The organism is Clostridioides sp. ES-S-0010-02 (genome assembly GCA_020641055.1).
In the GTDB taxonomy this organism is placed as follows: domain Bacteria; phylum Bacillota; class Clostridia; order Peptostreptococcales; family Peptostreptococcaceae; genus Clostridioides.
The window spans coordinates 3,311,369-3,542,054 of sequence record CP067345.1; the positions used below are offsets into that span (position 1 = coordinate 3,311,369).

Below are 230,686 nucleotides of genomic sequence, written 5' to 3' on the forward strand. Positions count from 1 at the left end.
TACTGAGAGAACCTTTGAGCGCCTCCGTTACCTTTTGGGAGGCGACCGCCCCAGTCAAACTGCCCACCTGACAGTGTCCCAAGACCAGATTCATGGCCTATGGTTAGAGTCCCAGTACTACAAGGGTGGTATCCCAAGGATGGCTCCGCCAAAACTGGCGTCCTGGTTTCAAAGCCTCCCACCTATCCTGTACATGTAGTACCAAGACCCAATGTCAAGCTACAGTAAAGCTCCATGGGGTCTTTCCGTCCTGTCGCAGGTATCCGGCATCTTCACCGGAATTACAATTTCACCGAGTCTGTTGTTGAGACAGTGCCCAAATCGTTACGCCTTTCGTGCGGGTCGGAACTTACCCGACAAGGAATTTCGCTACCTTAGGACCGTTATAGTTACGGCCGCCGTTTACTGGGGCTTAAGTTCACTGCTTCGATTGCTCTAACAGATCCCCTTAACCTTCCAGCACCGGGCAGGCGTCAGCTCCTATACATCGTCTTGCGACTTAGCAGAAACCTATGTTTTTGGTAAACAGTCGCTTGGGCCTATTCTCTGCGGCCACCGTATGGTGGCACCCCTTATCCCTAAGTTACGGGGTCATTTTGCCGAGTTCCTTAACAACAGTTCTCTCGCGGGCCTTAGGATACTCTCCTCACCCACCTGTGTCGGTTTGCGGTACGGGTACCTTTAACCTCGATAGAGACTTTTCTTGACAGTGTGAAATCAGCTACTTCGCTACTAAATTTCGCTCCCCATCACATCCCAGCATTATCAAAGCGGATTTACCTACTCTGACTGCCTCAATGCTTGGGCACACATAACCAACAGTGTGCTTAGCTTATCCTACTGTGTCATCCCATCTCTCAAACGGTTATCGGTAGTACAGGAATATCAACCTGTTGTCCATCACCTACGCCTTTCGGCCTCAGCTTAGGTCCCGACTAACCCAGGGCGGACGAACCTTCCCCTGGAAACCTTGGGTTTACGGCCTGTGGGATTCTCACCCACATCTCGCTACTCATGCCAACATTCTCACTCCCATACTGTCCACATGTCCTTACGGTCATGCTTCAACCCGTATGGGAAGCTCCCTACCCATCATTACTGATGCCGTAGCTTCGGTAGTAAGTTTTAGCCCCGGAAATCTTCGGCGCAGGATCACTCGACCAGTGAGCTATTACGCACTCTTTGAATGAGTGGCTGCTTCTAAGCCAACATCCTGGTTGTCTGTGCAATCCCACATCCTTTACCACTTAACTTACATTTAGGGACCTTAGCTGACGATCTGGGCTGTTGCCCTTTCGACTATGAATCTTATCACCCACAGTCTGACTCCCAAGTATAAGATGACGGCATTCGGAGTTTGATAGTCTTCGGTAGGTGCAATACCCCTAGGACATTCAGTGCTCTACCTCCGTATCTCTCACCTTGAGGCTAGCCCTAAAGCTATTTCGGGGAGAACCAGCTATCTCCGGGCTCGATTGGAATTTCACCGCTACCCACAAGTCATCCCCGAGCTTTTCAACGCTCGTGGGTTCGGACCTCCACGAAATTTTACTTTCGCTTCATCCTGCTCATGGGTAGGTCGCCCGGTTTCGGGTCTACGTCAAGTAACTGAACGCTCAGTTAAAACTCGCTTTCGCTACGGCTCCACACCTTAAGTGCTTAACCTTGCTACTTAACGTAACTCGTTGGCCCGTTCTACAAAAAGTACGCGGTCACACAAGAAATGTGCTTCCACAGCTTGTAAGTGCAGGGTTTCAGGTTCTATTTCACTCCCCTCCCGGGGTTCTTTTCACCTTTCCCTCACGGTACTATACGCTATCGGTCACTAGGTAGTATTTAGCCTTGGAGGGTGGTCCCTCCTGCTTCCCACAGGGTTTCACGTGTCCCGTGGTACTCTGGATCATATCTGAAGTTTTCTCGTTTGACATACAGGACTATTACCTTCTGTGGTGGGTCTTTCCAAACCTCTTCAATTACGATACCTCTTCGTTTAAGATATGTCCACAACCCCAATAAAGAAAACTTTATTGGTTTGGGCTATTCCGCGTTCGCTCGCCGCTACTTACGGAATCGAATTTCTTTCTCTTCCTTCAGGTACTTAGATGTTTCAGTTCCCTGAGTTCCCCTCATTAAGCTATGTATTCACTTAATGATACTTAGACATTACTCTAAGTGAGTTTCCTCATTCGGAAATCTTCGGATCAAAGTTTACGTGCAACTCCCCGAAGCTTATCGCAGCTTATCGCGTCCTTCATCGGCTCCTAGTGCCAAGGCATCCGCCCTGCACCCTTAATAACTTGACCAGTTAAAAAGGTTTGATAGATTAGAAGCTATCAACTTCGATAATTTTTAAAAGTTATCAGCTTTATATATTACAAATTAGATGTCATATCACTAAATATATATATGCAGTTTTCAAAGTGCTAAAGCACGTCGCCAACGAATAAATTCCGTTGCTTAAAGTGCTAACACACAAGGCCAACAAACAAACTTCACATGCGTTCAGTTTATTCTGTTGCTCAAAGTGCTAATTGAGTATTCGTAAAAACGAACCCTCAAAATTAAACAGTAGGCAATTCTCCTTAGAAAGGAGGTGATCCAGCCGCACCTTCCGATACGGCTACCTTGTTACGACTTCACCCCAGTTATTGATTCCACCTTCGACGACTTCTTCCAAAAGGTTAGATAATCGGCTTCGGGCGTCTCCAACTCCCGTGGTGTGACGGGCGGTGTGTACAAGACCCGGGAACGCATTCACCGCAGCATTCTGATCTGCGATTACTAGTAACTCCAGCTTCATGTAGGCGAGTTTCAGCCTACAATCCGAACTGAGAGTAGCTTTAAGGGATTAGCTCCACCTTACGGCTTGGCAACCCTCTGTACTACCCATTGTAGCACGTGTGTAGCCCTAAGCATAAGGGGCATGATGATTTGACGTCATCCCCACCTTCCTCCAGGTTATCCCTGGCAGTCTCTCTAGAGTGCCCAACTTAATGATGGCAACTAAAGACAAGGGTTGCGCTCGTTGCGGGACTTAACCCAACATCTCACGACACGAGCTGACGACAACCATGCACCACCTGTCACCAATGTCCCCGAAGGGAACTCTCCGATTAAGGAGATATCATTGGGATGTCAAGCTTAGGTAAGGTTCTTCGCGTTGCTTCGAATTAAACCACATGCTCCGCTACTTGTGCGGGTCCCCGTCAATTCCTTTGAGTTTCACTCTTGCGAGCGTACTTCCCAGGCGGAGTACTTAATGCGTTAGCTGCGGCACCGAGGGGGTAACCCCGACACCTAGTACTCATCGTTTACAGCGTGGACTACCAGGGTATCTAATCCTGTTTGCTCCCCACGCTTTCGTGCCTCAGCGTCAGTTACAGTCCAGAGAGCCGCCTTCGCAACTGGTGTTCCTCCTAATATCTACGCATTTCACCGCTACACTAGGAATTCCACTCTCCTCTCCTGCACTCAAGTCTCCCAGTTTCAAGAGCTTACTACGGTTGAGCCGTAGCCTTTCACTCCTGACTTGAAAGACCGCCTACGCACCCTTTACGCCCAGTAAATCCGGATAACGCTAGCCCCCTACGTATTACCGCGGCTGCTGGCACGTAGTTAGCCGGGGCTTCCTCCTCAAGTACCGTCATTATCTTCCTTGAGGACAGAGTTTTACGACCCGAAGGCCTTCATCACTCACGCGGCGTTGCTGCATCAGGCTTTCGCCCATTGTGCAATATTCCCCACTGCTGCCTCCCGTAGGAGTTTGGACCGTGTCTCAGTTCCAATGTGGCCGATCACCCTCTCAGGTCGGCTACTGATCGTCGCCTTGGTAAGCCGTTACCTTACCAACTAGCTAATCAGACGCGGGTCCATCCTGTACTGGCTCACCTTTGATATTCAAGAGATGCCTCTCAAATATGTTATCCCGTATTAGCATACCTTTCGGTATGTTATCCGTGTGTACAGGGTAGGTTACCCACGCGTTACTCACCCGTCCGCCGCTCTTTACCGAAGTAAATCGCTCAACTTGCATGTGTTAGGCACGCCGCCAGCGTTCATCCTGAGCCAGGATCAAACTCTCAAATAAAAGTTTATCAGGCTCAGATACTATTGTTATCTAAATATCTGGCTTTATGGTTTGTTTCTTGTTTTTATAAATTAACCTACTGTTTAATTTTCAAAGTTCATTTTGTTCTCTTTCGAGTACAGTAATAATAATATCACCTTTCAAATAACAAGTCAATACATTTTTTTATGTTTTTTTACATTTTTTCTATTCTTTTGTATAAAACAAATTTATCTTGTTACACTTTCATGTAGAATTAATCCTTATTTTGTTTCCACTTTATTATCTATTAATTGTAAGTTATAGCTTCTAATAACCTCTATTAGTAGTTCTGCATATATACGATTCCCACTTTTATCTTCAGCTGTACTATATCCAGCATCTTCTAATGCTTGTGCCTGACTAATATAGTCTTTTGCTTCAAATAATCCATTTTTTCTATACCTTTTATTATTTACTAAAAATAAACCATGGTCTTTTACAGAGTCCTCTAATGAGCCATATGACCTAAAACTTGCTACAATTTTTTCATTATAATGTTCAGAAGTTGAAATTGCTACACTTTTTCCCTTCCACGCTTTATCTGCCTTTATACCAAATAAATTATTACTTTGCTTTGTAAGTTTAGAATTGCCCCACCCAGATTCTAATATTGCTTGTCCAATTGTTATAGATGGTAATATACCATAATCGATATACTCTCTTATAGCTGAGTCTTCTAATTTCTTTATAAACTTAATTTTTTCATCACTATCTTTTAGTTCCTTATTTCCAAGATATGTGTATTCTAAATCCTTCATGTATTTTTTTGCTCTACTTTTTTGAGAAGCGTCAAATTTCAATTCATTCAATACTTTCTTAAACTTTTTTACCTTGTATACTTTTTCTCCTTTATCATTTTTGTCTTCTACTATAAATTTTTCACCAACATTTAATGTATCTTTCTTTTTTATATTACTTAAATCTTCATCATAAATTACCATATCTATAGCAAGTAACTCCTTCCAGCTTAATTGAACTTTTCCGCCCCCTGCTTCATCAGCTACATCCATATAGTATTCAATTTTAGTAGTTTTTATATCTCTTACCTTATATAAGTCTTCAAAATATTTTGTTATATTAAAAACAGCTATTATACTTGCTATTATAAACACAGTAATAAATATCTTCTTAAATACAAGCTTTAACCTTCTTACAGCTTTATTTTTGCCTAAATTTTTTATACATTTTCTAGCCATATTATTCCCCCTTGCTAATTGTATTCCTTATCTTATCATAATTTTTATATTAAGTCGTTATATTTTAATTCTGTCTTATATAAAATTTAAATTAAGCTAACAAAAGCTAATTTAAGTATCTTCAATTAAATTTTTTTACTATTATATCCACTATATACTTGCTTGCATTTCCATCCCCATATGGATTTGAAGCTTTACTCATTTGAATATAATTATTTCTATTTGTTAATAATTGTTTTACAGAATTATATATATTTTCTTCATTTGTACCTATTAATTTAAGTGTTTTTGCTTCAATACCTTCTATTCTTTCTGTCTTTTTTCTTAACACAAGTACTGGTTTCCCTAGCGATGGAGCCTCTTCTTGTATTCCACCACTATCAGTCATTATCATATATGATTTGTTTAAAAAATTGTGAAAATCAACTACCTCCAAAGGCTCTATAATGTGAATTTTTTTAGTGTTTTTCCCAAATACTTCACTGGCTATACTACGTATTTCAGGATTTAAATGTATAGGATATACTACCTGTACATCTTCAAATTCATCTACTATTCGCTTTACAGCTCTAAATATATTTCTCATAGGTTCTCCTAAGTTTTCCCTCCTATGAGAAGTCAATAAAATCATTCTGTCATCACCAAGCTTATCCATTATAGGGTGAGTATAATTTTCTCTTATTGTCATCTTTAATGCATCAATTGCAGTATTGCCTGTTACAAATATATTGTCTTCAGACTTTCCTTCTGAAATTAGGTTTTGTTTTGCCAAATTAGTAGGAGCAAAGTGTATATCAGCAATAATTCCTGTAAGTTGTCTATTTAGTTCTTCTGGAAATGGAGAATATTTATCATAAGTTCTAAGTCCTGCTTCTATATGACCTACTAGAACTTTACTATAAAATGCAGTTAAACTAGTAGCTAGAGTTGTCGTTGTATCTCCATGTACTAAGATTACGTCTGGCTTTTCTTTATCTATAATCATGGGAAGTTCATTTAAAACTTTACATGTTATATCATTTAAACTTTGCCCTTTTTTCATTATGTCTAAATCATAGTCTACATTTACATTGAAAGTTTCTATAACCTGGTCAAGCATTTCTCTATGTTGTGCTGTCACACACACAATACTTTTTATATGCTCTCTTTTTTCAAGTTCCTTAATTAAAGGAGCTACTTTGATAGCTTCAGGTCTAGTTCCAAATACAGTCATAACCTTGATGTCATCCATTTATATCTCTCCTAATCAACTATTTATATACTATAATTGTCTATTTATATAACAAATTTATTTATACCAAGATTTAATAATCTTTATACTCTCTTTTGATGGATAAAAGTTTTTTTCTTCATCAATTTTACCTACACAAAACACAGAAAAACCATTTATCCAATCCTCTTTTTCAAAAACTCTCCTATATGCTTCAAAGCATCTCGCTTGTTCTTCATCATTTATAATTTCTGAAGGAACATGATTCCATGGTTGAGAACTTGCATTTTCTCTATTTGAAAAGCCTAATTCTCCAAAAAATATCGGTTTACGATGAACCTTATAAAGATTATATAGTTCTTCTTTTATATTTTGTCCTCTATTATTCACAGTAGATGAATGTAAAGCAGAAACCAATTCATCAACTGTATTGACAGATTTATCACTTAACTCAAAATACGCTGCTATGGATATAAAGTCTAACTTATCAAAAAAATTATTATTTAGTTTTTGTTCATAAGATAATTTACTATTTAAATCACCTTTTCTTGTATACCACCAATTAGTTCTATATGTTACAAGACCATCAAATTTTGATTGTACAAAATCTATTATTTCACCCCAATTTTGTTGATATTCTTCTAGGTATACAAAATTAGAGCCTACATTTAAAACCTTTACATCCAATGGATTTGCTACATCTTCTATAAGTTCATTTAATACAGTATTTTGCCAGTTATAAAAAAATCTTTTTTTATTCATAGGATTCCAATCTGTCTCATACAACTCTCCATTTTTTATCCATGGATATGCTTCCAATATTGTGGAAATACCCTGCTTGTTTAATTTTTTTATTAGTTTGATTGCCTTTTTTTTGCTATTAGTATCTATTGACATGATATCAGAATTAATATCATCTACAGTTATAACTATAGGTACATTTATTGTATTCAATCCTAGCTTATCTATATCCTTCATAACTTGATTTATTTCATAATCTATAGATAAATTGGCTGATTTAATCTTGCCCTCATACTGGCTATCTACTAAACTTCTATTTTTTAATTCAATATTTACAAAATAAATTATAAATACAAAAGTTAAAATAATTCCTAAGATTAAAATATTTTTCTTAAATTTAAATTTGTTTATATTTTTATTCAAATCATATACCTCATTTTAAAATAATAAGTTTACTGTATTATCTTCTTTTATATTTCTTGATAAATAATATTGATAGAATTATAGCTACAGTTATAACAATAAAAGAAACAACAAAAAAAACTTTAGCTGTTTTACTTATATTCAATTCTCTACTTGAATCTTTTATTTCTTTATTTATTTTTGTATTGTAATTTAAATCTTTTACTTCTCCATATTCATCAATTGTTAGTGTATCTCCTTTTAAATCATTGCCTTGACTTTTATTTAATAAATAATCCATTCCTAAATATAAATTTTTTTCATCTATTGAGCTGATTACCATAATATTTCTTTGATTATTGTAAGATGATTTTATCAATTGTATTGATGAAATGTTTTTACCATAATCGTCAATAAAGCTTATCTTATCATTTGATAAAAAGTTAGAATAGTTTTTATTGAACTTTACATTTAAGTTGCTATTTATCATCTTTATAACAGAGTTGTTAAGTGGTACTCCAAAAACTATAATATTCGTATCTTTATATTTATTGATAAACTCTTTTCCTCTAATTACATTTATATTTCCTTCATGCGAACTAATATTTGCACCTAAATTAACACCTAGTCTGGACATCCATGTCATTGCTTGAGACCCAGAATAATCTGGCATTATTACAGTTAAATCATTAAACTTATCATTCTTAACAAATGGATATGGATAACTTTCAAAATTCAGTGACTGATTTTCTTTTGTCGATAATTCCAAGTAAGAACTATTTGACACGTATGCCCAAGGATTATTACTTTCTCTTGTAACACAATTTAAATTTTTTATATTTAAATTAAACACCAACTTAACTTGATAGTAGTTTTTATTATCTATATCTTTAGGTATTTTTAATTCTAGCTTGTCATTGTCTGAATATGCTCTATCTAATTTTTTACTTCCTACAACAACATCATTTATATATACTGTAACTAATGACTTGTCAAAATCCAAATTATCAGAATATCTTAAATTTAAAACAATCTTTGAACCATTATTTAACTTTCTACCTTTTGGTATTCTAACATCAAATAAAGCTTGTTGACTAAATGCACCTTCCAATAAAATATCTGCATATCCTAATTCTTCTAAAGTCATATGTCCTAAATTTAATTCTTGTTCACCATCAATCTTTATATTAGTATCTTTATTTACAAGTATTGATGATGATAGAATTTGATTAGAAAGTCTATTGTCTATCAATACTTTAGATGCTTTTATTAAATCTTCTTCATTACTACCTATTACCACCAGCATCTTCTTATTATTGTTATACGGAGAATTTATCTGCTTAATTATACAATTTGAAGATAATAAAGTTTGTTCCTTTGCACTTAGAATATTCAAAATTTCTTCTGCTGTATTTTCAGGTTTACCAATGTATATAATGTTATCATCTGACCAGTTCTTCATTTCTGAATATAATTTAACGTCAAACTGTAACTTATCGTTCTGTGTTATTTTTCCAAATTCTGATGCTAAATTAAACACAGCTGTAGATTCACCTCTACTCATATTATCTGGAACTACTAAAGTTGTATCTAATTTAAAATTTTCTTCAATTTCTATATATGGATATGGATACTCATTTATTGAATTGCCCAATTTTTTCTGCTTATATCTAATTGATGTATAAGATTCCTTATGAATAACCATCCAGTTCCCAGTGTTAGAATCATCCTGACATATTTTGTCAGATATTGTTTTATATGCTTTTACTTTTATTTCATTATATCCTTGTATTATATAATCTTTAGGTATTGATACTTTTAATGTATCTTTATAATCTTTTTTGGCATTTAGTTTAATCGATTTTATTGGTACATTATTTATTAAGATAGTTAAACTTGAAACATCTCCATTTAATATTTGACTCTTACTAAAATTAAGATTAAATAATACTTCCTCAACATCCCAATTTTTGTTTACTTCAAAAAAAGTACTATTGCTACCTATAACTCCATCAATAGTTACATCTCTTTCAAACTTATAATTTTTGACTTTGGTTTCATCAGCTTTTACTTCATCTACAAATGCGATATTTGAAAAAAACAATACTAAAGATACAATTAATACAACAAATTTTTTCATGTTAATACCTCCTGTACATGAATTAAAATCTTTCCGTTTTATACCATTTAACTTCTCTTTTGAAAATTATATCTTTTAAATACTCTACCATTCCTTTTATAGCAACAAATAGCCATAGTTGAGAATATGTAAAATACATAAGTGCTACTATAAATATATTCTCAATTGTAGCCTCACCTTTTTCTATAGTTAAGCTTATACTCACTTCTATGATAAATAAAATGTATGATAGTATCCATATTATAATAAAGTTGATTGGAATAGAAATCTCTATTAATTTAAATACACTTAAAACAAATAAAATATCTGAGATAATAACAGATGTTAAAAATAGAAAATATACAGAAAAAAAGTAGGCTATATCAAATACAATTTTATTTTTACCTTGTTTAAATATATTTTTTATATATTTCATTAAAACGTATATATTCCCTTTTGCCCATCTGGTCCTTTGCTTTATCCAAACTTTAATAGTTTCTGGTTCTTGTTCCCATGTTATCGACTGTGGCACAAGCTTTATTTTATATCCTAACTTATATATTCTAAAGCTAATTTCTGTATCTTCTGCAATTGCTTTGCTATCCCATCCCCCAATTTCTTCTATAATACTTTTTCTCAATATAAAGTTAGTTCCTGGTATTGTACATAAATTAAATAATTGCCATCTACCAGCTTGAGACATCCATTGAAAGCTTAAGGTTTCAATATTTATAAATTTCGTCAATAGATTTTTACTTTTATTTCTAGTTCTAAACTTTCCAATAACAGCACCTAATTCATCATCTAGAACTATTGTTTGTATTAAATACCTAAGTGCATCTCTATCTGGGGTATTATCTGCATCATATACTGCTATAAACTCTCCTTTTGAAATTTTATATCCAATATTTAATGCATTTGATTTTCCCTTACCTCCAGTCATGCTATCTGTATTTATAATAGTAAAATTATAGTTTTTGTATTTACTCTTTATGCTTTCTAAAATTTCTCTACTATTATCAGAAGAGTTGTCATTTATCACAATAAGTTCCATTTTATCTTTAGGATAATTAAGTAGTAATAAAGATTCCACAGTCCTACCTATCACCTTTGCTTCATTATGAGCAGGAACAAGTATTGATACCACTGGATATCTATCAATTTTTTTTATTTTTTTATCAAAGTTCTTAAAATAAAATAGATATCCCCCCATAGCTAAAACTATATTTATAAGTAGTAAAGACCATATACTAAATAAACTAAATATAAATAGATACTCTGATACATTTAATCCTCTCATAAAATTCACCTAAAATCTTTTTAAATATTAGCACTTCATCTAAACTTTTTTATTTTAAAAATTTCTTTTTATCTATTTTTTTAAAATATATAAATATAATTACAAAAACTAAAACACTTATAGATACTATTGATATTAAAATTTTGCTGATTTTAGATATAGATTTAAACCTAGTTTCATCTTCTTTATTTTTTTCTAAATTTCTATCATAGTTGACTTTAATTTCATTACCATTATTTCTTATTTGTATCTCATCAACCTTTACCCAATTATCAAAATCTCTTAAATCCAAAAACTCTATATTTTGTTTTTCTAGGTATTCTATTGTATCTTTCAAATATTTTATATCTAAATACGAATGAAAGAAAAAACCACCACTAAAACCTCTGACAATAGATAGTGTATCTAAATTTTCTTTTATGTTTTGAAAAGTAAGTTTATCTTCTGGGTCTATATATCCCAAATTTTCAGGAATGAATATGTTAAATTCTTCTGTATCCCTAATTACATATGGATACGTATTTGTGCTAAATTTTTTATCATTATTTTGATGTTGCCCTACATAAGTAGAAAAATATTTTTTTAATTCTTTATATCCTTCAGATTCTATTGCATAATGAGGAGCTTCAAATGCAAGAGGATAAATTCCATTTTCTATACATATTCTAAGCCCTTTTAAAACCCTATCTTTCACAAAAATTGTCATATTTTCTTTTAATGGCTCATCTTTTTCCCCATCCCAAAATTCATATCCTTCTCCAGAAACTTCTTCATTTTTATATTTATGTGTGTATCCATGTAATATCACTGTACCACCCTTATCTTGCATATATTTTACTGCTTTAACAATCTCAGGGCTTTCTGATAAAGTCGTTATCTTATGATTTTTAGGATTTACATAAGCTGGTATCAAAGCAATTGTAAATGGTATATTCTTATTGCTTAAATAATCAGCTATTTTTATTAATTCTTTTGGTTCTCTAAATGCATGTACATCTTCTATTCTTACGAATATACGACCTTTATTGAAAGTTTTAACATTAAACACATCATTTAGTGAATCACAAAATATATAAAATAAAACACCATCTAAATCCAACTTTGACACATAGAAAAGATTTTTATCATTTACAATATACGGATATTCATTTACTGTATCACTAATAGTTCCTATAATTTTATTGTTTTTATCTGTTGATTTTACAATATTAAATAAATAGTGTTCCTCCAAGTTATACTCTTTACCTTTATAGGTTACACTGTTTATATTATTTGTTTTTTTTACATATTCTAAGTTATATTTCTTATATTCCAACAGATTTTCTATACCATGCCCTAACCAGCAGATGACTCCTTTATAGGAATCTAATGAATTAATTAAGGTGTTAGTTTTTTCATCATTACTATATGAATTTTCATTTATTCCTATAATAAATATATGACTATAATAAGTTTCATTTATCTCATTATCATAGTTGCTTAATTTTAATAACTCTATATTTGAGCTAAATCTACCTAATAGAGTCCTCACAATTTTCAAGATATCTCGATTGTAAGATGTTTCTTTCTTAGAATCATAAATAACCAATACCTTATTTGTATTAGAATAAGTCTCTACCGCATATGAGCATATATTAAAATTTGACATTATCAATACTATTAAAAGCACAATTAACACTTTAGATAAATTTTTATTGTAAGTTTTAAACATCATACTGCAATTCCTCTTCAACCATATTCTTAAAATTTATACTGTCTCCAAAAGTATCTTTATACTCTAAAATTGCAATTTTCACATCTATATTTACATATCTTCCTTTATTATTTAAATCTAAGTTTAACTCTTTTATCCTCTTCTTTATTCTATCTCTAACAACTTTTGAGCCTTCTAATGCTGTGTTTGGCATCAGTATTCCTATCATATCTTTTTGTAAACTGTATATTATATCTTCATTTCTTGTACATTCCACAATATTTGAACTAATATATTTTACTATTTTGTTAGTTTTACTTTCACCAAATATAGTCTGTAGGTTTTCATAATATGGTAATTTTACTATCATAAGAGAAAAAGTAGTAGTATATCTGACTGACTTACTTATTTCCATATTTACATCATTATAAAAAATTTTTAAGTTTCTAAGCCCAGTTTCATTATCTATAGTTACTAGTTCCTTATATTGTTCAGTTAATTTTATATTTGTAAGTTGTAATTCATTTATGTTTTTATTTATGTTCCCCATTATAATTGAAGATATTGGTATTGCTATTATCCATATATATGATATAAACTCAACATCTATATTGTGAGTAATATTGTTATATAAAATATAGGATGTATATATAAATATAGTTATTGAACTTGTTATTAAACCAACTACTGAGTTTGATAAATAAGTTAACATTATTATAAAAAAAATAACTGATAACATTATAAATACATTCAGTTTATTTTCTGTTCTGATAGATAGTATTACTATCCCAACAATTAAAAATATAAAAACAAACAAACTTAACATTAATAAATCTATCTTTTTATTTGTCCCATTCATTTTTTATAAATTTACACCTCCAATTATTTTATTAAGTTGCCCATTTTTTCTAATTATTATTAAAATCAATATGTAAATAATTTTTTAACTTAATAAAAATAAATTAAATTATATATATATAAATAATAAAAAAACAAGCAAATATTTAAGATTAATGCTATCTATTTGCTTATCTTTAAAATAATTATCATGTATGTATTTATAGTAAATAAATTATATATATCTATAACATACACATATTTATGTATAAGCAAAAAAATAAAACTGTTCAATAATTAGAAAATAATTTCTAAATAAGAACAGTTTTATTAAGTAAATATTATTAAATAAATAATACTCTATTTTGATTTTAACTCTATCCAAGCCTTATCGTATAACTTGATGTTTTCACCAATATCTTCAAAAGTTTCACATTTAGCAAGTACATCCTTAGATGGATATGCAACAGGATTGCTAGTTATTTCTGGGTCCAATAACTTTAGTGCTCCTGTATTAGGTGTTGAATATCCAATATACTCAGCATTTACTTTTGCATTTTCTGGGTCTAGCAAGAAGTTTATAAATAACTCAGCTTCTTTTTTATTTTGTGCTGTTGTAGGTACACACATAGCATCCACCCACTTGTTTGTACCTTCTTTAGGTATAGCATAATCAAGGTCAGGATTTTGATCCATCAATGTAACTGCATCTCCAGAATACAACATCCCCATTGCAACTTCTCCACCTAATAATCTATCTTTTCCTTCGTCGTTTACATATGCTAAGACCAAATCCTTTTGCTTTATTAAAAGATTTTTTGCTTCATTTATTTCTTTTGGATTTACACTATTCATACTGTATCCTAATTTTTTAAGGGTTATCCCTATAGTATCTCTAACAGAGTCAAACATCATCATGTTTCCTTTATATTTTGGATTCCAAAGTATATTCCAACTATCTATAGGCTCTTTAACTTCTTTTTTATTATATAAGATTCCAAGAGTACCCCACATATATGCAACACTATATTCATTAGTTTCATCATATACAGGATTTAAAAAACTCTTATCTAAATACTTCATATTAGGTATGTTTTTAAAATCTATTTTTTCCAAAAGACCTTCATTTTTCATTTTTTCCACCATATAATCTGATGGAAAAACTAAATCATAATGAGTGCTACCACTCTTAACCTTTTGATACATCATTTCATTAGTATCATAAGTTGAATACTGAACTTCTATTCCTGTTTCTTTTTCAAACTTATCTATAAGAGATTCATCTATATAATCACCAACATTATATACATTTAGAACCTTTGTAGAATCTGTTGATTTATTACATCCTGTAAATAAAGTTGCTGTAATCATACCTACAGTTATAAGGGATATTATTTTCTTAAACTTAATCATTATTTAGTCCCCCTTACTATAGATTCTTTTTTATTAGCCAATAGAAGTAATCCTAAAACCACCGCAAACATTATCGTTGATAATGCATTTATTTCAGGCTTTATACCTCTTCGAGCCATTCCATAGATTTCTATAGAAAGATTACTTACACCATTTCCAGCATTAAAGAAACTTATTATAAAGTCATCTATTGACATAGTAAATGCAATCAAAAATCCAGAAACTATACCTGGTTTTATTTGTGGTAAAATTACTTTTCTAAGAGCATACATAGGTGTTGCTCCTAAGTCCATAGCTGCATCTTCTATATTATCAGGTAATTGCTTCATTTTTGGTAAAACTGAAAGTATAACATATGGCAAACAAAACATTATATGTGCTAATAACATTGTTGTAAAACCAAATTCCATTTTTACAAATACAAATAGACTCATAAGGGCTACTGCTGTAACTATTTCTGTATTTAAAATAGGAAGGTAGTTTACATTCAGTATTAATTTTTTACTCTTCCCTCTCATCTTATGTATCCCTATAGCACTTATAGTTCCTACTATTGTTGATATTACAGATGCTAATATAGCTATAACAACAGTGTAATATAAAGCACTCATTATACTTTCATTTTGAAGTAATTGACCATACCATTTCCACGTAAATCCATTCCATCTTGCCATTGATTTTGAATCATTAAAAGAAAATAGTACCAATGCAAATATGGGTGCATACAAAAATAAGAATACTAATGCTAAATATATATTAGAAGTTATTTTCTTTAATTTTAAAATAGTAACCCACCACCTTCTTTGTCAGATTCATCTCCAAATTTTGACATTATCGACATGGATATTAATATTACTATCATCATAAATATCGATATAGCTGAGCCAAAGTTCCAATCTCCAACAACTGTGAATTGTTGTTCAATTAAATCTCCAACTAACATTATTTTACCTCCACCTAGCAGTCTTGATATTGCAAAAGTAGTAACTGCTGGCATAAATACCATAGTTATTCCAGACATTACTCCAGGCAAACTCAAAGGAAATATAATTTTTCTAAATACTGTCATGTTATTTGCACCTAAATCATGAGCAGCATTTATTAAATCATTATCCATCTTTGAAAGTGCTGTATATATTGGAAGAACCATAAATGGTAAAAAGTTATATACCATACCTAAAAGTATAGCAACATTAGTATACAAAATTGCTAATGGCTGTATTCCAAACCATCCTAAAAATGTATTTAAAAGTCCATTTTTTCCTAATATAGCTACCCATGCATATGTTCTTAAAAGAAAATTCATCCACATAGGAAGAATAAACAACAGTATTAATGAACCTCTTCTACTTACATGAGCTTTTGAAATTATATATGCCACTGGATAACCAACTACAAGACATATCAATGTAGCTACTCCTGCTAAAAGAATAGAACGAGCAAATACTTTAATATATATAGGGTCTATTACTTCTTTATAATTCTCAAGTGTAAATGCATAACCTGTACTTGAGTCTTTTGTAAAACTGAAAAATACTACTAGTATTAAAGGAATTATTACAAATATCGCACTCCAAACTACATATGGATATGCTAAAAAAGATTTCTTCTTCATATTAGTTACTCTCTTTTCTCATTATATGGATGTCTTCTGGATATATGTCCATGCCTAGTTCTACTCCAACTTCAGCATTTTTAGTATTATGAAGTATCCACAATCTTCCATTTTCATTTAATTCTATTTCATAGTGCACTCCTTTAAATACTGTAGATGTAACTTTCCCCTTTAACATTCCTTCTTCTGGCTTTACCATTTTTATATCTTCTGGTCTTATTACTACTTCTATATTTTCATTTTTTTCAAATCCTTTATCTACGCACTCAAACTCTCTATTACAGAAATTTACTTTATAATCTTCCATCATAATTCCATCAAATATATTACTTTCACCTATAAACTTTGCTACAAATGAATTTTTAGGTTCATTGTATATATCTTGAGGTGTTCCCATTTGTTGTATTTTACCTTTATACATTACAACAATAGTATCTGACATAGTAAGAGCCTCTTCTTGGTCATGAGTTACAAACACAAATGTTATTCCTAATTTTTTTTGAATTCTTTTTAATTCTATTTGCATTTCTTGTCTTAATTTTAAATCTAATGCTCCAAGTGGCTCGTCTAGTAACAATACTTTTGGTTCATTAACTAAAGCTCTTGCTATTGCAATCCTCTGTTGTTGTCCTCCACTTAATGAGTCAACTTGTCGTCTTTCAAAGCCTTCTAGTGCAACAAGTTTTAAAACCTCTTTCACTTTAGCATCTATTACATCTTTTGGAGTCTTTTTAATTTTTAGTCCAAAAGCTACATTTTCATATACATCCATATGTGGAAATAAAGCATATTTTTGAAACACTGTATTTACTTGTCTTTCATATGGTGGCAAATTATTTATCTCTTTACTTTCAAATAAAACTTTACCATCATCAGCATACTCAAAACCTGCTATTATTTTTAATGTAGTAGTTTTTCCACATCCACTTGGTCCAAGTAAAGTTAAAAACTCATTTTTCTTTATATCTAAATTGAAATTATCTAAAACAGTAAGTTCCTCATAATGCTTAGATATATCTCTTAATTCTATTATATTTTCTACCACTTATTAAACACCTCTATTCTAAAATGATGGTGGCGTACTTACCCAAATCACTTTTGCTGTCGTTTTACCTTCGTTTGATATATAGTGATTTGCTCTTGGTCTAAAGTAAAAGCTTTCTCCTTTTTTTACCTTATTTTTCTTTTCGCCTATATGAACATATATTGAACCTGCTAATACATATCCAAATTCTTCACCTTCATGTGGCTTTTCTTCTTTATATTGTCCACCTGGATACAATGTTATTATTATTGGCTCCATTTCATTTTTTTGTGAATTTGGAATTAACCACTTTAATTTATATTTTAAATCTTCATCTTCAGTTTCAAACATGTCTTCTTTTGTAAAACTAATTCTTTCGTCATCTATTTCATTAAAAAATTCCCTTAAATTTGTACCTAATATCTCAAGTATATCTATAAGGGTAGCTATGGATGGTGATGTTAAGTTATTTTCTAGTTGAGAAATAAATCCTTTTGACAATTCACATCTATTAGCTAACTCTTCCTGGGTCAGTTGTTTTTCTGTTCTTAATCTTTTTATCTTTTCACCTATATCCATGTTGCACCTCCTAATTTTTGTTTTATTTTACTAAACATTTTGTTTACTAAACATTGAGTTTAAAATTTGTAAACAACATAGGTAATTATATATAAAATTTAGATATAATACAAGACTTTTTTGCTAATTTTTTTATTTTTTTAGTTAGAATAAATACAAGTATTTTAAAGGCTTTAAAAATACACAATTTGAATGTGTTTATATTAATATATATAAAGTTTAGTATCTCTAATTATAAATAAATCAATTCATATAACATATATAAAAGCTTTTAAAGTCTTAGAATATGTTAAGTAAATAAAAAATTGCTAAAAATCTATATTTTATAGTTTTTTAGCAATCCATATCTTTTAATATTTGAAATTTTATATATTTACAAGAAAATTTTTATTTATAATTACTATATACTTCTAATTAATTCTTTATAGAGCTATTTAGCCATATTTTGAGTAGCAGGTTTTTTATCTCCGCTCACATACAATTTTATAAATTTTATATCATCTATTATAAATCTATGTTTGATTTTACTACAATCTAATTTAAACAAATTGAATAATATTTGTGTAAGATATCCTAGACCAAATGCACTTATTATAGTTCCTATGCCAACTTTTCCACCTAAGAAAAATCCAACTATTAATGCACCAACTTCTATAGTTCCTCTTATTAAGTTAAGTGATTTTCCTGTTTTCTTTTGAAGAGCAACCATCAAACCATCTCTGGGTCCACTTCCTAGACCACTTCCCATGTAAAATACCATTCCAAGAGCTACAAGCCCCAAACCTAAAATTAACATAATTATTCCTATTAATACACTATCCGTCTTTGGAATTAAGTTAGTATATAGAAGTAAGTCCATAAAAAAGCCAATTAATAACATATTGAATACAGTTCCCCATCCTACATTTTCGCCTAGAATAACATCAGCTATAACTACTATAGAGCCTACAATTATAGAGGCAGTCCCTATAGTTATTCCTACATGATTTGAAAGACCTTGATGAAACACATCCCAAGGAGATAAACCTAGGTTACAATTTATCGTCAATACTATACCAATTGAACATATAAATAGACCTAAAACCAGCTTTGAAAATTTCCATAATACTTTTTGTAACAAAATCTACCCCTCCTAAACATAATTTAACTACTCACCTTAAATACCAAAAGTCAGCAGTTTTCGTGCAAAAATCCTATCTTATAAATTTTATAATCTAACTCTATGATACATCATTTTATGCTAAATAACTACCATTTTATTACAATTTGGTTACAAATTTTCAGATTATTTTTTTGAAGAAATAATTTATGTTTTCTACAATTAAACACTATATTTTCAATTTTATTTATAATTAAATAATAAAAGCTATTTAAACATATTTTATTATATTTAAATAGCTTTTATTTTATTATGGTAATATTATTGTTAGTATGCAGCATTTAGTTTTTCTTCTATTTTCTTTTGAATAAATCCAAATACAAATAATATGAACCAATACACAAATCCTGCTACTAAGAAAGCTTCTAGATATTTATATTTACTACCGCCATTATAATTTGCTGTTGCCATTATTTCTATTACCCCTATAGTAAAAGCTAGTGATGAACCCTTAATTAAATCTACAAAGTGATTAGACAATGCAGGTATAGCTACTCTTATAGCCTGTGGCATAACTATTCTTCTAAATATTTGTACATTTGTAAGTCCTATAGAAGCCCCTGCTTCATATTGTCCCCTATCAACAGAGGAAATAGCTCCTCTTATAGTCTCTGACATATATGCTGACATATTTACTGACAAAGCAATTATTATTGCAGTAAATGGAGACATTTCTACAAGTGCTGGAATAGCTCTTGGCAATCCAAAATATAATGCATACAATTGAACTAGCAATGGTGTGCCTCTAAAAATTGATGTATACACTTTGACAATTTGATTTAATACTTTAACCTCATTATAGCTTATCAATGCCATTACAATTGCTATCGCTAGAGATAGTGCTAGAGATATTAAAGCAATTATTATTGTTTCTTTAGATGCTATAAATATTTCTGGTAAAATTTTAAACATGAATGATATATCTAAACTCATAAAAGTCACCTATCTCTCAATTGTTATATCTTCCCCAAACCATTTTTTAGAAATTTCAGTAAGAGTTCCATCTTTTCTCATAGCTGTTATTGCTTCGTCAACTTTAGCTTTTAATTCTTTTGATTTTTCATCTTTTTTAAATGGATATGCATTTATCTCTTCATAGATAGGTTCTCCAACAGCTATAAAGTTTGAGCCAGCTTTTTTATTTCTAGCTGCTGTAGCTGAAACAGAAATTATTCTTGCATCAGATCTTCCAAGTTCAAGGCCTTCATATGAATCTGCTCCATCATTAAATACTAATTCCATTGAATTGTCTTTATTTTTTTCTTCCATTATAGCTCTTTCAGATGAGTTTGCACCAACCTCAACTTTCTTACCTTTTAAATCTTCAAGACTTTTTATCTTATCTTTATCTTCTGGTCTAATAGTTATCATTAAAGGATTATAAGCATATGGTACTGTGAAATCATATACTTCTTCCCTTTCTGGTGTTATACTTATTTGTTGAGCTGCTGTATCTGCTTTTCCACTATCTACCATACCAAGTAATCCACCTGTATCCCCATTGTTTACTTCATACTTAATTTCAGAATCTAATCTTTTCCCAATTTCATTCCATATATCAATTTCAAAACCTTGCATTTTCCCATCTTCTCTAAAATTAAATGGATAATACTTTGCTCCTGTAGCTACTGTAATAGTCTTCTTTTCTTCTTTTTCAGGCTCTTCTTTTGTTGAACAACCTATTGTTAATCCACAAATAACTAACCCTAATGTTAATAAGCTTAATGCTCTTTTCCAATACATTAAAATCCCTCCATACTTGATGATATTTTTATTTACATGAATTTAAACTTTATTTATATACCATAATTTAGTTTTATAATTTTTAAACTTACACATCACTCTTTACTTTAATATAAGTTAAATTTAAAACATTTATTTTTATGGATATTTCTACAAAATATAAATTTATTTTCCATTTACCCCAAAATAATCGTATTATACTTTTCATACTTTGTCTAATCGTTTTTTTCTATGTACTTTTTTAATAGAATCAAATTTTACTATATCATTGTAAAATTATAAATGTACGAAATTACAACGATTATTAATCTAACACTAATAAGAAAATACTTTTTATTAAAAACAAAGATATTAAAATAAAAAAATACTGTTAAGTAGATATTTACTTAACAGTATCAATATTATTTGTATCTGAATCTATTTTGACTTTATAAATCTTCTTCGGTTTATCTTTGATACACCTACTAGCATAACTGACATGATTATCATTGAAACTCCACCTAAAATTAATTTAGAGTATGTTGTTGTTTTATTCATAGAGTCGCCTCCTTTATTACCAAAACCCCCAGCTTCCTTTGGATTACCTTGACTTCTATCTATATTCATATCTCCATTTTTACCATTCATATCACCCTTATCCATATTTCCCATTCCTGGTGGTGTTTTACCATCCATGCCTTCAGGTGGCTCTGGCATGCCACTCATCTTATCATCAGAATTTTCTGTGTCTTTACTTTCACTTGAACTATTATCATCAGAAGTTTCCTTAGTTGAAGAAGATTCTCCACTTAATTGAGCTTTTATAGTTTTACTCATATTTTCTGCAACTTCTAAAACTCCTGGTATTGACTTTCCACCTTTACCCATAGACCCTCCTGACTTTTCATTAGTATCATCACCACTTTTATTGGTATTTGTATTATTCTCATTTTCACTATTATCTGTAGTGTTATTTTGAGTATCATTATCCGTATTAGTTTTGGCTTTGCTTAATGTTAATTCAGCATTAACTTCTTTTTCATTACTCTTGTTTTCAAAACTCTTATTTTCATTGTTAGATTCTTTATTATTAGATTCTTTATCACCAAATCCCTTATTATCACTAGAGTCTTCAATTGAAGATGTTATATTTTTTTCAAATTCTTCATAAGTATAAAATGCTGTTGGGTCTTCTTTTACATATGATGCTATCAAGTCATGTAATTTTGTTGTCATATTTTCCAGATAATCTGAATCCAAGTACTTGGTTACTATTTCTTCTAGATATTCATGATACTTAGCTTTATATGTATCATTTTTTAATAATGCAGATATTAAAGGTCTATCTTCCAAATTACCTGTTGTAGGTTCATCAATAGCTATAGATTGACTACCTCCACCAAAACCACTAAATCCACCAAATGACATATTAAAGTCCCATGGCAACATAGAAAACACTCCATCTTGTTCATATAAATAGTAATTATGAGCGAAACTACCTTGATAACTATCAAGATTTAATAAAGCTGTACTTATTGCTATATTTTTGAGGACAGAATCTACATCAAGATATTTTTCAATATCCTCACCTGTATCTAAAGATTTTAGTAGTTTTGTAACTTTAGACCAATCAGCCGTTTTCTTGTCACTTTCAACGATTAGATTTGAGTAACTATCTGGGTCATCACCCTCATATTGTAATGAAGCTCCTTCATCTGATTTGTATAAGTCTCCAGTTACATCTCCAAAATTATTTTCAAGATAAGATTCTTTTAACCCTTCTACTGCCAAATATAATCCATGATATTCACCATTTATAGAAACTTTAGCATATGCAAATTCTGGAGTAGCTAATCCCATCTCCTCACAGACACTATAAGTTAAAAATTCTCTCATATAAGATGGATCAGAATAACAGTTATTAAGGTTTAATTGAGTAAGACCTTCCATACTTTGACTAGTATTATATTTATCGAAATTAATCTTATAGCTATATCTATCACTATCACTATTTGCTACAGATGTAAGACTTGAATTTCCTTTAGTTCTTATACCAACGTTTCCATATGTGTCTCCATTTACAGTTACTTTTGCAACTTTAAATTCTTCTTTTATAGCATTTTCATTCATGTCTTCCAAGTCACTTTCATCTATTTCTATATTAACTTCCATAACCTCGTCTCTGTCAAAATATTTTTCAATATATACATTGCTATATAAATCAACATTTTTATTACCATATGTACTGTAAACTCCAACTACTGCACATAAAAATATAACCATAATTGAGATAAGAAGGGTAAATTTTTTATCTTTCATAAAAGATTACTCCTCTCTATGCTACATAGTCACCATTATAACTTACAAGAACTGCATTAGTAACTCCATCGACTTGGCTTAAGTCATTTATAAGACTTGTTTCTCCGTCTTTCATTCTTACTTCAAATACCAATTCTATACCTTTTTCTGGTGTAACACTTTTTGATTTTATTTGATATTTAGAAAATACTTTTTTAATTTTGTCAGTTGCAATATCTTCTGAATTCTCATTATTACAATTTACCATCAATATATATGGTGTTTCAGATATTGTTTTGTTTGAAAAGAATATTAGAATCAATCCCATGATTACTGAACCCATAACAGCTAATGGAATCAAACCTGCACCTAAAACTATACCTGAGCCTAATGACCAAAATAGAAATACCAAATCCATTGGGTCTTTAATTGCTGTTCTAAATCTTACTATAGATAAAGCACCAACCATACCTAGAGATAAAACTACATTTGATGTAACTGCCAATATTACGAAAGTTGTAAGCATTGTAAGTGCTACAAGTGACACATTAAATGGTCGAGAATACATAATACCCATATAGGTTTTTTTGTAAATCATATATATAAACAAACCTACTAAAAATGCTGAACCTAGAGCTAAAGCACTATCTACAAATGAAAAACCTGATACATTTTCTATAAAACTTGATTTAAAAATATCGTTAAACGTCATAACTAAAATCATCCTTCCTATTTTTTAATTTTTTTATTTTATTTGGACGCTCTTTACCTAAAATTTGAATTTAAATCCTATATATACAATCTACTTGATGCATACTTTGAAACTGCTGTAGAAGTAGTTTTATTAATCTGAACCAAATCTTTTATAAAATCTGGTATAAACTCATCATATTTAACTTCTAATACAGTCATATTTTCATCAATAACTGATACTGTTGGTAATTCTTTATTGAATAAATTGACTGAATTTACAGAAGTCTTAATATTGCTATCGATTGTAACTCTTACATTTCCAAGTGGATAGACAAAAGCTTCTCTATCATAATCAACTATACTTTTTGCCTCCAATCTTTCACATTTTATTTTTAAATAAAATTCTCTTAATAAGCAGTTTGTTGATTCTTTTAAAAACTCAATGTCATTTTTTAATATCTTCTCTACTTCTTTTTTAGTTAAACTAGCTGACAGTTTTGATGTCATATTATAATGTTTTATTTTCTTCTCCAATTTTATATAAGAAAGGTCATTGTTATAAAATCTTATTCTAAACTTTTCTCTCATTGCAACTCCATTTAACTTATCTAAAAGTGCTTTATCTTCAGGAGTGTCAAAATATAAACTTCTGATAAGATACTTTCCATCTTTTGATGCATTTCTATCTTTTTTCATTATTGGATAAAGTCTTGATTTTAAAGCTAGGACATCAGCTTCAGTTATTTTGTGTTTCATCTCAAATCTATAGTTTAACTTCTTATCCATTATTATCACCTCTCAATTCATTTAACTATGTTTGATTTATTTTATATTTAGAGTATACTTCACTTGACTTTGTTAAATCTCCGTAAAATAAGTGCATCTTTATGGCATATATGTGGCAAACAAGATTAAGCTGATGAGATTTCTATAAATTTATTAAATTTTATATGGTATTAGATTCTGTATAGTCAGTGAATAGTTGTTTTAGAGATAAAAAAAAAGAAGATGTCATTTATAGATAAATTAAATATTTCAAATAAAAAATCAAGTTTCTTATTCAAAATGATATAATCCATAATTCCATCTTCTAAATTTATAATACCAAATAATTAAATTTATATGCTTAATTATGTTAAAATTAGTTTTACTGCACTCCAAACAAGTACTAGTGCCATAATAATATTAATTACTTTATAATGCTTGTTTATATATTTTTGTAAAATACCTCCTGCTAGAGCCCATGTCAAAGTCCCAGATATGCCTACAATACTATTACAAACTGCTGCTGATAATAAATATTCAACTGACTGTGACACAGGTATTACATACCCTGTATATACAGTAATAGCAAATATTATAATTTTTACATTGACAAACTGCAAAATAAATCCAGTCCAAAAGGATTCTTTCTTCACATCACTATCATTGTTTGGTTTGCTCTTAGCTACTTGTATTGCTAACCAAATAATATAAAGTGCTCCTATGTACTTCATAATACCAGTAATCATTGGTATAAACTTTGATAATTCAAGGCATCCAAGAGCACATATAAACATAATACATATAAATCCCATACTAATTCCTATAACCACTGACTTTCCTTTTTTCCATCCATTATTACTAATTGTGTTTAATGCAAGAATATTATTAGGTCCTGGTGTAAAACCTGTAACAAATGCGTATGGTAAAAAAGACAATAAAACTTCACTCAACACTTGTAATCACTCTCCTTTTATATTATAATACTATAAATCAAACAATAAAAAAAATCGAAATATTTAAATCTATACTTCAATTATATTGAATGAAATGAGGATGAGCATGTATTTTAAATACCTACAAACTTTTAAAACCATAATAGAAGAAGGTAGTTTTTCTAAAGCAGCAAATAAACTCAATTACACACAATCAACAATAACATTCCAAGTGCAACAGTTAGAACAAGAGCTATCTACACACTTATTTGAAAAGATAGGAAGAAAAATGGTTCTAACTAAAGCTGGCAAAAATCTAATACCTTATGTGGATGACGTTCTATGTTCTGTTGATAAAATGAAGAATTTTGGTACTGACTTGTCTGAGTTACGTGGTGATTTACATATCGCAATGGGAGAAACTCTTATTTGTTATAAAATACCTCCTATTTTAAAACGTTTTCATGAAATGGCACCAAATGCAAGGCTATTTCTTCGCTCAATGAATTGCTATGATATTAGAAATTCTTTGCTTGCAGGAAGCATTGATTTAGGAATATTTTATAAAGATATTGGAGGCTTGGGAAATTCTATTTCTACCTATACTGTTGGAGAATCACCTTTGACACTAGTTGCATCTCCAAAAGTAAAAAAACAATTCCCTGATTTTATTACTCCAAACCAAGAATTAGATATACCTTTCATAATAGATGAGCCAGCATGTATTTTTAGACAAATGTTTGAATCATATTTAAATGAAAAAAATATTACTCTAGACCATACGATTGAACTCTGGAGTATACCTACTATTAAAAATTTAGTAAAAAATGATATGGGAGTGTCATACCTTCCTACGTTTGCAGTAGAAGATGATTTGAAGACAGGAGAACTATGTGCAATAGATACAGAGTTAGATGATAGAAGCATTGTAGCAGTATGTGGCCATCATAAAAATAAGTGGATTAGTCCCCTTATGCAATTATTTATTGATTTAGTTGTTTCAAATGAAAAATAGATAGACTTATTTAAAATAAGTCTATCTATTTCTTATCATATTAATTATTTTAATTACACAACTTCTTCGTCATATTCACTTGAAAATTGGCTATTATAAAGTTCTTCATAAAATCCTTTATTTTCAATAAGTTCTTTGTGATTTCCTTGTTCAATAATAGTACCTTCTTTCATTACTAATATTAAATCCGCATCACGAATAGTGGATAATCTATGTGCAATAACGAAGCTAGTTCTTCCCTTCATTAAGTTATTCATTGCCTTTTGAATCTCAACCTCTGTTCTAGTATCTACGCTAGAGGTTGCCTCATCAAGAATTAACACTGATGGGTCTGAAAGTATTGCCCTGGCAATTGTTAAAAGTTGTTTCTGACCTTGAGATAGATTAGAAGCGTCCTCAGTCAATACGGTATCATAACCTTGAGGTAAAGTTCTTATAAAGTGGTCTACTCTTGCTGATTTTGCTGCATTTACAATCTCATCCATTGTAGCATCTGACTTACTATAAGCAATATTTTCTTTTATACTACCATTAAATAGCCATGTATCTTGTAGAACCATTCCAAACATAGTTCTAAGTTCTCCACGTTTTAAGTCTTTTATATTAACTCCATCAATAGTAATTCTTCCACCTTGTATCTCATAAAACCTCATAAGTAAATTTACAAGAGTTGTCTTCCCAGCTCCTGTAGGTCCAACAATTGCAATCTTATCTCCTGCATTCAATTTAATATTAATATCTTTCATAAGAATAGAATCATCACTATATCCAAATTTAACATGTTCAAATTCCACTTTACCTTTAGGCATATTGATAACTTTTGAATCTTCTTTGTCCTTTATTTCTTCAACTTCATCCATAACTTTAAAAACTCTCTCTGCAGATGCAATTGCAGCTTGAAGCATATTTACAATATAAGATATCTCTGTAGTAGGCTCTGATGCTTGATTTACATATTGTATAAACGCCTGTATACTACCAAGAGTCATTGCTCCAGTTGATGCAAATACACCTCCCACAACTGCTATAATAACATACCCAATTTGATTTATAAATCTAATAATTGGAGATATAGCATATGATGAGAATTGAGCTTTTCTACTAGCATTATAAAGATTTTGATTTAATTCTTTGAAGTTTTTTATAGTATCTTTTTCTTTACTAAATGCCTTGACTACTATTTGACCAGTAAACATCTCTTCTATATTGCTATTTAATTCTCCCAATGCTTTTTGATTTTCTGAAAATCTATTTTGTGATTTTCTTGCAATTATAACAGTAATACCTAAGGAAACAAGCAATGTTACAGCTGATACTATTGTAAGTGGTATACTTATGCTTATCATCATTACAATAGAACCAATCACTGTGACCACTGCCGTAATAAGTTGCATTAACCCTTCTTGTAAACTATCTGCTACCTTCTCTAAATCATTTGTTACGATACTAAGTGTTTCCCCTTTTTTGTGGGAATCATAGTACTTAAGAGGAAGCTTATTTAATTTATCACTTAAATCTTTTCTCATGTTAAGAACTAAATTTTGTGCAACCCCTGACATAATATATTGTTGTATATATATGAATACTGCACTAATCAAATATAACCCTAGAAGTATTGATATTATACCTCCCATAGTACTAAAATTCACACTGAACTTTGTACCTGTTTGAACTGCAGTCTTAATCCCATTAAATAATTGGTCAATAGCTTTTCCCATAACCATTGGTGCTAAAACTGTAAGAGCTGAACTTACTAATACTGAAATAAAAATCATTAATAACTTAAATTTTTGTTTTTTCATATATTCCAATAATCTTTTAGTAGTCTTTTTTGCATTTTTAGCTTTTTCTGCTGACATACCATCCTCAAAACTAAGTACATCTACATCTTGTTTTTCTGTTATTTTTTCACTCATATTACACCTCCAAATACACAGATTGATTCTTCACTCTATGCAAGTTCTTCTTTACTAAGCTGTGAATCTGCGATTTGCTTATAAACTTCACAATTTTCAAGTAACTCTTTATGTTTTCCTATACCTACAATTTCTCCATCATTCAAAACTATAATCTGATTAGCATCCATAATTGTACTTATACGCTGTGCTATAATTATGGCTGATGAATCTTTAATTTCATTCTTCAATGCTTTTCTAAGCCTTTTATCTGTATTGAAATCTAATGCAGAAAAGCTATCATCAAAAACATATACTTCTGGTTTTCTAACTAATGCCCTTGCAATAGATATTCTCTGTTTCTGGCCACCAGATAAGTTATTTCCTCCTTGTGCTACGAACGAATCATACTTATCTTCCATATCAGAAATAAATTCATCAGCTTGGGCTACATTTGCAGCATGTTTTACTTCTTCAATACTTGCATCTTCTTTTCCATATCTTATATTTTCTTCTATTGTCCCACTAAATAAAAAGGCTTTTTGTGGTACAAATCCAATCTTGTCTCTAAGCTCTTTTTGAGGCATATTCTTAATATCTTGACCATTTATAGATATTTCTCCAGATTGAATTTCAAAAAAACGTGGTATTATATTTGCAATAGTAGATTTACCAGAACCAGTGCTTCCTATAATTGCAGTTACTTCTCCAGATTTTGCTTCAAATGTTATATTGTTTAAAACAGGTTCCTCCGACTGGGAATATGAAAAAGTTACGTTTTTAAATACTAAATGACCTCTTTCTGAAGTAATATCTTTATATCCATTTCCATCTACAATTTCAGGTTCTATGTCTAAGATTTGGTTTACTCTATCTGCACAAGCTCCTGCTCTAGGTATGTACATAAATACCATTACTCCCATAATTAAATAAAATAATATTAAGATACAATACTCAACCAGTGCCATTATATGACCTATCTCCATATTTCCATTACTTACTCTCATACCACCAAACCAAATTATACTCACTATACCTAAGTTCATTATTAACATTACAACAGGCATAAGTACTGCAAATATTTTATTTATTGAAATTGCTGTTTCAGAATAATCTATTGCAGTTCTATCAAATCTCTTTTTTTCAAAACGACTTCTATCAAAAGCTCTTATAACTCTTACTCCAGTTACTACTTCACGTAATACTCTATTCATATTATCCATCTTTATTTGCATCATTTTAAACAATCTGATAACTTTTTTACCAACCAAAAACGCAGATAACATGAATAGAAACATTACTGTAACAATAATAATTGTCATTACTTTATCTATAGAATATGCTAAGAATAAACCAGAAACTGTTATGATTGGTGCTGGTAATACCAACTGAATAAACATAAACAAAGATTGACCTATTAAAGTAATATCACTAGTACTCCTAGTAATCATTGAAGCTGTTCCTATTTTATTAAAATCATTTATTGATAAATCTTGTGATTTTATAAATACTGCTTCTCTAATATCTCTACAAAATCCAGATGAGAGATTTGATGATACTTTGCAAACTAAAACAGCTGATAAAGCTGTTATACCTGCTGCTATCAACATAATTAAACCTGTCTTTACAATATAATCTACATCCCCCTTTACTACACCATTATTTACTATACTTGCTGTAAGTGTTGGTATATATAAAGTTCCAAGAGTTTGTAAAAATGTAAACATCAGCACTGTAACAATTAAAACTCTATATGGTTTTAAAAAACGAATTAATTTTTTCATACAATCACACTCCTTTATAGAATATTATGATAAACTATACTGTAACAGGATAGTCAAGGAGGAATTTTAATTATGAGTCAAATTTCGAAAAATTATTTCACAACTGGAGAATTTGCAAAGATTTGTGGAGTCAATAAAAAGACGCTTTTTCATTATGATGATATAGGTCTTTTCTCTCCAGAGTTAAAGAAGGAAAACGGATATAGATACTACTCATACCATCAACTCAGTATTTTTGGTATAATTTCTTCTCTTAAGGAAATTAAAATGCCTTTAAAAGAAATTAAAGCTTACATAGATAAACGAACTCCGAGTTTACTAATTGAACTTTTAGAAAAGAAAACTCTTGATATTAACAATGAAATTGAAAAATTGAATAATATTAAGGCTTTAATGGAGTCTACTATTTCATTTACTAAAAAAGCATGTAATATAGATGCAAATACGATTACTTTAGAAGAACATGAGGAAGAGTATTTAGTCAAAACGCCTCTTACTTATAAAGAACCCTTTCTTGGAGATGATGATGAAAACTTTTTATATGAATGTATTAACTTTATGGATAACTATGATTTAGGTGATGATGGTATGATTGGTTCAATCATTAAAGGCGAAGATATAATGAATAGAGATTTTGAGTCATATTCATATTTATTTACAAAAGTTAATAAAGACTATAAGAAATATCCTACATCAATCAAACCAAAAGGGCTTTATGTAACTGCTTATCATAAAGGAAGTTATGAAACTATTAATAAAACTTATGAAAAACTATTAGAATTTTTCAATCAAAATAATTTATATATGGGAGATTTTGTTTATGAAGAATATCTCCTATATGATATAAGTGTAAGAGATTCTAATGAATATCTAACTCAAATATCAGCAGAAGTTAAAATGTAAAAGGAGATACTAAAGAATACAAAAATGAATGTAAAGATTAATAATGAGTATAGCAAATTAAATAAATTTTATAATAGTATTATCTAAAGCATACAGAAGTTTATTTAAAAAGATGTAGGTGATTTTATATAAAATCACCTACATCTTTATTTATATTTAAACTAATTTCTAGAGTTATCTAATAGCCATTTTTCTGCATCTTTATAAAGTCTATCAACCTTCTCTGGTCTATCTATTCCGGGGAGTTCTTGATTTATTTTATATCCATCTGTACTAAGCATATAAGAAAGACTTGCATATGAAGGTCTATAATCCTTTATATCTTCCTTAGAAATTTTGACATCCCCATCCTGATAAACAGGTAAAATTATATCTTTTTCATATATAGCATCCATAGATATTATATACCACATATCGTCTATCTTTTGAGTCTTATACAGAAACTTGACATCTGACTGAAGTTCAACTAAATTTCCATCTATTTCATTTCTAATATGGATAGCTCCCATTGTAATTGATACTGCCTTATCTTTATTTACCCAAACTAATGTATCACAAATTTTATGTGGCGCATAAGATTTCATCTTACTTGATTCTTCTACGAACCCCTCTCCACTACCTTGATACCAAGATATTAAAACAGTAGATTCCTTTGCAAAACATTTTTTCATTTCATCCCATAACGCATTATCTCTACAAAACCTTTCAAATTCTATAAGCTCTTTTACACTATTTTTATCCACTATATCTTCTATAGAATTTTTTCCTGGTCTACTTAATAACATGTTCTCAATCTCCTTTAACATAAACTTCTTTTATTTTTAACAATACTCCATTCATTATCTTACTTTATTACCCTTTATCCATACACCTTTTATATTTCTAGTTGCTGCTATATCTTTAATTGGGTCACCTTCAACCATTACTAAATCAGCTCTTTTTCCCTCTTTTATTACTCCACGGTCATTAAGACCTAATAATTTTGCTGGTAAACTTGTTGCACTCTCAAGTACTTCAATTGTATTAAGACCTGCCTTAACTAATAATTCAAATTCACGATGAAGAGATTCCCCATGTTTCACTATACTAATAGAATTTTCATCATTATTTGCATCAGTTCCAGCTAATATCATCACTCCAGCTTTTTTCAATGTAGCTGTATTTTCTATTGCTGTTTCTAACCTAACATCTTCTCTTCCTGTAGCTTTTTTTATATTTGATACTATACTTTCCATCATAACTATAGTTGGAATTGATATAAGATTTTTCTCTTTTATCCTTTTGGCTACATCATCAGATAATTTACCTATAAAAGGAATATGATTTATTACATCAACATTTGCTTTTTCTGCATATTCATAAGCTATAGTTGTAGGTGCATGAGCAAATACTTTTTTACCATGTTCATGAGATATTTCAACTACTCTTTTTATTGTCTCAAAATCAAAAGCCGTTTTAGATGTTTTAGGGTCTTCTATTATGATTTTTACAAAATCTGCTCCTTGTTTAATTTGTTTCTTAGCAAAATTTTCAGCATCTTCAATAGTGTGTATTTTACTATCTTTAAACCCCATTCCCATAAGATGAGGGTGCGATTCTGGTGCAACAGGTTCATATACACTACGAATATCAGTTAATCCGTCTAAATTTCTTAAAGATTCTACTACATCTTTACTATTAGTTGCCATATCAAGCATAGTAGTTATACCCCAATCAGTTGCGTCCTCCAAGTTTTTTAAACTATCCAAATGTATATGAGAATCAATAAATCCTGGAAGTAAAGTGCATCCTTCTCCATCTATAGTAATATCAGATATTGTTTTTGATGATATCACACCATCTTCTATTACAACATTCCTTTGTTCTGAAAGTTTTTCTCCATCAAATATTTTAACATTAGTAATTTTAGTTATTGCCATACTTCACACTCCCTTTATTTTTATTTATTAAAAATTTAATTCTTATTTAATTAAAAATTTCTTACTTTGATATTTTCTTAATTTATATAACTAATTATATATAAATTAATTTACCTAAACTATGTGTTATAATCTAAACTTTAATGTAAAATATACTATATTGATTGTGCTATAGTACAATCAAATATAATTAGAGGAGGTTTAGCATGAAATTAACAGATTTAATGAAAGATATATCTCAATATATCTCAGTATTAAAGCCATTTCCAGATGAATATATAGACATTACTAGCTTGAATATTTATAAGAATAATCAAACTGAATTTACTACTGGATGTTTATATTTAGGAAATATATCAGATATTACTGTGGATTTGAACAATATAAATTTTTTAGGTATATTTATACAAAATGAAGTTAACATTGATTTAGAAAGATATAATTTAAACTCAGATATTTGTATCATAAAATCAAAAAAAGAAAAATATGACCTTTTTAGTGAATTGTTAAATATTATGAATCAAGAAATACGTCTTAGTTTATGTTCTCAAAGGTTTTTTGATGTGGTTTCTGAGAATAAAGGCATACAATATTTAATTGATATAGCACATGAAGAATTTGGCTATCCCATGATAATTCGTGACTCTACCTTCAAAGTTTTAGCTCATTCTTATGATGTTAGTGATATATTGCAACTTACTGAAGATTCTAATGGAGATAAATATTTAGACGAAGAAACAATAAATTACATAAAATATCAAAATATACATAAAAAAATACATTATAATAAATCTATTAAAGAAGAAAATAAACCAGACAGCTGGCTTGGTACATTAATCTCATCCGTGTGTGTAGAAGAAATTGAAATAGCTCATATAGCTATCTGTGAATGGAAAATTCCATTTAATGAATTTCACTTCAAATTATTAGAATCACTTAATAAAGCTTTATCTCTAGAATTGCAAAAAAATAATCTGTTTAATATAGATAAAAAACTTATTCCTAATTATATACTTTCTGATTTGTTGGAAAAAAAGTATCTAGATGATGATACTATAAGCAGAAGATTTCATTATCTAAATTGGACTAAGTCAAATTCATTAAACATAATGGTAATAGTAAACAAAGATAATAATTACTTTGACAGTAAAGTTCCTTTTATTATGCAGTCTTTAAGTGCATTTATACCATCTAATAATTGTGTAGTATACAAGTCTACTTTAGTTGTTTTTATTAATGATTCTTTAATTCATAATTTAATTGAGCATGAAAATAAAGAATTTATTAATTACTTAAAACTAAATTCACTTTATGCTGGAATAAGCCCAAGATTTTCAAAGCTATCTGATAGTTGGAAGTATTATATTCAAGCCAAAAAAGCTAGTGAAATTGCTCAAAAATATGACATAAACTTTTCTCCATTTGGGAAAAGCATACCATATATCCTCTACGAGCTACTTAGTACCAACTATGATTTATATGACCTCAATCATCCTGCTGTAACCAAACTAATTGAAGAAGATAAAAAAAATGGTTCTAATTTTTTAGAGACCTTAAAGCAATATATCTACTTTAATAATTCACCAAGCAAAGCAGCTGAAGTTTTAAATATCCATAGAAATACTCTGTTTTATAGAATTAATAAAATAAAAGAAATTACAGGTATTACACTAGATTATGCTGATGAAATACTTCAGATTTATATTTCTATAAAAATGATTGAAATTAACTCAAGAAATAAGACCTGTTTCAACACATATACAGGCATGTAAAAATATTTTGACACACTTAAATCACTATTGTAAAAGATATTTGATAGATTTTACCCTCTCAATATGACAAAATAATTATGAAAGGAGCGATAGCTACATGGAAATTGGAAAGAAACTGAAAAATGCTCGTATAAATTCTGGATTGACACAGGAAAAAGTTGCAGAAAAAATTAATGTATCACGACAAACAATTTCAAATTGGGAAAATGAGAAATCTTATCCAGATATTATAAGCGTCATCAAACTAAGTGATTTGTATTCCATTAGCTTAGATGAATTATTGAAAGGAGATAATAAAATGATTGAACATTTAAAAGAAAGTACAAATCTAGTTAATAGTAATAAAAAGTTAATAACTGCAATTATTATCAATATTATATTACTTATTTTATTTGTGCTATTTAATAGCTTTATACCAGACAACTACTACTTTATGGTTAGTGTATTTTGTACAGCAATAATAAGTTCATCAGCATTGTTCTACCAAATTATAAGAAAATTTTAGGAGGTGTACTCATTATGGAAGTGAATAAAACTATGCTTATTTTGATATGTTTTGCTGTAGCTCTTGTGGGTTCAGTTGGTGTTGTATATCAAATTTATCATATGACTGTGATTGATGCAAAAGCTCGTGGATTAAAACATCCTAAATTGTGGGGATTATTTGCTATGAATGGTAATAATTCGAGTGGTTTAATAATATACTTAATAGGTAGACGAAAATACCCTATTATAGATATGTCTAAAGAAGATTGTAAAGAAATTGAATCTAGAAAAAAATCAGTTGGAGTTGGATTGATTTTTTTGGCTATCAGCGCTATAGGTTTGGTAATATGTATTACATTATTTTGAGTTAAGAAAATGCTAATTGCTTTTGGAGATACAGATACACAAGAGTATATTGATAATCCTAAAAACATGACAATTGTAGATTTTAATACTCTTGTTAATATTGAACCAACTACTTTAAATATTTTTTATATGCCTATAGTAACAGACCTAGAATTTCGCTCTGATAAAAGTGGAAAATATTTTATTGACACAAACACAAGGAAAGAAATTAGAGAACTAGTTAAACATCCTGCACAAATAGCATTTGAAAAGAATCTAAAATTTTTAAATCAGGAAAATTATCCAGTAGAATTCTTTCAAAACTTGTTTCAGAAAAGCGACAAACTTGAACCCTTCATTGTGGGAGAGACAGATTTTCCAAGTGGAGAAGTCACAGAACTTACAATACCATTTATGAATCCTACATATTTTTAAACTATAAAACTTATTGACAATTTGGTTTTAATAAATAGAATTCTTTTAAAATACATAGTTCTTAATTAGACATGAAAATAAGGCTATGCTTTTTATGGTCATAGCCTTTAACAAATACTTACAAATTCACTACATGAGTCAACTTTTTTAATAATTTAACTATATACTCAAACTATATCTTCTAAATTCACTGTATATATAATTCTTCTTCAAATAAACAGTAAGAATTTTTTCCAGAGGCCTTTACATTATAAAGAGCTCTATCTGCATTTTTAAACAATTCTAAAAATGAATTTCCATTTTGAGGATGTCTTGCAATACCTATACTAACAGAAGCCTCAAAGCTAAAACTTAAATCATTGTAGTTCTCATAAAGTACTCTATTTAATTCTTTAGCTTTTTTATGCAAATTTACTTCTGAATGATAATCTTGCATATATACTACAAATTCATCTCCACCAATTCTTCCAACTAAATCTTCATTCCCAAAACTATCTTGTATCTTCTCAGCAAAAGTTTTTAATACAAAATCACCAAATGGATGCCCAAAATTATCATTTATTTCCTTAAAATCGTCCAAATCAATAATGAATAATGCATCTTTTTTATTGCTTTTATTTGTAGATATAACTTCTTCTACTAATTTTTCAAAGGTACCTTTATTGTATATATTTGTCAATGAGTCACTTTCTGCTCTAGTTTTCAACTCTTCGTATTTTTTTATATCACTATCTACATCTACAATTACGCCTACAACCTTCAAAAGTTCATTTTCATCATTAAAAATCTTTGTTACTGATGTTCTACACCAAAGGTATTCGCCATTAGATTTTTTTAAACGATAGATTACCTGATTATGTTTGTTATTTTCTTTAATACACTTAAGAAACTCTTCAAATCCACTATAATCTTCCTGATGAACTAATTCTTTATCCATAATCTCTTTTAAAAGATTGTCACATTTACTACTATATCCAAATTTTTCATTCCATGCTTGAGATACAAATGATTTATTTTCTTTAGCATTCCATTCAAAGACAACAGAGTCAGTCTGTTCAACAATAATTTTATAACGTTCATTACTGAGCCTTAATTCTTCCTTATGAATTATTTCTTGCTCAAGTATTTCATACTTCATAGATAATTTAGTTTTATCTATAATAGATTTAAATAGATAAAACACGATAAAATTAATATATAAAATACCAACACTTGATATTAAGTTTAGAAATTTTAAACTTTCAGAACTAAAAAAATTATTTACATCAAAGATAGAAATAGTCAGAAATAAGCTGAACAAAGGTATTGCAAGTAAAATAACCCAATACTTTATTGGCATATCTGAATGTACATCTTTTTTAAATAAACAAACTATCTTGCATATAAATAAAAAAACTATCTTAGATAAAATTGTGGCTGGTACTCTTATAGTATTGTTTTCAAACATTATTTCGAAGCCTTCTTTTATAAATAAAACAAAAATACTTGTTACCACAATTTCTGATAATATAAAGAATACATTTAATAAAACAGTCGCAAACAATCGTGTCTTTGTATTTCCTTCATATAAAAATGATGATGAAAAAATAAGGATGAAAATTAAAGGTGTTGTGATTACAGGATTTAAAGTTATTAAATTACAGACTCCTAAACATATTATAAAACCCAATCTAGCATATCTTACAGTTCTTGTATATCCTTCTTTCTGACCTAAAAAATCTGATAAAAACATATGGACAACAAAAGCTTCAAAGATAACTGTTACTAAATTTGTAATATCAAAAAGCAGTTGTTCTTTCATACATATTTTTTATAAAATAAGAAGCTTACTTAAGCTAAATACACTTCAGATTTTACTTTTCCTTTCTGCATGTATATTTAAGCATCTACTTTAATTGTCAACCATTATAATATATGTCAGCTTAATATTGTTCTTTTTTCAACAGTATACAATAGATATATGTAAAAAACAACTTCAAATATTGACATATTTCTTTAATATATATCAATATTATCTTTATAACTTAAATACTATAGTAAACTTAGCTCCTTTTTTACCATTTTCCGCATATATACGTCCACCATGTTTATTTACAATAGATTTAACTATTGATAATCCAATTCCATGATTTCCCCCAACTCCCTTATAAAATCGTTCAAAAATATGAGGTAAATCGTCTTTATTAATCCCAATCCCATCATCTTCAACTACAACAACTATATTTTTTTGATTATATTTACATACTATTTTAATTTCACTCTTAGCATACCTTAAAGCATTTTCTATAAGATTCATAAATGCTTTGGATACATTTTTTTCATCACATTCAAATAGAACCATTTCTTCATCAAACTCATAAATAAATTTTATACCTTTATTTGCCGCTCTTACATTTTGTCTAGAACCACAGTTTGAAAGTACTTCCCTTAAATCACATTCTACAAGGTCATAATCTTTAGTTATATTATCAATTTTAGAAATATATAACAAATCTTCAACCATATCACTCAACCTATCACTTTCTTCAAGTATTATATCACTTGCATGTTTGCTATCTATTACATTATACTTTATGGCTTCTGCATAACCTTTAATGGACATAAGTGGAGTCCTAAGTTCATGAGAAGCATTTTGAAAAAATATTTTTTGTTCATTATCATACTTATCAAGATATTCAGCACTCTTATTCATAATATTTGAAAGTTCTACTAATTCCTTATCTGAAAAGTCAAAGTAAGTTCTTTTAAAATCTCCTTGACCCATTTTTTTTGCAAAACCACATAACTCTTTTATCGGCTTAGCAATTTTTTCAGATAAAACTACTGCTGTAAATATTGCTAATATCCCAGCAAAACACATTACAAATATCAATACAATATTTATCTTTTGAACTAGATTTAAAGTCTTTGATATATCTATAAAAAGAATCAAATATTTATCTTGTTCTCCATATATACTAGTAATTTTTACAGTCGAAATATAATAATCTTTACTTCCAGTGGATATACGTGTGTTTTCATCTGAGTTTAAGTCGAGTTTTTCATTTTGGATACACTTTTTAATCGATTCCATCTCATCAATATTCTTTAAGAAATCATCCTCTCTTGTTGGAAATATCAAGTTATACTTTGAATCAACCACCATAGCATCAGCATCTGATTGTGTTTCTGCCATCCTAACTTTATCTTGTACATTTCTCATAAAATTAGATAATGCTTTTGGAGGAAGCTTTCCATCATCTTGAGGAGGCTTAATAGGTCTAAAATTGCTATCCATATGTTCTACTATTTCTGTAGATTTTGTTAGTTCTTCATTTGCAGTCGTTTTTATGTACGTATCAAGCAATATATTAAAAGATACTAATATTATCATAAAGACTACAATTATTAAACACAATATGCTCAATAAAATTCTAGTTTTTATGCTTATATTTTTCTTTGAAAATTTTAATTTAAATATGGATTTAATCTTATTTTCTCTCTTTTTATCATTTTTATTTTCCATCTGAATTTTTCTCCTTTAATCTAAACCCAAAACCCCAGACAGTTTCTATCAAAATATTTGTATCTAAAATTTTTTTACGTAGTCTCTTTACCGTATCGTCAGCAGCTCTTGTCTCAACTTCTATATCATATCCCCATATTTTATTTAATAATTCATCTCTAGAAACTGCTCTGTCTCTATTTTCAAACAAATAAGTTAATAAGTTGTATTCATTTGGTGTTAAGTCTATATTGTCACTTTTATTTGTAACGATTTTATTTTTTTTATTTATTGTTATATCACCAAATTTCAATTCCATATCTACAGAATCACCATACTTATCATAAATTTGTTTCTTTTCAAATTCTATCCTTCTAAATATCGACTTTACTCTCATAACTAAAGACATTGGGCTAAATGGCTTTGTAAAATAATCATCACTACCCAAAGTTATCCCTGTAATATAATCTATATCTGTATCTCTTGCAGTAAGCATTATTATTGGAACAGTACTCTTCTCACGAAGTTTCGTACATACATCAAAACCACTTAAACCAGGCATCATTATATCTAGGATTACTAAGTCACACTCTTTTTTATTAAATTGCTCTAAAAGTTCGTCACCTGTTTTAAAATCCATAACATCATGGCCTTCATTTTTTAAGAATGTCTTTACCAAATTTCTTATATTATCTTCGTCATCTGCTATATAAATTAACTTATTCATACACTCACTCCTTAATAAACTCTTAATTTAAATTAAATAGTATAAATACATTGATTAAACAATAAAACCCCAATCTAATAAGATAAATAATATTTTTTACTATATTTAAATTATATCAGCTTTTTATGGTACATTAGTTTTAAAATTGTTTAGATTTTAAGGCAATTTTAAGGCAAAAACAAATTATTATAGAATTTATCAGACTCAATACAAAATGTTATAAAATAATAATCCAACTTCTAACTATATTTATTCATTTTCTACCAAAACTGATATTTCTCAGACTTTTTATTGAATATTCAAACAATTAATATTATAGTTATATTAAGTAATACAGTTTACTTCAAGCATAAAAAACATTTATTCATATATCATACTTATTCCATTCTCAATTAATTTTATGGATTTCTTAAACTCATTGACAAAATTATATTTCAACAAAATAAAACTAGGTAAAGTATCTCTGAAGGGAGAATTTAAAATGAAAAAAACGCTTACATATCTTTTATTTTTAATTATTCTATTAAGTATGTATTTTTTAGCTGTTAAATTGAATTTTGACTTCTATCGTAAATTTGGCACTGGTTTTATGCAAGACTTTAAAAAATTTATTTTTATTAATTTAATCTCCTCTGGTGGCATTGGTTTATTGTTAGGAACTGAATTATTTATTAAGGAGTATAAAAAAACTGGCAATTGGTATATTGATATTCCAAGATTAATCCTTCTCTGTCTTCCATCTTTTTTACTAACATTAATGCCTGTATTAATATTTATGTTTCCAGTTGGCAAAATTCCAATTATAGGTAGTTTTATTATGCTTGACCGAATACCACTTAATATAATAATTTTTAATATATTATTTGGATACTTCTTGATAACGAGTTTTCGTAAAAAATAATAACTAAATAACTTAAATAAAAATAGCTATCTTTAAATAAATTTTATTATTTAAAGATAGCTATTTTTTACTTAAACCCAATTATATTCTTATACTAATTTATAATCTTTTGGATTCAGTTTACTTGCTGCTGCTTCATCTACTATAACTATAGTATCTTTGTGAAGTTGAAGTATAGAACCAGGAACTTTTGGAGTTATATCCCCATAAACAGTTTTATATACTGCATCAGCTTTTTCTTCTCCTGAAGCTAAAAGTAATATTTTTTTAGATTTTAAAATTGAACCAATTCCCATACTTACAGCTTTTTTAGGAACATCTTCTCTTGATTCAAAGAATCTTGCATTAGCTTCTATTGTAGATTCTGTTAATTCAACTACATGAGTTCTTTTTGCAAATTTATTATCAGGTTCATTAAAACCTATATGAGCATTACGACCTATTCCAAGTACTTGTACATCTATACCACCTGCTCTATCAATAGAAGCTTCGTAATTTATACATTCTTTTTCAATATCATCAGCCATTCCATTTGGTAAATGAGTATTTTCTGACTTAATGTTTACATGATTAAACAGATTTTCTTTCATAAAATAATCATAACTTTGGTCATTAGATATTGGCAACTTATAGTATTCATCTAAATTAAAGCTTATTACATCTGAAAAATCTACTATATTTTCATTATATTTCTTAACTAAATCTCTATACATACCTATTGGCGTACTTCCCGTAGCTAATCCTAATATTGAATTTGGCTTTAAAACTATTTGAGCTGCTATCATTTCAGCTGCTTTTTTACTCATTCCATCATAATCTTTACATACTAATACTCTCATTTTGTTCCTCCTAAATTTTAGCTAATACTTTAATTGATATAAGTTTAATTTATTACTATTTTTATATAACTTTTATTTTATTTAAAGCTTATTTTTTACATTCTACATATTTTTGTATACTACTTCACCCAAGCATAGAGTCATCTTGCAGTCCAAGTTTTCATCAAACACAGCTATATCTGCATCTTTACCTATATCTAGACTTCCTTTTTTATCATTTATGCCTAAAGATGTTGCTGGGTTCAAGGATGCTAAATTAATTGCTTCATTTACTCTAAGGTTTGTATTATTTAAAAAGTTAAGTACCATTTTATTTAAAGATAATACACTACCAGCTAATGCACCATTTTCAAGTCTTGCTTCATTGCCTTTTACTATAACTTTTTGACCTCCAAGAGCATAATTTCCATCTTCAAGCCCACCCGCTTCAATAGAATCCGTTATTAAAATCAATTTTTCTCTACCTTTGTTGTTCAATATAAATTGAAATAAATCTTTATTTATATGGATTGTATCTGCTATTAACTCACTATATACATCAGTTGTAAGTGCTGCACCAACAACACCAGGATCTCTATGGTTTAATCCAGTCATTGCATTAAACATATGAGTTATATTTGTTACACCTAAGTTTATAGCTTCTTTAGCTTGCTCATAACTTGCATTACTGTGACCTATAGATAAAACTATATTTGTACATCTTTTGATTTCTCTAGTAAAGTCAAAGTCTATATCCTTTTCTGGAGCATAAGTTATTACCTTTATAACATTCTTGTATTCTTTGATAAATTCATATTTTGAATTTATTATAAATTTTTCATTTTGTGCCCCCTTATAATTTTCATTTATAAAAGGTCCTTCTAAATGTGCTCCTAATACTTGAGCTCCTCCAAGTTTTCTACTTTTAGCTTTTTTGATAACTTCAAGTGCATCATAAACATGCTCTTTATCCATTGTCATTGTAGTTGGAAGAAAAGATGTTACGCCATGTCTCATTATTGATTTTGAAATTGTCTCTATAGATTCATCAGTTGAATCCATTGTGTCTTTTCCCATGTTTCCATGTATATGAATATCAATAAGACCTGGAGAGATATATTTACCACCAACATCTATAACTTCACAATCATTTGGTATCTCATCAGATATATCAATTATTTTTTCATCAAATACTAGTACTTTGTTTTCTAAAATTTGATTCTTTAATATTATTTTCCCATTAATTAAACATTTCACCTTATTCACCTACTCACTCAATACTATTTCATATTGATATTTATCTGTTCTAAATATCGATATGGTATACTCTATAGGATTACCTTCTTTATTATAAGAATTCCTATGAAGTTTAAGGGCTAAAGAACCTTCTTCTGTTTCAAGTAGCTTACTTTCTTCATCTGAAAGTATAATTGGCTCCATTACTTGCTCAGCTTTTTGTATCTTATAGCCATATTTCTCATTCAAAACTCTATATAATGAAGAATTATCTAATATTCCTTTTGTAAGACCTTTACACATTTCTTCTGATAGATACACTATTTCTAATCCAAATGGCTCTCCATCTGTATATCTAAGTCTAATAATTTTATATATATTTGTTGTATTATCACTTATTCCAAGCTTTCTTTTTACTAAATCGTCTGGTAGTTCCATCTCAAAGGATAATATATCAGTTCTTATGTTTACTCCTTTTTCCTTCATTACATCAGTAAAACCTTTTACATTTGAAAACTGATACTTCTTTTTTTGCTTTGCGACGAATGTACCCTTTCCTTGTACCCTATAAAGAAGACCTTCTGTAACTAAGCCAACAATAGTTTTATTCACTGTCATGCGACTTACATTTTGTATATTACAAAGTTCTCTTTCTGGTATTATTGCATCACCTTCTTTAAGTTCACCAGTTTCTATCATCTCTCTTATTATGGCACTTAGTTGAGTATGCAATGGTATATTACTAGATTTATCCACTATTTTCATAAAATCACCACTTTTCAATATGGTATATACCAATTTTGGTATATACCAATTATACTTTAAAAGAAAATTTATTTCAATACTTTTAACTTATTTTGTAAAAATTTTAGGGAAATCTAAAGACAAAAAAGAAATTGGAGTTTATACTATATAAGAAGCTAAATAATTGAAAATGCATGAATAATTACATTATTTATTATAAATTTCACTAATACTAATATATATACTGTGAAACACTACTATATAAGAGTAGTATAACTAAATTGTAAATATAAAATGAGAGGATGATTTTAATTTGATAAAAATAGGTGATTTTAATAAACTTATAGTAAAAAGAAAAACAGAATTTGGATATTTCCTAGATGGACAAACTAATAACACCAAGGATGATGTGCTTCTTCACAATAGATTAATAGGAAAAAATGAAATAAATATAGGCGATGAAGTAGATGCTTTCATATTTAAAGATTCTGATGACAGAACTGCTGCAACTTTAATACCTCCTTTAGCTAAAGTTGGAGATGTTGCTTATCTAAAAGTGGTTGATAACACTGACATTGGTACTTTTATAGATATGGGGCTTACAAAAGACATACTAGTTCCTTTTAAATCTAAGACCTATCCATTGTTTAGAGATGAAAAATATTTATTTTATATATATTTGGATAAAAGCGGAAGAATCGCTGCTACTACAGACATAGATTCATATTTAGAAACAGACCATACTTACAATGTAGGAGATATGGTAAATGGAGTTGTATATGGGTTCCAAACCAATAACTCTGCTATGATATGTGTTGACAATAAATATGCTGGTGTAATCCTTCATAATGAATACTTTACAGAATTAAAAGCTGGAGATGTTCTTGAAAATTTACATGTTATAAAAATATATGATGATGGTAAATTAGGGCTTTCTCCTAGAGGAAACAGAAAAGATGAACTTGATACCTTAGAAAATAAAATTTTAAGCTATTTAGAAGGTTCAGATGGATATATGAGATTTAATGATAAATCTGACCCTAAAGATATTTCTATCTTATTTAATTCAAGTAAGAAAAATTTCAAACGTGCTCTTGGAGTACTTATGAAGAAAGATTTAATTTATCAAGATGAAGATGGAACTTATTTAAAATAAATTATATAACACAAAAATCGAAGTAAAAATGAAAGATATTTTCTATTTCATATTTACTTCGATTTTTTATTTAGGTTACTACCTATATTTATTGTGCATTTACTACATCTATTATGTCTAGTTCACAAATCTTTTTAATTGGTTTTCTTACTGAAAGTAAAGTTATTATTATCATAGTTACCACAATGATAAACAGCAAATCAAAAGGTATTTGCCACTCTATATGAAACTTTAATGTTACTAAAGATACAAATATATACCTATGTAATATTAATCCAAGTACACTCCCCAGTAAACAACCACTTAAAGCATATGTACTTGACTCTACTATTACCATTTTTCTTAATTGCTTATTGGACATGCCTATTGCACGCATAATACCATAGTAATTTATTCTACTTGTAACACTTATATTCATACTGTTTATGATATTAAACATACTTATAATGGCAATTATAAATACAAACCCATATACAAAAATTGCCATAGTGTAAAATGAATTTCTAGCTTCTAAGTTACCTTGTCGCTTATCTCGAACCTCTAAATTATCATCTAGTACACTTCTTATATTTTGAATTAAATTTCCAGGAGCATCTTCATCAACTTGAGTATCAATTATTACATAGTCTTTCATACCTGTTACATTTGTAAAAGTATTTTCAGATGTTATAATATTTCCAATATATTTATCTTCATTAGTAGTGAATACTACTGGTATTTTTGATTTATCAACACCCATACTATGTAAGTATCCAGCTATATTATAATCATGTTCTACCAATGCTCTTTTATAATCATTGGTTATATTTACAACTACTATTTGACCTACTACTATAAACATCAATAAAACGGATATAATAACCAAAAAAATATTTTTATGTCTTTATTAGAAAATATCTTCATATTAACACCCTCACTTTATAACATTCCATTTGTAACCCATTCTTCTAACTGTTAATAGAAATTTTGGATTTTCAGGATTATCTTCAATCTTATTTCTAAGCCTTCTCACATATACTGACAGAGTGTTATCATCTACAAAACTACCATTTCCATCCCATAACTTGTCCAATATATTTTTTCTTGTAAGTATGATATTTTTATTTTTCATAAATAGGCACAATAATTTATATTCTGCTGTAGTAAGCTCCAGCTCAATTTCATTTTTAAAAACACGATTTTCAAGTAATTTAACAGTAATACTATTTGACTTTAGTTCAGTTACATTTTCATTTGTAAAATTATAACGCCTAAGTAAAGCTTTTATTCTTGAAATTAACTCATTTAATTTAAAAGGTTTTGTTATGTAATCATCTCCACCCATATCAAGCCCCATCACTACATTTACTTCTTCATCAGAAGCAGTTAAAAATATAATTGGCACATTAGAAACTTCTCTTACCTTTTTACAAATATCAAAACCATTACCATCAGGTAAGGATACATCCAAAATCAGTAAATCATAATTTTTTTCTTTGTACATTCGCAATGATTCTTTTACTGTTCTTGCTATATCAACACTAAAGCCACTCTTTTGTATAGAAAATTCTAATCCATATATCAATCTTAAATCATCTTCAACCAACAATATACTACTCATCTCAATCACTTCCATTTTATTTATTTTTATTTTTCATTTATTATATACTTAACTTATTATATTTTTACTCTTTTAAAAATACAATGCCTTGAAATCAATGATTTAAATATTTTAAAATTATTTTTATATAATTTTATATCATTAATCTAATACTTTGAAATCCTAATAATTAAAAAAGCTTAAAATACACTAAGTATTCTAAGCTTTTTTTAATCACATTTTATATATTTGTATTATTTATTTTTTAAAATACTATTTTCAATACTGACTTTATCAAACATTTCACTATCTTTACTATTATCTATAAAAATATCACTTATATTTCTAATATTTGTTGAATAGTTACCACTAAGTCCCATCTTATCGAAATCCATATTCCCTAGCTTTTGTATCACAAATCCCATTGATGCAAGTAAAATAGCAAATATTATATACTGACTAAAGTTACTCATATAATAATTTATAATAGTATATTCATTTCCTGTGAATACCAACTGTTTTGTAGATAGCATAGTATATATGTATTCAGTACAATTTATAAATACATATATACCATAAATAACCAACATGACAGATAAACAATACATTGTAATTGAAACCTTTGATATTTTTTTTAATTGTTTAACTCTAAAAGCTTTTTTCAACTTCTCAATAAAATCTTTCATTTTAACTCCTCCAATACATTATTTAATAAAATATAATAATATTAGTATATAGAGTTAATGTGTTTATAGTATTAAGTTTTCATGAAGTTTATATGAGTTATTGATTTTGTATAAGCTTATTTCCAGCGCTTTAATGTTGGAAAGAAATTATTCATCATACTCCTTGCTTCATCTTCAGTCATACCTTTATTACTTTGAACCATAGGAGGTATACAGATTTCTATCATCTCTTCCATACTTATATCAGCAGTAAATTCACCATCTTTAAAACAATAACTACAGTAATCATCACTTTTACTTCCATCTTTATTTGTTCCATACAATTCATTAGTACATCCCATTGGCATGCCACAACATTGACAAAATCTAGTTTCTTCCATATATAATCACTCCTTGTATATTTTTCTTTGGCTCTTGACCATATTTAAATTATAGCAATATTAATATGACATGATTATGTCATATTAACAATAAAAAGACTAATAAAATTATATATTAATATATAAATTCTATTAGTCTATATTTTATTTACTCACTTAAGTTTTGGATTCTTAAATAAAAATTATATTCTATTTACTTTAGTCTTTATTGCTGCTTCTTTAACTGCTTCAGCAACATTTTTTACTACATTTTTGTTAAATACATCTGGTAATATATACTCTGGACATATTTCTTCATCAGTTATTGTATTAGCAATTGCATATGCAGCCGCTATTTTCATTTCTTCATTTATTTCTTTAGCTTTCACATCAAGTGCCCCTCTAAATATTCCTGGAAATGCTAAAACATTATTAACTTGATTAGGGAAATCTGAACGACCAGTTCCCATTATAAACGCTCCACCTAGTTTTGCTTCCTCTGGCATTATTTCTGGAGTAGGATTTGCCATTGCTAGTATTATTGGTTTTTCAGACATACTTTCAACCATTTCTTTTGTTACAGTTTTTGGACCTGAAACACCTATGAATACATCTTTACCTTTTATAACATCTTTCAAAGAACCTTTTTCATTTCTTATATTAGTTACATCTAACATTTCTTTTTGAACCAAATTTAATCTTTCCATGTTGGCTTCCAGTGCACCACTTCTGTTACATAATACTATATTTTTAACATTCATTTTAAGTAATATTTTTGCTATTGCTATACCTGCAGCACCTGCTCCATTTATAACTATTTCTAAATCTTCTATTTTTTTGTTTTCAATTAACTTTATTGCATTTATTATTGCTGCTGCCACTACTATTGCAGTACCGTGTTGGTCATCATGAAAAACAGGTATACTCAAAGATTTTTTTAATCTATCCTCTATTTCAAAACATCTTGGAGAAGATATATCCTCTAAATTTATTCCTCCAAATACTGGTTCCATTAATTCCACAGACTTAACTATTTCATCTACATCATTAGTCTTTAAACATATTGGAAAGGCATCTACATCTCCAAATTGCTTAAATAATATAGATTTACCTTCCATAACAGGTATAGCTGCTTCAGCACCAATATTGCCTAATCCAAGTACAGCACTTCCATCACTAACTACTGCTACTAAATTACCTTTAGAAGTATATCTATAAACATCCTCTTGATTTTCATGTATTTTTAGACAAGGCTCTGCAACACCTGGCGTATATGCTGTTGATAAATCATCCTTAGTTTTAACTTCTACCTTACTTTCTACATTTATTTTCCCTTTATTAATTTCATGCATTTCTAATGCCAATTTTGCATAATCCTTAGACATCAATCTTCCTCCTTAAAATGTTTACAATTAAATTGTTTTGTATATTTAGTATTTATATAAATTTTCAAAATTTATTTACATTCATAAATTGCTCTTCCTTGTTCATAGATATTATTTCCATAACTATCTATAGCTACTGTAAGTTTAAGGTCTTCTACTACAATCTTTCTTATAGCTTCAGGTCCTAAGTCTTCATATGCAATAATTTCACATGATTTTATAGAATTTGAAATGTATGCACCAGCTCCTCCTATTGCTGCAAGGTAAACTGCTCCATACTTCTCCATACCTTGTATAACTTCTTCACTTCTTTTTCCTTTACCTATCATCAATCTAAGACCTCTCTCTAAAAGAGGTATCGTCAAATCATCCATTCTATAACTCGTCGTTGGACCTGCTGCTCCTATAACTTCTCCTGGTTTTGTTGGAGTAGGACCTACATAGTATATACCTTGACCATTTACATCGAATGGTAACTCTTCACCTTTATTTATACAATCTATCAATCTTTTATGAGCTGCATCTCTTGCTGTATAAAGTATACCACTTAGACTAATTGTATCTCCACAATTTAACTTAGCTATATCAATCTCACTTACAGGTGTAGTTATCTTTATCATTTTATTTTTCCTCCTAAATTACTACCTTTTTATGTCTTGATGCATGGCAGTTTATATTTACAACAACAGGAAGACCTGCTATATGTGTAGGAAAAGTCTCTATATTTAAACCTAAAGCTGTTGTAGTTCCTCCTAACCCCTGAGGTCCTATCCCCAATTTATTAATAGAGGCTAATAATTCACTTTCTAATTTTGCAATATTTTCATCTTCATTAAATTCGCCTAGTTCTCTAAAAAGTGCTTTTTTAGCTATTTGAGCACATTTATCTACAGTTCCACCTATACCAACTCCAATTACCATAGGAGGGCATGGATTAGGTCCAGCTTCTGAAACTGTATCAATAATAAATTTTTTAATTCCTTCTAATCCATCTGATGGCTTTAACATCTTCATTTTACTCATATTTTCGCTTCCAAATCCCTTAGCAGCAAACTCTATTTTAATTTCATCGCCTTTTACCATTTCATAATGAATAATGGCAGGAGTATTATCCTTTGTATTTATTCTACTAATTGGACTTACAACAGATTTTCTCAAATATCCTTCCTCGTACCCTTGTCTTACGCCCTCATTTATAGCATCAGTAATTGTATCTCCTTCAACTAAAACCTCTTGTCCTATTTCAACAAAAAATACAGCCATACCAGTATCTTGGCATATTGGTATATTTTTTTCCTTTGCTATTTCAGCATTTTCAACTAATATATTTAATATGTTTTTTCCCACTTCACTTTTTTCAGTTTTAGCTTTCTCTTTTATACAGCTTAAGACATCATCTCCTAAGTATAAACTAGCTTCTATGCAAAGTTTTTTTACTTGTTCAACAATTTGTTCAGATTTTATCTTCCTCAAGCGAACATCCCTCCATTACTTTATAAAAAATATTCGTAATCATATTTACACTTTACCATCATTTTTAAAATTTCTCAATATTTTTATATCAATTACATAATAGTAGTTAAATGTTTATTTTTAAGTCATTATTTATTTTATTAATCATATAATTTTTTGTCATCAATTTTTTATCTGAAATATCTATTTTTTTATTACATCTGTAAACTCTACTTTTATAAGTTTCTGTAAATCAAGTGGTGATAATTCTATTTGGTATCCTATTTTTCCAGCACTTACTATAATTGTATCTAATTGTTTTGCACTTTCATTTACAAAAGTCTTATAAAGCTTCTTCATCCCTACAGGAGAACAACCACCTCTAATATATCCTGTAAGCTTATTTATATCTTTTACATGAATCATATCCACACTTTTTTCTTTAGCTACTTTTGCAGCTTTTTTTAAGTCTAAATTTTCATGTACTGGTATTACATATACATAAATACTCTTACTAACTCCTTGAGTTACTAGAGTCTTATATACTTCATTTACATCTCTTCCTATATCATGTGCTACCTCTACACCATCTACATGTTCACTTTTGACTTCATAAGATAGTACCTTATAATCAATTTTGTTTGAATCTAAAATTCTCATAGCATTAGTTTTTACTTTAATCATACATTCACTTCCTTTTTATAAAATACGAACATTATCCATATTTTCGAATATTCTGTACTATTTTAATAGAGTATTATAGTTAAAATAATTATATTTTAAAACAACAATATTATTATAACTCTATATTAACTTCAAAACTTCATTTTTTTCCAATTCACTAGAATTTTTTAGTTCTTTTTTTATTCTCATAGGAGAATCTCCTAAAATAAAGATATTATCTGCTAAAAATAATGCTTCTTCAATATCATGAGTTACAAATAAAACAGTTCTTTTTTCTTTTTTAAGTATGTCTTTAAAATTATCCATTATTATTTGTTTATTCTTTGCATCAATAGATTTAAAAGGTTCATCCATTATAATAGTCTTTGATGGATAGATAAATGCTCTAGCAATATTGACTCTTTGCCTAAGCCCTCCACTAAGCATCTGAGGATAAAAATTTTTATATTTAATAATTCCAACCAAATCTAAATATTCATCACAAATTTTATCTAATTGAGTTTTACTGTAGTATTTATTTACAACTATCTTTATATTTTCTTCTACAGTTAGCCAATCTATTAGCCTATCTTCTTGAAATATGTAACTTACATCTAGCTTACTCCCAATTTTATTTGAACTTTCTTTAATATTTAAATTACAAGTATCATTTTCTATAATACCACTTATTATATTTAAGAGAGTAGTTTTTCCACATCCAGATTTCCCAAGTATACAGTTAACATTATCTATATAAAAATCAATATTAAAATTTTTAAATATAATATGATTATCATATTTTTTATTTATATTCTCAATACTTAACCTTATCTTTTCCATAAAAAAGCTCTCCTTGACAAAAATTTTTGAGCTACTTGTAAAATGACTGATATTAAAACTATTATAATTATCCATGCAAATATCCCAGATGTATTAAAATTAATTTTTTCAGTTTGTATCATAGTCCCAATACCATATGTAGGTTGACTATATACCTCTCCTGCTATAGCGACTTTTAAGCTTAATGAAAATGTCGATACTAATATAGATATAATTTGAAATTTTATAGCTGGTAAATAGATTTTCAACACCTTATCTATAAACCTTATCTTATACACGCTTGCCATTTCTAATAAATTTTTATCAATATTCAATATTGCTCCTAAAACACTCTCGTATAAGATTGGAAAAACTATAGTAAACCCAACTATAAAAGGTGTAGTATCTTTTTTAAACCAAATTAGTGCAAGTATTACTAATATCATCGTTGGTATTGAACGTGCTAGAGCATTAATTGGCTTTAATAAATTTCTAAAAATCCTGCTTAAGTATGCTACTATAGACAATATGATAGCAAAAATCAAAGCAAATAAAAAACTAAAAAAACATCTACCTATTGAGTAAAGTATGTCTATATAGAAATTAGAATTCAATGCTATTTCTTTGATACTACTAGAGACTTGATTTATAGTTGGCAAGAATATATCATTGTTAATTTTTAAAGCAATAATTTGCCACAAAAATAAGAGGATAACACAAGAAAGTGTTACCTCTAATTTGTCTATAAATTGTTCTTTAATTTTCTTATTTTTCAACAAAGTATATTGCTTCATCTGGCACTTTGCCTCCTACTGTCTTATCATCAAAATTAGCTAATTTTTCATAGTAGTTTTTGTAATCATTAATCATATCTTTAACTGGAATATACTTTAAATTAGCTCTTTCAAGAGCTTTGCCTATTATTTTAGGTTCAGTAGATATTTCTATCTCCTCAGAATATTTACCTAATTCCTCAGGATTTTTATTTGCCCAATCTACACTATTTGATAATTGTCCTAAGAAAGAATCTACAAATTCTTTATTATCTCTTAAAAAATCAGATTTGATAATTAATGTAGATTGAGGATATCCATCCTTTGAACCACTTACTTCTTTCCATGAATCATTTAAACTTTTTATAATTTTTATATTTGGATTTTTGGACATTAAAGCACTAAGTGCAGGTTCTGGAACAATCCCTGTTGTAATTTTTCCTGTAGCCAATAATGGTACTAATTCACTTGCAGAGTTTACATAATTAAAATTTATATCTGCTGGATTTATATCCTTTTGTGATAAAAGACTTCTTATTGTTATATCTGGAGTAAGACCTTTCCCTGTACATCCAACTTCTTTCCCAATTAAATCAGAATAATCCTTTATATCATCTGTTGATACTAAATAAAGAGACCCCATACCTACAGTACCAACTATATTATAACTTGAAGTTTTATTATATGCTATTGCAGCCATATTTGATGGAACTATAGCTATATCTACATCTTTTTTCATTACTCTAGTAGAAATTGTCTCTGGTGTTTTCTCAATGCTATAAATTGTTTCATATCCATCTTTAATTGCTGGATTTTCATTTGCTAATTTCGCTACTGCTACCGCTGGCAATCCATCTGGAACAGCTACCTTTACTTCTTTAACAACTGCTGGTTCTTCTTTTGGCTTTTCATTTTGTCCTTGTGAACACCCCACTAAAAAAATTACACTTAATGCTGCTGATAACATTATATAAATATACTTTTTCATCTCTTCCTCCCGAAACTAACTTTTTATAAAATAATTATATTTATTTATATTAATTTCTGTTAATTTATCGAATAATCCTTCTTATTTAAATAATTTTATTTACTATTTACCTACACTCTATTTTAATATTTTTTCTTTCTCTTACTTGGACTTTTTTGTTGTTTTTTATTGTTTCTATTATTTGCATTATATTTTTTATTTTCAGTAGAAGACTTAGACTTATTTTTATTAGAATTATTTCTATTAAAATAAGGTTTCTCATCCTTTGGTTTTATTAGACATCTATGTCCAAAACCTATCAAATCCTCTCTTCCAGCTTCAACTAGTGCAGAATATACCAAGTCATAGTTTCTAGGTGCTCTATACTGTAATAAAGCTCTTTGCATTGCTTTGTCTCGTTTTGATTTTGGGACATAAACTGGCTTCATTGTAAGTGGGTCTATTCCTGTATAAAACATTGTAGTTGACAGTGTCCCAGGAGTTGGATAAAAATCTTGAACTTGCTCTGGTTGATAATGAGTATCCCTCAAATATTCAGCTAACTCTATGGCACTATTTAGTGTAGACCCTGGATGACTAGACATTAAATATGGTATCAAATATTGTTTTTTACCTAATTCTTCATTTATAGCAAAAAATTTCTGTCTAAACTTATCATAAGTTTTTCCTGCTGGCTTTTGCATATATTCTAAAACTTCTTCTGATATATGTTCTGGAGCCACCTTCAATTGACCACTTACATGATGTTCTATTAGCTCTCTAAGAAACTTATTATTTTTATCTGCCATTACATAATCATACCTAATACCAGAGCGTACAAACACTTTTTTTATGTTAGGTAATTTTCTTACAGCTCTAAGTAAATGTAGATACTCACTATGGTCTGCATCTAAGTTTTTACATGGTGATGGTGATAAACATTGTCTATTTTTACATGCACCTTTAGTAATTTGTTTGTTACATGCTGGTCTTCTAAAATTAGCTGTTGGACCTCCAACGTCATGTATATATCCTTTAAAATCATTTAATTTTGTTATTCCTACTGCTTCATCAATAATTGATTTCTCACTTCTACTTTGAACAGCTCTTCCCTGATGAAAGGTTATTGCACAAAATGAACAACTACCAAAACACCCTCTTGAACTTACTATGCTAAATTTCACTTCTTCTATAGCTGGTATACCACCAGATTTCTCATATACAGGATGATATGTTTTTTGATATGGTAATCCATAAACTTCATCCAATTCTTCTCTATTTAGAGGTTTCTCTGGCTTATTTTGAACTAAATACTTACTTCCATGAGGTTGAACAATTATGTTTCCTCTAAATGGGTCTTGTTCATCATATTGAATTTTAAAAGCCTCTACATATTTCATTTTATCTTCACATATTTCTTTATATGATGGAATCAATATATAGTTATCGTATATTTCTTCTAGTGTATCTGCAACATAACATGTCCCATCAATATGTCTAATATATTTTGGGTCATATCCATCATTAAGTGCATTAGCTACATCCACAATCTGCTTTTCACTCATTCCATAAACTAATAAATCTGCTCCACTATCTATCAACATTGACTTTCTAACCTTATCACTCCAATAATCATAATGGGCAAATCTTCTTAAACTAGCTTCAATTCCTCCTATTACTATTGCAACATCGCTATATGCTTCTCTTATTTTATTACAATAGACTATTGTGGCTCTATCTGGTCTATAACCCATTTTTCCACCAGGAGAATACATATCCTTATCTCTATGCTTCTTACTCACTGAATAGTGATTCACCATTGAATCCATATTCCCTGCATTAACCAAAAATCCAAGTCTAGGCTTTCCTAATTTCATAAAATCATCTGTCGTCTTCCAATTTGGTTGTGCTATTATACCTACCTTATATCCAGCATTTTCTAAAACTCTAGATATTATTGCTGTACCAAAACTATGATGGTCTACATATGCATCACCTGTAACCAACACAAAGTCTAGCTCTTCCCATCCTCTATCTATCATATCTTGTTTACTTATTGGTAAAAACCTATTTTCCATATCATCACCTGCTCAATATATATTTAACAAATACTTTCTTAAAATTAAAAGTATCTTTTAATTTTGTTCTTAACGCTTAATTATAACACAAAAAATACTTAAAACCACAACTTAAATAATTTATATGAACGTTTTAGGTTCAATAAATCAAAATTGTGATTTTAAGTAAATCTATAATACAGTAGTTTAAACGTTTTATTCAATTAGTTAGGAAATCTTTACAAGAAGCTCATTTAAATATTTGCTTCAGACTCAACACTATTTACTTCACTACCAAATATTAAACATGCATCTTTACCATCAAACCATTTTAAAGCTGTTGCCGTTATATTTACATTTACACCAAACTTTTTGTTACGCATAAATGATTTACAAGTATCAGTTCCATCTTTTAAACAACTCATAGGGCATTTTCTACATTGTTTATTCTGATTGTTCCATAGTACTTTATAACATAAATCACCTACATGTGTATCTGGGGCTGACTCAAGCATCTTTTTATTGATAAATAACAGTTCATATGTGTTTCTGTCAACAACATAAGCCCATATGTCCATGTTATCCATTACAGACTTTTGAACTTCTAAAGATTCCTCTAGCTTACTTTGGATACGCATTTTTAATAAAAACACACTAAGCGTCTTGGAAATAAATGTCAGTGTATCCACTTCATCACTGGTCCACATACGATTATATGAACATTCATCAAATCCTACAAATCCTCTAAATTCATTACCTTCTAAAATTTTACATTGTAATATTGAACATATCCCTTGTGCTTTAAGCAAATTTTTTAAATCGCTATTGAGATTATCAACATCATTACAATAAAATAATCCATCTGCATTAAAATTTAAAAGATAATTGCCTAAATGACCATAGTAAATATTCTTAAGATTATCAATTTCTGCTGTTATTCCTTCATTACACCATTCAAATGTATTTTTACAGTAGAGGTTATCATCTGAGTTTTCAAATATATAGACACGACTCACATTAAAATGTTTACCCACAATATCAAGAATCAAATTTACAGCCATTTCTATATTATTTGATTCATACAATATATCAAATATATAATTTGTAATATGTTCCTTAAAAGACCTTGCTACATTGGTATTTTCATCTGTATTTCTTGTATTTGCTATATATTGTACTTTATCAATTTTTTTATCATACAAGGCATAACGATTCTTTCCTTTACCCTTAGCTGAATAAAGAGCTATGTCCGCATTTCTAAATAACTGCATGTAATCTGTTCCATCTTTTGGAAATCTAGCAATCCCTACACTCAAAGATATTTTATAATTATATCCTTTACCTACAAAAGACCTCTCAAACGTTTTGACCAATTCCTCTGCTTTGTTCATAATATCTTTTGTTTCAGAAATATCTTTCATAAAAACAATGAACTCATCTCCACCAATTCTTCCTACTATATCAGATGCTCTAAATAAATTTATTAAATCACTTGCAATTTCACTTAATACAGCATCACCATATAAATGACCTAAATTATCATTTATACCTTTAAAGTCATCAATATCAATAATCATTAAAGTACCTTGTCTGTTTTTATCCAATGTTATATATTCTTCTATAAGTGCTTGTGATGCTTTTTTATTATATAAACCTGTTAGTGGGTCTTTTTCCGCTCTCTCTTTTAATTTTTCAGCTTCTCGTTTTGATTCATCAATATCAGTTAAACTACCTACAACTTTATAAGGTATTCCATTATCATCAAACAGTGTCGTTGCTTTTATACTAAACCATGCATAAGTAGTATCTCTAACTCTAAGCCTAATCTCACACTCCTCATACTCACTTCCTGATGAAGTGAGCTTAGTTAATAAAATAAACTTATCTATATCATCATGATATATATCAACTGATTTAGTTATATTTTTCGTTGCATTTTCAGTTATAGGGTCATAACCAAATTTATTATACCAATTAGGAGAAATACTCATTTGGTCTTTTTCTATATTCCATTCAACTATAATATTTTGTGTCTGCTTTATAATAATCTCATGACGTTCTTCACTCTTTTTAAGCTCTTGCTCTAATAATTTAGCAGAAGTAATATCGACAATTACACTACATAGTACTGAGTTTCCATTTTCATCAACTATTTTTCTTCCTTTTAATAAAATCCATATAATACTACCATCTCGTTTTTCAACTCTTCGTTCGCATGCAAATGTATCATTTACTTTAAGTTGCTTATTTATATCATCAATCATTCCAGCTCTATCATCTCTGAAAATCAGCTTGATTAATTTATTATCTAATTCATCTTCTAACTGTTTACGTGTGTATCCAATCATATTTAAATAACCTTCATTTAAATATATACTATCAAAATCATCATTTATCTCAGTTATCACTATTCCACCAACAATGCTATCATTGATAGTCTCTATTTCAAACCTTTTTGAGTCTAATTCTTCTTGTATTTTCTTGAGTTCTGTTATATCAGTTAAGACTCCCTGTATATACTCATTCCCTTTACTATCTTTTATAGATTTACTTCTATCTAAAACCCAAATTATACTTCCATCTTTTTTTACAATTCTATATTCAACTTCAATTTTATCTTGTCTTTTTAATTGATTCAAAACGATACTATTAACCTTGTCTACATCTTCTTTATAAATCATATTTTTAAATTTATTTTTAAAAACTACATCTAAATCCTCTTCAGAATAACCTGTAAGTTCCAAAAACCCCTGACTTACATAAGTCATAGTCATATATTTATCTTTTAAGCAGTTTTTAACACCTCCTAATATATTATCAGTAAGTGCCTTAAATTTTTCTTTTTCATTTATAATAGTCTTAGTATTGTTATTTATAATATAAGCTATATATACAACAAAAATTAATATAACTAATAATATTTCTAATGCAAATATGTATACATCATACGAAATATTATCTGACTGAATATATACTACTTCACTTGGTACAACAGAAAAAATATACCAATCATTAATTCCAAGTGGTTGATAATTTAACATAAATTTCTCATTATCTAAATTATAGTTAGAATATCCAGATTTATCATTTTTAATATTTTCTTTTATAACTTTTAAACAATTTACTTCCTCACAATTATCCTTATTAAAAAGTTTAAATACACATGATAACATTTTACTATTTTCGTTTGTATTTTGAGCAATTACATCTCCATTTTTTTTGGCAATATAAACGTGTGCTTTTTTATCAAATGCAGATAAGCCTAATAATTCATTCAATTTAGTTGAATCATAAGCTCCACTTAAAACACCTGCTACTTTTCCATCTTTATAGATAGGAGTAGCTAAAACTATTATTTCTTTCTTATCAATAATGGATTTTAAAGATTCTGATATGTTTTTTTCTCCATTTTTAGCTTTTTTAAAATAATCTCTATCTTTTAAATTAGTAATAATTCCATCATTAGAATAACTTTTTCCATCCAGTGTAGAAACAGACATTCTAATTAAAGAACTTCGCTTTACTCCAGACTCCATTAAATTAATCATCATATCATTATTTATATTATCTAAATTTCCCATAAAACTAGCAATAGATTCAAGCATGTCAAATTGACCACTAAGTTTTGTCTTAAGATTAATTATGTTATGCTCCGTAAATTCTGACAAATATGTATGCGTGGTCTCTTTCAACTTATTATCCAATTTAAACTTAAACTTAAAAATAGCCCCACAGGTTAAAATAATTATAATAATAAACAAGATACTAATACCTAAAATTTTTGGCTTTAGTCTGTTCACCATACTCACATCCTCATTACATATAATATATTATATGTTTATATTATATCTTCCTATTTTTATACATATTTTATTTCTTCCTATATTAGAATCAAACAACATATAGTTAAATTTATCTATAAAATTTTCATTTTACACTTCTTTTAATTATATATTAATTGATGTATAAAAATTATTCTCTTTTATAATACTTATATTAATAAATTCCTTATAATTCTTTTCATGCTTATAAATACCTCAATCAATTTTTTAAGTTCCTCTTAGATAAGATACTATTTAACATTGTCCCACTTTAATTTAAAGATAAAATTAAACTCAATATATCCTCATTTTCAACACTTTAATTTTAATGAATATTTTAAAAATATAACTTAATTTTCTTTTGATTTTAATAAGGCTTAATAACATAGTATATACTAATTATTATTCATTATTTTTCTAATTAATCACTATACTTTTTATATAATCAATCCTGTTTCCAAATTGAATTACCATTTTCTTAAGCTTCAACCCTATAAAATAATTATAAGCTTCATACTCATCCTTGAAACTTAGTTTCCGAATAATAATTCTAGCATGTCACTTTAATATCCTTTTATTTTTCTAATTTTGCTCATATAACAATATAGTCTATAATAATAACAAATATCTTTTAACGCTTATTATAAATACTGTCTATATAAATTTCCATTCTAAATTATAACATACAATATTACTCTATTTCTGTTAAATGTAAATTTTTACCATATAAAAATCTAAAAAAAAGATAGCTTTTTAGAAAAACTATCTCTTATAATTTAAAATTACTATACTATTATTTTTAATTAAAAATTAAAGGCTAAAAAGTAGTAGAGTTTACTTTTTAGCCTTTAATTTTATTAATTATTCATTTATTTCGTGTAAGAATAGCCCACATCTTACCTTAGGTTCAAACCATGTTGACTTAGCTGGCATTATCTTGCCTGCATCTGCTACTTTTATTAAATCCTCAATACTAGTAGGATACATTGCAAACGCTACCTTCATATCTTCATTAACTCTTCTTTCTAATTCCTCAATACCTCTAATTCCACCAATAAAATCAATTCTTTTATCTACTCTAGGATTTTCAATTCCTAAAATAGCATCAATCACATAATTTTGTAGTATAGAAATATCTAATGAGTCAACTGGGTCTTCTATGTCTAATAAATTCTTATTTGCCTTCATTTTGTACCATTTATCACCTAGATACATTCCGAAAGTTCCTTTTTTGTCAGGTTTATATTTTTCTTTACCTTTCATTTGTTCTACATCAAAATTTTCTTTTATTTTATTTATAAATTCTTTTTCATTTAAACCATTTAAGTCTTTGATAACTCTATTATAATCTAAAACCATTAGATTTTCATCTGGTGCAATCATTGCTATAAAATAATTAAATTCTTCTTTTCCAGTATAGTTTGGATTTTTAGCTCTCATTTCTTTAGCTACATTTTCTGCTGAAGCTGTTCTATGGTGACCATCTGCAATATATAAATAATCTAATTTTCCAAATGCATTTACTAAATTACATATTATATCATCATTATCAATCTTCCACACTGTATGCTCTATCTTGTCATCTGTTATAAAATCATATAAAGGCTCATGATTATCCATAAAATCATTTATCATATCATCTATTAATCTTTGATGTTTGTAAGTTACAAGTATAGTTCCCGTATTAGCATCACAGTATTTTATATGATTAGTTCTATCAACTTCCTTTTCTGGTCTAGTGTACTCATGTTTTTTTATTGTTCCATCTAAGCTTTCATCAACTGAAATACATGCAACTATACCAACTTGAGCTCTGCCATCCATAACTTGTTTGTATATATATATACAATCTTTTTCCTCTTTTACTAGAATTTCTTGTTTTCGAAATTCGTCCAAATTTTCTCGTGCTTTTAAATAAACTTTTTCATCATATAAATTTATATTTTCATCTAAATCAATTTCTGATTTATCTATATGCAAAAATGAATATGGATTCCCTTTTGCAATTTCTCTAGCTTCTTCACTATTCATAACATCGTAAGGAAGTGCTGCTACTTTATCTACTATATATTTATTTGGTCTAATCGCCTTAAATGGTTTAATCGTTGCCATTACTAAATTCCTCCTAATTGTATAAAATATTTTATAATGCTACCCCTATTAGATTGTTGAAGTCAAGAAAGTAGTCTTGAATCACATTTACAATTTCTTCTCCAATTCTTTCTTGAGCCTCTACTGTAGATGCACCAATATGAGGTGTAGGAGAAACTCTTGGGTGATTTACTAAATCTAGATTTAATGTAGGTTCTTGCTCATAAACATCTATAGCTGCTGCTGATAATTTACCCTCATCTAATGCTTTTAGTAAATCTTTTTCGTCCACCAAACCGCCTCTTGCACAGTTTATTAAATAAGCTCCATTTTTCATCTTATTTATTTCTTTTTCAGTTATTACTGCCCCCTTATTCTTATCAAAAGGTATGTGTAAAGATAAGAAATCTGCTTTTTGTAAAACTTCTTCCATATCACAGAATCTATATTTGTTAAAGCCTTGTGCTTCACCCATTATGTCAGTATATATGACATTCATTCCTAATAGTTCTGCCCTCTTTGCAACTTCTTTTGCAATTCTTCCAAAACCTATAAGTCCTAATGTTTTTCCATTAATTTCTGTACCTTTGTATTTTTTCTTTTCCCATTTTCCATCTCTCATAGTTACATTTGCAGTATTTATGAATCTTGCAAGTACAAATAATTGACCTATTGTAAGTTCTGCAACAGATATACTGCTTGCATTTGGAGTATTCATGACTTTTATTCCATTAGCTTCTGCATATTTAACATCTATATTGTCTAATCCTACCCCACCTCTTACTATCAATTTTAACTTTTTACCTTCTAATGCTTTGTCTATTACATCCTTAGTAACCTTAGTAGCTGAACGTACTACAAGCACATCAACATCTTTAAGTTTATCTCCTAAAACATCTTTTTCATAAAACTCTTCTATCACATTAAAATTTAACTCTCTCAATTTTCTCGCTGCATCTTTCTCTATTCCATCAGTAATTAATATATTATACATAACAAACTCCTCCAATTATATTCACTTAATTTTTCCAATTTTTATTTTTTAAAGTATTTTCATCACTAAAAAACTTTATTTAATTACACTTTCTATTTATATAATTTTCAAAATATTTTTTATTAAAGTCATATCAAATTTCATTAATGTTTGTTAAAAATTTAATATGTAATTTTCATAAAACACATTTTATTTTATATATTTTAAATTTAACTTAAAATACACATAATTTTGTAATATTACTTATTAAAACCTAATATATCATCAATATTATCTAATAATTCTTGTACATCTTCGACAGTATAGTCACCCATATGTGAAATTCTAAAAGTTTTTTCTTTTAAATTGCCATAGCCATTTGCTATTTGGAATCCTCGTTCTTGTAATTTTGAATTTAAATTTGATACACTAATACCTTGAGTATTTTCTATAACAGTAAGTGTATTGGATAAGTGATTTTCATTGGTAAAAATTTGGAAGTGTTTTTTAGCCCAGATTCTAACTAAGTTTGCCATGTCTTCATGTCGTTTGAATCTATTATCTAGGCCTTCATCTAATATATTATCTAATTGGAAATCTAAAGCGAACATGTGAGAAAGAGATGGTGTTGAAGGGTATTGGTAGTTTTTCTTGATTAAGTATTCATACATTTCTAACAAATCAAAATAAACTCCTCTAAAAGGTACTTGCTTAGCTCTATCGATTGCTTTTTGAGAAAATGTGCAAATAGACATTCCTGGTGGTAATCCCAGTGCTTTTTGTAATGATGTTATACAAATATCTATTCCAATCTTATCAACCTCGACTTTTATTCCACCGGCTGAACTTACAGTGTCTACACAGTAGACCACATCTTTATATTTTTTAACAACTTCTCCAATTTCTTCTATTGGATTTCTTATTCCAGTTGAAGTTTCATTGTGAGTTACGGTTATTAAATCATATTCTCCGGTAGAAAGCACCTTATCAACCATTTCTGGTGTTGTTGCCTCTCCTAATTCAACTTTAAATATATCCGCTGGGACATTATTAGCCACTGCCATTTTGTACCATCTATCACCAAAGGACCCACAGGAAAATACTGCTGCCTTTTTGGATGTACAGGAACGAATGGAGCCTTCCATTAAACCAGTTCCGGACGACGTGGATAAAAGTATCGTGTTGTTGGTATAGAATAGTTTTTGCATTTTTTCACTTATACTTTTTTGAAGTATAGATGCATCTTTCCCTCTATGTCCTATCATTGGTGTAGCCATCTTTTCCAAGACTTCTGCTCTAACATCAATAGGACCAGGAATAAATAATTTCTTACTCATTATAATTCCCTCCTTTTTTAGTTTGTAATATGGATAGTGTGTTTACTGTCCTTATTTTTAATATCTATAATATCAAGCTAAATTAAGTATGTCAACATAAAAATTATATTTTATATATAATTTATTTTCTATATTTTGTGAAATCATCCATTTTACACCTCATCATTAGTTTGAATTTTCTGAATTTTACCTATAAAAAAAATACACTTTTTAAATATATAAATTATTTTTTTTAACGTGTAAATTTAATGCTATTATAAGAATTTTTTTTAAGTATAGCTAAGTTATTTTTATCTTATGTTTTTCAATTTTATATTTTTTTACACATCATTTTACATAGCAAATATGTAATCACTTAAATCTCAATATATTCAACTTTTTCTTCTGATTCAGCAAAGAACCATTCTTCATCAGAAAAATCACCTTCTGCTATTTGACCAATAGGCATCTTCATATATTTTCCAGTTGCTGTTACTGCTATCTCTCCATTTGGCAAAATTATTTCTCCTGTACCTTCAAATAATTTTCTATTTTCTTTAGTTATCCTTCCAACTACTTTTATAGTAGCATCTGTTGGTACTGGCTTTTTATATTTCAATTTCAAAGATACTGTAACCCCCCATATTTGGTCATCATTTATACTTACAGCTCTTCCAATAGTCTCATCTAATATTGCAGCAGACATACCTCCATGAACTCTTCCTGGATAACTCTGATGCCAATCTTTTGTATTACAAATTGATACAAGTTCTCCATTTTCAAGTTCATAAAAATCTGCTTTTAATCCTAATTCATTTTGCGTTCCACAAACTAAACAAGATTTACTACTGTTTTGCTTTTTTAAAACCTTATATTTTCCCAAAAACTCCATCTCCTAACTAATATTGACAGTCACTTAATATTCATAATACTAAAATATATTATATAATATTAATTAAATCCCTGCAAATTTCTAATAAACAAAAATAGGCTATTTCAGCATTAAAATCTTAATCCAAAGTGTTATTTTATAAAAAAGCACAACGTGATTTTATGTAATTAAAATTACCTAAAATCATGTTGTGCTTTAAAAATAAAATATCTCTTCTACCCTAAATATAAAACTATTTCACAATAAATTTTTTACTAATGCCCCCCATTATATGACCAAATCGTATTATATAAATTAAACTATAATTCTAAATTTCATTTACTATTAATTCTCCCATTTTCTTTGTACCAACAACAGTTCCTATACTATTATATATATCACTAGTTCTGTATCCTTTTCTAAGTACATTTTGTACTGCATCTTCAATGCATTTAGCTTCATCTTCTAGATTAAAGCTATGTCTTAACATCATTGCGACAGATAAAATAGTTGCAATTGGATTTACAATATCTTTTCCAGCTATATCAGGAGCACTCCCATGTATTGGTTCATACATTCCAAAGCTATCTTCTCGAAGTGATGCAGATGGTAACATACCTATAGAACCTGTAACCATGGATGCTTCGTCAGATATTATATCTCCAAAGATGTTATTAGTCACTATTACATCAAATTGGCTAGGGTCTTTCACAACTTGCATAGCAGCATTATCAACATACATATGTGATAGCTCTACATCATCAAATTCTTTAGCTAAGTTCTCCATAATACCTCTCCAAAGTCTTGAACTTTCAAGCACATTTGCTTTATCTATACTGACAAGCTTCTTCTTTCTATCTCTAGCGATTTCAAAAGCCCTTCTTCCAATTCTTCTTATTTCATTTTCATTGTATACCTCTACATCATAAGCCTCTTCAACACCATCAATAATCTTTCTTCCACGTTCTCCAAAATAAATGCCCCCTGTTAACTCCCTCACAACAACAAAATCAATGCCTTTTTCTACTATATCTGCTCTAAGTGGTGAAGATTCCTTTATACTTTCATATATAGTTGCTGGTCTCAAATTTGCAAATAAGCCTAAGGATTCTCTCAATTTCAAAAGACCTGCTTCTGGTCTTGCATCCCCTTTACATTTATCCCACTTTGGACCCCCAACAGCTCCAAGTAATACCGCCTCGTTTTTTCGACATATTTCAACAGTTTTATCAGGTAGAGGTTCTCCAGTTTCATCAATTGCACATCCTCCAGCCAATACATATTCACAATCAAATTTATGATTAAATTTATAACAAATTTTATTTAAGACCTTTATACCTTCTTTTATAATTTCTGGCCCAACACCATCACCTTTTATGACTGCTACTTTACAATTCATACACCATTACCCCCTGTTTACCTTTATTGAGTTAATTAAACCTTCATTTGTTATGATATTTTGCATAAACTCAGGAAATGGTTCAGCCTTATATTTTGTTCCTTTTGTTATGTTTTTTATTACACCTGTTGAAAAATCCACTTCTATAGTATCACCTTCTTCTATGCTATTAGCTGCTTCCTCACATTCAAGTATTGGAAGCCCTATATTTATAGAATTTCTAAAAAATATTCTAGCAAAAGTTGATGCAATTACACAGGATACTCCACTTTCTTTTATTACGATTGGAGCATGTTCTCTTGACGAACCACATCCAAAATTTTTAGTTGCAACTATAATATCTCCTGCCTTTACTTTAGATACAAACTTATCATCAATATCTTCCATACAGTGTGTTGAGAGTTCCTTATAATCAGCTATATTTAAATATCTAGCTGGTATTATTACATCTGTATCTATATTATCACCAAATTTAAAAACTCTTCCATTAGCAATCATAAACTTTACCTCCCTTAAATTATTTCTGATGGTTTTGATATTTTTCCAGTTATAGCTGATGCTGCTGCTACAGCTGGACTGGCAAGATAGACTTCTGAATCAACATGACCCATTCTTCCTACAAAGTTCCTATTTGTTGTTGAAACTGACCTTTCTCCTGCTGCAAGTATCCCCATATGACCTCCAAGACATGGTCCACATGTTGGTGTAGAAACAGCTGCTCCTGCTTCTATAAAGATAGTAATATATCCTTTTTCTATTGCTTCAAGATACACTTTTTGAGTTCCAGGAAATATCATCACTCTAACCCCATCTGCAACTTTTTTACCTTTCATGATTTCAGCTGCAACTTCAAGGTCTGATATTCTTCCATTTGTACAAGAGCCTATTACAACTTGGTCTATCTTTATATCGTTATCAATCTCATCTACTGTTTTAGTATTTTCAGGAAGATGTGGAAAAGCTACTGTTTCTTTTAATGTAGCTAAGTCAATTTCATATACTTCATCATAAATTGCATCTTCATCTGCTTCGTATACATTTACAACTTTTTCTGTTGTTGTACACTTATGTGAATTTATATATTCTATAGTTTTATCATCTACTGGAAAAATTCCATTTTTAGCCCCTGCTTCTATTGCCATATTACAAATAGTAAATCTATCATCCATAGATAGATTACTTACTCCATCTCCACAAAATTCCATTGATTTGTAAAGTGCCCCATCAACACCTATCTTCCCTATTATATGAAGTATCACATCTTTTCCAGTTATCCATTTATTTGGCTTATTCTTTAGGACAAATTTTATTGCACCAGGTACCTTAAACCAACATTTTCCTGTAGCCATGCCAGCTCCCATATCAGTTGAACCTACGCCAGTGGAAAAAGCGCCTAATGCTCCATATGTGCAAGTATGAGAATCGGCACCTATGACTATATCTCCTGCTGTTACTATACCTTTTTCAGGAAGAAGAACATGTTCTATTCCCATATCCCCTACATCAAAGAAATTGACCACTCCTTTGGATTTTGCAAAACTTCTTGTAAACTTACACTGCTCTGCACTCTTTATATCTTTATTAGGTGTAAAATGGTCCAAAACTATTGCCACTTTAGATTTATCATAAACATCCTCAATTCCTAACTTTTCAAATTCTCTAATAGCTACTGGTGATGTTATATCATTGCCTAAAACTATATCTAAGTTTGCTTCAATCAATTGTCCTTTCTTAACCTCATTTAAATTAGCATGTTTCGCTAAGATTTTCTGCGTCATAGTCATCCCCATTTTCTGCTTCCTCCTCAATATAACTTTTATTTATTGCATTCATAAGAGCATTAATAGCTGCTGTATTTATATTTTCTGATATGCTTACCCCAAAATAAACTTTATCATTATGTTCTATTCCCACATAGGCCACACCTCTTGAATGTGAACCTTCCTCTAATGCATGTTCCCAATAATATCTAAATTTATAATCTTTCATTCCACATTGTTTTAATGCATTATTAAATGAATCTACTGGCCCATTTCCTATTCCAACAATTCTTTGTTCATTACCCATATAAGTTACTCTTGCAGTCATCTCAATCATATTAGTATCATCAGAATCATCACTTTCATAGTTTATCTCATCCATTGATTTTATCTTATATTTCTTAACTTTATATGGACTCTCAACATCAATATATTCCTTCTTGAATAAGTTAAATATTGACTCACTGCTAAGTTCCGCTCCTATTCTATCAGATTCCATTTTAACCACATTTCCAAAATCAGCATGCATATTTTTAGGTATCATGAAACCATAATCTGTTTCCATTATATAAACAGCTCCACCTTTTCCAGATTGGCTGTTTATTCTAATGATTTCTTTGTATTCTCTTCCTATATCATGAGGGTCTATTGGTAAATATGGAACTTCCCAACAACCATCATTTCTATTGCTAATTGCTATCATACCTTTTCTAATAGCATCCTGGTGAGAACCTGAAAAGGCACAATGTACAAGATTTCCTGCATATGGATGTCTATCATGTACTGTAAGTTTTGTACAGTCTTCATATATTTCTATCATTTTATCAATATTACTAAAGTCTAATTCTGGGTTTATTCCTTGTGTATAAAGATTAAGACCCACATTTACTATGTCCATATTACCAGTTCTTTCACCATTTCCAAATAATGTACCTTCAAGTCTATCTGCTCCAGCTAATAATCCAAGTTCACTTGCTGCTGTACAAGTTCCCCTATCATTATGAGTGTGTAAACTCATTATAATAGAATCTCTACAGCTTATATTTTCACAAAACCATTCTATTTGGTCTGCATATATATTTGGTGTTGCCATTTCTACTGTTGATGGAAGATTTATTATAACTTTCTTTTGTGGCGTTGGTTTCCACACATCAATAACTGCCTCACATATCTCAAGTGCATAATCCATTTCTGTACCTGTGAAACTTTCAGGTGAGTATTCAAAAATAAACTCTGTTTCAGGATATTTCTTTGCTTCTTCATTGAATAATCTTGCTCCCTCAACTGCTATATCTATGATTTCTTGTTTACTCATATTAAAAACCACTTCTCTTTGAAGAACAGATGTAGAATTATATAAATGTATTATTGCTTTCTTACATCCTTTTACTGATTCAAATGTTTTTTCTATAAGATGAGCTCTAGATTGTGTAAGTACTTGTATAGTTACATCATCTGGAATCATATTTTCATCTATTAGCTTTCTTAAAAATGTATACTCTGTATTTGATGCTGATGGAAAGCCTACTTCTATTTCTTTAAACCCTGTATCCAAAAGCATTCGGAACATTCTGACTTTTTCTTCTACATTCATAGGTGTTGGCAGTGATTGATTTCCATCTCTTAAATCGACACTACACCAAACTGGAGCTTTTGTTATTTCGTTATCTGGCCATTTACGATTTACCATTTTCATTCTATTATATTTTTTATATTTTCCATATTTCATGTTATTTTCCCCCTTTTCTGTTTTTTGTATTCAGTATACCTTATATCGACGCAATTCTACCCCTTTTCAATTCATAAGTACAAATGTTAGATTTATCATTAGAATAAAAATAACCCCATCTCTAGTAAAACTAGAGACGAGGTTTTGCTCGCGGTACCACTCTATTTAGCTTTTTAAAAAGCTCCCTTAGTAATAGCTACTACTAATTATTATAATAGCTATTTTTCCTATAACGTGGAAATACGGTTATCCTAAGTTACACAACTCAGGAAACAGCTCCTAGACAAGTTCAGAATTATCAACTGCTAAATCACACCATACTTTAGCTCTCTGGAAGTTTCATGATTCTTACTACTTCTATTCATCGCTTTTAAAATCATTTAAATTTTCTAAATATTTTGATTTAATAGTTATTATATACACATTAAAATGTATTGTCAACATAAAAAAATAATTATCTGTATTTTTTTATTATTTATTTTTGTCAGATAATATTCTAAATCATGCTAACTATTGAAAATAGTATGATATTACCCCTTAAATTTTTTTATCTTTTCATCTATTGTACTCAATAATTTTTTTTCATCTTCCAAACTCAATGCATTTAATCTAATTTTGTAATTAAAATTATCAGCACATATATTTAATATATTTTTTGTTACTTCTGTTTTTTCTATTACTTTATAGTTAAATTTTTGATTTTTTCTAGCTTTTATACTGAAAATACATTGATTATTTATTGATATTGAATGATTATCAAGAGTAAGATATACTTTTCCCTTATATCTATTTGAAAAATCACGACCTTGCTTAAAAAGAAAAACCGCTGTTATTATACATAAAAGATATAAAAATGTTGTTGAGTATATAAAAATTGTGGCCAAAATTATAAGAGCTAAAACCATATTTATAACCATTCCCTTTTTGAAATAACCATTGTCATAATAATTCATGTAGATAAACTTATTTTTACTCAAATTTTCTCACTCCTAAAATTCTAAAAATTTATATTAAAAAACTCTACAATTTCATCTTCATGATAATTTATTACTAGTTCTTCTGGAAAATCCACTGATTTTAAAACTTTCTCTGCACTTTCAAATTCACCTATAGAGTAACATATATGCGAATCTGTACCAAGAATAACTCTTACACCATATTGTTTACATAATAGTAACATTTCACTTGCATTTTCCCAAGTTCCAGTTCTATGAGAATTTGAACTTAATGAAGAGTTATTTATTTCTAAAAGAATATTTTTATCCTTTGCTTTTTTTACTATAGACTCATAATCTAAAGGATATCTACTATCATCTGGATGCCCAATTATCTTTACTCTAGGTTTATCCATCACTTTTAAAATAGCATTTGTATTTTCTTCTTTTGTACCTGAAGCTATACAAGGTCTATGCAAACTTGCAATTATATAATCTAAATGTTGTAGCATGTCTTCTGGAACATCTAAGTTTCCATCATAATCCATGATATTTCCTTCTATACCTCTAAGAATTTTTAAATCTTGTATTTGGCGTGGAAGTAGATGTAAATTATAGAAGTAAAATGGATGTGGTCCTCCTGGCATATTAGGACCATGGTCTGATATGCCTAAATATTTTATATTTTTTTGAATTGCTTCTTCAACATTTTCTTTAAAAGTACTATGTGCATGTCCACTTATTAAAGTATGACAATGTACATCTATAATAGCTTTTTTCATTAATTTTCCTCCTAATACTGTATATAAATTTTTATAGATAGTTGAAGGGCTATTTTAAAACTAAAGCTGTCAAAATAGACAGAGTAATGTTTTAAAACAGCCCCCCTTTTTGATTATTTTATATTTCTAAGTCTTTAAATTTATCTTTAAATAATTCTCCAATACTTCCTAGAGATTCTTCTACTTCTAAAAACTCTGTTATATCCTCTTCTGGCTCTCTAGTTGCTTCTTTTATCGAAACTAACATTCTCTTAGTTTTTGGTTTAAAATCAAGAATTTTAACTTTAATTTCGTCTCCAATATTAACAACATTAGTAACTTTAGCTACTCTAGTATCACTCAATTCAGAAATTGGTAAATAAGCATCTACACCTTCTTCGATTTGAACAAAAGCTCCCTTTTCTATAATTCTAAGAACTTTAGCATTAACAACATCATCAACTTGTAATTCTTTTGCTATTAAATCCCATGGGTCATTGTTTATATCTTTTAATGCTAGTGCAATTTTTTTAGTTTCTTGATTTACATCTAATACATAAACTTCCACTTCTTGACCTTCAGAGACAACATCTTCCACACTTTCAACTCTTGTCCAAGATAGGTTATTTATATGTGCTAATCCTTCAATTCCACCAATATCTATGAATGCACCATAAGACATTATCTTTGTTACTTTACCATCTCTTTTCTGACCAACTTCAAGGGAATTAAACAATTCTTCTTTAGCTAATTTAATACGAGCTTTTTCTTCTTCTCTTTCATGTTTTATTCTAGCTCTTTCGGCTTCCTTTTCTGCCTTAATTTGAACTCTTCTTTCTTCTCTCTCTTTATTTATACGTTCTTGTAATACGTCTCTATGAGATGCTACAAATCTATTTTTTCTAGCATCCATTTCTTTTATATATACTTCTAAGTTACGACCAACAAATTTAGACGTATCTGTAATAAACTTTGTGTCAAGCTGAGAAATTGGTATAAAAAATGTATATGTATTGTAATTAGCAAATACACCTTTTTCTATATTTTTTTCAACGTTTACAGTTATTATTCTATGTTCATCATAAGCTTTGTGTAAATCAGCAAAATCATTTTTTCTATCTAATTGTAACTTAGATAAAGTTATTGTTCCATCTTTTTGAGATACTTTTGTTATTATAGCAGTTATTTCATCATTTATATGATATAACTCTTCTATAGATTGATTTTTTTCTATGTTTAATTCACTTATAGGTATTATTCCATCAAACCCATAACCTAATTCTAGTTGTACTTCATCATTTCTCACTGCAGTTATTTTTCCAGTTATCAATTCCCCAACTTTCACTTTGCTGAACACTTGCTCTTGTTGCTCAAGTAGCTCTTGCATTGTTAAATCATTTTCCATTATATAAACATCCTTTCCTCTTATTGATTATCATATCTGTAAATATTATACCATTAATATTGCAAATACTTACATTTTTCTTACTATAATTTTAAATTTTAATTCTAGTTTGTATCTTTGTAAATTATAAAAAATATCTTCTTAAATTAAAATACAAATTTTAATTTTTAACTAATAATATATGCTCCTAAAAACTTTCTACTATTTATATTTTACTCCTCTATTACTTTAGGTTTTGATAGAGAACATTTATAAAACACAAAGAAACAAATTGCTGTAATAGTGGCTGCTGTTATATCTGCAATTGGCTCTGCTAAAAGTACAGCAAAAAGTTTTTCATCAAAAAACATTGGAAGTATAAATATTAAAGGTATCAAAAGTACAACTTTTCTAAGAAGAGCTAAAATTAAAGATATTTTTGCTTTTCCAAGCGCTAAAAATGTCTGCTGGCAAGCTAATTGTATTCCAAACATAAAAGAGCCAGCAAAATATATTTTTATACTCCAACTAGTCATACTAAGTAATTGTGGGTTTTTGTTAAATATACTTACAAAGAACGTAGGGAATATCATAAGTAAAATCCACAAAATTGCAGAGTATGTAAAACATGACAATAAACATAACTTAAAAGTCTTTTTTACTCTGTCAATCTGTCCTGAACCATAATTGTAACTTATTATTGGTTGTGCCCCTTGTGTAAATCCCATGTTAGGAAGCATAAGAATTTGCATTATACTACTCATTATTGCCATTGAACCTACTGCTAAATCTCCTCCATACATCTGTAATTTGCTATTTAGGGCTATAAGCACTAAACTTTCTGTAGATTGCATTATAAATGGAGAAATTCCCAGACCTAATACTGGCAAAATAATACTTGCTTTAGGCATCATGTATTTCTTTTTTATCTTAAGTATACTTTTCTTTCCAAATAGAAATACCAATACCCAAATAGCAGAAACTCCTTGTGCAATTATAGTGGCTAATGCAGCTCCTTTTACCCCCATACCAAATCCAAATATAAAAATTGGGTCTAGTATTATGTTTATCAAAGCTCCTATAGCAACCGTAATCATACCAGTTGTCGCAAATCCTTGAGTATTTATAAAGGTATTCATACCTAGTGAAATTTGAACAAATACTGTCCCTATTAAATAAATATTCAAATAATCCATTGAATATCCAATTGTAGATTCGCTTGCTCCAAATAGCCAAAGTAAGGGTTCTTTTCCAATCTGAAAACCTATAGTCAATAGTATCGCCAAAATAACTAATACAGAAAAACTATTACTCATTATTTTCTCTGCCCCATCATTATCTTGTTCCCCCATTTTTATAGCAGCTAAAGGTCCTCCCCCCATACCAATTAAATAACTACATGAAGTTATTATAATTATTATAGGAAATGCTACTCCAACACCTGCCATAGCAACTTCGCCACTTTCCATTCTACCAATAAAGATTCTATCTACTATGTTGTACAAAACATTCACAATTTGTGCAATAATAGCTGGTGTAGCCAATTTAAAAAGCAATTTGCCTACATTCTCACGACCTAAATCAGTATTTGAATTTTCCATCTTAAAACCTCCTTAATAATTTAATGTTTAAATCTATTACTATTAAAAATACATTTTATATAAAAACTTTATTTTATTGATAGGCAAGTTTAAATTAATTTCCTCATAAATACTACTATACTATATTTCTTTTATGATAGTAAACATTTTAAGACCAAATGAATTTAAATATTTTGTCTAAATAAAAAATATTTTTCACATATTTTCATAAAAAAACTATCCAATAGTATATTTGGATAGTTTTATATTATATGTAGAGAAAGGGCTGACACTATGACTCCAGACAATAAATTTCCTAAAAATACTCCTATAAAAGCATCTTTTATTCTCATTTTTAGTATTGAGGCTATCGCAGACGCAGTCCATGTTCCTGTTGTTGGAAGTGGTATGCCTACAAATAGTATTATACCTATTATTGAAACGCTTTTTAATTTCTTCATTCTTGAATTTATTTTTTTATCAATTGTGTTAGCAAGTCCCTTAAATAACTTTTTACCTTTCAAAAATTGCAATATATGTCTAAATGTCAATATCAAAGGAATTGATACTAATGTAGAACCAATCACACTAAATACATAAACCCATATAGGATTTAAGCCCATTGCAATACCTATAGGAATGGCTCCTCTTAACTCTGTTACAGGAACCATAGACAAAATTAATATGTGCAAATATCCCAAACTATCCCCTCCTATTCTAAGTGATATAAAGCTATGAATTTATTTGTTCTATAACCTCACCATTTTTCTTATTAACCAAAAATGCATTTTTAGCTAAGGAAAGCATAGGTAAATCACTTTTAGAGTCTGAATATGCATATGAATTTTCATAATCAATCTCAATTCCAAGTTTATCTAATACAGTATTTATTCTCTGTATTTTTTCAACTCCCTTGCAGTTTTCGCCAATGAATTGGTTTTTGTATCTTGAATTTTCACAAAATAGCTCAGTGCCTATAACCTCATCTGCGAAATCATAATACTTAAAGTACTTCATATATGCATATGGAGATGCAGTTATCATAATTACAACATTATGCTCTTCTTTGTTTTTATAAATTACTTTTTTTATAGACTCATTAATTTTTTTCATTATACAACTATCAAAAAAATCTTTTAACTCGTCTTCGCTAAAATCTACTATTGGATAAAAGATTGCCTCTTTTGCTTTTTTCAAAGGTACTATTTTAACCAAATACATCATTAGAGTAAAAATTATGTATGGCAATTTTATAATAGTCTTAAGTGTTTTATTTTTTAAAGAATAAATAAAAAAGTCTACCATACTATCAGTATTTATAACAGTATAATCTATATCGAGCAATAATACACTTTTTTTCATAAGTATTTTCCCATCCTATCACTAAAAAATTAATATTATTAAACATGTAATTACCCATAAGATTACGTTTATTTTTAAAGCATTATCTTTTAGTATAATGTCAGTAGGATTTCCTTCATTTGTTTTGTTAATTATATAATTATATCTAAGTACACCATAAACTACAAATATTGTTGTAAATATCATATCTGGTTTTTCTGGATTACTTGTAGAATATAATGCATAGCATACAATTGTAGAACTTAGTATAACTATCATCATTTGATTTAAATTTTCTATATCATAATCTTCTAGTATTTTTCTATGCTCAACTGCATTATCTTTTAAAATTATGATTTCTTTTTTGCGCTTTCCAAGAGCTAAATACAGAGATAAAAAAAATGTACATAATATTATCCAGTTTGATAATCTAACATCTATAGCTACACATCCTGCATAAACTCTAAGTATAAAACCAAGAGATATAGAAAACACATCTAATAGAATTATATTCTTTAACTTAAGAGAATATAATATATTATTTATCAAATATAAAATGAGAATTATAGTTAATTTAAAATTAATAACCGTTGACAAGCAAATTGAAATTAAAGCTAAAACAACAAATAATATATTCGCACTTCTTTTACTTATTCTTCCACTTGCTACTGGTCTATTACGTTTTTTAGGATGTCTTTTATCTTTATCCATATCTATAGCATCATTTAATGCATATGCTGATGATGATATCAAACAAAAACACACAAAAGCTATAAATGTATTTAACAATAGACTTATATTTAGTATATTGTTTGAAAATATTATAGCAGCAAATATAAATAAATTCTTTATATACTGCTTTATTCTCATTAATCTTATATAATCTGAAATTTTAGTAAGAAGATTAATTATTGTATTTGTCTGTTTCATAAACTTACTACCCTTTCAACATTATTTTTTAAACAGGATATGATTTTATCCCAATATTTAAAATTTCTATAAATCCATTTATATTACTAATTATTATAGTGACTAGCAACAATGATAAAAATATATTGTACATACTTTTTTCATTTTTTCTAAGTGCTTTAGTAAAGTAAGCTAACAAAACTATAACAGCAAAACTAAAATTTATAGTCATTATACTTGAATTAGTCAGATTGTACCCTATTATACCATGTAAAACTAAATTAAATAAAATTATTCCCATACACAATTTAGGAACTCTTTTTTCTGAGTTCTCAATAACAGCTAAAACACAAAAACAAAATGCTAATAAAGTAAGGATAACTGGTATCGTTGCAACTTCTCCATTTTGTAAAAATAGTCCTTTTTTAATCTCTGCTCCAGGAAAATAAAAAACTGAATACAATAATCTTTCTATAATCATTGCAACTTTTTCTAAAATAGGCTCTCCACTTATAAACTTTGTATCATATTGTATTACATTTCCAAGATTCATAAAACTTTCATAAGATTTTGTTGAAACTACACAAATATATGCCATTAAAATAAATGTAATTAAATGCTTTAATATTTTTCCTATTTTTAATTTAAATTCAAATATTATGTTGAGCAAATACAAATATATATTACTAATAGTTATTCCAAATAATGGTATAGCTGCTAATTCTACTAAATAAGAGTTTTTTCCGTTCATTTTATTTGCAATAAATATAAAAAATATTAATGTAAACTGACTATATATAAATCTTTCTACATTTAAGGTCATAAATAGTTGTGGAAAAGAAAATATCATTATCATAGTAAGTAAAATTAAGGTTAACCTCTGCATTTTTATTTTTTTAATATGATTAAAAACTAAAGTTATAGATATAGCACTAGTTACTATTTGTAGACAAATCAATCCAAATCCATAAGCAGTATTAAAATCAGTTGTCCCTGGATTTGCTATCGAAGTACATAGTAAATATATTGGATATGCAAAAATTGATATAATAGCTGAAAATAATACGTGCTTGCTATTGTCTTGATTTATAGCAAATACATTTAAATTGAATAGTACACCTGTATCTGTATCTAATAACACATCATAAGTGTTGTTCAAATCATAAAATATTGTAGTTTTAGAAAAGAATGCTATTGTTATTATTAAATAAGTTATTATGACTAATATAAATAAAAACATCTCATTTTTATATTTAAATATATTATTTTTCAATATATATCACCCTCCATTCATTATATAGGATTTGTTACTACCTACAATTTATTCTTTTAATTATAATAATCACTTTTATAATATCCTTACTTGTTTTATTGTAATTGAATAATTCCTTATTTACAACCACAATATTTACTTTATTAAAAGCTATAATTAAATAAAAATTATTTGTGTAATATATATTGAAAGCTTATAAAATTAGAGTTTGCAAGTAATTTTATTGTAAAATATTGGAATAATTCAATGTGAAAATAGATACTGTCAGTTAGTATAGATAAAATTTACCCATAATAAATTAAAGCATAATATATAAGGAGACAAAATCATAATTTGTCTCCTTATATATTAAACCTTATTAAATACTATACAAATTTTAAGTACAATATAAACTGACTATACTGTGACATTATTAACTCCATGTTCTTCCCATTGCTTAATTTCTCTTAATCTGTCAATTATCGGTAAATGTTGAGTACACTCAATTTCACATTTTCCGCAAGCTATACATTCTTTAGCTTTTGCTTTACTATTCATTGTATAATTCCAATGTGCTAGCCCATAGACCGATTTTGTCATTTCTTCATCACTCTTTTTAAACATCTGTTTTTCATTATAAAAAAGCATATATGCTGGAGTGTTTATATCTTTTGGACATACTTTACAATATCCACAACCAGTACATATTTCATTCATATTTTTACTTAATCTAGTTTCAATATCATGTATATCTTCATCTGAATATATTTTATGCTCATCTGCAATTTTACAAGCATCATCTATATCCTGCTTTTTATTAACTCCTATTAACGATATATTTATTTGTGGAATTCCTATGTTAAATCTTAAGGCTGATTCTATAGTACTTTCACCTTCTCTTGCTAGAAAAGAAAGCTCTTCATTGTACTTTGGAATAGTTCCACCACTTAATGGATTCATAGCTACAACACCATATCCATTTTCAATAGCATGTTTAGCACCTTTTAATCTATATGGAAAGTTTAGTATATTAATTCCCATAGTAACACCTTCAAACTTATTTTCATCAAGAACCTTTATGACCTCATCTCCTGGCTGATGAGATGAAAATACTATGTGGTCTATCAATCCTTCTTCTTTACATTTTAATAGACCCTCATACTGACCTCCAGGTCTCATTGCAAATTCATAATGTTCCATCTTTCTAATATTCCATATATGATAGAAATTTATTTTAGATACGCCCAATCTTTCTATTGACTTTTTCACAGCATCTATTGCTTTTTCTGCTGTGTCGTATACTTTTGGCTTTCCTTTTGTAGATACGTAAAAGTCTGTTTTACCTTCTTTTATCATTTGCCTAAAAGCTAGTCCAAATATATCTTCGCTTCTGTCATCACAATACCCCGGTGCTGTATCAAAATAATTAATGCCCTTTTCATATGCATATTTAATTAAATCTGCATTTTCTTGGTCATTTTTTTCTAAATCAAATCTTAATCCTCCATATCCAACTACCGAAACCATTTTCCCAGTCTTTCCATATTCAACGTATCTCATAATAAATTCCTCCTTAGGTATATTAAGACTTAATTTCTCTATAAAAAATATTATACCATAAATATTTTCTGAAAATATTTATGGTATAATATTTTTTTTATGAATTATAAATTTTTATACTTATGTCTTTATAATCAAATTAAAAGCTATAAAAAGGTTCAATATGCACTATTACCTGAGCATTTTCATTAATTTCTTCTTGTATTTGTTTCTCAATTTTATGTGTTAAGTCATGTGATTGCTCTACACTTATAAATGGGTCTACCATTACATGCATATCAATATAAATAACACTCTTACTACCTCTACTTCTAATATTATGAACATCTCTCACTTCATTAAATTCAAATACAATTTCCCTTATATACTCTTCATCTACAGCTACTCTATCAACTAAAATTCCAATAGACGGTTTAAATATTCCATAAGCTGAATAAATTATAAACCCAGAAATAATAATAGGAACTACAGATTCTATTATTACTGGAAATCCTAACTTAACACCAACTAAAGTAACCAATACTCCTAAAGACACAAATATATCACTTCTTGTATGCAATGAGTCTGAAATTAAGACATAACTATTCAGTTTAGTTCCAACTCTATACTCATATATACAGACAAAAATATTTATAAAAAGAGTAATGACTAGAGCAATTAAACTTTCTATAGTTATAGAAGGTGTAACTGGGTTTGCCAGTCTTGATATAGAACTAAGAATTATCTTAACTGCTATAACAAATAGCATACCACTAATAAATAAACTGGTTATAATTTCAAATTTTTTATGCCCATAAGGATGATCTTTATCTTTTGGTTTAGATGCAAAAAAAATACCTATTAATCCTACTATATTAGATGCTCCATCTGACAGAGAATGAAACCCATCTGCTGTCATACTATAACTTTTAATTTTATTACCAATAATTATTTTTAATAATGCTACAGCAAAATTGGCAAATAAAATTATCCATAACACTTGCTTCACTTTTTTATAATTATCCATAACTGTATACCTCCTCCCTTCGACTTAATCGAAAAAAGACTATGTATCAATATCAATTGACTAGATAAAGCAAATTGTATATATGCACACTTACTATATTTATATTCAAAGTTGGTTGTACTTGTTCATTCAATTTAAAAATTAATTATGAATTAAAAATCATAATATAGGTTTTGTATACAAAAAAATAAGTTATAAATAGTATTTAAAATACTATCTATAACTTAAGTTCATAATATAAACTATTAATTTTCTATACTAAACCTTCTTTAACTAAGAATGAATGAGCAACCTCTTCTGGTGATTTTCCAAGCTCATCAACTTGATAGTTAAGTTCTCTCATAGTTTCTTCATTTATTTTTCCTGAAAGCATATTCATCACTTTTTCTAACTCAGGATATTTCTTAAGAGTATCTTGTCTCACTAATGGAGCCGCATAATATGGAACAAAGAAGTTTTTGTCATCTTCTAATATCTTAAGATTAAACTTCTTAATAAGACCATCAGTTAAAAACGCATCTACAACTTGAGATTCATTATTATCTAAAGCTGTATATCTTAAACTTCCATTCATAGCTTTTACATCTTTGAATTTTAGACCATAATCTCTAGAAATACCTACAAAACCATCTTCTCTATTTTCAAACTCTAAAGTTGGTGAGAAAGTAAAGTCACTACTATATTTAGTTAAATCAGAAATAGTGTTTATTCCATATTTCTCAGCAGTTTTAGGCATCATGGCTAATGTATAAGTATTGTTAAATCCAATAGGGTCAAGTAAAGTTAATTGATTCTCTTTTTCCATAGTATCTTTAACAACTTTATATGCTTCATCAGCATCTTTAATTGGAGCATGCTTCATTACATTTACTAAAAGTGTACCTGTATAATCTACATACATATCAAGTTCACCAGATTTAATAGCATTAAATGCAACAGATGAACCACCTAGATTTAAATTCTTTTTAACATTAAGGTCTGTATTTTTCTCTATCAATTCAGCATAAACATTACCAAGAATAAGTTGTTCTGTATAATCTTTTGAACCTATAGTTATTGTCTCTTTTTTGCTTGAAAAACTTGAACCAAAAGTAACAAATAACATTGCAATAATTATTATAGCAGATACTACTTTAAGCCCTATATAATTTTTCTTTGGAGCCTTTGGATTTAAGCCTTTTGGAGTAACTGCAACTTCAATCTTACTAAATAAATAATCAACTAGCAATGCAATTATACATGATGGAATTGCTCCTGCTAAAATCATATTGTTATTTACAGTTTGTACACCTGAAAATACTAAATATCCCAGACCACCAGCACCTATAAATGCTGCAAGAGTCATAAGACCAACCGCTGTAACAGCAGAAATTCTAACCCCACCCATTATTATAGGCAAAGCTAAAGGAAACTGTATTTTAAATAAAGTTTGGTTTCTTGTAAGACCAATACCTTTAGCCGATTCTAATACTACTGGGTCAATACTTGTTATACCTATATACGTGTTCTTTACAATTGGTAATAATGAATATACTACTACCATAAATATTGCTGGTTTGCTTCCTATACCAAGTACTGGTACAAGAAGACCCAAAAGTGCCATTGATGGAACTGCTTGAACTAAGTTTACAAATCCAAGCACAATTTTTCTAAGAGATGGTATTCTTGAAATAATTATTCCTAGAGGAACACCCACTAGTATAGCTATCAAAATAGATGTAACAGTTAAGCTCATATGTTGTATCAAAAGCTCTATAATCTTATCTTTTTGCAATAGTATAAAATTAAAAAAATTATCCAAGGACACTCACCTCCATCTCTAGGAATTGCTCACTTAAAACAGAAAGTAAACTACTTCTAGTAATCAGTCCTACTAATTTATTTTCACTTGAAACAACTGGAATATATCCAACTGAATTACAGTTCATTATATTTAGTATTTCTACTAAATTATCACCTTCATTTACATGCAAAGGCTCTCTTGACATAATATCACCAAGCAATGTCGATTTATCATGACGGTCTTTCATATCTTTTACAGTGACAATACCTTTTAGTGTTCTAGCTCTATCTATGATTAGTAAGCTATCAACCTTACTCGTTCTCATAATTTCTATACCTTGAGTTACAGTTCTTGTTGAATTAACAGCAATAGGATTTTTTATCATAATATCTTTTGCTTTTATATATTCTGGATTATCCCAGACTCTATCTTCTCCAATAAAGTCTTTTACAAAATCATTTGCTGGATTTCTAAGTATGTTCTCTGGAGTATCATACTGCGCTATTCTTCCATCTTTCATAATACAAATCTTATCAGCTATCTTTAAAGCTTCATCCATATCATGAGTTACAAATATTATAGTTTTTTTCAGTTCATCTTGAAGAGAAAATAATTGTTCTTGTAAAGATGTTCTTGTTATTGGGTCTAAAGCACTAAAAGGCTCATCCATTAATATTATTTCAGCATCAGTTGCAATGGCTCTTGCAACACCAATTCTTTGCTGTTGACCCCCACTAAGCTCTGAAGGATACTTATTTAAAAAATCATCACTATCAAGACCTACCATTTCAAGTAATTGTAAAGTTCTTGCCTCAATTTCTTCAACTGACTTTTCCTTTTTTAAACGTGGAATTAACTCTATATTCTCTTTTATTGTAAGATGAGGAAATAGACCTGTGTTCTGTATAACATATCCTATTTTCCTTCTAAGTTCTATTTCATTTTCTTGAGAAATTGGTTTACCATTAATATATATTTCACCAGATGTAGGTTTTATTAATTTGTTTATAAGCTTCAAAGTAGTAGTTTTCCCACAACCACTTGAGCCAATTAAAACTACCAATGTGCCTGTTTCGACAGCTAGAGAAATATCATCTAATATTACATTATTTCCCATTTTCTTGGTTACGTTTCTTATCTCTATCATAATTTATCATCCCCTCTTTCGACAAGCAACCCTTGCCAACGCAATAAGTTGTTTTTATAATTATATCACAATATCCCCTTTATGTAAACAAAGTACGACTTTTGGGTTAATACATATTAGTAAACATTACTATAAATATCAAGTATTTGTATACAATACTCAAATTTAAAAGATATAAAAAAAAATAAAAAAATCTTAATAAAACAATACAACACTAGCCTTAATTATATATAATTAAGGCTAGTGTTAATTCATTCATTTAAACAAATAGTCATCGCTGAATACTATCCATATACTCAAATAAAGTAATGTCTTTGTAAGTTTCTTTTTTGTCGCTTAAGTTTGATATTGTAACTCCTAATAGTCTAATTTGTTTTCCATTCATTTCAACATTTCTCAATAAATTGTCAACACCATTTCTTATATCATTATATTCATCAATATAATGTTCTAAACTAAGACTTCTAGTTATCTGTGTAAAATCCTCATACTTAACTTTTAATGTCAACGTCTTTCCAAATTTCTCAGAGTTTTTTAATCTATGGCACACTTCCTCACAAAGTTCATCAAGGATATTACGTGTTTCCTCTTCGTCAATATCCAAGTTATGACTTAGTGTAGTCTCTGCTCCAACAGATTTTCTAACTCTATTTGGCTCTACTGGTCTATCATCTATACCCCTTGCAAATTTATATAAGTCATATCCTTTTTTCTTAAATATGTTCTCAAGTTCAAATAAATCTAAACACCTTAAATCATATCCTGTTTTTATCCCTAAATTTTTAAGAGTATTTGAAGTGACTTTTCCAACACCAAAAAATTTATTTACAGGCAATTTATCTAAAAAATCCTGAGCATTTTCTTCATTTATTACAGTCAAACCATTAGGCTTTTTTAAGTCTGATGCTATCTTAGCAAGAAACTTATTATATGAGACACCTGCTGAAGAGGTAAGTCCAACTTCTCTAAATATATCTCTTTTAATTTGCTTTGCTATTTCAATTGATGAATCAATATTCTTTTTATTTTTTGTTACATCTAAATATGCTTCATCTAAAGATAGTGGCTCTACTAAATCTGTGTATCTATAAAATATATTTCTTATTTGATTTGATACACTTTTATATACCTCAAATCTAGGTCTTACAAAAACTGCATATGGACATCTATTGTAAGCTACAGTGGATGGCATAGCTGAATGTATGCCAAATTTTCTAGCCTCATAAGAACACGTTGCAACTACTCCTCTGCTTTGTGGATTTCCACCAACAACCACAGGTCTACCTTTTAATTTTTTATTGTCTCTTTGTTCTATAGACGCATAAAAAGCATCCATATCTATATGAATTATTTTTCTATAAAATTCCATTCTTATCACCTTAAAGTATAACTAGATTAAATTTATTTACATCACTGTTTTAATTATACCAAACTTATGTTTCTTTATGCTATTTTTTCATCTATTTTATTTATATGTCAATACTTTCTCTTACTAAAACAGTTTATAATCAATTAATTCAATACAATTTATAAAAAATCATAAAAAACACTTGCAAAAACTAGGTAAAAGCTTTACAATAGGTATTCCAAGGAACTAAATTAAAATTCCTTATGGATAACAGTATATATATTAATTTAAATGGGATGTTTTAAAAATAAAAGACTGCCTTATACAAGACAGTCTACTGATTTTATTATAATTGTAATGGACTGCTCAAACTATTACTTTAAAACAGCCCATATTTTTTTGTATAATTATATTTTTAGCTATAGTAAAGATTTTGTGAAGGATACTCTGGGTCACAAGTTACATCTATACCAAGCTTTCTAAATGTTTGTTCATCATCTCTATTTAATATAGTAGTAGAATGTGCTTGACACCCTTTTAATAAAGCTAACTTTTCCATAGCAAATTGTGCAGTTGGATTAGTTACAGCACAAATACTAAGAGCAGTTAAAACCTCTTGACAACTAAGTGAAACATTTCTACTTGCTAAAGTTTTTGTTTTTAAATTTATAATAGGCTCTAATATTACAGGTGATATTAAGTGCATATCATCAGATATATTAGCTAAATGCTTAATTGCATTCAGTACTGCTGCTGCTGTTCCATTCATTAAGTCAGAACCTTTACCAGTTAATATTGTCCCATCTTCTAATTCTAGTGCCACTACAGGACAAGTATCATTTTTATCAGCATTTTCTTTTAACTTATTACTGTAATTTCTAGCAGGTAAAACAACGTTTCTATCTTCTGGCTTTAAATTAAGCTCTTCCATAATCATTTTCATTCTATCATAAGCACCTTTATCAACTTGTCCCTTTTTATACTCACAAGCAGTTTTAAAGTATCTTCTTATAATTTCTTCTATAGAAGCTTTTCTTATTACTTCATCATCTATTATTCCAAAACCAACTCTATTAACACCCATGTCAGTTGGAGATTGGAAAATTGATTCTTTTCCAGTTATTTTTTCTATTATTTTTTTTAACACTGGGAATAACTCTAAATCTCTATTATAGTTTACTGACATTTCACCATACGTTTCAAGATGGAATGAATCTATCATATTTACGTCTTTTAAATCTACTGTAGCTGCCTCATAAGCTATGTTTAAAGGATGTTTCACAGGTATATTCCAAACTGGGAATGTTTCAAATTTAGAATATCCAACTACATTTCCTCTTTTATTTTCATGGTATAACTGACTTAAACAAGTACCAAGTTTTCCACTATTAGGTCCTGGTGCTGTTACTACTACAATTGGCTTTGTAGTTTCTATATAATCATTTGCTCCATATCCTTCATCACTAACTATAGTTTCAACATCTGAAGGATATCCCTTTGTTGGATAATGTTTATAAACTTTGATTCCTCTACGCTCTAACTTATTTATGAATACAGTCGTTGCAGGTTGTCCCTCAAATCTAGTGATTACTACACTGTTTACATCTAGCTCATAACCTCTTAAATCATCTATTAATCTTAAAACTTCCATATCATAAGTGATACCAAAGTCACCTCTTATTTTATTTCTTTCTATATCTCCTGCATACACACAAATTACAACTTCAACTTTTTCTTTCATATGTTGTAATACTTTTATCTTTGCATTTTCATCAAACCCTGGAAGTACTCTTTTTGCATGAAGGTCTCCCATTAATTTTCCTCCAAACTCCAAATAAAGCTTGTCAAAATTATTTACTCTTTCTAAGATATATTTAGACTGCTCTTCTAAATATTTTTTGTGGTCAAATCCTATTTTCATCTTAACACCTCACTAAATTAAATTTCTTTTTGATAACAGTATATTTATATATATTTTTTTAGTAAAACATCTTATAAAAAAATGTTAATACTTTTTCACTCAAAGTAATATTATACATTTAAGATTAATTTTTTTCAAGATAGTTTTATGGTAAATAAGATATACTTATATTATTAATAAAATAAGAATATTATATTTAAATATATAAAATATAATATTCTCATCTTAACATTAATTTATTTTAATATCTTTATACATGCTTTATTCTAAATTTAAAACTTTCCTAATATCTTCTATACCTTGATAAACTTCTTGTTTAGAAAAATTCATAGCCTCTAATTCTTCATCAGTTTTTTCCATAAGCATAGTATAAAATTCTATTGCTATATACTGCATATTTTCACTATTTACAGTTTTAGCTTTATCAAATAAAATTTCTTCTGCTTCATTCACATTTCCCTGGAAAACTAATCTTTTCAAAGTTATTAATATAACTTCTTCTTCAGTATTATATACTAAATCTTTCTCTTCATATTCACTGTATTTTTTCCCCAATAAGAATCTTGCAACCATCAATTTTATCTCATTGAAAATCTTATCCACTATAGCCATATTTACATCTCCTATAAATAAAATTTATTTTCTTTTTAATTATACCAAACTTTATAGAAAAAATTATTGTATGTAAATAAAATGATGAATAAATAAATTTTAAATAATAAAAAAAAGAAGGTAGCGGGGGATCTCCGACTACCTTCAAACACTAGATTGTGATTGGTTTGGTATTTTGTTTATACCCACCATAAGCTTTTTTAAATCATTTAAATTGATTTTTTTAGCATCCACATCCTCCATCAAAAACGTCACCACATTCGCAAAGTATTAATAATAATATTAAGAAAGGTATCCATGCACATAAGTCCATCTCAGCCCAACAGTCTTGGAATGCTAAGAATAAGAAAAATAATATTATTATCCACCAAGCACATCCGCCAAATCCGCCTTCACCAAAAAATCTATCCAACATAATATGTTACCTCCTAGTTATTTTGTATGTGGAGTTTCAGCTCCTAAAATATACTATGTTTAAGGTCTTATATTTGCTAATGATTTTTTTAAATTTTTTTATACAATTTTTCAGAAAACACTATTGACTTACACTTAATTTATTTCCATCACTATCTATAACTATCTCTCCATTATAAGTAAGAAAAGTTTTTATATCTAATTTTTTTAATATTTCTAATACTTCTTTATCAGGTTCTTTTTTTTGTGAGCAAGTAATAGCAGCATATTTTGGTGAAATAGATTTTAAAAATGCTTCACTTAATTTATCATACCTTCCATGATGAGGAATTTTCACAAAATCGTATTTTAAAGTATTTTCACTTATAAATTCAGCTAAACGTTCTTCTTCTGCATCTCCTGCAAATAAAAAATTGTGTGTGCCATAATTTATACTAGTGATTATTGAGTAATCGTTTGAACTCTCATACTCACTTTTTAAAGCTGGTTGTATGCTTATATTTGCATTATTAACTACAATATTCATTTTTTCTTTCAATATTATGGGCTCTATACCAGTTTTTTTAAGTGAGTTAACATATTCATCATATTGTTTACTGTCTTTTTTATAATTTGCTTGTATTAAATTATTCACTTTAACACTGGACAACACACTATCAACTCCACCTATATGGTCTTTATCTAAATGAGTTAAAATTAGATAATCAAGTGTATTTATTCCTTTTTCTTTTAACTTATTAACTATTTGTTCACCATCTTTATCTTCTCCTGTATCAATCATTATGGCTTTTTTGCCTATCTCAATTAATATGCAATCTGACTTTCCAGTATTTAGTATAGTAGTTTTAAATGCAGTATTTCCTATATCATTTTGAATATTATTTTGACTCATACTATTTTTCTCACTACCTAAATAAGATTTACTTGTTGACTCTGTCTTACCATTAGCAGTTACATTTACTACAATCAATAGAACTGCAATCAAAGATACTGTTGTAATTAAAAACATGATGTCTTTTAATATTATTTTCTTCATCCAAAAGCTCCTATAAATTTTATTTATTACATATTTATAGTATAGCAATGCTGACATAATAAAATACACCTAGAAAAAGGGCAAATTCTAGGCATATTTGTGGCATTAAATATAACAAATAGTTTAGTTTTATAATTGTAACTAAGTATTTTTTAAAATATTAATTAATACTATCTTTCTAAATTTAAATCTTCAAACTCTTTTATTTTATCATTAGATAAAACACTCTTCTTAGTTGACTGTCCATTTTTTCTATCAAAAGTATTTTTAGCTTTTGCACCTGATAAGAACTTACCAGCTCCATTAATACAGCCTTCTTCGCACATCATTCCTTCTATAAAATTACCTTCTAATCTACCTAATTTAGCCATTGTCATTGTTTTCTTAATTTGTCTTGGTCCAGAAACTTTTATAGGCTCAAAATCAAAACTGATACCTTTTTCAGCAATATAATTTTGTATTGATTTTGTGAGCCCACCAGATGCTCCAAATCCTCTTCCAAAAATTGAACCATCATTTATATCATCATTTGAGCATTTTGACAAATCTACATTAAAAGCTTCAAATAATGCCATTAATTCTTCAAAAGTAAGTACATAATCTACTGCATCTTTTAAACATTCCTCAGTTGCCTCACTCTTTTTTGCAGTACATGGACCTATAAATACTACCTTAGCATCAGAATCAAATTTTTTTACGAATCTTCCTGTGGCTACCATAGGTGATACTGTAGAAGATATTTTATCAACTTCATCTGGGAACATCTTCTCTATATACTTAAAGAAGCCAGGACAACATGAATTGGTCATATACTTATCTCCAGATTTTATTCTTTCAATAAATTCATTACTTTCATGAACTGTAACTGCATCTGCTCCACAAGAAGCTTCTATCATATCTATAAATCCTAGTGATTTTACAGCATTTTTTAATTGTCCATATGTAATATTACTATCAATTTGACCTGTTATTGCTGGAGCTACTATAGCATACATATTTTCTTTTCTTGCAAGTTTTTTTGCAACTGGTGCTATCAAACTCTTGTCACATATTGCTCCAAATGGACAGGCTGACATGCATGCACCACAATTTATACAATTATCTTCATGTATCATAGCCTTCATAGTATCCCTGTTAAAATCTAACGCCCCAGTTGGGCATACACTTTTACATGGTCTTACAACTTCTGAGATAGCATCATATTGACATGAACTTTTACACATTCCACAAGCTTTGCATAAATCATGGTTTATATAAGCTCTTCCATTTATATAAGAAATTGCTCCAAACTTACAAGCTTCTTTACATCTATGTGCCAAACACCCTCTACAAAGTTCTGTTACTGTAAATTCATTTATTGGACATCTATCACATGCAGCTTCTACTATATACATAATTTGCTCATTAGAACCTAAATTTACTGAATCTGGATTTATATTTTCATATTTAGCATTTGGTGTCAAACTCAGTGCAAGCTGTGCTCGTTCAAGAACTACCTCTCTCTCTTTATAAACGCAACATCTATATCTTGCTTTCTCTCCTTTAATTATTTCATATGGAATTTTTTCTATATTTTCTTTTGTTAAATTTTCTTCAATTGATAACTTTGCTACAACTGTTAAAACTTCATGTTTTAATCTTTTTAGCTGTGTTTCGAACTCAAACATAAGTACTCCTCCCTATAAGTCACCTATTTCACCTATATTTATACTATTATGTATATTGTATTTTTTATTTATTTCCATAAATTATTATAACACAGGCATGGTTTTTGTTAAGTTATATACAAAATATTATATATCTAATTTTTATTTTAAGTACTTAAACATCTTGATATAAATCTAAATAAAAATAGAGTTATCCTAATGTTAAATTACAACTTAGAACAACTCTATTCTCCATCTATATTTTTTATGATTATCTATAGATTTATTTTTCTAGATTTATATCACTAAAATCTTTTATTTTTGTATTTGCTAAAACACTTTTCTTAGTTGATTGAGAATTTTTTCTATCAAATGTAGCTTTAGCTTTTGCGCCTAGTAAGAACTTACCAGAACCATTAATACATCCACCTTCGCACATCATACCTTCTATAAAGTTTCCTTCTAATTTCCCTAAATTAGCCATAGTCATTGTCTTCTTAATCTCTCTTGAACCAGAAATTTTTACAGGTTCGAAATTAACTCCAATACCTTTTTCAGCAAGATAATTTTCTATAGCTTTTGTAAGTCCACCAGCAGCACCAAAGCCTCTTCCAAATATTGATGCATCATCTATATCTTCATTTGAACACTTAGCTAAGTCTATATCAAAGGCTTCAAATAGTGCCATTATTTCTTCAAAAGTTAGTACATAGTCAACAGCTCCTTTTAATTCCTTTTTAGCTGCTTCATTCTTTTTAGCTGTACAAGGACCTATAAATACTACTTTTGCATCAGGTTCATAATTTTTTATAAATCTTCCACTAGCTATCATAGGAGATACAGTAGAAGATATTTTTCCTACAAGGTCTGGGAATGTCTTTTCTATGTAACCAACAAATCCTGGGCAACAAGAGTTTGTCATAAAAGTGTCTCCTTTTTCCATTCTTTCAGCAAACTCTAAACTTTCATGAACTGTAACTGCATCTGCTCCACAAGCTGCCTCTAGTACATCGACAAAACCTAATGATTTTATAGCATTTTTTATTTGACCATATGTAACATTTGCTTCAACTTGACCTGTTATAGCTGGAGCTACTACTGCGTACATTTTTTCTTTTTGTACTAATTTTCTAGCTACTGGAGCTATCAAACTCTTATCAGATATCGCTCCAAATGGGCATGCTGACATACAAGCACCACAGTTTAAACATTTATCTTCATGTATCATAGCTTTCATATTTTCTCTATCAAACCCTAAAGCATTAGTTGGACATACGCTCTTACATGGTCTTACAACCTCTGAGATGGCATCATACTGACAAGCTTTTTTACACATTCCACAAGCCTTACATAATTCATGATTTATATAAGCCATTCCTCCAACATGTGTAATAGCCCCAAATTTACAAGCTTCTTTACATCTATGTGCTAAACAACCTCTACAGATATCAGTTACTGTAAATTCATTTATTGGGCAACTATCACATGCTGCTTCTAAAATATATATTATTTGTTCATCTTCTCCTACATCCATTGTATCTAAATCTATTTTATCTTGACCTGGCAATAGTCCCATACTTACATTTACTCTTTCAGATATTATAGCTCTTTCTTTATAAACACAACATCTGTATGTAGGTTTCTCGCCTTTTATTATTTCATATTGAATATTATCCATTGCTTCTCTTGTAAGGTTATCTTCTTTTCCAAGCCTAGCTATTGCAGTTAAAACATCATGTCTTAATTTGTGTATTTGTGTTTCAAATTGAAACATGTTAATACCACCCCCGTAAATAATTTTATACGGTATTATTATAGCATAATATTTCCTTTTATTAATATATATGTAAAATATTATATATTTAATTTTTATTTTATCGAATTCATATATTGTTTTTTTATTTTATTATATAATAATAGTGATATTTCTGAAATTTCACTATTTTTAAATTTTATTTTTAACCTATTTTATAATATTTTTTATTATTTTTTTAAATTTTATTTTTTATTTTTCAATTTATATATTACATTTTTTGATATTAAATTTACCAGACTCTCTCAGATTTCTATTTTATTTTCTTTCATTATTAATATATTTTTTAATAAATTTTTTTAAATTATAAAATTGATTAACTTTTTTTAAAATTTCAATTGCTTTTTTTTAAAATTTATGCTATATTAATAGAACAGACTTAATTTATTTAGTTTGTATTTTTTAATAAAGCGGAGGTTTTTTTATAATGAAAAACGGAATAGTAAAATGGTTTAATAGTGAAAAAGGATTTGGATTCATATCAGTAGAAGGAGAAGACGATGTTTTTGTACATTTCTCAGCTATACAAACTGATGGATACAAAACTTTAGAAGAAGGCGAAAAGGTTAGCTTTGATATAACTCAAGGTAATAGAGGACCTCAAGCTGAAAACGTAAATAGAATATAATTATTTAATTTAAATATATATATTTTAGAAAAAGGAGCTACATAAGGCTCTTTTTTATTGTTTAAATTTATTGTTTAAAAAATAAAGAAGTTACCTTAAAAAAGTGCTAAGCTTAAAACAACTTATTTAAAGTAACTTCTTTATTTTATAGTATATTATTTATACAGACTTCTCTACCTAAATTTACTTGATATTATTAAACATAATTCTCTCAATACTTTGCATGCTATAACTGTTGATACTCCTGTCGTATCATAATCAGGGCTAAGCTCTACAATATCACAACCAACTATATTTATATTAGATTTTTTTATAATCTTAAAAACATCTTGAAATTCTCTATAATTTATACCACCAGGTTCTGGCGTGCCTGTGCCTGGAAATACAGATGCATCCAACACATCTAAATCTATAGTTAAATAAACATTTTTCCCATTCAATTTATTAATTATCTTTTCAAATGTATTTATTCCACCGACTTCCATATAGGTATGTTTTTGTTCTATTGCAAACTTAAATTCTTCTCTTGTTCCAGACCTTATTCCAAATTGAAATATTTTATCATCTCCAACAATATCCCATACTCTTTTAATTACTGTTGCATGAGAATTTTTACTGTTATTATATTCTTCTCTTAAATCTGTGTGAGCATCAAAATGAATTACATACACATCATTATACTTCTCATAAACTGCTTTAAAGGCTGGTAAAGTAACTAGATGTTCTCCACCAATCATAAATGGAATCTTTAAATCTTCAACTATACTAGCAGTTTCATCATATATTTCTTTCAAAACTTGTTCTGTATCTCCAACACTAATTTCCAAATCTCCATAATCACATATATTATAATCTTCTAAATCCAAGTCTAAAAAAGGACTATATGTCTCAAGACCATAAAATTCTTTTCTCATTGAGCTACTTGCAAATCTAGCTCCAGGTCTATTTGAAGTAGTTCCATCAAACCCTACTCCAAACACTATCAGATTTGATTCTTCATAACTTTTATCCATACCCATAAATGTATTTATATGATAGAAATTACTCTTCATTTAGCATCTCCTTTACATATTGAGGTAACATAAATGAGCCTAAATGGATATCACTATTATAATACTTCGTTTTTAAATTTAATTTTTCCCAGCCATCTCTATCTTGATTCTTTATTGGGTCTAGTTTTTTTGAAGCAAAGCCAAATAACCAGTGTCCAGATGGATATGTTGGTATATGTGCTTGATAAACTTTAGCTATTGGAAATATCCCTTTTAACTTATCGTTGGCTCTTTTCATTTCCTTAGCATTAAACTCAAAATAAGGACTTTCACTTTGATTTACTAAAATTCCATCATCAGTTAGTATTCTATAACAATCTCTATAAAAATCATTTGAAAAAAGTCCTTCTCCTGGTCCTATTGGGTCAGTTGAATCTACTATTATCAGGTCATAAGATTTGTCATAAGCTTCCTTAACAAATTTAACTCCATCTTCAAAATATAAATTTACTCTTTCATCATCTAATTTACATGAACATATATCTATATACTCTTTAGACACATCCACAACCATTTTATCTATTTCAACCATATCAATTTTTTCTATTTTAGGATAACGACTTAACTCTCTTACTGTACCACCATCTCCACCACCTATAACTAAGACTTTTTTAATATTTAGATTTGTAGCCATAGGAACATGAGTTATCATATCATGATATATAAACTCATCTTTATATGTCACCATCATTAAACCATCTATTGTCAGAAACTTACCAAATTCCTCACTATCAAACACATCTATTCTTTGAAATTCAGATTTTCCTTCAAACAAATGTCTATCTACTTTTATAGAAAATCTTACATTTTTTGTCCATTCCTCTGTATACCAAAGTTCCATATAATAATCCTCACTTTCATTTATCTATTTTACGTTTATACTGCTTCAGGTTTATGAGTGATTTTACCTAAATCTTTTTTTGAATATTTTTTTATTTTTGTTGTCAATCCTCTTGGAATTTCTGTGGACTCACTTCTTTCTGATTTTAGAAGCTGTTCCAATAATTCAAAACTTTTCCATGGGTCTATATCACCACAAGTGAAAAAATCCGCCGCTGCATAACCATATTCAGGCCAAGTATGTATTGTCAAATGAGATTCAGCAATTATTACAGCACCTGAAACCCCCCAAGGATTAAAATGGTGAAATACAGAATCAACAATTGTAGCCTTTGCGTTTAATGCTGAATCATTCATAAAATTTTCTATAAGATGTGGGTCTTTAAGTATACTCTCATCACAGTTATAGTATTCTACTAGTATATGTCTTCCTAGTGTTTCAAATTTCATTTCAATCCCAACTCCTTTTACATATTTATATGTACTATTGTATTTATCCAATAACACAATTTATTTTATAACGAGTATTGTATCTAAGTTTTTATCTTGCATATCAGTCAAATATGCATTACTCTTTTTTAAAAAAACAATATACTCCATAATTTCTTTTGTTATTAATTCTCCTGGAGTAACAATTGGTATGCCTGGTGGGTATGCCATTATTGATTCTCCACAAATTCTACCTATGCATGACTTAATATCTATGCTTTCTTTAGATGCATAAAAAGCTTCTCGCGGATTAAGCTCAATAGTTGGATTTATTTGAATCATATTAAACTCATTTAACTTGGTTTCTTTTCTATAATTTTTTTCAATTATAGAAAGAGCCTTAACCAATCTGTCAATATCTGATTTGTTGGTTCCAATAGACACAAGTGCCAAGATATTGTACAAATCGCCTAGTTCTACTTGAATTGAAAACTTTTTATACAACAAATCATACACTTCAAAACCAGTTAAATTTAACCCTTTTACATTTATACATAATTTAGTTTCATCTATAAATTTAACACCTTTTCTTTTTAATATTTCGGTAGACAAAACATCTATTCCATCTATTTTATTTAATCTAGCTTTTGCATATCTAGATAAATTTAATGCTTTTGATAATTGTTCTTCTCCATTTTCAACTAGGTTAACTCTTGCTCCATCTATACTTGCCATAAGTAAATAAGATGCAGATGTAGACTGTAACATGTTGATTGACTGAAGTACTTTTTCAACTCTTATATTTTCTCTATTCAATAAAAGTGCTGAAGATTGTGTCAATGCTCCTCCAGTTTTATGTATACTTACAGCCACCATATCTGCTCCTAAACTTATTGCAGAAGGAGGTAAATCTAAATGAAATGGAAAATGAGCACCATGAGCTTCATCTACTAATACTAAAAGATTATTTTTATGACATAATTCTATGATGCTCTCAAGGTCTGCACAAGCACCATAATAAGTTGGATTAAGTAAAAATAAAGCTTTTATATCGCAGTTTTTTTCTATTTCCTCTTTAACTTTCTCAATAGTAATATTTAAACTTATACCTAATTGCTCATCAAATTCTGGTTGTATAAATATTGGTATTCCTCCACAAAGTATTAAAGCATTTATTACTGACTTATGAATATTTCTTGGTAGCAATACTTTTTCTCCTGGATTTATTACACTTAAAATCATTGCATGTATTGCTTGTGTAGTACCATTAGTTATAAAGAATGCTTCATCAGCCATATAAGCCTGTGCTAATAAATCTTGTGCATTTTTTATGACTCCAGTTGGATTAGATACATTATCCATAGTGGGTGATGAGTTTATATCCATTTTCATGAGATTTTCACCTAGATATTTATTTAATATATCTACACCTCTATTTTTCACATGTCCAGGTACATCAAAGCAAGCTATATCTCTTTTTGAATATTCTTTTAATGATTCCAATAATGGAGCACATTCATAGCTCAATTCAACTGCATTTGCGAACTCACTGTCCATGACTTTAAATTCATCCCCTCTCTATATTCTAATATTTTCATTGTTTTTATTTATTATTTCTATTTTTTATTTTTACTTTTATTAAACTCATGATATTTATTATATTAACAAACAAGTATTTTTACAAGTATTTTTTTATTTCATATCAAAAACCTATACCTTAGTGTTATCAATATTTATAAACTTTTATATTTTTTATTGTTTATATTAATTTTTTTTAGAATTAGTATTTGTAAACTTTCTTATTTTTAGTCAATTTCTTATTTTTATTTTTTTCAAGTTTTACTAACGCTTTAAGTTTAATATTTTTAATTAGTATGTATTCTATTACTAAACTTTTATACTATTTTTATTTTATATATTAAAATCCATAGTTTAGTGTAACTAAATAATTTTCATATTTGTAGATTTAAATTTTTTATAAAAATTATTAAAATTTAATCTAATACTATAGAATAAATTCTATTTGTACAAACAAAAATAGAGTAGTAAATAAATTCACTACTCTAGATTTATAGTATCATAACATTATAGACTTATAGCATTTTTTGTACATTCCTTTATATTTGCTACTTTACTCATAATTATAACTGTTAAAAGTTCTGAAACAGCCATACTTACCCATATTCCATTTACTCCAAATAACTTAGAAAAAACAAGTAGTATAATTGGCAACAGTAGGATTGAACGTAAAACGCCTATAATATTAGAATGTACTGGCATTTCTATCGCCTGATAATACATCATAGTTGTCAAATTCTTCCCAATCATAAGATAGGCTAAATTAGCCATATTAAGTGCAACATAGGCCATTAAAATAATTTCTCTATCACTTGTAAATATTTTTATAATTTCTTTTCCAAATAAAAAACATATTACTGTAAACATTATAGATACAAAGAAACTCATTTTTGTTGCCATATTATAATAGCCTAACATTTTTTTACTTTCTTTAGAACCAAAATTATAGCTTATAAGTGGTTGAACACCTAAAGTTATACCCATTAAGAGATTATAAATATTAGTAGTTACATAGTTTACTACAGCATAAGCAGAAAGACCTACATCTCCAACAACTCTTGTCAAAACTATATTATGTGCAAGTATAATTATTGAAAAAGCACTCTCTGCAAAGAATGAGGGAAATCCTATATTAAATAATTCTTTTAAAACATCCTTTTCTATCTTTGCTGAACCAAAAGATAACTTACCTTTTTTAAACATAAAATGAGGTAACATTATTATAAGTGTAGATAGTTGACCTAAGCCACTTGCAATTGCTGCACTTTTTACACCAAATCCAAGCTTAAATATAAATAGATAATTTAAAGTTATATGAAATATTGTTCCTGACACAGTAGCTATCATAGCAAGTTTTGGTCTTCCATCATTTCTTAAAAAACTACAAAAAACAAGACCTAGCAAATTTGGTAAACAGAAAATAGCATAAAATGTTAAATATTCAGAAGATAATCCTACTAAATTTTCTGTTGCTCCCATAATTCTAACTATATGCTCTGAAAAAAGTATACAAATTATTGTAAGAGATAAACTACCTATTATTAAGATTTTTATCACTTGTCTAAATATATTTACAGCCCTTTCATCATCTCTAGAACCAAATTTTTTGGAAACCAGTACTCCTCCTCCAACTGCCATTAAACTGGATAATCCTAAAAATACCATTACAAGAGGCATTACTATACTAACAGCTGTAAGTGCTGAATCGCCTAGTCCTTTTCCCAAAAATATTCCATCTAATATTGTATTAAATGATGATACAAACATAGCAAGAGCTGATGGTATAGCATACTCTAAAAATTTTTTTGCCATTAAAAATCTCCCTCCCATAGATTATTATAATAAATATTATTTCACTATATAAAATACTAATCTATCCTCTGAGGGTAGAGTCAAGTTTTTTTGTATACTATTTTTTTCTTATTTCTAATTGAACCAATGTCTTTTCTTTTGTATCTGAATCTACTCTGGAAAGCATCCATATTTCATTAAAATTTCCAACAAGTTCTATATTATTATTCTTTGCATAATCTATTATTTTTTGATAATAATCATAGGCATTATTCCAATTATCATCATATATAATTGTTAAATATTCACCTGCTGGTAAAATATGCTCATTCTCATATTCTTCTCTTTCTTTAAAATCTACTATATCATCATATAATAATGCTTTACCTTCTTTGATTACTTTCTCATATGAAATACTACCTGAGATTATAGGATATACATCATTATACTTATCTTGAATGTGTAAAATAATATGTCTCAGATACATCTCAAGTTCCACTTCATCCTTTGAATTACATTTATATACATTTACTTTTCTTTCTTTATTGTATTTTATAAATACATTATTTAAATCATATTTTAACAGTTCATTTACTTTAAATTCTATATCATTTAGATAATTTTTCACATCTGATAGTTCTTTTATTTTATTTTCTATCATTTTACTTTGTCTATCAATTGTATTCATCATAGAATCAATTGAACTGTCTGAATCAATTAATTTTTTTATATCTTCAAGAGCCATACCCATAATCTTACAGTACTTAATTACATCTATACTCATAAATTGTTCTCTTGAATAATACCTATATTTATTTTCTTGATTTACATATGCTGGTTTTAATATACCTACTTTATCGTAGTATCTTAGAGTTTTTATTGATAAATCAAAAAGTCTAGACACTTCTCCTATTGAAAAATATGTTTTTATATTATCCCCTCCCTTTATATTTTGCATTAAAATAGTACTACATTAACCTATAAATATCAATATAAAATTAATTGTATTTTTAATTAATTTTATATTGATATTTATATATTAAAAATAATAAAATAATGATAGAATTATAAAAAAATAAGAGAAGCTTTTAAAAGCTTCTCTTATTCCATCTCTGCTATAGGTATCGTTTTCCAATGTTTTCTTAAAATTGCTTCAACATTTTCTGAATCCTTTGCTCTCATAAACTTCACTGCCTCAATATGTTGATTATTGCTGTAAGTTAGCATTTTATACAATTCTTCTTCATTGTCGCTAGTATATGACTTTGACATAAAATTATATCTAAGAGAGTTCAACATATTTATTAACACCTGATTATCTGATTTTGCTATGTATATATCGTGAAATTCATTGCTTAGTTTTAAGTAGTTATTGTAATTTTTATACTTTATAGAGATAGCCATCATTTCTGTTAACTCGTCCATTTTTATTAAATCTGATTCAGTTAAATTTTCTAAAGATGAAGAGCCTGCTAACGCATCTAACATACCAATTACAGAGTATGTGTCTAGTTTTTCCTTTTCCTGAAACTCTTTTACCACAAATCCCTTATTAGGTATCTTTTCTAGTAAATTTTCACCTGCCAACCTCGTTAGTGCTTCCCTTGCTGGTGTTCTACTAACTCCAATAGAGTTACAAATTTCAGATTCAGTAATTCTCTGATTAGCTTCATACTCTCCATTTTGGATTTTTTTTGATATATAGTCATAGACTTGAGTTGTAAGTGGATCTACTTTCATAAGACACTCCTCCATATTAAGATTATAAAAGTTAAATCTCCCTACAACTTCAGTAGAGAGGTTTTGTTTTATCTTACTTATCTATATAATATCATAACTTCTATATTTTTTACACTTCTTTGTATATTTTGAAATACTAAAATTTTTATGATAATTTAAAACAAAAATGTAGCAAAACCTTTGATAAATCAAAATTTTTGCTACATTTTTATTTTTAACTTAAATTATTATACTTAAAATACACTAAAAATAATAAATGATTTAGAATCCATATGGATTTTTAATTCATTGTTTTCTATCTGTATATTTTTATTTATATTTTTAAGATTATACTTTATAGGTATTTCCTCTATAAAGTTACCTTCTATATTTAATGATATATTTTCAGGATTGTTACTTCTATTTATTAAAATCAGTATCCTATCATTATATTCATTAAATCTTATAAATGCAAACACATTGTCATTTTTAGTATATATGAATTCTGTTTCTCCAGAACTTAAAATTTTATTTTTATTTCTGATTTTTATAATATTTTTATAAAAATTTAACATATCTTCATCTTCATTTTTCCATGGATATGTTCTTCTATTGTCTGGGTCTACATCTCCACAAAGACCTGCCTCATCTCCATAGTATATATATGGTACTCCTTCAAATGTCATCTGCGTAGCTACAGCAAGTTTCATCAAATCTATATCATTATTTAATTCAGTTTTAGCTCTTGTGACATCATGTGTTCCAATTAAATTTAAATTAGACTTAAATGATTCTTCTGGATAATTTTCTTTAATTTGCATATATTTATTGCTAAGTTCATATGAATTAATTTCTCCTTTTAAAAATGAAAACATATTATTTCTAAATGGATATCCCATAACAGAATCTAATTCTTCACCTAATAAATAGCTTCTTCTTTGACCATAACTAATCTTATTTGAGGCATCTTCCCATACTTCCCCTATAAGTATAGAGTCATTATCAGCTTCTTTTAGTTGCTTTCTCAGCTCTCTTATAAACTCAGTTGGCAGTTCATCTGCAACATCCAATCGCCATCCTTTAATCCCCATATTCATCCATTTGTTTATGACACTATCCTTGTCATATATTATATAATCCATATAGCTTTTTTCTAATTCATTTGTATTTGGCAAGGTCTTTATATCCCACCAACTTTTATATTTATGAGGAAATTCTTCAAACACATACCATGAATAATATGGTGATTCTTTTGATTGATATGCACCTAAACTATCATAATTTCCATACATATTAAAATACTTACTATCTGCTCCAGTGTGACTAAAAACACCATCAAGTACTATTGATATATCTTTTTCTTTTGCTTTATCAATTAATTCTTTAAATGTATCTTCATCTCCAAACATAGGGTCAATCTTTTTATAATTTCCTGTGTCATACTTGTGATTACTAGAAGCTTCAAATATAGGACTCAGATATAATATACTCACTCCTAATTTTTTTAGATACCCAAGTTTATTAATTATTCCCCTTAAATTTCCACCATGAAAATCCCATCTTATAATATCCCCTCTATTGTCCTTTATGTACATAGGTATATCGTCCCAATTGCCATATATAAAGCTGTTTTTTTTAGGATTATCAACCTTCCCATTACGATTTCCATTGTTAAATCTATCTACAAATATATGGTAAAGTACTCCTTCTTTGTACCAGTTTGGCACTTTAAAGTCTCTATAAACAGTAATTTGATATTTATTGATATCATTATAATTATATTCACAAGTGTATCCATTTTCTCTATTCTTTCCATAGAATACAGTCTTTTTCTCACCATTTATTTCAGCAATCACTTTAAAATAATAAAAATAAACACCAGTTGTATCAAATTTTCCAACCTTACAATAAAAATACTTTCTAAGTGTATTATTGTTTAATTCTTCATTTAAAATTATTGTTTTTGATTCATCTTCTTTGTTTATTTCTAGGGAAATAGACTCAACATTATATCCTTCATTTACTTTGACATTAATCATCAATTCTTCATCAAATTTTAAAGCTCCAAACGGAGCCTTAAAATTTTTATCCCAAGAGTTATATTCTATTATGTTTTGCATTTATAATCACACCCTTTTAAACCAAATGTCTTTTGCATATTCAGAAATTGTTCTATCAGAAGAAAAAAATCCTGAATTAGCTATATTAACCAAAGACATTGTATTCCATTTTTCTTTATCACGATATAGTTTGTTTATATTTGCTTGAGCTTGCCCATAATTTTCAAAATCCCTCAATACAAAGTATTCATCATTGTAAGTGGTAAGTGAATTATAAATACTTCTACCTTCTTCACCTAGGTTAGGAATAAATCCATTTATTAAGTCATCTACTACTCTTTTTATATCTATGTTAGAATGATACAAGTCAAGTGAAGAATATCCACCAAACTTATTATAATTAAGTACTTGCTCTGCACTAAGTCCAAATAAAAACATATTTTCTTTTCCTACTTGTTCACATATTTCTACATTTGCACCATCTAATGTTGCTAAAGTTATAGCACCATTCATCATAAACTTCATATTACTTGTTCCTGATGCTTCTTTTGTTGTCGTTGAAATTTGTTCACTCACATTTGCTGCTGGTATTATTATCTCTGCTAATGATACACCATAATTCTCTATAAATACGACTTTTAACTTGTCCTTTACTCTAACATCATTATTTATAGTACTTGCAACTGAATTTATAAATTTAATTATGCACTTGGCTAAATAATATCCTGGTGCAGCTTTTGCTCCAAATATAAAAGTTCTTGGGTCAATATTTAAATTAGGATTGTCAAGTAATTCATGATACATATGGAGTACATTAAAAATATTCAATAGCTGCCTTTTATAAGCATGCAACCTCTTAACCTGAACATCAAATATAGAATTAGGGTCGATATTTAAATCGTATTTATCATTTATAAAATTTGCTAAATTTACTTTATTATTGTATTTTATATCATCAAGTCTTTTTAAAACAGAAGAATCATTTTTAAATTTTTCAATATTCTTTAGCTGTAAAGTATCTGTTTTCCATGAATCACCAATTAAATCTGTTATTAAATTGCTAAGTTGCGGATTTGAACTTATAAGCCATCTTCTATGTGCAATTCCATTAGTTTTATTGTTAAATTTATTTGGTTCGTCTTGATAAAAATCTTTTAAAACTTCTGTTTCAAGAATTTGAGTATGAAGCTTAGCAACTCCATTTACACTGTGACTTGTTACAATACATAAATTTGCCATATTTATGTTGTCCCAGTCTATTATACTCATTCTTCTTATTTTGTCTTGGTCATATCCTTTATTATTTAATTCTTCTACATACCTTCTGTTTATTTCTTCTATTATCATATAAATTCTTGGTAATAACTCTTTTATCATACTTACAGGCCACTTTTCCATTGCTTCTGACATTATAGTATGATTAGTATAAGATACTGTTTTTTTAGTTATCTGCCATGCTTCATCCCAAGATAAGCCTTCTTCATCAAGTAAAATTCTCATAAGTTCTGGTATACACAAGGTAGGATGTGTATCATTTATATGAATTGCCACCTTATCAAATAAATTACTGATGTTTAGTTTATTCTTTTTATACTTCCTTATTATATCTTGTACACCTGCACTTACAAAGAAATACTCTTGCTTCAGTCTCAATAATTTTCCTGCATAATTTGAATCATCAGGATACAACACCTGTGAAATTTCTTCAGTATAGTACTTGTGTTTTAGAGCCTCTTCATAACTTCCTGAATAATTTAGAGCATTTGAAGTAAGTTCTCCAAAGTCTCTTTTTGGTATCTCACTTTTAAATAATCTTAAAGTATTGATACACTGATTTTGGTATCCGATTATTGGTATATCATAAGGCATTGCCATTACAGGAAGATAGTTTTTATGGACTACTTTTAAATGGTTTCCCTCCTTAATCAACTCTACTTCTCCACCAAACTTTACCATCGTCGCTTCATTTGGTCTTACAGTTTCCCATGCATAACGTCCTTCTGTAAGCCAGTTATCAGGTACTTCGACCTGATAACCATTTACAAATTTTTGTTCAAATAAACCGTATTTATATCTAATTCCATATCCTTGGCCACTTATGTTCAAAGATGCCATAGAATCTAAAAAACATGCTGCTAATCTTCCAAGACCACCATTCCCTATGGCTGGGTCTACCTCAGCTTTGATTAAATCATCTAAGTTAATTCCTAATTCTAGTAATCCTTCTCTAACTTCTTCTTCAATATTTAAATTTAGTAAATTAGATTTTAATTGTCTTCCTATTAAAAACTCTAGACTAAAATAATAAACCTCTTTTTTCTTATCTAATTTCGTAGCAACCCATTTTTTTGCTATTTCATCTTTCAGTAGACTACATAATACATTTAACAATTGTTCATCAGTAGCTTCCTTGATAGACTGTGCATATAAGCTATACATTTTCACTTCAAATTTTTGCTTGAATTTCTTTTTGCTTATTGTTACCAAAAAAACCACTCCTTTAATCACATATGTCTCTATATGTTTCTATATACTCCTTAGCTGATTTTTTCCAACTATTATCAGTATTCATTGCATTCTCAACTACTTTAATCCATTTTTCTTTATCTTTAAAAACTTTAATTGCATTTTGCAAACAGAAAAACATCTCATGAGCATTGTAATTTTTAAAACTAAATCCATTACCTTCTCCAGTAAATTGATTGTAAGGTATTACAGTATCTTTAAGTCCTCCAGTTTCTCTAACTACTGGTAAAGAACCATATCTCATAGCTAGCATTTGACCTATACCACAAGGTTCAAATAGTGATGGCATCAAGAATATATCACTTGCAGCATAAATTTGTTGAGCCAACGATGCATTGAATGTAATTCTAGCAGATACTTTATCTGAAAAATTAGAATCATAATAATTAAACATTGATTGATATTGATGTTCCCCAGTTCCTAAAATGACAATTTGTAAATCTTCCCTCATAAGCTCAGGCATCATATAGGCTATTAAATCAAATCCTTTTTGAGAAACTAGTCTTGAAACTATCCCTATTAATGGAATAGATGAATCCTTTTTTAATCCTAATATATCTTGTAATCTTAATTTATTTTCCAATTTTTTCTCAATAGAATTTACATTGTAATTGACAAATATATCCTTATCTTTCTCAGGGTTATTCAGGTCATAATCTATGCCATTTAATATTCCTTTTAATTTGCCTGATTCCTTTCTAAGTAAACCATCTAATTGTTCTCCATAAAAAGATGTTTGTATCTCATTTGCATAAGTAGGACTAACAGTTATAACTTTATCTGCAAAATTTATTCCAGCTTTCATAAAATTTATTGAACCATAATACTCTATATCTCCATTATCAAAATATTTTTCAGGTAAATCTAATATATCATTTAAGACATACTTATCAAATACACCTTGATATTGTAGATTATGTATAGTATACATAGTTTTTATATTTTTATACCCCTCAAGGGTTGCATATCTCTCTTTTAAAATTAATGGTAACATACCTGTGTGCCAATCATTTATATGTATTACATCTGGATAAAAGTCAATTCTACTTATAGCTTCTAATACAGCATCTGTAAAGAATGTATATCTTTCTGCATCATCTCCATACCCATAAATACTCTTTCTCTCATCTTCTCTTCTAAAATAAAATTCATTGTCTATAAAATAAAATTTAACACCATCTAGTTCCATTTCTAAAAGACCACAATATTGATTTCTCCATCCAACGCGTACACTAAAAACGGCTATTTCTTTTAATTGATCTTTTAAATAACTTGGTATAGTTGAATATTTAGGCATTATTACCCTTACATCTACACCTTCTTTTTTTAATTCTTTAGGCAATGCATAAGATACATCTCCTAATCCTCCAGTTTTAGCAAAGGGCCAACACTCTGCTGTTACATAAAAAACCTTCACTAGCTATTCCCCCTTCTAAAAAATATTTTTATATATTCGTATTTTTTTCTACTACAATAGGATATTTTTCATCTCCTTTTAACTCTTTTCCTTTTGATACACTTGTATTTTTATCTAGTATTGCATTATATAGTTTTGCATTTGACTTTATTACACAATTTTGCATTACTATTGAGTTTTCTATAACTGTTCCTTTTTCAACATTAACTTTTCTAAATATAATGCTATCTTTTACAGTACCTTCTATTAAGCAACCTGATGCTATAAAACTATTTTCTACCTTTGCACTATCTGTGTAAATTGTAGGTGACTCATTCTTTTCTTTAGTAAATATTTTTCTTTCAGAATACAGTAATTCATCAGCCACTTCTATTTCTAATAAATCTTTGCTCATTTGAAAATATGATTCAACAGAATTTACACATTTCAAATATCCTGTATACTCATAAGCTCCTATTTTCATATTTTCTGCTTCTTCAACAATGAACTCTTCTAAATAACAATAATTCCCTTTATTTACAATATTATATATACATTCTACAAAATCTTCACGTTTCATAATATATGTTTCCATACATATATTTGCTCTAGGGAATTTTCCTAAATTATTTCCTACATTTATTACTCTGTTATTACTATCTAAGTTTAAGGTTAGATTACCAGCAAAATCTTTATTTGCATTGTTTACATTTTTATATATTATAGTTATATCATTATGAGATTTTTTATGGTACTCCAAAGCCTGAGAGTAATCTAGGTTACATAACATATAACTTGGAGCTATTAAAATGTATTCTTCTTCACTTTTCTCTATATAATCAAGATTAGCTAGTATTGTGTATATATCTCCTTCTCTATGTGAGTAAGTATTTCTATACTTAGTATTTTCTGGGCTAAAAATTGATAAACCGCCCTTTTTTCTACTTAAATCCCAATCTTTTCCACTACCTATATGGTCTGTCAATGATCTATACTTTTCTTTTGCGAATATTCCAACTTTTGTGATTCCTGAATTTATCATATTAGATAGAGCAAAGTCTATTATTCTATATCTTCCAGCTATTGGTGTAGAAGCTATCGGTCTTCCATAATTAAGTTTATTTATTGCAGGGTCTCCTTTTTTGTTTAAATTTATTATACCTAAACATTCATTTCTCATCTTAAAGACCTCCTTCTATTAATACGCATCTAGGCTCTATATTTTCATATTCAGAAACTACATTTATCTCATTATTTACATTTTTTATCTGAACATTGTCATTTATAGTTGCACATTCACCTATCATAGCTTTTTCTATAGTTACATTTTCTCCTATTACAACATTTGGCATGATTACTGAATCAATTACTTTACTTCCTTTTCCAACAACAACTCCATGTGATAATACAGAGTTTCCTACTTCTCCTAAAATTCTACAACCATCAGCTATCATTGATCTATGAACATTTGCACTTTTGCCTATATATTGAGGAGGCATTGCCATTGTATTTGTATATATCTTCCATTTAGGGTCTGATAAATCCAGTGTTTCTGGAGATTTAATTATATCCATATTTGCATCCCATAAACTTTGTATAGTTCCTACGTCTCTCCAATACCCCTTAAATGGATATGCATACATTCCAACATTATCCTCTAACATTTTAGGTATTAAATTCTTTCCAAAATCATCATAATTTATATCTGAATTTTTTTCTGCTTCTTTAAAATAACTTCTCAACATTTTCCAATCAAATATGTATACTCCCATAGATGCCAAATTACTTTTAGGTTCACCTGGCTTTTCTTCAAATTCATAAATACTTGAATTTTCATTTGTATTCATTATGCCAAATCTAGAAGCTTCATCCCAAGGTACTTCAATTACTGCAATCGTAGCCTTAGAGCCTTTTTCTTTATGAAATTTTAGCATTTTACTATAATCCATCTTATATATATGGTCACCAGATAATATTAATACATATTCTGGATTATAGGTATCTACAAAATCCATATTCTGATATATAGCATGTGCTGTACCATTATACCAATTTCCCTCTTTTTCATTCATAAATGGTTGTAATACATATACTCCACCATTTATTCTGTCTAAATCCCAATGACTTCCCATACCTATATGAGAATTTAATATCAGTGGTCTATATTGAGTTAAAACACCTACAGTATCTATACCAGAATTTGAACAATTACTTAAAACAAAGTCAATAATTCTGTACTTTCCTCCAAATGATACAGCTGGTTTTGCAATTCTCTTTGTGAAAACTCCAAGTCTTGAACCTTGCCCCCCTGCCAAAATCATAGCTAACATCTCTTTTTTCATTTAATGACACTCCCCTCATCTAGTAATTAATATTTATAATTGCATTTTTACCTTTATAAACTTTTAGTCAATAAATGTTGTGTATAAATTTTGCCCAAATGATAATGTAATAAGAGTAAAATAATATAAACTATACAATTTCTATAATGTATACCCCATAATTACTTTATTGAAGTATACATTATTTTCCATAAGTGCTATAGTACTTATAATATTCAATTCCTAGTTAGAAAATAATATAAACATTTATTTTATAGATATAAAAAATATTTTTTATAAATCAATTTATATCATACAAACGTACTTAAATTTTTATGCTTTTTTGATTTGATAATAATAGAACATAATATGACATGATTATCTAAAAATCTTTAAATAATTACTAGCTAATTTTATTTTTTGTTATTTGCTCATCTATGATTAAATCATTGAATTATAAAATTTTAGTTCTATTGTTAGACATATTCATTATGTTTGATATTTTTATAACTATATATGTTATCAATATAAATATCCAAATTAAAGTTACTTTCTTTTCCTATATGTTTTATTTAATATTATATAACACTTTTTACATTAGTAAAGGGTAAATTGTATAAAAATTCTGTTAATTTATTTTTAAAATCGCGTTTTATAAATAAAAACAAAGAAGAAGACCTAAAAAACTATAAGTCTTCTTCTTTTCAATGTGCATTCTATACTATATTTAATTAATTCGACATTTAATTTCCATTTCCTTCCTACTATAAAAAAACTCTTTTATTTTTTTAATGAATCATTTCCACTAAATGCATCTTTTACATCTAATATATCATTTTTATCATCACTCATGACTTCTTTTATTCCTTTGAATGTTCCTAAGAAATTAACTGCTTCTGAAGGTAAAACCAATTTTGTTGACTTACCTTCAGCCATTTTTTCAAGTGCTTCCATAGATTTTAATGCTAAGATATTATTGTCAATGTCAGACTCTTTCATAGCTGAAAATACTAATTTCAAACCTTCTGCAGTAGCCATTTGAGTTCTTTTAATCATTTCAGCTTCACCTTGTGCTTTAGCAATAGCTGTTTGTCTTATAGCCTCAGCTTCACCTTCTGCTACCAATATAGCAGACTCTTTTTCTCCTTCTGCTACACGTACCATAGCTTCTTTTCTTGCTTCTGCTGTTAATATAGCAGATTGTTTTTCTCCTTCTGCTTGTAATATAGCAGCTGACTTATTACCTTCTGCTTGAAGTATTGCTTCTCTTCTTTCTCTTTCCGCTCTCATTTGCTTTTCCATCGCAACTTGAATATCATGAGGAGGCATTATGTTCTTTAACTCTACTCTATTTACTTTTATTCCCCATTTATCTGTTGCTTCATCAAGGATTGTTCTCATTTTTACATTTATTATATCTCTTGATGTTAGTGTTTCATCTAAATCAAGTTCACCAATTATATTTCTTAAAGTTGTAGCTGTTAGATTTTCAATAGCAGCTATTGGATTTGCTATTTCAAATACATATCTAACTGGGTCTGTAACTTTATAATATACAACTGTATCAATCTGCATAGTTACATTATCTTTAGTTATAACTGGCTGAGGTGGGAAATCTATTACAATTTCTCTCAAGTCAATCACATATGCCATTTTATCTAAAAATGGTATCAAGAAATGTACTCCTGTTTCAGCCACTTTTTGAAACTTACCAAGTCGCATTATTATACCTACTTTAGATTGTTTTATTACTCTTATACAAGTTAAACTTATTGCTACTACTACTATTATTAATACAATACTTAAAACAACTTTCATGCCCATAAATATATCCTCCTTTTATTTTATTGATTCGTCACACTAGTTGCAGAATTTACTTTTTTAACAACTAGTTTTACCCCTTCTATTTTTAATACTTCTACTGTAGAACCCTTATCAATCTTTTCATCATCTATAGAAATAGCAGTCCATGTTTCATGTTCAACTACAACTAAACCAGTTTGATTTGGAGAAATTTCCTCTGTAACAACACCTTTTTTAGATATCATTGCTTGTAAATTGGTGTTAGATTTATAAGTTTTATCTTTTTTTACAATTTTCTTAGTAGCTACAACTAACATAGCTATAGAAATTACAGCAAATATTAAAACTTGTAAAAATATACTCTTTATAAAAGTACTTAAAAATATAAGTATTACTGCTCCCACACTAAACCATATTAGTGTTAAGCTTGGAGTCAACATTTCTGCTATTCCAAATAAGACTGCTACTATTAACCATATCAACTTCATACTATCTACCCTCTTTTCATATGAATTATCAAACACTATATAAATCATATTCTTTATACAATATATTTGAATATGATTTTAAACAATCAACCAAAAACCAATAAAATAAGTCAATTTGAGATTAATTTAATAGTATTATATCAGCATACTTTGTTAAAGTTGTTACAAAGTAGTATCAAATATTAGTAATTAAATAATCAAAAACTTGTTCATTGTTAACGAAATGTTACTTATTAAATCTGTTGCATTTACTGTATACATACTTTTTCCTAACTTATCTCCTATATAACCATGTACATATGCTCCACTCACTGTAGCTTCAAGTATATCCATACCTTGACCTACAAAAGAAGTAATCATACCAAGTAAACAGTCTCCCATTCCACCAGTTGCCATACAACTATTTCCTGTAGGATTTATATATGTTTCTTTACCATCTGTTATGATAGTTTGATATCCTTTTAAAAGGACAACTACATTGTATTTTTGAGCAAATTCTTTTGCGACATCTACTCTATGTTCTCTTATATACCCAATTGAGTCACCTGTCAACCTGGCCATTTCTCCCAGATGTGGAGTAATTACAAACTTATTTTTCCACTCTAAAAACTTATAGCATCTATCCTTCATAACATTTAATCCATCTGCATCCAATATTATTGGACAACTAGAGTTTTCTACTACTCTAAGTAATCTCTCAAAAGTTTTGTGATTATCTCCCATTCCTGGACCAAAACCAATTGCATTGCTAGAGCTCAATAGTTTATCAACTCTCTCTTCTTCAAAATTTACAGTCATTGCTTCAGTGAGTCTAATAGATACTTTTTCTTGTACATCTTTACTACTAATCAAAGTTACAAGACCACTTCCACTTTTAACAGCAGATTCAGTTGCTATGAAACTAGCCCCATAAAATCCTTTTGAGCCTGCAACTATAGATACTTTTCCAAAATCACTTTTAAATCCATTCTTATCTCTTCTTCTAATATTATTTTTTACAAAACTCTCATCAGTTATGAATTCATCATTATGGTATTTTCTTGTAATAAAATCTGGAATACCTATTTTTTCTACAATTACATCCCCAATAAGTGAGTTTACATCATAATTTAAAAAACCTCTTTTATAAAACTCAAAACTAATTGTTTTTTTTGCTTTAATACAAATTCCAAGTATACTTCCTTTGTCACTATCTATACCAGATGGTATATCTATAGAATATGTATTTTTGCTGTTATCATTTACTATATCAATTACTTCTTTAAAAATACCAGTTATTTCTCTCTTTAGTCCTGTTCCAAATATTGCATCTATTACAACATCACTTTTAGATACTGCTTCCTTAAACATTGTTAAATTTTTATTTTTAATTATACTCTGTTTTTCTGTTTCAATAATTTTATCTACTTTATTTTTATTTATATAGTCATTATATTCCTCGCTTAAATCATTTTTATCAATATTTATAATATTAATCCCCATATTTAAAAGTATATTATAATTGATTTTAGAACATTCACTTAGTTTCTTGATATTACCAATTAAAAAGACATTTACATTTTTTTCTTTTAGCTTTAAATGTCTTGCTATTCCAAGACCATCTCCACCATTATTTCCAACACCACATACAATTGTATAATCATTATATATATCTATATCCATGTTTCTCATTGCAGATATTACTGCATTTTCCATCAATACAATCATTGGAATTCCCAATTCTTCTACGCATGCATTATCAACACTTCTACTTAAATTCGCTGTACCTATCAACACATATCATCACTCCTATAAAATTAAATACTTCCTAAAATATTTAAATAAAAACATATAAATATCTACTGAAGTCTTTTTAATCTTGTAAACATCTTGAATAAAAACATCAAAAATAAGATTCCTAAAAATAATTAAAAAAATAATAAAAATTCTGAATTGAAATAATCATTCAATTTATTATATCATATAATTTTGGTCATTATATTACTTCAAAATCTATTTTCATTAATTCTATAAAAAGTTTACCTTTTGCTCAATTTGTTTCTAAAATCCAAATGAATTTTAATTTTTATTTATAAATTAAAATTTAAGAAAACTACCCAATCCTATACATAAAACTTTTTTTATTCGAACTCAATTTTCTGACAATTTAATAATTTTTCAAAATTTATTGTTGACTTTTATTTTTTACTGTATTAAACTAATTACTATACAAAATATAAAACAAAATTTTCAAAATTATTAAATTAAAAGGAGAGGTAAATATGAAGACTTTATTAAACAAACAAGTACGATTTTTTAGTAGCCAATTTAGTTAGGGTTTGTAGCTAAGTTAAGACAAATTGTCATAACATAGATACAGACCCCTTAGGATTACCATTTTTAAGGATTGTATCTATGTTGGCTATAGTGATTGTTGTTAAAGTTTTTATTTTATCATCATATTATAGAGAGCCACATGGATTATACTGTGTGGCTCATTCGTGTTTTTGCCATACAGTTATATGTACTGTGTGGTTTTTTTATATCCAAAATTTAATTTTCAATTATATTTAAAAAATTATTTTAAAATATTTTCAAAGGGGTGTTTTATTTATGTCAGGTATTATATCTGTAATGACGCAAAGTTTAATTTTATCAATCATGGCACTGGGGGTTTATATAACTTACAAAATCTTAGATTTTCCCGATATGTCTGCTGATGGTAGCTACACAATGGGAGCTTCTATTGTAGCATTTTCTCTTACTAATGGGATTTCTCCTATAGTAGCAACTTTAATGGCTATTTTATGTGGTTGTATTGCTGGTCTTGTAACTGGTATACTTCACATTAAATTTAAAATATCTAACTTACTTTCTGGTATTTTAGTTATGGGAATGCTCTACTCTATCAACCTAAGAATAATGGGAAAATCAAATATCCCACTATTTAGTTTTAAACATTTATTCAATGGAGAAATATCTCCTATAGTTTTAGCTCTAGCATTTGTACTTATCTGTAAAGTACTTTTGGATTTATTCTTAAAGACAGGTCTTGGATACACTCTAAAAGGTGTTGGTGACAACTCTCAAATGATTAAATCTTTGGGTATAAACATCGGTTCTATAAAAATATTAGGGCTTATGATTTCAAATGGACTTATAGCTTTATCTGGTAGTTTGATGGCTCAATTCTTAGGATTCTCAGACGTAAATATGGGTATCGGAACTTTAGTACTTGGAATTGCATCTATCATAATTGGTATTACATTATTTAAGAAATTTACTTTTATTAAAAATACTACTGCAATAATTGTTGGTTCTTTCATATACCAATTCACTATATACTTTGCAATGAGTTTAGGTATGTTATCAACTGATTTAAAACTAATAACTGCCATAGTTATAATAGCTTTCTTAGCTACTGGTAACTTAAATATCTCACTAAAAAAAAACAAGTGCAAGGCTAGTACCAAAAATAAATCTGAAAAAAGAGGTGTTATAGATGTTACAAATTAAAAATATTTCAAAGAGTTTCCCAAATCCATATGGTCAACCTAATACTATATTTGAAAATTTATCCCTTAGTATAGAAGACGGTGAATTTGTAAGTATCATAGGTAGTAATGGAACTGGTAAATCTACTTTATTAAATATAATATCGGGATTATTAAAAGAATCCTCTGGTGAAATCACTCTAGATAATACTAATATAACAAATTTAGCTGAACACAAAAGAACTCAAATAGTAAGTAGAGTTTTTCAAGACCCAAGCTTAGGAACTTGTCCTTCTATGACAGTTAGAGAAAATTTATCTTTGGCTCTTAATAAGGGGAAATTGCTAAATTTAAAGAGATGTCTTCGTCATAAAACAAATGACTTAGAGCACTTACTTGAAGGAATTTCTCTAGATTTAAAAAAATACTTAGATATCAAAGTACAATATCTTTCAGGAGGTCAAAGACAATCACTTTCACTAATTATGTCTAGTTTAGCAAGCCCTAAGGTTCTATTATTAGATGAGCATACAGCAGCACTTGACCCAAAGACATCAAATGAAGTAATTGAATTAACTGATAAAATTATAAGAGAAAAAAATATAACTACACTTATGGTAACTCACAACTTAAAGCATGCACTTCAATATGGAGATAGATTGATAATGCTCCATAAAGGTGAAGTGGTCTTAGATGTAAAGGGAAAAGAAAAAGAAGAATTAACAGTTGAAGAAATCTTAGAAAAATTTGAATATGCTGTTTAAAAGTATGTATTATGATAATTTAATTTTAGCTTAGTTACAAATTAGTTTATTTATAAAATAATTGTAAAATCATAATATTTTTAGCAATACTACAATAATTCATATGAATATATGAACATATATAATAATAAAATTTTTGAGGGGGATATAAAAATGATTAATAAAAAAAGATTGGTAAGTTTAATTTTAGCTGGTACTCTTGGAATATCTATGCTCACTGGATGTTCTCAAAATGGAGGCTCAGATGCTTCAAAAGACAATGAAAAAACAGACAAGAAAGAAATAAAAAATATAGGAATCACTCAATTAGTAGAACATCCATCTTTAGATAAGGCAAAACAGGGATTCATAAAAGCACTAGAAGATAAAGGTTATAAGGATGGAGATAATATAAAAATAGACTTCCAAAATGCACAAAATGATATGCCTACTACACAAAGTATTGCAAGTAAATTCGTATCTGATAAAAAAGATTTGATATATGCTATATCTACACCTTCAGCTCAAGCAGCTTATAATGCTACTAAAGATATACCTATAATCATGACTGCTGTTACAGACCCTGTAGAGGCTGGCTTGGTTAAATCTCTTGAAAAACCAGGTGGAAACGTTTCAGGTACATCAGATTATCTTTCAATTGATAAAACACTTGAATTGGTTAAAACTTTAACTCCAAAAGCAAAGAAAATAGGCGTTATATACAATACTAGTGAAGTTAATTCAAAAATACAAGTTGATTCTCTACATGATTATGCTAAGAAAAATAATTATGAAGTTGTTGAAAAAGGAATCAGTTCTTCAAGTGAAGTTAACCAAGCTATTTCTAGTTTAGTTGGCAAAATAGATGTTTTATATGTTCCTACTGATAATTTAATAGTTTCTTCTATGCCTATAGTTTCTAAAGTAGCTAACGAAAACAAAATACCTATAATAGCTTCTGAAGAAGGCTCTGTATCATCTGGTGCTTTAGCTTGTTGTGGAATAGACTATGAAAAACTAGGTTACAAGGCTGGAGAACTTGCTATTGAAGTGTTAGAGGGTAAACCTGTTGGTGATATACCTGTTGCTATGTTAGATGAAACTGAAATAATAATCAATGAAGATACACTAAAAGCACTTGACATGCAAAAGCTATCAGCAGATAATATAAAGTATATAAAGTCAGATAAAAATGCAAAATCTGCAGAGTAAAATGTAGTAAATTCAAAAAAGTAGGTAATATGAAAACTTTATATAGTAAGTACTCTTATCCACCCTAACCCTTTGAAAATTGTACTTATTGTAGCAATTTATTGCATATAAAGTTATTCATTTTCCATAAAGTCGTCTATTTTGACGACAGATTATGAAAGTTATATAACTTTCTAATCATTATTTGAGCTGTCTAAATAGAAATTTAAATTTCTTAGACAGCTTTTTTTTATAAATTTTAATATCTACAGCTTTATCTTCATTCCACATTTTTCTTTAATTAAATATTTTTTCACAAAATTCCCATTCAATTTATAAGTTTAGGATAACGTTTTTTCCAATTGATACATTCTCTTTTAAAAATTCCAAGTATACACTATGTAGTATCTTAATTAAATTTAGCAGTTGACTTTTATTATTGTATAATTTATAATTTATAACAAGTCAAGAATACATATAATTTTCTGACTAATTAAAATATTAAAAGGGAGAGATAATTATGAATACTTTATTAAACAATAAAAAATATTATTATTACTATAGCCACTATTTCTAGGGTTTGTACCTACGTTTTAACATAGATACAGACCCCTTAAGACTAGCAAAACTTTGGGATTGTATCTATGTAGGCTATATTGTTTATAGAGTTTTCATTTAACTATATAAGAGCCACATAGATTATACTATGTGGCTTATTCGTGTTTTTACCACATAGTTGTGTATACTATGTGGTTTTTTTATATACAAAATTAACAAATAATTAAAATTATAAAAATATTTTTAAAGGAGTGTTTTATTTATGTCAGGTATTATATCTGTAATGACGCAAAGTTTAATTTTATCAATCATGGCACTGGGGGTTTATATAACTTACAAAATCTTAGATTTTCCCGATATGTCTGCTGATGGTAGCTACACAATGGGAGCTTCTATTGTAGCATTTTCTCTTACTAATGGGATTTCTCCTATAGTAGCAACTTTAATGGCTATTTTATGTGGTTGTATTGCTGGTCTTGTAACTGGTATACTTCACATTAAATTTAAAATATCTAACTTACTTTCTGGTATTTTAGTTATGGGAATGCTCTACTCTATCAACCTAAGAATAATGGGAAAATCAAATATCCCACTATTTAGTTTTAAGCATTTATTCAATGGAGAAATATCTCCTATAGTTTTAGCTCTAGCATTTGTACTTATCTGTAAAGTACTTTTGGATTTATTCTTAAAGACAGGTCTTGGATACACTCTAAAAGGTGTTGGTGACAACTCTCAAATGATTAAATCTTTGGGTATAAACATCGGTTCTATAAAAATATTAGGGCTTATGATTTCAAATGGACTTATAGCTTTATCTGGTAGTTTGATGGCTCAATTCTTAGGATTCTCAGACGTAAATATGGGTATCGGAACTTTAGTACTTGGAATTGCATCTATCATAATTGGTATTACATTATTTAAGAAATTCACTTTTATTAAAAATACTACTGCAATAATTGTTGGTTCTTTCATATACCAATTCACTATATACTTTGCAATGAGTTTAGGTATGTTATCAACTGATTTAAAACTGATAACTGCCATAGTTATAATAGCTTTCTTAGCTACTGGTAACTTAAATATCTCACTAAAAAAAAACAAGTACAAGGCTAGTACCAAAAATAAATCTGAAAAAAGAGGTGTTATAGATGTTACAAATTAAAAATCTTTCAAAGAGTTTCCCAAATCCATACGGTCAACCTAATACTATATTTGAAAATTTATCAATTGACATAGAAGACGGTGAATTTGTAAGTATCATAGGTAGCAATGGAACTGGTAAATCCACTTTATTAAATATAATATCGGGTCTTATAAAAGAATCTTCTGGCCAAGTATTATTAAATAAACACAATTTATCTAATTTGGCTGAACATAGAAGAACTCAAATAGTAAGTAGAGTTTTTCAAGACCCAAGTTTAGGAACTTGTCCCTCTATGACAGTTAGAGAAAATTTATCTTTGGCTCTTAATAAAGGTAAGTTATTAAATCTAAAAAAATGTCTTCGTTATAAAAGAGATTTTCTAGAAAATTTATTAGAAGGAGTTTCTCTAGATTTAAAAAAATACCTAGACGTACAAGTACAATTTTTATCAGGAGGTCAAAGACAATCACTTTCACTAATTATGTCATGCTTAACAAGTCCTTCAGTTTTATTACTTGATGAGCATACAGCAGCTCTTGACCCAAAAACATCAAATGAGGTAATTGAATTAACCGATAAAATTGTAAGAGAAAAAAATATAACTACACTTATGGTAACTCACAACTTAAAGCATGCTCTTCAATATGGAGATAGATTAATTATGCTCCATAAAGGTGAAGTTGTCTTAGATGTAAAGGGAAAAGAAAAAGAAGAATTAACAGTTGAAGAAATCTTAGAAAAATTTGAATATGCTGTTTAAAAGTATATATTATGATAATTTAATTTTAGCTTAGTTACAAATTAGTTTATTTATAAAATAATTTTAAAGTCATAATATTTTTAGCAATACTACGACCATTTATATGAATATATGAACATATATAATAATAAAATTTTCGAGGGGGATATAAAAATGATTAATAAAAAAAGATTGGTAAGTTTAATTTTAGCTGGTGCTCTTGGAATATCTATGCTTACAGGATGTTCACAAGGTGGAGACTCTAGCAATTCTAAACAAGAAAATAACTCTAAAGACAAAGAAGTTAAAAAAATTGGTATAACTCAATTGGTTGAACATCCAGCATTGGATGCTACTAAAACAGGATTTGTAAAAGCCTTAGAAAAAAATGGATTTAAAGATGGAGAAAATATTGATATAGATTTCCAAAATGCTCAAAATGATATGCCTACTACACAAAGTATTGCAAGTAAATTTGCATCTGATAAAAAGGACTTAATATTTGCAATATCTACTCCATCTGCTCAAGCAGCTTATAATGCAACTAAGGATATACCTATACTTATAACTGCTGTCAGTGACCCTGTCGCTGCTGGCTTAGTTAAATCAATTGAAAAACCAGGTGGAAATGTATCTGGAACATCAGACTTTGTTTCTGTAGAAAAAGGATTAGAACTACTTAAAATATTTGCTCCTAAAGCAAAGACTATAGGAGTTATGTACAATACTAGTGAAGTTAATTCAAAAGTTCAAGTTGATGCTTTAAAAGAATATGCTTCTAAAAATGGTTTTAAAGTTGTTGAAAAAGGAATAACTACTTCAAATGAAGTCAATCAGGGAATTTCTAGCTTAGTTGGTAAGATAGATGTTTTATATGTTCCTACTGACAACTTAGTAGCTTCTTCTATGCCAATAGTTTCTAAAATAGCTACTGAAAATAAGATTCCAGTTATAGCAGCTGAATCTGGTCCAGTTGAAAAAGGTGCTCTTGCTTGTCAAGGTATAAACTATGAAAAACTTGGTTACAAAACAGGTGAAATGGCTGTTAAAATTTTAAATGGTGAATCAGTTTCTGATATGCCTGTAGCTACATCAGATGATACAGATATCATTGTTAATGAAGATATACTAAAAGCTTTAGGTATGGAAAAACCTTCTAATGAAAATATTTCTTATGTAAAAACTAAACAAGAATAAATATAATAGATTTTTATGAGGGAGTGGTCAAAATGAAGTCCAGTAAGTTGATAAATTTAATTTTAATTGGTGTTCTTAGTGTATCTACCATTACAGGTTGTTCTAAAAATAATGAAGGTGAGTCAAATAAATCATCTGATAAAAATAATGAAATTAAAAAAATTGGTATTACTCAGTTAGTTGAGCATCAAGCTTTAGATGCATCCAGAGAAGGATTCATTAAAGCTCTAGAAGATAATGGATTTAAAGATGGTAAAAATATAGAAATAGATTATCAAAATGCTCAAAATGATATGCCTACTACACAAACTATAGCTAGTAAATTTGTTTCTGATAAAAAAGATTTGATATTTGCTATATCTACTCCATCTGCTCAGGCATCATACAATGCTACTAAAGATATACCTATACTTATAACTGCTGTAACTGACCCTGTTTCAGCTGGATTTGCAGATTCTTTAGATAAACCAGGTAAAAATGTTTCTGGAACTTCTAATTTTACACCTATTGATAAGAGTTTAAAGGCTCTTGATATACTAATCCCACAAGCAAAGACTATAGGTGTTATATATAATACTAGTGAGGTAAATTCTAAAGTTCAAGTTGATAACTTGAAGAAATATGCAAATGATAAAGGTCTTAAAGTTGTTGAAAAAGGAATTAGTTCTTCTAGTGAAATAAATCAAGCTGCTTCTAGTTTAATGGGTAGCGTAGATGTTATTTATGCTCCTACAGATAATTTACTTGCATCTTCTATGCCTATCGTTTCTCAACTTGCTACTAAAAATAAAATACCTATAATAGCTGCAGAGGAAGGTATGGTAAAAGGTGGAGCATTAGCTTGCCAAGGTATAGATTATGAAAAATTAGGTTATAAGACTGGTGAGATGGCTGTTAAGGTCCTAAAAGGAGAATCTAAAGTTTCAGATATGCCTATAACAAGTTTAGAAGAAACTAATTTAATTATTAATGAAGATACTCTAAAGGCACTTTCTCTAGATAAACCTTCTGACAAGAACATAGTTTATATTAAAACTGAAAATAAATAATTTGACCACTCTAATTAATATAAAACATGAAAATAAAGTAAAATTTAATGATATTTTTATATACAATCAATATGCCTGTTTCTATGAATCTTTCCAAACATAAAAACAGGCATATATTTTTATTTTAATATATTGTCTATTCAATTTTACATTGATATATTTCTTATCCAAAGATAATATATTAATAATCTTAACTTATTTATATAAATAAAATTATTCTTCTATATGTTTTATTACTCTACATGGATTTCCAACGGCTACAGTATTTGATGGTATATCTTTTGTCACTACACTTCCTGCACCTATTACCACATTATCACCTATAGTAACTCCTGGAGTTATAATCACGCCTCCACCTATCCATGCATTATCTCCTATCTTTACAGGTGAACCATACTCTATTCCTGAAATTCTAAGCTGTGCCTCAATTGGATGATAAGCTGTATAAATTTGAACATTTGGAGCTAACATTACATTATCACCAATTTCAATTTTACATACATCTAAAAAAATACAGTCATAGTTTGCAAAGAAATTTTCACCTACATGTATATTATATCCATAGTCACACCTTATATTTTGTTCAACATTTATTTGATTCCCAACTGAACCAAATAGTTTTTTTAAAATATCCACTCTTTTTTCATATTCATCTTCCAAAGAGTTATTAAACAACCTAGTTAATTTTTTACAATACTCTCTTTCTTTTACTAGCAATTCATCATTTGCATAGTAACCTTTCCCTGACAACATTTTTTCTTTTTCAGTCATATAAATTACTCCTTTTCTTTGCAATTGTACTTAAAGCAAAATAAATATTCCTGTGGAAAATCTAAATAAATGCTGTCTCCCTTATCAAATTTCATTTTGTTTTTTTCTAATTCTATCTGAATAGGCATACTTTTGCTAGATAAATTATTGTTTATAGCATATATAGTGTATGTAAATGGATTTTCTATAATGTTAATTAGTCTAAAACATAACTTGCCATCTAAATTTTCACTAGAATCTAAAACCTTAATATGATGCTCTCTGATTCCCACATATTCTATATTATCACCTATGTTTCCAGTTAATGTCAACTTACATCCCCAATCTGTAGCATAAATAGTATTGTTATCTATTCTATTTAATCGAGATATATTTTTACATCCTGTTATTTTTGCTTCTATAAGATATTTTGGAGACTCAAATAGTTCTTTTTTAGGTCTTTTTGGAAGACCTTCTCCTTTATTATAAACCATAATATCATCACAAACTCGGTAAGCTTCTTCAATATCATGAGTAACAAACAATATATCTCCCTTATAATCTTTTAACATATTCATAAGTTCTTTTTCCATATTACTTCTCAAATGATGGTCTAATGCAGAAAAAGGTTCATCTAAAAGTAGTATATCTGGAGATGTAGCTAAGGCTCTAGCTAGTGCTACTCTTTGTTGCTGACCACCAGATAATTGCCAAGGGTATCGACCCTCAAATCCATTTAATTTAAGTATTTCTAAATATTTCATTATTATTTCCTTTTTTTCATCTTTACTTAACTTTGAAAGACCAAGTTCGATATTTTGGCTTACAGTCATGTGAGGAAATAATGCATAGTTTTGAAATAAAAAACCAATGTTTCTTTCTTGTGTTGATAAATTTATCTTTTTTTCAGAATCAAACAATACTCTTTCATTTAATATAATCTTACCTCTTGTAGGTTTTTCAAGTCCTGCTATACATTTTAATGTCATACTTTTTCCAGAACCAGATTCACCTAAAAATCCTAAAATTCCTTTTTCCTGTTCAATTTTTACTTTTAATTTAAAAGAGGATAAATCTTTTTCAATATCTACATATAAACTCAACTATCTGCACCTCTTTCCTATTATTTTCTGCTGGAATTCTGACCAATAATTTAATAATAAAATCATTGCTATAGATATCGCTACAATAATCATAACCCACATCATAGCTTTATTCATATCTCCACCTTCAACTGCAAAAAATATAGCGATTGGCATAGTTTGAGTTTTTCCAGGTATATTTCCAGCTATCATAAGTGTAGCACCAAATTCTCCAAGTGCTCTAGCAAACGACAACACAAGTCCACCTATTATCCCAGGCCAAGCTAATGGTACTGCAATCTTTAAAAAAACTTTCCATTCATTAAGACCTAAGGTTCTAGCAGCAGACAACATGTTGCTATCAATTTGTTCAAAAGCTGACCTTGAAGTTCTATACATCATAGGAAAAGATACTACTACTGCTGAGATTACAGTTGCTGTCCAGCTAAATATTAAGGTTTTATCAAAATTCAGTAAAAATTTACCTACAAAGCCATTTTTCCCACATAACAACAATAAAAAGAATCCAACAACTGTGGGTGGCAAAATTAATGGAAGTGTAAAGATACCATCTATAATACCTTTCCACTTACCTCTATAGTTAGCCATAATATATGACACAAATATTCCTATTATAAAAGTTATTATCGTTGACAAAAAAGCTGTCTTAAGTGATATCCATAAAGGTGACCAATCTGTCCCCATTTTTTCCCTCCTTAATTTAAATGGAAATAGTGAAATTAATAAATATATTAATTTCACTATTTCCATTTTATTATAATATACAATTATTTTCAATTTTCATTTATTTATATACAACTTCTTTTTAATTACATATAAATTATTTGTAAGCTTATTCTACTTTTTTATATCCAAATTCCTCAAAAATCTTTTGTCCTGCATCACTCAACAGGAATTCTTCAAATTTCTTAGCAGCATCTGCATTTTTACTAGCTTCAATTACTGCAACTGGATATGTAATAGGTGAATGAGTTTTTTCATCTGTTTTCTCAACTACTTTTATTTTATCATTATTCACAGTGTCACTAAAATAAACGAATCCAACATCTGCATTACCTGATTGCACCCATGCTAAAACCTCTTTTACATCTTTCGCAAACACCAATTTATCTTTTAATGTATCTTTTAAATTTAAATTAGTTAATACTTCATCTGCATATTTACCTGCTGGAACACTTTCAGCTTCTCCAACTGCAATTTTCTTTACTTTATCTGTAGTTAAGTCTTTCATACTAGATACATCACTATCAGCTGAAGAAATAAGAACTAAATCATTTTTAACTAAATCTTTCATAGTATCAGAAACCAATAACTTTTCTTCATCTAAAGCTTTCATTTGTTTCTGACCTGCTGAAATAAATAAATCACATGGTGCACCTTGTTCTATTTGCTGTTGAAGTGAACCTGATGCTCCATAGTTAACTGTAAGCTTTACATTGGAATCAACTTTTTTGTATTCTTCTTCAATTTTTGCCATTGCTTCTTTTAAACTTGCAGCAGCAGATATGTTTAGTTCTACTGTCTCACTGCTTTTATTTGTTTTTTCTTCTTTACCATCATCTTTTGGACTTTCTTTACTACTACATCCAACTGTCCCCAAAGTTAAACATGCAACTAATCCTAATATTCCCAATATTTTTTTCATAATACTCTCCCTTTTTGTAAATTTGATACATATTTTAATTCGTTTTATCATGTTTTATCATGTTTTGTTATGTATAACTTAATTATATATACCTGCTAATAAATTTTCAAGTAAATTATTTATATTACTTTTAAATATTTTTCTACATTTTTCTTTTTTTAATGTTAAAATAACCTTATATGGAGGTGGATTATGGACTCATTATCATCTTTGACACCTGTTGAAGTAGCTGAATTATTAAAGATAACAAAAAATACTGTATATGAATTAATCAAAAGAGGTGAACTTCCTTCTTACAAAGTAGGTAAAAAAATAAGAGTTGATATTAAAGATGTCGAAGAATATATCAACAATCAAAAAACTGGTAAAATTAAAGATACACATTTTAACAATAAAAATATAGATATTGATAATAATCGTAAAATTATTATTTCTGGTCAAGATGTAATATTAGACATTTTAGCTAGGTCTGTTGAAAAAAGATTAGATAGAGTAAATACATTTCGCTCTTATATAGGAAGTTATAATGCTTTATATGAATTATATAATGGCAGGGTTTCTATAGCATCATCCCATCTATGGGATTTTGAAACAGACGAATATAATAGTACTTTTGTTAAAAAACTATTGCCAGGAATCCCATGTGTACTTATAAATCTAGCATATAGAATGCAAGGTTTTTATGTTGCTAAAGGAAATCCTAAGGAAATAAAAGGTTGGAATGATTTAACCAGACCAAATATAACACTTGTAAATCGAGAAAAAGGGGCTGGAACTAGAGTTTTGCTTGATGGCAAACTTAGACTTTTAAATTTTAATGGCAATGATATAAATGGTTATTATAATGAAGAATTATCGCATTTAGGTGTAGCAAGCAAGGTTTCTCGTGGTATAGCTGATGTTGGATTAGGCAATGAAAAAGCTGCTCTACAAGTAAACAATATTGACTTTATTCCTCTTCACAAGGAACGTTATGATTTGGTTATTAAAAAAGAAGACTTGAAAAACCCTGTCTACCAAACTATAATTAGTATAATTAATTCAGCTGAATTTAAGGCCGAACTTCAAGGTCTTGGTGGATATGATTTGATTGACACAGGCAAAATCATAGCAGAAGTTTAAAAATAAAAATCGCAATCTATTTTTACATGATTTATAAATTAATTGTAAAGTAAATTGCGATTTTTATGTATGCCAAAAACGTACATCAAAAAACTCAGTCTATCATAAAAACTTATATTGTTCATCTTGGTAGCTACATATAAAATTCAATATACTAAATAGTTAAATATATTAATATATATTTACATAATAGTAATTTTCCTTAATGTAGATTAACATATTATGTGTTTTTGATATGAATAATTTTCCTATCTTGTATACATGCGGTAAAATAAATGAGTTTAATAGGTTATATACAAAGTTGCTTTCTTCTTGTATCTTCTCAACTAATAAATTATTAATAAAATTATCTTTTTCATTTTCAATAACTTCACTCCAATTTATTTTAACTTTTAATATGTATCTTCCAACTAAGTATACACATTCTGTAACAAATAACAATAATACTATATAATCAGCTCCTCCTGATTGATATAAACTTCCTGATACTAAGGGTTTAGCAAAAAAGTTATAAAAATTTAAAGTATCTCCTGTATAGTCAAAAAATATTAATAGTAATCCCAAAACTCTTAATACTCTCATATTCAACATGCCTTTTTCTTTATTATTTTTGTTTTTCATATATACTACCTCTCTTTTCGTTAGATTTTATTGTATATAATACTAACTCTTTTATTTGAGGTACAGGTGAATTTAATTGGTAGTTATTTTCATTTTCATAATCAATTAATTCATATTAAATATTTATATTTAATATGAAAAATAGCTTATTTATTTTGTAATAAAATAAGCTATTAAAATATACAACTAATTTCTATTAATTGATAATACTACTATCTATAAACCTAAAAATTCTATTGAAATATGCTCTACTATCAGAGTCATATCCAGCAACATGTTCAATACCTTCTATGAGCCATAGCTCTTTTTTATTATGCTTGACTAAGTCATACATGGTTTGGCTATTTTGATAATTACAAACAGTGTCTTTTGTTCCATGTATAAATAGTATAGGAACATTACTCTTTTCGATTGCCTTATATGGTTCTACATCACTATACCAAAATCCAGATTTAAATTTATTATACACATCCCCACATGCTACGACATAATTTACTAATACATTTGGTATATGTTTTTCTATTACTCCCATTCTAATGGCATCCTTCATTTCAGAATATGGAGAATCCAATATATAAAAATCGACCTCTTGACTTTCTGAGTTTATAGCTGTATGCATAGCAGCTGTTCCTGCACCCATAGAAAATCCATGGATTCCCAATTTACCATCTGGGAATTTATTTTTTACAAACTTAACTATACTATCTAAATCATATCTCTCATAAAGACCAAATGTATAATTGTCGCCTCCACTATTACCAGTATTTCTTTGATTGTAAATCAATACATTATAACCTTTATCTAAGTATTCATATGCTATTTTTAGCATTTCATAGTGATTACTTCCCATTCCATGAACAATTATAATAGTATTTTTTGTTTTTATATTTGAATTCATAAAAAGACTTTCAAGTTTGTAATTATTAGAGCTTTGTATCATCAGCTCATCTGTCTTGTAGTTTTTCAATTTATCTAAGGGCTTATCTTTCCTCTTAGAAAATACTTTTAATACATCTTCTTTTTTTATTAACTGTTCTGAGCCAACTGAGCTATCGTACACCAATTTGCCAAATATATACGATATGATTAAGGGTATTAACAGAAATACAACTGATACAATTATTACCTTATTTCTTAAACTAATATAATTCTTAAAACTATTTTTCATATTTATTTACCATTTAATTTTCCTATATTTTGTTTTTTAAAAGTAATACAATCGCTACTTATACTACTCTTATGATTTCTATTATACCTATTAATCTACTAAAATTACAAATTATATTTTATCAATCATTAATATTTATAAGCTATTGCCTTATCTAATAAATATTACTAGATACTTTATTGGCAAGTGCTATCTAAATATTCTTCTATATTTTTCTTCTTCCTCTTCTGTGAATACATTAAATACAACTTTTAAATTTTTCTCAGGATTTTCTTTTAGCCATAATCTCACTCTATTTACAGCAAGATTAGCTGCTTCTTTTTTTGGATATCCAAATACCCCTGTAGAAATACCACAAAAAACGATATTCTTTATTTCATCAATTTCTCTTATAGTATTTAGAGATGATTTGTAGCAATGTAGTAATTGTTTTTCCTGTTCTTTGCTTGGCTGACCACCAGATACAATAGGTCCAACAGTGTGTACTACAAATTTTGCAGGTAGACAATAACCTCTAGTTATTTTAGCATCTCCTGTATATTCTAAATGTCCTTGTTTTTTTATTATTTTATCACAATCTTCTCTAAGTCTAGGACCTGCGCATGAATGTATCTCATTATCTACACATAAATGTAATGGTTGTAAACATCCTAATAGCTTATTGTTTGCAGCATTTACTATTGCATCTGCTTTTAAATTAGTTATATTGCCTCTCCATATAGCAATGCCTTCCTCAACTTCTTCTATATCATTTACATCTACTAACTCTCTTTCTTCACATTCAATTAACAATAAGTTATGTAACATACTAAGTATCTCTGGAGCAATTTCTTTTGGTGGATATACATTAAGAAGTCCTCTAAGTATATCTCTAGGCTTGATTTCATCATTTGATAAATTGTATATTTTAGAAGGAACTTCTTTTGAAAAATATGCAATTAAAGTGTTTATATTTTTCTTTCTTTGTTCGTCAGTTAGAGGTTTGATACTTCTATCAAAATCCTCAAATAAGTTTACATCATCAGCATAATCTCTCCACTTCATAGCTATCTCTCCATTCTTTTATTTTAGAATTATAAAAAATAATTATGTATTATGTACATACTTATTTATTTCTATAAACACTTACATAAATCCTGTTAAAAGTGTAAATTTTTTAATATTAATATATTTAAAGACAAAATATAGAACAATTTTAAGTATTTTATATAAACCTTTATAAAATAATATGCTACTTGCTAACACTTTAATCATAAAATTTTTAAATATAATAATTAAAGGGAACGTTCTAAAGCTTACACTTTTACACATAAATTTACATACATAAAAACCACTCTAAATAAGCAACTCTTACCTAGAATGGTTTTTACACTAAACAACTTTTAAATTTTGTTGGTATTTATTTATATCTGATTTAGAAGCATATACAAAATGACCATCTGAAACCTCAATCCAACTTGATAACTCATCACTTGAACAATTATACATACTATAATTATATTCCACTCTATTTCTTACCTTAGCATATCTTGGGTCAGGAATAGGAATTGCAGAAAGTAAAGACTTTGTATATGGATGTATAGGATTATTATACAACTCTTCTGAATTCGCTAATTCTACTAATTTTCCATTATGCATAACTCCTATACGGTCACTAATATGTCTCACCATAGATAAATCATGCGCTATAAACAAACAAGTTAAATTCTTTTCTTTCTGTAATTTTTTAAATAAATTTACTATTTGTGCTTGTATAGACACATCTAAAGAGGCTATCGGTTCATCAGCTATTATAAACTCTGGGTCTACTGAAAGAGCTCGAGCTATACCAATACGTTGTCTTTGCCCACCTGAAAAGTCAGAAGGATATTTATTTGCATAGCTTCTATCAAGTCCCACTAAATTTAACATCTCATAGACTTTATCCAGTCTTTCTGCTTTATTTTTACAGACACCCTGAATTTTAAGTGGCTCTGAAATTATATCTCCAATTGTCATACGAGGATTTAATGATGAGGTAGAATCTTGAAAAATAATCTGCATACTTTTATTTACATCTTTTTTTACAAATTTATATGATTTTTTATCTGAGATACAATTTCCCTTATAAATTACGTCTCCACCAGTAGGCTCATGTAACTTTATTATAGTTTTACCAGTTGTAGATTTTCCTGAACCAGATTCTCCTACTAAACCAAATATTTCTCCTTTATATATATCAAAACTTATATCATCAACTGCTTTTACAATAGTACTTTTATCCAAATGAAAATATTGTTTTAAATTTTTTATTTCTAGTATTTTTTCTTTATTCATTAGAAATCACCCTTCCACCATTTACCCTAACTGGTATATTTATTTTAGGTGCATCTGGATGCAATAACCAAGTTGCTGCACTGTGTGTATCATTAATTTTAAACATTGGTGGCTCCTTTTCATAATCTATCCTAAGAGCATTTTTATTTCTTACTGCAAATGCATCCCCCTTTGGAGGATTTAATAAATTTGGAGGCATTCCAGGTATATTATACAAATAATCTTCTTGTGAATCTAAAGTAGGTAATGAACCTAATAATCCCCAAGTATATGGATGTCTAGGGTCATAAAATATATCTTCTACTGTTCCTATTTCTACAATCTTACCTGCATACATAACTGCTATCCTATCAGCCATAGTTGCAACTACACCTAAATCATGAGTTATAAATATTATTGATAAGCCTATTTTATTTTGTAGTTCTTTTATTAAGTCAATTATTTGAGCTTGTATAGTCACATCCAAGGCTGTTGTAGGCTCATCAGCAATCAATACTTCTGGATTACAAGCTAGTGCTATAGCAATTACTATACGTTGCCTCATTCCTCCTGAAAAATGATGCGGAAATTGTTTAAATCTTTTTTCAGGATTATCTATCCCAACTAATTCAATAAGCTCTATAGCTCTTTTCTTAGCTTCACTTTTACTTATGCCTTGATGGATTACTATAGCTTCAGTTATTTGCTTTCCTATTGATATGGTTGGATTCAAAGATGTCATAGGGTCTTGAAATATCATTGATATATCTCTTCCTCTAATATCTTCCATTTCTTTCTCAGATTTTTTAACTAAGTCCTTTGATTTAAATAGAACCTCTCCACTTTTGATATATCCATTATATGGAAGTATCTTTATCAAACTTTTGCATAATACAGATTTTCCACAACCAGATTCTCCAACTATAGCTAGTGTTTCACCCCTTTTTAGGGTAAAGGACACATCTCTCACAGCCTGTACTTCGCCTTCTTCTATTTTAAAGCTTACAGATAGATTATTAACCTCCAATAAATGTTCCAAAAACCATCAACCCCTATGCTATTCAAACCTTAGGGATATATTTCATCCCTAAGGTTTCTAATTAATCTAACTATTATTCTATTGTCCAATCAGCTATGTTCCAGAATATCCCTACACCATGATGACCTAAAACTGTATCAGGTGTTAAACCTTTTATATTTGGTTTTCCAACATATATAGCATCTATATAAGCAATAAATGTATATGGCATATCTTTAGTCATCTCTACTTGGAATTGTTTATATAACTTTAATTTTTCATCTTTATTTTCTGTTTCTCTTGCTTGTTGAAGTATTTTGTCTATAGTAGGATTAGAATAAGCACTGTAGTTTGCACCTTTATCTGTTCCAAATACTTTATATGTATGGTCATCTGGGTCAAATGGACTTCCCCAACCGATTAAGTGCGCATCTTGATTAGCCCAATCTGTTTCAGTTACAACTACAGCTTTAGCATCAACACCTATTTCTTTTAGCTGTTGTGCACATATTTTAGCCATATCAACTCTAACTTGGTCACTTTCGCCAGCTGTTATTTCAAAAGCTAATTTAGTACCTTCTTTTTCATATATTCCATCAGAACCTAACTTCCAACCTAATTTTTCAATTTCTTGCTTAGCCTTTTCTGGATTATATTCAAATTTCTCTATATCAGGATTATTATATGGTCCCATTTGTAAAGGTGAATATGCGGCTACACCATGACCCAATAATACACTATCAACTATTGCTTTTCTATCTATTGCATAACTTAAAGCATTTGGTAATCCTTTAGTCTTTTCATCTTTAAAGAATTTAGAATTGAAGTTATATAGTATACCTCTATAATCTGCAGTTTTCATTATATTTACTTTAAAATTCTTTTCGTCTTTCTCAAAATTAGACATATCTTTAGGAGTTACTTGCGCTAAATCTAATTCACCTGATTTTAATTGCATTGCTTTAGCTTTGTCATCTGGTACAATCTTAAATACTACTTTATCCAGTCCTGGCTCTTTTACAAAATAATCACTATTTTTAACAAGTGTTATACTTTGCCCTTTATCCCATTTTTCAAGTTTGAATGGTCCAGTACCTATTGGTTTTTGATTAAATCCATCAGTAGTTATATCTTTACCTTCTAATGCATGTTTTGGTAATATTCCAACTGTTAAATAATCAAGCATTGCTGTATTTGGTGCTTTTAAAGCAATTTTTATAGTAGTATCATTAATTACATCAATTTTTGTTATATCTTCATAATTTGATGCTATTTCAGAAGCATTGTCTGGATTCATTATAGTTTCCATTGTGAATTTAACATCATTTGCTGTAAATTTCTCTCCATCATGCCACTTAACATCATCTCTTAAATTAAAAGTATATGTATTTGTTGCTTCATCAAATTTCCAATCTTTTGCTAGACAAGGAACTACTTTATTATTTTCATCATGAGCTGTTAATCCATTAAATATCAATGAATTTATTTCGCCATGTTCATATAGTGCTGGATTTATACTTGTATAGTCATTACTTCCATAAACAAGTACTTTACCATCTTTAGGTTTATCTGTTTTTTTGTCCCCATTTCCTGCACTCGAACAGCCTGCCATTAGACTAAGTATCATTACTAGACTTAAAACTTTTAATTTTTTTAATTTCATGATGCTCCCCCTTTTGCTTTTAATAATAAATATTTTTTAAAGCTTTGACCCCATTTATTTAAATAGATATTTCAAATACCTTAGTATTTGCTTATTTAACACTTAAAACGCTGATTTATAAATTACTTGATTTTTTATTATTGCTCTTTCTTATATAATTACCAATATTAGTTATACAGACCAATGTAGTAACTAAAAATATACCTGGAATTAGGATAATCCACCATCTATTTGAAAGAAGTGCTTCTTCTGATAAAGATAGCATACTTCCCCAAGAAACAATTTCTATTGGCAAACCAATTCCTAAAAAACTTAGTGTTGACTCAGTTCCAATAGCTGCACCTATATTTGTTACTACCATAAACATTATTGATGCGACAAAGTTTGGAAGTAAGTGCTGTTTTAATATATATAAAAATCCTCCACCCATACTTTTAGCTGCTAGTATGTACTCACTATTTCTTATTTGTCTAACTTCAGTCCTTACAATCTTAGATATATTCATCCAACTTGTTATCCCTATTACTATGGACATAGATATTGGATTTGAATTCCCAAGTATCGCTTGTACAAATATTATAATTAATATTGATGGTATACTAAGTATGATTTCTGTAAATCTCATCATTGCATCATCTACAAGCTCAGATGCTGAACCGCTTATGCTACCATAAACAATTCCTATAATAGTTGATATTATTGTCGAAAATATTCCTATAAATAAAGATATTTTTCCTCCATACCATATCATAGAATATATATCTCTTCCCATTGAATCTGTTCCAAAGAAAAAATCTTTACTTGGAGCTAAATTAGAACTTACTAAATCCATATATGTTGGCTCATGTGTCATTATCAAAGATGAAAATACACTTCCAATAACTATAATGGATAAAATTATGATTGATATATATGGTAACTGTTTAAATTTTTCAAACAGAGTTTTTTTTATTTCTATTTGTTCATCTTTTACTACTGAAATATAATTTTCTCCTACAATCTCAAAATCACTACATTGCGGCTTCATTGTTATCACCTCTATCGTACTTCATTCTAGGGTCTATTTTATTGTTTATAATTTGAGCTAGCATATTTCCAAATACCACTAAAGCTCCTGTTATTAGACATAAAACTAATAGCATATTATAATCGTGATACTTTGCACTCTCAAAACAAAGAGTTCCTAACCCTGGATAAGAAAAAACCTTTTCAACTACATAAGTTCCTCCTAATATATGAGGTATTGAAATAGCCATGATACTTATATATGATGGCATTATATTTCTCAGGCAATGCTTAAAAACAATGGTTCTATTGTTTAAACCTTTTGCTTTACATAGCAATACATAATCTTCTCTTATTTCTTCTAGCAATTTATTTCTTATCATATATGTGTAATACCATAAATGGCTCAATATAAGTACTGTAAGAGGTAATATTAAATGAGATATCCTACTTGATATACTATATTCCTCTCCCATTGAATAAGCTCCACTACTTGGAAGTATACTTAGATTTATACTGAATATAAGTATAAGTACTAAAGCAACCCAGAATGATGGAATACAATTGGTTATCGTACCTAGTTTACATATAACCCTATCTATAAGCTTATCTTCATGCAATGTACAAAAAATTCCTAAAAGTAATGCTAGAACAAAGGTAAGTATGTATCCTGAACCACCTAATATGATAGTATTTATATAAACATCATTTATAACAGAAGTAACATTTTGCTTATATTTAAATGAAATCCCAAATTCTCCTTTTGATGCATCTGAAATCCATTTTATATATTGACTGTATATTGGTTCGTTTAGACCAAGTTTTTTCATAGCATTTTCTTTTTCTTGAGTACTCATTCTTTCTACACCATCTCCATAGTAAGAAATTAATGGGTCTCCTGGAGCAAGTCTTGCCATATAAAAAACCACAAAAGATAATAAAAACATTACTAAAATAAACTGCAACAACTTTTTAACTATATCCTTTAACAAACCCCTATTCCCCCTTTGTTGCAATAAAAAAAACCACCAAAAGCAAGCGTCAATCGACGTTTAAACCTTCGTGGTTTTATTATCATTAAATAAAAATTAAATTTTAAATATTTATCTATAAACCAATTTTAGCATCATTTATGTTGTGTGTAAACAAACTTTTGAAAAATTGTTAAAATTTCATCAAATTGTTTTATTTTTACCTAAAATTAAATTTTTATGATATTACTAATCTCTTATTTATTACATAATTATTAAATTTTATATTGACTATTTACTGAAACTATATTATATTAGTTTCTATGCAAACTATCTAAGAGGTGATTTTATTGAAAACTAATTATGATTGTTTTAGAATAGCTATGCTTCTAAAAGAACTCTATTCTAAAACAATGTACACAGTAGAGGAAAATTTTAAGGAAAATGGATTAACACATCAACAGATTATAGTTATAAAGCTAATAGCTCATAATCAAGAACTAACAATTTCACAACTATGCGATGAGATGTCTTTAGCTAAAGGAACAGTATCAGGTATAATCAGTAGATTAGAGCAATTTGGATATGTAGAAAAGTTCAAAAAATATGATGATAAGAGAAATACATATGTTAAATTTACAGAGGATGGACTTGAATTCGCCACAAATTTTAAAAGTAAAATGCAAGAAAGCTTTGATGGTATTTTTAAAAATTGTGATGAAAAAGAATTAAATGAATTAGTAAAAAATCTTAGAAATATATTAGCAAAAATAAAGGAGAGATAATTATGAGTTCTAAATTAATACTTGCAATAGTGTTTATAACATCAGCTTTAATTTTTTACACTATAGGTGTATTTGGAGAAAGAAAAGCTAAAATTTTAAAAAAGAAACATGTAATTATATTTTGGCTTGGTTTAATATTTGATACTTTAGGAACATTTACAATGAGTAATATAGCTAATAGCCACGCTTTTGAAGTGAAGTCTGTATTGTCCCAAAATCTTCATAGTATAACTGGTCTCCTAGCAATTGTGCTTATGCTTTTTCATGCAGGCTGGGCTACTTTTGTTTTGTATAAGGACGATGAAGATAAGAAAAAATTCTTCCATAAGTTTAGTATAGTTGTATGGACTATCTGGTTAATTCCATACTTTATAGGTATGTTTATTGGTATGGCTGGATAATAAATAAAAAAAAGTGTGTAGGAAAATGAATATACACTTACACACTTTTTCATATATATCTATAATGTTTTACTTACTCTTTTACACAGCTTAATAAATCCTTATGTATAATTTAAATTTATTAAACACCTAACACTTGAGTTACTCCTGGAACTTCGCTTACCAAAACATTTTCAATAACAGCTTTTATTGTCATAGTTGCTCCTGGACATCCACTACAAGCACCTTGTAATCTAACTAAAACTACACCATTCTCATTTACATCTATAAGCTCTACATCTCCACCATCTCTTTGTAATACAGGTTTTATCTTTTGTTCAAGTACTTTTTCAACTTGTTCTCTCATAGTTATTCCCCCCCAGAAATATTTTTATTACCAAGATTATACCAATGGTTTAAATTTTTGTCCATCTAATGATTTTTCAAACTCTATATTTGCCTCATCAATAATCTTAGTATTCATAAATACATCATAAGCACTACAAGCCAATACCTTAGCTGAATTTATCATAGCTGAAAATCCTATACTTGAACCAGCTGATGCACATGACTGCCATGTGTGGCTTGCCACACCAACAGGCCATGCTGCCATTGCAAATTGAGCTACTGGTATCACATAACTTACATCTCCAACATCAGTAGAACCAGCTAATCCCTTATCTTCTGCTCCATCAGCTATACCATGATGTATATAACTGTCCACAATAGATTTATCGTCTTGGAATGCTGTAGCTACACCTAGTCTCTCATCCTTAGTAAGAGTAGCACATAATTTTTTTGCAAATTCTTCTTCTTCAGGAGTAGTTTTAGGAGTTCCAACAAGAATCATATTATCGTATACTAAATCAGTTAAACACTGATTTGGTATATAATCATAAATCCCATCAGTAATTACATACTCCATTTCAGTCTCTGTCATCATAGCTGCTCCTTGTGCCACTTTTATTAGCCTATCAAGAACATTCTCTGCATCCTTTGCTTTTTTACCTCTTATAAAATACCAACTTTCCGCAAAACCAGGAACTACATTAGGTCTTCCTCCACCATTAGTTATAACATAATGCATTCTTATAGAGTCAATTACATGTTCTCTTAAATAATTTGCTCCTACATTCATAAGTTCAACAGCATCTAATGCACTTCTACCATTATGAGGGGCTTGAGCTGCATGTGCTGTTATTCCCTTAAACTTAAATCTAGCAGATAAATTTGCCAGACTTCCACCTCTCCATGTGCCATTTATATCAAAAGGATGCCATGTAAATGCGCAATCTACATTATCAAAACATCCATTTACACACATTACAGTCTTTCCTCCACCTTCTTCTTCAGCAGGACAACCGAAATATTTTATTGTTCCATTAAATTTATTTTTTTCCATAAGTTCTTTGATAGAAACGACTGCTCCTACACCTGCTACACCCAATAAATTATGACCACATCCATGTCCAGATTCTCCCTCTACCAATGGATTTTTTTCTGTACTCACAGATTGTGATAGTTCTGGCAAAGCATCATATTCGCCAAGTATTCCAATTACGGGCTTACCTTCTCCAAAACTCGCTATAAATCCAGTTGGTAAATTGTCTACTTCTTCAATTTCAAATCCTTTTGACTTTAGATATTCCTTTTGAATACTGCTTGCATACTTTTCTTCAAAAGCTAATTCTGGATTTTCCCATATTTTTTTAGATAAATCAATTAATTCTTCTCTTATCTCCTCAATATTATTTATAATATATTCTTTCATAGTCTCCTCCACAGATATGTATTTTTGATATACTTTACAAATTATATTATATACTAACATTCTATTTATTCACAATTTTTTGTTAATTAATTTGATTTATATATTCTTCTATACAATGTATTTTTTCCTTATTTTTTTTCTTCATAAATTCAATGTACTCTCTTTTCCATGGTGTAGTTTTATTATTTTTGTTTAGTAATAGTTCTAATAAATTAATTTCTTCCATTCTCATATCTTCATAAAATACTACACTTCCTAGTATTGCCAATTCAAATTCACTTAATGAAGCAAATAGCATTAGATAATCATCCCCAAATAAGCACTCAGATTCAAGAATATCAATAAAGTCTTTTTTTGCATTGATATTTTCCTTTATTATTTTTATTTTTTCAATTATAGAAGTACTCTCTAGTACAGCATTGAATATCGCTCTAAATGACTTATCATCTAATTTATTTTCATCATCAACAATATACTTTTCTAAAGGTTCACTTTCATTCTTACTTACAGTTATCATACTTTTAAAAGTGCCACTTTTTATTGAACTTAGTACAGACTCAATAAATATCTTCTCATATGCTTTTATGTATTTTATCATGGCTTCATCTTCTATATTTAATCTTTCTATCAAAACATCAATTGCTTCTTCAAGCAATAAAACTATTTTTTCATTTATTATACTTTCTTTATTGAGCTCTTCAGAATTATTAAAATCAAAACTATTACTTTCTTCAATAAATTCAACTACATTATTTTCCTCATATTGCTTAATTTCATCTTCAAAAGTATGATTGTATATGTTTTTAAATTGTTTTTCTAAAAATTCATATTCATATTCTGAAATCTTCAAATTAGTTGATTCATTACCTAAAATTGTAGAGAAAATAGAGTTATTTATAATAAGTTCAAATAAATTTATAAGTATAACATCACAATCTATTTTATAAGTTATTCCATAATCATAAAATAATTTTTCTCTATCTTTCTTTCTAAATAAATTACAAAATCTATTTTCTATATCCATACTCTCAATATAATTTTTCACATAATAAATTCCTTGAATATCCATATCATCTAATGCCAATGGATAATCTATACTCACTGGAATATCATATGCTTCAAATTTTATACTATAGTTTTTAAAGAAACCAGACAGTTCCATTAAAGTATCATTATACGCCATTAAATTAGTGTCTAATTTTCTACTTTTCATTACTTCATAAAATTTTTCTAACTCAAGTAAATCATATTCAAGAATTTTAATGCCTTCTAAGTATACATACTTAATATTTTTAGACGTCAATTCTGCAACTCTTTTTTCTATACTTTCAAGTTTACTTACATATGCATCAATAGAATACCAAATTGAAAGCAATAATTTTTCAGCAACTTCAGTCTTTACTGATGTACTTTGACCATTTGTATATTTTTTAATTAAATCTATAAGAATTAAGGATATTTCCTGTTGTATGTTATATACTTCTCTCTCATTTATTACTTTACAATCCATACATTCTTTAAGTAGAGATATTGCATATTGATTTTTTATTAGATTATTTTCATTTATATTGATGTTGGTTAGATTATTATTTGACATAGTAAGTTTCCCCTCTCATTAGATTAAACTTCTCCAAATTTAAACTTTTTTGCAAATTCCTCTGCTTCTCCCCTTACATTATCCATATTCCCTGTAAATTTTTCATAAAGTTCATCAAGTATTTCTATAATTTCATCATCACAAATTTTATCATCTGTTTCATTTTTTAAGTAATAAAAGATTTCTTGCATATCATTAATAATTTCTAAATAATCATCCATATTCGTAAACTGTGATGTATATATGTTTTCTATTAATTGTTTTGTAACTTTTATATCTAATTCTATTCTTCCATATCCCTTTAAAGTATCATTTCTTGAAGTTATTATATCTTTTACATCCGCTTCGGAAAGTACTAGACCATAACACTTAGATTCTTTATTAGTTTCAAGCAATTCATTTCTTTCTATTTCCTTTAAATTTTGATGCATAGAACTCAAAATAATAGGTGATATCATTTTAAAATTCTCCTTTTTTATTTTTTCTATTGACTTTTAATTCATTTTATGTTATATTTAAATTAGTATATTTATTAACTTATAGAACTACTTATAATAATATTATTATAAGTAGTTTTTGTCAACTCAAAATTACTATTTTAATTAAATTTTTCAATAAAAAAAATATATCATTACTCAGATATATTTTTTATAACTATTCATCAATTTAATAGTTATTTATAATTAAAATCTAAAGAATGATATATTAATTTACTTATCTTTTTTAGCTCTACTTCTGCTTTTCTTTACATTTGAGCAATTTCTACAGGAAGGTGAACAGTATTGAGATTTAGAATTTGTAGGTATATAAATCTTTCCACAATACTTACATTTATTTAAAGATGCAGGTTCACTTGTAATTGCAAATGCATATATAGTTTCAATAGCTGTTTTTAAAGAATTAAATTCCCATGCAATTGTGGGTTTATCTAATTGACTTATAGAAAATCCAATCTTTTGAGGGTTAAACCCTCCAGACATAATAGTCACACTTTCAGTTAGTAGGTTAGACATGTTTTTATAGACACAAATTTGATTAAAATGTCTACACATATCCTTAGCAAAATTTACAATCCAATCCAATTGTTCTGTATAAAACCTTGAAAATACTAAATCTAAAATCAATGGTCTTTTTCCAAAAAACTTGGGTGATTCCTCTCGTTTTGATACATCTATACCTCGTTTATATTTTTTAAAGTATACATCTTCATCACTTGCAAATGGGATGAACATATTTACATACTCATCAGTATTCAATATATTCTCTTTTGTAATATAATTCTTTTCAATCATCAGTACTCTTTCTTCACCAACAATATCCCTATTATATACACTTGAATAAATTAATCCTAACAACCCATATTTCTTTACAAATTCAAGTACTTCTTTTTTTAATCTCATTTCTTTAGTTTCTTTTGATATCTCTTGTAATGCTTCTTGTCCTATGCGAATTATATCTACTATAATTTCATCTGCAACATCAAATGGATTGTACATAGTAAATACAGCATCTTCTGTTGGTACTATATACAGTTCATCTTCTTCAGTAATTTTATATTCATAATCACTATAGCGAATCCAATCACTTGCAAAGTTTCCAATTAATTCTATATTTTTATTCATAATAACAGCCTCCTTTGAATGTAATATTTAAGATTTATTAACTATTACATTTTTAGTTTATTCTATAATTTTCATCATGTCAACTCTTCTTTTAATTTTATATAATATTAAGTCATATAATAACTCTAATTAGCCTAGATATTGATACTAAGTAATAGTAAACTTATAATTAATTTTATCAAAATCTATTTACATTTGAAATTAATCTCTTTATAATAATATGTAATATATAAATAATTTTACATATTACATATTACATATTACATATTAATTATAAAGAGAGGTACTAAGAAAATGGATAGAAAACGTGAATTAAAACAACTATATAAGGAAATGAAATTTGACATTGGTGTATTTATGATAAAAAGTGATACTACTAAAAAGATTTATCTTGGAAAGAGCAATGACATAAAAAGCAAGTTTAACTCCCTCAAATTTCAACTTGGTGCTGGGTCATGTATGGTAAGAGATTTAAACAATGATTGGAAAAAATATGGAGAAAAAACATTTACATTTGAAATTTTAGAACTTATAAAACATGATGATAACAAAACTAAAAAAGACTACTTAGAAGAATTAGATATTTTAGAAATGGTTTGGTTAGAAAAGCTAAAAGAAGATAACTCTTATGAGATTTATTCTTTATAAAAAATAGGCATCATATCTTCTTTTTTGATGTAAACGTGATAGGATGGAATTGTCATACAGTTTTGTGTATGACTCCATTCACCTTTTCACTTATGAGGATAATTGATTCGTATATATGAATAGCTCACGTACTCTTTTTTAACATATACAATTCAATTTAGTATATAATTTTGATACATAATTTTAATAAAAAAAACCTTCTAATTGATTTTTATCATAAAATCAACTAGAAGATTCATATAGTTTAACATTTATATACTATATATCACTAAAATATAAGCATTATACTGACTTTTACTATATATTATGTATTCATTTTACTAACAACATTTTATTATTTTGTAGCTTCTAAACATTGCTCTATAACCTTATTATCATTTATACCTATTGCAGTAACTTTATTAGCATTATTTAATATACTCTTATCGCTTTTGTCTGAAACTAAAACAACAGGAGCGTTTTTAGCCATTGGTGAAGCAACTAAAGCATAAACTAAATCATCTCCACTTGCCACATAGAACTCTTTTGTTTCATTATAAAACTTCTTAATTACATTCTTATTAGTTTCATATCTATCACTACCATCAATTCTAGTTGCTCTATATCTACTTACTATATAATCACTTAGTGTAGATTTTCCTCCAATAGCATATACTGGAACAGGTGAAACACCAAACCATGGGTCTAAATCTGTATCTTCTTCTGCTGAAGCTATATCCTTTGTCAATAAAATAGGAGCACCATCTCTGTATGCAACAGACGCAACACTCACTGCATCAGCCTCGTCTTTAAATCCATTTACTAAAAACGTCTTATCACTACTCTTTATCTTTTCTATTTCAGCTGCAATTTTATAACTTGTATCTACTCTATCTACTCCATCAATTCTTATAACCTGCATTCTTCTCATAAGTAGCATTTTTTCTACATCTTTACTTATAGTATTTTCGCCACCTATTATATATATCTTAGTAACTCTATTAAGCCTTTGTAAAGTGGCTTCTGGTATATCATTCTTATTAGTTAATAAAATTGCTGCATTATTTACCCCTGCAAGACCACTAGCAGAAATACCATCGACCATCGTAGAATCCGAGTTGATAAGTACAGCTGTTGTATAATCTTGCTTATCAGAAATAATACCAGCTGTTTCATATTTATCCGTTCCCTTGATATTTTCGATTTTATCTAGTGCATTTGCTGATGTTGGAAAACTAACACTTAATAATAATGCTGAAATACCTAATGCTAATATTCTTTTACTAAACTTCATAAATTACCTCCCTCAAAATAAATATATTTAGTATTAGTATAATATAAATTCGCTTAAAAGTAGTGTAGAAATAGTTACACTTTTTTTATAATTTAAATCACTCTAAATTACACACATCTCATCCATTAAAATAACTTCATTCATCCTATAAGCTAAAGCGTCCCATGTTTTTTTTGACATATCTGCAAATGACCTTTTCTCTAAATTGGATAATAGATACTGTATTTTAGAGTCCATTGCATTATATAAATTCTTCTCAAATATAGATAACTCTTCTTCATTTGGAATACCTTCTCCATGCATAGAAGGTAGAGTTACATATTCTATCTTGCCAGAATCATTAATTTGGCTACCAATCCACTCTCTAACACCAGGAATATCAGTGGTAATTACATCTAACCCACATGATAAAGCCTCTAAAACTACAACTGGTAACCCTTCATAAAACGATGGTAATACAAATATATGTGACTTATTAAATAACTCCGCTAAGTCACTTTGGTCTAATTTTCCTAGGAAATTCATTTTAAATGGAGATTGATTTGCAAGCTTAACAATCTCATTATAAGATTCAATATCACTTCCTGTACCTGCAAAATTGACTTCTATTAAATCTTTACGATATATTAGTTCAGATATAGCTTTTATAAATGGAATCAACCCTTTTGACTTACATATCTTCCCTGCAAACACTATCCTTATCTTATCACCTTGCATTTTATAATTTTTATCATAAAATACACTATCATTGTATCCACTGCCAATCACAACTACTTTACTTTCACTTACTCCAAAACTTTTTACAATATCATCTTTTTGCTTTTTATGAAGAGCAAATATTAAATCCAATTTTTTTATATTTGATATTATATATTCTTTTTCTAAATCTATAGTATTTAACTGTCTTAAACAAGTCCCATGACAAACAGACATAACTTTAATATCTTTCACAATCTCTCTGACAAATGCTGTTAAAAGATATAAATGATGACATATTATAATATCTGGCTTAAAATCTTCCATAGCTCTGTCTATATTTATTTTAAATTGATGTTTTAATCTATCTATCATTTCTACATTTAAATCTCTATATCTAGTACTTTCATATGGCATAGAATCACTCATTCCTACAACAGGAAAATTTAGTTCTCCACAATTATACTTTACTGGATAAAAACTTATATCACTTGAAAAACAGTTTACATTGTCATTAACATCTATACCTGCAATTACAGCTTGCTCATGACCTATTTTTTCAAACCCTTTTATCATACCACACATGTATATTCCACTACCCGTACTATTTGGTTTTTGTGTTATTATATGAAGAATTTTCACTTTTTTACTTACCGCCCCTCTAAAATTAAACAATTTCATATAATCTAATCATTATATATATCTAGATACAAACAGGATGAATCATCTTTTACTTTAAATCTTGGAACCTTAATTGCTTTATAGTCGTTATCCTCAAAGTCTCTAACTTTATTATGTATATATCCTATACCAAATTTTTCTGCTATACGTATCAATTCTTCTTCTTTTATGAGGTTATACCTATCACATGCACTTGTAAAGCCATCACTTGTTAACATCAATTGAAAATCTTTTTTTATTTCTAAGTATCCATATATTGAATTTTCCACAGCATCCTCATCAAAATCCAATATCCAGTATCCATCTTTGGTATTCTTTTTCAATCTATTGCTTACTATTGTATCCATGACACTTGACTTTATCTCATCAAAAGTCATTTCTTTTAAATTAGAAAACTTACTCATTTCATCAAACACAGCATTATCAAATTTACAGATAGTTCTATCTTTTATGACTTTAGAATCTCCATTTTTAATAAACAAAGCACAATCTCCTAATAAAAAATACTCTACTTTATTTTCATGAAACTTAACAATGACTATAGAACTTGATGGCAAATCTAATTTTTCGACCTTTATTCCATTTAATTTCATCTCATACTCTTTTTTAACTTCTTTTATCCCACTACTGATAATACTCTTTAATGATTCTTCTCTATTCATATTTTTATATAAATACTTATTCCACCACTGAACATACCATCTTGCATCGCTTTCATTTGATACTAAGTTTTTTCCATTGAGCCCTGTCGCACCATCCAAAATCCACGCACCAAATGGGCTTATACCAACTACATCTTCATTAAATTTAGCTGTACCCTGACTACACAATAGGCTATAGTCTCTTATATTTAAAGCCATATCATCCTCCAAATTGAATATCTAAAAATAAAGTTCTATTTAAAATTATACAGCAAATAAAAAAATCTACAACAAAACTTGTTGTAGATTTTTAATTTAATCAGTATTTAATTTATATTCTTTACACTTTAATGATGGAACAATCTATTTTTAGTAAATGCCATAACTATATTGTACTTATTGCAAGTTAATATAACATTATCATCACGAATAGAGCCACCTGGTTGTGCTATAAAACTTACTCCACTTCTTTTAGCACGTTCTATATTATCTCCAAATGGGAAAAATGCATCAGAACCAAGAGCTACTCCTGTTAGAGTTTTAAGCCATGCTCTTTTACCTTCTCCAGTAAGAGGTTCTGGTTTTTCTTCAAAGAAATTTTGCCATATACCATCAGCAAGTACATCCATATAATCATCAGAAAGATATACATCAATAGTATTATCTCTATCTGGACGACCTATATCTTTTTTAAATTTTAAATTTAATACTTTAGGATGTTGGCGAAGATACCAAATATCAGCTTTATTACCTGCAAGTCTAGTACAGTGAATACGTGATTGTTGTCCTGCACCTACTCCTATTACTTGTCCATCTTTAACATAACAAACTGAGTTTGATTGTGTATATTTTAATGTGATAAGAGCTATAATTAAATCACGCTTTGCGTTATCTGTAAAGATTTTATTATCAGTTGGGATATCTTTTAACAGGTCTTCATTTATTAATATTTCATTTCTGCCTTGTTCAAAAGTAATTCCATAAACATCCTTTGTTTCAATAGGTTCAGGAGTATAATTTTCATCAATTTTTACAATATTGTAATTACCTTTACGCTTTCCTTTTAATATTTCAAGAGCCTCATCTGTATATCCTGGGGCTATTACACCATCAGAAACCTCTCTCGCTATAATAGTTGCAGTTTCTTTATCACACACATCTGAAAGTGCTATAAAATCTCCATAAGAAGACATTCTATCTGCCCCTCTTGCCATTGCATAAGCACAAGCTAATGGAGAAAGCTCTAAATCATCAACAAAGTATATTTGCTTTAAAGTATCTGATAAAGGTATACCTACTGCTGCACCTGCTGGACTTACATGTTTAAATGAAGTTGCTGCTGGAAGACCAGTAGCCTCTTTTAATTCTTTTACAAGTTGCCAACTATTAAATGCATCCAAAAAATTTATGTATCCAGGCTTTCCATTTAATACTTCTATAGGAAGTTCTCCATTTTTCATATAAATCTTTGATGGTTTTTGGTTTGGATTACAGCCATACTTTAGTTCTAGTTCTTTTGCCATATACTCATCCCTCTCTATAGTAAATTAATCTTAAATTTGACCAATCCCATATTAATTAAATTATTCGTACTAATAAAATTATATGGCATATTTATCCATTAATCAACTATATTTTTTAAAACTCCTATTCCTTCGACTTTACATTCAACCACATCACCATGTTTTAAATATACTTGAGGATTCATTCCCATAGCAACACCTGCTGGAGTTCCAGTTGAAATTATATCTCCTGGTTTTAGAGTCATTCCTCTTGATAAATCACTTATTACAGTAGGTATATCAAATATAAAATATTTTGTATTAGAATCTTGTCTTACTTCTCCATTTACCACACTACTTATATCCAGTTTTAAAGGATGCTCAAATTCTTCTTTATGTACTATGCAAGGCCCCATAGAGGTATGTGTATCTAAACTTTTTCCTCTATACCACTGCACATGTTTGTCTTGAAGTGCTCTTTCACTTATATCATTCATTATTGTATATCCAAATATATATTCATAGGCATCTTCTTTTGATATATTTATACCTTCTTTTCCTATAATTACTGCCAGCTCTGATTCATAATCCAGCTTTTCTACTAAATCTCCATGCAGACTTATCTTATCATCTACTCCAATTGCCTTATCTGCTCTTTTAGAGAAATAAATAGGATAGTCTGGCATAACTACATTTTTTATAACACCATCTGGAATTTCATTGACATGGTCTTTATAGTTTAGACCTAAACATATAATATCTTTTTTAGGTCTTACAATTGGGGAACATAATTTCACTTCTTCTAACTTATAACACTTTGCATTTTCAAATGAATTGTTTTTTATTTTTTCTAAATCACCTGTAGATACATTTTCAATAAAATCATTCATATCTGTATATAATTTACTTAATCCCAAACTATTAATTTCATATATACTATTTGCTTCTGAGTTAAATACACCTATATTTTCTTCATTGCCAGTACAGAAAGTTACAAATTTCATTTCTATTCCTCCATTCAATAATTTGATTAATAATATTTTATTTTTATTAGTTTATATCAATTGTAATAGATAATATATATATGTCAATATATATTTAAAAATAGAGTTCTAAAAAGTATAACAATTCATAAATATCAGAAATTATTATAAGTAATATAATTAGTAAAAGTAAAATAATTATAAGAATGGAGTTTTAAAAACTTTATTTATGCAGATAAATTTTCTATAAAACACAATAAAAAAAAAGGTATCCTTAATAAAATAAGCATACCTACACTCTTTCAATATTATTATATACAGCCATTTTATAGTTATAATATTTTTTATTTAGACAAAACCTCTTGGTAAAACCTATTTACTTATAAACTTTCATTAAATCTTCTCCAATACATATATCTCCAGTTCTTAAAATTTCAACTCTATCTATGTCATAAGAATTGGTTATAACTATAGGAGTTATAACAGATTTAACGCTTTTTTTAATTTTTTCTAAATTAAATCTTATAAGTTTTTGCCCACAGTAAACTTTATCTCCTGCATTTACTAATACTTCAAATCCATCTCCATTCATCTTTACAGTATCTAATCCGATATGTATTAGTATCTCCAAACCATCTTCACTCTTTATGCATATAGCATGTTTAGATGGCAAAAACACTTGAATCACCTCACCATCAACAGGAGAAGATACGACTCCTTCTTGTGGCTCTATAGCAATCCCATCACCTAGCATTTTACTAGAAAAAGCATCATCAGGAACATCAGTTATACTTAATACTTTCCCTGTAAGTGGCGATTGTAATATTCCTTTTATATAATTACTTTTTACTTCTTCATTTTTATTTTTTGAGAATAACTTTTTGAACATATTAAATCTCCTCATTCCAATAATTTAAATTAACTTCTCGTATTATCTACATTATACACTTTAATTCATAAAATATATTACCTGAAATATACTATATATATTTATTCCAGTAATAATTATAGTCATATACGATAACATATATTTAACTCTTTTGTCATCCATATTTTTACTAATAGAGGAACCTATAATTCCTCCCAACACTGCTCCTATTATCATAAAAGGTAATCCAGATAAATCATATATACCAAACCCTGTATTTATGAAAACTGTAACTAACTTTGAAATATTAGAAAATAAAATAGTTATAATGGAATTAAACGCAGCTTCTTTAGCTGATAATCCAAATAATATTGTAAACACGGCCACATTTATAGGACCTCCACCTATTCCTAAAAATGAAGATGTAACCCCTAAAAAAATGCCAACAATAAAATATGTAATGTTAGTATTAAACTTAACATTTAAACTTTTATCTCTATATAAATAAACCATTACTAACAAAATAATCATCATAATATTTTGAGTTATTTTTATTATAGAAGGATTATTTACATATGAAATAGATAAATCTAATAACCTTTGACCTATAGTACCTCCTAATACTGATGCTACACCAATTAAAATAAGTCTAAAGTTTATTTTAAAAAGTTTTGATTTAATTTGTTTATATACAGAAACAATTGCCATCGATAACACAGTAAAAGATGATAACACACTTATAGTTGAAACATCAAATATTCCAATCAAATCTAGTACTGGCTTTATTATTACACCTCCACCAATGCCTGTTATAGCTCCTATAGTTGTTGAAAGTACAGCTATTGCAAATAAAATTACATTCATTTAAAACCATCCTAACTAAATTTACTCTGCTCAAAACCCTTTAATTATACATAATTTTTAATCACTTTAACTTAGAATGCTAAATACTAAAATTATTTTGGTATTTGATTTTTATATACTAATACTGATATTTTTTCTAAATCACCAAAAGTAGACATTAAAAATTCTTTATATCCACAGTAATTATTACTAGAATCAATATACATAGAATTTTTCATTCTTTTGCATCCACCACCACATATTTTGTGAAAATTACACTTTAAACAAATACTTTCTTTGTTTATATCTTTATGCAAAAATTCTTGCATTTTAGATTTTCTTAAAATATCCAATAAAGTGTTATCTTTTATATTACCTAAATTAAAGTTATCTAGTACATAAAAATCACATGGATATACACTTCCATCAGCCTCTATTACAAATTGCGGTTGGCATTTCCCAATTATCCCACAGGTACTAGGAATTCCTGTAATTAAAACGGATATAAGATTATCGAACAAATTAATACTTATATAATTTCCTTTATCAAACTCATTTTTCCAAAGCTTAAATATTATTTTATAAAAGTATGCAAAATATTTAGGTTCTAAAGAGTACTCTGACTTAGTTTTACAGTCTAAATCATCTAAACAAGGTATAAATTGTATATACTTCACATTGTTTAATTTTATAAAATTAAAAACCTCTTTTGGATTAAGTGCAATCTGTTTTGTCAAAACACACAGTATGTTAAAGTTTATCTTGTGTGTTTCCAGTAGTTTTTTTGTATTTATTACATCTATATAACTTCCCTTATTATCTGAATATACACGATTTTTATCATGCAAGTCTTCTAGTAAATCTAATGATAATCCTACTAAAAAATTATTTTTCTTTAAGAACTCACACCATTGATTATCAATAAGAGTTCCATTCGTTTGAATAGAGTAGTTTACTGTTATATTTTTTTTTATTTTACTAACATACTCAATAAAATATTGGAAAAATCTTAATCCAGCTAAAGTAGGCTCTCCACCTTGAAAAGCAAATGTAACTATATCTCCATTATCCAAAATTTCAAATGTATTATTTACTATGTTTTTTATAGTGTCTTCCTGCATAATACCATAGGATTTTACTTCTCTTAAATCACTCACATTTCCATAAAAACAATATCTACATCTCAAATTACATAACGATGAAACAGGTTTAATTAAAACTGATATACTTTTCATTATAAAAGACCTTCTTTATTAAATATTTTTTACTTGTTTAATATTTTCTACTTATCAGATAATAGTCTATAATATTCGTTTCTTCCTGGATAAGCTCTACCCTCTTCTATTTCTGTTTTCCATCTACTTGAGCCTGTTCCTTTTACAGGTCCTTTTAAAAGTGGGTCATTCGTTTCTAACATCCAATTATCAACTTTCTTTCTCAATTCCTCTGCTATGTCTTGATAATCTGAATCATTTATCAGATTATTTTCTTCTAGTGGGTCTTTTCTTAAATCATAAAGTTCTTCTTTATCATTAGGAACATAAAATTTATCTCTAACAGCTTTACCTGATAAACTCAAATGTGAATCAACTGTAATATATATTTTAGGCCCATCTTCAAAATTTTTAACATAGCTATATTCATTAGTCCTTATGCCTCTCATTGGTCTATATTGGTCATGCCATGTCATTTCTGTAAAGAATGAGTCTCTACCTATATCTTCATTAGTTTTTAATAAATTGGCAAAACTTTCTCCATCTATATTTTTAGGAATTTCAGCTTCAATTAAATCTAGTATCGTTGGCAATAAATCAACATTACATAATAATGCTTCTTTTTTTACATTTTTTTGAGAGGAATTAGGTAATAAAATTATAAGTGCTGTCTCTAATCCTGCTTCTTTTAACATTCCTTTAGCTCCTGGAAAAGCAACTCCATGGTCTGTTGTCAGTATAACAATTGTATTTTTATCTAATCCTGTTTCTTGTAATTTATTATATATTTTGCCTATTGCCTTATCCAATACTTTTGCTGAACCATTATATAAAGCTATATCTTTTCTTACATCTTCTGTATCGGGTAAAAACTTAAATACCTCTACTTCATCCAATTTATCTGCATAAGGTTTATATTCATCAAAATCTCTATGTGTTTCAAAAAATCCTATATTTAAATAAAATGGCTTTTCCTGATTTTCTTTATATTCCTCTAAAAATTTAACTGCCTCTTTAGCAACCTTAGGAGCTCTATCCCCTGGAACCGCTATAAAATTATCATATCCTAAGTCATAGGTTGAAGAAAATACTCTATCTTTTATTGGTGGTGCTTCATTTATTGTTTCATGGCTTAGTCCTATTAATGTTGTTTCATATCCGTTTTTTTGTAACTCCATAGGAAGTGTTGTATGTTTAGAATCTATACAAAATCCTAGATGTGCAAGTCCCATTAACCCATTATTGTGAGGGTATAATCCAGTTAGTATACTTCCTCTACTTGGACTGCATTGAGGTGCTGCACAAAAATAATTATCAAATTGAATTCCTTCTTGAGCTAATTTATTTATACATGGAGTTTCCACATTATATCCATAGTTACTGAATTTTCTACCACTGTCATGAGAAATCATAAGTAAAATATTTGGTTTCATTAATACTACCTCTTTCCATTATTTTTTTATATCCTTACTATAAAATGCTACTGTTTCATAAGGTCTTAACTCTAACTTAGGTTCTAAATCTCGCTTTTCATAGTTCCCTATCAAATATGTAAATGATTTTCCTAAAAATTCCTCACTAATCTCAACTTCAACTTCACAATCATAGAAGTTGTTAAATACTATTAATCTTTCATCTTCTAAGCCTCTAACATAAGCATAAACCTTATCATTATCTAGTAAAATTCCCTTATAGGAACCTTCAGATATAATATTTAATTGCTTTCTTAAAGATATTAACTTTTGATAGAAGTTAAAAATTGACCCTTCTTTAAGTTCCTTTTCAACATTTATCTCTTTATAATTTTCAGCTATTTTAATCCATGGCTTCCCATTTGTAAAACCTGCATTTAATTTATCTGACCACTGCATAGGTGTACGACTATTATCTCTGGATTTGGACTTTATAATATTCATTATTGTTTCTTTTTCAATTTTATTTTTTAAAAATTCACTATACGCATTATGAGTTTCAACATCTAAATAATCATCTATTCTTTCAAAATTTGGATTTGTCATACCTATTTCTTCACCTTGATATATATATGGTGTTCCTCTTAATAGATGTATTGTAGCAGCTAACATTTTTGATGCTTCAACTCTGTATTCTTCATTACAAAATCTACTAATAGCTCTTGGTTGGTCATGATTATTCCAAAATAGTGCATTCCAGCCACCGCCACTTTCAATCTTTTCTTGCCATTCATTTAAGAGTTTTTTCAACATCATAAAGTCAAAAGGCATATCACTCCACTTTTCTCCATTTTCATAATCTACTTTTAGATGATGAAAATTAAATGTCATTGAAAGCTCTTTTTCTTTTGGAGAAGAATATAAGATACAATTTTCAATAGTTGTTGAAGACATTTCTCCAACAGTTGTTATGCCCTCAACTCTTCCAAAAGTTTCTTTATTCATTTCTTTAATAAATTCATGGACAATAGGTTTATCTGTATACATTTCTTTTCCTATATTATTTGTAGAGTCTTTCAATTCTTCATCTTTGCCAATTACATTTATTACATCAAACCTAAACCCCTTAACTCCTCTATCTATCCAAAAATTTACAACTTTATATAATTCTTCCCTAACCTCAGGATTACGCCAGTTGAGGTCGGCTTGTGTAACATCATATAAGTGTAAGTAGTACTTATCTGTATCCCCAAATTTTCCCCAAGCATCTCCACCAAATTTAGATTTCCAATTTGTTGGTAGTTGATTATTTTCTTTGCCATCTCTAATGAAGTAGAAATCTTGATACTTTTTATCTCCTGCCAAAGCTTTTTTAAACCATTTATGTTCTGTTGATGTGTGATTTAACACCATATCCAGCATCAACTCTATATTATATTTTTTACTTTCATCCACTAACTTTTCAAAATCCTCCATAGTTCCAAACATAGAATCTATTGATGTATAGTCAGCAATATCATATCCATTATCCCTTTGTGGAGAAACAAAAAATGGGTTAATCCAAATTATATCTACACCTAATTTATATAAATAAGGTAATTTCTCTATAATTCCTTTTAAATCTCCTATCCCATCATTATTAGAATCATTAAATGATTTTGGATATATTTGATAAATAACTTTCTTCTTGAAATCCATACGCAAATTTTTCCTTTCATTTTTGTCTAGACAATTTTTATATTTTTATAATAAACCTTTTTTTTGTTAAAATCAATATTTACTCTAAATAAAAAAATATATTCCCTATACTCCTTCCAAATTTTCTCTTACTTTTCTGATTTTCCAATAATATACAATTTATATTTTAGTAATTAAATTTCAGAAAAATTTAGGATAACGTTGACATAAAAATTTCTCTATGGTATATTATTTTCAAGATTTGTCTATACAACATCACATTCTAAGGGGGAGGTAATTTTATGAGTACATTAAAAGAAAATACATATCATAAAGAGCAGGTTGAACAAATCCTTGAAGCAATTGGGGGAGTAGAGAATATAATATCTGCAACACACTGTATTACTAGATTAAGATTTGCTCTAAATTCAGAAAGTAAAGTTAATGTAAAGCAATTAGAACAAATAGATATAGTGAAAGGAAGCTTTACCTCAAATGGTCAATTTCAAGTTATTATAGGTCCAGGTCTTGTGAATAAAGTTTATGCTACATTAATAGAAATTACGGGGCTTAAGGAAGCAACAAAATCTGAGGTTAAAGAGATTTCTAATAAAAAATTAAATCCACTTCAAAAGCTATAAAGGTGTTGGCAGATATATTCATTCCTATATTACCTGCTATAGTTGCCTCTGGTTTATTGATGGGTATAAATAATCTACTTGCTAACCCAGGAATTTTCTATGAACAACCCTTTTTAGAAGTTCATAGCAATTGGGCTGGTATATCTAATATGATTAATCTTATAGCAAATACTTCTTTTTCATTTTTACCTGCACTAATAGGTTGGTCAGCTGTTAAAAAGTTTGGAGGAAATCCTGTACTTGGTATTGTATTAGGTCTTATTTTAATTAATCCAGATTTAATGCCTGGTGCACAATACTCTAAAACACCTGAAGCTGTTACTTACTGGAATATATTAGGTTTTAATATTGCTAAAATAGGCTATCAAGGACAAGTAATCCCTGTTTTATGTTCTTCTTATCTTCTAGCAACAATTGAAAAGTTCTTAACTAAAAAAATTCCTGAGATGGTTCAACTTATTTTTGTTGCTCCTCTTACATTATTAATAACTGGTTTCTTAACATTCTCTATCATAGGTCCTATAACAATGTCATTTGCAAACTTAATTACAAGTGGAATTCTTGGATTATTTGAAATTAATGCAGTCCTTGCAGGAGCACTTTTTGGATTCATATTATCTCCATTGGTTATAACAGGAATGCATCACTTATTCTTAGGTATAAATTTACAAATGATAGGTACTTTAGGATTTGCTACATTATGGCCAATACAAGTTATGGCTAGCCTTGGTCAAGGTGCAGCAGCTTTGACAATGTTCTTTATATTAAAAAATAAAAAAATCAAGGGTGTTGCATTAACAGCTTCAATTTCAGCTTGGTTAGGTATTACTGAACCTGCAATATTTGGTATAAACTTACGTTATCGTTTCCCATTCATAGCATCTATGATAGGTGCAGGTATAGCTGGAGGGGTTGTATCTTACTTTAATGTTAAAGCAAGTTCTATAGGTATATCAGGGTTACCAGCGTTTTTATCTATATTTACAGACCAATGGGGTGTTTACTTCTTGGCAATGGGACTTTCTATAGCCATTACTTGTATCCTTACATACATATTCTCAAAGAGCAAATACTTTAATAAAGAATTTATAGAAAATTAAATAATATATGGTCTAATAAAAAAAGAGTGTCTAAATATACTGAAACCCAATCATTAGAATTTTGATTTAACAATTGAGGGTACAGTACAAAAAAGACACTCTTTTTATATAATTAAAGATTTCTTCTTCTTGCAAAATCTACAAATCTAAATGTATCAACTCTATGTCTAGATTCATGATACTGAAATAATCTTGTATCTTCTAAATAAACTTCACTTCGTATCACTACAACATGTGTGTCTGTTCCAACATCTAGCAATATTTTATCTTCTTCTGTAACAGGAGCTACTGTTACTTCTTTATTTGCATAACCTATTTTTAGTTCTAAATTTTTCTCTATATAATTAAATATTGAACTTTGAACCGCTGTTAATGGTATTTCTGGTATTATTTCAGATATAAAGTAATCTTTATCTAAAATAACAGCTTCTCCATTAATTTTTCTAAGCCTTTCAACTGCTATAATCTTAGTTTTTGTATCTATATCTAGTTTTTTACAAATTTCTAAAGGCATAATCTCCTTTTTATTTTTTAGTACACTTATTTCTGTATCTAAATTTTTATTCTTTTGTAATTCATTGAAACTAATCAACCCTGACCCTTCTATTTCAAATTTATTTATATCTAAAACAATAGCCCCTTTACCTTGTTTTTTTTGTATAAACCCCTTCTCTAGTAAAAGCGACTGTGCTTTTCTAATAGTTTCTCTTGATACTCGATATTTTTGAGCAAGCTTTACTTCTGTTGGTAAAAGCTCTCCTACTTCATATACATTATTTCTTATATCTTTCTCTAAATCTAAATATATTTCATAAAATTTCTTCAAGTAAATCACTCTCATTCATAATTAGTTTTAGTTTGTACACTCATCTTATTTTATATAAATATCATATTATTGGCTAACCTGTCAAATAGTCTTCTTAATATTTAAAAAAATAAATTGTATAAGTAATACAATTTATTTCTTACTTGTGATAGAAAATATATTTACATTCAATTTGTATTGTAGCAATTTATCCAGTTCTTATATAAATTTATTAAAATAACTTCATACAAAAAAATAAACTCCAGATACTAGAGTTTATTTTATATATGTAGCTATCATTTATTCTCTTCATGCACTTATTACAATTATTTAAGTATATATAATCATATTATCTGTCTAGTAAGTATAGTAAACAGACTTCTCAATATTATACAAAAGCTTACATCTTTAAATCTTGACTTAACAATACCAAGTATAATACCAAAAACAGTACCTATAATAATTTTTGAAATAACAACTTCAAATGTATAGTAAGAGTTATTATATAACATTATGTAATTACGTATAACATCTATATATCCTATATTATAAATACCAGATAAGATAGATGTTATACATACAACTTTACTCTTTGATTTTATAAAATTGTTTAAATAATTCCAGATGTACTCTCTAAAAAATAATTCTTCAAATACTGGAATTATTAATACAGATAAAGTCATCATAGTTACATTAAAAAACATATAGCTTCTATTATAATAAATTGAGATTACAGCTAGAGATAAGACTACTATAAAAAGTATCAACTTACACCTTTTTATAAGTACACTATCTTTATTTTCCTTGAAAGCTTCTGTAATCTTTCTATTTCTCATTTTATTATACAAAGAACTATTTTTCAAAAATAAAATTAATGATAATCCAACTAGTGTAAAAGAAATTAAATTTACAATATTAAAATTTTCAAGAGTAAATTCAAATTGACTTAGAAGTATATAATTTAAAATCATTCTTACTATCTGAACTATGAACATCAATGAAATAGAATCTATTATACATTTTTTATAACTATACTTCATCCCCAATTTAAATCACCCCATGTGTATACTAATCGTAAAGTCCATTTAGTACTCTACTCACAGTTGCTTTACTCCAACTTGTTTCACTTGAAATTTCTTTATAGCTTAAACCATCTCTTCTCAAGTTTTTTATATTATTTATATCATCATCAGTAATTTGCTTTTCCTTTGGCTTAAGACTATTTTTATAACTTCTAAGTCTATCTAATTCTGATTTCAAACTATCTACTTCAAATTGTTTTTTTTGAAGCTTACTCTCATAAGAGTCTCTCATTTCATTAAATTCTTTGATGTAATTTACTTTCCAATCCTCATCAATTTTTGTTTTAAATATACCCATATTTGAACCTCCTTAAATTTTGTTACTATAGTTATGTATCGATTATAAACATTAATTTCTATACTTATCTTTAAAATCCTTGTACATAACCCTTATATAAGTTAGTAAAATTCAGATATATTTTTACAATTTTAAATATATATTAACAATATCAAAAAAACATACTGTCTTAATATAATATATTATACATTAAAATTTATTAAAATGGACTTTTTCATAATCCAAATCAGAGTCACAGTATGATTTTTTTTCTTCATCAGGGTAGCCTATAGAAATTATACATTCTACACTGTACTTATCAGGTATGTTCAGTTCATCTCTAATATATTTATCAGCATCTATACTATCATCATGCATCCTATTTCTTACCTGTATCCAACAAGAACCTAATCCAAGCTCATGAGATTGAAGCTGTATATATGAAGCAGCAATACTTGCATCTTCTATCCAAACATCATTTTTTTCTTTATCTCCAATAACTACAATAGCTAAAGGTGCATTTTTTAGGAAAAACCCACCACCTTTAGTCCTACACTGAGATAAATTAGTCAATGTTTCTTTATCGTCTACCACGATAAATTCCCATGTTCTAAGTCCCTTTGATGATGGTGCTAAAAGAGCCGCTTTTAATATCTTATCTAACTTCTCTTTTTCTACTTCAACATTTTTATACTTTCTAATACTTCTTCTTTTTTTTAGAAATTCAATCATCTAAATCAACCCTTTCATAATAGCATACATTTGGCTTACATTATTCCCCTACTAGTACTAAAAATGTATCCTTTAGCCTTTGTATGATAAATACTTTTTATAATATTTTATCATAACAATAGAAAGATTTCTCTTTTCCTAGGAAACTCATTTCACCAATTTTAATAAAGCCACATTTTATAAGCAATGAATTCATCTTTGAGTTTATTGAATATGTATCACTCTTTAAATATGATACATCGTTTTCTTTAGCTAATTCTTCAGCAAAATTAACTAGTCTAGATGCAATTCCCATCTTTCTAAAACTTGGATTTACTGCCATTCTATGTACTACCATAGCCTTATCATTAGATGACCAATTTAAATCTATATATTCTTTAGGTTCATCATAATTAATACATATAAATCCTGCTATTTTTCCATCTACTTCTTCTACATATAAATCTTGTTTCTCAATGTCAGAAATAAAGTCTTTATCTGATGGATAATTTTCATCCCACTGTGTATTATTATAGCCTTTCATTTCTTCTACTGTTGATTTTATAATTCCCATAATACTATCTAAGTCACTTATATTTGCTTTTCTAATCATAAAAATATCTCCTTATATTCATCCATTAATTTATTATCTTTTTACTCTAAACCATTCTTCTTCTATATTTTTTCTCATTTTCTCTAGTATATTATTTGCTGTTTGCTTCTCTTCATCTGTAAGATTATTAAAACATATTTCTATACTTCTATTTTCTTCTTCAATTATTAGCTCATATACTTCTAAAGATTTATTGGTAGGAGTTAAATTGTATCCTCTTTTGTCAAACTCATCTTGCTTTTTATCTACATATCCAGCTTTTATTAACTTCTGTATAGCTTTAGTTGTAGTGGCCTTATCTACTTTTAACACATTTGATAATTCTACAAGGTTTATTCCAGGATTTTCACAAATTCGTGTTAAAAAAGTAAATTGCCCTTTTTGTAACTTTAATTCTTTGTACTTCATATCATTTATTGAATTTACTGCTCTAGATAAAGTACCAACTTCTCTTAATATATTACTGTCTAAAGTTTTAATCAAATACACCTCCAATCAATATCTCTAAATTCAAAATATTTTTAGTTGAACTTTCAACCATATTTGTATATTACCATATATTGGTTGAATACTCAACTAAAAAAACAATCTTTTTACATTTATTTTTGTTTTTGACTGGATGTTTACAAATATATCATTACAAAACTAAATTAAGAGCTGTTAATTGTCCCGTATACAATTAACAGCTCTTTTTAAAACTTACATCATATTATTATAAACAACAACTAAATATACTTACATACCTCATCTGCAAATTCGGTAGTTGAAGCTGAACCACCTAAATCTACAGTTAATTTGCTTCCATCAAGAAATACTTTTTCTAGAGCTGTTTCTATCTTTTGTGCATTTTCATATTCTCCTAAATATCTAAGCATCATTACTGATGATTGAATAAGCGCTGTTGGATTAGCCTTATTTTGCCCAGCTATTTGTGGAGCACTTCCATGAACAGCTTCAAATATAGCACAATCTTTACCAATGTTTGCACTTGGAATTATACCCAAGCCTCCAACAAGACCAGCTCCTAAATCAGATAGTATATCTCCATAAAGATTTGGCATTACCATTACATCATAATTTTCTGGATTTAAAACTAAGTTCATAGCTGCTGCATCTACAATTAAATCATCATACTCAACACCATGTTTTGATGCTACTTCTCTAAATACATCTAAAAACAAACCATCAGACATTTTCATTATATTCGCTTTATGTATAGCAGTGACTTTTTTTCTCTTGTTATCTTTAACATAGTTACATGCAAAGTCAACAATTCTCTCACTTGCTCCTCTTGTTATTATCTTTATACTTTCAGCTGCATAATCACCTATCTTATGCTCTATACCAGCATATAAGTCTTCTGTATTTTCCCTTACTACAACTAAATCAACATCTTCATATCTTGACTTTATACCTTTAAAACTCTTAATTGGTCTTAAATTAACATATAAATCTAATGCTTGTCTCAAAGTTACATTTACACTTCTAAACCCTTTCCCCACAGGAGTAGTGATTGGACCTTTTATAGCTATTTTGTTCTTTTTTATACTATCTATAATATATTGAGGAAGTGGAGTTCCATATTCCTCAATAACTGCTTCTCCTGCATTAACTTCTTCCCATTCTATCTCTACTCCAGTAGCTTCTACAACCTTTTTCATAGCTTTCGCAACTTCTGGACCTATTCCATCTCCTGGTATAAGTGTCACTTTATACATCAATATTCCCTCTTTTCATATTAATTAGCTTGATTCTTAGTGTAATTTAATTTTCCACCTGCTTTTAATACATCAACTTCTTTTGCTGATAATTCTACTTTAACTTTGAAAGAAGCTCCTTTACTTATATTCTTAACCTCTAAAACACCACTATCTAAATTATCTAAAATATTTGGTATTTCCAGATTATCTAAAAGAGATAAATTTTCATAATCTTTTTCATCACAAAACTCCATTGGAATTATTCCACTGTTTATTAAATTGGCTTTGTGTATTCTTGCAAAACTTTTTACTATTACTCCTTTAACACCAAGATATAATGGTGCTAAAGCAGCGTGTTCTCTGCTTGAACCTTGTCCATAGTTGTCTCCACCAATTATAAATCCACCATTATTATCTTTTGCTCTTTGAGGAAACTCTGTATCCACAGTATTAAAACAATAGTTTGCAAGATATGGTATGTTACTTCTAAAAGGAAGTAACTTGGCATTTGATGGCATTATATGGTCAGTAGTTATATTATCTTCTGTCTTTAATATTACGTTTCCACTTATAGACTCACTTAGTTCTGTGTTAAGAGGGAAAGGTTTTATATTAGGACCTCTAACTACTTCTACATCACTTCCTACATCAGAAGGCTTTATTATCATACTATCATCTATTAAAAATTCACTTACATCTAAGTTTTCAAATTTAACATCAAATTCTCTTGGGTCTGTAAGTTCTCCTTTTATAGCACTTACTGCTGCTACTTCTGGGCTCACTAAATATACTTGTGCTGATAGAGTTCCACTTCTTCCATAGAAGTTTCTATTGAAAGTTCTTAAGGATACAGAATCAGTTCCTGGAGATTGCCCCATACCTATACATGGCCCACAAGAGTTTTCTAATATTCTAGCTCCAGCACTTATTATATCTCCTAAAGCTCCATTTCTAGCTATCATTTCCATAACCTGTCTTGAGCCTGGTGCTATTACCAAACTTACATTCTTATGAACTTTGTTTCCTTTTAAGATTTGAGCTACTTTCATTAAGTCTTCATAAGAAGAATTTGTACAGCTTCCTATCGCAACTTGGTCTATTTTTATCTTTCCTATATTTTCAACTTCATCTACATTATCTGGACTATGAGGCTTTGCAGCTAATGGTTTTAATTCATCTAAGTTTATAGTAATCTCTTCATCATAAACTGCATCTGAATCAGGTTTTAGTTCCATCCATGCATCTTCTCTTCCTTGACTCTTAAAAAACTCTAATGTTTTTTCATCACTTGGGAATATTGAAGTAGTTGCTCCAAGTTCAGCTCCCATGTTTGTTATTGTGGCTCTTTGTGGAACAGATAGATTTTTAACTCCTTCTCCTCCATATTCGTAGACTTTACCTACGCCCCCTTTTACAGTTTGTTTTCTCAACACTTCTAATATTATATCTTTTGAAGATACCATATTATTTAATTTTCCAACTAAGTTTACCTTACAGACGATTGGTGCTTTTATATAGTATGCTCCTCCTGCCATAGCTAGAGCAACATCCAATCCCCCAGCACCAATAGCCATCATACCAACACCACCAGCAGTAGGCGTGTGACTATCAGAACCCAAAAGTGTATCTCCTGGTGTTGAAAATCTTTCTAAAAATACTTGATGGCAGATACCATTTCCTGGTTTAGAAAAATAAACACCGTATTTGTCAGCTACTGTTTGTATATATTTATGGTCATCTGCATTTTCAAATCCTTGTTGTAACATATTATGGTCTACAAATGCAACACTTCTTTTTGTTTTTACTTTATCTATGCCCATAGCTTCTAATTGAAGATATGTCATTGTTCCAGTGGAATCTTGTGTTAAAGTCTGGTCTATTTTTATCCCAATTGAATTGCCAGCAACAGCCTCTCCATCCACTATATGTTTTTTGATTATTTTATAAACTATATTATCTCCCATACTTTCCTCCTAAACAATTATATCTTAAATATATGAACCTCTAACTGCTTCTTCTTCTGTTGTACCTTTTTCATGTGCTAGTATATCACAATATAATTGAAGAATCTCTTTATCCATCAAACTTCTTTTCAATCTTATAGATGTAGCTCTTATTGCATTTAATAATTTGGTAGCGTTTTCTGGAGAAATATACATTTCATATTCACTCAATTTATTTATTACTGCTGCTCTTCCTGAATGCTTTCCTATTACTATTTTTCTTTCAAGATTTACTTCACTTGGGTCAAATGGTTCATAGTTATGTGGGTCTTTTAATGCTCCATCAGCATGTATACCAGATTCATGTATAAACATATTATCTCCAACTACTGGTTTCCATGTAGGAAGTATTCTTCCTGATGCTTGTGACACATATTCACATATTCCTCTAAATTTTCTAGTATCTACGTTATTTAAATCACATTTATAGATGCATTTAAGTGCCATTAAAACTTCTTCTAATGCTGCATTTCCAGCTCTTTCGCCTAAGCCATTAACTGTAACTCCAACATAATTTGCTCCTGCTGCTAATCCTGCAAGTGCATTTGCAGTTGCCATACCAAAATCATTATGTGTATGCATTTCTATGTCAAAATTAGTTCTTTCGTAAAGAGTTTCTATTGCATTTTTTATAGAAAAAGGATTCATAACTCCTACTGTATCACAATATCTAAATCTATCTGCTCCTGCTTGCTTTCCAACATTTATAAACTCAGTTAAGAAGTCGATATCCGCTCTTGAAGCATCTTCTCCATTTACTGAAACATATAATCCGTTTTTCTTTGCAAATTCAACTGTCTTAGCCATATTCTCTAAAACCCAACCTCTAGAAGTTCTAAGTTTATTTTCTATATGAATATCAGATACTGATATTGATATGGCTACTGCATCAACACCACAAGAAATAGATTCTTCAACATCTTTTATCACTGCTCTATTCCAAGCCATTATATCTGCTTTTAAATTTCTATTACATATGTGCTTTATTACATTTTTTTCGTCTCCACCCATAGTAGGTATACCAACTTCAATTTGGTCAACACCTAAATCACTTAACATTTCAGCAATCATTATTTTTTCTCTATTCGCAAATACAACCCCAGCTGTTTGTTCCCCATCTCTTAAAGTAGTATCTACTATTTTGATTTCCTTTGCTCTATCTTTTGATATAATGCACATATTAATGCCCCCCTTAGTATACATTTAGTTTTAATAATATTAGGTCTTATCTTTCAGTGATGTCTCTAACTTTTGATTATTTTTTTATTTTTTATTCATTTTAATTTCATTTGCAATTTATTTTTTTAGCTTTTCATATCTTGTAATCTATTATATTACTTTATATTAATTATTGCACTATATTTTTTCCTTTTTGTGAAAACTTCTTAAAAATGAAAGTTATTATGTTTTTCTTGCATTTTAATTTAATTTATAAATAGATTTATTTTCAAAAAACCTTTTAAAATAAACCTATAAAATTCTAGCTAAAATCTAATTTAATCTACACTATATTTTAAGAGTTATACACTATATTTTTAAACTATATAAATAATAAATAAATAATAATCGAAAAAATTACTAAAAATACTTACAAATATGATATTATTAATTGATTAATAAAATAGAAAATTTTTCATGAAAGGTAAGATAATAATGGATTTTAAGAGCTTAGGAATTAGCGAAAATACTATAAATATTATAAAAACATCAGGAATAACAACACCTACACCTATACAAAAAGAAAGTATCCCCTTAATAAAATCAGGAAAAGATGTCATAGCCGAAGCGCAGACTGGGACAGGTAAAACACTGGCTTTCCTGCTTCCGATATTTGAGAATATATCATTAGATGTAGATGATATACAAGTACTTGTACTGTCTCCAACTAGAGAACTTGCTATTCAAATAACAGAAGAAGCTACAAAACTTAAAGAATCTAAGGATATAAATATTCTAGCAGCTTATGGTGGAAAAGACATTGGTTCTCAGATAAAAAAACTAAAAGGAAATATTCATATGATTATAGCTACACCAGGTAGACTTCTAGACCACTTAAATAGAAAAACAATTGACCTTAGCAAATTAAAAACTTTTGTTTTAGATGAAGCAGACCAAATGTTGCTTATGGGATTTAAAAATGAAGTTGAAGCTATTTTAAAAGAAACTTCAAATAAAAAACAGACATTATGCTTTTCTGCAACTATGGATTCTCAAGTTAAAAAATTAGCTTATAGATATACAAAAAATCCTGTTGTTGTTTCTATTGAAAAAGAAGAAATTACTCTTACTAATATAAAGCAGGAAGTAGTAGAAACTACAGATAGAAAGAAATTAGATGCTTTATGCAGTGTTTTAAATGAAGACAATCCTTTTATGGCTATAATATTCTGTAGAACTAAAAGAAGAGTTGACAACCTTGAAGAGGCTCTTGCTATACGAGGATATAATTGTCAAAAGTTGCATAGTGATATTGCACAATCAAAGCGAGAAAGAATAATGAAATCATTTAGAAATTTAGAAATACAATATTTAATAGCCACAGATGTAGCTTCTCGAGGTCTTGATATATCTGGAGTAAGTCACATATATAATTACGATTTACCAGAAACGCCTGAAGACTATATTCATCGTATTGGTAGAACTGGTAGAGCTGGAGAACAGGGTTATACTTGTGCTTTTATTGACCCTAAAAATGAGAGAATGTTAAGTGAAATTGAAACAGCTATAGAATCTAAAATTAATAGAAGAATTATAGAATTATAATATATAAGGCAACTATCAAATAATAAAACATATTTTCAATATTTATTGTATAAATAAAGACAGTATAAATAAAAATTGAATAAAGTCATAAATAAAAATGTATGCGTACTTATCCTAGATAAATTCACATACATTTTTATATTTTACTTTATTTTCATATCATTTCATTTTAATAATATTGTTAACATCATTTTAAATTTTTTCTGCTATTAATATTATATTAATTTTTCACTTAAATCATCATTAATGAATCTTTTCTAGACCATCTTTTTATACTTAAACTACTAATTTATACTATAAATTCTCAACATTCTCATCTAAATCAGCTGGCCACTTAGCCTCTGGATGTTCTTTGGCAAATTTCTTATTCTTATAGTGACCTAATGTTAGAAAAGGTATAACTATAGTGAATAGACCAAGATAGCCACAATACCCATATCCATACTTAACTATGTTACTTAACCCTGTCAAAGATATAAGCATTGATACTACCATTATTGCACATGCTGTAAATACTCTTCTTTTCATTTTTGAAGAAAGGAAAGAAAGCGCTTTATGGTCTTCAAATCTATTTACAAGACCAAATATTGTAGTTACTCCTGTAGACATCAAACAAAGGAATAGTGCTACATTATAAATTATGTATATAGTGTTATTTCCAGATTGACCTGCAACATAAAGAGTAGGAAGAGTTGTTTGCCCAGCAGCAGTAAATTCTCTATACCATCCCATTAACATAGTTACAGCAAGCCCCAACGCAACTGCATTCATAACAAATGAAACTAGCATTGCTTTAGTAGCTTCTTTGGAATTTTTAAGAAGTGGTCTTGAACAGCTTGCAAGTGTAGGTATAACAACTGATTGGAATCCTGCATAAATAAGAGTATTAAGTATTGGCTTAAAGTATCCAGGTGTGAAGCTCGTTTTATTTGAAAATATTTCAGATATTTCTGGTACCTTAGCTTTTATACCCACTATGAAAATAGTAAGAGTACATACTAATATAGCTATTGTCATTGCTGTTGCTGCTTTAGATACAAGCATAGCTCCAAATATAGTAAAAACAAGAAGTACAATTCCGATAATAAAGACAGCTATAAAATAATTAATTCCTATACTTTGGAAAACTGCTGCTGCACCTGCTATAACAGCACTTACAGCTATTAAAACCATTAAATAATAATATATCTCCCATATTATTTCAAGCTTTGGATATGGATTCCAAAGTTCACAAAATAAGTCCTTATAATTCTTACAATTATTATTATTATACATTATAATAACTTCTCTCATAGTGGCAGTAAGTATAATCATTGCTAAAATTGCCATGAGTGGTGCAATCCATCCATATTGCACATAATACTGTGTTTCTTGATTACCTGTAGCAAACCCTCCACCTGCATGCGAACTAAAAAGAACACTTGCAACTCCAAATATAGCTAGAATAGAGCCTGTTGCTTTTGCTTTTTTTACATTTTTTTGCATAAAATCATCCCCTCTAGAAATAATAGTAAAAATTTATAATTTAACATACATTTGACAAAAGAATAACATTTTTGTCAAGTTAATTCAACCGTAATTTTTCTAAAAATTTACAATTTTAATTTTTTTATTTCTAATTAGGTAAATTTTATATATTTATTTTATTATTATGAATTAATAATATTTTTATATCCTGTTATTTTATATGAAATCGTTTTTACAGTGTTAAATTTTTTACAAATCAATTTCTATAATTAGAAAATACTTAACATACCTATAATGGTCATAATTATTTATTACTGTATTTGCGTTCTTATTGAAATCATTAAGATTTATATATAAAAATAAATTTATATTTAAAATAATATTGTATTTAGATAAACTAATTTAATTTATTTCTCTTATATCATTATTATTAATACATGATATAATTATCTACTAATGAAAATACTAAATAATTAAAAATAACTCTTCTTTCAACAAATTAATACTATACATTTCTATTTATCTTAAAATAAATACATAATATAAAAAAGATACTTTCTTTTAGAAAGTATCTTTTTGCTTTTAATTTATACACCTGTAGTTGTTGTTAATTCCCTTAATTTTTTTAAATAAAATTTATTTTTCCAAACTCATTATTAATATACTATATATTTATGGTTAATCCTACTCCAACTTCATTTACATTTAACATTTCATTCATCTTGGCTTTTACCTTAAAAGAAACACAGTGACAAGGATACAACATTTTTATTTCTTCTTTTTTTAAATATTGAATAGTACTATCTAGTCTATCATCCAATTCAAAAAGATGAAAACCACCCAAGATTCCAGCAATTCTATCATCACCACATAATTTTTTGGCATACTCCACTATATTACAAATTCCACTATGAGAACATCCTGTAACAATAAAAACACCTTTATCGGTCTTACATGCTATAGCTGAATCATCTAAAACATAATCATCCTCCCATAAATCTTCTGATTTATATTTTCCTATTTTAGCTCTTTTTTCAAAATTATTTACAGATGGAATCTCTCCTAAGAATATACAATTTTCACTTATCTTAAAAGGTTTGTTAGTTGGTTCATACATAAAAGTATTTCTAACTTTCTCAATAGAAAATGGTGCTCCTATATTATCCTCCCCACATTTTTTAGGTTCAAAACAATTAGGGTGTGCTATAAGTTTAACTTTAGATAAATCATATTTATTTTCTAAAAATTGAATACCCCTTGTATGGTCATTATGTCCATGAGAAAAAATAATATGAGTCAAGTCACCTAAATCTATATCCATTTTTTCAGCATTTGATATAAATATTTCTGAATATCCTGCATCAAATAAAATTCTATTTCCATCAATTTCAATATAGTAACTAACTGCTGGTTCTCCAACAAAGTATCTATCAATATATGTATTATTATCAACGAGAACTTGTATCTGCATTTTTTCCATACTAATCACTCCTTAAATTGTTGTTTAGTTTAATAGTACGATATTACAAGGTATTTTACAATTTAATCTCTCCAATTTTCACATTAAAAAAGAGAATTCTATAATATAAAATTCTCTTTTTATAAAATCTATTTTCTTTTATAAACTCATATTTTTAAATAGTTTTCTTTATAAAATTTATACATGTTGTATATTCGTATAATTTGATATTTCAGAGTTAACTGTATATAAATCATCAACGCTCAAATCATGTATATCTTTATGACCAGAAATTCTAGCAAAAGTCTTAAGTTCTTCTAGACTAACATTTAAGAAATTTGCCACTCTATTTGCACTATTTTCTATATGTAATCTTTTTCTTAACTCCTCATCTTGAGTAGCTACTCCTACAGGACACTTACCAGAACCACATATACGATATTGTTGACACGCTGCTGCCATAAGTGCAGAACTAGCAATAGCAATTGCATCAGCTCCCATAGCTATAGCCTTAGCAAAGTCAGTAGATATACGAAGCCCACCTGTTATAACTAAATCTATATCTAATCCATGTGTATCTATGTATTTTCTAGCACGATAAAGAGCAAATATTGTTGGAACTGAAGTTGCATCCTTAAGTAACTTTGGACTTGCTCCAGTAGCTCCACCACGTCCATCAATAGTCATAAAATCAGGTTTAGCATAAGCTATAAATTCCATATCTCTCTCAATGTGCCCTGCTGAAATTTTAATACCAATTGGACGTCCTTCTGAAACTTCTCTAAGTTCATCTACAAGTTTCTTTAAGTCTTCTTTTGATTGTATTTCTTCAAAACAAGATGGGCTTATAACATCTTGCCCCACAGGTTTATTTCTAACTTTTGCAATTTCTTCAGTTACTTTTTCACCAGGAAGATGACCTCCCATTCCAGGCTTTGTTCCCTGACCAATTTTTATCTCTATAGCATCAGAATTTTTAAGATTTTCTTCAGTTACACTATATTTATTTGGTACATATTCAAAAATATACTTATATGAAGCTTCCTTTTCTTCTGGTAATATACCACCTTCACCACTACACATAGCTGTTTTATTTTTAGCTGCACCTTTTGCTAAAGCTATTTTTAACTCTTTAGACAAAGCACCAAATGACATGTGAGAAATATAAACTGGATTTTCTATTACCATAGGCTTTTTTGCTTTTTTTCCTATTATCGTTGTTGTATTTACTTCATCATGTTCATTTAGCGGTAATGGATTTAATTGAGCTCCCATAATTAAAATATCATCCCAAGAAATTACTGGTAGTTTAGTTTTCATAGGCTCTATTATAGACTTTCCTGTAACAGCCATTTCATGAATTATATCCATATGTTGTTCAACTTCATCATCTCTTCTTAAATATGTATTTAAATAATTTAAATCGCCTGTTTTTTCACTACTCACATCAGATTTTTCTTGAACAGATGCTTCTATTTTATTTTCTTTCTTTTCTTCACCTTCAAAATACACTGTACTTATTTTTCCAAAATAACTACGACCCTTTGTACATACAGGACATGTCCAGTCTTCACTTAACTCATCCCATGTTTTATCATTTTTAGATTCATCATAAATATATCCACAAACACTACATTTATAAATTGACATATTATTTTCTCCTTATACGCTATTAATCTCAAAATAAATTAAGATTTGAGATTATATAAATTTATAGGAGGCTATTTTTATAGAAATAAATTTCTATTTTTTAGCCTCCTTTTTAATTCAGTTTATTTAAATATTACAATTCAGCTTTCCATAATCCATGTAAATTACAATAAGCATATGCAGATATTACTTTATCGTCATCATTCAAAGCAAATTTAACTACAGGTTCTCCATCTACTGCTAGACATTTACGTTGACCACCTTGTTCAGTCATAAGATACACCCATGCTATATGATGTTCTTTAGTCATTGGATGAGCAACACTACTCACTTTAACAGTAACATTATTTCCATCTACTTCAATCACAGGCACATGTTTTTCAACTGCTGCATCTGTTGTATTAGGAACAAGCTCTTTCATAGGCTTTCCACAACAGAAAACAGGAACACCTGCACTGTGTATCATCCCTATAAGATTACCACAAGTCTCACATATAAAAAATCTTTTTTCACTACACATAAACTCACCTCATTAATTATTTTTAGAATTTGAAAAGTTAACCTACTTGACTACACTTTCTACAATTATTACAAATCCCTTTAAAACTTATGTTATAAGATGTTATTTTTATGTCTGTTTCTTCTGATATTGATTCTTTTAAATTGCTAAGAATTTCAGATTCTAAATCGTACACCTCTCCACATACTTCACATATAATATGATAGTGATTTTCTATTCTACCATCAAATCTATCTGGATTTCCTGGAATACTAACTTTTTTTATAAAACCATGTTCTGTTAGCTGAGCTAAATTTCTATACACAGTCCCTAAGCTTAAACTCGGATTATCTTTTTTTAGACTTTCATACAAACAATCAGCAGTAGGATGAACTGGATTATTTAATATTTCATTTAAAATCAGTTCTCTTTGTTTAGAAAATTTCATAGTTAACATTCCTTTTTAATTATAATAATTTTTAATAGTTTTCAGCTTTTATATTGAAATAAGCTTTTGGATGGTCACATACAGGGCATTTTTCTGGTGCTTCAGTACCTACATACACATGACCACAGTTTTGACATTGCCAAACAACTTCTTCTTCTCTTTTAAATATTTTTCCTTCATTTAGGTTTTCTAAAAGTTTTAAGTATCTTTCTTCATGTTCTTTTTCTATTCTTCCAACAGCTTCAAATAAATAAGCTATTTTGTCAAATCCTTCTTCTCTAGCTTCTTTAGCAAATGTTGCATACATGTCAGTCCACTCATAATTTTCACCTGCTGCTGCATCTTTTAAATTTTCTTCTGTTGAAGGCATTCCATCATGTAAAAGTTTAAACCATAGTTTTGCATGTTCTTTTTCATTGTTAGCAGTTTCCTCAAATATAGCAGCTATTTGATTGTAACCTTCTTTTTTAGCTTTTGATGCATAGTATGTATATTTATTTCTTGCTTCTGATTCCCCTGCAAATCCTGCCATTAAATTCTTTTCTGTTTTAGTTCCTTTTAAGTTCATAATTAATTCCTCCCCTTTTTAATAATAGTAATGATTACTATTTCTATATTTATATAGTATATTAATTTCCACATTTTGTCAACTATATATAATATTATTTTTTTTATTTAAATATTCTCATTTTCTAATATATTATTTAACATATAATTTTTAGAATTATATTCTGGATATAAATTTGGTATCAGTTCTGGATAAAATGTTTCTACAAACTTAACCCAAGCTGGACAGCAACTTGTAAATTTAGTGATTTATCATTCTTTGTTATAAGCTCTATTAATTCAGATGCTTCTTCCATAATGGTTAAATCAGCTGAAAATGTAGTATCAAATACATAATCTGCCCCTAATTTTCTTAAAGCAGAAACCATCTTTTCTTCAACATATATTCATCCCTAAGTATTGCAGGATTGTCCTTTTCAATAGAAATTCTAACTTCAGTAAATGAGTGTTTCATCTAAATATTGTCTAATAACAAATATAATTTAATCCTCAATATTAAAAAAGCTTCAAGTAAATACTATTTACTTGAAGCTTTTCCTATATTTTTAAGATTAATTTAAATCTATTAAAATTTCATTTACTATAGATTTTGCATCACTTATTATATATTTTGGTTCGACCTCATAAAACTCCCTATCTATAAATCTATCAATCTTTTCTATACCCTCTATAGAATCACTTGTAACAAATAACACTATAGATGCATCTTCTATATCATACATAGAAAGTTCATTTTTTATACTTCCATCGTTTTGAATTTCATAAACTAAGTCAAACCCTAAAATATTTGCAGCTTCTTTAAGAGAATTTGAACTTTTTTCACTTTCACAAACTGCTGCTATTTTTTTATTCATATTTCAGATACCTCACTAATTCTACTCCGGTACAATCATTACTATACACTTTGCTTGTTTAACTACACTTGCTGTTACTGAACCTATCATTCTTGTTAGACCTTTTTTAGTAGATTTTGTCATAACTATAATATCTACATTATCTTCTTTTGCTTTTCTAATTATTTCATCTCCTGGATAACCAAAAGTAAAATGAACTTTAACATCATACTCTCCCATTATCTCTGCTGCTCTGTCCAGGATTCGTCTTCCTAAGTTCTCAGAATTCTTTATCTCTTCAGCTAGGGATATGCCATCAATAAATACTAGTTCTTTTACATTCATTATTTCCACTTCGACTTCATCTTTTTTGAATATTCCTTGTATAAATTCCAAAGAATGCATACTTCTTTCTGTTCCATCAATTGGTACTAATATTTTCTTTTTATTCATGTCACATCTTCCTTTCTTACATTAGAATAATTAAGTAAAATATATATTTTAAGCTATAAAAATATATAATAAATCTTTACTCTAGGAATTAATAATAAATATTAATAATATATATAATAATTTTAATATTTATTATTGTGTTAATTTTATAATATTTAGCTAATAGTGTCAATGAACAAAATTGTAATTAAAAAAATAAAGGGTATTAAACTGTAAAAGCATTTTCTCTCAACAAATCCCTTAAAATTTCCTCTGGAACAGGTTTAGAAAAATAATACCCTTGTAAATATTCACAATTCATAGACTTTAAATCTTTAGCGTATTCAATGGTTTCAACACCTTCTGCTACAGCTTTCATATTTAATTTATTTATAAGAGATATAATAGTTTCAACTGTGAGTTTATGCTTACTATCTTCATTCATAGACCAAATCAGACTCTTATCTAACTTAATTACTGAAAATGGTAAGGAAAGTATATTAGTAACTCCAGAATAACCTATCCCAAAATCGTCAAGTGCAAATTTAACCCCTAAAGTAATTAATTTTTCCATTGTCTCTCTAATTATATTAAATGAACCTGATGCCACAGTTTCTGTAATTTCAAGTTTAAATTTATTTGGTGACACTTTGTATTTTTTCATAATATCAAACAAATCATCAGCTAAATTCTTTTGCATGCATTGTACTACAGAAAGATTGACAGCTATGGTATCTAACTTTAAATCTTCAAAATCATCACTAGCTATAAATTTACACACCTTCTCAAAAACCACTAACCCAATTGAATTAATAAGACCTGTCTGCTCTGCAATTGGTATAAATTCATCTGGTGGTATAAACCCTAACTCTTTATGTTCTAGCCTAATCAAAGCCTCTGCTAAAGCAAATCTATCTTTACTAGTAGAAAATATAGGCTGATAATATACATCAAAGCCATCATTTTCTAGAGCTTCTTTCAAACAATTTTTTATTATATGTTTTTTCTTTATCTTTTCACTTATAGATGCATCTGCATAAATAACTTGTCTTGATTCAGAGCGTTTTGCTTCATGTATAGAGAAATCAATTGCAACTATAACATCTTCTGTCGTTTCAGCATTTTCTGGAAAAGAAACAACTGCAATACTAGTTGATAAGTTAAAACTTATCTCTTCTATTAGCCATGCTTTTTTAAATCTTTCTTCTATCTGTTTAGTAATTTTCTCTGGAGATATACCTAACTGGCTATTAACAACAATAGAAAATATATCTCCTCCTATTCTATACACATGATTTACATCATGAATATGAATCAAATATTTACCAACCTCTTTTAATGCAATATCTCCATTTTTAGTTCCAAAGGTTTCATTCATAAATTTGAAATCATCAAGAGCAATTGTAATGATAAATCCTGATTGTTCAGTATTTATATTTAAATCTAGTTCTTGAATAAAGGATTGTCTATTAAGTACACCAGTAAGGTCATCAATGATAAGACCTCTATTCTGCATGGAGAGATATGTCAAGAGCAAACTACATGCACATGCTGTTCCTGTAAGAAGATACTGTAAAAAAATTGCCTGCAAAATAATTGCTATAATTGAAACTATGAGAAAACCTCTAATAGCCCATATTTTAGATTCATGCATTGCTTTTTTGTATTTAAAAGATAAAAATGCCGAATATATTGCATAAAAGAAAAATGATAAAAAAGTTGCAGCATATCCATAACCACGTACATAACCTGTTTCTTTTGACAGTCCAAATAAAATGTGTGTAAAAGGATTAGTTATAGATAGAATCATACAAATTATAAGTGGTATAGATAAAAATAAAAGCTTTTTTTTCATATATCTAATATCTTGATAAATAATAGCCATGACATAAAATAATACAAGAGCCGCTGGTATTGGCAATAAAAATAAATATATTTGATTCAATGAAGCAGTTAAAAAAATTGGAAGTTTGTCTATATTATTTAGACAAAGTGAGCCTAAAACATTTGAAATTATGAATAAAAATGAACAAATTAAAAGTGCACAATATATTTTATTTTGTAAAGTAGGTATAAATTTACTTTTAAAAAAGTATACCATCAAAAAAATAACTATAATTGCAGAAAAAATTTCATATTCTATATGCCATACCATAAACTTACCTCACTATTATCGTTTAATTTTATCTATTTTATTTAATATAATATGTTTACAATCATATTATAATTCATATTGATAGCATATTGAGTAATTTTATGGAAAATTTTTATTTGTATACAATTTTTACCTTAAATCCCCATTAAAACATTAAACTTATTTCAAGCATTGTTATGTATATAGAAATTAAGCAAATAATTCTTTTGCTTTTGTAGCAATTCTTTCTCCAAATATTACAGCTTTTTCGTCTTGTATTTCTGGTCCTTCAATTGAATGTACATGTCCTAAATGTATAAATGGTTTTCCTAAAGAGCCACCTCCAGAGTACACAAGCATTCCCTTAACCATTAAATGCCCTACTATAGTAAGAATTGCTACATCAGGACCTCCACAGACATAGTCACATGTAGCAAAAACTGCTCCCAACTTGCCAGCTAGATTTATCTTTTTTGAATCCTCATCAAACCATTTTTTTACTTCCCAAGTTGTATTAGCTAAATATGTTGGTGTTCCAAATATTACTGCTTTACTTTCATTTAAATACTCTGTATCAATACTATCTAATCTCATAAGTCTAACTTCTATTCCGTCTACCTTTTTAGCACCATCTTCTATTAACTTAGCTACCCTTTCTGTGTTTCCACTTCTTGTTTGATACAATATTGTAATTTTCAATTTCAATCCCTCCTTAATGTGTAATAAAAATAATTTATTATATGTCAAATTATAGCACTTATTTTACTATCCTACAAAGAACTATCCAATTATTATTTAATTAACTATTTTATATTAAAAAATCCCCAAACTCACCTTTAACTTATTTATTTCAATCTCAACTATATCTGATATATCTTCAAAAGACATGCCTCTATCATGAAGTTTTCCTGCAATTTTGATTTTTGCATTTTCTTCTCCTTTTTTAATCAAAGCTCTATTTTCTTTTTCTATTACATTTCTAACGTATCTTTTTGCAAATGGCTCATTGCCATCGCATAAAACTTTATACTTTTCTTTATCTCCTTTGACAAAACTAAGAGCTCTTTTATCTTGTTTAACAGCCTCTGTGCAAATTTCTTCTGTTTGTTCTTTCACAAATTTTAGAGCCATTCCATATTGTCTCACTGCTTTCAAGCATATTCCAACAGTCTGTTCCTTTACAAATTCTAAAGCCATACCGTTTTGTCTTACAGCTCTTAGACATATTGTTTCTGTCTGATTTTTTACAAACTTCAAATCAAGCCCATTTTGTCTTACTGCTTCCATACATATTTCTTCTGTCTGATTTTCCACCCATTTTAGGTTATAACTACATTGTTTAACTGCTTCCATACATATTTTATCTGTTTGATTTTTTACCCTTGCTAATCCAAATTCACTATTTCTAACTGCTTCTATACATATTTCTTCTGTTTGCTCTTTTACAAATGCTAAAGCTGTGCCATTTTTTTCAACAGCTCTTAAACATAATTCTTCTGTCTGATTTTCTATATATTTTAATGCTGTTCCATCTTGACTAAGTGCTAACATACATATTTCTTCTGTTGGATCTTCAACAAATTCTAACATTCTCCAATCTTGCTTGACTGCTTCTATACATATTTTTTCTGTTTGATTATCAACACACTTTATTGCATTACAATTTTGTTTAACAGCCTCCAGACATATCTTTTCTGTTTGATTTTTTATGTATATTAAATTTAATCCATTTTGCTTTACTATTTCTAAATACTCATCTTCTGTTTTATTGTCAAAGTCATCATTATCTATTGATTCAAATATATCATTTTTATTCTCTTGCATATTTTAAGTTCACTCCTTATAAATTTTATAAAATTCAATAAATTTACTATCATTTTTATTTTATCAAATAATATAAGAATTTTTCAGTCTTGTTTTTTTTTATAAAATCATTTGTGTGTTAAAAAATAAATTAATTGCTTTAATTCCAGTATACAATACCCAAAATATGTGGTATATTTTAACTATAATATATTTTTATATATTACAGTTGAGATATTTAAAGTTAAATTTATATAAAATACCTTTATTTATATATCATCTTTATTTATATATCATTTAGATTGGATATATTTTTTATTTTCTTTTTTAGTTTTTCGGGTTAGTAAGGGGTTAGTAATTTAGATTTTCATAGGAAATTATTTTTAAAATTAGTTTTTATTTATAGCTAATTTATTTATGTTGTAATTAAATAAAACTAAATATAATTTAAATAATTCCTTGAGATAAATTTAATAAAACTTAGAGTCCTTATCTAAGCTTAAAATACTAAAATTATTAGGAGGATATAAATTATGGACCAAATTAAGCGCTTACACGAATTGCAACAAAAGTCATACTTAACTAAAGAAGAATTTGAGGAGTTAAAAAACAACACATATATTGAAAAATTTGAATTGAGAGATGAATGTGACAACTCTTATATTTATAATTTTTACACTAATGATAAATGTAATGATATAAAATTTATAAAATCACAATTTATTGTTACTCTTATAAAAAACGGTTTTTTATGTGATTGTGGTGGTGTATTTAGACAAAAGAAAATAGTTGATGAATATGATTACGGATATAATGCTATATATAAATGTGATTCTTGTGGAAAAGAACTTGATAAAGAAGTGGAAAATTATGATTAAATAATAAGATAAATATTTTAAAACATTTTTTATAAATATTAAATAAAGTAAAAATCACTCTAATTTTGAACTATACCCACTGTTTTGTACAGTTAAAACAGTGGGTATGGTTCACTGTATAAGGGTGATTTTTTGTGTGCCTTAATCTTAATTCAAGTCATCTTAATTGTTTAATTCAATTTCATACTTTTTTATTTTCTTATACAAAAGACTTTTGTGTATTCCCATAACCTCTGCTGCCTTGGAACATTTCCAATTGTACTTCCTTAACACATCAATAATTAAACTCTTCTCATAATTTTCAACCATTTCATGAATTGAGCAATTACTATCCACATTACATTGAGCTACTCTGCTTATATTATCCATTTTAGATGGAAGGTCACACATCATAATGACCATATCATCACTTACAGCATAAGCACTTTTTATTACATTTTGCAGTTCTCTTATATTTCCTGGCCAAATATAGTTAATAAAACAATTTTTAACTTTATCACTTAAAACCTTCAATTCCTTATATTCAACATTTAATTTATTTAGTATATAATTTGCTAACAATAAAATATCATCTTGTCTGTCCTTTAATTCCATCATATGAATATTTATTACATTTAACCTATAGTATAAATCTTCTCTAAATAATCCCTCTTCAACCATTTTACTTAAATTCTTTCTTGTAGCAGAGATTACTCTTACATCTATTTTTATAGTTTTAAGACCTCCAACTGGTTCTATTTCACTTTCCTGAAGAACTCTTAAAAGTTTTGCTTGCATGGTCAAAGGCATGTCACCTATTTCATCTAAGAAGATTGTGCCATTATTTGCAACTAAAAACTTACCTTTTTTGCCTCCTTTTTTTGCTCCTGTAAAAGCTCCTTCGTCATACCCAAATAGCTCTGATTCTAATAGTTCTTCTGGTATTGCAGCACAGTTTATACTAACCATAGGCTTGTCTGCTCTACTGCTATTATTGTGAATTGCTCTAGCAAAGACTTCTTTACCTGTACCTGTTTCACCTGTTAAAAGCACTGAGAAGTTCGTTTTAGAAGCTTTCATACCTGTTTTCTTAAGTTCTATGAAATCTCTATTTTCACCTATGAGCTTGTCAAAACTACATTTATCCTTGAACTGTTCTTTATAATATTGGAGTTCCATATATTCTGACATTAACTTTTTAGCTACATCAAAGGATTGTAATCTAAATTTAACTTGAGCTACCCCTGCAACTACTTCTCCATTATCATTCTCCACATAAGACCTACTTACTATTACACTTTTTTCTTTTGTTTTTCCACCTGAGTAATGGTGTATAGCTCCTTCTTCACAATATTTATCTCTCATAATATCTAACATTTTTGTATTTGGTATAATACTTTGTATATTGTGTCCTATTATATCGTCTCTTTCTTTCCCTAAGAAGTCACAATATTTATCGTTAATATCTATGATTACTCCATCTTTATTTACAACAATAAAACCATCATCAGTCATGGATAATACTCTTGCAAATATATCCTTATACCAGTGCTCTTTCATTGTTTCATCCCTCCACTATAACCTTCAGCAAAAATAATAAGTCTTACAATACAATATTATAAGACTTACCATTCTATATATTCAATGTTTTCTAGAAGTTACCTATTTAATGATTCTATCATTTCAGGTAGAATTTCATATAAATCCCCTACAATTCCATAGTCACATATACTGAAAATAGGTGCCTTTGAATCTTTATTTATAGCAACTATATATTTAGAATCACTCATACCTGCTAAATGCTGTATTGCTCCAGATATCCCGCACGCAATGTATAACTCTGGTCTAACAGTAGTTCCTGTTTGTCCCACTTGATGAGAATGTTCTATCCACCCTGAATCTACTGCCGCTCTTGAAGCACCAATTTCTGCCCCCAATTTATCAGCTAATTCTTTTATTAGTTCAAATCCTTCTGCCCTCTTTAATCCTCTTCCTGCTGATACTATTATTCTAGCATCAGTTAGATTTATAGATTTCTTTTCTTTTGGAAGAATTTCTACTAATCTAGTTCTAATCATTTTTTCATTAAGTTCTGGAGTAACAACCTCTAAAACTCCAGTCTTTGATTCAGTTCTTACAGCTTTTGCCATAACACCTGGTCGAACTGTTGACATCTGTGGTCTATTTTTTGGACAAACAATAGTAGCCATTAAATTTCCACCAAAGGCTGGTCTTGTTTGTAATAACTTATTATCTGTTGAATCTATTTCAAGTTTTGTACAGTCAGCAGTTAGACCTGTTCCAACTTTACCTGCAATTCTAGGTGCGATATCTCTTCCTATAGAAGTAGCTCCAACTAGTACAACCTCTGGCTTTTTCTCTTCAATTAAACCTGCAATTGAAATTGCATATCCATCAGTTGTGAAATCTTTAAGAAGAGGGTCGTTGATATAATAAGCTTTATCAACACTATAGTGAAGTAACTCCTTTACTTCTTTCTCTACTTCATATCCAGCTATTACAACTGCAAGCTCTTTTCCTAATTGGTCAGCAAGCTTTCTTCCTTCACCAATAAGTTCTATAGTAACAGGATTTATTTTACCTTCCCTTTGCTCTCCTATTACCCAAACACCATTATAATCATTTAAATTTATACCTTGATTAACTTTTGCTCTCATCATCTTAACACTCCTATACTAGTTTCAAATCGAATAGTATTTCTATTAGTTTCTCAGCTTTTTCCTTTTTATTTATACCTTCGATTATTTCATTATGCTTGTCTTTAACTGGTACAAAAGACTTGTAAACATTTGTAGGCGAACCCTTTAATCCAATTTGAGTTGTATCAACAGCTAAGTCTTCAAGTGTTAACACAGTAATCTTTGCATCTCCATTATTGTAAGCTTCTAAGATTCCTTTGACACTTGGATATCTTGGATTATTTAACTCTTTTATAGCAGTTAATAAAACTGGCATCTTTGCTTCTATTAAATAATCTCCTGTCTCTGTATAACGAGTTACTAGTAATTTATCATCTTGAACCTTTACTTCTTTTGCATATGTAACCTGTGGGACACCTAAGAATTCTGCAACCTCTGGTCCAACCTGAGCTGTATCTCCATCTATAGCTTGTCTTCCACAGAATATTACATCATACTTTCCAACCTTCTCTATAGCAGCAGCAATAATTGTAGATGTAGCCCAAGTGTCTGAACCACCAAAAGCTCTATCTGAAATTAAATATGCTTCGTCAGCACCCATTGCCAAAGCTTCTTTTAAAGCACTTTTAGCTTGAGGGGGTCCCATGCTTACAACCTTAATCACTGCTCCTAGTTCATCTTTTATTTTTAAAGCTTCTTCTAAAGCATTTCTATCATCTGGATTGATTATACTTGGTACACCATCTCTTATTAGAGTACCTGTCTCTTTATTTATTTTAACTTCGTTAGTATCTGGAACTTGCTTTAAACAAACAACTATATTCATGCTCTTCCTCCTATCCTAGTACTGCTCTTGAAATAACAACCTTGTGTATTTCTGAAGTACCTTCGTAAATTTCTGTTATCTTGGCATCTCTGTACATTCTCTCTAATGGATAATCCTTCATATATCCATATCCTCCATGGATTTGAAGAGCTAGGTTTGTAACCTCTCTTGCAGTACGTGACGCATTGTATTTTGCCATAGCAGCTTCTTTAGTGTGTCTTTCCCCTCTAGCTTTCAAGTCTGCAGCATAATATACTAACAACTTTGCTGATTCCACCATAGTCGCCATATCTGCTATATACCATTGAATACCTTGCAAAGCTGAAATTGGCTTGCCAAACTGAACTCTTTCTTTAGAATATTTGATACTCTCTTCTAAAGCACCTTCCGCAATTCCTACAGCTTGAGCTCCAACTCCAATTCTTGCTCCATCTAGACAAGTCATAGCTATGTTAAAGCCTTTCCCTTCTTTTCCTAATAAATTAGACTTTGGAACTCTACAATTATCAAATATTAACTCTGCAGTTTCTGAACCATGGATACCCATTTTTTCTTCAATTTTTCCTATTGAAAAACCTGGCGTACCTTTGTCAACGATGATAGCAGACATGCCCTTTATTCCCTTTGATGGCTCTGTCAATGCAAATATTATTAATGATTCTGCTTGACCTCCACCAGAAATAAAACACTTAGTCCCATTTAAGACGTATTCATCAGTTGCTTCATCAATAATTGCAGTTGTTGCAGCTCTTGCAGCATCTGAACCAGCATTAGGCTCAGTTAAAGCAAAGGCACCTACACACCCACCTTCAGCCATCATTGGAAGGTATTTTTTCTTTTGTTCCTCAGTACCAAATTTCAAAATAGCTTGAGCGTATATTGTGTGTATTGATAATATTGCTGCAGATGCTGCACATTTTTTGGCAACCTCAGTAACAACAATTACCTTTTCTATATCTGCTCCACCAGAACCGCCATACTCTACAGGTGTTCCAATACCATTAAAGCCTATTTTAGCCATTTTGCTAAAAAGCTCTCTTGGAAAAATACCTGTTCTATCTGTTTCAGCAGCTATTGGTGCTATTTCATTCTCTGCAAATTCTTTTGCTACTCTTTGAAGCATTAGTTGTGCTTCTGTTAATCTAAAATCCATAAAATTTCCTCCTATTCATTAACGTACTTCACATGTTTCTTTATTCATTGCTACAATTCCAGACTCAATTAGAACTTCTATATCAGAATCACTGTATCCAAGCTCTCTCAATATCTCATCTGAATGTTCTCCTATAAGTGGAGCATCACAAGTCATGTTAACTTCAATGTTCCCAAACTTAACTGGAGTGGATGCAAGCATTGTCTTATTTCCATTTTTACTTGTATGTTCATATATATAGTTATTAGCAATAGCTTGTTCATCAGTTACCACATCATTAACATGTTGAATTCTCTCATGGGCTATATCCGCAGTAGTAAGCTTTTCAACCATCTCATTTTGAGTAAATTTTGCAAATTCACCATCCAAAATATTAATAAGTTCTGTAGCATTTTTCTTACTTTCTACTGAAGATGCAAATTTCTCTTCTTTTATTAAATCTTCTCTTCCAAATAATCTGCAAAGTGCCTCAAAATATCTTTCATGCTCTAGAATGCTTAAGAATATCCACTTTCCATCCTTACAACGATAAGAGTTTATTACTGGAGAAATTGCATTTTTTCTAGTTTTTGGATACTCATCGCTAAACTGTGTAGATGCTAATAAAGATGATGCATTCCATATTGCTTGTCCAAATAAAGATGCCATTACTTTTTGTCCTTTTCCAGTCTTAGCTTGTTGGTATAAAGCTGCACATATACCTCCAGATAAACTGCAAGAAGTTGTGGCATCTCCAAAGGCTATAGGTGGGTTTATTGGACTTGTATCCTTCTCTGCAATATCAAGCATAGCTCCACTTCTTGCCCAAAAAGCAACTGTATCAAAACCTGCATTATCCTTAGCAGGTCCGAAATCACCAAACCCATTTATTTGTCCCCAGATAAGATGTGGATGCTTTTTACTTAATGATTCATAATCAAGACCTAGTCTTTTTAGCGCTCCTGTTCTATAGCTTGAAACAAATACGTTTGCTTCACTTAAAAGCTTATCCATAATTTCAATTCCAGCCTCACTCTTAAGATTTATAGACAAGCCTCTTTTATTTGAATTATATGTGCTGTAAAAAGGATTATTATAATCATCTATTGGCATTGTCATTGTTGCCCCTGTCTTTCTTCCTGGGTCTCCAAAGCTTGGTTCTACCTTAATAACATCAGCACCCCAGTCAGCTAATATTTTAGAAGTACCTGGACCTGCTACAAAATATGTTAAGTCAATGACCTTAACTCCTTCTAATGGTTTATTTAACACTTTCAATTCCTCCTTATACTGTCAACTTGTTATTTTAAATATGGTATTTATGTTATTAAAACATAAAATTTATTATACATACTTTGAAAATTGATTCTACAATATCAAAATATAATTTATACTTTTTATCTTTTCTGTTATGGTAATCCTGGGAACATCGTAAACAGAAGAACTGCTACTACAGTTCCAATAATCGGGGTTAAAACAGTTACCCAGAATATTGGCATATAAGCATCCTTATGTGATTCATTACATAGACCATTTGTTACAGTAACGATATATCCATTATGTGGAAGCGAATCTAATGCTGCTGACGAAATTGCCATAGTTCTAGTTAATGCAGCAGCAGAAACACCCTTAGCTAAAAATACTGGTCCAAGAAGTGGAGCCGCAATTCCAAGTCCACCTGAAGCTGACCCACAGATACCTGCAATAACTGTAGTCCCAACTGCAGCCCCTGCAATAGGAGGTCCAGGAATATTAGTCATAGCATTAACTATGAAGTCAAAACCAACTGCTGATTTTACAACTGAGCCAAATGCAACTACAGCACAAGTATTACATATTGCTACTACTGTAGTTTTACATGCATCACCAACATGTCCAACTATTTTGGTATTATCTTGATATTTATTTAACAATAAATACACTAATAAAGCTCCAATAAATACTCCTACCTCAATTGGTACTATTGCTTTTCCATTAATTTTCACATTGATTATCAAGATTGATACTATTAATGGAATTAATGCAATTAGACCATTAGGACCATTTTCTCTCTTGGAATTAGTTGCTGCTACTTCATCAAATGTATCTGATTCATGTGCTATAAAATGCCCACCATTAGCCTTTTCTTTTGAAACCATTTTGTATAAAATAATGCTTCCAACTATAAACATTACTGCACATGATATAAATCCATTTACTGCTCCAGCCATAATATCTGTTCCTAATGTTGAAGCTGGGACAATATTCTGAATCTGAGGTGCCCCTGGTGCAACCATAGCAAAAGTTGAACATCCAAAAGTCAAGGCTGCTGGTATAAATCGTCGTGGCAAATCAGCTTCTTTAAAAATTTCTAAAGCTATCGGAAACACAGCAAAACTTACAACAAAAACGCTTACTCCCCCATAGGCTAATATTCCACACGCTATTGGAATAGAAAGTAATGCTTTATCCTTCCCAATCCATCTTACAATCATCTTAGCAATAGATTTTGCTCCTCCAGTAATCTCCATTATTTTTCCCATTAAGGTACCTGTTAGGAAAATAAAGAAATTTGCCTGAAGAAATCCAACAAATCCTGTCATATAATCCACCTTAAGTGCATCATACACATTTAAATTTCCTGTTATAGCAACTAATAATGAACATACAATTGCTATTATAAAAATATTTACGCCCTTCATAACCATTACAACTAGAAGGGATAGGGCTATGATAATCCCTACTAAACTTATAATTACTCCCGTATTCATAAATTAACTCCTTTTAAAATTAAACTATAAAACTATATGTATTTTTTCACGAAATTTAGATTTTAAATATGTTCTATATTTGTTTCAATAGTTATAATAGCTACTTATTTTCAAAAATCGGTTTTCTCTTTTCTATAAAGGCATTCATTCCTTCTTGCTTATCTCTTGTAGCAAAAGTTAAACCTGCAATATCTTTCTCTAATTCAAGAGCATTTTTTAAATCCATATCTATCCCCTTATTAATAACAACTTTTGCATATCTTATTGCTATTGGTGCTTTTTCAACTATTTGGTTCATCATATTCATCGACTCTTGTAAAAGCAAATCACTTGGAACCACTTTATTAATAAGACCAATAGATTTAGCTTCTTCTGCATCTACTTGCCTTCCTGTAAAAATTAATTCTTTGGCTATCCCAGTTCCAACAAGTCTTGATAATCTTTGAGTTCCACCAAAACATGGAATGACTCCTAAATTAACTTCAGGTTGCCCAAATATAGCCTTTTCTGATGCAATTCTAATGTCACAGCTCATAGCAAGTTCACATCCACCACCTAATGCATATCCATTAACTGCTGCTATTACTGTTTTCTCAAGAGCTTCAATTTTATCGAAAATCCCTTGGGCATAACCTGCATATTTTCTGCCTTCTTCACTTTTATAGTTTTGCATCTGACGTATGTCAGCTCCAGCTACAAAAACTTTGCCTTCTCCAGTAATAATAACTCCTAATATTTCATCCTTTTCTGATACTACATCAATAACTTGAGATAATTCTCTAAGAGTGTCATTGTTAAGAGCATTTAAAGCTTTAGGTCTATTTATAGTAATAACACAGACTTTATCCTTAACTTCCACCTTAAGATTTTTCAAATTGTCCATTACAAATCCCATCATATTCCCCCCATTATTTATTGTTATTTTTTCTACACTTTCTTGTTAATATATAGTAGCAAGTTCTACGCCAACTTATATTTAATTTCTCTATTTTTGTTAAAAAACTGTTTTTTTTGATAAAATAAACAAAATATACATAAATTTCACTGAATTTTTAATAGTTTTTAACTTTAGAATTGATTAGATTGTAATTCACGAAAGAATTTTTATCCAACAAAACCCATAAAACAATATTTTTGTCTCATTTTCGAGAAAATACTTAAAAAACACAGTCTCATTTTTGAGAATGCGGTCTCACTTTTGATATTTTCACTAAAATAGTTTAGGTAATATATTCACAAGTTTATTTGAACTCTAATAAGGAGGCCTTTATTCAACATATAAATAGTTTATTCTCTATTAATTTAAATTGTTAATACTTTAGTTTAGTACATCTATGTACCTGTTCTAATAGTATAAATTTTTTAACGAAAATAGGAAAATCCAAAAAGACTTAGTGTCTAAATAGATTTTCCTATCTTAAATGCTTCTGATAATTTTAGATTTGATTTACAATTCTTAGAAGATAATGAATATTATATTTATACTTTTCCTCTAAAATTAGATAACTCCATTTTCTTTTAAATAATTTATTTTACCACTATCAAAGCCAAGCCAACTTCTATAAATCTCCTCATTATTTTCTCCTAAAGATGGCGCTGGTACATTAATTTGAGCTTTTGTTGTCATTAACTTAACTGGATTTCCATTGACTCTCATGTCTCCTATAATAGGATGTTTAATATCTACAATATTTTATAAGATATATTTTTATAGAACAATTTTTATAGACATAAAAACACCTCTGAACCATATTAACATATTATTATGCAAACATGGCTCAGAGGTGTATACATTTCTAAGATATTAGAATATTTATTCTTCCATTTCCCAGTTATGATATATATCTTGAACATCATCATCTTCTTCAAGCATATCAACTAATTTATTCATCATTTTTAAATGAGATTCTTCAGTTAGTACAGTTGTAGTTTGAGGTATCATCTTTACATCAGCAGATATAAATTCATACCCTTTTGCTTTTAATTCATCACGAACACTAGAAAAATCTTCTGGTGTAGTTATTATTTCATAACCATCTTCTTCTGTTATAAAATCTTCAGCACCTGCTTCTAATGCAACATCCATTAATTCTTCCTCTGAAACGCCATCTCCTGCACCAACTAATATTTGTCCTTTGTTATCAAACATAAAAGACACACATCCAGTAGTTCCTAGGTTTCCTCCGTTTTTATCAAAGTAATATCTTACATTACCAGCAGTTCTATTTTTATTGTCAGTTAAAGTCTCTACTATAACAGCAACCCCACCAGGTCCATATCCTTCATAAACTATAGTTTCATAGTCTTCTCCAGCACCTGCACCAGCACCTTTAGCAACAGCTCTATCTATATTATCATTTGGCATATTATCTGCCTTAGCTTTTTCTATAGCTGTTTTTAATGCTGCATTATATTCTGGGTCTGCTCCACCTTCTTTAGCTGCAACGGCTATTGCTCTAGCATGTTTAGTAAATATTTTTGCTCTTTGAGCATCTTGTTTACCTTTTCTATTAATTATATTTCCTATACGTCCCATATTTCCACTCCTTAATACGTACAATTAATTATTCTAATTTTTATCACTTGTAAATTTTATCACAAATCTTGAAAATAGTAAATTAGAACTTAGGAGGTTGTGCAGGCGTTTTTCTCTTGTGTTCACTTATTCTATGAAGTCTTTCTATTATCTCTTGGTCTCTTTGAGGAACTTCATCTAATCTACCTTCTAATACAGCATCTATCATATTGTAAGTAGTTCCCATTTCATTTTCATCTGTTTGTCCTTCCCAAAGACCTGCTGAAGGAGCTTTATTTATTAAATCTTCATGAACACCAAGTTCTTTTGCCCATTCGTATACTTCAGCTTTAGTTAAATTTGCAATTGGTAAAATGTCAACTCCACCATCACCAAACTTAGTAAAGTATCCAGTGTGTATTTCTGCAGCATTATCTGTACCAACAACTAAATATCCTAAGTTATTAGCAATTGTGTAAATAGTACTCATTCTTACTCTTGCTCTTAAATTTGCATCTGTCATTTTTAAATATTCTTCTCTATATAAATGTTTCTCTTTTAAATTTCCTACCACCATGTCTAATATAGCACTTTGTGGTTCTATAAGGTCTAAATCAAGATATTCTATATCACATCCTTCTATAACCTTAAGTGCATCTTCTCTATCTTGAGGATTACTTTTTATGCTCATTATAACTCCCATAGAGTTTTCTGGAAAAGCTTTTTTAATTAAATTGGCAACTACTGCTGAATCAATTCCTCCAGATACACCAACAATTAATCCTTTTGCATTTGCCTCATTAACCTTATTTTTAAGCCATTCTACAGTTTTGTCTATTTGTATTTTTATATTCGACATTGTTATCTCCTCTCAATTTACTACTTTGTTTTAATATATTATACCATATATTAATATGTTGTTTTAACATGTTTTTTTTTATTCAAATTTAAGCAAAAATGAAAGATTATATTTAATATTATTTTATATAAATATAATTTGCCTATTTTGGTAAAACTATTTTAGAAGGTGGTTTTTATGAAAAATACTAATAACTTAAGGAAAAAATATTTTGATTTCAATATAAAAAATACGATAATTGGAGTATTTACAGGATTTATAAACGGAGTATTTGGCTCTGGAGGTGGTACTCTTTTAGTCCCAATATTAAATGATATTGTGAAGGTAGAAGAACATAAATCTCATGCAACAGCTCTTTCTATAATCATTTTCTTGACAACAGCAAGTTCTGTTTTATATGTTTCTAAAGGAACTTACGACATTAACTTAACAATAAAAGTTGCGGCAGGAAGTATTGTTGGTGGTATTATAGGGGCTAAATTACTAAATAAAGTTACTGGAAAGTTTCTTAGGATTTCTTTTGGCTTGATTATGATAATTGCAGCATTAAGGATGGTGTTTTAATGTTATTTGCTTTAATTGGATTTTTTGCAGGAATTATTGGAGGAATGGGAATGGGCGGTGGAACTATTCTTATTCCTGCTCTCGTTTTACTTGCTGGTATAGATACTAAAATAGCACAGAGTGTAAACTTACTTTCCTCCATACCTATGACTTTGATAGCATTAGCTATACATATCAAAAATAAAAACGTAATTTTCAAATTAGTTATTCCAATAGCTGTATTTGGAGTGTTAGGAGCTATATTTGGCTCACTATTAGCTAATTATTTATCGTCTGATATATTGAAGAAAATATTTGGAGTGTTTTTACTTTTAGTTGGTTTATTTGAAGTTAAAAAAGGATTCTGTGCAAAGTCTGATAAAAGCCATTAAATTATTTTAATATAAATTAATGGCTTTTATTTTCTATATAACTATTCTATTTTTATGCTTTTATCTTCTATATTGCTACTCTACTTTTTTACTTTTAGCTTAAATTACAGTAAGATTTTTATAGTAAAATTTCTCCATCCTGTTCAGATAAATAAAATTCTTCTCCTAAAACTATCTTTCCTGTTCCACTTGTTATATCAATCATTTTCTCTGATAGTTTTTCCACATCTTCTAACTTTGAATATACTATTATCTCAACATTATCCTCATATATGGTATCTTTTATAAAGTACCCTAAATTCATCAGTTCATTTTGTACCTTTCCAAGTTGAGTATAATCTATCTTAACTTTAACTTCTTGGTACATTACCTTACTGATTATTTTTCCAGCTTCTAAGCCTAATTTAGCACCTTTTGTATAAGCTCTAACCAGACCACCTGCACCTAATTTTATACCACCAAAATATCTAGTGACAACTACTACTACATCTCTCAAGTCCTCTTTTTTTATAACTTCTAATGTTGGTATCCCTGCTGTTCCTTGTGGCTCTCCATCATCACTATACCTTTGTATATTCATATTTTGTCCAACTGTATAAGCCCACACATTATGATTTGCATCTTTGTGTTTTTTCTTTATTTCATTTATAAATTCTACTGCTTCTTCTTCACTTTGTATAGGCTTAGCATATCCAATAAAAACAGATTTTTCAATTGTTATTTCATCTGTTCCAAATTCGTGTAATGTCCTATAATTACTCATTATAACTCCTCCTATTTTTGTCATTTGCTAAAATATATCTTTATTTATAAAAATTACTCCAATTAAAATGTAAATAGAATTTTTAGTATTCATTTAGTTAGCATTATAAGATAATTATATAATAAAATCACAAGATTTTTAATTTTTATTTTTAATATAATTTATTGATACATAAATCAATATAATTTATTAAAATACAAATCAGATAAACTATAAAGTATACATTTCTAAAACTTGGAATTAAAAAAGGAAGGGTCTATCCCTTCCTCAAAACTCTATAAATTCACTACTAGTTTGCTGGAACATCGTCGCCCTCTGAAACTAATTTCTTTAATTCTTTAAACTTTTTATAAGATACTTCAACTAAAGCTTGCTCTTTATGATGTGACAACATTTCTAAAGCATCTTTTATCTTGTAAAATCCACCTTCTTGGAATTCAGGAGCAAGTACACATTCAGTATTACAAGCTTCCATAACATACCACATTATCGCATTGCAAACTTCTTGTTGTCTACTTCTTGAGAAAAATTCATACATAGTATCGCCAGCTACATCTATCATTTTAGCGTCTATGCCAGTTTCTACTTTAACTCTTTCAACAGCACTTTCATATGGAAGTCCTCCTCCAAGTATCTTTCCTTTTGGAAGTGTCCATTCACCTCTATCATTTTTTACAATAAGTACTTTATTAGCATAAAACACTACTCCACCTGCACAACGTCTTACTATCATTTGAAACCCCTCCCATTAATTTATTAATTACCTTGTTAAACTCCATAAATAAATCATTAAGTAAACAAATTGCTTTAATAAAAAATTACTTTTTCAAATTTAATAATGCTTCAATGGCTTCATCATAAGCTCTAAGCACGTACTCTTTTTCAAAATTCTTATTCTTATCTTTTAACTGCTGTAAAATCTTTAAACTGTTTTCATCTCCTAATTTTGAAAGAGCTTTTGCACAATATTGTCTAGTTTGTGCATTTTTATCGTAGAGACCTTTTTGTAAGACTTCTCTACTACTTGGTGACTCAATCTTTCTTATTGCTGAATAAGTTATTCTTCTAATATCTGAGTGTCTGTGGTTTGTGAGCTGATGGAGTAACTTCAAAAATCTATCATCTTTTAGCTCACCTGTTGCCCAAATTAAAACAATCAAATCTTCAGCATTTTTTTCTACAAGGATTCTTTTGAAAACCTTTCTCTTAAAGTATACCATTTTTTCGTCATCTAAGCTATCCATAAAATCAAGTCTCTTAATTTTATCTAATTCTAAAAATTTATCTAAAATGTCCTTAGATGCCTCAAAATCATCTTTTTGCATTTCTTTTATCTTCAACTTTGCTTGTATAAGTTGCTCACTTGCTTCAACATTTGAAATGTTTCTAATTTTACTAATTTGAGATACTGTTTTAGATTCTTTGTAAAGAAGATAGGTTATAAAATAATCTTCAAGATTATCTATATTTTCCCAATTTATATCCATATCAAACCTATTTTTCTAATATGTACTCTCTATAGATATTAAAATCTTCTTCATCTAAATTTACATCTAATGTTACACCATTTTCCCCATACTCAAAATTCTCCACATTGTATTTATCTTTTATTCTACTAAATATATCACCTCTTTCATAAGGTAACATCAAACTTACTGAATAAGTATTTTCCATTAAAGCAATTTCTATCATATTTAATAGTTTATCCATATTTATGCCTTGTTTTGCAGATATATACACAATATCTTCTTGACTCTTAGGATATATATCTAACTCTAGCTTATCTACTTTATTGTATACAAGTATATGTTTTTTATCATTTGCACCAAGTTCTTTTAATACACCTTCAGTTGTACTTTTTTGCAATTCATAACTAGTGTTCGTTGTGTCAATTACGTGTAAAATTAAATCTGCATATTGTACTTCTTCTAGTGTAGCCTTAAATGCCTCTACTAAATCATGGGGAAGTTTACTAACAAATCCAACAGTATCTACTACTAAAAATTCTTTCTTGTTTGGCAAAAGGGCTTTTCTTAAAGTTACATCTAAAGTTGCAAAAAGCATATCTTTTACAAAAACTTCTTTTTCTTGTTCATAATCCTTGTGTGTCTTTATTAATTCGTTTAGTAAGGTCGATTTTCCTGCATTTGTATATCCAACAAGTGCTACAATTGGTATATTTGATTTTAAACGCTTAACTCTTTGTGTCTCTCTATTCTTTTTTACCTCTTTAAGTTCACGTCTTATATCCGCTGCTTTATTAAGTATATGTCTTTTATCTACTTCTAACTTTTGTTCACCAGGTCCTCTCGTTCCAATTCCTGCACCAGTTCTACTCATTTCACCACCCATTCCATAAAGTCGTGGTAATCTGTATTTTAATTGTGCTAATTCGACCTGTAATTTACCTTCTTTACTAAGTGCTCTTTGAGCAAATATATCTAAAATTAAGGTAGTTCTATCTATTACTTTTTTTCCAACAACATTTTCAATATTCCTAATTTGAGCGCCAGATAATTCATCATTAAAAATTACTAAAGTAGCATCTAATGATTCACTATATGCTCTTATTTCCTCTACCTTACCTTTTCCTATATAATAAGCTGCATCAACAGCTTGCTTATTTTGAATTAAGCTACCTACAACCTCTGCTCCAGCAGCCTTCGCTAATTCTTTTAGTTCTTCCATGGATTCGTTAGTGTCTATATCATCACTTTTTTTAACTATTGTTGTCAAATTCAGACCTACAAGAAGTGCTCTTTCTTGAATTTCTTTCACTTAATCACCTCATTTTTTGTTATAAAACATAATCTAATTGTATTAAAAACACTTACATTATTTCTCTGTTGACTAATTATACCATTAATAATATGATTAAGAGTACTATATTATCAACTATTAATAAAAATATTGTATAATTATATTATCACCAAAATCTTATATAGTTATAAAAGATTTCATATTTTATTTAAATTAGGAGGAAAATATGGGCGAAAATTATAAATTTTTTAATCACAAAGATTGTGAGTTTTTCCCTTGTCATAAAACTGATAAACCAGAAGAATTTAACTGTTTATTTTGCTATTGTCCTTTATATGCTTTAGGAGAAAATTGTGGAGGAAACTTTAAGTACACAGAGAAAGGCATTAAAGATTGCAGTAGCTGTATACTACCTCATAAAAAAGATAATTATAATTATATTATGGGAAAATTTCAAGACTTAGTTAAAATTACTTGCAAAAAATAATTTTTTATTAAAAATAGCTATGCATAAATATTTTTTGACTCCTTTTCGTCTAAATAATATTACATAGCTATTTTTATTATATAAGTTTTAATTTATATCGCTCTACCTTATATCTTTCTACTTTTAAATAATTTACATAATTTATACATTGCAAAAATCAACATGCTTACTGCAAAAATCAATATTAAAATCATCATTCCAGCATGAAAGAAAAATTCTTCTGGAAGCATATTTATAACTGGGTCTAAATCAGGATTAAATATCCAATAATCATTTCTAAATAATAATTTATGAAAAATAATAAATGATTTTTCAAAATTCAACAAAATAGGAAGTGCCAACACTACTGGCATTATTATCAATGTCATTGATATAGTTTTTAGTAGTTTTATATTTTTATTTTTTATACTTAATATAATTCCCACCAAAGAAATTATCATTAATAACTTAGCTAATTTATTGATATTTTGAAATATATTTCTCACTTCTTCAAAATGTATTTTCCCTTCTGGAGAAGATTCTAATGTTGGTAACTTAAACTCAGATACATCCTTACTTAGGTTGTAATCTATTAAGTAATCATAATTTAATTTTATATCATCTTTAGATAAACCAGATAACTCTGATATGTTTAAATAATCAATATCAAAATAATAAAGTTGCTTAAATCCAACAGTAAAATTAATAGCACCTACTATTACAACCACACTTATACACACTGAAAAAATTATATTTAGAAACTTTTTCATGAAATCCCCCCAGTAACAAATTAATTACCTAAACGATTTTAGTCGTGAAATCTTCTATATTCCATACATCATCGACAATTTCTGAATAGAATTCTGGCTCATGGCATACTAAAAGAACTGTACCTTTAAATTCTTTTATAGCTTTCTTTAATTCGTCTTTTGCATCTACATCTAAGTGGTTTGTAGGCTCGTCTAGTACTAAAAAGTTTATATTTTTTAGCATAACTTTACAAAGTCTAACCTTGGCAGCTTCGCCTCCACTTAATACTCTCATTTGACTAGTTATATGCTCATTAGTAAGTCCGCATTTTGCAAGGACTTGTCTAACTTCAAAATTCGTAAGACCAGGGAATTCACTCCAAACTTCATCCATAGGTGTATTATTATTTTCTCTTGAACTCTCTTGCTCAAAATATCCAACTTCTAAATAGTCTCCCAATCTAACATTTCCACCAAATGGTTTTATTATTCCAAGTAATGTTTTTAATAATGTAGATTTACCAATACCATTCATCCCTTTTAAAGCAACCTTCTTTCCTCTTTCTAAATGGAAGTTAAGTGGTTTTGTTAACGCTTCATCATAACCTAAAACTAAGTCTTCTGTTTCAAAGATTATCTTGCTTGCTGCTCTGGCATCTTTAAAAGAAAAAGTAGGTTTTATCTTTTCCTTTGGTCTTTCTAGTATTTCCATCTTATCTAGTTGTTTTTGTCTACTATTAGCCATTCCTCTTGTTGCAACTCTAGCTTTATTTCTGGCTACAAAATCTTCTAACCTTTTTCTTTCTTCAACTTGTTTATCATAAGCTTGCTCTTCTTGACGTTTCTTTATATCATTCAGTCTTACAAATTCATCATAATTACCTTTATATCTATTTAACTCGCCATTTTCCATATGATATATTACATTACAAGTATTATTTATAAAGTCAATATCATGTGATACTAGAACAAAACTGTTTTCATATTCCTGAAGATATCTAGTAAGCCATGTTATATGTTCCTCATCTAAATAGTTTGTAGGCTCATCCAGTATAAGAATAGTTGGATTTTCAAGTAAAAGTTTAGTCAGAAGTACTTTTGTTCTTTGACCTCCACTTAAATCAGTTACATCCTTATCAAGACCAATCTCTCCAAGACCAAGACCATTTGCAACTTCTTGTATCTTTGCATCTATCATATAAAAACCACTATTTTCAAGTATAGTTTGTATTTCTGCTGTTTCTTCAAGAAGCTTACTCATCTCATCATCACTAGCTTCTCCCATCTTGTCATACATAGCAATCATTTCTTGCTCTAAATCAAACATATGCTTAAAAGCTTCTCTAAGCACTTCTCTTATACTTTTACCTTTACTTAATACTGTATGTTGGTCTAAGTAACCTACTGTAGCTCTTGAAGACCATTTTATATTTCCAGCATCAGGCATAAGCTTTTTCGTTATTATATTTAAAAAACTCGATTTTCCTTCTCCATTAGCGCCAACTAGTGCAATATGTTCACCTTTTCTAAGTCTAAAGGATACATTTTCTAATATTGTTCTTGCTCCAAATCCGTGGCTTACGTTTTCTACTACTAGCATTCTAACACCTCTCAAAAAAATTTTACACATTCTATACTATAATATATTCTTTTTAAACTTAAATCAAGTATTACCAATATTTTTAGTTATATTTACAATAATTTAACTGAGAATAAACTTTATAGCTGTATTATGTAAAATAAAAATAGATACTTTCATCAATGATAGAACTTCTTTATCGACTAAAAAATACATGCATGCTATAATTTCTTTGTATCCTGTTTAATCTTGAAATTATAAAATGGTTTCTGATTGATTCTCAAATAAACAAAATTTCTTATGAACATTAATATAAGGTTTTGACACAATGCAAATCATTTGATATTTACAGACACAATTATTAGAATAGAATAAAACCAATTTACGTTTGCTTGCCTTAGGCGATAAGTGGTGCTACAGGTTATTTATCTAAACGGAGGTGAAAAATAGTTATTAAACAGAAAAAATATTTCATTATTATTTATATTATTTATGCATTGCCAATTCCATTTTCTCTAATAACATGGATTGGAACTATCATTTCTGTTGCTGATTTAGGAATGGTAAACTGGAAGATTTTAAGTGAGATTATACAATCTGTGATTGCTTTAATTACTATGCTACTTGCTGGTTTATATCCTATCTCATATATTATTTCATTAATCAAAACTCGTGATAGTAAAAAGTTTTCTTTATTTAGTTTTCTTCCTATAATACACATAATTCTTTTTGTTGTTTTCTTCTTTTTTTGGTCTTTTCTTAATAAAGTATATCAGCTTTAAATTCTTCCTAAATATTATCTAACTTTACAAAACTATATAGTTAGGGTTTATTATGAAAATATAGTCATATATGTAAATGTCTATTTTTCCATTTAATGTAGGTTTGTAGTCTCTTATACAAACAGGTATGTAGCCTTGTAATTTGCTTTTTCACTATTATTTGAATAAAAAATAGAGATAAAAATTAGGAAAATAGTACCATCCCAATTTTTTTCTCTATTTATGTTTTATTTAAAATATTCATCTAATCCATCTGCTACACATTGCATCATTTTTCTTTGATATTCTGGATTTGACATCATTTGGTCTTCATTATAGTTGCTCATAAATCCCATCTCTACTAATACAGCTGGCACTTTTGACCAGTTAAATCCAGTCAAATCTCCTCTTTGAACAATTCCATTTATCTGTATCCCAGCTTGTTCCATGTTTGTTTTGATGAATTCTGCACATCTATTACTATCTTCATATATAGGAGCTGTATATTTTCCATCCTTCTCAGGAACTAATATAGATGCACCAGTCTTTGAAGAATTATTTAAACTATCTGCATGTATTCTTACAACCATATCTGCTTTTTTCTCATTAGCAAGTATTGCTCTTTCTGAGTTACTTATATTTACATCATGTGTTTCTCTAGTCATTATTACATTGTAACCTTTAGATTCTAATATATTTTTTAAAACTACAGATGCTTCAAGATTTAAAACATACTCTGCTTTCTTTGTAGCTATACCTTCTGTTCCTGAAGATACTCTTGCTTTTTGAGATGAAGAACCTGGAGCTACTGGTTCTAAATTACTATCCCCTTTTCCTTGATGCCCTGGGTCTATACAAATTAAAAACTTTTTATTTTTTTGAGTTTCTGTTTTATTATCTGATTTATTATCCTCTGACTTATTATCATTTTTGCTTTTTGAATTTGATTTATTTTCATCTTTATCTTTATCTTTTATATTTTTATTTTCATCTTTATCTGTTTTTTCATTTTTAGTAGTGCCTGAATTAATTAAATTTGTTGTCTTGTAAAAATTGGTAACTGGATTTGATGTACCTATAATTATAATTCCCATGGCAATTATACAAGTAACTAACAATCTATATTTTTTCATCTTTTGCTCCTTTCAATGATATACAGCTATTATCTATTTTAAATTTATATGAATATGTATCTATTTTATCATATACCTTGTTTATTTTATTTATTTTTATGAAAACTAAGGAGTTATTGCGTCAGTTTTCCAAGCATCAAAAACTAATTCTTGAGCAACATAATATTGAAGCAGCAAGAAAATTTCAATTTTATTATTAAAATATTTTAATAAGAAAGAGGTGTTCTATGCAATTTAAAAATTTTTATTTTAAAGATAAATCTTTAAGTAAAAGAAACAACTTAGCTAAGTCAAAATTTACAATTGTTTTAACATTTTTATTTTTATTATATTTTTTCTCAAATAATTTAATTTATGCACAAAATTTACAAAAAAGTGAACCTCAATATTTAATACCTATAGGAAATGTTCTTCAAATTGATGCAGAACTAAAAAATATCATCGTTAGAAGTCCTGGTGAAGCATCTCCATTTAGATTAGGTGATGCTATAATCAAAGTAAATAATATAGAAGTTGATGGATATAGTGATTTTGCTAATACACTAAATGCTTTACCAGAAGAAAAACCAGTGTCTATTTTATTAAATAGAGGTGGTCAACTTTTAACAATGAAAACAACTAAACACATATTAGAAAAAATTAGTTTTAATAACTTACTTTCTGGATTTGCTACTTTGACTTATATCAATCCAGAAACCTCAGAATTTGGTGCCGTAGGTCACCCAATAAGTGTTGGTAATTCAAGAAAAATACCTATAAAATCAGGTTCAATTTCTACAACTAAGCACCTCGACATAGAAAAATCCTATCGAGGTAGTGTTGGATGTATAAATGCAAAAAGAGAAAATATTATTGGTAGTTTTACAGAAAACACTGATTTTGGAATAAGAGGTCAAATTAATAACTTTGATATTTCTAGCTTAAAAAAATATAAGGTAGCTTCACTAAATGAAGTTAAGCTGGGAAAAGCTCAAATAATTTTACAAAACAACTCTAATGAATGTAAAAAATATAATATTGAAATTATAGATATAGAAAACCAAAACCATCCTGAGAGTAAAAGTTTTAAAATTAAAATCACTGACAAAAACCTTTTAGCTCAAACTGGTGGTATTGTACAAGGTATGAGTGGTACTCCAATAGTACAAGATGATAAAATAATAGGAGCAGTTTCTCATGCCATTGAAAATGACCCAGCTGTAGGTTATGGTGTATTTATTAAATGGATGCTTTAGATAATAAATTATATAAGTAATTTGTAACTCTTAAATCATCATTAAATAAATGTTTATAATATATTTGGTCTGAAGACATATTTCTTCACTCTACAGACCAAATATATTAAATATTTTACATACTTTAAAACATAAATTTTTATTACAATTATATTAATTTTTATTACAACTATATTGATTCTTATTTATTACTTATTATTGACATAATTTTTATTTATAAACTATTATTTCAAATTTATTAAAAAATAAATATCATTAATATTACTTGTTAGCATTTTTTCCAGTGTTAGGTAAAACATTGCCAAGGTTCTTTTCAGGTATATTTACATAACTTTCTGGAACATCACCTACTATTATAGTCTCACAGATAGGTATCTGAGCTTTAATTTGTTTTGTTGAAGTTATAAGTGGGATTACTACTTTCACTTGAGTTTGAGCTTCTAAATATATCCTATGTCTTGTTTGATTTATGCCTGAAGACTCAAATTCCGTTTTAAAGTTTACTGATACTGTTCCTATAGGTTCAATAGATACTTCAAGTTTAGGGCCGTATTTAGCTAATATAGGACTTCCTAATGCTGTTCCTATAGGTATGTAAGAATCTGCTGTTTTACCTTTTTTTAATTCATCTTGTATTTCTAAAGCTATTGCAGATGCAATTTCATTCATCATAATAGTATTTGCTTGTATCATAGTTATTTTTCCGTTATTATCAAGCTGTATATCCATTAAATCTTCATAATTTATTTTCCCTTCTACCATTTCAGCAACAGCTTTATTTATAGACCTGTTTGCCAATTCAAGAGCTTTTGTTTCTGCTAAAACTGTAATTGTTGGTCTTAAACTTTTATCTATATATATGAAACTGCCTATAAATACAGACAAGAAAAGAATTAACAAGAAAATAGCTACAATTTTTCTAAATTCATTTTTCTTTTTTCTATCTACTATCCTATTCAAATTTATCCCCTCCTATTTATTTATATGTAACTTTGGCATAATTTTTATAATATTTGTCAAAAATAAATAAATAAAAATATAGACTTATTAATACATTTTGTTTATACATATCTACAATGTACAGAATATTATAGCAAATTCATTTTTTCTATTAATTACAAAATTACTCCTATTTGTGTTATAATATTGCATTAAGTAAGGAGGTTAAAATCTTATGAATAACGATAATGATAAAAATGGAAATAAAATAAGAAGAAAAAAGGTTAGTTCATCTAGTAGCTCAAATAAACCAGTTAATAGAAATTCAGCTAACAAAACTCATTCAACTAAAAGCAAGAAGAAATCTAAGAAAAGCGATAAATTTAAAAAACTAAGAGTATTTGGTATAGTATTTTTAGTTTTATTAGTTGTTGGTGCAGCAGGTACTGCTGGATTAGTATTTGCATCATTAAGAGATGTCTCTCCAGTTACAGAAGCTGTTTTAGACAAGCAAACAAACCAGACAACTACAATTAAATACGCTAATGGAAAAACATTATCTACTGCTCCAAGTGTAAATAAAAAGACACCCGTTCCATTAGATAAAATTTCAACTCATCTTCAACATGCAGTAATTGCAATAGAAGATGAACGTTTTTATGAACACAAGGGTGTTGACATTAAAGGTTTATTTAGATCAGTATTAAAAACTCTTACTGGTACTAAGCAAGGTGGTAGTACTATTCCTATGCAGGTATCTAAGATGTTATTGACTACTGAGCAACAAACTCTACCTCGTAAAATAAAAGATATTTATTATGCATATGAGATGAGTAAGACAGTAAGTAAAGACAAAATACTAGAAACTTATTTAAATAACTTCTTCGTTGGAAAGGGTCTTGCAGGAGCTGAGGCTGGCGCACGTGGTTATTTTGATAAGTCTGCATCTGACCTTACTATAGCTGAGTCAGCACTTCTTGCTGGTTCAACTAAAAATCCATCTAGGTTTTCAGCTTACAAAACTTCTAAATTAGATGGAAATGAAACTAAGAGTGACTTAGAGAATAAGTTGTTATTTTTTGTTAATACAACTGATGATGATTTAGATGACCCAACTCAAGTAGACTTTGATATGATTGAGAAATTAAAAACTTGGGAACTTATATCTAGTGATACTTATAGACAGCTAAAAGCAGGTACATTAGTTGTTAGAAAAGCTATAAACAACCCTGAAGCTAAGAAAAGACAAGAAATTGTTCTAAAGAAAATGTTAGACCTAGGATATATAAAACAAAAAGAATATGATGAAGCAATTAATGCTAAGATAGAAATAAAATTACCTAAATCAGCAGATAAAGTTTCTTCATCTGTAGAAGACCTTATTGAAAGTGAAGTTATAAATGCCCTAATGGAACAAGGACATACAAATGATGAAGCTCAAAACTTATTCTACAATGGTGGTCTAATTGTAAATACAACTATAGACCCTAAAATGCAGGATGCTTTGGAAGAAGAATTTGATAAAAATAGCAATTTCCCAGGACATATGGTTGGACCTGATGGAGTTAGCCAGCCACAGTCTGCAATGGTAATTTTAGATTACAAAAATGGTGAAATAAGAGCACTAGCTGGAGGCCGAAACATAAGTGGCAGAAAAACTTTAAATCGTGCTACTAGCCCTCATCAGCCAGGTTCTTCTATAAAACCTCTAGCAATTTATACACCAGCTATTGATACTTTAAAGATTACACAATCAACTGCTCTAAATGATGTTAGAGGAGGATATAAATTTGAAGAAAACACTAAATGGAATCCAAGAACTACCACTAGTGGTCATGGCTCTATGAGTTTACGTAAAGCTCTTGCTAAATCTTCAAATACAATAGCAGTTAAAACTGCTGAGATGCTTGGAGATTCTTATGATGAATGTATAGATATAATGATGGACTACTTAAAGAACTTTGGTATAACAACTGTTAAAAATAGCCAAACAGGAGCAACTGATAGACAGTTCCCAGCATTAACACTTGGTGGTATGGCAAGTGGTATTACTCCACTTCAGATGGCTGCTGCTTATGGTACATTAGCAAATCAAGGAGTTTATGTAGAACCATCTATTTACACTACTATAACTACTTTTGATGGGCAATTATTAGTTAAAAACGCTCCTGAAGAGCATAAAGTTGTAGACCCAGAAGTAGCTTATGTTGTTACAGATATGTTAGAAAGTGTAATTACTGAAGGTACAGGTGGTATTGCATCACTTCCTAAAGGAATGCCTGTTGCAGGTAAAACAGGTACTACAAATAGCGCATATGATGCTTGGTTTGTTGGTTATACACCTTATTATGTAGGAGCAACATACATTGGAGATGATGCTGGTAGAAAAGATGATGCTGGTAACACTATAAAACGTAGAGATGTTCCACATGGAAGTACTAGTACAGCAAAACTTTGGCAAAAAATCATGGCAAAAATACATGCAAATTTAACAGTTACTGAATTTGAAGTTCCTAAAAATGTATATTTTACAAAAATTAATTTAGAAGATGGAGGAAAGCAATCTTCTGGCTCTAAAGCAGCATTTATTGAAGGTACTGCTCCTTCTAGAGTAAGTTCTCAGCCATCTCCTGAAGATACAAAGAAACCAGATAATAATCAACAAGAAGAAGAAAACAATAATAACAACAATAATTCAGGTAATAATGGTGGTGGCTCTACTCCTCCTGATAACGGTGGAAATAGTGGTGGTACTACTACTCCTCCTGACAATGGTGGAAACAGTGGCGGTACTACTAACCCTCCTGACAATGGTGGAAACAGTGGTGGTACTACTAACCCTCCTGACAATGGTGGAAACAGTGGTGGTACTGTCACCCCTCCTGATGGTGGTGGAAATACAACACCATAGTTTAATAAAAGATTACATTTAAATATTAATAAATAATTAAAATTAAAACAAAAATATAAGGAGTTGCCTCAAAGTGATTTTTAGAAATCCTCGATGAGACACTCCTTTTTTAGTAATTATAATTAATGTGGCGATTGTTATAATATTTATATATTACAAACTATATAAACTTATTACAAACTATATAAACTTTATATTTTTTGCTTATTGTATACCAAAAGTTTGGAATGCGTTTAATTTCCCATATCTTTTGATAAGTATATCCCATTCTTCCTTATCATAAAAATCACACTTATTTACACCAAATAATTTGCCAACTTCAATTGCAAATCTACCAGCTGACTCTAAATCACTAAAATGAGTTGCACCTGTAGCACATCCAGCAACAGGCATTTCTGTAGTAATTGCTACTCCAACTACTGGAGAATTTGTAGCAACTGCTGGCTGTAAAATACTATTCAAGTGATACAGGTCATTTCCATATGGTGTTATATCTTGAATAGATAAAGGAAATACAAATGGAGATTTTCCAGTTACAGTCTGTATAATATCTAAAAGATTATCACTAGTTTTCAATATGTACCCTTCTTTGACAGTTGGCGATATTGCAAATCCTCTAGTATTGATTATTCTATTACCTTTAGTAGTATCGATTGAAAGTATTGCATCACAACTACTGTCAACTTCATTTTCATTCATAGTTGTCATATCTATTGGTGAATCCATAAAAGGTGTAGGATAATGCTCTTTAGTTGGAGCATCTGGACAAATATGAGTAGAAATTATAATATCTCCTTCTAGCACATCTCCTTTTCGTTGCATATCTAAAAGTTTCGCTGCTACTGAAATTGCTACTAATGCTCCATCACCATCTGAAACAAAACCTATTACATCTGGTCTTGCTCCAATACCTCCAAGTCTGCCTAAAATACCTAGAGTAGGGGCATTTCCTCCGTTTAATTTACCATTCTTACCAGCAATTGTAAGCTTAACTAAGTCTGTAGAACCTTTACTTGATGATAGCTTTTTTACTATTATATTTTCTCCACCATAGCTTTGTAAGTATGTCTTCACTTCTTCTCCACTTGCAGTTGATTTGTCTAAAATGTCATAAACCTCTAATACTTGTTTTAATATCATATTTAGTCTCCTTTCTTCATGTATTTTTTTAGTAATACATTATTTACTGTACAAAACATCTACACCACACATTGCTAGTACTTTAATTGCTTTTATAAGTGCTATTTTTCCTTCTTCGCCACCAGCAGCTACAGCAAATTCTTCTGTATGAGTTGCAGTGTTTTCTTTTAATTTTATATATGCTTGTATTGCAGGTATTTCATGAGTTAAATTTCCAGTATCAGTTGAACCAATACCTTGAGTTAAATCTCTTTCAATATAATCTTCACCCAATACTTCAAAATTTTCTCTAACTATATTTACCAATCTTGAATCATTTTTTATCTCTTTATATATTTCATCTAATTGAATTACTTCTACACTAGTTCCTGTAGAAATTGCAGCTCCCTTAGCACAATCTTTAAGCATATCACAAATTTCATTTAGGTATTCTATACTTAATGCTCTTACATTAAATATAGCTATAGATTTTTCAGGAATTATGTTATGTATACTACCTCCATCAGTTATAATTCCATGTACTCTTGCATAATCTTTAAGATGTAATCTCATGCTATTTACACTATTGAATAATGCTATTACTCCACTTAATGCACTTCTTCCTTCCCAAGGATAAGCAGCAGCATGAGAAGCTTTTCCACTAAAATCAAATTTTAAGTTAACTTGAGCAAATGATATATCATCAGGTATTGAAGCATCACATGGATGTAAAATTAATGCAGCATCTACATCTTTAAATACCCCTTCTCTAATCATAGTTATTTTTCCACCTACTCTTTCTTCTGCAGGTGTTCCAAATACTTTTACAGTTCCTTCTATATCATATTTTTTTATAACTTCTTTTAAAATAATACCCGCTCCAACAGAACTTGTACCTATTATATTATGTCCACAAGCATGTCCCATACCTGGAAGTGCATCATATTCAGCTAGAAAAGCTACTGTCTTTCCACCAGTTCCATTTGAGTAGACTGCCTCAAAAGATGTTTCTAATCCTCCTACCCCCTTTGTCACATCAAATCCATTTTCTTCTAATAAATTACATAATGCTTTTTGTGATTTAAATTCTTCAAATGCTAATTCTGGATTTTCAAATAAAGATTTGGATACCTTTTCAAATGATGCTTTTTTCTCATCAGATAACAGCTTTATATCTTCTTTGATTTTTAATTTTAATTCTTTCATACTTACTACCTCCTTAAATCATTCCATTTATTTTTAGAACTGTTTGAGATATAAAAGCAGAACCAAAATAAGTAGATGTCATAACTATAAATGATATAACTACTAGCTTCCAACTCAAAGTCTTTAATATGTCTAATTGGTTACCTACAGAAATTCCTGCAAAAGCTAATAATGGTGTTACTGTAGACATAAAATTGATTTTTCCTATATTACTTGCTATAAAATCTCCAACTGGTGATATTGGAAGTGATAATACAAACGCAACTAAAGTCGCCCATGCAAAACCTGGTAAATTTGGTCTCTTAACAAAATTCTTTATTACAATAGCAATTATTACTAATATAAACCCAAATACACTTCCAATCAACAAATCTTTAGCCTGTGTTTTAAGTGCTATAGCCTGTCCAAAGCAAATAATAATATATATGAACATTACTATTTTTATCTGTTCCATAATAGTCTTCAAAGTCTTTTCCATCTATACATCCTCCATTATAAGACATCTCTTGTTTTTCTTTTTTTTCTACTTCTAAACTTCTCAATAATCGGAGCCACTTTACTATAATAATAATTAGCAACTGGTAATGATAAAAATAATTCTATGTATATTCCAGTAACGGCTGTAATCAATCCACTGGTAGCTGAATAAGCTAAAATCTGTTCAGACATATTTGGGACAGTATTCATCAATGATGCTGTTGCAGCCCCCATCATAGAACCACTTCCCATTCCTGATGCCATTGCTAAAGCATATGGATGAAAGCCTATAAGAACACCCAGTGGTGCCAAAAATGAAAATAATAATGTTCCAAAGATACTACCACTTATATAAGTTCCCAATGTTCCTATACCTTCTGGTGAATTTAATCCATACTTATCCCCAATAATTCCTAGTGCTGTGTCACGACATAATGAAAAAGTCCCTCCTAATGCACTTCTTCCAAGACCTAGTGCTACTCCAACAGGTAATGCTATCAACATTGTACCCATATGACCAAACTCTTGTAATAAAAGTGCTGGTCCTGCTTGAAGTAATATACCAACTTTAGGACCTGCGTTAATTCCAAACATTATTCCTAATGGATATAGAGTTAAAGATAAAAGATATGGAGATACATTTATTTCATTATCTCCTATAAACTTTTTTAAAGCTGGTATAACCCTTCCTAACAAATGAGGGGAAACAGCCATACCTATAAAGATAGCCCATAGTATACTAAGTAAAGTTATATTAATACCCATAACTTTAAATGAAATAGGCCCAATTAATTCAGCCAATACTGTAATTATACAGGCTGCTATCAGAGCATTTTTAATTCCTTTCATTTTTATACCTCCTTGCAATTTTTATAATTTTCTTACAATATAAGTATTAGTGATTTAATTATATATTCTCTCATCGATAATGTATAATATAAATGTTTCATTATTTTTATATGCTTTTAGTCATAAAGCAAAAGGAGGATTAAGCATCATGGATTTATTACAATTAAAATATTTTCAAGTTGTAGCTTGTACTGAAAATATGACTAATGCTGCTAAGCAATTACATGTAACACAGTCAGCACTTAGCAAAAGTATAGCTCTACTTGAAATGGATTTAGGTGTAAAATTATTTGACAGGAAAGGAAAATCTATTAAATTAAACTATTGTGGAAATATTTTTCTTAAAAGAGTTGATTCTATACTTAATTTATTAGATACATCAACTAAAGAAATAAAAGATTTAGCTTGTAGTGAATTTGACCAAATCAAATTAATCGTACTTACTGCATCAGGGTTAATTTTAGATGTACTTAGTGAATTTAAAAAATTACATCCAAATATTTCATTCAAATTAATGCAACATATTCCAAAATCAACATTTGACTACGATTTTGATATATGTATTACTTCATATTGCTTTGAATTTAAGTCATCAAATTATGAAGTATTAACTAGTGAAGAAATATTTATAGGTGTACCTTACAGCAATCCACTATCAGAGCTTAATAGTGTGTATTTTAAAGATGTACAAGATGAGAATTTTATATGTTTAGATGAAGGTACAAATTTCAGAAAAATTACAGATAGATTTTGTAACTATGCTGACTTTGAACCTAATGTAGGTTTTGAATGTGATTCTCCTTCAACCGTTTATAATTTGATAAAAGAAGGTCATGGAGTTGGATTTATTCCTGAAAAATCATGGTGTATAGATTATGAATCTTCTATTAAACTATTACCTATTAATGATATAAGATGTGAGCAATTTATTGAGCTATATTGGACAGATAATAAATTTTTAAACAAGTCAACAAGAATGTTTATTGATTTTATAAAAAACTATCTTAATGAAACTACTTAAAAAATAATAAATCTCAATGTTGTACCGAGACTCAAAAGTTAGATTTTATACTGGAATGAACTTTCATTCCAGTATTTTTATTTATTCAAGTTTTTATTGATATTAAATTCTATAATCAACTGGATTACTTTTAGTCTTTTATTCTATTAACGCTGTTTCTTATAATTAGTCTTGGATAAAGTTTTCTTGGGATATGTTCTGTGCTCTTTTTATTTATTGTATTTACTAAACTATCTACTCCATTTTTTATAACTTGCTCTCTTGGGTCATCTATTGTCGATAAGTGTGACCTAAAGTAAGATATTAATTCAATATTATTATATCCTATTACAGATAAGTCTTCTGGTACATTTATACCATAAGTAGTTTTTAATTCTTGTATTATAGAAATAGCTGGTACATCTTGTTGCACAAATATAGCTGAAGCCTTTTTTATTTTATCAATATGATTTCTTAATAGTTCAACTTGAGATTCAAAATCCATTTTAGATTCAATTACATCTGTCTTTAAATTAGCTTCTTCCATAGCATTTAAATACCCTTTTGTTCTATCTTCATGCATTTTTGAACTCTTATCTTCTGAAGTTATTGTTATTATATTTTTATGACCATGGTCGATTAAATGTTTAGTAGCTATATAGCCTCCATATACGTTATCGTCCCAAAAGAAGTTATCTACCTCTCCTACAAAAGATGGCTTAAAATATATGAATACGTGTGGAAAATTATTGTCTTTTAAAAACTCATACTCTTCTTTTTTTATTGATTGAGACACTATTACTAATCCATCAACCATTTGTCCATTAACCATTTTATAGACATTACTATCACCACTAATGTTGTTATTGGGCTGTATTATAAAGTCGTACTTATTAGTCTCAATAGAATTTATAGAACTGTCCATTATATCACTGAAAAATTTTCTAGTGTCTTGATGATTAAAATTATTTGAAAAGATTACCCCTATTCTATTTGTTTCTTTTTTTGCTAGATTTCTCGCATTTACATTAAAATGAAACCCTAGCCTGTTAGCCTCTTCCACTACCTTCTTTTTTGTTTTTTCAGATACATTAGGATTATTGTTTAAGCACCTAGAAACAGTTGAATAGCTAATGCCTAGGTTCCTTGCAATATCTTTAATAGTTACCATCTTTATCCCCTACTTCACTTCATTTTATTTTTGCTAATATAATACTACACCATGTTGTAAATAATTGTCAACTTGATTATGTAAACGCTTGTAAGTATAAAAAAATAGGTAGAATCTAAAAAGATATCTACCTACTTTATACAAAAAATTATCATATATTTAAGTGGTTTTATGGTTTTGCTTTTGGTGTAAATACTACCGACATAATATATCCAAAAAATATAGCTGCGGCTATCCCACCAGCTGTAGCAGTTGTTCCACCTAGGAAAATACCTAAAAATCCATCACTTTGTATTGATTTTATTACTCCTTTGGCAAGTGAATATCCAAATCCTATTATAGGAACTGTTGCACCTGCTGCTGCAAACTTAACTAATGGTTCATAAAGTCCTAGAAAAGTTAAAACTACACCAGTTGTTACATATGTCACCATAACATATGGAGTTTGCATTTTAAAGTAGTCCATCATTACTTGAGCTATTAAACATATAATTCCACCTACAATAAATACTCTTACGTATTCCATTAACATATATATCACTTCCTACTCATTTACTATTACTACTGCATGTGCAACACAAGGTATTGTTTGCTTTTGTAGTGTACTTGTTGGTGATAATAGTGCTCCTGTTGATACAAGCATTACTTTGTTAAATTCTTTTTTTCTTAATTTTTCATATATATATCCTGCAAATACTGTAGCTGAACATCCACATCCACTCCCACCACAGTGAACATCTTGCTCTTTAAGGTTAAACATTTCTATACCACAATCAGTATAACACTTTGAAATATCTACACCCTTCTCTTTCAAAAAGTCTTCTGCTATTTGTTTGCCAAGTGTACCTAAATCGCCAGTAGCAATTATGTCAAAGCTATTTGGGTCATCATTAGTATCTTCAAAATAAGAATATATAGTATCTATTGCTGCTGGAGCCATGGCTGGTCCCATATTATTACCATCATCAATACCTTTATCTATTACTTTTCCAACTGTAACATATTTTACTTTAGGACCTTCTCCATTAGGAGCTAATAAAACACTTCCTGCTCCTGTAACTGTCCATTGAGCTGTCATTGGCTTTTGATTTCCTAATTCTAGTGGAAATCTAAATTGTCTTTCTGCTGTACAATAATGGCTTGATGTTCCTGATAGCACTAAATCTGCAAAACCACCATCTACAAGCATAGAACCTATGCAAAGTCCTTCTGCCATTGTAGAACAAGCGCCATATATACCCAAAAATGGAATTGCTAATTCTCTTGCAGCAAAAGATGCTGGTACTATTTGATTGATTAAATCCCCGCCTAGCATATAATTTACATCTGACAGTTTTTTTCCTGCCTTCTGTATGGCTTTCTGAGATGCAGTCTCTACCATTTTACTTTCAGCCAATTCCCAAGTCTTTTCACCATATAAATCATCAGTCATAATCATATCAAAATAATCTTTTAATGGTCCTTCACCTTCTTTAGAACCTACTATAGTACCAGCGGATATTATTGTTGGTTTATTCTCTAGCTTGACTGTTCTTTTTCCAATTCTTTTATTTTTCATATTTTCACACCTTTTTAATTTTGCATTTTAATATTTAATTTTTTAATATTAATTAAAAATATTAATTAAAATCTGCATGATTATTTCCTAACTAACTACTTCCATAACTATTTTTCAGATTTCATATCTTCTTCATAATTAATAAAATTTAAATTAAATAAAAATCCTCTAAAACATCTTAAAAATATAATAAATAATTCCACATAAAATAGAAGAACCTATACCATAAACTAAAACTGGCCCTGCAATTTTAAATAAGTTTGCACCTACACCTAATACATATCCTTCTCTTTTATACTCCATAGCAGGAGATACTATTGAGTTAGCAAAACCTGTTATTGGTATTATAGAACCAGCTCCTGCTCTTTTTCCGATTAGGTCATAAACTCCTAATCCAGTTAGAAATGCCCCTATAAATATCAGTGTTATTGATGTAGCAGAACTAGCACCTAATTTATCAAGACCTCCAACTTTCATGTATAAATCACTTATGGCTTGCCCTATCATACAAATAATTCCACCTACAATAAATGCAAGTGTATAGTTTTTTAAATATGTAGGTTTTGGGCTTATTTGGTCTACATATTTTTTATAATTTTTATCCATACTAAACACCTCTCTAAAGTATTATTTGTTAATTTTAAAAAAATAAACCTATTATTTATTTTAGACACTCAAAGTTTTGTCAAAAAATAAAAAAGATGCCTAATAAAGAAAATAATTTATTTTCTATCATAAAGACACCTTGTTTTTTAATATTTTTTATTTGAACTTATAATTTTTTAATAGTAACTTAAAAACTTAATATAAAAATTCTAAAAAGTTTAATATATCATAAGTATTATCATGATATATATTCTTTTAACTTAGATAATACTTTTTTCTCTATTCTTGATACTTGAACCTGTGATATATTGAGCATTTCTCCTATTTCACTTTGAGTCATATCTTCAAAATATCTGAGAACTATTATTTGACGTTCTCTCTTATCCAGTCTTCCAAGTATATCCTTTAATAATATATTATCTACAACTTTTTCTTCCTCACTTTCTCCTTTCATGCTTATCTTATCAATAAGGCATATTGGAGAACCTTCTTCTTCATGAATAACACCTTGCAAATACTCTACATTAAAATTAGCTTCCATAGCCATTACTAAATCTTCTTTTTCTACATCTAATGCTTGAGCTATTTCTTCTATACTTGGTTCTCTGCCTAGCTTTTTAGTTAAAGCTTCACTTTCCATCTTGGCCTTTACAGCTATTTGCTTCAATGACCTTGATACTTTTATCATACCATCATCTCTTAAGTATCTCTTTATTTCACCTAGAATCATTGGTACTGCATAAGTAGAGAATTTAACATTAAATTTAGGGTCAAATTTATATATTGATTTTATTAAACCTATAGAACCTAATTGAAATAAATCTTCTCTATCATACCCTATATTTAAAAATCTAGATACAACGCTCCTAACTAGACCTAAATTACTTGATATTAATATTTCTTTTGCCTCTTCATCTCCATTTTGAACTTTATCAATAAGTTCTAGAGTCTCTTCATGACTAAGAAGAGGTTTTTTTTCTTCTCTGGCAACAGTTACTTCCATAATAAAACCTCACTTTTGGACTTTATTTAGGCAAATTTATTTTTTTAGTCATTTCAATTCTAGTGCCATTATCTTTTCTAGAACTTACCTCTACATCGTCCATAAAGCTTTTCATAACTGTGAATCCCATTCCTGATCTATCAAGTTCTGGTTTTGATGTATAAAGTGGTTCCATTGCCTTCTCCACATTTTCTATTCCATACCCTTCATCTTCAACTACGATTTTTATAGTATTTCCCTCTATCTCACATTTCAAAAAAACAAACTTAGAACTGTCTTCTTCATATCCATGTATTATAGCATTTGTAACAGCCTCAGAGACAGCAGTCTTTATATCAACTAATTCATCTACTGTTGGGTCTAATTTTGCTGCAAATGATGCTACTATAACTCTTGCTAAACTTTCATTTTCTGATAGTGCCGAAAATTTAACTTCCATAATATTATTCATCACATACTCCTCCCTACAAAGAACTTAGAGCTTCTTCATACGTATCATAAATGCCAATAATTTTATTTAACCCAGATAAATCAAAAATTTTCTTAACTCGTGAACTTATATTAATTACTGAAACTCGTCCCCCTTCATTAGAAATTTTTTTATATCTACCTATGATGACACCTATACCTGAAGAATCCATAAAATTAATATTTCCAAAATCAAATACAACATTTTTTACTTGATTAACACTTAATAAGTTATCTATTTCTTCCCTTATTTCATTAGCTACATGGTGGTCTAGTTCTGAGCACATAAATTCTATGTATAGATTCTTATGTTCTAAGGAATATTTTACCATCAAAATCCCTCCTTCAATAGTTTTGTAAAAATAGTAACTTTTAATCAATTCTATAATCGCATTTCTATTCCTTCAATGAAATTTAACTAGTTTTGTCGTATTATTTCTACCATCGTTTCATTATATGTTACTTGACCACCAATATCAGATATACCAGTATCTGTTAAACTATTAGGATTGCCATGTTTCTTCCACCATCCAACATACATTTTTACTATATAATCACTTACTCCACTATCTATATTTATCTGTACATCTATTTTTGTTTTTTTTGACTTTAAAGTTACAATATCCTTATTGTTAACACCTATTTTTCTAGCCATAATTTGATTTATATACGCTTGAGCTATAGATGTCTTATCCATAAAGTGTTGACTAAACAAAGTATCTGCATGGTGATTAGTTAGCAGTCTAAAAATATTTTTCCTATTTTCATCTTCAAAGTTTCTAGTTTTATTACTTATATACACTGGAATTGGACTAATTCCTAAATCTCTTATCCTTTCTGAATAAAGTTCATATTTTCCAGATGGAGTTTCGAACTTCTTATCTTCCCAAGCAATAGGATTATGTATAGTAAAATAACTATTTTTAAGTTTCTCTATATCTAGACTTTTCTCAAAACGTTTAAGTGGCTCAATTACTTTTTCTAAGTATTCTTTTTTTGTTACAAAAGGATAACCTTCTAGTTTCATCTTTTTAGCTAACTCCATAAAAAAATAATACTCATCCATCAATTCATGCTTTGGTGTTACTGCTCTTTCATTGTATGTTATATATGGATTGGTCATTGAACTATAAATTATATCTTCACTTTCAAGCGTATTTGTACAAGGTATAAATAAGTCACATAAAGTAGCTGTGTCAGTCATAAACATATCAAAGCATACTTTAAATTCAATCTTTGAAAAAACTCTTTCTAACTCTACTAAATCTGGCAATTGATTTAACATATTACTTTTAGTTATTACTGCCATCTTTATAGGAATATTTCCTTTTAGTGATTTACTTGACATCTTATCAAACTTGTTCAATGTATTATTTGGTTTCTCTAATGTATTATTAACTTCATCTGATATATTGTCTTTTAAGGATTCTTCTATAAACTTGCTAATATTACTTACATAAAACTCCCTATCTTCGCCATATGATTGGCTATTATAAGGGTCAGCATCTATCACATTTGGATAAACCTTATTAGCATAATTCACTCCACCACCACTAAATCCTATTTGACCTGTTATAGCTCCTAATGCATCTATCGCTCTTATTGTATTTCCTCCATTTTTATACTTTTGAAGACCATAACCTACATTTATACTTGAATATTTATTAGCATATAAATCAACTAACGCACTTATATCCTTTTCTTTAACACCACATTCATCACATAAAAAGTTTAAATCTAGTGAATCCAAATATTTTTTATATTCCTCAAAACCAACAACATACGAATTTATATATTCTTCGTCCTGCAGGTTATCTTCTATTATAATTTTTGCCATAGCCATAGCTAATGCTCCATCTGTTCCAGGGTTCACTTGTATGTACTTATCTGCCATTTGAGCAGTCTTTGTATATATAGGGTCAATGACTACTATTTTTATCCCTTTTTCTTTGGCTTTTTTAATTATTTGCATAGTATGAATGGTAGTATATGCTGGATTTTTTCCCCATATAAATATACTCTTGCTGTTTAGCATATCTTCTATAGCATGTCCCTTAGCTACTCCAAAGTCATACTTTTGGGCATGCATTCCTGCACTCCAACATGGCCCACCCTTATGCCTACTAACTCCTCCATAAAAATTAAAAAATACATCTCCTATATATTTTAATATAGACCCACTTCCATATTGGTCATAGTGCATAATAGATTTTGATGTATAGTGTTCTTTATAAAATAGGAGTTTATCTGCCATTATCTCTAATGCTTCATCAAAAGAAATCTTTTTCCATATACCATCTACCTTTAACATTGGAGTCTCTATCCTATCTTTATGATTTAATCTATCTAAATGAGCAAACCCCTTTTTACATATAAATCCTTTTGTATAAGGATGATTTCTATCTCCTTCAATTTTTATCACATTATTTCCTTTAGTATAAACATTAAATTTACAACAATCATGGCAATCTAGTGTACATCCATGACTTAATTTCTTTATTGTATCCATAAAATATCTTTATCTCCTTATAAAAGTTACATATTCACTATATTTTCATTAAATTTCATATACTTAAAATACTCTGTTTAAGACATAAGTATATTTTATCAAAATAAATTTAAAAATACCTTATAAATATGATATTCATATAAAATTACTTTTAAGCAAATTAAATTGAGAAAGTACTATGCTATCATTAGAATTACAAGAAAATGAGGAAAAAGGATATACAGCTATTGAGCTATGTGCTGGTTTCGGCAATGAGGGTATTTATAGAATTAAAAAGGCTGTTGGACCTAAGGTTGCTGTGGGTGCAGTTAAATTTGATTTTCATCCAGCCTTTGGCTTTAAGAGTGGCGATGAAATATTCTAGTAAGTGGTGTTTTTCTCTATACATGTGCCTATCATAAAGTGATAAATCAATCTCTTACTTCCATTATCAAATGAAAATCATATATTAATTTTTATTTGATTATTTATTTTCTAATATATTTTTTATACTTATGTAAATAAAGCACAAACAAAATTTAAAATGTCTTTAATAATACTATTATATAAAACAATAAAAGCCTTATGTTGTTGACTCTTACAGATTATTTATCATCTGTTTTGAAAACACATTAGGCTTTTTAAATATTCAATATACTATTTTATATATCTTTCGATTATATTTTTATATACTATATATTATTTTTTCTTTTTATTGGCTTTTTCTATATTAATTTTGTTACCTTTTATCTTAATATCTTTCATTTTTTCAATTACTGTTTTTGCATCTTTTTTAGGTATTTCAACAAAAGTATACTTATCATATATATCTATAGTTCCTACCATTTTACCTGGTATTCCAACTTCTCCAGCTATAGCACCAACGATATCTTTAGCTTGTATTCTTTGATTTCTACCAATATTGATAAACAATCTAATCATACCATCTTTAGCTCCAGTAGCACCTTTTCTATCTCCACGTTCTCTTCTAGGTTTTTCTTCTATTATTTCTTCTTTCATTTCTTCCCCTAGAGATAACTTAACAAGTGCAGCAGCAATATCAACCATTGCATAATCTTCATCATTACAGAAACTTTCTAACCATTGTAATTGTTTAGTTAAATGACCTTCTTCTATAGTTTGTTTAACTTGTGCAAAGAAAGAGCCTACTTTTTTCTCTTCAACATCAGTTATTGTTGGTATATTATGCTTGATTAATTTAGATTTAGTATATCTTTCTATATCTTTCATCTTTCTCATTTCTTTTCCAAATACAAAAGTAAATGACATACCTTCTCTACCAGCACGACCAGTTCTACCAATTCTATGAACATAGTACTCTTCATCTTGTGGTAAATCATAGTTAAATACACATTCAACATCATCAACATCTATACCTCTAGCCGCAACATCAGTAGCAACAAGTATATCTATTGTACCATTTCTAAACTTATCCATTACTATATCTCTTTGTGTTTGTTTTAAGTCACCATGTAATGCATCTGCAAAATATCCTCTTGCTTGTAAATCTCCTACTAACTCATCTGCTTTTCTTTTAGTATTACAGAAAACAACAGATAATTTAGGGTCATACACATCAACTAATCTACATAATACTTCCAATTTATTTGATGATCTAGTTTCTATATAATATTGTTTTGTATTTGAAACTGTAAGTTCTTTTCTAACAACTTTTATATGTTCTGGGTCTTTTTGATATCTCTTAGTTAAATCTAAAATTCCTCTTGGCATAGTTGCTGAAAAGAAAGTTGTTTGTCTTTCTTCAGGAATCTTACTTAAAATCATTTCTATGTCTTCTCTAAATCCCATATCTAGCATTTCATCTGCTTCATCTAGTATAATCATTTTTACATTATCCATCTTTAATGTTTTACGATTAATATGGTCTATTGTACGTCCAGGTGTACCTATTACAACTTGCACACCACTCTTTAGAGATTTTATTTGTCTATCTATTGGTTGACCACCATATATAGGTAATGTCTTTATTCCGTGCGAGTATTTAGCTAGTTTTCTTATTTCTGTAGATACTTGTATTGCAAGCTCTCTTGTTGGGCAAAGTACTACAGCTTGTAAACTTCTATTATTTGGGTCTATTGTTTCTAGTATAGGTATACTAAAAGCTGCTGTTTTCCCCGTACCAGTTTGTGCTTGTCCTATAACGTCTTTACCTGACAAAATTGCAGGTATAGACTGTGCTTGTATAGGAGATGGCTCTTCAAACCCCATTTCAGCTATAGCTTTTTTTATTCCCTCACTTATTGGTAAATCTTCAAACTTTGTTATATTCATATATTATTCCTCTCCGTTATCAATTAATCTTAACCTATCCATTATATACTTTTTTAGGATATTCTGCAATTAATATTTTTAACAGTATGATTAAATAATATACATAAAATACAAAATTGATATATATATAAAATATGTAAATAACATTAATACACCTTGTAGTCTACTAAGTCTATTTGATTTAAGAGTTGGTACTATTACTAATAACAATAATAATATCATGAATGGTATATCAAGTTTTCTATTTTGAGATAATATTGGTATGTTATTTGGTATTGCTGATACAGCTATTACTGATACTATATTCAATATATTTGCACCCAGAATATTTCCTACAGATATTTCATGATGATTTTTTCTTATGGCAGTAATTGAAGACACTATCTCTGGTAAAGAAGTTCCAAGTGCTATTATAGTCAAACTCACTATACCTTGAGGTATATTAAGAAAACTAGCTATTCTTACACCACTCTCTATAAGAATTTGAGAACCTATTATCATCATTATTAAACCTGTAGCAAAAAGTATTAGTATTTTTATAATTTCTGCTATAGAAAAACCTCTGTACTGTTTACTCTTCTTTATAGGTATTTCTTTAATAGTATCTTTTTGAATACCTCTATTTTTAGTATTCGATTTTCCTACAACACTCTTATAGTTATTAACCATATAAAAAATCAATATTATTATAAGTAATAATGAATCTCCTCTTGTTATAACTCCATCTAACCCCAATAAAATTAAAACTATAACAGATACTATTAATAGTAAAGACTTAGAAAAAAACATTTTTTTATCTACATTAAATGGACTTAGAAAAACAACTAAACCTAATGCTAACCCTGTATTACATATTATAGAACCAATTGCATTTCCTAAACTCATTGTAGTGTGACCATCAATAGAAGCAAGTAATGACACTGTAAATTCAGGCAATGTTGTTGCAAAACTAACAATAGTTGCTCCAAGTATAATTTCTGAAATATTCGTTTTTCTACCTATCTCTACAGTACAATTTATAAAGATATCTGCGCCTTTAGTAATTAATAGGAAACCTACTAAAAATAATATCACTGTGATAAACAATATATCACCTCCCCCTATTAAATAAATATTCAAGTTATCAAGATGTATGCTTTTTCTTTTTTGTACTGAGATTTATTTATTTCTAATTTATAATTTTTTCAAATATTACCTTATTATTTTAGATATTTATTTGTTTCATTTTATTAATATATGGGTATAATTTCATCACATTACTAACATATAATTTGTTTTATACTTTAAAACGACATTTTTTTATTTTTCTTGTATACAGAATACGCATAATATGTTATTATTATATTAGAAAATATATTTTTAAAAAAATATATAAAACAAATTAAGTATATAAAAATTAATTTTAACAACATTATTTATCATTTAAATCTAAGGAGGAAATACTTAATGAATGCATGGCAAGGATTTAAAACAGGAAGATGGACTAAAGAAGTAAATGTCAGAGAGTTTATACAATTAAACTATTCTCCATATGAAGGAAATGACTCTTTCTTAGCTGGTGCTACTGAAAACACTAAAAAACTATGGGACAAAGCAATGGTCTTATTTAAAAAAGAAAGAGAAAATGGTGGTACTTTAGATGTAGATACAAAAACTATTTCTGGAATAGCTGCATATGCTCCAGGATATTTAGATAAAGTATTAGAAACAATAGTTGGATTACAAACGGATGCCCCTTTAAAAAGAGCGGTTATGCCATATGGTGGTATAAAAATGGTTGAAAATTCATGTGATGCTTTTGGATATGAATTAGACCCTGAAATAAAAGAAATATTTACTAAATATAGAAAAACACATAACCAAGGAGTCTTTGATGCATATACTCCAGAAATGAGAGCTGCTAGAAAATCTGGTATAATAACAGGTCTTCCAGATGCTTATGGTAGAGGTAGAATAATAGGTGACTATAGAAGAGTTGCTTTATATGGTGTTGATGCCTTAATAGAAGATAAAATTGAACAAAAGAAATCGTTAGAAGTTTCTTGCATGGATGAAGAAGTTATAAGACTAAGAGAAGAAATAACTGAACAAATATCAGCTTTAAATGAACTTAAAAAGATGGCTGAATCTTATGGCTTTGATATATCAAAACCAGCAACTAACTCAAAAGAAGCTGTACAATGGTTATACTTTGGTTATTTAGCTGCTGTTAAAGACCAAAATGGTGCTGCAATGTCTTTAGGTAGAACGTCTACTTTCCTAGATATATACTTTGAAAGAGATTTAAAAGCTGGAACAGTGACAGAAGAAGAATTACAAGAATATATGGACCATTTTGTTATGAAATTAAGAATGGTTAAATTCTTAAGAACTCCTGATTACAACAATTTATTCTCTGGAGACCCAACTTGGGTAACTGAGTGTATAGGAGGTATGGGAGTAGATGGTAGAACATTAGTTACTAAAAACTCATTTAGAATGTTAAATACTCTATATACATTAGGACCATCACCAGAACCAAACTTAACAGTTTTATGGTCAACTAGATTACCTCAAGGATTCAAAGATTTCTGTTCTAAGGTATCTATAGATACAAGTTCAGTTCAATATGAAAATGATGATTTAATGAGACCATACTGGGGAGACGATTACGGTATAGCTTGTTGTGTATCTGCAATGAAAATAGGTAAACAAATGCAGTTCTTCGGAGCTAGAGTTAACTTAGCAAAAACTTTATTATATGCTATAAATGGTGGTATTGATGAAAAATCTGGTGCTCAAGTTGGACCAAGATTTGAGCCTATAACTTCTGAGTATTTAGACTTTGATGAAGTTATGAGTAAATTTGAACCATTTACTGATTGGTTAGCAAACTTATATGTAAATACTTTAAATGTAATACATTATATGCATGATAAATACTCTTATGAAGCATTAGAGATGGCATTACATGATAGAGATATATTTAGAACTATGGCTTGTGGTATGGCTGGATTATCAGTTTGTGCGGATTCATTATCTGCTATAAAACATGCTAAAGTTAAGACTATCAGAAATGAACAAGGAATAGCTGTTGATTTCGAAATAGAAGGAGATTATCCAAAATACGGAAACAACGATGATAGAGTTGATAGTATAGCTGTAGAGCTAGTTGAAAGCTTCATGAATAAGATAAGAAAAAATAAAACTTATAGAAATTCTTATCCTACTCAATCTATACTTACAATAACTTCAAATGTTGTTTATGGTAAGAAAACTGGTAATACACCAGATGGTAGAAGAGCTGGTGCTCCATTTGCTCCTGGTGCAAACCCAATGCATGGTAGAGATACTAATGGTGCTTTAGCTTCATTATCTTCAGTTGCTAAATTACCATATGAGCATGCTCAAGATGGTATATCTAATACTTTCTCTATAGTACCTGGTGCTTTAGGAAAAGATATGGATGAAAGAATAAATAATCTTTCTGCAATGATGGATGGTTACTTCGCTCAAAATGCTCATCACTTAAATGTTAATGTATTTGATAGAGCTACTTTAGAAGATGCTATGGAACATCCAGAAGAATATCCACAATTAACTATAAGAGTTTCTGGATATGCAGTTAACTTCATAAAATTAACTAAAGAACAACAATTAGATGTTATAAACAGAACATTCCACGGTAAAATGGCTTAGTCTTTAAATTTTTATACTTTAGCTAAGATTACTACTGTGTAGAAAATAAAAATAAATGGCTATCTTATACTTGAATTATTTCTGGTATAAGATGGCCTTTTTTAGAGAAATATTATAACTATTAATAAAGTTATCAAAATATATTGTGAGGTGAACTCTATGATTAAGGGAAAAGTACACTCTATAGAAACATTTGGTACTGTAGATGGTCCAGGAATAAGATACATACTATTCTTTCAAGGATGTCCTCTTAGATGCAAATACTGTCATAATAGAGATACATGGGATACCAAATCTGGAAAAGAATATACAGTTGATGAAATAATAACTGATGCTCTTAAGTATACTTCTTTTATGAAGTTTTCTGGTGGAGGTATTACTGCTTCTGGTGGCGAGTCTACTCTTCAACCAGAGTTTTTAAGTGAGCTATTTAAAAAAGCTAAAGAAAATAACATACACACTTGTCTAGATACATCTGGATTTGTAGATATAGAAACTATAGACTCAGTTTTAGATAATACTGACTTAGTTTTGCTTGATTTAAAACATATGGTTGAAGAAAAATCTATTGATTTGACTGGTGTGGGTATGGATAAAGCTTTAAAACTTGCTAAACACTTAGAATCAAGAAATATTCCAGTATGGATAAGACATGTTTTAGTTCCTGGAATTACTGATGATATAGACAACTTAGAAAAATTAGGTAAATTCGTTGCTACATTAAAAAATGTAGAGAGATTCGAATTACTGCCATATCATTCTATGGGAATACACAAATGGGAAAATCTAGGTATTGATTATGAATTAAAAGATGTTCCTGATGCTACCAAAGAAGATATTAAAAAAGCTAGTGAAATAATCTCTAAGTTTGGAGCAAAAGTGTATAATAGCTAATACTACTTGAGATTAATAGTTATCACAATAAAATAAGGTAAAATATAAGATTTAAAAAACCTTATATTTTACCTTATTTTTAGTATACTTTATCTACACTCATCAATTTGATAATTGAAGTCTATAAAACTCAGATGCACTTACAGGTCTACCAAATAAAAAACCTTGAATAATATCTACACCTAAACTCTTCACTATATTGTATTCTTCATAGGACTCAATACCTTCAACACAAACTTTTAAGTTGATAATATGAGCTAATTTAATAATATATTCTAGGAAGGTATGTTCATAACTATTATATGTAATATTCTTAACAAAACTTCTTTCAATCTTTATTATATTAACAGATAACTCTTTAAGATAATTTAAAGATGAATATCCAGTACCAAAATCATCAATTGCAATATGTACTCCAATACTTTTTAAACTAATAAACTTATCATTCAATAAATTTATATCTGGTACCCAACAATTCTCTGTTAATTCTAAAATTAAAAATTCAGGTTTTAATTGATATTCTATCAAACATTCTATTATAAAATCTCTAAAAAAATCTTCCTTTAGTTGAATATATGATACATTTACAGATATCTTGAAATCTGGATTTACTTTATGCCATTCTTTACACTGTTTTACAGCCTTTTTTATAATCCACTTTCCTACTGGTATAATTAGATTACTTTGTTCTAGTATTGGTATAAATTCAACAGGAGATACTTCTCCATAAGTATTTGAATGCCATCTCAAAAGTGCCTCTGCCCCTATGACATTTTTGTTAAATGCATCTACCTGTGGCTGGAAAAATAATTCAAGGTCATTAAAATCATTTTCAACACACTCTCTCAACTTCTGTTGCATTGAAATTACTTTTAACTTATTTTCATAGAGTTCTTTTGAAAAAAACTTCATTCTATTTTTACCACCAATTTTTGCGATATCTAACGCAATATCAGCATGTTTAAATAAGTCCAAATAATTATCTCCATCTTCTGGATACATAGCAACCCCCGCAGTTATTGTACAATAATATTTATTTGATTCGATTTCATGCTGAGTATTTGTATACAATTGTATTTTTTCATATAAATTTTCTATAGTTTCTTTATTGCACATAGGGTAAAAAAATGCAAATTCGTCTCCATCTAATCTGTACAATCTAACATCCTTAGGTAAATATTCTAAAACTTCTGTAGCAATTGCACGCAAAACCTTGTCACCATAAGAGTGTCCATATTTCTCATTTATATTTTTAAAATTATCAATATCCATGATAAACATAGCTCCACTTGTATAGATTTTCTCTTTTGTAATACAATTCATTCTGTATTCAAATTGTTCTCTATTCCATGTCCCTGTGATAGAATCAAATTTATTCTTTTCGCCTATATTCTTTATCCTACCAACCATAATTATAGTTTTTTTATCATCTGATACATAAGCTTTACCTCTACAAGAAACCCATACTATCTCTTCATACTTGTTTATTAATCTATACTCTAAATTGTGTTCATCCTTTTCTCCATTTAGCAAGACTTGTATATCGTCTTTCCACACTTGAACATCATCTGGATAAATAATTTTGCTCCAACAATCGACTAAATCATATTCTATATCTTTACTTAGATTAAATTCATCAAAAACGGTTGAGGATATTTTAAAATTATTCTTATTTATATCCCAAAAAAAAATATAATCTTCTGTATTTTGAGATAAAAGTTCAAAGAAAATTTCTACCTGATTTAAATCTAAAGAGTTTAGTTCTTCTCTCATCTTTTCCCCCTACAATATAAGTAATATAGTAAGATTATAACCCTACTTATAATAAAAATAAAAGTAGGGTTATAATTTATTACTATTGGTGTAGTTTAATCAACAAAATATTCTTATTTAGATTATACTATTTTACTAATTTTTTTATCTCATTAAATGCATCTTCATTTCCATTTCCTCCTACCTTAGTTATCTTATCAAATTTCTTACTTTTAACTAAAGTTTTTTGAGACTCATCAAGTGATTTTGCTACAATCATTACTGGCGATTTATTTTTACCTGCTAAAACACCTACTGTTAAAGCATCTATTAAATCATTTTCTCTTAACATCCCATTTTTTGTTACATAAAGATTTCTTAGTTCTTTATCCTTATAAAACTCTTCTATTACTTTTGAATTTGTTTTATTTCTATCTTCTCCACCTATTCTCTTTGGATTTGGAAATTGTTTTTCTATAGATTTTGGCAAAGAAGTTTCTCCTCCTATAATATAAGATTTTGATATTTCTTCTTCATCTATAAATTTTTTAATAGATATCATCTCATTTTTTACATTTGTAAGAATTATTGGAGTTTTATTTTGTGCTGAAATACCACCAACACTTATTGCATCTGCTAATCCATCGTGTCCATTGACTACAGATACTTTTTCTACATCTACTATTTTATCTATTTCTTTAGCAAGTTTTAGAGAAGTTGAATATCTATCCACTCCACCTATTCTTACAATAGTAAACCCTTTTAATTTTAATTCTTTTTCTAAATCGGAACTTAATGTATTTTCTCCACCTATTATATAAATATTTTTTGCTTTTAATCTTTTTATCTCTGCTTCTGTATTTGTATTTAATTTATTTTTTTCAGTTAATAAAATAGGTGCATTTTTAGTAGATGAAAATGGAGTTGCTGATAGGGCATCTGGTATTGATGTACTATTTACTAGTATCACATTTTCAGCTGATTCAAAACCTCTTTTACTTATTTTTATAGCAGTTTCATATCTATCATCACCTGTCAAATTTTCTTCTGATGGGCTAGTTGTATTAGTAGATGAGCCTCCACTACTTCCACCACTACTTCCTCCACTATTTCCACCTGAATTATCATCTCCACCTGAATTATCAGATATCTTTTCCCATTGAGCATAAAGTGTTATATTATCATCAACATTAATTATCTCACTTCCATCACCTTTATATGGAGTTCCACTACCATCTGGTTTTGTATTCCATCCAATAAATTTGTATCCTTCTTTTGTAAGATTTCCTGTATTCGCTTTTACACTTGTATTTGCATTTCCATCATGCAGTTCATCTTCAGGTACATCTCCTTGTCCACCATTATTTTCATATTTAACTCTGTATTTATCTGTCCAAAATGCATAAAGGGTTGTATTTATATCCTTTATGTTAAACTTTTCTCCTGATTTATATCTACTGCCTGTATCATCTGCTTTTGTACTCCAATAAAAATTTCCTCCTCTACCAGAGGGTGCTACTAAACCATTATCACCAAGTACAGTAACTTCATCTCCTTTTCCATATACATTATTATCTATTGGAGCTGTACCTGTACTTCCATTTTTATCATATGTTATTCTACATTCCTCTTTCCATTGTGCAAATAAAGTTGTATTTTTCGTAAGGTTAAATTTATCACCATCTCTGTATGAAGTCCCTTCACCATTATTTTTTGTATTCCATCCCATAAATATTGATCCAACTTTAGATGGTATCTGGCTTGTAACAGTTACTTCAGCGCCTTTTTTATGTTTTTCTTCTGATATACTTCCTGCTCCTCCATTTAAGTTATAATCTAATTTATATCCCCATTGTGCATATATTGTATCTCCTGAGATATCTGGCGGAATAGGGTCTCCTTCTTTAAAAGATGTACCACTTCCATCTTCTTCTGTATTCCACCCTATGAATTCTTCATCACCATTGATAAGTCCACCTGACCCTGGGAATTTGTCAGCCTCTCCTGGTTTTGGCAAATCTGGAAGTGCACCTGTTCCTCCATTACCATCCAGTTGCAAATCATACTCCCATTGTGCATAAAGTTCTATGTTAAAATTGTCATACCTGTCTAATAATACCTTAAAACTTGAGCCTAAATTATAAGATTTTCCTGTGCCATCAGCTTTTGTATTCCATTTTGTAAGTTTATAATTTGTTTTTTTAAGGCTACCTTCATTTTCTTTAATTTGCAAATTATCATTCTGATGATACTTATTTGAATCTGATGGAACATTACCTGAAGTATTTCCATTTCCATTATATCTTACCTGTAAAAAGTCTGGAACCCAAATAGCATAAAGTGTTATATCTCTGTCTATATCCATTCCTGCTAGCTGTTCTCCTTCTGAATATGGTTGAGTACCACTTGCCAAATGGTCCCTTGAGACACTCCAAGCATTACTATGATAGTTTCCTCTTGTAAGGTTGCTACTTAGTGCTAAATAAGAACTAAAGTCATCAAGGTTATATACTTTTGGACCTGTTATTACTGGTCCAGAAATAAACGTTCCTCCACTAAGTATAGCTTCATTTATTGTTCCTCCAGTAGCTCCATTATCATCATAAGTTATTGTAATATTATTAACTCTCCTTAAGCTTTTATCTTGAATCTGCTTATTAAATATCTTATTTAAATCATAATCAGCAAAAACATTTGAATAATTTAAAGGAATTATAGCAAATGTAAGTATGCATATAGTTAACTTTTTTAACTTTTGATTCATCAAACCCCTCCTCCTCATATACAAAATGATTTTATTTTTCATTTTGTAAAACAAAGAAATACTGATAAAATCTATATCAGTATTTCTTATAACTACTAGAATCTTATTCTTATATAAATATTAAATAAGATTCTAGCTTATAAATTACAATAATAAACAACTTACAGTACTAATTTTTTTGCCACACTGCATATAATATGATATTTCTCTCTTCCATAGTGATTGTACCTGATACTATTGTTGATGGATCATTTCTAACTGTACTCCATCCTACAAATGTATAAGTATCGGCATCAAGACCATTAACATTTCCTAAAACAGTCACAGTATCTCCTTTTTTATATTCTGTTGTATCAATAGGAGTTGTACCTGAAACAAATACTCCTGAAGGGAAGTTTGAACTATAAACCACCCTATAAGTTTTTTCGGCTACAGTAAAGTAAATTGTATTTGGAGTAATTCCAGAAGAATTAAGTATAACTGTTTGAGACTGACTTGCTGGGTCTAATTTATATCCAGCAGGAACCTTTGTAGAATCTGGAGTTATTGTATGGTTTCCAAGTACAGCATTAACAACCTCTGTGTATGTATCTCCAACTCTATTACCATCTTTATCTTTAAAACCAATTGTTAAAGTACGTTCTGCTTCTGAAGGCATCTTACTTACTGTAAAGTAAACTCTATCTGGTACAAGACCACTTGTACTAAGATTTACCATTTCAAATTGATTATCTGGATTAAGTACATATCCATTTGGTACCTTTGTAGAATCAGATTCCACTCTATGATTTCCATATTCAGCTGGTAGTGTAACTGTATATGGGTCTCCAATTATTGCTTCACTATCTTTATCTTTAAAGTTAACTGTAACTATACGATTTACAAGTGGAATATCAGGACTTACTGTAAAATAAACAATACTCTTGTCAAGACCTGTTGGTTGTAAATTAACAGTCTGAGTTTGATTAGAAGGAGCAAGCTTATAACCATTAGGAACTTTTGATGTGTTTGGTGTTACATCATGTGAGCCTAGTATATCTGGAATTTCTTCTATATAAGTACTTCCAACATTATTTCCATCTTTATCTTTAAATCCAACTATAAGAACACGATCTTCTTCTGGAACTCCTGCATTATCAGGAATAACTGTAAAATCAACTACATTTGGATTAACTCCATTTTGAACAAGATTTACTACTTTAGATTGACTTGCTGGATCTAATTTATATCCAGCAGGAATTTGTGTAGTATCAGGTGTAACAGTGCTATTTCCATACTTAGCTGGAACTTGAGTTGTATATGACCCAACTATAGCTCCTGTTTCTTTATTTTTATAATTAACCTTAATAGAAAGTTTTGTATTTGAAATCTCAGTAGATGCATATGATGTTCTTGTAGCGTTTCCATTACCTGTATTAGGTGATGTATAGCTCCAACTTACTCCAGACATGTCTCGATTTGTAACAAAAGAATAAATTCCTGTCATTTGACTTCCTGTTATCCCTGCAGATGGTATGCCATTAGGAAATCCATAGCTTGTTCCATAAATAGTTGAAACTTTTTCCCCATTAATTTGTAATACCCAACCTTCTTGAGAACCTCCTTTTGGATCATTCCCCCATACATATTTTACATTTAATGAGTTACCACCACATGGGACAAATAATGAGAAAAATGTTACATATCCATTTCCCATATTTGCACGAAAATCTACTTGATATCTTCCATTAATATCATATCTTCGCTCTGTATTTTGTAGTACTTCATTATTAACTTTATCTGGTAAAGTTTGTCCATATGATGGTACTCCTACACCAACAACTAAAGCTAAGGTTGCCAAAAAAGATGTTAGTTTACTCAATCTGTGTTTCATTAAAAATCCCCCTCCAATATTTTTTATTTCAAACAGATTTTTCATACTTTATTTTGCATAGTCTTTATCAAAACTATTTATTTAAAGTCTAATTAATCTATTATGAAGTCTATCTTAAAAGTGAAGTTTTTATAGTTTATTTAATTTTCACTTGAAATCCTTTTTATTAAATAAAAAATATATTTAATTTTTACACAAAGATATTAATGCTCTATAGACTAGACATTTTAATTTTATTTTTGTAGAATTAAACAACCTAAAAAACAATAAAGTAAGATATTTTATATATTTATATTACTTAAAGCAATTAACTTTAATTGTTTTCAATTTCATAAAAATTAGTTGTGATATAAGTATGATATGTATTTAGAGTATCAATAATTTTTTAATTAAAATAATTATTTCAATTAAAATAATTATTTTAATTATGGTTATTATAGTTTCCGTTTGTTATAAAAGGGTTTTTTTTTATGTAAAAAAAACTATAAGAATATTATAAAAAATGTATATCAAATCCATTCAAAATTTTTTGCCACTTCTAATAATTGATTATCAGTAAAAGTACAGAACGACTGTTTACAAGATAAAGAAATAATTATAATTTTAATAGCATATATATATAATTTTAAAAAAAAAATGTATATATATGTAAAAAAAACTATTAATCATATAAATAGTGACTTTTTTATAACTAAGGGTCACTTTTTCCTTTATTTTACATTTATTGTATCATGATTTTTTATTTATTTCAATCTTATACCACTTTTTTCCAAAACATTATTATTATTTTTTTATCTTTTTCGACTTTATATTCTTTATACATAATACTTAAATTAATTAAACTCATTTTATTATTCTATAAACATAAAATAATAGAAGACAAGATTAAAACAAATAATTTTTTATTTTTAACCTTGTCCCTTCTATTTTCAATTACATAAAACTTTATAACTGTATCTCATAATCCAAATAAAAATGTATCTATCTAAATAGTAGTATCAATTCTTCTATGAGGTTTGTTTTCTAAATTAGCAATTTCCATTATGTATTCTACTTTATCAGTTTCTGTATATATTTTGTTTTCTTTTTTAACATTTTCCTCTTTAATATTTTCAGTACTATTTAAAACAGAATTTTTATACTTATCAACTGAATCATTTGATATAATTATATGTTCTTCAGTAATAACATCAATAGATTCTTGTTTATTTTCATAAATTTCTTCTTCCTTACTCTTTTCATTTACTTTAATTTCTTCTAGCTTTTTATTATTATCTTTAATTTTATCTGTACTAGCATATAGTTGTTCTCCAAAAGACATATTAATCTGGCTTAAACCGCTACTTAATTTACCACTCTCAAATGAATCAAATTTGGTAGGTGAATGACGAGTTTGACTACTCATTTCCATATTCTTAGTACGAATATCATCAAATAAACTAATTCTCATACTATTAGTTTTAGAAATATTTTTTATATCACAATCAGATGACACTAAAGTCTTTGTGGTATAGTAAGTTAATCCTTTTGCATAATCGTATTTATATTGAGAATTTTCTTGATTAATATCAGATTGTTTAGATTCTTTTTTAAGTGTACCCTCTTTGATTAATTGACTTGCATATTCCTGTTTTTGATTTTTCAAATCATTAATTTATTGTTGTAATGCTTCAATTTTCATATTTTTTATCTTAGAATCCATATTTTTATCAGTTTTCAAATCTGTGATAAAACTTTCTAGCTTCTGTATTTGCTCATCAAACTTTTCTAACTTGTCATTACTTTCATTGCTATAATTACTCTGATTTACATGTGTACTTCTTGTATTAACAGATATAGACATTATAACTACTCCTACTCAGATATTCTAAACTCTAGAGACTTTATAAACTACATTTCTAGCTTGTGGTAAATTCCCTTCTGGAACACCAACAGCAATACCAAATGGTACAGAATATCCTTCTGGTATATCTAGTAATTCTCTATATTTTTTATTTGTATCAAACTTCATCTTTATTGAATCTGATTCTTTTACATCATTGTCATCCAATACACTAACAAGACCTACAATATCCCCTTGCTCAACAGGTGTAAACAGACCCCTAACCATTCCTATTATGCAACTCCCAAGCCCTAAAGCTTGTGCAGCTGTTGTTATGTTTCCTGTAAGTATTCCCACATCATATGGAGCCCATGAACTCTCTTCATCATAAGAAATAAATAAAACAGTTGGTGCACCATAAAATAATTTAAAATTTTTATTTATTTCAACATTACTAACTTCATGAATTCTAGAAAGAGTATCATCACTAATCTCTTTTAAAAGTTTCTGGTCTTGTACAACAGTTATGTGCCATGGCTGTTTATTACACCCTGAAGGTGCTGCAAATGCACAATGTAATAATGTATCTAATTGTTCATCTGTAATTTGCTCTGTTGTAAATTTTCGTATACTTCTACGTTCTTTTATCAAGTTTATTGTTTGATTATCTTGTAAATTATTCATTATATCGATTCCCCTTTTTATGTATTTGTTAGTTTAAATACAAAATCTTTAGAAAATTAATTTTATAATTAAACTACTTTATATTCTTATTATAATTATTTTTAGTTTATATGTGAAGCTTTTATAACATCAAAACATCAATATATCTACCTCACAAATAAACTTAAATACAAAACTGGTATCACTCAACTATAGAAAATATCATTTTTCTATAGAACGATTAATACCAGTAAAGTTGATAAAATTTACTATATTAATTTAAAGGACCCCAACCAGCTTTTGTATGAATCTCTGTTTTTACAGATTTAGTCTTACCATCAGCTGAATCAACATTCCATGACCTACCTGCAACAGAAATACCATTGTTACCTTTATACCATCTACCTTCATCATAATCATAAACTAAAGATGTGTACCAATTACCTCCAGTCTTATCATTTGCAAATACAACTACAGTAGCATCAGATTCAGTAGGGTTATATGCATATGGTTGTATATATAATGTTGCCTTACTTAAATTATATTTCTTTTTAAATTCATCTGGAATTGTAGGCCAACCATTTTTATATTTATTATTTAGTAAATAATTTCTAAAAGCATCATTCCCTTTTGAAGTCCCTGGTATTACAGAAGGGTCTACTGCAAATGATGCAATCAAGTCCATCATACTTTGGTGTACATCTCTAGCCATCTCAACACCATCTGGATGTTCTGTACAAGTAACATAAACTTTTGCAATACTTTCTTCTCCAGTTATTCCATCATAACCATCATCAAACTTTGCTGAATATGTTCCACCTGACTTACACTTTGGCTCTGTTTCAAAATACTTACCATCCGTATTTTTTAATACATCTTTTATAATTTCTTTTTTATCTTTGCTAGGTT

Annotated in this window: 199 protein-coding genes, 2 rRNA genes, 6 pseudogenes and 1 other annotated feature (2 of these 208 cut by a window edge); of the genes and pseudogenes, 32 read left to right on the top strand and 175 right to left on the bottom strand. The window is 28.7% G+C overall.

Annotation, left to right across the window (positions count from 1 at the left end; translation table 11 throughout):
- The 21 genes from JJC01_15455 to JJC01_15555 form a co-directional block, all read right to left on the bottom strand.
- Positions 1 to 2,303 (bottom strand): 23S ribosomal RNA (locus JJC01_15455) (it extends 594 nt beyond the left edge of the window).
- A 283-nt stretch (positions 2,304 to 2,586) separates the two neighbouring features.
- A 16S ribosomal RNA gene (locus tag JJC01_15460) occupies positions 2,587 to 4,087 on the bottom strand.
- The 16S and 23S rRNA genes sit together here, the layout of an rRNA operon.
- Before the next feature lie 242 nt (positions 4,088 to 4,329).
- Positions 4,330 to 5,304 (bottom strand): glucosaminidase domain-containing protein, encoded by a 975-nt coding sequence (locus JJC01_15465; protein ID UDN57557.1) that lies wholly within the window; start codon positions 5,302 to 5,304, stop codon positions 4,330 to 4,332.
- Between the two features lie 121 nt (positions 5,305 to 5,425).
- Positions 5,426 to 6,535 carry a UDP-N-acetylglucosamine 2-epimerase (non-hydrolyzing) gene (wecB, locus tag JJC01_15470; GenBank protein UDN57558.1) on the bottom strand — a complete coding sequence of 370 codons (1,110 nt, stop codon included), beginning with the start codon at positions 6,533 to 6,535 and terminating at the stop codon, positions 5,426 to 5,428.
- A gap of 57 nt (positions 6,536 to 6,592) precedes the next feature.
- Complete coding sequence (locus JJC01_15475; GenBank protein ID UDN57559.1) at positions 6,593 to 7,678, bottom strand: hydrolase; 1,086 nt, start codon at positions 7,676 to 7,678, stop codon at positions 6,593 to 6,595.
- Between the two features lie 37 nt (positions 7,679 to 7,715).
- A complete protein-coding gene (locus JJC01_15480; protein UDN57560.1) occupies positions 7,716 to 9,797 on the bottom strand; it encodes a cellulose biosynthesis cyclic di-GMP-binding regulatory protein BcsB in 2,082 nt (693 codons plus the stop codon).
- Between the two features lie 22 nt (positions 9,798 to 9,819).
- The gene (locus JJC01_15485; GenBank protein ID UDN57561.1) at positions 9,820 to 11,076 is read right to left on the bottom strand and encodes a glycosyltransferase family 2 protein; all 1,257 of its coding nucleotides are present in this window, start codon (positions 11,074 to 11,076) and stop codon (positions 9,820 to 9,822) included.
- 49 nt (positions 11,077 to 11,125) lie between these two features.
- Complete coding sequence (locus JJC01_15490; protein UDN57562.1) at positions 11,126 to 12,790, bottom strand: polysaccharide deacetylase family protein; 1,665 nt, start codon at positions 12,788 to 12,790, stop codon at positions 11,126 to 11,128.
- A complete protein-coding gene (locus JJC01_15495; protein UDN57563.1) occupies positions 12,780 to 13,628 on the bottom strand; it encodes a GGDEF domain-containing protein in 849 nt (282 codons plus the stop codon). Before JJC01_15495 ends, JJC01_15490 begins: the two co-directional genes overlap by 11 nt.
- A gap of 338 nt (positions 13,629 to 13,966) precedes the next feature.
- Positions 13,967 to 15,019 carry a spermidine/putrescine ABC transporter substrate-binding protein gene (locus JJC01_15500; protein ID UDN57564.1) on the bottom strand — a complete coding sequence of 351 codons (1,053 nt, stop codon included), beginning with the start codon at positions 15,017 to 15,019 and terminating at the stop codon, positions 13,967 to 13,969.
- On the bottom strand, positions 15,019 to 15,693 hold the full coding sequence (locus JJC01_15505; GenBank protein ID UDN60192.1) for an ABC transporter permease: 675 nt from the start codon (positions 15,691 to 15,693) through the stop codon (positions 15,019 to 15,021). Before JJC01_15505 ends, JJC01_15500 begins: the two co-directional genes overlap by 1 nt.
- Positions 15,694 to 15,797: 104 nt before the next feature.
- Positions 15,798 to 16,634: an ABC transporter permease gene (locus tag JJC01_15510; GenBank protein ID UDN57565.1), complete on the bottom strand. Its 837-nt coding sequence runs from the start codon at positions 16,632 to 16,634 to the stop codon at positions 15,798 to 15,800.
- A gap of 1 nt (position 16,635) precedes the next feature.
- Positions 16,636 to 17,679 (bottom strand): ABC transporter ATP-binding protein, encoded by a 1,044-nt coding sequence (locus JJC01_15515; protein UDN57566.1) that lies wholly within the window; start codon positions 17,677 to 17,679, stop codon positions 16,636 to 16,638.
- Positions 17,680 to 17,697: 18 nt separating this feature from the next.
- Complete coding sequence (locus JJC01_15520; protein UDN57567.1) at positions 17,698 to 18,237, bottom strand: helix-turn-helix transcriptional regulator; 540 nt, start codon at positions 18,235 to 18,237, stop codon at positions 17,698 to 17,700.
- A 430-nt stretch (positions 18,238 to 18,667) separates the two neighbouring features.
- Complete coding sequence (locus JJC01_15525) at positions 18,668 to 19,357, bottom strand: hypothetical protein (protein ID UDN57568.1); 690 nt, start codon at positions 19,355 to 19,357, stop codon at positions 18,668 to 18,670.
- Positions 19,358 to 19,663: 306 nt separating this feature from the next.
- Positions 19,664 to 20,329 (bottom strand): amino acid ABC transporter permease, encoded by a 666-nt coding sequence (locus JJC01_15530; protein UDN57569.1) that lies wholly within the window; start codon positions 20,327 to 20,329, stop codon positions 19,664 to 19,666.
- A 9-nt stretch (positions 20,330 to 20,338) separates the two neighbouring features.
- A complete protein-coding gene (locus tag JJC01_15535) occupies positions 20,339 to 21,139 on the bottom strand; it encodes a transporter substrate-binding domain-containing protein (protein UDN57570.1) in 801 nt (266 codons plus the stop codon).
- A 417-nt stretch (positions 21,140 to 21,556) separates the two neighbouring features.
- Positions 21,557 to 23,437, bottom strand: coding sequence for a CotH kinase family protein (locus JJC01_15540; GenBank protein UDN57571.1), 1,881 nt, complete (start codon positions 23,435 to 23,437; stop codon positions 21,557 to 21,559).
- Positions 23,438 to 23,453: 16 nt separating this feature from the next.
- Positions 23,454 to 24,140, bottom strand: a complete 687-nt coding sequence (locus JJC01_15545; protein UDN57572.1) for a DUF4956 domain-containing protein — start codon at positions 24,138 to 24,140, stop codon at positions 23,454 to 23,456.
- A gap of 65 nt (positions 24,141 to 24,205) precedes the next feature.
- Positions 24,206 to 24,895, bottom strand: coding sequence for a polyphosphate polymerase domain-containing protein (locus tag JJC01_15550; protein ID UDN57573.1), 690 nt, complete (start codon positions 24,893 to 24,895; stop codon positions 24,206 to 24,208).
- A gap of 344 nt (positions 24,896 to 25,239) precedes the next feature.
- Complete coding sequence (locus JJC01_15555; protein ID UDN57574.1) at positions 25,240 to 25,827, bottom strand: LysE family transporter; 588 nt, start codon at positions 25,825 to 25,827, stop codon at positions 25,240 to 25,242.
- 106 nt (positions 25,828 to 25,933) lie between these two features.
- On the opposite strand from JJC01_15555, the gene JJC01_15560 reads away from it, so the two are divergent.
- Positions 25,934 to 26,821, top strand: a complete 888-nt coding sequence (locus JJC01_15560) for a LysR family transcriptional regulator (GenBank protein UDN57575.1) — start codon at positions 25,934 to 25,936, stop codon at positions 26,819 to 26,821.
- A gap of 53 nt (positions 26,822 to 26,874) precedes the next feature.
- On the opposite strand, the gene JJC01_15565 is transcribed toward JJC01_15560, so the two are convergent.
- Together JJC01_15565 and JJC01_15570 are read right to left on the bottom strand one after the other, a co-directional pair.
- Positions 26,875 to 28,737 carry an ABC transporter ATP-binding protein gene (locus tag JJC01_15565; GenBank protein ID UDN57576.1) on the bottom strand — a complete coding sequence of 621 codons (1,863 nt, stop codon included), beginning with the start codon at positions 28,735 to 28,737 and terminating at the stop codon, positions 26,875 to 26,877.
- Between the two features lie 35 nt (positions 28,738 to 28,772).
- On the bottom strand, positions 28,773 to 30,500 hold the full coding sequence (locus JJC01_15570) for an ABC transporter ATP-binding protein (GenBank protein UDN57577.1): 1,728 nt from the start codon (positions 30,498 to 30,500) through the stop codon (positions 28,773 to 28,775).
- Between the two features lie 72 nt (positions 30,501 to 30,572).
- On the opposite strand from JJC01_15570, the gene JJC01_15575 reads away from it, so the two are divergent.
- Positions 30,573 to 31,403: a MerR family transcriptional regulator gene (locus tag JJC01_15575; GenBank protein UDN57578.1), complete on the top strand. Its 831-nt coding sequence runs from the start codon at positions 30,573 to 30,575 to the stop codon at positions 31,401 to 31,403.
- A gap of 161 nt (positions 31,404 to 31,564) precedes the next feature.
- Here the strand turns inward: JJC01_15575 and JJC01_15580 are convergent, their stop codons facing one another.
- On the bottom strand, positions 31,565 to 32,188 hold the full coding sequence (locus JJC01_15580) for a hypothetical protein (GenBank protein UDN57579.1): 624 nt from the start codon (positions 32,186 to 32,188) through the stop codon (positions 31,565 to 31,567).
- A 54-nt stretch (positions 32,189 to 32,242) separates the two neighbouring features.
- Entirely contained in the window at positions 32,243 to 33,322 is a 1,080-nt protein-coding gene (locus JJC01_15585) for an amidohydrolase family protein (protein UDN57580.1), read from the bottom strand.
- A 206-nt stretch (positions 33,323 to 33,528) separates the two neighbouring features.
- Between JJC01_15585 and JJC01_15590 the strand changes: the two genes are divergently transcribed.
- The 4 genes from JJC01_15590 to JJC01_15605 all read left to right on the top strand — a co-directional run bounded on the left by JJC01_15590 (position 33,529) and on the right by JJC01_15605 (position 36,360).
- Positions 33,529 to 35,094: a helix-turn-helix domain-containing protein gene (locus JJC01_15590; GenBank protein UDN57581.1), complete on the top strand. Its 1,566-nt coding sequence runs from the start codon at positions 33,529 to 33,531 to the stop codon at positions 35,092 to 35,094.
- A 97-nt stretch (positions 35,095 to 35,191) separates the two neighbouring features.
- On the top strand, positions 35,192 to 35,599 hold the full coding sequence (locus JJC01_15595) for a helix-turn-helix transcriptional regulator (GenBank protein UDN57582.1): 408 nt from the start codon (positions 35,192 to 35,194) through the stop codon (positions 35,597 to 35,599).
- A 14-nt stretch (positions 35,600 to 35,613) separates the two neighbouring features.
- Complete coding sequence (locus JJC01_15600) at positions 35,614 to 35,946, top strand: hypothetical protein (protein ID UDN57583.1); 333 nt, start codon at positions 35,614 to 35,616, stop codon at positions 35,944 to 35,946.
- Between the two features lie 9 nt (positions 35,947 to 35,955).
- Complete coding sequence (locus JJC01_15605) at positions 35,956 to 36,360, top strand: DUF2185 domain-containing protein (GenBank protein UDN57584.1); 405 nt, start codon at positions 35,956 to 35,958, stop codon at positions 36,358 to 36,360.
- Positions 36,361 to 36,547: 187 nt separating this feature from the next.
- Here the strand turns inward: JJC01_15605 and JJC01_15610 are convergent, their stop codons facing one another.
- From JJC01_15610 to JJC01_15620, 3 genes are all read right to left on the bottom strand, one after another.
- The gene (locus JJC01_15610; GenBank protein UDN57585.1) at positions 36,548 to 38,161 is read right to left on the bottom strand and encodes a sensor domain-containing diguanylate cyclase; all 1,614 of its coding nucleotides are present in this window, start codon (positions 38,159 to 38,161) and stop codon (positions 36,548 to 36,550) included.
- Positions 38,162 to 38,377: 216 nt separating this feature from the next.
- A complete protein-coding gene (locus JJC01_15615) occupies positions 38,378 to 39,865 on the bottom strand; it encodes a HAMP domain-containing histidine kinase (GenBank protein ID UDN57586.1) in 1,488 nt (495 codons plus the stop codon).
- The gene (locus JJC01_15620; GenBank protein ID UDN57587.1) at positions 39,855 to 40,571 is read right to left on the bottom strand and encodes a response regulator transcription factor; all 717 of its coding nucleotides are present in this window, start codon (positions 40,569 to 40,571) and stop codon (positions 39,855 to 39,857) included. Before JJC01_15620 ends, JJC01_15615 begins: the two co-directional genes overlap by 11 nt.
- 481 nt (positions 40,572 to 41,052) lie before the next feature.
- On the opposite strand from JJC01_15620, the gene JJC01_15625 reads away from it, so the two are divergent.
- Entirely contained in the window at positions 41,053 to 41,472 is a 420-nt protein-coding gene (locus JJC01_15625) for a hypothetical protein (GenBank protein ID UDN57588.1), read from the top strand.
- 89 nt (positions 41,473 to 41,561) lie between these two features.
- Here the strand turns inward: JJC01_15625 and nagB are convergent, their stop codons facing one another.
- The 3 genes from nagB to JJC01_15640 form a co-directional block, all read right to left on the bottom strand.
- Entirely contained in the window at positions 41,562 to 42,311 is a 750-nt protein-coding gene (gene nagB / locus JJC01_15630) for a glucosamine-6-phosphate deaminase (GenBank protein UDN57589.1), read from the bottom strand.
- A gap of 102 nt (positions 42,312 to 42,413) precedes the next feature.
- Positions 42,414 to 43,547 carry an N-acetylglucosamine-6-phosphate deacetylase gene (nagA, locus tag JJC01_15635; protein ID UDN57590.1) on the bottom strand — a complete coding sequence of 378 codons (1,134 nt, stop codon included), beginning with the start codon at positions 43,545 to 43,547 and terminating at the stop codon, positions 42,414 to 42,416.
- Positions 43,548 to 43,556: 9 nt separating this feature from the next.
- Entirely contained in the window at positions 43,557 to 44,291 is a 735-nt protein-coding gene (locus JJC01_15640) for a GntR family transcriptional regulator (protein ID UDN57591.1), read from the bottom strand.
- Between the two features lie 292 nt (positions 44,292 to 44,583).
- Here JJC01_15640 and JJC01_15645 point away from each other — a divergent pair, with 292 nt between their 5' ends.
- Positions 44,584 to 45,426: a DNA-binding protein gene (locus JJC01_15645; protein ID UDN57592.1), complete on the top strand. Its 843-nt coding sequence runs from the start codon at positions 44,584 to 44,586 to the stop codon at positions 45,424 to 45,426.
- An 88-nt stretch (positions 45,427 to 45,514) separates the two neighbouring features.
- Here JJC01_15645 and JJC01_15650 read toward each other — a convergent pair.
- The 41 genes and pseudogenes from JJC01_15650 to JJC01_15850 form a co-directional block, all read right to left on the bottom strand.
- A pseudogene (locus JJC01_15650) lies at positions 45,515 to 46,120 on the bottom strand (ABC transporter permease).
- Positions 46,109 to 46,329, bottom strand: a pseudogene (locus tag JJC01_15655) (two-component sensor histidine kinase). The pseudogenes JJC01_15650 and JJC01_15655 overlap by 12 nt, the downstream one beginning before the upstream one ends.
- Positions 46,330 to 46,339: 10 nt before the next feature.
- Positions 46,340 to 47,026 (bottom strand): response regulator transcription factor, encoded by a 687-nt coding sequence (locus tag JJC01_15660; GenBank protein UDN57593.1) that lies wholly within the window; start codon positions 47,024 to 47,026, stop codon positions 46,340 to 46,342.
- 233 nt (positions 47,027 to 47,259) lie between these two features.
- Positions 47,260 to 47,613 carry a hypothetical protein gene (locus JJC01_15665; protein ID UDN60193.1) on the bottom strand — a complete coding sequence of 118 codons (354 nt, stop codon included), beginning with the start codon at positions 47,611 to 47,613 and terminating at the stop codon, positions 47,260 to 47,262.
- A gap of 194 nt (positions 47,614 to 47,807) precedes the next feature.
- Complete coding sequence (locus JJC01_15670) at positions 47,808 to 48,071, bottom strand: zinc ribbon domain-containing protein (protein ID UDN57594.1); 264 nt, start codon at positions 48,069 to 48,071, stop codon at positions 47,808 to 47,810.
- A 182-nt stretch (positions 48,072 to 48,253) separates the two neighbouring features.
- The gene (locus JJC01_15675) at positions 48,254 to 49,435 is read right to left on the bottom strand and encodes an NADP-dependent malic enzyme (GenBank protein ID UDN57595.1); all 1,182 of its coding nucleotides are present in this window, start codon (positions 49,433 to 49,435) and stop codon (positions 48,254 to 48,256) included.
- 71 nt (positions 49,436 to 49,506) lie between these two features.
- The gene (locus JJC01_15680) at positions 49,507 to 50,055 is read right to left on the bottom strand and encodes a Fe-S-containing hydro-lyase (protein ID UDN57596.1); all 549 of its coding nucleotides are present in this window, start codon (positions 50,053 to 50,055) and stop codon (positions 49,507 to 49,509) included.
- A 13-nt stretch (positions 50,056 to 50,068) separates the two neighbouring features.
- The gene (locus JJC01_15685; protein UDN57597.1) at positions 50,069 to 50,908 is read right to left on the bottom strand and encodes a fumarate hydratase; all 840 of its coding nucleotides are present in this window, start codon (positions 50,906 to 50,908) and stop codon (positions 50,069 to 50,071) included.
- 183 nt (positions 50,909 to 51,091) lie between these two features.
- Positions 51,092 to 51,571 carry a Cys-tRNA(Pro) deacylase gene (ybaK, locus tag JJC01_15690; protein UDN57598.1) on the bottom strand — a complete coding sequence of 160 codons (480 nt, stop codon included), beginning with the start codon at positions 51,569 to 51,571 and terminating at the stop codon, positions 51,092 to 51,094.
- Between the two features lie 120 nt (positions 51,572 to 51,691).
- The gene (locus tag JJC01_15695; protein ID UDN57599.1) at positions 51,692 to 52,390 is read right to left on the bottom strand and encodes an ABC transporter ATP-binding protein; all 699 of its coding nucleotides are present in this window, start codon (positions 52,388 to 52,390) and stop codon (positions 51,692 to 51,694) included.
- The gene (locus tag JJC01_15700) at positions 52,378 to 53,163 is read right to left on the bottom strand and encodes an ABC transporter permease subunit (GenBank protein ID UDN57600.1); all 786 of its coding nucleotides are present in this window, start codon (positions 53,161 to 53,163) and stop codon (positions 52,378 to 52,380) included. The genes JJC01_15695 and JJC01_15700 overlap by 13 nt, the downstream gene beginning before the upstream one ends.
- Positions 53,135 to 54,130: an ABC transporter substrate-binding protein gene (locus JJC01_15705; protein UDN57601.1), complete on the bottom strand. Its 996-nt coding sequence runs from the start codon at positions 54,128 to 54,130 to the stop codon at positions 53,135 to 53,137. The genes JJC01_15700 and JJC01_15705 overlap by 29 nt, the downstream gene beginning before the upstream one ends.
- A 122-nt stretch (positions 54,131 to 54,252) precedes the next feature.
- Positions 54,253 to 56,187, bottom strand: coding sequence for a YgiQ family radical SAM protein (locus JJC01_15710; protein ID UDN57602.1), 1,935 nt, complete (start codon positions 56,185 to 56,187; stop codon positions 54,253 to 54,255).
- Positions 56,188 to 56,420: 233 nt separating this feature from the next.
- The gene (locus tag JJC01_15715; GenBank protein UDN57603.1) at positions 56,421 to 59,969 is read right to left on the bottom strand and encodes a diguanylate cyclase; all 3,549 of its coding nucleotides are present in this window, start codon (positions 59,967 to 59,969) and stop codon (positions 56,421 to 56,423) included.
- Between the two features lie 879 nt (positions 59,970 to 60,848).
- On the bottom strand, positions 60,849 to 62,099 hold the full coding sequence (locus tag JJC01_15720; GenBank protein UDN57604.1) for a DUF1015 domain-containing protein: 1,251 nt from the start codon (positions 62,097 to 62,099) through the stop codon (positions 60,849 to 60,851).
- 31 nt (positions 62,100 to 62,130) lie between these two features.
- Positions 62,131 to 63,072: a D-2-hydroxyacid dehydrogenase gene (locus tag JJC01_15725; protein ID UDN57605.1), complete on the bottom strand. Its 942-nt coding sequence runs from the start codon at positions 63,070 to 63,072 to the stop codon at positions 62,131 to 62,133.
- A 239-nt stretch (positions 63,073 to 63,311) separates the two neighbouring features.
- Entirely contained in the window at positions 63,312 to 64,388 is a 1,077-nt protein-coding gene (locus tag JJC01_15730) for an alanine--glyoxylate aminotransferase family protein (protein UDN57606.1), read from the bottom strand.
- Positions 64,389 to 64,743: 355 nt separating this feature from the next.
- Complete coding sequence (locus JJC01_15735) at positions 64,744 to 65,259, bottom strand: PaaI family thioesterase (GenBank protein UDN57607.1); 516 nt, start codon at positions 65,257 to 65,259, stop codon at positions 64,744 to 64,746.
- A 307-nt stretch (positions 65,260 to 65,566) separates the two neighbouring features.
- On the bottom strand, positions 65,567 to 66,637 hold the full coding sequence (gene leuB / locus JJC01_15740; GenBank protein UDN57608.1) for a 3-isopropylmalate dehydrogenase: 1,071 nt from the start codon (positions 66,635 to 66,637) through the stop codon (positions 65,567 to 65,569).
- A 6-nt stretch (positions 66,638 to 66,643) separates the two neighbouring features.
- Entirely contained in the window at positions 66,644 to 67,135 is a 492-nt protein-coding gene (gene leuD / locus JJC01_15745) for a 3-isopropylmalate dehydratase small subunit (GenBank protein ID UDN57609.1), read from the bottom strand.
- 14 nt (positions 67,136 to 67,149) lie between these two features.
- A complete protein-coding gene (leuC, locus tag JJC01_15750) occupies positions 67,150 to 68,427 on the bottom strand; it encodes a 3-isopropylmalate dehydratase large subunit (protein ID UDN57610.1) in 1,278 nt (425 codons plus the stop codon).
- Entirely contained in the window at positions 68,384 to 70,126 is a 1,743-nt protein-coding gene (gene leuA, locus JJC01_15755) for a 2-isopropylmalate synthase (GenBank protein ID UDN57611.1), read from the bottom strand. Before leuA ends, leuC begins: the two co-directional genes overlap by 44 nt.
- 129 nt (positions 70,127 to 70,255) lie before the next feature.
- Positions 70,256 to 70,500, bottom strand: a binding site (T-box leader).
- A gap of 156 nt (positions 70,501 to 70,656) precedes the next feature.
- Positions 70,657 to 71,103 (bottom strand): hypothetical protein, encoded by a 447-nt coding sequence (locus JJC01_15760; protein UDN57612.1) that lies wholly within the window; start codon positions 71,101 to 71,103, stop codon positions 70,657 to 70,659.
- 20 nt (positions 71,104 to 71,123) lie between these two features.
- Positions 71,124 to 71,843 (bottom strand): phosphatase, encoded by a 720-nt coding sequence (locus JJC01_15765; protein UDN57613.1) that lies wholly within the window; start codon positions 71,841 to 71,843, stop codon positions 71,124 to 71,126.
- 118 nt (positions 71,844 to 71,961) lie between these two features.
- Positions 71,962 to 73,227 carry a S1 RNA-binding domain-containing protein gene (locus tag JJC01_15770; GenBank protein ID UDN57614.1) on the bottom strand — a complete coding sequence of 422 codons (1,266 nt, stop codon included), beginning with the start codon at positions 73,225 to 73,227 and terminating at the stop codon, positions 71,962 to 71,964.
- Between the two features lie 212 nt (positions 73,228 to 73,439).
- Entirely contained in the window at positions 73,440 to 74,807 is a 1,368-nt protein-coding gene (locus JJC01_15775) for an MATE family efflux transporter (protein UDN57615.1), read from the bottom strand.
- A 242-nt stretch (positions 74,808 to 75,049) separates the two neighbouring features.
- A complete protein-coding gene (locus JJC01_15780) occupies positions 75,050 to 75,487 on the bottom strand; it encodes a small multi-drug export protein (GenBank protein ID UDN57616.1) in 438 nt (145 codons plus the stop codon).
- A 31-nt stretch (positions 75,488 to 75,518) separates the two neighbouring features.
- Positions 75,519 to 76,148, bottom strand: coding sequence for a haloacid dehalogenase-like hydrolase (locus JJC01_15785; protein UDN57617.1), 630 nt, complete (start codon positions 76,146 to 76,148; stop codon positions 75,519 to 75,521).
- 21 nt (positions 76,149 to 76,169) lie between these two features.
- Positions 76,170 to 77,057, bottom strand: a complete 888-nt coding sequence (locus JJC01_15790; GenBank protein ID UDN57618.1) for a decaprenyl-phosphate phosphoribosyltransferase — start codon at positions 77,055 to 77,057, stop codon at positions 76,170 to 76,172.
- 28 nt (positions 77,058 to 77,085) lie between these two features.
- Positions 77,086 to 78,330, bottom strand: a pseudogene (locus JJC01_15795) (hypothetical protein).
- A gap of 375 nt (positions 78,331 to 78,705) precedes the next feature.
- Entirely contained in the window at positions 78,706 to 79,848 is a 1,143-nt protein-coding gene (locus JJC01_15800) for an aldo/keto reductase (GenBank protein ID UDN57619.1), read from the bottom strand.
- A 139-nt stretch (positions 79,849 to 79,987) separates the two neighbouring features.
- Entirely contained in the window at positions 79,988 to 80,854 is an 867-nt protein-coding gene (locus tag JJC01_15805) for a cation transporter (GenBank protein UDN57620.1), read from the bottom strand.
- Between the two features lie 253 nt (positions 80,855 to 81,107).
- A complete protein-coding gene (locus JJC01_15810; protein ID UDN57621.1) occupies positions 81,108 to 82,655 on the bottom strand; it encodes an ABC transporter permease subunit in 1,548 nt (515 codons plus the stop codon).
- A complete protein-coding gene (locus tag JJC01_15815) occupies positions 82,648 to 83,784 on the bottom strand; it encodes an ABC transporter ATP-binding protein (protein UDN57622.1) in 1,137 nt (378 codons plus the stop codon). The genes JJC01_15810 and JJC01_15815 overlap by 8 nt, the downstream gene beginning before the upstream one ends.
- A gap of 271 nt (positions 83,785 to 84,055) precedes the next feature.
- On the bottom strand, positions 84,056 to 85,153 hold the full coding sequence (gene dinB / locus JJC01_15820) for a DNA polymerase IV (GenBank protein ID UDN57623.1): 1,098 nt from the start codon (positions 85,151 to 85,153) through the stop codon (positions 84,056 to 84,058).
- Between the two features lie 394 nt (positions 85,154 to 85,547).
- Positions 85,548 to 87,053 carry a DUF1846 domain-containing protein gene (locus JJC01_15825; protein ID UDN57624.1) on the bottom strand — a complete coding sequence of 502 codons (1,506 nt, stop codon included), beginning with the start codon at positions 87,051 to 87,053 and terminating at the stop codon, positions 85,548 to 85,550.
- Between the two features lie 261 nt (positions 87,054 to 87,314).
- On the bottom strand, positions 87,315 to 87,665 hold the full coding sequence (locus tag JJC01_15830) for a hypothetical protein (protein UDN57625.1): 351 nt from the start codon (positions 87,663 to 87,665) through the stop codon (positions 87,315 to 87,317).
- 223 nt (positions 87,666 to 87,888) lie between these two features.
- On the bottom strand, positions 87,889 to 88,080 hold the full coding sequence (locus JJC01_15835) for a hypothetical protein (GenBank protein UDN57626.1): 192 nt from the start codon (positions 88,078 to 88,080) through the stop codon (positions 87,889 to 87,891).
- Positions 88,081 to 88,200: 120 nt separating this feature from the next.
- The gene (locus JJC01_15840; GenBank protein UDN57627.1) at positions 88,201 to 89,115 is read right to left on the bottom strand and encodes an MBL fold metallo-hydrolase; all 915 of its coding nucleotides are present in this window, start codon (positions 89,113 to 89,115) and stop codon (positions 88,201 to 88,203) included.
- Between the two features lie 170 nt (positions 89,116 to 89,285).
- Positions 89,286 to 90,782, bottom strand: a complete 1,497-nt coding sequence (locus tag JJC01_15845) for a 4Fe-4S dicluster domain-containing protein (GenBank protein UDN57628.1) — start codon at positions 90,780 to 90,782, stop codon at positions 89,286 to 89,288.
- Positions 90,783 to 91,044: 262 nt separating this feature from the next.
- Positions 91,045 to 92,535: a 4Fe-4S dicluster domain-containing protein gene (locus JJC01_15850; protein ID UDN57629.1), complete on the bottom strand. Its 1,491-nt coding sequence runs from the start codon at positions 92,533 to 92,535 to the stop codon at positions 91,045 to 91,047.
- A gap of 466 nt (positions 92,536 to 93,001) precedes the next feature.
- Here JJC01_15850 and JJC01_15855 point away from each other — a divergent pair, with 466 nt between their 5' ends.
- Entirely contained in the window at positions 93,002 to 93,202 is a 201-nt protein-coding gene (locus JJC01_15855; protein UDN57630.1) for a cold-shock protein, read from the top strand.
- A 173-nt stretch (positions 93,203 to 93,375) separates the two neighbouring features.
- Here JJC01_15855 and speB read toward each other — a convergent pair whose 3' ends face one another.
- The 15 genes from speB to JJC01_15930 form a co-directional block, all read right to left on the bottom strand.
- A complete protein-coding gene (speB, locus tag JJC01_15860; GenBank protein UDN57631.1) occupies positions 93,376 to 94,254 on the bottom strand; it encodes an agmatinase in 879 nt (292 codons plus the stop codon).
- Entirely contained in the window at positions 94,244 to 95,095 is an 852-nt protein-coding gene (gene speE, locus JJC01_15865) for a polyamine aminopropyltransferase (GenBank protein UDN57632.1), read from the bottom strand. The genes speB and speE overlap by 11 nt, the downstream gene beginning before the upstream one ends.
- A 35-nt stretch (positions 95,096 to 95,130) precedes the next feature.
- On the bottom strand, positions 95,131 to 95,544 hold the full coding sequence (speD, locus tag JJC01_15870; GenBank protein UDN57633.1) for an adenosylmethionine decarboxylase: 414 nt from the start codon (positions 95,542 to 95,544) through the stop codon (positions 95,131 to 95,133).
- 60 nt (positions 95,545 to 95,604) lie between these two features.
- Positions 95,605 to 97,080 carry an aminotransferase class I/II-fold pyridoxal phosphate-dependent enzyme gene (locus tag JJC01_15875; GenBank protein ID UDN57634.1) on the bottom strand — a complete coding sequence of 492 codons (1,476 nt, stop codon included), beginning with the start codon at positions 97,078 to 97,080 and terminating at the stop codon, positions 95,605 to 95,607.
- 528 nt (positions 97,081 to 97,608) lie between these two features.
- Positions 97,609 to 98,913, bottom strand: a complete 1,305-nt coding sequence (locus JJC01_15880; protein ID UDN57635.1) for an MATE family efflux transporter — start codon at positions 98,911 to 98,913, stop codon at positions 97,609 to 97,611.
- 97 nt (positions 98,914 to 99,010) lie between these two features.
- Positions 99,011 to 99,850: a MerR family transcriptional regulator gene (locus JJC01_15885; protein ID UDN57636.1), complete on the bottom strand. Its 840-nt coding sequence runs from the start codon at positions 99,848 to 99,850 to the stop codon at positions 99,011 to 99,013.
- Between the two features lie 143 nt (positions 99,851 to 99,993).
- Positions 99,994 to 100,632: a GntR family transcriptional regulator gene (locus JJC01_15890; protein ID UDN57637.1), complete on the bottom strand. Its 639-nt coding sequence runs from the start codon at positions 100,630 to 100,632 to the stop codon at positions 99,994 to 99,996.
- Between the two features lie 233 nt (positions 100,633 to 100,865).
- Positions 100,866 to 102,731, bottom strand: coding sequence for an alpha-glucosidase C-terminal domain-containing protein (locus JJC01_15895; GenBank protein ID UDN57638.1), 1,866 nt, complete (start codon positions 102,729 to 102,731; stop codon positions 100,866 to 100,868).
- 6 nt (positions 102,732 to 102,737) lie between these two features.
- Positions 102,738 to 105,158 carry a glycogen/starch/alpha-glucan phosphorylase gene (locus JJC01_15900; protein UDN57639.1) on the bottom strand — a complete coding sequence of 807 codons (2,421 nt, stop codon included), beginning with the start codon at positions 105,156 to 105,158 and terminating at the stop codon, positions 102,738 to 102,740.
- A gap of 13 nt (positions 105,159 to 105,171) precedes the next feature.
- Positions 105,172 to 106,614, bottom strand: a complete 1,443-nt coding sequence (gene glgA / locus JJC01_15905; protein UDN57640.1) for a glycogen synthase GlgA — start codon at positions 106,612 to 106,614, stop codon at positions 105,172 to 105,174.
- Positions 106,615 to 106,642: 28 nt separating this feature from the next.
- The gene (gene glgD / locus JJC01_15910) at positions 106,643 to 107,773 is read right to left on the bottom strand and encodes a glucose-1-phosphate adenylyltransferase subunit GlgD (GenBank protein UDN57641.1); all 1,131 of its coding nucleotides are present in this window, start codon (positions 107,771 to 107,773) and stop codon (positions 106,643 to 106,645) included.
- Between the two features lies 1 nt (position 107,774).
- Positions 107,775 to 108,935, bottom strand: coding sequence for a glucose-1-phosphate adenylyltransferase (locus tag JJC01_15915; GenBank protein ID UDN57642.1), 1,161 nt, complete (start codon positions 108,933 to 108,935; stop codon positions 107,775 to 107,777).
- A 759-nt stretch (positions 108,936 to 109,694) separates the two neighbouring features.
- Positions 109,695 to 110,738 carry an SPFH/Band 7/PHB domain protein gene (locus JJC01_15920; GenBank protein UDN57643.1) on the bottom strand — a complete coding sequence of 348 codons (1,044 nt, stop codon included), beginning with the start codon at positions 110,736 to 110,738 and terminating at the stop codon, positions 109,695 to 109,697.
- 20 nt (positions 110,739 to 110,758) lie between these two features.
- Positions 110,759 to 111,205: an NfeD family protein gene (locus tag JJC01_15925; GenBank protein UDN57644.1), complete on the bottom strand. Its 447-nt coding sequence runs from the start codon at positions 111,203 to 111,205 to the stop codon at positions 110,759 to 110,761.
- 189 nt (positions 111,206 to 111,394) lie between these two features.
- Positions 111,395 to 112,981, bottom strand: coding sequence for an NAD(P)H-hydrate dehydratase (locus JJC01_15930; GenBank protein UDN57645.1), 1,587 nt, complete (start codon positions 112,979 to 112,981; stop codon positions 111,395 to 111,397).
- An 816-nt stretch (positions 112,982 to 113,797) separates the two neighbouring features.
- Between JJC01_15930 and JJC01_15935 the strand changes: the two genes are divergently transcribed.
- From JJC01_15935 to JJC01_15965, 7 genes are all read left to right on the top strand, one after another.
- Complete coding sequence (locus JJC01_15935; GenBank protein ID UDN57646.1) at positions 113,798 to 114,700, top strand: ABC transporter permease; 903 nt, start codon at positions 113,798 to 113,800, stop codon at positions 114,698 to 114,700.
- Entirely contained in the window at positions 114,687 to 115,442 is a 756-nt protein-coding gene (locus JJC01_15940) for an ATP-binding cassette domain-containing protein (protein ID UDN57647.1), read from the top strand. The genes JJC01_15935 and JJC01_15940 overlap by 14 nt, the downstream gene beginning before the upstream one ends.
- 153 nt (positions 115,443 to 115,595) lie before the next feature.
- Positions 115,596 to 116,633, top strand: coding sequence for an ABC transporter substrate-binding protein (locus JJC01_15945; GenBank protein UDN57648.1), 1,038 nt, complete (start codon positions 115,596 to 115,598; stop codon positions 116,631 to 116,633).
- A 799-nt stretch (positions 116,634 to 117,432) separates the two neighbouring features.
- Positions 117,433 to 118,335: an ABC transporter permease gene (locus JJC01_15950; GenBank protein UDN57649.1), complete on the top strand. Its 903-nt coding sequence runs from the start codon at positions 117,433 to 117,435 to the stop codon at positions 118,333 to 118,335.
- On the top strand, positions 118,322 to 119,077 hold the full coding sequence (locus JJC01_15955) for an ATP-binding cassette domain-containing protein (GenBank protein ID UDN57650.1): 756 nt from the start codon (positions 118,322 to 118,324) through the stop codon (positions 119,075 to 119,077). Before JJC01_15950 ends, JJC01_15955 begins: the two co-directional genes overlap by 14 nt.
- Positions 119,078 to 119,230: 153 nt before the next feature.
- A complete protein-coding gene (locus JJC01_15960) occupies positions 119,231 to 120,253 on the top strand; it encodes an ABC transporter substrate-binding protein (GenBank protein UDN57651.1) in 1,023 nt (340 codons plus the stop codon).
- 32 nt (positions 120,254 to 120,285) lie between these two features.
- Positions 120,286 to 121,302, top strand: coding sequence for an ABC transporter substrate-binding protein (locus tag JJC01_15965; protein UDN57652.1), 1,017 nt, complete (start codon positions 120,286 to 120,288; stop codon positions 121,300 to 121,302).
- 213 nt (positions 121,303 to 121,515) lie between these two features.
- On the opposite strand, the gene JJC01_15970 is transcribed toward JJC01_15965, so the two are convergent.
- The 4 genes from JJC01_15970 to modA form a co-directional block, all read right to left on the bottom strand.
- Positions 121,516 to 122,073, bottom strand: a complete 558-nt coding sequence (locus JJC01_15970) for a sugar O-acetyltransferase (protein ID UDN57653.1) — start codon at positions 122,071 to 122,073, stop codon at positions 121,516 to 121,518.
- 5 nt (positions 122,074 to 122,078) lie between these two features.
- A complete protein-coding gene (locus JJC01_15975; GenBank protein ID UDN57654.1) occupies positions 122,079 to 123,155 on the bottom strand; it encodes an ATP-binding cassette domain-containing protein in 1,077 nt (358 codons plus the stop codon).
- Positions 123,156 to 123,839 carry a molybdate ABC transporter permease subunit gene (gene modB / locus JJC01_15980; GenBank protein ID UDN57655.1) on the bottom strand — a complete coding sequence of 228 codons (684 nt, stop codon included), beginning with the start codon at positions 123,837 to 123,839 and terminating at the stop codon, positions 123,156 to 123,158.
- A 148-nt stretch (positions 123,840 to 123,987) separates the two neighbouring features.
- The gene (gene modA / locus JJC01_15985) at positions 123,988 to 124,800 is read right to left on the bottom strand and encodes a molybdate ABC transporter substrate-binding protein (protein ID UDN57656.1); all 813 of its coding nucleotides are present in this window, start codon (positions 124,798 to 124,800) and stop codon (positions 123,988 to 123,990) included.
- 192 nt (positions 124,801 to 124,992) lie between these two features.
- Between modA and JJC01_15990 the strand changes: the two genes are divergently transcribed.
- Entirely contained in the window at positions 124,993 to 125,922 is a 930-nt protein-coding gene (locus JJC01_15990; protein UDN57657.1) for a helix-turn-helix transcriptional regulator, read from the top strand.
- A 171-nt stretch (positions 125,923 to 126,093) separates the two neighbouring features.
- Here the strand turns inward: JJC01_15990 and JJC01_15995 are convergent, their stop codons facing one another.
- The 8 genes from JJC01_15995 to JJC01_16030 form a co-directional block, all read right to left on the bottom strand.
- On the bottom strand, positions 126,094 to 126,543 hold the full coding sequence (locus JJC01_15995; GenBank protein ID UDN57658.1) for a hypothetical protein: 450 nt from the start codon (positions 126,541 to 126,543) through the stop codon (positions 126,094 to 126,096).
- A 196-nt stretch (positions 126,544 to 126,739) separates the two neighbouring features.
- On the bottom strand, positions 126,740 to 127,711 hold the full coding sequence (locus tag JJC01_16000; protein UDN57659.1) for an alpha/beta hydrolase: 972 nt from the start codon (positions 127,709 to 127,711) through the stop codon (positions 126,740 to 126,742).
- Between the two features lie 189 nt (positions 127,712 to 127,900).
- The gene (locus tag JJC01_16005) at positions 127,901 to 128,755 is read right to left on the bottom strand and encodes a protein-ADP-ribose hydrolase (GenBank protein ID UDN57660.1); all 855 of its coding nucleotides are present in this window, start codon (positions 128,753 to 128,755) and stop codon (positions 127,901 to 127,903) included.
- A 327-nt stretch (positions 128,756 to 129,082) separates the two neighbouring features.
- Positions 129,083 to 130,027 carry an ABC transporter ATP-binding protein gene (locus JJC01_16010; GenBank protein UDN57661.1) on the bottom strand — a complete coding sequence of 315 codons (945 nt, stop codon included), beginning with the start codon at positions 130,025 to 130,027 and terminating at the stop codon, positions 129,083 to 129,085.
- Positions 130,020 to 131,045: an ABC transporter ATP-binding protein gene (locus tag JJC01_16015; protein UDN57662.1), complete on the bottom strand. Its 1,026-nt coding sequence runs from the start codon at positions 131,043 to 131,045 to the stop codon at positions 130,020 to 130,022. Before JJC01_16015 ends, JJC01_16010 begins: the two co-directional genes overlap by 8 nt.
- Positions 131,046 to 131,118: 73 nt before the next feature.
- Positions 131,119 to 132,687 (bottom strand): ABC transporter substrate-binding protein, encoded by a 1,569-nt coding sequence (locus tag JJC01_16020; protein UDN57663.1) that lies wholly within the window; start codon positions 132,685 to 132,687, stop codon positions 131,119 to 131,121.
- A 115-nt stretch (positions 132,688 to 132,802) separates the two neighbouring features.
- Positions 132,803 to 133,714 carry an ABC transporter permease gene (locus tag JJC01_16025; GenBank protein ID UDN57664.1) on the bottom strand — a complete coding sequence of 304 codons (912 nt, stop codon included), beginning with the start codon at positions 133,712 to 133,714 and terminating at the stop codon, positions 132,803 to 132,805.
- On the bottom strand, positions 133,698 to 134,639 hold the full coding sequence (locus JJC01_16030) for an ABC transporter permease (GenBank protein UDN60194.1): 942 nt from the start codon (positions 134,637 to 134,639) through the stop codon (positions 133,698 to 133,700). The genes JJC01_16025 and JJC01_16030 overlap by 17 nt, the downstream gene beginning before the upstream one ends.
- A 407-nt stretch (positions 134,640 to 135,046) precedes the next feature.
- Between JJC01_16030 and JJC01_16035 the strand changes: the two genes are divergently transcribed.
- Both JJC01_16035 and JJC01_16040 read left to right on the top strand, forming a co-directional pair.
- Positions 135,047 to 135,448 carry a winged helix-turn-helix transcriptional regulator gene (locus JJC01_16035; GenBank protein ID UDN60195.1) on the top strand — a complete coding sequence of 134 codons (402 nt, stop codon included), beginning with the start codon at positions 135,047 to 135,049 and terminating at the stop codon, positions 135,446 to 135,448.
- A gap of 2 nt (positions 135,449 to 135,450) precedes the next feature.
- Positions 135,451 to 135,849 (top strand): TIGR03987 family protein, encoded by a 399-nt coding sequence (locus tag JJC01_16040; GenBank protein ID UDN57665.1) that lies wholly within the window; start codon positions 135,451 to 135,453, stop codon positions 135,847 to 135,849.
- Between the two features lie 121 nt (positions 135,850 to 135,970).
- On the opposite strand, the gene JJC01_16045 is transcribed toward JJC01_16040, so the two are convergent.
- The 5 genes from JJC01_16045 to JJC01_16065 all read right to left on the bottom strand — a co-directional run bounded on the left by JJC01_16045 (position 135,971) and on the right by JJC01_16065 (position 140,818).
- Complete coding sequence (locus JJC01_16045) at positions 135,971 to 136,195, bottom strand: NifU family protein (protein UDN57666.1); 225 nt, start codon at positions 136,193 to 136,195, stop codon at positions 135,971 to 135,973.
- A 36-nt stretch (positions 136,196 to 136,231) separates the two neighbouring features.
- The gene (locus JJC01_16050) at positions 136,232 to 137,599 is read right to left on the bottom strand and encodes an amidohydrolase (protein ID UDN57667.1); all 1,368 of its coding nucleotides are present in this window, start codon (positions 137,597 to 137,599) and stop codon (positions 136,232 to 136,234) included.
- Between the two features lie 82 nt (positions 137,600 to 137,681).
- Positions 137,682 to 139,196, bottom strand: coding sequence for a hypothetical protein (locus tag JJC01_16055; protein ID UDN57668.1), 1,515 nt, complete (start codon positions 139,194 to 139,196; stop codon positions 137,682 to 137,684).
- A gap of 23 nt (positions 139,197 to 139,219) precedes the next feature.
- Entirely contained in the window at positions 139,220 to 139,654 is a 435-nt protein-coding gene (locus JJC01_16060; GenBank protein ID UDN57669.1) for a hypothetical protein, read from the bottom strand.
- 252 nt (positions 139,655 to 139,906) lie between these two features.
- On the bottom strand, positions 139,907 to 140,818 hold the full coding sequence (locus JJC01_16065; protein ID UDN57670.1) for a CGNR zinc finger domain-containing protein: 912 nt from the start codon (positions 140,816 to 140,818) through the stop codon (positions 139,907 to 139,909).
- A gap of 294 nt (positions 140,819 to 141,112) precedes the next feature.
- On the opposite strand from JJC01_16065, the gene JJC01_16070 reads away from it, so the two are divergent.
- Positions 141,113 to 141,466, top strand: a complete 354-nt coding sequence (locus JJC01_16070; protein ID UDN57671.1) for a GIY-YIG nuclease family protein — start codon at positions 141,113 to 141,115, stop codon at positions 141,464 to 141,466.
- A 334-nt stretch (positions 141,467 to 141,800) separates the two neighbouring features.
- Here JJC01_16070 and JJC01_16075 read toward each other — a convergent pair whose 3' ends face one another.
- From JJC01_16075 to treC, 10 genes are all read right to left on the bottom strand, one after another.
- The gene (locus JJC01_16075) at positions 141,801 to 142,739 is read right to left on the bottom strand and encodes a cell wall-binding repeat-containing protein (protein UDN57672.1); all 939 of its coding nucleotides are present in this window, start codon (positions 142,737 to 142,739) and stop codon (positions 141,801 to 141,803) included.
- A 102-nt stretch (positions 142,740 to 142,841) separates the two neighbouring features.
- Positions 142,842 to 144,077 carry a glycosyltransferase family 4 protein gene (locus JJC01_16080; protein UDN57673.1) on the bottom strand — a complete coding sequence of 412 codons (1,236 nt, stop codon included), beginning with the start codon at positions 144,075 to 144,077 and terminating at the stop codon, positions 142,842 to 142,844.
- Positions 144,078 to 144,121: 44 nt separating this feature from the next.
- Positions 144,122 to 144,976, bottom strand: a complete 855-nt coding sequence (locus JJC01_16085; GenBank protein UDN57674.1) for a hypothetical protein — start codon at positions 144,974 to 144,976, stop codon at positions 144,122 to 144,124.
- 128 nt (positions 144,977 to 145,104) lie between these two features.
- A complete protein-coding gene (locus tag JJC01_16090) occupies positions 145,105 to 146,280 on the bottom strand; it encodes a phosphoribosylaminoimidazolecarboxamide formyltransferase (GenBank protein ID UDN57675.1) in 1,176 nt (391 codons plus the stop codon).
- A 98-nt stretch (positions 146,281 to 146,378) separates the two neighbouring features.
- Positions 146,379 to 147,263: a fumarylacetoacetate hydrolase family protein gene (locus tag JJC01_16095; GenBank protein ID UDN57676.1), complete on the bottom strand. Its 885-nt coding sequence runs from the start codon at positions 147,261 to 147,263 to the stop codon at positions 146,379 to 146,381.
- Between the two features lie 355 nt (positions 147,264 to 147,618).
- Positions 147,619 to 148,131 (bottom strand): PTS glucose transporter subunit IIA, encoded by a 513-nt coding sequence (locus JJC01_16100; GenBank protein UDN57677.1) that lies wholly within the window; start codon positions 148,129 to 148,131, stop codon positions 147,619 to 147,621.
- 60 nt (positions 148,132 to 148,191) lie between these two features.
- Positions 148,192 to 148,974 carry a sulfite exporter TauE/SafE family protein gene (locus JJC01_16105; protein ID UDN57678.1) on the bottom strand — a complete coding sequence of 261 codons (783 nt, stop codon included), beginning with the start codon at positions 148,972 to 148,974 and terminating at the stop codon, positions 148,192 to 148,194.
- A gap of 92 nt (positions 148,975 to 149,066) precedes the next feature.
- The gene (locus JJC01_16110) at positions 149,067 to 150,188 is read right to left on the bottom strand and encodes an SPASM domain-containing protein (GenBank protein UDN57679.1); all 1,122 of its coding nucleotides are present in this window, start codon (positions 150,186 to 150,188) and stop codon (positions 149,067 to 149,069) included.
- A gap of 47 nt (positions 150,189 to 150,235) precedes the next feature.
- Positions 150,236 to 151,600, bottom strand: coding sequence for a sulfatase (locus JJC01_16115; protein ID UDN57680.1), 1,365 nt, complete (start codon positions 151,598 to 151,600; stop codon positions 150,236 to 150,238).
- Between the two features lie 18 nt (positions 151,601 to 151,618).
- Complete coding sequence (gene treC / locus JJC01_16120; protein ID UDN57681.1) at positions 151,619 to 153,277, bottom strand: alpha,alpha-phosphotrehalase; 1,659 nt, start codon at positions 153,275 to 153,277, stop codon at positions 151,619 to 151,621.
- Positions 153,278 to 153,558: 281 nt separating this feature from the next.
- Between treC and treB the strand changes: the two are divergent.
- Positions 153,559 to 154,997, top strand: a pseudogene (treB, locus tag JJC01_16125) (PTS trehalose transporter subunit IIBC).
- A 112-nt stretch (positions 154,998 to 155,109) separates the two neighbouring features.
- Here treB and treR read toward each other — a convergent pair.
- The 9 genes from treR to nifV form a co-directional block, all read right to left on the bottom strand.
- The gene (treR, locus tag JJC01_16130) at positions 155,110 to 155,823 is read right to left on the bottom strand and encodes a trehalose operon repressor (protein ID UDN57682.1); all 714 of its coding nucleotides are present in this window, start codon (positions 155,821 to 155,823) and stop codon (positions 155,110 to 155,112) included.
- A gap of 323 nt (positions 155,824 to 156,146) precedes the next feature.
- Positions 156,147 to 156,842: a CPBP family intramembrane metalloprotease gene (locus JJC01_16135; protein UDN60196.1), complete on the bottom strand. Its 696-nt coding sequence runs from the start codon at positions 156,840 to 156,842 to the stop codon at positions 156,147 to 156,149.
- Between the two features lie 28 nt (positions 156,843 to 156,870).
- A complete protein-coding gene (locus JJC01_16140) occupies positions 156,871 to 157,182 on the bottom strand; it encodes a DNA-binding protein (protein UDN57683.1) in 312 nt (103 codons plus the stop codon).
- A 189-nt stretch (positions 157,183 to 157,371) separates the two neighbouring features.
- Positions 157,372 to 157,893, bottom strand: a complete 522-nt coding sequence (locus JJC01_16145) for a nitroreductase family protein (GenBank protein ID UDN57684.1) — start codon at positions 157,891 to 157,893, stop codon at positions 157,372 to 157,374.
- Between the two features lie 97 nt (positions 157,894 to 157,990).
- Positions 157,991 to 158,485 carry a GNAT family N-acetyltransferase gene (locus tag JJC01_16150; protein UDN57685.1) on the bottom strand — a complete coding sequence of 165 codons (495 nt, stop codon included), beginning with the start codon at positions 158,483 to 158,485 and terminating at the stop codon, positions 157,991 to 157,993.
- 33 nt (positions 158,486 to 158,518) lie between these two features.
- Positions 158,519 to 158,968 (bottom strand): MarR family transcriptional regulator, encoded by a 450-nt coding sequence (locus JJC01_16155; GenBank protein ID UDN57686.1) that lies wholly within the window; start codon positions 158,966 to 158,968, stop codon positions 158,519 to 158,521.
- Between the two features lie 242 nt (positions 158,969 to 159,210).
- A complete protein-coding gene (locus tag JJC01_16160) occupies positions 159,211 to 160,203 on the bottom strand; it encodes an isocitrate/isopropylmalate dehydrogenase family protein (GenBank protein UDN57687.1) in 993 nt (330 codons plus the stop codon).
- A gap of 20 nt (positions 160,204 to 160,223) precedes the next feature.
- The gene (locus JJC01_16165) at positions 160,224 to 162,149 is read right to left on the bottom strand and encodes an aconitate hydratase (GenBank protein ID UDN57688.1); all 1,926 of its coding nucleotides are present in this window, start codon (positions 162,147 to 162,149) and stop codon (positions 160,224 to 160,226) included.
- 24 nt (positions 162,150 to 162,173) lie between these two features.
- Positions 162,174 to 163,367 (bottom strand): homocitrate synthase, encoded by a 1,194-nt coding sequence (gene nifV / locus JJC01_16170; protein ID UDN57689.1) that lies wholly within the window; start codon positions 163,365 to 163,367, stop codon positions 162,174 to 162,176.
- A 474-nt stretch (positions 163,368 to 163,841) separates the two neighbouring features.
- Here nifV and JJC01_16175 point away from each other — a divergent pair, with 474 nt between their 5' ends.
- Positions 163,842 to 164,951: a DEAD/DEAH box helicase gene (locus tag JJC01_16175; GenBank protein UDN57690.1), complete on the top strand. Its 1,110-nt coding sequence runs from the start codon at positions 163,842 to 163,844 to the stop codon at positions 164,949 to 164,951.
- A 294-nt stretch (positions 164,952 to 165,245) separates the two neighbouring features.
- On the opposite strand, the gene JJC01_16180 is transcribed toward JJC01_16175, so the two are convergent.
- The 12 genes and pseudogenes from JJC01_16180 to JJC01_16235 all read right to left on the bottom strand — a co-directional run bounded on the left by JJC01_16180 (position 165,246) and on the right by JJC01_16235 (position 176,264).
- Positions 165,246 to 166,436: a hypothetical protein gene (locus JJC01_16180; GenBank protein ID UDN57691.1), complete on the bottom strand. Its 1,191-nt coding sequence runs from the start codon at positions 166,434 to 166,436 to the stop codon at positions 165,246 to 165,248.
- A gap of 646 nt (positions 166,437 to 167,082) precedes the next feature.
- Positions 167,083 to 167,898, bottom strand: a complete 816-nt coding sequence (locus tag JJC01_16185; GenBank protein ID UDN57692.1) for an MBL fold metallo-hydrolase — start codon at positions 167,896 to 167,898, stop codon at positions 167,083 to 167,085.
- 177 nt (positions 167,899 to 168,075) lie between these two features.
- On the bottom strand, positions 168,076 to 169,527 hold the full coding sequence (locus tag JJC01_16190; protein UDN57693.1) for a rubredoxin: 1,452 nt from the start codon (positions 169,525 to 169,527) through the stop codon (positions 168,076 to 168,078).
- A 133-nt stretch (positions 169,528 to 169,660) separates the two neighbouring features.
- The gene (locus JJC01_16195; protein UDN57694.1) at positions 169,661 to 170,047 is read right to left on the bottom strand and encodes a desulfoferrodoxin; all 387 of its coding nucleotides are present in this window, start codon (positions 170,045 to 170,047) and stop codon (positions 169,661 to 169,663) included.
- Positions 170,048 to 170,084: 37 nt separating this feature from the next.
- On the bottom strand, positions 170,085 to 170,474 hold the full coding sequence (locus tag JJC01_16200) for a transcriptional repressor (GenBank protein ID UDN57695.1): 390 nt from the start codon (positions 170,472 to 170,474) through the stop codon (positions 170,085 to 170,087).
- A 31-nt stretch (positions 170,475 to 170,505) separates the two neighbouring features.
- Positions 170,506 to 171,042 (bottom strand): rubrerythrin family protein, encoded by a 537-nt coding sequence (locus JJC01_16205; protein ID UDN57696.1) that lies wholly within the window; start codon positions 171,040 to 171,042, stop codon positions 170,506 to 170,508.
- 107 nt (positions 171,043 to 171,149) lie between these two features.
- A pseudogene (locus JJC01_16210) lies at positions 171,150 to 171,409 on the bottom strand (hypothetical protein).
- A 183-nt stretch (positions 171,410 to 171,592) separates the two neighbouring features.
- A complete protein-coding gene (locus JJC01_16215) occupies positions 171,593 to 171,895 on the bottom strand; it encodes a PTS sugar transporter subunit IIBC (protein UDN57697.1) in 303 nt (100 codons plus the stop codon).
- A 21-nt stretch (positions 171,896 to 171,916) separates the two neighbouring features.
- The gene (locus JJC01_16220) at positions 171,917 to 172,327 is read right to left on the bottom strand and encodes a universal stress protein (GenBank protein UDN57698.1); all 411 of its coding nucleotides are present in this window, start codon (positions 172,325 to 172,327) and stop codon (positions 171,917 to 171,919) included.
- Positions 172,328 to 172,532: 205 nt separating this feature from the next.
- A complete protein-coding gene (locus JJC01_16225; GenBank protein ID UDN57699.1) occupies positions 172,533 to 174,461 on the bottom strand; it encodes an EAL domain-containing protein in 1,929 nt (642 codons plus the stop codon).
- Between the two features lie 189 nt (positions 174,462 to 174,650).
- Positions 174,651 to 175,139, bottom strand: coding sequence for a flavodoxin family protein (locus JJC01_16230; protein UDN57700.1), 489 nt, complete (start codon positions 175,137 to 175,139; stop codon positions 174,651 to 174,653).
- A gap of 114 nt (positions 175,140 to 175,253) precedes the next feature.
- Positions 175,254 to 176,264: a DUF4116 domain-containing protein gene (locus tag JJC01_16235; GenBank protein UDN57701.1), complete on the bottom strand. Its 1,011-nt coding sequence runs from the start codon at positions 176,262 to 176,264 to the stop codon at positions 175,254 to 175,256.
- Positions 176,265 to 176,776: 512 nt separating this feature from the next.
- On the opposite strand from JJC01_16235, the gene JJC01_16240 reads away from it, so the two are divergent.
- Entirely contained in the window at positions 176,777 to 177,121 is a 345-nt protein-coding gene (locus JJC01_16240) for a hypothetical protein (protein UDN57702.1), read from the top strand.
- A 162-nt stretch (positions 177,122 to 177,283) separates the two neighbouring features.
- Here JJC01_16240 and JJC01_16245 read toward each other — a convergent pair whose 3' ends face one another.
- The 10 genes and pseudogenes from JJC01_16245 to nadE form a co-directional block, all read right to left on the bottom strand.
- Positions 177,284 to 178,660 carry a sigma 54-interacting transcriptional regulator gene (locus JJC01_16245; GenBank protein UDN57703.1) on the bottom strand — a complete coding sequence of 459 codons (1,377 nt, stop codon included), beginning with the start codon at positions 178,658 to 178,660 and terminating at the stop codon, positions 177,284 to 177,286.
- A gap of 98 nt (positions 178,661 to 178,758) precedes the next feature.
- Positions 178,759 to 179,781, bottom strand: coding sequence for an electron transfer flavoprotein subunit alpha/FixB family protein (locus JJC01_16250; GenBank protein UDN57704.1), 1,023 nt, complete (start codon positions 179,779 to 179,781; stop codon positions 178,759 to 178,761).
- 10 nt (positions 179,782 to 179,791) lie between these two features.
- Positions 179,792 to 180,586, bottom strand: coding sequence for an electron transfer flavoprotein subunit beta/FixA family protein (locus tag JJC01_16255; protein UDN57705.1), 795 nt, complete (start codon positions 180,584 to 180,586; stop codon positions 179,792 to 179,794).
- A gap of 10 nt (positions 180,587 to 180,596) precedes the next feature.
- Entirely contained in the window at positions 180,597 to 181,739 is a 1,143-nt protein-coding gene (locus tag JJC01_16260; protein UDN57706.1) for an acyl-CoA dehydrogenase family protein, read from the bottom strand.
- 18 nt (positions 181,740 to 181,757) lie between these two features.
- A complete protein-coding gene (locus JJC01_16265) occupies positions 181,758 to 182,990 on the bottom strand; it encodes a CoA transferase (GenBank protein ID UDN57707.1) in 1,233 nt (410 codons plus the stop codon).
- Between the two features lie 137 nt (positions 182,991 to 183,127).
- Positions 183,128 to 184,468 (bottom strand): GntP family permease, encoded by a 1,341-nt coding sequence (locus JJC01_16270; GenBank protein UDN57708.1) that lies wholly within the window; start codon positions 184,466 to 184,468, stop codon positions 183,128 to 183,130.
- A 100-nt stretch (positions 184,469 to 184,568) separates the two neighbouring features.
- Positions 184,569 to 185,363, bottom strand: coding sequence for an enoyl-CoA hydratase/isomerase family protein (locus JJC01_16275; GenBank protein ID UDN57709.1), 795 nt, complete (start codon positions 185,361 to 185,363; stop codon positions 184,569 to 184,571).
- Between the two features lie 603 nt (positions 185,364 to 185,966).
- Positions 185,967 to 186,158: pseudogene (locus JJC01_16280) on the bottom strand (CoA transferase).
- 123 nt (positions 186,159 to 186,281) lie between these two features.
- Positions 186,282 to 187,004 (bottom strand): YebC/PmpR family DNA-binding transcriptional regulator, encoded by a 723-nt coding sequence (locus JJC01_16285; protein ID UDN57710.1) that lies wholly within the window; start codon positions 187,002 to 187,004, stop codon positions 186,282 to 186,284.
- Between the two features lie 82 nt (positions 187,005 to 187,086).
- Positions 187,087 to 187,842: an NAD(+) synthase gene (gene nadE, locus JJC01_16290; protein UDN57711.1), complete on the bottom strand. Its 756-nt coding sequence runs from the start codon at positions 187,840 to 187,842 to the stop codon at positions 187,087 to 187,089.
- A 177-nt stretch (positions 187,843 to 188,019) separates the two neighbouring features.
- Between nadE and JJC01_16295 the strand changes: the two genes are divergently transcribed.
- Both JJC01_16295 and JJC01_16300 read left to right on the top strand, forming a co-directional pair.
- The gene (locus JJC01_16295) at positions 188,020 to 188,406 is read left to right on the top strand and encodes a sulfite exporter TauE/SafE family protein (protein ID UDN57712.1); all 387 of its coding nucleotides are present in this window, start codon (positions 188,020 to 188,022) and stop codon (positions 188,404 to 188,406) included.
- Positions 188,406 to 188,777, top strand: coding sequence for a sulfite exporter TauE/SafE family protein (locus tag JJC01_16300; GenBank protein UDN57713.1), 372 nt, complete (start codon positions 188,406 to 188,408; stop codon positions 188,775 to 188,777). Before JJC01_16295 ends, JJC01_16300 begins: the two co-directional genes overlap by 1 nt.
- Before the next feature lie 118 nt (positions 188,778 to 188,895).
- Here JJC01_16300 and JJC01_16305 read toward each other — a convergent pair whose 3' ends face one another.
- From JJC01_16305 to hflX, 4 genes are all read right to left on the bottom strand, one after another.
- A complete protein-coding gene (locus JJC01_16305) occupies positions 188,896 to 189,540 on the bottom strand; it encodes a YigZ family protein (protein ID UDN57714.1) in 645 nt (214 codons plus the stop codon).
- Positions 189,541 to 189,829: 289 nt separating this feature from the next.
- Entirely contained in the window at positions 189,830 to 190,273 is a 444-nt protein-coding gene (locus JJC01_16310) for an NUDIX hydrolase (GenBank protein ID UDN57715.1), read from the bottom strand.
- Positions 190,274 to 190,358: 85 nt separating this feature from the next.
- Positions 190,359 to 191,027: a HEAT repeat domain-containing protein gene (locus JJC01_16315; protein ID UDN57716.1), complete on the bottom strand. Its 669-nt coding sequence runs from the start codon at positions 191,025 to 191,027 to the stop codon at positions 190,359 to 190,361.
- 7 nt (positions 191,028 to 191,034) lie between these two features.
- Complete coding sequence (gene hflX / locus JJC01_16320) at positions 191,035 to 192,318, bottom strand: GTPase HflX (protein ID UDN57717.1); 1,284 nt, start codon at positions 192,316 to 192,318, stop codon at positions 191,035 to 191,037.
- A 208-nt stretch (positions 192,319 to 192,526) separates the two neighbouring features.
- Between hflX and JJC01_16325 the strand changes: the two genes are divergently transcribed.
- On the top strand, positions 192,527 to 192,787 hold the full coding sequence (locus JJC01_16325; protein ID UDN57718.1) for a cysteine-rich small domain-containing protein: 261 nt from the start codon (positions 192,527 to 192,529) through the stop codon (positions 192,785 to 192,787).
- Between the two features lie 107 nt (positions 192,788 to 192,894).
- On the opposite strand, the gene JJC01_16330 is transcribed toward JJC01_16325, so the two are convergent.
- The 4 genes from JJC01_16330 to JJC01_16345 form a co-directional block, all read right to left on the bottom strand.
- A complete protein-coding gene (locus tag JJC01_16330; GenBank protein ID UDN57719.1) occupies positions 192,895 to 193,536 on the bottom strand; it encodes a TIGR01906 family membrane protein in 642 nt (213 codons plus the stop codon).
- 28 nt (positions 193,537 to 193,564) lie between these two features.
- Positions 193,565 to 195,115 (bottom strand): ABC-F family ATP-binding cassette domain-containing protein, encoded by a 1,551-nt coding sequence (locus JJC01_16335; GenBank protein UDN57720.1) that lies wholly within the window; start codon positions 195,113 to 195,115, stop codon positions 193,565 to 193,567.
- 469 nt (positions 195,116 to 195,584) lie between these two features.
- The gene (locus JJC01_16340) at positions 195,585 to 195,761 is read right to left on the bottom strand and encodes a hypothetical protein (protein UDN57721.1); all 177 of its coding nucleotides are present in this window, start codon (positions 195,759 to 195,761) and stop codon (positions 195,585 to 195,587) included.
- A 342-nt stretch (positions 195,762 to 196,103) separates the two neighbouring features.
- Positions 196,104 to 196,988, bottom strand: coding sequence for an N-acetylmuramoyl-L-alanine amidase (locus JJC01_16345; protein ID UDN57722.1), 885 nt, complete (start codon positions 196,986 to 196,988; stop codon positions 196,104 to 196,106).
- A gap of 227 nt (positions 196,989 to 197,215) precedes the next feature.
- On the opposite strand from JJC01_16345, the gene JJC01_16350 reads away from it, so the two are divergent.
- Positions 197,216 to 198,223 carry a peptidase S55 gene (locus JJC01_16350; GenBank protein ID UDN57723.1) on the top strand — a complete coding sequence of 336 codons (1,008 nt, stop codon included), beginning with the start codon at positions 197,216 to 197,218 and terminating at the stop codon, positions 198,221 to 198,223.
- A gap of 261 nt (positions 198,224 to 198,484) precedes the next feature.
- Here the strand turns inward: JJC01_16350 and yunB are convergent, their stop codons facing one another.
- On the bottom strand, positions 198,485 to 199,183 hold the full coding sequence (gene yunB, locus JJC01_16355) for a sporulation protein YunB (protein ID UDN57724.1): 699 nt from the start codon (positions 199,181 to 199,183) through the stop codon (positions 198,485 to 198,487).
- Positions 199,184 to 199,397: 214 nt separating this feature from the next.
- Here yunB and JJC01_16360 point away from each other — a divergent pair, with 214 nt between their 5' ends.
- Positions 199,398 to 202,073 carry a transglycosylase domain-containing protein gene (locus tag JJC01_16360; GenBank protein ID UDN57725.1) on the top strand — a complete coding sequence of 892 codons (2,676 nt, stop codon included), beginning with the start codon at positions 199,398 to 199,400 and terminating at the stop codon, positions 202,071 to 202,073.
- Positions 202,074 to 202,277: 204 nt separating this feature from the next.
- Here the strand turns inward: JJC01_16360 and JJC01_16365 are convergent, their stop codons facing one another.
- The 4 genes from JJC01_16365 to JJC01_16380 are packed head-to-tail and all read right to left on the bottom strand — an operon-like array spanning position 202,278 to position 205,730.
- A complete protein-coding gene (locus JJC01_16365) occupies positions 202,278 to 203,213 on the bottom strand; it encodes a DUF1177 domain-containing protein (GenBank protein UDN57726.1) in 936 nt (311 codons plus the stop codon).
- A 39-nt stretch (positions 203,214 to 203,252) separates the two neighbouring features.
- Positions 203,253 to 204,398, bottom strand: coding sequence for a M20 family metallopeptidase (locus tag JJC01_16370; GenBank protein UDN57727.1), 1,146 nt, complete (start codon positions 204,396 to 204,398; stop codon positions 203,253 to 203,255).
- A gap of 13 nt (positions 204,399 to 204,411) precedes the next feature.
- Complete coding sequence (locus JJC01_16375; GenBank protein UDN57728.1) at positions 204,412 to 204,876, bottom strand: hypothetical protein; 465 nt, start codon at positions 204,874 to 204,876, stop codon at positions 204,412 to 204,414.
- Between the two features lie 14 nt (positions 204,877 to 204,890).
- Positions 204,891 to 205,730 (bottom strand): DUF3100 domain-containing protein, encoded by an 840-nt coding sequence (locus JJC01_16380; GenBank protein ID UDN60197.1) that lies wholly within the window; start codon positions 205,728 to 205,730, stop codon positions 204,891 to 204,893.
- A gap of 142 nt (positions 205,731 to 205,872) precedes the next feature.
- Here JJC01_16380 and JJC01_16385 point away from each other — a divergent pair, with 142 nt between their 5' ends.
- Entirely contained in the window at positions 205,873 to 206,745 is an 873-nt protein-coding gene (locus tag JJC01_16385) for a LysR family transcriptional regulator (GenBank protein ID UDN57729.1), read from the top strand.
- A 130-nt stretch (positions 206,746 to 206,875) separates the two neighbouring features.
- On the opposite strand, the gene JJC01_16390 is transcribed toward JJC01_16385, so the two are convergent.
- The 8 genes from JJC01_16390 to JJC01_16425 all read right to left on the bottom strand — a co-directional run bounded on the left by JJC01_16390 (position 206,876) and on the right by JJC01_16425 (position 214,039).
- Positions 206,876 to 207,895 (bottom strand): LacI family DNA-binding transcriptional regulator, encoded by a 1,020-nt coding sequence (locus JJC01_16390; protein UDN57730.1) that lies wholly within the window; start codon positions 207,893 to 207,895, stop codon positions 206,876 to 206,878.
- A 169-nt stretch (positions 207,896 to 208,064) separates the two neighbouring features.
- Positions 208,065 to 208,427: a stage V sporulation protein AE gene (gene spoVAE, locus JJC01_16395; protein UDN57731.1), complete on the bottom strand. Its 363-nt coding sequence runs from the start codon at positions 208,425 to 208,427 to the stop codon at positions 208,065 to 208,067.
- Positions 208,428 to 208,439: 12 nt separating this feature from the next.
- Positions 208,440 to 209,453: a stage V sporulation protein AD gene (gene spoVAD / locus JJC01_16400; GenBank protein UDN57732.1), complete on the bottom strand. Its 1,014-nt coding sequence runs from the start codon at positions 209,451 to 209,453 to the stop codon at positions 208,440 to 208,442.
- A 168-nt stretch (positions 209,454 to 209,621) separates the two neighbouring features.
- On the bottom strand, positions 209,622 to 210,059 hold the full coding sequence (gene spoVAC, locus JJC01_16405; protein UDN57733.1) for a stage V sporulation protein AC: 438 nt from the start codon (positions 210,057 to 210,059) through the stop codon (positions 209,622 to 209,624).
- Positions 210,060 to 210,297: 238 nt separating this feature from the next.
- The gene (gene sigF, locus JJC01_16410) at positions 210,298 to 211,062 is read right to left on the bottom strand and encodes an RNA polymerase sporulation sigma factor SigF (protein ID UDN57734.1); all 765 of its coding nucleotides are present in this window, start codon (positions 211,060 to 211,062) and stop codon (positions 210,298 to 210,300) included.
- 22 nt (positions 211,063 to 211,084) lie between these two features.
- Complete coding sequence (locus tag JJC01_16415; protein UDN57735.1) at positions 211,085 to 211,513, bottom strand: anti-sigma F factor; 429 nt, start codon at positions 211,511 to 211,513, stop codon at positions 211,085 to 211,087.
- A 13-nt stretch (positions 211,514 to 211,526) separates the two neighbouring features.
- Positions 211,527 to 211,862, bottom strand: a complete 336-nt coding sequence (gene spoIIAA / locus JJC01_16420; GenBank protein UDN57736.1) for an anti-sigma F factor antagonist — start codon at positions 211,860 to 211,862, stop codon at positions 211,527 to 211,529.
- 86 nt (positions 211,863 to 211,948) lie between these two features.
- On the bottom strand, positions 211,949 to 214,039 hold the full coding sequence (locus tag JJC01_16425; protein UDN57737.1) for a molybdopterin-dependent oxidoreductase: 2,091 nt from the start codon (positions 214,037 to 214,039) through the stop codon (positions 211,949 to 211,951).
- 178 nt (positions 214,040 to 214,217) lie between these two features.
- Between JJC01_16425 and JJC01_16430 the strand changes: the two genes are divergently transcribed.
- Positions 214,218 to 214,403: a hypothetical protein gene (locus JJC01_16430; protein UDN60230.1), complete on the top strand. Its 186-nt coding sequence runs from the start codon at positions 214,218 to 214,220 to the stop codon at positions 214,401 to 214,403.
- A gap of 314 nt (positions 214,404 to 214,717) precedes the next feature.
- Here the strand turns inward: JJC01_16430 and JJC01_16435 are convergent, their stop codons facing one another.
- On the bottom strand, positions 214,718 to 216,331 hold the full coding sequence (locus JJC01_16435; GenBank protein ID UDN57738.1) for a DEAD/DEAH box helicase: 1,614 nt from the start codon (positions 216,329 to 216,331) through the stop codon (positions 214,718 to 214,720).
- A 90-nt stretch (positions 216,332 to 216,421) separates the two neighbouring features.
- Positions 216,422 to 217,417 carry a calcium/sodium antiporter gene (locus JJC01_16440; protein ID UDN57739.1) on the bottom strand — a complete coding sequence of 332 codons (996 nt, stop codon included), beginning with the start codon at positions 217,415 to 217,417 and terminating at the stop codon, positions 216,422 to 216,424.
- Between the two features lie 360 nt (positions 217,418 to 217,777).
- Here JJC01_16440 and pflB point away from each other — a divergent pair, with 360 nt between their 5' ends.
- Together pflB and pflA are read left to right on the top strand one after the other, a co-directional pair.
- Positions 217,778 to 220,009, top strand: coding sequence for a formate C-acetyltransferase (gene pflB / locus JJC01_16445; protein ID UDN57740.1), 2,232 nt, complete (start codon positions 217,778 to 217,780; stop codon positions 220,007 to 220,009).
- Positions 220,010 to 220,168: 159 nt separating this feature from the next.
- The gene (pflA, locus tag JJC01_16450; GenBank protein UDN57741.1) at positions 220,169 to 220,903 is read left to right on the top strand and encodes a pyruvate formate lyase-activating protein; all 735 of its coding nucleotides are present in this window, start codon (positions 220,169 to 220,171) and stop codon (positions 220,901 to 220,903) included.
- Between the two features lie 102 nt (positions 220,904 to 221,005).
- Here the strand turns inward: pflA and JJC01_16455 are convergent, their stop codons facing one another.
- The 7 genes from JJC01_16455 to JJC01_16485 all read right to left on the bottom strand — a co-directional run.
- On the bottom strand, positions 221,006 to 222,676 hold the full coding sequence (locus JJC01_16455; protein UDN57742.1) for a GGDEF and EAL domain-containing protein: 1,671 nt from the start codon (positions 222,674 to 222,676) through the stop codon (positions 221,006 to 221,008).
- A 127-nt stretch (positions 222,677 to 222,803) separates the two neighbouring features.
- Entirely contained in the window at positions 222,804 to 225,419 is a 2,616-nt protein-coding gene (locus JJC01_16460; protein ID UDN57743.1) for a cell wall-binding repeat-containing protein, read from the bottom strand.
- 169 nt (positions 225,420 to 225,588) lie between these two features.
- On the bottom strand, positions 225,589 to 227,292 hold the full coding sequence (locus JJC01_16465) for a hypothetical protein (GenBank protein UDN57744.1): 1,704 nt from the start codon (positions 227,290 to 227,292) through the stop codon (positions 225,589 to 225,591).
- 985 nt (positions 227,293 to 228,277) lie between these two features.
- Entirely contained in the window at positions 228,278 to 228,937 is a 660-nt protein-coding gene (locus JJC01_16470) for a hypothetical protein (protein ID UDN57745.1), read from the bottom strand.
- Positions 228,938 to 228,946: 9 nt separating this feature from the next.
- On the bottom strand, positions 228,947 to 229,135 hold the full coding sequence (locus JJC01_16475; protein ID UDN57746.1) for a hypothetical protein: 189 nt from the start codon (positions 229,133 to 229,135) through the stop codon (positions 228,947 to 228,949).
- Positions 229,136 to 229,159: 24 nt separating this feature from the next.
- On the bottom strand, positions 229,160 to 229,801 hold the full coding sequence (locus JJC01_16480) for a nitroreductase (protein ID UDN60198.1): 642 nt from the start codon (positions 229,799 to 229,801) through the stop codon (positions 229,160 to 229,162).
- Positions 229,802 to 230,051: 250 nt separating this feature from the next.
- A protein-coding gene (locus tag JJC01_16485; protein UDN57747.1) for a prepilin-type N-terminal cleavage/methylation domain-containing protein crosses the window boundary here: on the bottom strand, positions 230,052 to 230,686 show its 3' portion. The gene runs 175 nt beyond the window's last position; 635 of the gene's 810 nt are visible here — the last part of the coding sequence; its start codon lies beyond the right edge, outside the window; its stop codon occupies positions 230,052 to 230,054.

What these genes read in the sequence shown, in the direction of transcription:
- JJC01_15565 (UDN57576.1), bottom strand. Translation starts at nt 28,737, where the DNA reads ATGAGTGAAAAAATAACAGAAAAACAAGATGTAGATGTACTTAGTTTT.
- JJC01_15545 (UDN57572.1), bottom strand. Translation starts at nt 24,140, where the DNA reads ATGATTTTAGTTATGACGTTTAACGATATTTTTAAATCAAGTTTTATA.
- JJC01_15495 (UDN57563.1), bottom strand. Translation starts at nt 13,628, where the DNA reads ATGAATGGGACAAATAAAAAGATAGATTTATTAATGTTAAGTTTGTTT.
- JJC01_16145 (UDN57684.1), bottom strand. Translation starts at nt 157,893, where the DNA reads ATGATTGAATTTCTAAAAAAAAGAAGAAGTATTAGAAAGTATAAAAAT.
- JJC01_15580 (UDN57579.1), bottom strand. Translation starts at nt 32,188, where the DNA reads ATGTTATTAAGTAGACCAGGAAAAAATTCTATAGAAGATATAGTGGAT.
- JJC01_16305 (UDN57714.1), bottom strand. Translation starts at nt 189,540, where the DNA reads ATGAGTAATTATAGGACATTACACGAATTTGGAACAGATGAAATAACA.
- JJC01_15950 (UDN57649.1), top strand. Translation starts at nt 117,433, where the DNA reads ATGTCAGGTATTATATCTGTAATGACGCAAAGTTTAATTTTATCAATC.
- JJC01_16455 (UDN57742.1), bottom strand. Translation starts at nt 222,676, where the DNA reads ATGAGAGAAGAACTAAACTCTTTAGATTTAAATCAGGTAGAAATTTTC.
- JJC01_15770 (UDN57614.1), bottom strand. Translation starts at nt 73,227, where the DNA reads ATGGAAAATGATTTAACAATGCAAGAGCTACTTGAGCAACAAGAGCAA.
- JJC01_16050 (UDN57667.1), bottom strand. Translation starts at nt 137,599, where the DNA reads ATGAAAGAATATATTATAAATAATATTGAGGAGATAAGAGAAGAATTA.
- JJC01_15920 (UDN57643.1), bottom strand. Translation starts at nt 110,738, where the DNA reads ATGGGCATGAAAGTTGTTTTAAGTATTGTATTAATAATAGTAGTAGTA.
- JJC01_16335 (UDN57720.1), bottom strand. Translation starts at nt 195,115, where the DNA reads ATGCTAGTAGTAGAAAACGTAAGCCACGGATTTGGAGCAAGAACAATA.
- JJC01_16330 (UDN57719.1), bottom strand. Translation starts at nt 193,536, where the DNA reads ATGAAAAAGTTTCTAAATATAATTTTTTCAGTGTGTATAAGTGTGGTT.
- JJC01_16285 (UDN57710.1), bottom strand. Translation starts at nt 187,004, where the DNA reads ATGGGACGTATAGGAAATATAATTAATAGAAAAGGTAAACAAGATGCT.
- pflB (UDN57740.1), top strand. Translation starts at nt 217,778, where the DNA reads ATGAATGCATGGCAAGGATTTAAAACAGGAAGATGGACTAAAGAAGTA.
- JJC01_15660 (UDN57593.1), bottom strand. Translation starts at nt 47,026, where the DNA reads ATGAGTAGTATATTGTTGGTTGAAGATGATTTAAGATTGATATATGGA.
- JJC01_16465 (UDN57744.1), bottom strand. Translation starts at nt 227,292, where the DNA reads ATGAAACACAGATTGAGTAAACTAACATCTTTTTTGGCAACCTTAGCT.
- nifV (UDN57689.1), bottom strand. Translation starts at nt 163,367, where the DNA reads ATGTGCATTATATCAAAAGATAGAGCAAAGGAAATCAAAATAGTAGAT.
- JJC01_16275 (UDN57709.1), bottom strand. Translation starts at nt 185,363, where the DNA reads ATGGGATTTGTAATGGACAATTTGAAAAATCTTAAGGTGGAAGTTAAG.
- glgD (UDN57641.1), bottom strand. Translation starts at nt 107,773, where the DNA reads ATGAGAAATGAATGTTTAGGTATAATAAATTTAAACAAAAAAGGAGAC.
- JJC01_16245 (UDN57703.1), bottom strand. Translation starts at nt 178,660, where the DNA reads ATGAAAGAGCACTGGTATAAGGATATATTTGCAAGAGTATTATCCATG.
- JJC01_16150 (UDN57685.1), bottom strand. Translation starts at nt 158,485, where the DNA reads ATGATTAGAAAAGCAAATATAAGTGACTTAGATAGTATTATGGGAATT.
- JJC01_15840 (UDN57627.1), bottom strand. Translation starts at nt 89,115, where the DNA reads ATGAAGAAAATAATATTAAAAGACATCATGTTTTTAATTACAACAGTA.
- JJC01_16105 (UDN57678.1), bottom strand. Translation starts at nt 148,974, where the DNA reads ATGAATGTAATTTTATTTGCAATAGCTGTACTTTCAACAACTATAGGA.
- JJC01_15575 (UDN57578.1), top strand. Translation starts at nt 30,573, where the DNA reads ATGAGTCAAATTTCGAAAAATTATTTCACAACTGGAGAATTTGCAAAG.
- JJC01_15990 (UDN57657.1), top strand. Translation starts at nt 124,993, where the DNA reads ATGGACTCATTATCATCTTTGACACCTGTTGAAGTAGCTGAATTATTA.
- pflA (UDN57741.1), top strand. Translation starts at nt 220,169, where the DNA reads ATGATTAAGGGAAAAGTACACTCTATAGAAACATTTGGTACTGTAGAT.
- JJC01_16375 (UDN57728.1), bottom strand. Translation starts at nt 204,876, where the DNA reads ATGGAAAAGACTTTGAAGACTATTATGGAACAGATAAAAATAGTAATG.
- JJC01_16390 (UDN57730.1), bottom strand. Translation starts at nt 207,895, where the DNA reads ATGGTAACTATTAAAGATATTGCAAGGAACCTAGGCATTAGCTATTCA.
- JJC01_16215 (UDN57697.1), bottom strand. Translation starts at nt 171,895, where the DNA reads ATGAATAAAAAAATAGCAGCAGTTTGTGAAAGTGAAAAAAGTTCAAAT.
- JJC01_15695 (UDN57599.1), bottom strand. Translation starts at nt 52,390, where the DNA reads ATGGAAAAGATAAGGTTAAGTATTGAGAATATAAATAAAAAATATGAT.
- JJC01_16085 (UDN57674.1), bottom strand. Translation starts at nt 144,976, where the DNA reads ATGGCTTTAAATATAAGAGACTATAGCCTATTGTGTAGTCAGGGTACA.
- JJC01_16225 (UDN57699.1), bottom strand. Translation starts at nt 174,461, where the DNA reads ATGGTATGGCATATAGAATATGAAATTTTTTCTGCAATTATAGTTATT.
- JJC01_16165 (UDN57688.1), bottom strand. Translation starts at nt 162,149, where the DNA reads ATGGGAGATAATATAGTTTATAAAATAATCAAAAAACATATAGTGGAT.
- JJC01_16020 (UDN57663.1), bottom strand. Translation starts at nt 132,687, where the DNA reads ATGAAATTAAAAAAATTAAAAGTTTTAAGTCTAGTAATGATACTTAGT.
- JJC01_16260 (UDN57706.1), bottom strand. Translation starts at nt 181,739, where the DNA reads ATGGATTTTAGATTAACAGAAGCACAACTAATGCTTCAAAGAGTAGCA.
- JJC01_15805 (UDN57620.1), bottom strand. Translation starts at nt 80,854, where the DNA reads ATGGATAATTATAAAAAAGTGAAGCAAGTGTTATGGATAATTTTATTT.
- JJC01_15550 (UDN57573.1), bottom strand. Translation starts at nt 24,895, where the DNA reads ATGGATAAGAAGTTAAACTATAGATTTGAGATGAAACACAAAATAACT.
- JJC01_16315 (UDN57716.1), bottom strand. Translation starts at nt 191,027, where the DNA reads ATGGATATAAATTGGGAAAATATAGATAATCTTGAAGATTATTTTATA.
- JJC01_15540 (UDN57571.1), bottom strand. Translation starts at nt 23,437, where the DNA reads ATGAAAGATAAAAAATTTACCCTTCTTATCTCAATTATGGTTATATTT.
- JJC01_16195 (UDN57694.1), bottom strand. Translation starts at nt 170,047, where the DNA reads ATGTGTAGTGAAAAAAGATTTTTTATATGTGAGACTTGTGGTAATCTT.
- JJC01_16035 (UDN60195.1), top strand. Translation starts at nt 135,047, where the DNA reads ATGCTTCTAAAAGAACTCTATTCTAAAACAATGTACACAGTAGAGGAA.
- JJC01_15605 (UDN57584.1), top strand. Translation starts at nt 35,956, where the DNA reads ATGCTAATTGCTTTTGGAGATACAGATACACAAGAGTATATTGATAAT.
- JJC01_16365 (UDN57726.1), bottom strand. Translation starts at nt 203,213, where the DNA reads ATGATATTAAAACAAGTATTAGAGGTTTATGACATTTTAGACAAATCA.
- JJC01_15725 (UDN57605.1), bottom strand. Translation starts at nt 63,072, where the DNA reads ATGTATAATATATTAATTACTGATGGAATAGAGAAAGATGCAGCGAGA.
- JJC01_16055 (UDN57668.1), bottom strand. Translation starts at nt 139,196, where the DNA reads ATGTCAAATAATAATCTAACCAACATCAATATAAATGAAAATAATCTA.
- JJC01_15535 (UDN57570.1), bottom strand. Translation starts at nt 21,139, where the DNA reads ATGTATTGGAAAAGAGCATTAAGCTTATTAACATTAGGGTTAGTTATT.
- speB (UDN57631.1), bottom strand. Translation starts at nt 94,254, where the DNA reads ATGAAGAGTAATTTCTATCATATAAATACATTTATGGGTATGGATAAA.
- JJC01_15965 (UDN57652.1), top strand. Translation starts at nt 120,286, where the DNA reads ATGAAGTCCAGTAAGTTGATAAATTTAATTTTAATTGGTGTTCTTAGT.
- JJC01_15790 (UDN57618.1), bottom strand. Translation starts at nt 77,057, where the DNA reads ATGAAACAGACAAATACAATAATTAATCTTCTTACTAAAATTTCAGAT.
- JJC01_15830 (UDN57625.1), bottom strand. Translation starts at nt 87,665, where the DNA reads ATGGCTATAGTGGATAAGATTTTCAATGAGATAAAATTGATGGTTGCA.
- JJC01_16040 (UDN57665.1), top strand. Translation starts at nt 135,451, where the DNA reads ATGAGTTCTAAATTAATACTTGCAATAGTGTTTATAACATCAGCTTTA.
- JJC01_15720 (UDN57604.1), bottom strand. Translation starts at nt 62,099, where the DNA reads ATGGCAACGATTAAACCATTTAAGGCGATTAGACCAAATAAATATATA.
- JJC01_15875 (UDN57634.1), bottom strand. Translation starts at nt 97,080, where the DNA reads ATGGACAGTGAGTTCGCAAATGCAGTTGAATTGAGCTATGAATGTGCT.
- JJC01_16100 (UDN57677.1), bottom strand. Translation starts at nt 148,131, where the DNA reads ATGTTCAAAAAGTTATTCTCAAAAAATAAAAATGAAGAAGTAAAAAGT.
- JJC01_15670 (UDN57594.1), bottom strand. Translation starts at nt 48,071, where the DNA reads ATGGAAGAAACTAGATTTTGTCAATGTTGTGGCATGCCAATGGGATGT.
- JJC01_16110 (UDN57679.1), bottom strand. Translation starts at nt 150,188, where the DNA reads ATGAAAAGTATATCAGTTTTAATTAAACCTGTTTCATCGTTATGTAAT.
- JJC01_15945 (UDN57648.1), top strand. Translation starts at nt 115,596, where the DNA reads ATGATTAATAAAAAAAGATTGGTAAGTTTAATTTTAGCTGGTACTCTT.
- JJC01_15585 (UDN57580.1), bottom strand. Translation starts at nt 33,322, where the DNA reads ATGGCAATAACTAAAATTACTAATGTTAAAATATTTGATGGAGAAAAA.
- JJC01_16000 (UDN57659.1), bottom strand. Translation starts at nt 127,711, where the DNA reads ATGAAAAATAGTTTTAAGAATTATATTAGTTTAAGAAATAAGGTAATA.
- dinB (UDN57623.1), bottom strand. Translation starts at nt 85,153, where the DNA reads ATGGAATTTTATAGAAAAATAATTCATATAGATATGGATGCTTTTTAT.
- JJC01_15640 (UDN57591.1), bottom strand. Translation starts at nt 44,291, where the DNA reads ATGAAAATAGTGGATAAATCTAGTAATATACCATTGCATACTCAACTA.
- JJC01_16205 (UDN57696.1), bottom strand. Translation starts at nt 171,042, where the DNA reads ATGAACTTAAAAGGAACTAAAACAGAAAAGAATTTAATGGCAGGATTT.
- JJC01_15815 (UDN57622.1), bottom strand. Translation starts at nt 83,784, where the DNA reads ATGATAGAGATAAGAAACGTAACCAAGAAAATGGGAAATAATGTAATA.
- JJC01_15785 (UDN57617.1), bottom strand. Translation starts at nt 76,148, where the DNA reads ATGAAAAAAAGTGTATTATTGCTCGATATAGATTATACTGTTATAAAT.
- JJC01_15935 (UDN57646.1), top strand. Translation starts at nt 113,798, where the DNA reads ATGTCAGGTATTATATCTGTAATGACGCAAAGTTTAATTTTATCAATC.
- JJC01_15955 (UDN57650.1), top strand. Translation starts at nt 118,322, where the DNA reads ATGTTACAAATTAAAAATCTTTCAAAGAGTTTCCCAAATCCATACGGT.
- modB (UDN57655.1), bottom strand. Translation starts at nt 123,839, where the DNA reads ATGGGGACAGATTGGTCACCTTTATGGATATCACTTAAGACAGCTTTT.
- JJC01_16430 (UDN60230.1), top strand. Translation starts at nt 214,218, where the DNA reads ATGCTATCATTAGAATTACAAGAAAATGAGGAAAAAGGATATACAGCT.
- JJC01_16030 (UDN60194.1), bottom strand. Translation starts at nt 134,639, where the DNA reads ATGTTTTTATTATCTTTTGTGGTTTTTTATATGGCAAGACTTGCTCCA.
- JJC01_15765 (UDN57613.1), bottom strand. Translation starts at nt 71,843, where the DNA reads ATGAAAAAAGCTATTATAGATGTACATTGTCATACTTTAATAAGTGGA.
- sigF (UDN57734.1), bottom strand. Translation starts at nt 211,062, where the DNA reads ATGGAAGTAACTGTTGCCAGAGAAGAAAAAAAACCTCTTCTTAGTCAT.
- JJC01_15595 (UDN57582.1), top strand. Translation starts at nt 35,192, where the DNA reads ATGGAAATTGGAAAGAAACTGAAAAATGCTCGTATAAATTCTGGATTG.
- JJC01_15925 (UDN57644.1), bottom strand. Translation starts at nt 111,205, where the DNA reads ATGAAGTTGATATGGTTAATAGTAGCAGTCTTATTTGGAATAGCAGAA.
- JJC01_16360 (UDN57725.1), top strand. Translation starts at nt 199,398, where the DNA reads ATGAATAACGATAATGATAAAAATGGAAATAAAATAAGAAGAAAAAAG.
- JJC01_15600 (UDN57583.1), top strand. Translation starts at nt 35,614, where the DNA reads ATGGAAGTGAATAAAACTATGCTTATTTTGATATGTTTTGCTGTAGCT.
- JJC01_16325 (UDN57718.1), top strand. Translation starts at nt 192,527, where the DNA reads ATGGGCGAAAATTATAAATTTTTTAATCACAAAGATTGTGAGTTTTTC.
- JJC01_16295 (UDN57712.1), top strand. Translation starts at nt 188,020, where the DNA reads ATGAAAAATACTAATAACTTAAGGAAAAAATATTTTGATTTCAATATA.
- JJC01_15520 (UDN57567.1), bottom strand. Translation starts at nt 18,237, where the DNA reads ATGGATATAGGTGAAAAGATAAAAAGATTAAGAACAGAAAAACAACTG.
- JJC01_15855 (UDN57630.1), top strand. Translation starts at nt 93,002, where the DNA reads ATGAAAAACGGAATAGTAAAATGGTTTAATAGTGAAAAAGGATTTGGA.
- JJC01_15705 (UDN57601.1), bottom strand. Translation starts at nt 54,130, where the DNA reads ATGAAAAAGTATATTTATATAATGTTATCAGCAGCATTAAGTGTAATT.
- JJC01_16190 (UDN57693.1), bottom strand. Translation starts at nt 169,527, where the DNA reads ATGTCAATTTATAAATGTAGTGTTTGTGGATATATTTATGATGAATCT.
- nadE (UDN57711.1), bottom strand. Translation starts at nt 187,842, where the DNA reads ATGTCGAATATAAAAATACAAATAGACAAAACTGTAGAATGGCTTAAA.
- JJC01_15570 (UDN57577.1), bottom strand. Translation starts at nt 30,500, where the DNA reads ATGAAAAAATTAATTCGTTTTTTAAAACCATATAGAGTTTTAATTGTT.
- JJC01_16075 (UDN57672.1), bottom strand. Translation starts at nt 142,739, where the DNA reads ATGAAGTTTAGTAAAAGAATATTAGCATTAGGTATTTCAGCATTATTA.
- JJC01_16270 (UDN57708.1), bottom strand. Translation starts at nt 184,468, where the DNA reads ATGAATACGGGAGTAATTATAAGTTTAGTAGGGATTATCATAGCCCTA.
- JJC01_16140 (UDN57683.1), bottom strand. Translation starts at nt 157,182, where the DNA reads ATGGGTATATTTAAAACAAAAATTGATGAGGATTGGAAAGTAAATTAC.
- JJC01_15970 (UDN57653.1), bottom strand. Translation starts at nt 122,073, where the DNA reads ATGACTGAAAAAGAAAAAATGTTGTCAGGGAAAGGTTACTATGCAAAT.
- JJC01_15960 (UDN57651.1), top strand. Translation starts at nt 119,231, where the DNA reads ATGATTAATAAAAAAAGATTGGTAAGTTTAATTTTAGCTGGTGCTCTT.
- JJC01_16310 (UDN57715.1), bottom strand. Translation starts at nt 190,273, where the DNA reads ATGATAGTAAGACGTTGTGCAGGTGGAGTAGTGTTTTATGCTAATAAA.
- JJC01_15680 (UDN57596.1), bottom strand. Translation starts at nt 50,055, where the DNA reads ATGATAAAGATAACTACACCTGTAAGTGAGATTGATATAGCTAAGTTA.
- JJC01_16240 (UDN57702.1), top strand. Translation starts at nt 176,777, where the DNA reads ATGGACCAAATTAAGCGCTTACACGAATTGCAACAAAAGTCATACTTA.
- JJC01_15775 (UDN57615.1), bottom strand. Translation starts at nt 74,807, where the DNA reads ATGGAAAATTCAAATACTGATTTAGGTCGTGAGAATGTAGGCAAATTG.
- JJC01_16345 (UDN57722.1), bottom strand. Translation starts at nt 196,988, where the DNA reads ATGAAAAAATATAGATTGTTAGTTACTTGTATAATTGCCATGGGAATT.
- JJC01_15995 (UDN57658.1), bottom strand. Translation starts at nt 126,543, where the DNA reads ATGAAAAACAAAAATAATAAAGAAAAAGGCATGTTGAATATGAGAGTA.
- JJC01_16415 (UDN57735.1), bottom strand. Translation starts at nt 211,513, where the DNA reads ATGAATAATATTATGGAAGTTAAATTTTCGGCACTATCAGAAAATGAA.
- JJC01_15800 (UDN57619.1), bottom strand. Translation starts at nt 79,848, where the DNA reads ATGAGATACGTTGAATATGGAAAGACTGGGAAAATGGTTTCGGTAGTT.
- JJC01_16065 (UDN57670.1), bottom strand. Translation starts at nt 140,818, where the DNA reads ATGAATAAAAATATAGAATTAATTGGAAACTTTGCAAGTGATTGGATT.
- spoIIAA (UDN57736.1), bottom strand. Translation starts at nt 211,862, where the DNA reads ATGGTAAAATATTCCTTAGAACATAAGAATCTATACATAGAATTTATG.
- leuD (UDN57609.1), bottom strand. Translation starts at nt 67,135, where the DNA reads ATGATTGCTAATGGAAGAGTTTTTAAATTTGGTGATAATATAGATACA.
- spoVAC (UDN57733.1), bottom strand. Translation starts at nt 210,059, where the DNA reads ATGGATAAAAATTATAAAAAATATGTAGACCAAATAAGCCCAAAACCT.
- JJC01_15835 (UDN57626.1), bottom strand. Translation starts at nt 88,080, where the DNA reads ATGTTGGATAGATTTTTTGGTGAAGGCGGATTTGGCGGATGTGCTTGG.
- JJC01_16200 (UDN57695.1), bottom strand. Translation starts at nt 170,474, where the DNA reads ATGAAATTTTCTAAACAAAGAGAACTGATTTTAAATGAAATATTAAAT.
- JJC01_16435 (UDN57738.1), bottom strand. Translation starts at nt 216,331, where the DNA reads ATGAATATAACAAAGTTTGAAGATTTACCAATAAGTGAGGGAATAAAA.
- JJC01_16070 (UDN57671.1), top strand. Translation starts at nt 141,113, where the DNA reads ATGGATAGAAAACGTGAATTAAAACAACTATATAAGGAAATGAAATTT.
- JJC01_15490 (UDN57562.1), bottom strand. Translation starts at nt 12,790, where the DNA reads ATGATGTTTAAAACTTACAATAAAAATTTATCTAAAGTGTTAATTGTG.
- JJC01_15560 (UDN57575.1), top strand. Translation starts at nt 25,934, where the DNA reads ATGTATTTTAAATACCTACAAACTTTTAAAACCATAATAGAAGAAGGT.
- JJC01_15880 (UDN57635.1), bottom strand. Translation starts at nt 98,913, where the DNA reads ATGGCAAAAAAATTTTTAGAGTATGCTATACCATCAGCTCTTGCTATG.
- JJC01_15850 (UDN57629.1), bottom strand. Translation starts at nt 92,535, where the DNA reads ATGTTTCAATTTGAAACACAAATACACAAATTAAGACATGATGTTTTA.
- JJC01_16300 (UDN57713.1), top strand. Translation starts at nt 188,406, where the DNA reads ATGTTATTTGCTTTAATTGGATTTTTTGCAGGAATTATTGGAGGAATG.
- JJC01_15940 (UDN57647.1), top strand. Translation starts at nt 114,687, where the DNA reads ATGTTACAAATTAAAAATATTTCAAAGAGTTTCCCAAATCCATATGGT.
- JJC01_15715 (UDN57603.1), bottom strand. Translation starts at nt 59,969, where the DNA reads ATGGTGAACAGACTAAAGCCAAAAATTTTAGGTATTAGTATCTTGTTT.
- JJC01_15480 (UDN57560.1), bottom strand. Translation starts at nt 9,797, where the DNA reads ATGAAAAAATTTGTTGTATTAATTGTATCTTTAGTATTGTTTTTTTCA.
- JJC01_16135 (UDN60196.1), bottom strand. Translation starts at nt 156,842, where the DNA reads ATGAAGTATAGTTATAAAAAATGTATAATAGATTCTATTTCATTGATG.
- JJC01_16460 (UDN57743.1), bottom strand. Translation starts at nt 225,419, where the DNA reads ATGAATCAAAAGTTAAAAAAGTTAACTATATGCATACTTACATTTGCT.
- JJC01_16180 (UDN57691.1), bottom strand. Translation starts at nt 166,436, where the DNA reads ATGCAAAAAAATGTAAAAAAAGCAAAAGCAACAGGCTCTATTCTAGCT.
- JJC01_16425 (UDN57737.1), bottom strand. Translation starts at nt 214,039, where the DNA reads ATGGATACAATAAAGAAATTAAGTCATGGATGTACACTAGATTGCCAT.
- JJC01_16235 (UDN57701.1), bottom strand. Translation starts at nt 176,264, where the DNA reads ATGCAAGAGAATAAAAATGATATATTTGAATCAATAGATAATGATGAC.
- JJC01_15610 (UDN57585.1), bottom strand. Translation starts at nt 38,161, where the DNA reads ATGAAAGAACAACTGCTTTTTGATATTACAAATTTAGTAACAGTTATC.
- JJC01_15895 (UDN57638.1), bottom strand. Translation starts at nt 102,731, where the DNA reads ATGCAAAACATAATAGAATATAACTCTTGGGATAAAAATTTTAAGGCT.
- JJC01_15890 (UDN57637.1), bottom strand. Translation starts at nt 100,632, where the DNA reads ATGAAAGTAGATCCACTTACAACTCAAGTCTATGACTATATATCAAAA.
- leuA (UDN57611.1), bottom strand. Translation starts at nt 70,126, where the DNA reads ATGAAATATGGAAAATATAAAAAATATAATAGAATGAAAATGGTAAAT.
- JJC01_16060 (UDN57669.1), bottom strand. Translation starts at nt 139,654, where the DNA reads ATGATATCACCTATTATTTTGAGTTCTATGCATCAAAATTTAAAGGAA.
- JJC01_15915 (UDN57642.1), bottom strand. Translation starts at nt 108,935, where the DNA reads ATGAAAAAAGAGATGTTAGCTATGATTTTGGCAGGGGGGCAAGGTTCA.
- modA (UDN57656.1), bottom strand. Translation starts at nt 124,800, where the DNA reads ATGAAAAAAATATTGGGAATATTAGGATTAGTTGCATGTTTAACTTTG.
- speE (UDN57632.1), bottom strand. Translation starts at nt 95,095, where the DNA reads ATGGAACTTTGGTATACAGAGGAATGGACAAAAAATGTAAGATTTTCT.
- JJC01_15530 (UDN57569.1), bottom strand. Translation starts at nt 20,329, where the DNA reads ATGAGTTTAGATATATCATTCATGTTTAAAATTTTACCAGAAATATTT.
- JJC01_16185 (UDN57692.1), bottom strand. Translation starts at nt 167,898, where the DNA reads ATGGAAAAAATGCAGATACAAGTTCTCGTTGATAATAATACATATATT.
- spoVAD (UDN57732.1), bottom strand. Translation starts at nt 209,453, where the DNA reads ATGAAAAATAAAAGAATTGGAAAAAGAACAGTCAAGCTAGAGAATAAA.
- leuC (UDN57610.1), bottom strand. Translation starts at nt 68,427, where the DNA reads ATGGGGATGACTATGACGCAGAAAATCTTAGCGAAACATGCTAATTTA.
- wecB (UDN57558.1), bottom strand. Translation starts at nt 6,535, where the DNA reads ATGGATGACATCAAGGTTATGACTGTATTTGGAACTAGACCTGAAGCT.
- spoVAE (UDN57731.1), bottom strand. Translation starts at nt 208,427, where the DNA reads ATGTTAATGGAATACGTAAGAGTATTTATTGTAGGTGGAATTATATGT.
- JJC01_16090 (UDN57675.1), bottom strand. Translation starts at nt 146,280, where the DNA reads ATGGCAAAAGAACTAGAACTAAAGTATGGCTGTAATCCAAACCAAAAA.
- JJC01_15700 (UDN57600.1), bottom strand. Translation starts at nt 53,163, where the DNA reads ATGAAGCAATATACTTTGTTGAAAAATAAGAAAATTAAAGAACAATTT.
- JJC01_16370 (UDN57727.1), bottom strand. Translation starts at nt 204,398, where the DNA reads ATGAAAGAATTAAAATTAAAAATCAAAGAAGATATAAAGCTGTTATCT.
- JJC01_16160 (UDN57687.1), bottom strand. Translation starts at nt 160,203, where the DNA reads ATGTATAAAGTGACACTTATACCAGGAGATGGAATAGGTCCAGAAGTT.
- JJC01_15625 (UDN57588.1), top strand. Translation starts at nt 41,053, where the DNA reads ATGAAAAAAACGCTTACATATCTTTTATTTTTAATTATTCTATTAAGT.
- JJC01_16115 (UDN57680.1), bottom strand. Translation starts at nt 151,600, where the DNA reads ATGAAACCAAATATTTTACTTATGATTTCTCATGACAGTGGTAGAAAA.
- JJC01_15675 (UDN57595.1), bottom strand. Translation starts at nt 49,435, where the DNA reads ATGTCTAAGGATTATGCAAAATTGGCATTAGAAATGCATGAAATTAAT.
- JJC01_16220 (UDN57698.1), bottom strand. Translation starts at nt 172,327, where the DNA reads ATGAATAAAAAGAAAATATTAGTACCAATTGATGGAACAGAAAGAAGT.
- JJC01_15615 (UDN57586.1), bottom strand. Translation starts at nt 39,865, where the DNA reads ATGGAAAATAAAAATGATAAAAAGAGAGAAAATAAGATTAAATCCATA.
- nagB (UDN57589.1), bottom strand. Translation starts at nt 42,311, where the DNA reads ATGAGAGTATTAGTATGTAAAGATTATGATGGAATGAGTAAAAAAGCA.
- JJC01_15485 (UDN57561.1), bottom strand. Translation starts at nt 11,076, where the DNA reads ATGAGAGGATTAAATGTATCAGAGTATCTATTTATATTTAGTTTATTT.
- JJC01_15620 (UDN57587.1), bottom strand. Translation starts at nt 40,571, where the DNA reads ATGAATAAGTTAATTTATATAGCAGATGACGAAGATAATATAAGAAAT.
- JJC01_16250 (UDN57704.1), bottom strand. Translation starts at nt 179,781, where the DNA reads ATGATGAGAGCAAAAGTTAATCAAGGTATAAATTTAAATGATTATAAT.
- JJC01_15710 (UDN57602.1), bottom strand. Translation starts at nt 56,187, where the DNA reads ATGGAAAATAGGTTTTTACCAATAAGTAAACAAGATATGATAGATAGA.
- JJC01_16045 (UDN57666.1), bottom strand. Translation starts at nt 136,195, where the DNA reads ATGAGAGAACAAGTTGAAAAAGTACTTGAACAAAAGATAAAACCTGTA.
- speD (UDN57633.1), bottom strand. Translation starts at nt 95,544, where the DNA reads ATGAAATTTGAAACACTAGGAAGACATATACTAGTAGAATACTATAAC.
- JJC01_16005 (UDN57660.1), bottom strand. Translation starts at nt 128,755, where the DNA reads ATGAAGTGGAGAGATTATGCTGATGATGTAAACTTATTTGAGGATTTT.
- JJC01_15885 (UDN57636.1), bottom strand. Translation starts at nt 99,850, where the DNA reads ATGCAAAATATAAAGGGAGGGGATAATATAAAAACATATTTTTCAATA.
- treC (UDN57681.1), bottom strand. Translation starts at nt 153,277, where the DNA reads ATGGATTTCAAGAAGAAAGTTATTTATCAAATATATCCAAAATCATTT.
- JJC01_15505 (UDN60192.1), bottom strand. Translation starts at nt 15,693, where the DNA reads ATGGCAAGATGGAATGGATTTACGTGGAAATGGTATGGTCAATTACTT.
- JJC01_15825 (UDN57624.1), bottom strand. Translation starts at nt 87,053, where the DNA reads ATGAAAATAGGATTTGACCACAAAAAATATTTAGAAGAGCAGTCTAAA.
- JJC01_15465 (UDN57557.1), bottom strand. Translation starts at nt 5,304, where the DNA reads ATGGCTAGAAAATGTATAAAAAATTTAGGCAAAAATAAAGCTGTAAGA.
- JJC01_15590 (UDN57581.1), top strand. Translation starts at nt 33,529, where the DNA reads ATGAAATTAACAGATTTAATGAAAGATATATCTCAATATATCTCAGTA.
- JJC01_15730 (UDN57606.1), bottom strand. Translation starts at nt 64,388, where the DNA reads ATGAGTAAGAAATTATTTATTCCTGGTCCTATTGATGTTAGAGCAGAA.
- JJC01_16255 (UDN57705.1), bottom strand. Translation starts at nt 180,586, where the DNA reads ATGAATATAGTTGTTTGTTTAAAGCAAGTTCCAGATACTAACGAAGTT.
- JJC01_15735 (UDN57607.1), bottom strand. Translation starts at nt 65,259, where the DNA reads ATGGAGTTTTTGGGAAAATATAAGGTTTTAAAAAAGCAAAACAGTAGT.
- JJC01_15665 (UDN60193.1), bottom strand. Translation starts at nt 47,613, where the DNA reads ATGTATTGTTTATCTGTCATGTTGGTTATTTATGGTATATATGTATTT.
- JJC01_16095 (UDN57676.1), bottom strand. Translation starts at nt 147,263, where the DNA reads ATGAAATTTGTAACTTTCTGTACTGGCAATGAAGAAAATATAGGTGTA.
- JJC01_16010 (UDN57661.1), bottom strand. Translation starts at nt 130,027, where the DNA reads ATGAATAAAGAAAAAATACTAGAAATAAAAAATTTAAAACAATATTTT.
- JJC01_16025 (UDN57664.1), bottom strand. Translation starts at nt 133,714, where the DNA reads ATGAAGCCGCAATGTAGTGATTTTGAGATTGTAGGAGAAAATTATATT.
- JJC01_15510 (UDN57565.1), bottom strand. Translation starts at nt 16,634, where the DNA reads ATGAAGAAGAAATCTTTTTTAGCATATCCATATGTAGTTTGGAGTGCG.
- JJC01_16475 (UDN57746.1), bottom strand. Translation starts at nt 229,135, where the DNA reads ATGTCTATATCTGTTAATACAAGAAGTACACATGTAAATCAGAGTAAT.
- ybaK (UDN57598.1), bottom strand. Translation starts at nt 51,571, where the DNA reads ATGATTAAAGTAAAAACTAATGCTATGAGAATTTTAGATTCAAACAAA.
- JJC01_15500 (UDN57564.1), bottom strand. Translation starts at nt 15,019, where the DNA reads ATGATTAAGTTTAAGAAAATAATATCCCTTATAACTGTAGGTATGATT.
- JJC01_16350 (UDN57723.1), top strand. Translation starts at nt 197,216, where the DNA reads ATGCAATTTAAAAATTTTTATTTTAAAGATAAATCTTTAAGTAAAAGA.
- JJC01_15845 (UDN57628.1), bottom strand. Translation starts at nt 90,782, where the DNA reads ATGTTTGAGTTCGAAACACAGCTAAAAAGATTAAAACATGAAGTTTTA.
- JJC01_16385 (UDN57729.1), top strand. Translation starts at nt 205,873, where the DNA reads ATGGATTTATTACAATTAAAATATTTTCAAGTTGTAGCTTGTACTGAA.
- leuB (UDN57608.1), bottom strand. Translation starts at nt 66,637, where the DNA reads ATGAATTGTAAAGTAGCAGTCATAAAAGGTGATGGTGTTGGGCCAGAA.
- JJC01_16175 (UDN57690.1), top strand. Translation starts at nt 163,842, where the DNA reads ATGGATTTTAAGAGCTTAGGAATTAGCGAAAATACTATAAATATTATA.